Genomic DNA, 230686 nt, shown 5'->3' with positions numbered 1-230686 from the left:
ATCTCTTGCATTGGAAGGGTTTGATTTTGTTGATAATTTGTTAAAGTTGTGAAAATATAGTAATCATCAACTATCGTAAAATCTGCTTGCTCGTCATTTAAAATATCTGAAACTAAAGAGTGATACAAATATGGCTGACTTGCATTTGTTGGCCAATCTGATTGAAATCGGAAGCTTTTATTAAGTGAAGGTGTTAATACAAATACACCTTGTTCATTCTTTAAAATAATTTGACTTCCTTCTTCATCTTCTTCATTATGCATAAATACACGATAATAGTTATCAGCTTTAAATGCTACATCAATTTGAAATTGTTGGGCTGTTTCGCCCGTCTGCATTTCCATAATCGCTGTCGTTTGATAACTAGTTAATTCCGTAATTGATTTTTCAAGTTTTGCTACTACATCTTCTTTTGAAGCTTCACCACAACCCGCTATAATAAAGATTGAGAAAAGAATGAAACACCATTTCATCATTCTATTCATCGCTTCAACTCCTTTTACTCTAGTCAGAGAAAAAGGGAATGAATGTACCGCAGATTAATTTAAACATTTCCGAAAAGCATCAGGTAAAAAATTAATTAAATCCGTTGCCAATAGATCAGTTGTAGAATGATGATCTTCAATCGCAAGATCTGCTGCGAGCCCGTGAATATAACAGGCATTTGCAAGACTTGACTTTAACGAACCCTTTTGCATGATTTGTGCTAAGATGATACCTGCTAAACAATCGCCACTTCCACCTTTTGCAAGGCCAGGATTTCCTGTGGTGTTGATCGTCTGTTCCCCGTTTGGACAGGTAACAATTGTATATGCTCCTTTTAGAACTAAATAAACTTGATAGTTTTTTGCAAAGTCTTTTGCTACTTCAAATGGATTGTTTTTCACATATTGAATTGTTTGGTCAATTAACATAGCCATCTCGCCTGGATGAGGTGTTAAAATCGTCGGTGCCTTTCGTTCTGCCAGCTTCGCTAAGTGACTTTTTAGAAAATACAAGCCATCAGCATCAATGATAATAGGCTTGTCACTTTCGATGACAGCATCAAGCCATTGGCGTGACAGATCAGATCGACCCATTCCCATCCCGATTGCAATTGCATCGAAAGGCTGAATTCTCGATTCAAAATCCAGTTTCGGATCTGTTAAATCCATGTACGTAGCCTCAGTTACTGCACTTGCTACAATTGGTAAGACATCACTCGTTGATCCAACAGTTAATAATCCTACACCAGATCTAAGTGCTGCTGTAGCTGTTAACCGTACTGCCCCTGGCATTTCTTTATGTCCACCTATAACTAATCCTCTACCATGACTTCCTTTATGACTATGCTTGTCTCTCTTTGGTAAAGTTTGTTTGACTTTATCCAAGGTCCAAACGTCTGTTTTACAGGCTTCAAGTAAAGACTTTGGTAATCCGATCTCTACCGTCTCCCACTCACCATAAAAATTAGCATAGCGTTCAATAAAAGCACTTGGCTTTGGCGCCTCGATACAATATGTGATGTCTGCTTGAACTGCAAGTGTTGGCCCGTCCACCGTTTCAGCCGGTACACCACTCGGTAAATCGACTGCAATGACTGTCTTATTTAGTGAATTGATTAGTTTAACGATTGATCGATAAGGTTCTTTTAACTCTCCTTGAAAACCAATTCCTAACATGGCATCAATAATCACATCTGCTGATTGAATTATGTCTTGGTAAATGTCTGTTTGATTAATTTGGGTCATTTGATAGCCAAATTTCAAATAGATAGCTTTATGCTCAGCTGCATCTCCTTTAATCTGTTGATCAAATGCGATCTGGATTAAATTAACCTGAAAACCTAAATTGGCAAGTGTCCTAGCAATGACAAAACCATCACCACCATTATTACCTGCACCTACTAAGACTACGACTATTGAATCTTTACTAAGATGCTTGAGCACTTTTTCCGTAATTGCTCGACCAGCGTTTTCCATTAATAGTACACCTGATAAGTGATAGTCTTCCATCGCTTTTCGGTCAATATTATACATCTCTTTTGCGGTGACACTTTTCATTTTAGTCCCTCCTACCCGCACTACACTATATGAATTTGCCTCATTAAATATGCAGACAAGCTAAGCTTCTATTGTTCTAAAATTACTTGAGCAATGGCATATGTGCGGCTGTGTGATATTGAAATATGAGTTTTAAACTGATGTGTATGTGCAAATTGAAGTACAGGTTGACCTAGATCACCTGTTAGAATCTTAATATCGTGGAAGCTTATTTTTCCGATTCCAGTCCCATATGCTTTCGAAAAAGCCTCCTTACCAGCAAATCGACCTGCTAAAAACTCCACTTTAGCATGAGCCGTATTTTTCTGGTTAAATAATGTTTCTTCTTCTTGTGTTAAAATTTTTTTTACGATTCTTGGATTTCGTTGTAAAATCGTTTCAATCCGATCTAACTCTATAATATCAATTCCGATTCCGATTATCATTGGATCACCTTTTTATAAACTGTTATTATTATTATAGTATAACTAATAGATGAATGATATAATTTGTCAAAACTGAATAGAATAGCGTATGTTAATATTATCTGGTATCTAAAAGGAGCGTTTTTATGTTTTTCCGTAACGAATCATTTCGAGATTTCATTCGATTATATCCAGTTATTTCAGGGATCCTTGCGATTAATATTATTTTATGGTTACTGATGTATTTCCCTAATCCAATTGGTAAACTAATTTGGATTTGGGGTGTTGGTTGGAATACAGGGATTGAAATAGGTGAATATTGGCGATTAGTCACACCAATATTCTTACATGCGCCAAATGAGGTCACACATATCCTATTTAATTCTTTCTCACTGATTTTATTTGGACCAGCCCTAGAGCAAATGATTGGTAAGTTTAAATTTATATTTGTTTACTTATTTACAGGGATTGTGGGGAATGTATTTACTTATTTCGTTGGAATTAATGACCTCCATTTAGGAGCTTCTGGTGCTCTCTATGGATTACTCGGCTTATTTTTGTTTATGAGTTTTTTCCGTCAGGATTTAATTGATCCTGCTAGTAGACAGATCGTGACAATTATTACATTAATGGGGGTATTGATGACCTTTATTCAACCGGGCATTAATATTTCTGCACATATCTTTGGCTTAATCGCAGGTTTGGCTCTTGGTCCGATTGTACTTACGAAGGCTAAGCATTATTCTCCTAACGTGGTTTACAGACGACGGGTTGTTAGAAGTGATGGGCTAAATTATGATCCTAATAGATGGGATCGCAGACGTTATCGACCTAATCGCAACCTTAGTTCAATTATTTGGTGGGTTGTTATCATTTTAGCAGCACTCGGTATATTATTCGGTATCATTTAACATAAAATTACAATAGAAAAATGCTGGTTGTACAATATATAACGTTGGTGAGTTTGGAAACTTACTAACGTTATTTTTATTTTTGAGTATATTTAATTTTATAACTCACGTTATAAACCGCAGTTAGCCGAAGCTCCGCGTTCCGTGGGCACGGCTTTTAGCTAACTCAGTCAAGCAAAGTCGCATACGGTTATCTTAATTTTTATAATTTCAAGAAACGAATTATGATTCACTTCAAGTTTAAATCAATAGAAACGCGATATGAAGCAGCCATTTAATTTAGAAGTTAAAAACAGCAGGTGAAATACACGAGACTCCTGCGGGAATAGCACGAGCTGAAGATCCACTAAGGCAAGCGCTCTATGCTTGCCTTAGTTAGCTGAAGCCGTGCCCGCGGAAACATACTAAGATTAGTAGTACAAGACCTAGGCCAGGTTTTGTGCTACTATTTTTTTATAGTAGAAGTGAAGTAAAGCCGAATCACGCTAAGGACCTTGAGTTCGACGATCGGAAACTGGCTAACTTCACTCCCTTATTTGAATCAGCTTAGTATGTTGGGTCCCCAGAGACCGTGTATAAGAAAGTGGAATCGATAAGGTAAAGTGGAGACTTCTACAAAAATATTAAGGAGGAGAAGAAAATGAGATGCGTTATTGCTTTCGACGTTAGTCGAAAGAGTAGTACCATGGCCGCTTACAACGAGCAAGGTAACTGTGAATTTGAAGGGAGGTTAATTCATTCAAAAACGGGATTCTCTAATTTAAGTAAAATCATTAAAGATCTAAGTGAAAAGAATAATTATACCTTAGAATTTGTTTTTGAAGCGACTGGAGTATATTCGGCTGCTTTAGAACGATTCTTACGAGAGAATAATCTCGTTTATTATTCTTTAAATCCTTTATTAGCACACCTTAACACCCAATCTCTAAGAAGAAACAAAACAGATATAAGTGATGCGCATCAACTGGCTAAGAATCATTTTAAAAACGATTATTTCCAAACTTATCGCGAAGATTCTTATTACGAACAGATGCGTACAATGTCACGTCGCTATGATGAGATTATGAAAGAGAGGATTCAGTACAAAAATCGACTACATGCATCATTACAATTATCTTTCCCAGACTTTGATACGGCTTTTATTAACAAATCAAAACTTTATTATAATCTTGTACAAGTATTCCCTCACCCAAACTTGATATTAAAACGATCTAAAACAGTTATTAAAAATCGTATTAAAAAATGCACTAAGAAAAACTATTCATTAAAAAAGTTAGAGGAAAGAGCAATTTTATTGATTGAAATCGCAAAGGATTCATTTCCAGCAGTTGATGAAACAGACTATTCTTGTGAGTTAGTAAGGGATTATGCCAAGAAAATATTAGAGATGGAGGAAGAGCAAGATGAAATCATTCAAAGAATGACAGAAATGTCAAAAGACCGTAAAGAATACAGGATCCTTCGGTCATTTCCCGGAATAAAAGATAAATTAGCCTGTAGAATCATAGCTGAACTAGGGGATTTAACACGTTTTAAAAATAATAAACAACTAAATGCATACGCCGGTATAGATATCGTAAGATATCAGTCTGGAAATATGGAGTATAAAGATCGTATAAATAAACGCGGTAATAGTAGACTGCGTGGTATTTTGTATTTTATGATTGTCTCAATGCTTTCTGCTAAAGGAAAACAAATAAATCATTTAGTTGATTATTATTATAAATTAAAAAAACAACCCTATAATAAGCATCATAAGGTTGCAGTAGTCGCTTGTATGAATAAATTCTTGAAAGTCGCATTTCATCTTATTCAAAACGACCTATTGTATGATTATGAGAAAGCTTCAAGCCAACAATAATCATACTATGATTTAATTATAACACAATAGACCTTGAAAAAAAGACAAAAAACACAAGGTCTATTCGAAGTGCAAAATTTTAATTAATTCCCGGAGGGGTACCCCTCCGGGAATTAATTAAAAAAAGGGATTTAAACACTTGACTAAACGTAAGAAAGCGAGTGTATTTCACCTGCGGTGAACAAGTTGTATCTTTATTAAAACTAAAATAAATTTATTCTCGACTAATTATAAAACCTACCAACACTATTTGACATTGAACCAAAAAGCTTTCCCAATTGCGGAAAGCTTTTTTAATTATTTATTTTGAAGCACGTTTGTTATTAAATTTACGATTACGTCCAGCTGGCTTACCTTTTCGACCAAACTGACGCTTTTTATTAGAGTCGTTCTTACCTCTGAAATTCTTACGATTATCTTTACTGCGCTTCACACTTAATGGTTGAACAGAAGAAAGTGTAACAGGCGTTTGTCGTCTTTCTTTAGTCATCATTTTCAATGTTGCAGCTACAATTGTAACTGAATCATATTCTTCTAATAAAGCAGCTGCTTCTTCACGATAATCATCTAGATCTTGTGATTCGATTGCTCTTGTTAATTTCTTCAATGCAATTTTTTGCTGACCACGTTTTGCATCTGCAAGTGTTGGCATATCCATTCTTTTAACTTTAGCATTTGTCACTTTTTCAATGAGTTTTAAATGCGGCATTTCACGTGGTGTAATAAATGAAATAGCTACACCTGTTTTACCCGCTCTTCCTGTACGACCAATTCGGTGTACATAACTTTCTGGGTCTTGCGGAATATCAAAGTTATAAACGTGTGTTACGTTTGATATATCCAAGCCTCGCGCAGCTACGTCTGTTGCCACTAGAATTTCAATTCGGCCATTTTTAAACTTATTTAAAACACTCATTCGTTTACCTTGAGTTAAATCACCGTGAATACCTTCTGCTCGAAAGCCTCTAGCTTGAAGGCCATCTGTTAATTCATCAACACGTTTTTTCGTACGACCAAAAATAATCGCTAGTTCTGGTACATGAATGTCTAAAAGGTTTGTTAAAGCATCAAACTTCTGTTTTTCATGAACTTCAATAAATCTCTGCTCAATATTTTCTACAGATAATTGTTTAGATTTTACTTTAACCTCTTTTGGTTCACGCATCATTGTTGATGCAATTTGGCGAATTTCTTTTGGCATTGTTGCTGAGAACAGTAATGTCTGACGCTCATGCGGAATCATTTTTAATATTTCTCGAATATCATCAATGAATCCCATATTTAGCATTTCATCAGCTTCATCTAAGACAATTGTCTTAACATCACTAATATTAATTGTTTTTCGACGCATATGATCAAGTAGACGACCCGGTGTTGCAACTACGATATGCGGGCCTTCCTTAAGTGAGCGAATCTGGCGTTGCATTTGTTGACCGCCATAAATAGGAAGTGAGCGAATGCCTTTAAATTTACCGATACGGTGAATCTCTTCTGATACTTGTATTGCAAGTTCACGTGTAGGTGCTACAACTAACCCTTGAATCTTTCTTTGTTTTTTCTCAATTTGTTCAATCATAGGGATTCCGAAGGCTGCTGTTTTCCCTGTACCTGTCTGTGCTTGTCCGATAACGTCTTCACCTTTTAAGCCAAGTGGAATTGTTTGTTCCTGAATCGGCGTTGCTTCCTCAAAGCCCATATTACTTAATGCTTTTAAGATTGGCGCTGAAATGTTTAGTTCTTGAAATGTTGTCAATTTGATTTCAAACTCCTTTTTCTAAATCTCATCGTGTGCTTGTAACGACACGTTAACATATATTTTCATTAGTCAATACAATCACTTTGTTGTGAGTATTTTATCTCATTTTTTCATTTGATTACAAAAAATTTTTTGTACATAACAAATTATTATACAGCATTCGACTTATAGTAACTAACCGTTCATGGCGATCATTAAATGGGTTGTAACTATATTATAAGGTTACCCGCAAATCTGTATGTTTATTAACGTGGAAAAAAACCTCTCTCCAATTTATTGAAAGAGGTTAACTAACGAGCATTCAATGGATGTGCCTATTTTAACACACTATTGGTTCATGTTCTAGTAATAGTTCTTAATTCAAACGACATAATAAGAAAATCATGATAAAATAAATCTACCTAACCTTAACCTTTTGTTAAATAAAGCGACTAATTAGGTTGATTATGGGTATATATGTATTAAATGAATTATATTATATTTTTCACAATGAGGTGTGCAAATGACAATTCAAATCATTACTGATGGTGGTTCTGATTTACCGATTGAGATGCGTGATAGTTGGAGAATTAAAGTTATTCCTCTTTATATTCATTTAGATAATGAACAAATCCGATCTGAAGATGTAACGATTGAAGATTTTGCGACCAGACTTGAAAACAGCAAGGCAATACCTACTACATCAGCTGCTGGTCCATATGAATACTACAAAGTCTTTAAAGAAATACCAAAGGATAAACCCATTATTCACTTTAGCGTGTCTAACGGCGTGAGTAGTGCGTATAAGCATGCATTAATGGCTAAAAACATGTTAATTGAAGATGATCCTGATCGACAGATTGAAATTATTAATACCGAGTCCGCTTCATCTGGAATAATTTTGCTAATCCAAGAAACAGTCGAAAAAATTAAAGCAGGCTTTAATTATTATGAGCTCATTTATTTTATTGAAGATCGCGTTAAACATTTAAGAACTGTATTCGTACTTAAAACGTTAGATAATCTGATTCGAAGCGGTCGGTTAGACCGTATTAGAGGAGCAGTCGCAAAAACATTAAACGTTAAACTTCTCCTTCAAGCTAGTAAAGAAGGTAAAGTTGAAGTACTTGAGAAAGTACGTGGAAGCAAAAAAGCAACAATAAGATTTATCGATAAAATTGGTGAATACATTTCTGAAACAGCAAATCAAAAGCTTGTCATTACACATGCTCAAGCTAAAGAACGTTTAGATTCGATTGTCGAGACGATTAAAGAGAAGTATCAATTTAATAAAATTATTACAGCTGAAATGGGACCGTTACTTTCAATCCATGCTGGTAGTGAAGCGATTGTAATGGCATTTTTCAGTGATAATAAACGAAGAGATTAAAAAAGATCACAACTTAGCTTGTGATCTTTTTTCTAGTTCTATCTTCAATTTTCATTAAGTATTCGTAAACTGCATTTATCACTACTTCTTTATCATCACCTAAGCAAATTAAATGCTTTGAATCAGCATAATAAATTACATCAATTTCAACAGGAATTTCTTCTGTTAGGTAATGTGTTGTTTGATAAGGGACTAGTCCATCTTGAATCCCTTGTAAAACGAGAACCGGACAATAAATGTCCTTTAAGTAAGGTCGAGTCTTAGCAATACACTTAGCAAATTCGATATATGCACGAGCTGGTATTGCACCTCGTTTAAGTTTGAGGTTTTGATATGTTAAGTTATTTTCAATTTCTCCAAAGAAACGATCTCTAATGAGTAGTTTAACTTCTGCAGCAAGCTTAACTAAACTAAGATACTTTCTTGAAGGAGATAACATAATTAATCCTGCAACAGGATATTTAGCTGCTAGTGATGCCGCAATCATCCCTCCCATAGAAAAACCTACTACATATACAACATCAACTTTAGCGGCTAGCTCTTGATAAGCTTCGTCAGCTGCATCTAACCAATCTTGATGTGTATAATCATCTAGTTGTAAGTCTAACCCATGACCGGGCAATGTCGGCACACTAATAAGCCAGTCCGTTTTTTCTTCTAAGAAAGTGGTTAGAGGCTCAATTTCATAAGGTCCTCCTGTAAATCCGTGAATACATAAACAACCAATCATTAATAATCATCCTTTTAGTAAAAATAATAGTCTTGCCAATATTGACAAGACTTTGAATGAGCTAGCTACCTTTTAAAAATGAGCCAATACCTTTAACTAACGGCGAAATTTGCTGATACGTATTGGCGACTTGGCCAGCTGTATTTAAAACTTTATCAAGATCAAATTGACCTTGTTCATTTTGGAAGTAGCCCATGACACCTTTTGCTGTTGGTTTTTGTCCTACGCCCATCCCTTGCATTCCTTGAAAAGGTGGTTGCCAATTCCCTTGATGAAAGGGCATGTTTGGATGTGCTGGTGGGAAATATGGTTGCGTCATTTGTGAATATTGTGGTGGATATTGATTCGGTTGATGATAATTTGGCATTTGATAGTTGGGTGGAAAGAAGAACCGATTTAATCGCATAGTAACACCCCTATTCATTATTCTTTGATAAATTATCATATGAGTGAGACGATTAAATCGTTCATTAATCTGTGCTAGGCCTTTTTAATTAATCGATCAATTTTATCTTTTAGAAAACCCAAAACTATTTTGTCACCATAAATTAAAGCTGGTGTTGAATAAATATTTTTGGCTTGTAATTGTTTAAGATTTCTCCTATCCTCACTAACACTCTTTTCAATATAAACTATTCCTAACTCATCTAAGTACCTGATCATCTGCTGTGATTCAATACAATCATCACTTGTATAAACAGTGATAACTTCATCTGACATAGTTTCGAATCCCCTCTCTTAAATAAGAGTCTCTAGCATCTTCAATTTAACTAAACTATATATTTTCAATAATTATAGGCAGATCATTAATTGAATAGCTTCTTCGAATTCTTGCTTATTTCAGATTACATATCGAAACTACACAATTAATAATGCCCGATTATTTCACTCTTATTCATTTAAACTCTTTAAATGTATACCCAATTTTCATGCAGATAAACGCACTTACACAAATTATAAAAATTCTTTCGATTCAAATAATTGTTTTATCTTCAATAAAAAGACCTCTTTCTAAGCATCATATTGTTAGAAAGAGGTCAGGCGATTAATTATTTTCATAGAGATCAGCATGCTTACCTAGTTTTTTCAGTAATTCTATCGCTACTAATTTTTCTTCTTCTGATAATCCTGCAGTGATATTCTCAATTTGCTCCCAGTGAGTAGGGAATATTTCGTTTAACAATTCCTTTCCCTTATCAGTAATTGAAGCAAACGTAATACGTCGATCTTCAGCACATTGAGTGCGTTTAAGATATTGCTTTTTTTCTAATTTATCAACGACATAAGTAATACTACCACTTGCTAAAAGTATTTTATCACCGATTTTTTGCAATGGTTGATCGCCTGAATGGTACAACAATTCTAACACACCAAATTCAGTTGTATTCAGTCCACTCTTGCGAATATCTGCTGCAACTCGATCTGCAACGGAGCGATATGCCTTTGATAATACCACGAATAATTTTAGTGAAGGGTCTTGCTTTCTTTTTTTATAAAGTTCCTTTTCTTGATCCATAATGTTCTCTCCCAATTTACGATATATTCATATAGTATACCGAATAATAGTATAAATGCTAATTATTTTGCTGACAAAAAAATATGGAAAGTATATTAATAAACTTTATGCTAATGTGCTGATAAAAAAAGCACCTTCCTTTAGGAAGAGGCTTTTTTGAATTCAAGAACGCAATCTCATTACTTCTTGAGATCGATAGTGATCACTGTTAGCAATAGAAGAATTAATCTTCTTTAGTTAACAATTTTTCATAGTAGAAAAATTCAATTGGTCCTCGTCGACCAACTCGTTTATCTACTAATTGAAAGCCGTGGCGTGTAAATACTTTTTGTGCATGAAAGTTCTCACTATATGTGTCTGTATTTAATCGATAAATTCCAGATTCCTTCGCATGATTTTCTGCAAACTTGATCAATTGATCTGCAATTCCACGACCATGATAGTCAGGATTTATGGCTATACGTTTCAGTGTCCAAGCAGGTTCACTGCTAGCCCAATTAATTGAAGGGTACTCTTTATGTCCTTCACGACTAATTGTATAAACGGCAACTATTTTTTCGTCTAGTAGATAGACAAATAATTCACGTTTATTGATGTCTCTTAGATAATCCGCTTCTGATGGATAGCTACTATCCCATTGTCGGCTACCTCTTTCGTGCATCCATTTGACTACGTCACGCACGATTATCATAATTTCATCTAAATCCTGAATTGTTGCTTCACGGATCATCGCATCACTTCCTAACTATCATTAATTATTATCTTTATATTCAACTCGGCCAAGTAAATAAGCAATAACAAGGCCAAGTAATAAAGCTAGTCCACTTAATAAAATATCGATTCCAGATAAAGGCCAACCTGGGAAAATGACAAAAATTGAACCAATGACTAAGCCGATAATGACCATATAAGTTGCTAATGGATATTGATTCCACAAGTAGCTAATCACTTTACTAATGGTAATTACACCGATACCGACACCAACTGCAACAACTATTAAAATGTCCAATTGTAACTGAGTAACTGCATTAATAATCGTTCCATATACACCCATCATCAATAAAATTAATGAGCCACTTATGCCAGGGAGAATCATCGCTGCACTAGCTAAAAAGCCTGAGAATAAAAGAAAAATATACATTTTAAGATCAATTTCTGTAATAATTAATCCTTCATCTCCTCTAAAAAACATAAAGCTAGCTGCAATGATCACTGACAAGATCAATAGTAAAATATGATACCCTTTAATATTTCCTTTTACTTTTGACTCTTTAAAAAGTAATGGCAGCGTACCAATAATTAACCCGATAAAGGAAAACTGGGTTGGATTTGGATAATGCTCAAATAGCCACTTTAAACCACTAGAAAATAAAAAGGTAGCAATAACCATTCCAATTCCCAATGGAATCAGAAATGTTAATTGGTCTTTCCACTTTCTACTGAATAGGTTATTAATTGCGAAAATTAACCGATCATAGATCCCAAGAAGTACTGCAATCGTACCCCCACTTATTCCAGGAACAACATTAGATGCCCCTATCATTATTCCCCTAAATATATTTCCCCACTCCATTATTTCATGCTCCTTATTTAGTCATTTTTAACCTGTCATTCTCCGTCAATATTATACCGTCATTGATGCGATTTGGCACGCATTTTTTAATGTTTTATTATTCAAAAAAATCAAGCTCTGGCATCCATTGAGACATATGAGATTTAATCTCCTGATAGTGTGAACTGGCATTAGATAATTGTTGATCTGTCACATCTTTTAACGGGCTAACTTTAAAGCCTTGATTGATATCTACATAAGTCGGTAAAAACTTAGGTTCAGTTAATGAAATTGTTGTTCCTTGAGATGTCACTTCTTTGTTAATTACCAACTCAACAATCCCGCCAATTTGTCGATAAAGCTCATTTTGTCCAGATAAGAAATTACCTAATGAATAAATGACGAAAGCTTGTTGACCCGTTTGTGATTCAACCCACTTAACAGGCTATAAAACATGCGGGTGGTGACCAAATACAATATCAACACCTTGATCAACAACATATTGGACGAGTTCTTGTTGAAACATATTTGGCATACGAATATACTCATCACCAAAATGTAAATGCATAACTACAACATCAGAAATTTCTTTAGCCTTAGCAATATCTTTAGCGATTTGTTCCTGATCAATTAAATTAATTAAGTAGTCCTTTCCAGTGGGTACTGGAATACCATTTGTTCCATAACTGTAGCCTAAAAATGAAACAGCAATATTATTCCTTTCAATTACGCGAATGTGATCTCGATCATCTTGATCACGGTAAGAACCTGTATAAAGCACCCCGAGTTTGTCCCAATAATCCAGTGCTGAGTAAATTACTTGCTCACCTCGGTCAAGCGTGTGATTATTTGCCAATGTCACTATATCAATCCCTAATTCCTTAACCATGTCACCCACCTCGTGTGGGCTATTAAATTGCGGATAAGTCGATAAACCAAATGCTTCACCGCCTATCATTGTCTCTTGGTTAGCAGTTGCAATATCTACATTAGTTAAATAATCCTTCACTTCATTTACCATCGGCATAAAGTCAAATCCATCGGCAATACGAGCGGCATCATATACACGACCATGAATGAGTAAATCACCTATAGCCGCAATAGATAATTGATAACTTTCAGCTGGTAAATAAGCCAAAGTGACTTTACTTGATCTATCAATCTGTTTTTGATTGTAAAAACTTACTTGCTTATCTTCTACAGCACACCCTGATAAAATAAAGATGATAAGTAATAAAAGACTAACCTTTCTTAACTTCACAAAATTACCTCCACAACTTTTTTATTTATTTTCTGCTGAATATGATTCTTTATAATCGCCAGTAAAATAAGTATAATAATAGTACTACAATAAATTTTATTAAGCTAGCACGGATAAAGGGGGAGAGAACTATGTTAAACGCTCAATTAATGCGGGCTATATCGTATGCTGCTGTTAAGCATGATGGACAAAAGCGGAAAGTGAGTAAAGAGCCTTACATTGCACACCCATATCGTGTAGCTATGTTATTAAAAGAACACGATTGTGATCAGGATTTAGTAATTGCTGGACTATTACATGATGTTGTTGAAGATACAGATGGTACAATCGAAGAAATAGACGTTTTATTTGGCCATCGAGTTGCACAAATTGTTCATACAGTAACTGAAAAAACAAAGACATTAGCCTGGGAATTACGCAAACAACAAAGTATTGATCAAATTCGTCACGCATCATTAGATGCTAAATTAATCGTTTGCGCTGATAAAATTGATAATCTCGATTCAATTATTAATAATGAGATGATTTACGGTGATAATATGTGGTATGACTTTGAAAGAGGGAAAAGCGACCAACAATGGTATTATCAAAAAATGCTTGAAAGTGTAACAGAAGGCATTAACAAAACGTCATACCATCCGTTGATGAACCAATTTGAAACTATTGTCTCACAGTTTTTAGATTTATAATGTTTACTTATATAAATACCTTTATAGCCTGTAGAAAAGTTTTTAATGAACTTAACTACAGGCTATATTTTTTATATAGTGTGAATGAATTTCATAATGACTTAATTGGCTATAAAACACGAACAATTGGGTTACAGGTGACGCGGTGATTTCCACTCTAGGCGGACGCTTTCGGGCCTACAGGATGTAGGTCATGCAAGCGTCGTCACACGACGTGACGGTTTTAGCTTGCCTTCGTTAAACTCAGCTAATTGATAAAAGCTTTCCAAGCTTTTATCACTGGATCTTCGGACACGATTGTTCCCGCTGGAGTCGCCGCCTGCCGTTCCAATCACTTGATTAGGCTTCTTTATTTACGTATGATATTGTATTTTTATTTGTAATCTTTCGTGTTCTTAACTAGATTTTTGTATTATGAAATTGACTCAGTGTAATAATGGTGATTAATCGCTTAATTTTAAGCATGTATCACAAAATAAATACAACAATTTACTTACATATTGAGCCCGATTTTGTTTCAATATGCTTTTTTTTGCATCCTTTTTAACTTTACTTACGTCATTAACACTAGAAAGCTTAGAACAGGGGGAATTATATAAATGATTACTGTAAAGAATTTGTCCCACCATTTCGTAATGGGAAAAAGAGGACAAGAAACTACTTTACCTGTACTTCACGATATTTCTTTTTCAGTTAATGCTGGGGAAATCATTACGATTATCGGCCGAAGCGGATCAGGTAAATCAACATTATTAAATTTAATTGGGGGATTCATTAAGCCTATAGCAGGTCAAATCACCATTAATAATCAAGATGTAACAACATTCTCAGAAGGGGAATTTGCCGATTTTAGACTTGAGCAAATCGGATTTATCTTTCAAAATTTTCAACTGATCCCTTCAATGACTGCATATCAGAATGTTGAGTTACCTTTAATTTTAAAAGGGATCAAAGAAAGTGATCGGAAAGCAATAACCGAACGAACACTAAAAAGAGTGGGCTTAGAAGATTTCCATGGACACTATCCGAGTGAATTATCAGGCGGTCAACAACAACGTGTAGGCGTTGCAAGAGCACTTGTCCTAAATCCACCAATCATCTTAGCAGATGAGCCAACAGGAAGTCTTGATAGTGAAACAGAGGCTGATCTACTAAACTTTATCCAGCAGTTAAATGAAGAGCTAAATATCACCTTCTTAATTATTACTCATGATGAACAAGTAGCGAGAATTGGTCATCGTACAATCGAAATCCAAGATGGTCGTTTAATTGAAGGAGGGGATCAGCATGCGTTTTAAAGATCAGATGAAATTCGTTAGACAAAACATCCGAAAAAACAAAATGAGAATTTTTATGACTGTGCTTGCTTCGGCAATGGGGACAACCTTTTTAATTGTCTTAGCATCTGTCGGATTTGGGCTGCACGACACATTATTAAAAGATGTAATGGAACAAGACAAAATTAATGAAATATCTGTCTATGGATATGATGATGGTGAATACCGTGAAATTAATGAAAATGATCTAGACTATTTCAAGTCTTTAGAAAATGTTAAGTCTGTCCGACATGTCAATTATGTCTCTCAGGGACCCAATATACTAGTCGATGATTTTGAACTATCGAGCAATATGATTAGCGTTAACTTTGATGCTGAACGCGAGGCAGGATTAAATCTAGCTAAGGGAGATTACCCAAAAGCAGATAATGAGATTATTGTTGGCTATCATTTTGCCGAGTACCTCATGCCAACTGGAGTTGATCCGGAAAAAGTTTTCGACGATGAAGGCAATAAACTAGACGAGTATAAATTTAAAGATGAGATCGTTGGTCAAACGGTAAAATTTGAGATTGAAAAATATGATGAAGATGATAATGTGGAAACAAAATCATTTGAAGTAACAATTGTTGGTGTAGTTGAAAAACCTAATCGTGATTGGCAGACCAATACACAAGTTTATATTTCAGAAGGTTTACTCACTGAATTAGAGGCGTTTACAGGAACAAGTAACGCATTCCCTTTTGCTCATGACGAATACTATGAGTTAAAAGATTTCAGAACATTTGATGAAGTATATATTCATACTGACTCTGTTCAATACATTAAAGACCTGACAACATTTCTAACAGATAATCATTATTATGCATACTCAGTTGCCAATGAAATTAATCAAATTAATATTCTCTTTAACGTTGCTAAAGCTGGTTTGGTTTTCATTGGAACAATTGCTGTTTTAATTGCTTCAATTGGTATTTATAATACGATGACGATGGCTGTTACTGAACGTGCGCCAGACATCGGTATTATGAAAGCTATTGGAGCAAATCCAAAAACGATCAAACAAGTCTTTTTATTAGAAAGTAGTTATATCGGTATCATGGGTGCTGTCATTGGTACAGCAGTGGCTTATCTGATTAGTTTTGCTGTAAATCTCGGGATTCCATTAATTATCGAGTCCATCTTTAATGAAAGCTTACCTGAAGGATTTAAGTTCTCAGTTATTCCATTGTCACTAATCGTGATTTCGATAACGATTTGTTTACTCGTCACAATCATTTCTGGTGCTCGTCCAGCCAAACGAGCAACTCAAATCGATGTCTTAAAAGCAATGCGACGCGATTTGTAAAATGACAATTTAAATATCAAAAAAATGCCCCTAATCAAATTGACTAGGGGCTGTTTATTTTACAACAAAATGTTGGGTGAAATAAATTGAATAATAACTTATTTGCTACTTCTTTATATTAACCGAACTTACCAGTAATATAATCTTCTGTTTCTTGCTTCTTAGGATTTGTAAATAGTTGATCTGTTGAACCAACCTCAACGACCTCTCCATCAAGGAAGAAGGCTGTTTTATCCGAAATTCGAGCAGCTTGCTCCATGTTATGCGTCACAATAACAATCGTGTACTTTTCCCTTAATTCATTAATTAAATTCTCAATTTTTGTCGTTGCTAATGGATCTAATGCTGATGTCGGTTCATCCATTAAAATGACATCAGGCTCAACAGCCATTACTCTTGCAATACAAAGACGTTGTTGTTGACCTCCTGATAAGCTTGTGCCTGGTGCATCAAGTCTGTCTTTTACCTCATCCCAAAGTGCTGCTTGCTTTAGACTTCTTTCAACAATTTCATTTAACTTTTGTTTGTCTTTAATCCCATGCGCTCTTGGCCCGTAAGCAACATTATCAAAAATACTGCTTGGAAATGGATTTGGCTTTTGAAAAACCATTCCTACAGCTGTTCTTAATTGCACTACATCAACACTAGGATCATAAATATCCTGACCATCTATTTCAATTTTTCCTGTTACTTTTGATTTATGAATCAAATCATTTAATCGATTTAACGTTCTAAGAAACGTTGATTTACCACAACCTGAAGGTCCTATTAAGGCAAAGACCTCACGCTCTGGAATCTCTAATGATATTTCATATAAAGCTTGTTTCTCTCCATAATAAAATGATAGTTTATCGACTGATATCTTTATTTTCTCTTGATTATTTATCATCTTTACTTACCCCCAATTCGGCAAACATGGCTGACTTATGAAAAGCGCTTCACAAATCGCTTGAATAATAAACTTGCCAGAAAATTAATAACTAAAACTAAAATAATTAATACTGCTCCAGTACCTAAAGCCATATCCATGTTACCTGTTTCCATCGCAACCATATAAAGATGGAGTGATAATGTTCTACTTCCATCAAAAATTGTCCGCGGAATAAGCAAACTTCCTCCGAGTGTTAATAAGAAAGCAGCTGTTTCACCAACAACACGACCAATTGATAATATGATACTTGATAAAATACCTGGTATAGCGACTGGTAATACTGTTTTCTTGATTGTGTACCAGCGCGTTGTACCTAAGGCTAGGCTTCCTTCACGCAACGGATTTGGTACGTTGCGTAATGCTTCTTCAGATGCGCGGATAATAACAGGTAAAATCATAATCACACCTGTTAAAGATCCTGATAATATTGACCAACCACCCGTATAAGGTTCAAGTAAGATAACAAAGAAAACAAATCCAAACAGTCCAAAAACAATAGAAGGAATTCCAGCTAATGCTTCTGTTGTAAATCGAATCATCTTCTTAAACGGACCTTCTCTTGTATATTCATTTAGAAAAATTGCTGTACCAACACCAATTGGCGTCGCAATTAATAACGTAACTCCTACTAAATAAATTGTCCCTAATATTGCAGGATAAATTCCACCTTCAGCACCCATATTTCGAGGATTTTCAAGTAGGAATTCTAAGTTAATCATTTTTAGCCCTTGGCCCATCACATAAAATAAAATAGCAATTAAGACGGTAATAGTAAATGCCGTTGCTAAGCTTAATAAGCCAAAAGCAATCCATTGATTTCGTTTAGTCTTTCCCATTGTTTAACGCTCCTTCTTCTTCACGATTGCCAAAGTAATTGAATTCAGAATCATAATAAAGATAAATAAAATAATCCCCGTAGCAAAAAGTGCTTGACGGTGTTCAGGACCTGCATAACCCATTTCTAATGCAACGTTTCCTGTTAAAGTTCTAACTGGTGAGAAGATTCCCTTCCATCCTAACTCTGGAATCGCTACTGTATTCCCTGCCACCATAATGATCGCCATTGTTTCTCCTAATGCACGACCCATTCCTAAAATAATTGATGAAACAATACCCGACTTAGCAGCTGGAACAATTACTGTATAAATACTTTGCCATTTAGAGGCACCTAATCCAACAGAAGCTTCATAATATTCGCTTGGTACCGAATTAATTGCATCCATTGATAAGGTAATAATCGTAGGTAAAATCATAATTGCCAAAATAATACTACCTGCTAATATAGAGTATCCTGTTTGATAGTTTGCAGGTAGGACCTCTCCAAACGAACCACGTGCGAATTCCCTTATCAGCCCTCGAATCACAATCATACCAAATAGACCATATACAACTGATGGAATGCCCGCCATTAATTCGATCATTGGTTTAATTGCCCGTGCAACTTTTGGTGGTGCGATTTTTGATAAGAATATAGCAACAGCTATTCCAATCGGTGCACCGATAATTAATGCCAAGATCGTGACATAAATGGTCCCTATAATCATTGGGAAAATTCCATAAACCTGTTGAAGTGGAGCCCACTCTTTACCAAAAATAAAATTACCCACACCATAATCGAGCATAAAAGGTAATCCTTCTTTAAAAATAAAAAATCCAATTAATCCTAGAGCGACAACTGAAGTTAGCGCTAATAAAAATAAAATACCTTTAACAATTCTCTCTTCTAAATTATTGTTAGCCTTACTAAACATTAATTTCACCCCATTATTGCAAAATAAACACTATTTTTAAACAGGTAAGAACAGGGCAGAATATCGCTACCCCGTTCTTTTCTATCTCTATTGCTTACATTTTATAACTGTCTATCTGTTTTATTTAACAGGTACAAATCCTTGTTGTTCTACAACCTTTTGACCTTCTTCACTTAAAACAAAGTCAAGAAATGCTTGTGCAACTTCAGATAAAGACTCATTCTCATTTGCTACATAGTTAAATGGTCTTGCAACAGTGTACGCACCACTAACAATATCCTCAACAGTTGGCTCAATGCCATCTACCGCTAAAGCTTTAACGTTGTCAGTTAAACTTCCTGTTGAAACATACCCGATTGCATTTGGCTCTGAAGATACTGATTCTCTAACTGCACCACTTGAGTTTTGGATTAGCGCTGTATCTACTAATGCAGCATCACCTAAAACAATATCATCAAATGCTCCTCTAGTTCCTGACCCTTCTTCACGGCTTACAATAACAATTGCTTCATCTGCTCCGCCAACTTCTGACCAATTTGTAATTTCACCTGAAAAGATTTTTTGAACATCTTCTAATGCTATATCACTAATGGCATTGTCTGGATGTACAATAATAGCAATTCCATCAATCGCAATTGTATAAGTATTAATACCTGTTTCATCTTCTCGGATTTCACGTGACACAGCACCAAAGTCTGCTGTATTTCCTTGAGCTGCAGTAATACCTGATCCGGATCCTCCGCCAGATACTTCTAATCTAACATCTGGGTACTTGTCCATAAAAACTGCTGCTAGCTCTTCAGATAATGGTTGAACTGACGTTGAACCAGCCATAGTAATAGTACCCGACAATTCTGCCCCTGAATCATCTGTTTGTGCTGAAGCTTCTTTATCTAAATTATCTCCATTGTCGGTATCATTTTCTGCACATCCTACTAATAAGGCTGTTGCAAATAAACTAACTACTAAAAATAAGATCACTCGTTTTATTTTATTCATTGTAAAGTCCCCTCTCACTGATTTAATATTGGTTACATTCATCAGTATAGAGAACGAGTTTTAAGCTAGTGTTAACTAACTATAAAGTAATCGTAAAGAAATTGTTTCAATTATGTAAATTGTATGTTGTTATGTAAACAGATAGAATTGACTGCTTTATAAATAAAAAAATAGCAATGAAAAAGTAATTTGAACTGCCACCCTGTCAAGAAGACAGGCGGTAACTCATCGATACTTTTTCATTGCTAATTTATAGATAGGCTACTATTTCTTTCGTGCTGCCTTTTCTCTTTCGCTCTTATTTAAAATTTTCTTACGTAAACGAATCGATTTAGGTGTAACCTCACAATATTCATCATCATTTAAATACTGAATAGCTTCCTCTAATGACATACTACGCGTCTTACGGATTGTAGCTGTCTGATCTTTGTTAGCTGAACGGATATTTGTTAAGTGCTTTTCCTTCGTGATATTTACAGTTAAATCATTCTCACGATTATGCTCACCAACAATCATCCCAGCATATACTTCTGTACCTGGTTCAACGAAAATTGTCCCACGGTCTTCCAAGTTCATAATACCATAAGTTGAAGCTTTACCATTTTCCAAAGCAACAAGAACACCTTGACGACGTCCACCAACTTGACCTGGTGTATATGGTGCGTACTCATCAAAAGTATGATTAATAATCCCATATCCGCGTGTCTGAGTCATAAATTCTGTTGAGTAACCAATTAGTCCTCTTGAAGGAATTCTAAATTCCAAACGGACTTGTCCATTACCTTGGTTTTGCATATCAAGCATTTCTGCCTTACGAGAACCTAAAGTTTCAATAATTGTACCTGTGAATTCTTCAGGCACATCAATTTGAACGCGTTCCATCGGTTCATATTTTACGCCATCAATTTCTTTAATGATAACTTCTGGCTTAGACAATTGAAGTTCATAGCCTTCTCTTCGCATATTCTCTACAAGAATAGAAAGGTGTAATTCACCTCGACCAGAGACGATAAATGCATCTGGAGAATCAGTCGGGTCAACCCGTAAACTAACATCTGTTTCTAATTGCGTCATTAAGCGTTCTTTAATTTTTCTTGACGTAATGTGTTTGCCTTCTTTACCGGCAAACGGGCTATTATTAACGACAAATGTCATTTGCAATGTTGGTTCATCAATGTGCAGCATCGGTAAAGGCTCTACATGACCAACTGGACAAATCGTTTCACCAACGTTAATATCCTCCAGTCCTGATAATGCAACAATGTCTCCAGCATATGCCTCATTGATTTCAATCCGCTTCAATCCTAAAAAGCCAAATAACTTTGTGACACGGAATTGTTTCGTTTCACCGTTATCTTTTGATAGGGTAACTTGTTGGCCAACCTTAATCGTTCCACGCGCAATCCGACCAATCCCAATTCGGCCTAGAAATTCATTGTAATCGAGTAATGTAATCTGTAATTGTAGTGGCTCATCTTTATTATCAATTGGTGCTGGGATATGACTAATAATCGTATCAAACACAACATCCATTGAATTATGTTGTTCTTCAGGTGATTCACCAGATGTACCATTCAACGCAGATGCATATAAGACAGGAAATTCTAACTGCTCATCATCAGCACCTAGTTCAATAAATAAATCTAAAACTTGATCGACGACAAAATCAGGTCGCGCATTAGGTCGATCAACTTTATTTAAAATAACGATGGGTGTTAATTTTTGTTCTAATGCTTTTTTCAATACAAATCGAGTTTGTGGCATACATCCTTCATATGCATCAACAACAAGTAAAACACCGTCAACCATCTTAAGAATCCGTTCAACCTCTCCACCAAAATCGGCGTGTCCTGGTGTATCTAATATATTGATTCTTTTATCTTTATATTTAATTGCTGTATTCTTTGCTAAGATTGTAATGCCTCGTTCACGTTCAATATCACCGGAATCCATCATGCGATCCTCTGTTTGTTCATGATCTGCAAAGGTTCCTGAATCTTTAAGCAACTGATCAACTAAAGTCGTTTTACCATGGTCAACGTGAGCAATGATAGCAATATTACGAATATCTTCTCTTAATGACATACTTCTATACCTCTCCTCTTTCTTGCTAGCCTACGTGCTATATAACTGGGTCATTATAGCACACCACATCTGTTTAAGGATAGTTTTTTTGTGAAAAATTAAAAAGTAATTACAAACCGCGCGCCACCTAATGGTGAATCCTCTACTCGGATCGTTCCATTTGATCGTTCTATAATAGCACGTGAGATAGCTAAACCAAGACCTGTTTCGCCGTCTTTTCCTTTAATAAAACGATCAAATAAGTGTGGCATAATTGTATGATCAATACCTTTGCCATCGTCATCAATCATTATCTCTAATCGTTGATTACTACGAACAACGTCAATAACCACTTGTTCTCGCGCATGGCGGATAGCGTTTGTTACAATGTTTAACATCGCTTGAAGCATTTTTTCCTGATCAACACGTAAAACCGCATCATCAGTAACTTGATATTTCACCGAAATACCTCGTTCTCTTGCGATTGGGAACGTGCGATCCATCGTTGATTGCACTAATTCACTAACATAAATATTACCTTCATGATAAACAGTTTCCTTACTATCTAACTTTGCTAATAGTATCATTTCACTGATTATCTTTTTCAATCGTTTAATTTCGGCAACGATGATTTCAAGCCCTCGCTCTGCATCTTCTCCTTCAAAGATACCATCTTTAATACCTTCAGCATAACCTTGGATCGTCATCATCGGAGTTTTCAACTCATGGCTAGCATTTTGGAAAAATTGCTGCTGTGTCTTCATATAGCGTTGTAATTCATTGGCCATATCAATAACACTTTTCTCCACTTCCTTAATCTCTCCCGTTGCTTTAATACGTATAATGTCGTCAAATTGACGGTTTTCAATTCGTTTAAGCTGATATTTTAACTGTGTAAGAGGTGTGACTAAGCGATGTGTTAGATAGTGAGTAAGCACAATAATGACCAATATACCGATTAAGAAGACAATCATTAACCGGTTAAAAAATATTTGCTGAACCTCTTGAATATCATCTAACGGGGTGATGAGAACAAGCTCCTGATCTAATAAACTCGGGTAAACTGATATCGTTGAGACAACATATTGCTTTTCACCGTCATACCAAAGCGGTTGATCTGGTCTCGTTAAATCATACCGATTCACCCAGTCGTGTATAACATTTATATCTAGTGAGCTCGAATACAACACGACACGATCTAATGCCCGATCATAGACAAATAAGTATAATTCTTCATCACTGAGCCAATGTGAAAAATTACTCGGCATGACTTCACTAAATAAAAATTGTGACAGAATTTCTCCCTTGTCCTGTAATTGTGCCTTTTCATTTCTAATGAGTACATTTAATAGTAGTGAGTGGATAGTGATTGATACGATCGTCATTGTAATGACAAGTAAAGTTGTAAAAGCTAGCGTCAGCTGTGTCTGTAGTCTCATTGATGATCCCCATCATCATTTCGAAAACGATAGCCATAACCCCAGACCGTTTCAATTGGTAAGCCGTCAATTTTCTTGCGCAGACGTTTAACTAAATCATCAACGGCACGATCACTACCGAAATAATCCTCACCCCAAATAAGTGTGAGTAATTCTTCTCTAGAGAAAGCACGATTTTGATTTTGAATCAGGCTTTTTAAGAGCTCGAATTCTTTTGCCGTCACCTCAATTTCTTCATCATGCCAAAAGACGCGTCGATTCGTTAATTCAACAATTAATCCACCTGAACTGAATTGTTGGTTCTTTTGTTCATTTTTATGACTTTGGTAAAGTTCGACACGCTTAAATAACCGTTTGACCCGAGCAACTAATTCTCTAGGACTAAATGGTTTAGTTAAATAATCATCGCTACCCAATTCTAATCCTAAGATTTTATCTACTTCTTCATCTTTTGCAGAAATGATTATTATAGGTACGTCACTTTCTTGTCTTATTTTTTTACATAGTTCATAGCCGTCCATTCCCGGTAACATAATATCGAGAATCCACATATCTGGTTGCCCACTTCGAGATAATTCCCATGCTTCTTCCGCATTATCAACCATAGTTAATGTGAATTGTTCCTTTTTAAAATATGCAGAAACAATATTTCTTATATTTGGATCATCTTCTACAATGAAAATGTGTTGGGACAATTTTATGGCCTCCTTCGATGGTTGTATTTTTATATATAGAATATTATCACAATCACACGATTTCCATACTTTTTTCACAATTATACCGAATGATTGCCAAATAATCTCGTTATACTAATAAGTATAATAAAACTGTGAACAAATTAAAAATATCTTGAAAGGAGCCATTGTGATGGACAATTTCAACTCGAATGAACAACATGATGAAAATCAAACGATCAATAATGAGAATTATTCAAGTCCTCAGTCTATCGTAACTGATTTACCTGTAAATGATCATTTAAATGTTCGTCAAGAAAAGGCTAAACCACGGTTAGAAATTTGGAAGGTTTGGTTTAGTGGAATTATTGGTGGATTAACCGTCGCAGTCATTGGCTTTTTACTGCTATATACTGGAGTGATCCCAATAGAACAAATTATCCCAGTAAATAATACTGTACAAACGGAAGTTAGAAGAGCTCCAATTATTCAAACTTCTGGACATGGGGATGGCGTGCCAACAGAGCTCCTTAGTGATGTAGCAGGTGCAGTTGTTGGTGTGTCAAATCTTCAATCATTTAGTCTATGGTCAGATAGTGTAGATGCCGGTACTGGATCAGGTGTGATCTATAAAATTGAAGGCGATCGTGCATATATTGTAACTAATCAACATGTAATTGACGGCGCCAATCAAATCGAAGTCATCTTATCAGATGGCGAACACGTTGACGCACAATTATTAGGAGAAGACGAATTAACTGACTTAGCAGTATTATCAATCGATGCTCAGTATGTTGATACAGTTGCTGAATTTGGTAACTCTTCAGAACTAATTGTAGGTGAGCCTGCAATAGCAATCGGAAATCCGCTAGGGACAGAATTTGCTGGAACTGTTACTAAAGGAATCATTAGCGGACTCGATCGCTCGATTGAAATTGATATTAACAAAGATGGTGTTCCAGACTGGAATATCGATGTCATTCAAACTGATGCAGCGATTAACCCAGGTAATAGTGGTGGTGCATTAATTAACTCTGCAGGACAAGTAATTGGTATTAACTCAATGAAAATTGCTTCACACGCAATTGAAGGGATTGGATTTGCGATTCCAATTGATGAAGCACTTCCGATCATTGAACAACTTGAGGAAAATGGTGCTGTGATTCGTCCATTTATGGGCATTAGCGCAATTAACTTCTCTCAAGTACCTCCACAACACATTACGAAAACATTAAAGCTTGATCCAAGAGAAGTGACTGATGGTATCGTGATTGCAGAGGTCCATCCTGGATCATCAGCAGATCATGCCGGTCTCAAAGTTTATGATGTCGTTATTGAGATAGATGATCAACTTATCGAAAATATGCTCGATCTAAGACAATACTTATATCGAGAAACAAAAATTGGTGATTCAGTTACGATCAAGTTTTATCGTGACGGAGAGTTACAAACAACGGAATTAGTCTTAAAAGCTGAATAAAATTCATGTTAATTGAAGACCTTTTATGATTTAAACAATAATAACGCTCTTTACGACCCTTAATATATCTCAAATCAGTACTATTGTGAGCCCCCTTTTTGTGCCAAGGGGGCTATTTTTTATACAGCATATCAACGTGCGGAATGCCATCTTCTAAATATGGCTCTGAAATTTCCTTAAAACCAAATGATTGATAAAATTCACGTAAATAAGTTTGACCATGGAGTTTTATTTCTGGTTCCTGCCAGTCTTCAGTAATAATCTTAATTGCTTGCTTGATTAGCTCACGTCCATAACCAGATTTCCGATAATTTTGATTCACAATAATTCGGCCAATTGCCGGATAGTTATATAGAACGCCATTAGGTACTAATCTAGCATAAGCAACAATTTCATTTCCATCTTTTTTAAACAAATGATAGCAATCTGGATCAATCCCATCAATTTCAGGATAGGCACACTTTTGCTCAACCACAAAGATATCTACTCTATTTTTTAAAATTTGATAAAGGTCCTCTAGCTCTAATTGGTTAAATTTCTTCAACTGCCACATATTATTTCAGCCTTTCTTCGTTTTATCAATCAATTTTTCAGCATAATTAGCTACGATAAAAGCTAAATCATCATTTCCATATACTTGTAAGATTTCTAATAATAGCGATGTTTCAATTTGAACATTCTCGTTCGACTCGATTAACTCTTGATTTATTTCTATTAATTTAGTTGGTAATGCTTGATTTGGATAAGCTTCACGATAAACCACTAGTGGATCTAATTTATGATTGTGACACCACTGGACAAATACTAATATCATTTCAGCCTCACCGGCTTGGTAACGGTCAATAATATATTGTTCTCGTTCACTGAGATTCACTTCTTGATCACATCCTTTTTAAGCATCTTATCGAGTCTAGATTGAAAATGCAAGTATGGTAAATTTCTACTTTCTAAACCAAAAGGTTGAAATAGTCGTTGTGACAATTTATAATTAATTCTTGCAAGAGACTATAGTTCACACCTAAAACCGTATCTTGCAAATACGACAAATGGGTGGTTATTAAAAATGGAAAAATATCAAGTTTTATTGTATTACCAGTATGTGAAAATGGAAGACCCTGAGCAATTTGCTCAAGAACACAAAGCATTTTGCGAAGAACTTGGACTAAAGGGACGTATTTTAGTCGCTGAAGAAGGTATTAATGGGACCGTATCAGGAACAGTTGAAGCAACTCAAGTGTATATGGACAAAATGCACGCAGACCCACGCTTTAGTAGTATGCCATTTAAAATTGACGAAACCGACGGACATGCGTTCAAAAAATTAAAGGTTAAGCCACGTCCAGAACTCGTCACATTAAGATTAGGTGAAGAAGATGTAAATCCACTTGAAGTGACTGGAAACTACTTAGAGCCAGACGAGTTTTATCAAGCGATGCAAGACGACAATACCGTCGTGATTGATGCACGGAATGATTATGAGTATGAACTCGGGCATTTTCGTGGTGCGGTTAAGCCAGAAATTAAAAACTTCCGAGAATTACCCGCCTGGATTGAAGCAAACAAAGATCAATTTGAAGGTAAGCGAATTTTAACTTACTGTACCGGTGGTATTCGTTGCGAAAAATTCTCCGGCTGGTTAGTGGAGAAAGGTTTTGAAGATGTTCACCAGCTTCACGGTGGCATTGCCACATACGCAAAGCATCCAGAAGTAAAAGGTCAACTATGGGATGGAAAAATGTATGTCTTTGATGAACGAATTAGCGTGCCAATCAACCAAGTTGAGCACGTCATCGTTGGAAGAGATTACTTTGACGGGACACCGTGTGAAAGATACATTAACTGTGGTAATCCATTCTGTAATAAGCAAATTCTATGCTCTGAGGAAAATGAAGCCAAATATTTAGGTGGCTGTACGCATGAATGTCGTACTCATCCAAATAACCGCTATATTGAGGAGCATAACTTAACCGATGCAGAGGTTGAAGCACGTCTTAAAGCGCTCGAAGCAGAAGCAAATCAAACAATTTAATTCATATATTAACCTAAAGTATCAATGTTAAAATTACATTGATACTTTTTTATTTGTAGAGCGAATAATTTTCCTCGCTATCTACTTAGAGAAAAAAGTGCCTACAGATACACTTGTTGCTGAGGTCATCAATTTATTACAAGGTCAATTAAATTTTTTAAGTAAAAATTAATAGTATTGCTTTTTTACTGATATAAAAACACATGGCTGAGTTGACAATTTAAAACTCATTCATGTGTTTTTATCAAATATTAATGTTTATTCATCTTCACCAATAATTCTCACTTCACGTTCAAGCTCGACGCCAAACTTTTCTTTAACAGTTTTTCTAACCATTTCAATTACAGCAATGTAATCAGTCGCTGTGGCGTTGTCTTTGTTAACAATAAAGCCAGCATGCTTTGTTGAAACTTCTGCTCCACCTAAGCCTTTTCCTTGTAAGCCACTATCTTGAATCAATTTACCGGCAAAATATCCCGGTGGGCGTTTAAATACACTCCCACATGACGGATATTCTAATGGTTGTTTAGATTCACGTTTTTCTGTTAAATCATCCATGATGGCTTTTATTTCTGCTGGATTACCTTCAGTTAATTTGAAGTGCGCTTCGACTACAATGTAATCATTGTCTGGAATATTACTTGTTCGATAGTCAAAATCAAATTGCTCATTCTTTAATGTCAGTAGTTCACCTGAGCGATCAATGACAATCGCATGGTCTAAGCAATCTTTAATTTCTCCTCCATATGCACCCGCATTCATATACAATGCGCCCCCAACTGTACCTGGAATTCCACAAGCAAATTCCAAGCCAGATAGCGATTGTTTAAGTGCATAATAGGATGTATCAATGATGCTTGCACCACTTTCCGCAATCACCATATCTCCTTGATGTCGAATTGTATTTAGTTTTTTTAGGTTCATGACAATTCCACGAATACCACCATCACGAACAATTAAATTTGATCCATTCCCTAATAACGTAAAAGGAACTTTTGCTTCATTTGCAAAACGAACAATCTCTTGAATTTGTTCAACTGACTCTGGCATCACAAAGAAATCAGCTGCACCGCCAAGTTTAGTATACGTATGGTTTCGTATCTGTTCATCAATTAAAAGATGATCAGCACCGACAATTGAAATTAGCTTTTCTTTTATTAAATGACTTTTGGTCATTTCGATCATATCCTTTAAACTATTTATTGCAAATTCAAGTTTGCACAATCTCAATTATAACAGGGATACGATTGAATCGCCAATAGCAATTCAGCACTGATTTTGTCAAATCATGAACTGTTAAGGTAAAAAAAGAAGATGGTTTTACCATACTCATAAAAAGACTAATCTGCCATTAACGCTACCATTAATGCCTTTTGGGCATGGAGTCGATTTTCTGCTTCTTGAAACACGACTGAATGGACACCATCAATAATGTCAGCTGCCACTTCTTCTCCACGGTGAGCAGGCAAGCAATGCATAAATATATAGTCCGATTTTGCATGGTCTAGTAATTGTTGATTGACTTGATAACTAGCAAATTCTTTAAGTCGTTTTGCTTGCTCCTCTTCTTGCCCCATACTTGCCCAAACATCAGTATATATAACATCAGCACTTTTAACGGCTGCGATTGGATCTGTAGTAACCTCGATTATGGACCCCGTATCTTGAGCAATTTGTTTTGCTTTTTCTACAATAGATGCTTGTGGTAAGTATTGTTTCGGTGATGCAATACTAAAATTCATTCCCATTTTAGCTGCACCAATCATTAATGAGTTTGCCATATTATTACCGTCTCCAACAAAGGCAAGCTTTAATCCAGCTAAAGTTCCCTTTACCTCTTCAATTGTTTGTAAGTCAGCTAGGACTTGGCACGGATGAAAGTCATCTGAAAGTCCATTAATAATTGGAATTGTCGCATGACTAGCTAATTCTTCAATATCAGATTGGTGATAAGTTCGAATCATAATGCCATCAAGGTAGCCAGATAATACTTTCGCAGTGTCTGATATCGTTTCTCCACGCCCTAACTGAATATCATTTGTACTTAAAAATAATCCCGTTCCACCTAATTGATAGATCCCAGTCTCAAACGAAACACGAGTGCGTGTTGATGATTTTTCAAAAATCATCCCCAAAACTTTTCCTAGTAATGGTTGATAGGTTTTGCCTGCCTTCTGTTTTGCTTTGAGCTCTTTGGCCAATTGGAGTAGATAAGATATTTCCTCTGTTGAATAATCAAGTAAAGTTAAAAAATCTCGACCCTTAAATTTATTATTATTCATCATGATGCACCCTCTCTATATTATTTTTTCACAAAATGCGTTGACAAGAACGCATCATTAACTAGTCTCTAGTCCGAGCACTATTAGTTTAGATGTATTATTATTCATAATAAAGTATATTAATTCATTAGTAAAGCATTTTTTTCTATTTTTATTATTTATTATTGGTATATAATGAAAATATGAAGCGTAACCTTTTTCAACAAAGAGCGTCTGATTGTGTAGCTAGACTAATTAAGGGGGTCTATTTATGAAAAGAATCATGTTTGGCCTTGTTGTACTAAGCTTATTATTATTTGGTTGCAGTAGTCATGAAGCTAGGGACAGCGAATCAAGCTATGATATGTCTGTAAGTGAAGGTGGAATGATTGAATCAGACATGTCAATTGGTTCAACTGGAAGTCTACCAATTGATCCAATAGAACCGACAGCGCCTGATTTAAAACAGTTAGAAAACGTGAATCGAAGAATTATTTATAATGCCTATCTTGAATTGGAAGTAAAACAATATTTAGAAGTCGTATCAAGCATCGAACAAACTGTAAATGAGATGAATGGTTACGTTGTTTCAAATCAAACGAGCCTTTTAGACGATGAGTTGCATTACGGTCATCTGACACTCCGCATCCCTCAAGAGAGCTTAAATTTGTTTTTTGACTTTTTAGATGGTCATGATCAAATCTATATTCAGCATCGGGACTTAGTCGGAGAAGATGTGACAGAACAATATGTAGACTTAGAGACACGGCTAAAATCTCGACAGGAGCTTGAGGCTCGACTCTTAGCATTTATGGAGGAAGCTAAGTCAACTGAAGATCTCTTGAATATTTCTAGAGATTTATCGAATGTCCAATACGAAATTGAAATGATTAAAGGTCAAATGAATTACATTAATAACCGAGCAGATCTAGCTACTGTTGAACTCAATTTGACGGAGCTACAAACTGAATTTGCCCATGAACAGAATTTAAATGTATGGGAAAGAACTAAGGAACAGTGGTTAATTAGTTATAACAATCTGTTGATTGGAGCTACAAACTTATTTGTTTTTATTGTTGGTAACTTACCAATATTAATCGTGATTGCAGCAATTGGTGGCTTGATTTATTTTGGCTATCGAAGAAAAAACAACAGGAACACTTCTGAATAAAAACATAAAACCTTCAATGATTAGCTGATTTTGAAGTTAATTTCAAATTCACTAACGATTGAAGGTTTTTTATTATTCAAATACGGCACTTTTTAATTGTTGCTTTCGTTCGTGACGCTCGAATGCTAACTCAATTAAGCGATCAATCAGCTTAGGATATGGTAATCCAGTTATTCCCCATAATCGAGGATACATACTGATTTTCGTAAAACCGGGAACAGTATTCACTTCATTTACGATTAATGTTCCATCTGACTTCATAAAGAAATCAACTCGCGCCATTCCTTCACAATCTAACGTCTTAAACACTCGAATAGCTTCATTTTGAACTTTTTCCGTTTGTTCATCCGTTAATTCTGCTGGTGCTGACAATACCGCTCCTGAATCATCAATATATTTTGATTCATATGAGTAAAAGTCTGTTTGAGGGAGGATTTCACCTGGCAATGAAGCAATTGGCTCATCATTACCAAGAACAGCACACTCAATTTCACGACCTACGATTGCTTCCTCAATTAAAACTTTATCGTCATACATATACGCTTCGGCTATCGCTTGATCGAACTCAGCCTTTGTTTCAACTTTATTTACCCCAACTGATGATCCTTGATTAACTGGCTTAACGAATAATGGTAAGCCTAATTTACTTTGGACAAAGTTGAAATCAATATTTGATTGTTCAAATTTCTTATAGACAAGCCCATTAGCAACAGCGATTCCTGCATCACGTAAAATCCGCTTGGCAAAATCTTTATCCATACTTACCGCTGAACCTAATAAATCAACCCCGACAAAAGGCAGATTAAGCGTTCTTAATAATCCTTGCATACTACCGTCTTCACCAAGAGTTCCATGAATAATTGGAAAAACAACATCAATTTGAGGCAAGACTTCTTTCGTCTCATAGTCAAATACTTGTCCTTGCTTTTCTCCTGGTAAAATAGCAATCTTACTGCTTGTTTTTTTGAGTGAAATAGCTTTAGGGTCGTGCTCATTAAGTAAAAATGAATCTTCCTCATTTACTTGCCAACAACCGTCCTTATCGACGCCAATTAACACAACATCGTATTTCTCACGATCTATCGCATCAATAATATTCTTAGCTGATTGAAGTGAAACCTCATGTTCTGCAGACTTACCACCGAACACAATGGCTACATTTATCTTCCCCATTTAGATCAACTCCTTTAACTATGTACTTTAAGCTAATTTCCGTTTACGGAATAACGCCATCATCGCAGCAATGATAAAGAATACACTACCAACCAAGGCGATAATGAATTGAAGAGAACTAACGAATATACCTACTATTAAAAGAAGAACACCTGCCACTTTTGGTCGTTTATCATTTTTTAATAATAGTATGCTAACAATTCCAGCAGCTTCAGCTAGCACTAGCGTAATAACACCTGCAGTACGCAAAGTTTCAACAAATTCGTCGTAGGTTGGGACATTTTCTAGTTCAGCGGCTTCCTCTTGCATGAATTGTTCGTATATTTCAAGTGCTGCCTCGTCATCACCATGAACATTGATCATTGTCACTCCTGAAATACCAAAGAAAAAGAAAATAGCCATCCCCATAATGATTAAGAAAATTTCAATTCTTCTATTAAGCATTGTTGTCAACACCTCTCTCTTTCTAATCTCTTTACATTCTAACATATAGAAAGATTAACTGACTAATTTAATTATAGTCGTTTTTGTTATATTTATGAATCCAGTTATTTTAGTTAAGCACATTTAAAAAATCGAGAAACCAACTTAATTCATTGGCTTCTCAATTTTTTACCTTTAAGAAATACAACAATCAGATCTAATTATTGATTAGCACTCAAATTTACAAATGCTTGAGCTGCTAACTGGGGTTCGTCAGCTAAACTAATTGCTGAAATAACAGCAACACCATCTGCACCTGCTTTTCTAACAGAAACTACATCAGTCAGCTCAATTCCACCAATCGCAACAATCGGAATATCTGAAACAGCATTTCTAATCTTTTGAATGCCTGATAAACTAATTGGCGCTTTAGCATCTGATTTTGTCATCGTTGGAAAAATTGGTCCTACTCCAATATAATCTACTCCTAAACGTGCCGCTTCAATCGCTTCTTCTACAGATGTAGTCGATAAGCCAATTTTCATCGTTTCAGGTGCTATTTCTCTAATCTGATTAACCGGTATATCATCCTGTCCAACATGAATGCCATCTGCATTGAGATTAATAGCTAGTTCAAGATCATCATTGACAAAAAACGGAACGCGATATTGGTGACAGAGCTTTTGCATTTGTCTTGCTAAATCATATTTTTCAGACCCCGATTTAGCGCTAAAACCTTTCTCTCGAAATTGAAAACAACTGATCCCACCCTTTAATGCTTCTTCTAAGATGAAAAGCGGATCTTTATCCTTCACATTCTGGCTACCTAAAATAAAATAGACAGCTAATGATTCTCGATTAAATACCACGTACTATTCACCTACTTTCTCTAAGCAAAGTCGATCTATAATATCAGCTTCAGTAATACTAGATAGAGCATCTAATAATTCAATTTGAAACTGTCCTGGGAAAGATGTCTTTTCTGCTGCCTTCTCTGCCGCAATTGTAAAATAACTAACTGCAGCTACTACTGCTAAAATACACGATTCGCTAACCGCCAAGAAAGCACCTGCAATTGATGACAGTAAGCATCCCGCACCCGTTACTTTTGTTAATAATTCTGATCCATTGGATACTTGATAAAGAATTTCTTGATTAGCAATATAATCAACTTTCCCTGTCATTAAAATTGGAACATTAAGCTTCTGAGTTGATTGCTTAATAATAGATGGCCCATCTAAAACTTCCGAAGCATCGACACCTCTAGCTGTTGCTCTAAGACCAGCTAAATGACTTATCTCTGCTGCATTTCCTCGAATAAGTGATAAATTAATCTCTGACATAATTCGTTGAGCTGCATGGCTACGAAATGTCGTGACACCTACACCAACTGGGTCAAACACAACTGGAATGCCTTTTTTATTTGCAGCATGACCCGCTACGATCATCGATTCCAATATTTCCGTTGTTAATGTCCCAATATTTAATACGAGCGCATCTGCATGTGCAACGATCTCTTTTACTTCATTTTTTTCATGTGCCATAATCGGCAATGCGCCAAGTGCGTATAATCCATTCGCAGTAAAATTCATTACGACTTGATTTGTGATATTATGGATCAATGGTCGCTCTTGCTTGATTTGTTCAACAAGTTTAATGATTGATTGTTTCATTATTTCTCACCACGCTCATTCGGCAAGCCCTGTAAACGATAACCCCAGTGGTTCGTCGGTCCGTTACCTTTCCCTAATTCTAATGAATACTTAATGGCATCGGTTATATAAGCCTTCCCTTGCTCGACCGCTTCAAAAATTGATTTTCCTTTGGCAAGTTCTGCAGTTATTACAGCAGAGAACGTGCAGCCCGTTCCATGTGTATGAACCGTATGAAATCGCTCTGAACTTAGATGATACAACTGATTACCATCATAAAAAACATCTATTGCCTCACCATCAAGATGGCCTCCTTTAACGACAACAGTTTTAGCTCCAAGTTCAGCGACAATTTCAATAGCTGCTCTTTCCATTTCTTCGATCGTGCGAATTGACCTTCCAACTAATATCTCTGCTTCTGACAAATTTGGTGTAGCCACTGTAGCTAATGGAACTAACTGTTCTTTTATAATAGTCTGTGAGATCTCTTCCATTAATACATCACCACTTGTTGCAACCATTACAGGATCTAAGCAGTATGGGATTTCAGGATATTCTCGTAAATAATGCGAAATTAATTCCATCATTTCAATTGTCGCGATCATTCCTGTTTTAATCGCATTTGGTTTTATATCAGAAAAAACTGACTCTAGCTGTTGATTAATGAAATCAAGTGGCAGATGGTGAATATCTAGAACCCCTAAAGTATTTTGCGCTACTGCAGATGTTAAAACGCTCATGCCATAAACTTCCCGCTCCTGAAATGTTTTTAAATCCGCTTGAATCCCGGCACCACCAGTTGGATCTGTACCCGCTATTGTTAGAGCTATTTTTACATTAGACATTGCATTTCCCCCTTAAAATTTTTAATAAAAAAACCACCCCTAACATAGGAGCGGTTTACATTATTAATAAATAATCCAAATAATATAAGAAATGCTCCACTTTCCTACGTAGGTACTAACCTAATCAGGTTCAAAGGGACCAAAGAAAAATCTTTATCTCAGCGTCATACGCGCCCCTAGTGGAAAAAAACATATTTAATTTTTGTATCTTCATCTAAACACAAACTAATTTTTTATGCAAAAATCTTGATTATGGTTTAACGATACCGATTGAATCTAACGGCCAGATTCTAAAAACAACTTCGCCAATAATTGAATCTTCATCAATCACACCAAATGCTCTGCTGTCATAGCTAAATTTACGATTATCACCCATCACAAAATAAGTTCCATCTGGTATTTCTGTTGATTTAAAATATTTAACTAATATTTCTTCTGAGTTCATGTCTGTTAAATAGTCTTCATCGTAGGCAACATCATTAATATATAAGCGATCATCAATAATCTCAATTTCATCACCTGGAAGTCCGATGACACGTTTAACATAATTATCTACGCCATTCGGTGCGACGAATGCAATCTCATCAAATCGATCAATCTCACTCAGTTTACTAATAATAATTCGGTCACCGTCATAAAGGTTCGGTTGCATAGAATCTCCTTTTACAACTGATGGCGTCATAACAAACGTTCTTACTAGCACTACAATCACTAATGCAATTACTATTGCGTATAACCACGACATGATTTCTTTTAACATTTATAACAACCTCATTTTCTCTCGCTATAACAACAATTATATACCTTTTTTTAGTAAAATCCAATAAAGTTAATCTAACTAAACAAATATTAGCATAACCTACTTCGTGTTGTTGACTTGTTTTACGAATTCCTCAACGAATTGATCAATCTTTTCATCATCTTCAGGTTCTGGAGCTAGCTCAATTTTAAGTAATGGATCGATAACTTCTGCCCCAATCGCTCTGAACTGTTCAGCCATTTTTTCAATTGCAGCACCATAAAATTCATAATATGAATCACATGAACCGAATAGACCGACGACTTTGCCCGTTAGATCTTCATCTGCTAAATCTTCATAGAAATCTTCTAGTTCAAATGGCAAGTCAGCGTCACCCCAAGTATATGTTCCAAATAAAATCGCATCATAATTCTTTAAATCAAGTGCCATTATATCGTCAAACTCAACGTGAAATTTCTTCACAGATAAATTAAATGCTTCTACTTTATCTTTAAGGATATGAGCAATTTCTTCTGTATTACCAGTCATGCTCGTATATACCAATACTACTTCCATTATAGTCACTCCTATATATATATATATAAATATAAATGAACATTATCATAGTTAAGATTCATTATACCTATAGTTTAACAAAAAAATTCGATGAAGCCTATTTCTTCATCGAATCTTTTAAAAAGCGATTAAAGTGCTTTTACATTTAAGTTGACATTAATGTTGTTTCGCGTTGCTTTCGAGTACGGACAGAAATTATGAGCTAGTTCAGCCAAATGCTCAGCTTCCTCTTGTGATACACCTTTTATATGAACATTTAAAATAACACCTATTTTAAATCCTTTATCATCACTATCCTGCATTAAACTAACTTCTGCAGTTATCTCAGATTCAATCTCTTTCTTCTGTCTAGATGCCATTAAGTTTAGCGCTCCATCATAACAAGCTGCATAGCCTGCAGCAAATAACTGTTCAGGGTTTGAGCCTTTTTCATCACTGCCACCTGCTGGATCAACCAGCTTTAAATCTATTATTCCATCATCTGATTTAACATGACCCTCCCTGCCGCCTTTCGCTGTAGCTTTAGAAGTGAACATAACTTTACTCACTTATAATCCTCTCCTCATTGTGTTTTTAATACTTAATTTAGTATTCCTTAATTTCACAACTGCTAAACATAAAAAATAAAGATACAAAAAGAACACCTAGTTTGAGAGCTATTAACCATCTCATTTCAGTGTTCAATTTGTTTAATATATATTTAGTTTAATGGAATAGTTTTTCTGCGATTTAAGATGTCTTCGGCATTTTTAACTCGATCTTCAGTTGGTGGTTTAACTCCTTGTAATGGATAGTCTAATCCTAGCTCTGACCATTTGTAAACACCGAGTTCATGATATGGTAAAACATCGATTTTCTGAACGTTAGACAGTGTCGCAATAAAGTCGGATAAGCGTTGTAGAAGCTGATCATCGTCACTTCCACCTGGTACCAATACGTGGCGAACCCAGATTGGTACTTGCTTTTCATCTAAATAGCGTGCCATATCCAAAATGTGACTATTAGATACACCTGTCAACTTCTTATGCTTCTCGTCATCAATTTGCTTAAGGTCATATAATATTAAATCTGTTACTTCTAATAATGCATCAAGTGTTTTCATAAATCTTGGTGAACGACTAAAGCAACCACCTGATGTGTCAATACACGTATGAATACCAAGTTTCTTAAGCTCCGTAAATAGTTCTAGCAGAAACTCCGCTTGGAGAAGTGGTTCACCACCACTTACTGTTACTCCCCCATTAGATGATTCAAAGTATGGTTGGAAATCCTTAATGTCTTCTATAATTTCTGCAACAGTCATTTCCTTACCACCTGACATCTTCCATGTATCTGGATTATGACAGAACTGACAACGCAGTAAGCATCCTTGTGTAAATATTACATAACGTAACCCTGGTCCATCTACAGTACCTAATGTTTCAATTGAGTGAATCCGGCCTTTAACTGTCATGTTGTGCCCTCCCTAACTAAAAAATAAACTCGATATTATGGCGCAATTAATCTGATGATACTTATACGATCGGCCATAATAAATATTATTCGATCGTATAAGTATGGGAGAAGATGAATCTTCTCCCAATATTTTAATTCTTATAGACTTTCGTGGAAAGTACGGTTAATAACATCAATTTGTTGTTCTCTAGTCAACTTAATGAAGTTAACAGCGTAACCTGATACACGGATTGTTAATTGAGGATATTCCTCTGGACGCTCCATTGCATCTAATAATGTTTCGCGGTCAAACACGTTAACGTTCAAGTGGTGACCTTTCTTCTTAGCATAACCATCTAACATTGCTGCTAGGTTAGCTTTCTGACTTTCTAGGTCTTTACCTAATGCTTTAGGAACGATTGAGAATGTATTAGAAATACCATCTAAAGCATAGTCATAAGGCATTTTAGCAACAGAGTTTAATGATGCTAATGAACCGTTAGTGTCACGGCCGTGTAATGGGTTAGCTCCTGGAGCAAATGGCTCACCAGCTTTACGTCCATCAGGCGTGTTACCAGTTTTCTTACCATACACAACGTTTGAAGTAATTGTAAGGATTGATTGTGTATGAACTGAATTACGGTATGTCTTATGTTGTTTAATCTTATTCATAAATGATTTAACTAAGTCAACACCAATTTGGTCAACGCGGTCGTCGTTATTACCGTATTTCGGATAATCTCCTTCAATCTCGTAATCAACAACGATACCATTTTCGTCACGGATTGTACGAACTTTTGCATGTTTAATGGCACTTAGTGAGTCAACAACAACAGATAATCCTGCAATACCGCAAGCCATTGTTCTTAATACTTCACGATCGTGTAATGCCATTTCAATTCTTTCATAGCTATATTTATCATGCATGTAGTGAATGATATTAAGTGCATTTACATAAACACCTGATAACCAATCTAACATAACATCATATTTCTTCATTACTTCATCATAATCTAGATACTCTGAAGTAATTGGTGCATAAGTTGGTCCAACTTGTGCTTTTGAAACTTCGTCAACACCACCGTTAATAGCATATAGTAATGCTTTAGCTAAGTTAACACGTGCACCAAAGAACTGCATTTGCTTACCAATACGCATTGCTGACACACAGCATGCAATACCATAGTCATCACCATAGTGTGTACGCATAATGTCATCATTTTCGTACTGGATCGCACTTGTCTTAATTGACATTTCTGCACAATAGTTCTTGAAGTTTGTTGGTAACTTAGTTGACCATAGTACCGTTAAGTTTGGCTCAGGCGCAGGTCCTAAGTTATCTAGTGTGTGCAAGAAACGGAATGAGTTTTTAGTAACTAGTGGGCGACCATCCTCAGCAATACCTGCGATAGACTCAGTTACCCAAGTTGGGTCTCCACTAAATAATTCATTATATTCAGGTGTTCTAGCGAATTTCACAAGACGTAACTTCATAACGAAGTGATCTACTAATTCTTGTGCTTCTTCTTCAGTTAATACACCATTTTGTAGGTCTCGTTCAATATAAATGTCTAGGAATGTTGATGTACGACCAAGACTCATTGCCGCACCATTTTGCTCTTTAATTGCTGCTAGGTAACCAAGGTATAACCATTGGAATGCCTCTTGAGCATTTTTTGCAGGCTTAGAAATATCGAAGCCGTAAATTTCACCTAATTTTTTCAATTCTTGTAGTGCACGGATTTGTTCCATGTGCTCTTCACGGTCACGGATTACATCATCTGACATAACACCGTTACCACCGATAATTGCTAAGTCAGCTTTTTTCGCTTCGATTAATTTATCAACACCATAAAGTGCAACTCGACGGTAATCACCAATAATACGTCCACGTCCATAAGCATCAGGTAAACCTGTTACGACACCTGCGCGACGTGCTGCACGAATTTCTGGAGTATATGCATCGAAAACACCTTGGTTATGTGTCTTACGATATTCTGTAAAGATTTTCTCTACTTCTTCATCTAACTTATAACCATATGATTCAGCTGCAGTAGTTGCCATTCTAATACCACCAAATGGTTGTAAAGAACGTTTGAATGGTACGTCAGTTTGGAAACCGACAACTTTTTCTTTCTCTTTATCCAAGTAACCTGCATCATGAGAGATGATTGTTGAAACGATCTTTGTATCTAGATCATAAACACCACCTCGCTCACGCTCTTCTTTAGTTAATTCCATTACTTGGTCCCATAATTCTTTTGTTGCTTGTGTTGGTCCCGCCAAGAATTCATCTGTTCCTTCGTATAAAGTAAAGTTTTTCATTATAAAGTCACGAACATCAATTTCGTTTTGCCAATTACCTTCACGGAAACCTTCCCAAGGATTGTTTTTTGTAACTTCATCTGCTACTTTCATTTCCGCTACCTCCTCAAATATAATTCAACAATTAATATCTTAATTTAAGTATATACCACTTAGTTTATAAAATGAAGTGAAATAGAGCATCTTTTTAAACTGTTATAGTAAATGTTCATAATTTGTTCAAAATTTGTTCAAAATCGTTTTCTTCCTTTTCGCCTTACTAATTATCTGAAAATTTGTTGGTTTAATAGCGTTTTTAGGGCCTTCTTCTTTTACTGAGATATTAAATTTCATCACATTCAACACGCTGTATTAGTCTGTTGCATTGGGTAACTACCGAAAAACTATAACAGAAATCAACCAATCTACCATTTAGTATCCCGCTTTCGTATAGATTATTTTCTAATGTGAAATCTGTCACAAAGTGTTCACAATTTACTTATTTTGTAAGCGCATTCAGGTGGTATGATAAAAATAGCAAGAGGAAAGGGGGATAAAATGATATTCACAGAGTGGAAAGATTTTAAAACAGACTCAGAATATTACACTAAAAAAAGTTTTGAAGAAGAAATTAATGATCGTTTTAATGCCATGTATTTTGAAGCAGGTGATCAGCTACCAAAATACATTTGGACAGATCATTATGTGGTGATGGTAAAAAATAATACAAGAATGATAAATGATATTTCATTTATTAAAATTCCCCGTCATCCAGAATGTAGTTAATTTTTTTAGTCATCTATGCTCAATACTTCACAAATATTAGGAGGGATAACAATGGTAGCCGTTGTTAAAAAGAAAGAAAAAGATAACCAAGTTAAATTGTCAGCTCAAGAACAAATTGATCGATTAGCAGCTCAAGGTAAAAAAGCATTAAAAGAAATGAAAAAACTAACTCAAGAACAAATCGATCATATTGTAAAGGAAATGGCTCTTGCTGGATTAGATCATCATATGTATTTAGCGAAATTTGCTGTCGAAGAAACAGGACGCGGAGTCTATGAAGATAAGATTATTAAAAATATGTTTGCTACTGAATATGTCTATCACAATGTTAAATATGATAAAACTGTTGGTGTAATAAATGAAAATCCTCACGATGGTGTTGTTGAAATTGCTGAACCAATTGGTGTAATCGCTGGGGTAACACCTGTTACAAACCCGACATCAACAACTCTGTTTAAATCAATTATTTCTATTAAAACTGGTAATCCAATAATATTTGCGTTTCACCCTTCTGCACAAAAATCAAGTTCAGAAGCAGCTAGAATTGTATATCAAGCAGCTGTAAAAGCTGGAGCACCAGAAAACTGTATTCAGTGGATTGAACAACCTTCAATTGAAGCAACGCAAGCTTTAATGAAGCATAAGGATATTGCAACAATTTTAGCAACTGGTGGACCAGGCATGGTTAAATCTGCTTATAGTTCAGGTAAACCAGCACTTGGTGTAGGTGCAGGGAACGTACCTTGCTATATTGAAAAATCTGTTGACATTAAACGTGCTGTAAATGACCTTATTCTATCAAAAACGTTTGATAACGGTATGATTTGTGCTTCAGAACAAGCGATGATTGTTGACGAAGAAATTTACGATATGGTGAAACAAGAAATGATCGATAACAACTGTTATTTCTTATCACCAGCAGAAAAAGCTAAAGTTGAAAAAACTGTAATCAATGAAGAAACAGCTTCAGTTAACCCAGATATCGTTGGTATGAGTCCAGTATATATTGCTGAAAAAGCAGGCATTAAAGTTCCTGAAAACACAAAAATTTTAGTTGCCGAATTAACTGGCGTTGGACCTAAGCATCCACTATCTCGCGAAAAACTGAGTCCAGTTTTAGCAGCTTACAAGGTTAAAAGCACTGAAGAAGGTATGAAACGTGCAGAAGAAATGCTGGAATTTGGTGGTTTAGGTCACTCAGCAGTTATTCATTCAAATGATCAAGATGTTATTGATGAGTATGGATCAAGAATGAAAGCAGGTCGTATTATTGTAAATGCGCCATCTTCTCAAGGAGCAATTGGAGATATTTACAATGCTTACATGCCTTCACTTACTTTAGGCTGTGGTTCTTACGGAGGTAACTCTGTTTCAACTAACGTTGGAGCAATTCACTTAATCAACGTTAAGCACATGGCACGTCGAAACAATAACATGCAATGGTTCAAGATACCGCCAAAAGTGTATTTTGAGAAGAACTCAGTTCAATATTTAGCTAAAATGCCTAATATATCAAAAGCATTTATTGTTACTGATGAGATGATGGTTAAGCTTGGCTACGTTGATAAAGTACTATATCACTTACGTAAAAGATCAGATTATGTTCACTGTGAAATTTTCTCTGATGTAGAGCCTGATCCATCGAAGGAAACAGTTATGCGAGGAGCAGAGGCAATGGCAGCCTTTAATCCAGACGTTATCATTGCTATTGGCGGTGGTTCACCGATGGATGCTGCTAAAGGTATGTGGTTATTCCACGAGCACCCTGAAACTGACTTTAACGGCTTGAAACAAAAATTCTTAGATATTCGTAAACGTGTCTATAAATATCCTAAACTAGGTCATAAAGCACAATTTGTTGCGATTCCAACTACATCTGGTACTGGTTCAGAAGTAACATCATTCTCTGTTATTACAGATAAAGAGCTAAATGTGAAATATCCGTTAGCTGATTATGAGCTAACTCCAGACGTAGCAATTATTGACCCACAATTTGTTATGACAGTACCTAAGACAGTAACAGCTGATACTGGTATGGACGTCTTAACACACGCGATTGAAGCTTACGTTTCAAATATGGCGAATGATTACACTGACGGTTTAGCTATTCGTGCGATTCAATTAATCTTTGAATACTTACCATTAGCATATAAAGATGGTAGCAATGAATTGGCACGTGAAAAAGTTCATAACGCTTCAACAATTGCTGGTATGGCATTTGCCAATGCATTCTTAGGTATTAACCACAGTCTCGCACACAAAATTGGTGGAGAGTTTGGTATCGCTCACGGTCGAGCGAATGCAGTATTAATGCCACACGTCATTCGTTATAACGCACAGAAACCAACTAAGTTTGTCTCATTCCCTAAATATGAGCACTTTATTGCAGACAAACGTTATGCTGAGATTGCTAAAGCACTTGATTTACCTGCAAGAACAGCTGAAGAAGGCGTTGAGAGTCTAATCAATGCCATTTACAAACTAGCTAAACAACTTGATATTCCTATGAGTCTTGCTGAAAATGGCGTTGACGAAAAAGAATTTAATGAAAAACTTGATTATTTAGCTGATAAGGCATTCGAAGATCAATGTACAACAGCAAATCCAAAGTTACCACTTGTAACTGAACTTGCTGAAGTTCTTCGTCAAGCTTATAAAGGATAATTTTAGCTCCTCCCAATTATTTATATAAAAAAACAGCCCTTCATTTTAGTTTTTACTAATAATGAAGGGTTGTTTGTTTAAATAGATTACTTTCGCCAAATTTGCGGACGCTTATCGTGCCAGGTTAATTGGATCTCAGTACCAAAGAATGACGATAAAATTGGTTCTGTCAATAATTCACTTTTATTCCCCGATCGATAGACTTTACCCTCTTTAAGCATTAATACTTTATCAAATATCGGTAAAATTTCGTCTACATGATGTGTAACATATAAAATTGTTGGAGCATCTGGTCGTAAACTAATTTGCTCAACCGCATCCAGTAATGTCTCTTTAGCTAAGAAGTCCAAACCATTAGTAGGCTCATCTAAAATGAGTAGCTTCGGTTGGCCCATTAAAGCACGCGCAATCATCACACGTTGTTTTTCCCCTTGCGATAAAGTGTAGTAAGCACGATTCGCATAATGAAAACAGCCAAGATCCTTTAAAAGCTGTTGCGCTCGTTCCCGCATATCGTCTGTAGGGGTTTGATATAATCCTATTGATGCAAAACCGCCACTTAAAACAATTTGATAGGCACTGTCAGAATCATAAAAGCGTGATTTGATCGTTTGTGATACTAAGCCAATCTCTTGCCGCAGCTCTTCACCTAATACATCTTGACCAAATTTCCTGCCCAATACCTCAATTGACCCCTTTGCAGGAAAGTGATACGCACTTAGCATATGTAATAAGGCAGTTTTACCAGCACCATTCAAGCCTAAGACTACCCAATGTTCACCTTGTTTAACTTGCCAATTGATTTGATCTAAAATCCATTTGCCTTGTCGAATTAACCCAATATCCTTTAAATGAATGACCATGCAAATCTCCCCCAATACTGGAATATTCTTATTATCGCTGATTGATTTGAAAAGTTCGAGTAAAATGAATTTGTTGCTATTAGTATGTTCCCATTATTGGTCATACGAGTATAACTCTAAAAAAGCAAATCTCTCAATCCAAAAAACGAATGTCAGCTGTTTAATAATCAGTGACATTCGTTCAATGAATTCTTTTGCCTATGCTAACACTGCTCGGTCACTACTTAATTGTTGACCGCGTATCCGCTGGAATTCGTGAAGTAGTTTTTCAATTGTTAAGGCGTGTTTTTCAGCACCTGAAATATCTAAAATAATTTGGCCTTTATCCATCATAATTAACCGATTACCTAAGTCCAAAGCTTGCTGCATATTATGTGTCACCATCAGTGTTGTTAATTCTGTTTCTTTAACGATGTTTCTTGTTAAATTGGTAATGAGCTCTGCACGTGAAGGATCTAAAGCTGCTGTATGTTCATCTAGTAGTAATATATCCGGATTAGTGAATGTCGCCATCAGTAATGAGAGGGCTTGACGTTCCCCACCAGATAATAAACCTACTTTCATATTTAATCGGTTTTCCAAACCTAGATTTAACGTCGCAAGCGTTGATTGGAAAAATGAACGACGTTTTTTATTCACACCTAATTTTAACGTCCGATTTCTTTCTCTTGAGTATGCGATCGCTAAATTCTCCTCAATTGTCATCGTAGGTGATGTTCCGGCCATCGGATCTTGAAACACACGACCAATATAGCGTGAGCGCTTATATTCTGGTAGTGCTGTTACATTACGGCCATTAATTAATACATGACCAACATCTGGTTGCAGACTGCCGGAGATCACGTTCATTACTGTTGACTTTCCCGCACCATTACTACCGACAACAGTGACAAAATCACCTTTATTTAAAGTTAAGTTAATATCTTTAAGAACATTTTTTTCATCAGCAGTTGCCTCATTGAATGTTAAGGAAATATTTTTAAGTTCTAGCATGATTAAGCGCCTCCCTTCAGGCGATGTTCAAGCTCAATACGTTTAAGTTTTTTTCGCTTCAGTTCTTTATGACTTGTCATAAGCTTAGGTACAACTAAAGCAATGATAACTAAAATTGACGTAATTAATTTCATATCACCTGTATCTAAAAACGGTGTCCTTAATGCTAATGTCATAACTATACGATAGATAATCGCTCCAATAATAATAGCGAGAGTTGTTCTTGTAATCGTCTTTGTTCCAATGACCGATTCACCAATAATAACCGAGGCTAAGCCAATTACAATCATACCTATCCCCATATTCAAATCAGCAAACCCTGCATACTGTGCATATAGTGCACCAGATACTGCTACTAAGCCGTTAGACAACCCTAAACCAAGTATTTTTAAATAGTCAGTATTGGCAGAGAAACTACGAATCATATTTTCGTTATCACCAGTTGCCCTTAAAGCTAAGCCTAATTCTGTCTTTAGAAAATAATCTAAAATTAGTTTTATCAAAATGGTTACCAAAAGCATCACAATGAGTATTGCCCATGTTCGAGGTACACGTTCTAGCCCTAAACTCGTTAATAATTGACTAATGGCTTGATCAATTCCTAGTTTAGACCAATGATCTGTTAGTTTAGTAAATAGTGTTGCTTCATTTAATAACGGAATATTAGATTGACCCATAATCCGTAAATTAATCGAATATAATCCCGTCATCATTAAAATACCTGATAATAATGGATTAATCTTACCCTTAGTATTTAATATCCCCGTAATCGCACCAGCTATAAAGCCTGCAACTAATGCTAATAACGTTGCTAAAATAGTCGACATACCATTTGTAATTGAGAGTGCAGCAACTGCTGCACCCGTAACAAAACTACCATCAACAGTTAAATCCGGGAAATCCAATACCCGAAATGACAGATAGACACCGAGCGCCATAATCGCATAAATTACACCAGATTCCAATGCATTAAAAATTGAAATAAACACAACTCGTTCTCCCCTTCTCTCGCATTCACCTTGTCTATTTAAATTCAGGATAGAAAATTAAACTTAAATCACGGATTCTCTATCAGTCTATTACTCTATTATCGTGGCATTATCCCATTCACCATGCCACACAATTCCTTGAGCTTCAGCTGCTGTTCGATTGATAAAGAGCTCCATCTCTGGCGGATATTCTACATCGATATCTGATGGGGATTTTTCTCCTGTTAAAATATCAACGGCCATCTCTCCTGAACGATAGCCAATCGTATAATAATCAATGCCAAACGTCGCAAATCCACCACGTTCTAGTGAATCTGGCTCTCCAACAATAAGAGGGAGTTTTTGCTCGTTCGCAACAGCAACAACCGTTTCAAGGGCTGATACAACCGTGTTATCTGTAACAATATAAATAAGATCGACATCACCAACTAAAGATGTTGTAGCTTGCTGAACTTCAGCTGACGTTGACACTGTTCGCTCAACAACAGTTAAACTCGTTCCTTGAATAGCTGCATTAACATGTTCAATTTGAATAACTGAATTCTGTTCACCAGCATTATATACGACACCTATTCTTGATTGCGGGAAGTAAGTTTCTATAAAGTTTATCGTTTCAACAATAGCGTCAGGATGCATATCCATAACACCCGTAATATTTCTGTCTGCTTGATCTAGCGAATCAACTAAGCCCGCTTCAATCGCATCTGTTACAGATGTAAATACAATCGGGATCTCACGTGTTGCTTGAAGCGCTGCTTGAGCACTTGGGGTTGCATTGGCAAAGATTAAATCAACATTATCTGCTGCGAAATTTTGAGCAATTGTTGATGTATTACTGTGATCACCTTGAGCATTTCTCTCATCATAATCAACTTCAAGTCCAGCATCCTTAAGCGCGGCTTGAAATCCTTGGTAAGCTGCATCTAACGATGGATGCTCAACAAATTGAGTTACACCAATTTTATATAGAATTTTATCACTTGACGTATTCGCTCCACACGCAGTTAGCACAATTAATAATAAAGAGAGAATAATGACTTTTAGACGGTGCTTTTTCACCTTGATACACTCCTTTTATAAATATATTTTAATTTTCTGAATTTAGTGAAAGTTATTATACCATACTTTTAACGCCTACTGGGTAGTTTTATTGAGAATATTTTAAATAATTAGTTAATAATTTTAGAATTTAGCTTTCGGTCAAAAAAACCACTACAATCAGGTAAATCTGATCATAGTGGTTGACTTAGCTTATAGACTATTTTATTTGAACACGTTTTGTTTGTTGTAAATCACTAATCGTCAGCGTCCCCAAACCAAACATCGCCATTTGTAACTCTAATTCTCGAGTTGCCATCATCTGACTAACCGCTTCAGCTGAGATTGTCGCATTCTTAAGTAATGAACGTGCAAATCCAACGTAATCTGCACCTAAAGCAATCGCCTTAGCTGCATCCACACCTGTCTTCATGCCACCGCTAGCAAAGACTGGTACGTCATTAACTTCTTGTTTAACAGTAATCAGGCTTTCAACAGTAGAAATACCCCAATCAACAAATGCTTCAGCTGCTTCTTTTCGGATCGGATCATGAGAGCGTAATTTCTCAACTTGACTCCACGACGTTCCACCAGCTCCAGCTACATCAATAAACTGTATCCCCACATCACGTAATTGTCGAGCTGTTTCACCATCTATCCCCCAGCCAACTTCTTTAACACCGACAGGTACGTCTAATGAACTGACGAGGTGTTCTATTTTTGGTAATAAATTTTCAAAATTGGTGTCACCATTCGTTTGGATAACCTCTTGAATTGAATTTAAGTGTAGAACTAATCCATTTGCTTCAGTTCGGTCAATAATTTGTTGGCATTTTTCGGCTGTAAAACGGTAGTTTAACTGAACTGCACCTAAATTTGCGATAATTGGTATCGTTGGTGCTAGATCACGAACTTGAAATGACTCGCTATATGCATCATTTTCAATTAAAGCACGTGTTGATCCTAGGGCAAAGACCCAACCACGCTCTTCAGCTGCAATCGCTAAATTTCGATTAATAATCGTTGCTTCTTCTGATCCACCTGTCATTGAACTAATTAAAAAAGGTGTCTTGATCTCTTTATTAAAAAAACGTGTTGCTAAAGAAATTTTATCAAAATCAATTTCAGGTAGAGCGTTATGAATTAAACGAACTGACTCCATTCCTGATGTAATACCTTCCCCTGTCACTTGATCTGTTAAACAGAGAGTGATGTGTTCTGCTTTTCTCTTGTTAATTTGATCAGTCATCTTGTTTACCCCTCATCTACTTTAATCATCGATCCGAAATTACATATACTACTTTTAACTGTACCATATTTTATTATGTTAATAATAATTTTTTATCCCGAATGATAGTGATCATGTTAATATGCTAAAATAAATTATATTAATATTAATTGGAGCTGAATGTAAATGAAAGATAAACTAATTGAACGCTTTACATCATACGTAAAAATTGATACACAATCAAATGAAGACAACGAAACTTGCCCATCTACAGAGGGGCAATGGATATTGGCCAAGCAACTGATTGAAGAACTAAAGGAAATTGGCATGACAGATGTATCGATTGATGAAAACTGTTATGTGATGGCTACATTACCTGCCAATACTGATAAAAATGTTGAGACAATTGGATTCTTAGCACACTTAGATACGGCAACTGATTTTACCGGGAAAAATGTAAAACCACAGATTGTCGAAGCATATGATGGGAAAGACATTATCCTAAATCAAGAAAAAAATATTGTTCTATCACCAAATGAGTATCCAAATCTAAAGAATTATCATGGACAAACATTAATTACAACAGACGGCACAACCCTACTCGGTGCTGACAATAAAGCAGGTATTGCTGAAATTATGACTGCGATGGATTACTTAATTAAACATCCAGAAATTAAACACGGAAAAATTAGAGTGGCTTTCACACCTGATGAAGAAATCGGACGCGGACCGCATAAATTTGACGTTGAGGCATTTGGTGCCGATTATGCTTATACTGTTGATGGGGGACCACTAGGTGAACTACAATTCGAAAGCTTTAATGCTGCTGCAGCTAAAGTTACGATTAAGGGCAATAACGTTCACCCAGGTACTGCTAAAAATACGATGGTTAACTCGATTAAAATAGCAATGGCCTTTCATTATCGACTCCCTGCTGATCAAGCACCAGAGTTTACCGAAGGATATGAAGGGTTTTACCACTTACTTTCCTTAAACGGTGATACTGAATCATCACAGCTTTATTACATCATTCGTGATCATGACCGAGAGGCTTTCGAACAGAAAAAAGCATTTATCAGTCAATTAGTTGATGAGTTTAAACAAAAGTACGGTGAACAAAGCATATTATTAGAAATGACAGACCAATATTACAATATGCGAGATCAAATTGAACCGGTTCGTCATATTGTCGATATTGCGGCTGAAGCAATGAAAGAGCTAGATATTGAACCAGTAATTGAACCAATCCGTGGCGGAACTGACGGTTCTCAGCTATCATATATGGGCTTACCAACCCCTAATATATTTACTGGTGGAGAGAACTTCCACGGCAAATTTGAATTTGTCTCAGTCGACCATATGATTAAAGCTGTTGAAACAATTGTGAAGATTAGTTCTCTTTATGAAGAACGTGCTAAATAAACTAAGCCGGGACAAAACTCAGCTAAAACAAACAAGGAATTCAGTTCATACTGGATTCCTTGTTCTTTGTTACAATCATTTAAATACAATTAGCACTGTTTACTGATTTATTGGGATTAATGCTTACCGACAGAACTATCTCGTTTTATCTTACCAAGATCTAATCACAATTCTATCCACATGATCAATTCATATTTTATTCATTCACAGGCTGCTGTAACAAAATTTTGTCTTCATATGATTTATTAACATACTTACCCACATTATTAACCCACGTTTTATAGTTATCCACCGTATTATTCACATTATCCACAGGATGTAAAGTTTAGTTATCCACAGATTGGTGGAATAGCATGAGATTAGTCTGTTTTTATTAACAATAATTCATCAATTATCGGAAGTGCAGCTTTTAGCTCTGTTAACAAAGAATCATCAACTAAATAATCTACTTCACAAATTGTAATCGCTGATCCTCCTATACTTGACCGTTCGTTAAGTAACCTTGCAATATTAAAACCCTTCTCATACAGAAAGCTTGATAGTTCAGCAATTACACCGCGACTATCCTGATGTCTAAGTACTAGAGTTGGCTGTTCGCCACTGAATTTAAGTGGATAATTGTCTAGCTCTTGCACTTCAACTTTTCCACCACCAATTGAACTTGCTATTAGCTTAACCTTACGTGACTCTCCTGCTAACTCGATTAAAACTGTATTTGGGTGATAACTACCTAATACTCTTGTCGTAAAAGAATATGATAAGCCATTTTGTTTGGCTACTGCCTTTGCTTCTGGAATCTGGTCGTCCATAGTTGTTAAGCCAAGGACACCAGCTAATAGTGCTAAGTCTGTCCCATGACCTTGATATGTTTTTGCAAATGAACCCATTAAAGTAAATGTTACTGTCTTAGGTTTTTCATTTAATAGCTGATAAGCAATATTACCAATTCGAACAGCACCTGCTGTATGTGAGCTCGATGGACCGACCATTATTGGCCCGACAATATCATAGGCACTATTATATTTTGCGGGACCATTTTCTTTTGATGATTGTCCCAGTACCTTCTCTTTAAGTTTTTGGCCTGTTGGCGTACCTGCAAGTCCACCGATTCCTGTTTCTCGTAAGGATTCGGGCATTTCCTGTCCGACCTCATGCATCACTTGAATGACTTCATCTGGTGGTATAATACTTCTAACTCCAGCTAAAGCCATATCAGCAGCTGCTTGAGCTGTAATTGCATGTAATCCATTTCGATAAATACAAGGTATTTCTACTAACCCTGCGACAGGGTCACAAACTAAACCTAACGAATTTTTTAGTGCAATTCCGACTGCATGACCGACTTGAGTAGGCGTACCACCTGCCAGTTCAACAAGTGCACCTGCGGCCATCGCTGTTGCAGAGCCAATTTCAGCTTGGCATCCACCTGCTGCACCTGAGATAGAGGCTTTATTGGCAATAACTAATCCTAGCGCTGACGCTGTAAACATTGAATGGATAATTTGATCATAAGTAAATCTGCCACTATCCAATGCTTGGACCATTACAGCTGGTAATATACCCGCTGATCCAGCCGTAGGAGTAGCAACAATTCGCCCCATAGCCGCATTTACCTCTGATACAGCTAAAGCATTTGCCGCTGTAAGTAGGGTTCCTGATTCAACAAATGACTGATGTTTATTAGCATACTCAAATAAACGATGACCATCCCCACCAGTTAAGCCTGTACGAGATTGAACGGACTCAAGAGTTCCTTTCCTGACTGAATCTTTCATGATCTTAAATTGCTCTTTCATCTTCTCAACTACTTGCTTCTCTGTTAAACCTGTTTGTTTTACTTCTAAATTTATCATTAGTGACGCAATTGTAGTTTGCTCCTCTGTTGCTTCACAAATTAATTCTTCTAAATTTGTAAATGACATGTCATCACCTCTATGTAGATTAAGATTACTTAATGTTCGTCTATGCAAGAAAAAATAGAAGCTTCTCTACATTGAGTCGCTTCTATTATCATCATTTATTGATATGATTCATGTTGAATTAGATAATGATAAAGTGCTCCATATAAATTCGCTGCACTAGTGAAGTGACAAGTTACAATATTTGGCGAAGCAACATGATGTGGATTCGCTTGTTTAATGACTTCTACCGCTTCCTTGACACCCTTGAGAAAAGCTGGCTGCACACTAATACCGCCACCTAACGCAAAGATCTCAGGGTCAAGAATATATTGTAAGTTTAAAATTTGAACAGCTACATTTTTACAAAAACGATTAAAAATCTCAAGTGCCTCTGGGTCTTCTGAATCAATATATTTGAACACCCCAACACCATCATTTTCTGCTAATCCTTTTAGCTTAGCAATTTCATTAACCATTTCAGATGCTGAACAACCAGGCGTAACAAAATCGGCCTTATTTGTTTCATGATTAAAACCTGTCATCACATAGCTTTGTTCGCCCGCCTCAAGATTTGCCCCTCGATGGAGATTACCATTAATAATGATACCACCACCAACGCCTGTGCCTAAAGTTAAAATGACACTATTTTGATAATCTTTCACACTACCCTGCCACTTTTCTGCTAGGGCTGCACATTTACCATCATTTTCAATTGAAACAGGTACGCCACATCGCTCACTTATCTGCTTGATCATATTTGTTTTATGTAAATAAGTGAGAGCACCGCCATAATAAACAACTCCTGTTTCGATATCAATTTTCCCAGGACAACTAATTGCAATGCCTTTGACCGTCTCCGTTGACTGCTGATAAATCTCAATCATTCTCTCAATTAAAGAATTAGCTGTCTCGTAAGGCGTCTTAAATTTACCTTGCTTAATAATTTCACCAGAACGCATCATCCATGCATATTTAACAAAAGTTCCACCAATATCGAAGCCAAGATACATTTTAACAATCCTCATTTCATCATGATCCGCTATCTATATTATACAATTACTTATGACTTTTTTATAGTCGCTACTTTAGATTGATCATTTAAACAGGATATCTTGCTATCGATAAAACTTTACTCTGTTTGTCAAATATAAAAAAGACCATTCGATTTGTCACCTTAGGTAGTCAATTCGAGTGGTCTCTTATACACTAGATAAAATTTCACGCTTAATTATTTCGTTCCATTAAGTTTAATCCAACCCCCATAAATATGACACCCATTAGTAATAAGATTGATATCGGTTGGAGAATATCAATTAATCCCGCGTTATATAACATCGCATCTTTTAACGCTTTAGTTCCATAATAGATTGGGGTTATTTTAGATAAAGCTAGTAAAAATTTATTTGTCACTAATTCAATTGGCCAATATGACCCTCCAAGCATAGCAAATGCCGTTGAAACAATCGGAATAACTGCTTGTAGCTGTTGCGGAGATTTTACTATACTAATCACCAGCATGCCAAGTGCGACTGCTGCAAAAACAAATGCCATGACTGTTATGATAATTGAGAGATACTGATCACCAAAATGATAATTTAATACGTAGTCGAAAAAAGTAAAGCAAATTACAATTTGTAAGACACCTAGCAAGAAATAATGTAGCAGTTGACCAACATAAATTTGGCTTTTCTTTAATGGGGTGATGATTAGTCGATCCCATGTCCCTGTTCGCTTTTCGACGGCTATATTCATCATGCCAAATAAAATAGTATAAAGAGCGAAGTATAAAGTCATACCTGATACAATATGAGCTCCTGCCTCTTCTCTATCCGAAACCGAATTTGCTAAACTCGTTGAGTTAATTTGAAGATAATTTTGTAATTCTAGTGACTGATCAGGGAAGTTTTTAGCAATTTCATTAATCCTTAATTGCTTTCGATAAACTTGCTCAACATGTTGATTAACTGAATTGATAAAAAGTGAGTCCTGCCCCACTAAATATTGATAGTCTTGATGATTTAACTCTAGTGCGAAGCTTATTTGACTCATTTGTAATTGTTTTTCTACAGTATTACGATCACTGGCGACAAAGTGATAGCCATCTACATCGTTTAAATGATCTAGCCATTGGTCTAGTTCCGCTTCTGATAATTGATCGCTGAATGTTTTAACAGTAATCGTTTGTTCACCCTGTGTACCACCGATAAAGAAGACAAATAAAATGGTCATTGTAAGAAATGATAACGCTAGAATCGGTTCTCTTTTTAATCGTAACCATTGTAAATTAAAGACAGACCACATTACATTAACCTCCTTTTCGGGAAAATTGCAACAGCTATACAGGTAAACACTACAGCCATACCCATTACCCTATAAAGCATAGGTAAAAACTCATTTATACTAAAGCCCTGCATTAATTGGAGATAAGCTGTCATCACCGCACCATTAGGAGTCCAATTCCCAATCTCACGCATAATTGGAGACATTTGCTCAACTGGCGTCATACTTCCACCAAGGAAGGAAAAAATCACAACAGCACCACCTGCAAAAAATCCAGAAATTGCATCATTGTTAAATTGAATCGCAATTGATGTTAAAAGGGTAGCTAATGCACCAACTACAAGTGCATAAACAAATGTGATTGAAATAAGCGTCAGCCAAAATTCTAAACTCTTATTTGAAAATATGTTGAAACATAGTGTTGACACACTAAATAGAAACGTTAATTGTACGAGTGTTAATATCGTAGCTGAAACAGCTTTACTTAGTAAATATCGAAGTGGTCTCTCTCCAGTCATCATTAATCGTGCAAAGACATAACTTTCTTTTTCTTTAAAAGCATTACTTGATATTGTCGAAGCGACATATAAAGCAAACATCACAGCCATACCAAATGTGTAATACTGAAACGATGATACAGGCTCTTCAGTTGAGAAATGAACGATCTTACCAAAGTTTTCTTCAGTAACAGTTGTCTCTACTGCCTCATTCTCTGTTGTTAAGGCAATTGATAATTCCAAATTGTAATGTTCAGAAAAACTAGCCATGATTCCTTCTACAATTCTTGCTTGAATTTGCTCATGATCTTGAACTAATACTTCAATATTTGCATTTGATTCTTCACCAAGATAAAAAGCTTTTAGAGTTTGATAAGATAATTGCTCAGGAATTGTAATGATTGCCGAGACTTCATCATTAGCTAAAGCTGCTTCCGCCTCTTCCTGACTGTAATCTTCCTGTAAATCAATTACTACTTCTAGCTCTGGTGATTGAAGGACAGCTTGTAGACTTACAAATGGATCAATTGTTGCACTACTCTCTAGCATTTGACCAATCACTTGCTCCGGCAAGCCTGCGACTAATAGATCTTCTTGTAATTGCTCAATATCCTGATCGATATCATTTTCGATAACTAATGCAACTGGAATTGGATCCATTTCCGTCGTACCGAAGATAATACTCCCTAGTGCAAATCCTAAGATAGCAATTAAAATCATCGGCATAGCAAGTAATATAAGAATCTCTGAACGGTCACGAGAAATCGTTAGAAAGTCTTTCTTAATTAAATTCCACATCCGTTCAGCCCCCTAATCTCTTAATTTTCTTCCAGTTAGATGCAAGAATACATCTTCCAATGTTGGCGTTTGAATATGAACGCCCCTTACTTTAACTTGACACTTATTAGCGATTTCAAAAATATCAGCAAATACATCTGCACCTTTTCCAACAATTACTTTATAGCCTTGATCTACCTCTGCAACTTGTTGAATTAAAGCATGTTCATTTAAGTGATTAATAAGTTGATCCGACTTTTGCTGAACTTCAATTAAAATTGTATCCTCACTAGATAAAATACTTTTGAGCTCTTCTTTAGTCCCTGATGCAATAATTTGACCATGGTCCATAATATAAACTCGATCACAAAGCTTCTCAACTTCCTCCATATAATGACTTGTGTATAAAATGCTCATACCTTTATTACGATTTAGCTCACGAACCATCTCTAAAATATAACTTCTTGATTGTGGATCTATCCCTACAGTTGGTTCATCCATAATTAAAACCTCTGGTTCGTGCATAAGAGAAACAGCAATATTAATTCTACGCTTCATACCTCCTGAATAGTTTTTGATCCGTTCTTTTTTCCGCTCTGTTAATCCGACTAACTCCAACACTTCGTCAATCTTACGCTTTAATTTCTTACCTGATAAACCGTAAGTCTTACCGAAAAAAAGCATATTTTCATAAGCGGTTAATTCTTCGTATAATGCGATTTCTTGTGGTACAACGCCAAGCACTGGCCGAAGCACATCTGGTTGCTTTAAAACATCTTGCCCTTTAAAAAGCACATCACCGCTTGTAGGTGTAAGTAATGTAGAAATCATTGAAATCGCAGTTGATTTACCCGCACCGTTTGGACCAAGTAAACCAACTGATTCTCCTTCTTCAAGATATAAATTAATACCATTAACTGCCGTAATCGTTTTGAATTTCTTGTGTAAATTATTAACTTGTAACATGGAAACACCCGCTTTCTTATTTTCCTAATTTAATTCTATACAAAAAAAGATAGTGTACCCACTATCTCCAGTCACTAATTTTTTTATTAACCATGACCTCAGTCATTAATTAGACAATATGATGGCGTAATGCATAAATGGCAAGTTGCGTCCGATCTCGCAGCTCTAATTTATCTAATATGACAGAAATATGATTTTTCACCGTACCAACCGACAAAAAGAGTTGCTCTGAAATTTCCTTATTGCTTAATCCACGTCCCACTCCTATGATTATATCAAGTTCACGCTTCGTTAATGTCGGATCGATGACTTGCTTTTGTTCTTTTTCTATTAAGGCTGGGACAACTTTTGCAGCTACTTGATCCTCAAGCGCTAAACCACCTTTTAAGCAACTGCGAATCGTTCGAATAAGTTCTTTTGCATCTGCATTTTTTAACATGTATCCATTCGCACCATATTTAAGAGCCTCTAAAGCATAATCTTCATCATTGAATGTTGTTAAAATTAATGTTTTTACCTCTGGCCAATTGCGTCTAATTTCTCTTAATGCCTCTAATCCAGTCATTTCAGGCATACGAATATCTAATATCACCAGATCAAAATGATTTTTATAGCAAAGTTCAATGGCTTCCTTACCGTTACTTGCCTCCCCAGTTACTTTAAGCTCTGGATCTGTTTCGATCATCATTTTTAAGCCTTGTCTAACAAGCACTTGATCTTCTACTAATAAGATTGACATCATTCACGCTCCCCTCCCTCAATGGGAAAAGTCCCAATTAAACGAAACTCTCCTTCTACTTGATTGATTTTCAATGAACCAGCCAATTGCTCCAAGCGTTCTCTCATTGATTTAAGGCCAAAGCCCTCCTGTATTTCCACCTTGGTTTTTAACGGATGACTAATTTGGAAGCGAAAAAATCGATCACCGATCAATTGAAATTCAACACTAGCTTGCCTAACCTGGCTATGACGCATCATATTGGTTAAACCTTCTTGCACTGATCGATAAAGTGCAACTGACTGAGCATTTGTTAATGGTACTGACAACGCTCCTGATTGAACATGAAATGACACACGCAAATGACTTTCCGCTTCTAGTTTTCGAATTAATTGTATCACAGCTGTTAGACCAGTTGTTTGCTCACTCTTTAATGTTTTTAATGCTTCTCTTGTCTCATCTAAACTCATTTGTGCTAATGCCTTTAATTGATCGAATTTATTGCGAAATTCTTTATCTGTCACTTGAATCCGAGCAACTTCAAGCTGCATAAGTAAAGCAGTTAGTCTATGGCCTACGGAATCATGAAGATCACGAGCAACCTGATTACGTTCATCTTGACGAACGACTCTCTCTTGAATAACTGTATGTCGCTTAAGCTTCCTATAGTCCGCTTCAAGTTCAATATAGGCATGATTTAATTGGTGATAGGATAAATTGGTTCGTTGCCAAATATAGAGTAAAAAGCCAACTAACAGAAGTAACAGCATTGTATAGCTGATCAGTAAATAATCTAATCTTAGTAGATACGGAAGCATGATAAGTATAAATTGAATAAAAAGCTGAACATAAAGTCTAAAGCCTTGTAAGTGATCAATCGCCTGCTTACTAACCATTAAAATTATTAACAAGACAACCCCGTTGAAACTAATGGTACTATACGTATAAAAAGCAGTTATAGCTAACAATACTAGTGCCAATTGAAATAGTTTGATTCTTTTTTTCATTAACGGTAAACAAAAATAAACCGTAAAAAAGAGCGCACTTAACATAATCGTCTTTGGATCAAGACCTGCCGTGGCGCTCTTTGAATATGCAGCTAATCCCCATGCAACTAACAGATATAATAATTCAAACCAGAATGTTGGCATACTAATCAATCCTTCATTACTTAATTAATTTTATTCTAGCATAAAATGCCTTCTGATTTGTCAGGTTTATGAATTGGTCAGTGGGGTGCTTATTTTATTCGAATGATTAGTAGATCTGTCTGCAATCCTAACCGCTCTTTTAGTTCATCGGTAATTGTGATTTCAACCTCTGATCCTGAAGCGAGATCTGTGAAGATAAGTTCATAAGCAGTTACAATTGTCCCATCTCGCCATGTCTCTTCATCTTGTTCTGGCTTGACTTGTAAAATATGCTCATGGAAATACTCACCACTTAAACGACCAAGCTCAATAAGTTCATAAGGTAGGTAAGTATCTTCAGATTGATGTTGAGATAGTGAGATCACAACTTCTTGATTTTCGATTTCAATTACACCATCATCAGGTATATTCGTTTCATTCACTGTTAACTCGTACTGCCAATAAGCTTGTGCTAATGCTAATTTCTGATCTTCGTTTAGAAGATTAAACATTTCGTCAATTTGCGATTGATAAGATATTATGTATTGCTGTATATTTTCTGCTTCCATTTCATATGACTCGATTTGTCTTTGTAATTCTTCATTTTCTGCTGCTAATTTTGATAATTCTTCATGATTTTGTTCAACTTCTTCTAAATTATTATCCTCTTCTCCGGATTTAATTGTCTGGTCAGACATACAACCACTAAGTACACCAATTGTTAAGCACATTAACAAAATCAATAGGCTAAACTTTTTCACATGGATCCACTCCAATCAATTTTACTAAGTAAATTACACCATGTTTTACAAGATAAAATGATAATGGGTGTAAAAAAAGGTACTGTTTTATTCATTTAGTACCTTTTTTAGTGTGCTATTCTTTTTTCAAATCTAATGTACTTCTAACCGTATCAATTGGGCGAACGACAGACTCAATATAGTCACGTTTAGATTCTAAAAATGGTGGTAATGACAGCTTTTCACCAAGCGTTTCATAAGGTTCATCCCCCATAAATCCTGGACCATCTGTTGCCCATTCAAATAATATATGTGGCGTTACTCTAGCATATAGTGACTCAAAGAAGTGTCGGTCAACATAGCCTGATGTCTGGAAACCAAACTGTGGTAAATAATCAATCCACTCCTCTAAAGCTGCACGATCATGAACACGGAATGCAACGTGGTGAACTGTACCATACCCTTGTCTGCCATCTGGTAAAATTTGATTATATTCAACAATAATCTGAGCACCGTTACCTCCTTCACCAACTTCGAATAAGTATTGGTCACCATTCTGATCAATTTCTTTAAAACCTAGTACTTTTTCTAATACTTGTTTAAAGTAATCTAAGTGACTGATTCTAATATGAACTGGTCCTAGTCCAGTAATTGCATATTCAAGTGGAATTGGCCCCTTTTTCCATGGTACACCTGATTTTACACCTTTGTTATTTTCATCAGATATTAACTGATACTGCTGATCATCAAAATCAACGAAATTAATAACTTTTTTACCGAATTGCTCACTCACACCGTCGTGTTTCACATTAAGTCGATCAAATCGTTTCAACCAATATTCAACCGTCTCATCAGATGGGACACGAAATGCAGTTCTATAAATTTCATTTGTCCCGTGTGTTCCTTTTGGAATACCCGGAAAATCAAAGAAAGTCACATCTGTTCCGGCATTTCCTTCATCATCTGCAAAAAACAAGTGATATGTTTGAATATCATCTTGGTTAACTGTCTTTTTAACTAAACGCATTCCTAAAACAAACGTAAAAAATTCATAATTCTTTTCGGCACTACTGGTAATTGCTGTTACATGGTGGATTCCTTTTAATTCACTAACCATCAATTTGGCCTCCTAAATTTATTAAGAAAAAACAATCTTGAATTCGAGATAATTTTATCATGTTTTTGTTTTGCTCGTCAATATATTTGTTTATATTATCAAAATTCCCTCGATATCAATAAATAAACAAATATCCCACTGCGGAATTCTTCTAATTTATACCTTTGATGCATATATAATAAAAATGCATATTTAAATTTACTGTTAACAAGATTACTATTCATATGCCTAATTTAACTATGTTTCATAATCTATTTATTCAATCAATAGTTAGATTATTTGGTATAATAATCTAAATTGGTAGTGGAGGTTGATTTATATGGATTTATTAGAGCGTCAAAAAGATTTTTTTTATTCGGGTGTCACACGCCCTTATCAATACCGTAAACGAGCATTGACTTTACTAAAAGGGACCATTAAAAATAACGAGTCCAAAATTATGAAAGCGCTTCAAAGGGATTTAAATAAATCTGATTTTGAAGCTTTTACGACTGAAATTGGTCTCGTTTATACTGAGATTGATTTCGTCTTAAAGCACTTAAAAAAATGGATGAAGCCAAAGCGTGTGAAAACGCCAATGACTCACGTTGGTTCGGTCAGTAGAATTTACCCAGATCCATTTGGCGTCGCATTGATCATATCGCCTTGGAATTATCCATTTCAACTAGCGATGACACCACTTGTTGGAGCTATCGCGGGCGGAAATACAGCAGTAATCAAGCCATCTGAGCTTACACCAACCGTTTCTAAACTCATTAAGGAAATCATCGATCAAACATTTATTGAAGATTATATTGCTGTTGAGTTAGGTGGTGTTGAGACGAGCCAAAAATTATTAGATCAGGCATTTGATTATATTTTCTTTACAGGCAGTGTACCAGTAGGGAAAATTGTAATGGAGAAGGCAAGTCAGAACTTGACACCAATTACACTTGAATTAGGTGGGAAAAGCCCAGTTATCGTACATGATGATGCTTCTTTAAAACTTGCAGCGAAAAGAATTGCTTGGGGTAAATTCACAAATGCAGGACAGACCTGTGTAGCACCTGATTATCTATTCGTTCAGGAAAATGTCAAAGAACAATTTTTAACATACTTAAAAGAAGCGATTATTCATTTATATGGCGAGCGTCCACTCGACAATCCTGACTACGGAAAAATTGTTAGTGACAAGCATTTTCAAAGATTAGTAGGGTATTTAAATAACGGTGAAGTATGTTATGGGGGAACTGTGGATGAAGAAAAACATAAGATTGAACCGACTATACTAACTGATGTCGATCGCCATCAAGCGATTATGCACGAAGAGATCTTCGGTCCAATCTTACCAGTTCTGACATACTCTCATTTAGATGAAGCCATTGATTACATTAGGAGACAACCAAAGCCTCTATCATTTTATTTATTCTCAGAGACAGCACACATTCAAAATACTGTCCTAGAACAAATTTCATTCGGTGGCGGCTGTATTAATGATACCCTCTACCATTTAGGCTCGCCTCACTTACCGTTTGGTGGAATTGGGGAAAGTGGTATCGGCTCATATCGAGGTAAGTTTAGCTTTGAAACATTTACACATCAAAAAAGTGTATTAAAACAGTCATCAAGACTCGATTTACCATTTCGCTATCCAAATAAAAAAAATCGGATGAAATGGGCCCGTCGAGTTATGAAATAATAAAATAAGGTGCCGATGGTGAAGATTCCATTGGCACCTTAAATTTAGATCATTTGTACACCTACAATTGAAACATTTAGTGGCAGAGCCTTAATACCCACTGCTTCCCACTGTCGATAAATATCAGCAATTTTGTCTTCTTCTATAATAAAGGCGATTCCGCAATCACCACCGCCAGCACCTGATGTTTTTGCTCCACCATAAGGCGTTGCTATTTCTATTAGGTTAATAAGTTTTTCTGTTTCGATTGGAACATTTGCCTCAATTCCTAGCAATCTCAAGGCACTTCGATTTTGCTTCATTCCAGTAATAATGCGATCAAGATCACCATTTTTAAAGCCACTTATCATTTGCTCAACAGCTGTTTGACTTGTAGCTAAGAAACGACTATATTTTTCTGGTTGTTTCGATTTTAATCTATGAACCTTTGCAACCATTGGTGCTGTCCTTGCAGTTTCTTGTGTCCAACCAACTAAAAAATGCAGTGTGTCCGGCTTTTTGAGTGAGACAATCTTTAATCCTGGCCACTCCGACTCGACAATTGATTTTACTGTTCTTCCTTCTTTCAATTGCGTCATGAGCCAATCACTGTTAAAGGTTCGATAATTGAGCCAACCACCATAAGTAGACGCTGCAATATCCGCACATGAACCATTCCCTTGTGCTCGGAAGTGAGCGATCGAAGCTAGTTTAAAAATTGTTAATCGATTTTCTACTTGTTCACTTTGCTTTGAAAATTTTAGTAATGCTGTTAAAAATGCAACCGAAAGAGCTGCACTTGATCCTAGCCCATATTTCTGACCTGAATTTGAATCAAGCTCACTTGAAACAAGAATATGTACTGGTGCATGACCACCACAATATTCATAAAATGTATCTAAAATATGTTTAATAAACCTTAACCTAGGATGATACTTTTTGAAAATTGCTTTTCCTCTTTTTTCACTCCAACGTATATTCGACAAATTCAATTCTGGTAATTCTAATCGATTATAATGATGACGTTTAATTTTGACAGATAGGTAGCGATCGACAGCCATAACAATACTATCTTGATTCGGTTCTGTAATTGCATATTCACCAGCAATAAATAACTTCCCCGGCGCTCGAACTGTATACCGCTTTGTATTCATCTTATTCTCTCCTATCATCCTTCTAAATAACTTACTCCTGGACCAACTTTACAGCGGTAAATGTTCTGAACAACATCTAGCTCTGATAAAGCGTCAAGAATTTGTTCTTCATCTTCAGGTTGGCAAACAACCTTTACATTTGGCCCCGCATCAATCGTAAAGTAAGCATGAATGCCATTTTCTCTAAGTGCTTGAACAGCCTCCATTACTTTTACAGTTGAACTTTGCCAATACATAAATGGCGGATTCGCTCCAAGTGTTGTGGCATGCATTCTTAGTGCATTTCGTTCTAGAGTTTCACCTAAATGGATAAAATCACGCTTAGCAATGGCTGCTTTAGCTTCAACTAAATCTTCAGCAACCGCTTCTAACCAACCAGCAAAAAATGGTGACGTTTCTACCGTCCGCTTCATGCCTTCACGACTCAGTACTTTCTTCACTTCATGTGTTACCTCAACAGATAATACACGAAGATCCCATGCGCCTTGCTCTAAGATTGGAACAGCATAACAATCTGAACCATCTTCTTTTTCTCCTTTTTGCCATTCAACAAAACCACCATAAATCGAACGACTAGCAGAACCTGATCCTTGACGTGCCATAATCGATAATTCATTTTCTGAAAAGCTTACGCCACTAGCTTTCATTGCCGCTGCTGCTAAGGCAGCATAACCTGATGCTGATGAAGCAAAACCAGCTGCAGTAGGCACATGATTTATCGAATCAATCAAGGCATAATGACTTTGACCAGTATAACGACGTATCTTATCCATGAAACGACTTACTTTCGCTGTTTCTTCTGGATTCATCTCAATTCCATCTAAGATAAATTTATCTTGTTTTAAATCTGGATTAAACTCTACGACTGTTTCTGTGTAAAATTGATCTAGCGTCATTGACAAACTATTATTTGTTGGCAGAAATAATTTTTCGTCTCGTTTACCCCAATATTTTATTAGTGCTATATTCGTATGTGCCCTAGCCTTAGCTCTCATAACTCATCACCTCATTAGCCACTTTACAATACCACGTTTGTGATGCACCCGCTTCTTGAAGCGCCGCTTCGACAATTTTTGCTTGTTTAACTGAGTCAACTAGTGCCAACATACAACCACCACGCCCACCACCAGTTAGTTTTGCGCCGAGCGCTCCGGCTGCTTTACTTACCTTTACATAGTGATCAAGGCCAGGATCACTTACTTTAAGGGCTCTTAATTCACTATGTGCTTCATCAAGCAACTGCCCTAATTCTTTTATGCGACCTGTCTCCAAATGTTGACGTGCTTGCCTTGTTAACTGACCTAACCGTTCAATTCGTTGCTTAGTTACATGCTGATTTTGCTGGTATTGTTGTTTAACACTTGCAACAGATGCATGTGTATCACCAATACGGCCGGTGTCTGCCACGACTAAATGGAGTGGTTTACCAATTTCCATCTCTTCAACTTGTTGATTACGTTGAAAGAAGATTGGATGATTATGAGTTGTTGCTTCACGATCTATTCCACTTGGTGTACCATGCGCATACTTTTCTGCCAAATCGACAAACATTGTTAAAGCGTCATGATTCAACTTCTCATTAAAAAAGTTATATAATCCTCGAACTAAAGATACCGCGATTGCAGCACTTGAGCCTAGACCGCGACCAATTGGAATTGAGGATTTCAATTCAATCTGAAAATCTCTAACTGATTGATTAAGTTTCTGACAAACTGCTTTAATACACTCAACTAATCCCTGCATTTTCTCCGGCATCTGATCTAGTTCTCCTGAAAAGAACTGACTAATAAATTTCACTTTACCGATATGAGGTTTAATAATTGAGGTAACACTTAATGTGTTAAAAGGAATAGCAATCGCCGGCTCATTATAGACAACTGCGTGTTCCCCCATTAAAATTAACTTACTATGCGCTTGGCCGCTTGCGCTCTTTCTAGATGCATTAATCATAATTCGATTTACCTCTCTTTAATTATGCCATTACTCGCTCATTTTCTTTAACGAACATATTTCTCTATCCATACTATTATATTTTACTTATCTATCTTAATCAATGTTCGCAATCTAGTTCTAGTTTTGAGTTATTTCATGAATATTGCCTATTATAAGATTTTTTTATTTTCTAGTGGCTAAAATAGTGGTATGATTTTAAATATAACTATTTGTAGGGGGACATACCAATGAAGAAAACATTAACTTTAGCTGGCTCTGACTCTAGTGGTGGTGCTGGTATCCAGGCTGATTTAAAGACATTTCAAGAACATAACGTCTATGGTATGACCGCACTCACATCAATTGTTACGATGGTACCGGAAACTTGGACTCATCAGGTAACAGCAATTGATGTAAATCTAGTTGAAAATCAACTAGACACCATTTTATCACTAGGTATTGATGCAATGAAAACAGGCATGTTAGGCTCTGTTGATATTATTGAATTAGGCGCACATAAAATTAAAAAAAATAACCTAACTAATGTTGTTGTAGATCCTGTAATGGTGTGCAAAGGGGACGACGAAATATTACAGCCTGAAAATACTGTTGCTTTACGTGAACATTTATTACCTGTTGCTACAATTACGACACCTAATTTATTTGAAGCAGGTCAACTAGCTCAGACCGGACCTATTACGAATTTAGAGCAGATGAAAGAAGCAGCTAAAATCATTCTTGACTTAGGGGTTAAAAATGTTGTCATTAAAGGTGGATCTGCACTTAACCATGACAAGGCTGTCGACCTATTTTATGATGGTCATGAGTTTTTAGTTCTAGAAAAGGAAAAGCTAGAAACAAATAACAACCATGGTGCTGGTTGTACATTCGCTGCTGCTATTACAGCTAATCTTGCTCAGGGTAAGCCTATTAAAGAAGCAGTTATTCATGCAAAAGATTTTGTCTATGCCGCAATTCAAGCTGGCTTTAAATTAAATCAGTTTGTCGGATCTGTAAATCACGGTGCTTGGAATCAAGTAAAATAATAATGAGACAAACTCTAAAAACATTAAAAAACCTCTGAATTATTAAGTTCAGAGGTTTTTTTGACTAGTAACTATTTAACAATTCTATGGTAAGCTGGCTTTGGTTCGCCTTTTTCATCTAATACAAATGGCCAGTTTTTACGACCTCTAACTGGGAAGTCATTTAACCATGTGTATGCGTCTGAAATACCCCAGAAAGTAACTGATGTGATATGCTCTTGATATTTTGTAAATAAATCAAAGAAACGCTCATAACGCTCAGCTTGTAGGTGAAGCATCTCTTTTGTTGGCTCTTTAACGTCTGTACGTTCATCACCAAATTCAAATACAGATACATCCATTTCAGTAACATGTAACTGTAAGCCTAACTCACTATAACGCTTAATCGCAGCTTCAATATTTTCATAGCTAGGATCATATAGATTCCAGTGCGCCTGTAATCCAACACCGTGAATTGGCACGCCTCGATCTAGTAAACCTTTAACAAGTTGATAGATTTTCTCACGCTTCTCTGGATGTGATTCATTGTAGTCATTATAGAATAATAATGCATCTGGATCTGCTTCATGAGCAAATTTGAAAGCGTAGTCAATGAAGTCCTCACCAATAATATCGATCCACTTAGATTTACGTAGCATTTCTTCGCCACGATCCTCTACTGCTTCATTCACAACGTCCCAAGCATGAATACGTCCTTTATAGCGTGAAACAACAGCTGTAATATGATCCTTCATACGTTTTAATAGTTCTTCACGAGATACATCATTTCCATTCTCGTCTGTAAAGAACCAATCTGGCATTTGGTTATGCCAAACAAGTGTATGCCCGCGTAATTGCATACCGTTGTCTTCAGCGAATTGAATCATTTTATCTGCAACTTCGAAAGTAAATTTATTCGGTTCTGGTTGCATATGTTCTGGTTTCATTTCGTTTTCTGCCGTAATTGAGTTAAAATGTTTTGTCAATAACTCTTTATCATGATCAATTGTGTAAGCATTAACTGCTGCACCTACTAAAAACTTATCTTTAAAATGCTCTTTTAACGTTTTCATTATCCCATTTCTCCTTTAAACCGCGATTAACGGAATTCTGCTAGATCGTGGTTAAGTTGTTTTGTTGAGTGATAAATCGTTTGATAAAGTTTAAATAATTTTTCGTACTTTTGAACATTTTCTTGATTTGGTTTGTATGATCTTGTATATGAAACAAAGTCTTTTGCACAATCAGCTAGACTTGGGTACCATCCGCAGCCAACTGCAGCTAAAATAGCAGCACCCATTCCTGGTCCTTGCTCGTTAGCTAATGTTACTACTTCAGCATTGAAGATATCTGCTTGTGTTTGTAGCCACAATTCACTCTTCGCACCGCCACCAATAGCAACAACTTTAGAAACATTCTTCCCTTTGTTACGGAAGATTTCCACTGATTCATTTAAACTAAATGTAATGCCTTCAATTACAGCACGAGCAAAGTCTCCGCGCTTATGATTTGCGTGAACACCGATAAAGCTTGCACGGATTGCGCTATCTGGATATGGCGTTCTTTCTCCTACAATATATGGAGCAAAGAGCATTCCTTTTGCACCAACTGTCGAAGCTTCAGCCTCTTTTACTAATTCTTCAAATGAGATTTCATCTGCGAAAGTATCTTTGAACCAGCTTAAGCTATATCCAGCTGCTAATGTCACACCCATTGTGTAAAATGCATTTGGATCACCGTGGTTAAAGTAGTGTACTTGACCTTGGAAGTCCTTATCACCAGTTGCTTCATATGATAAAACTACTCCTGAAGTTCCAGTACTACTTAAAGTTAAGCCGTCTTCTAAAATTCCAGCACCAATCGCACCACATGCGTTATCTGCTCCACCAGCAAATACTTTACAATTTACAGTTAAGCCTGTTTCTTCAGCAACTTCTGGTAAGATCGTACCTGTTTGCTGATCAGAACCGACTAATGTTGGACAAAGTGAAAGTGGAATACCGTTCTTCTCACACATTTCTTCACTCCACTCTTTATCTGCAACATTTAATAATAATGTTCCAGCTGCATCAGAGTAGTCCATACTTAGGTCGCCAGCTAATGCATAACGAACGTAGTCTTTTGGAAGTAAGAATACTTTTGCTTTAGCAAATATTTCAGGTTCATGCTTCTTAACCCATAATAGTTTAGGTAATGTAAAGCCTTCTAATGCTGGGTTTTTAGTAAGTTCATGTAATCGGTCTAAACCAACGTTCTCTTCAATCTCACGACACTCTGCAGTAGTACGTGTATCATTCCATAAAATTGCACGACGAAGTGGTTTATGATCCTCACCTAATAGGACTAGTCCATGCATTTGGCCAGAGAAGCTTAAGCCCTCTACTTGACTTGGATCATCCATACGGCTTGTTAATTCTTTTAATGCTGCTTTTGTTTGTTTTACCCAATCTTCAGGATCTTGTTCACTGTAGCCTGGCTTGTCGTGATAAAGTGGGTAATCTTTTGATACTTCATCAACAACCTCACCTGTTTTAGAAACAAGTAAGACTTTTACCGCACTTGTCCCAAGATCAACTCCTAACACATAACTCATCTGATAACCTCCTTCTATATAAATCATGCGAATGGCGCCAAGCACTATTCGCATGATTTAGTAAGTATAATTAGATATTTAATAGATACTGGTTAATTCTAGCTTTGATCTTCTCAACTTGACCAGAGCGAATATTAATATCTTTCAAGTCGATTGCATGCGCTTCAAGCTCTTTAAGGTTAGTTTCGTTTGCAAGAATCTTCTTACCGATTTCAGAGTTGAATGTTTCATATCTTTCTTCGATAATATTTTCAAAGAATTTATCATCAATCATCTTTTGCGCTACAATTAGACCGACTGCGAATGCATCCATACCTGCAATGTGTGCATGGAATAGATCTTCTTTCTCGAATGAACCACGACGTACTTTAGCGTCAAAGTTCAATCCACCACGGCCTAAGCCTCCATTTTTCAGAATTTCATACATAGCTAGAGTTGTTGAATATAGATCTGTTGGGAACTCATCTGTATCCCATCCTAATAATGTATCACCTTGGTTAGCATCAACTGATCCTAACATACCAGCTTCACGTGCAACACGTAATTCATGCTCGAATGTGTGTCCTGCTAATGTAGCGTGGTTTGCTTCAATGTTGAACTTGATATGGTCTTGTAGGCCATACTGATGTAAGAATCCAATTCCTGTTGCAACATCAAAGTCATATTGGTGAGTTGTTGGCTCTTTTGGCTTAGGCTCGATTAAGAACTGAGCGTCAAAATCAATTTCCTTAGCGTAATCAATAGCCATATGGAATAGTCTTGCAAGGTTATCTTGCTCAAATTTCAAGTCTGTATTTAGAAGTGATTCGTAACCTTCACGACCGCCCCAGAATACATAGTTTTCTGCTCCTAATTCTTTACCAACCTCTAAACCTTTTTTAACTTTAGCAGCTGCATAAGCAAATACATCTGCGTTTGGTGAAGTTGCTGCACCGTGTGTCCAACGACGGTTAGTGAACATATTTGCTGTATTCCAAAGTAGTTTCACTTTACTATCTTTCATGTAGTCTTTAATCATTGCAACAATTTCATCAAGGTTCTTGTTTGATTCACGTAATGTATCACCTTCAGGTGCGATATCTACATCGTGGAATGCAAAGTAAGGTACACCTAGTTTTTCATAGAATTCAAATGAAGCATCTACACGAGCTTTTGCTAAATCCATTCCTTTTAGGTGATCCCATGGACGAATCGCAGTACCTGCGCCAAATGGATCAGTTCCATCAGCAACAAATGTGTGCCAGTATGCTACACCAAAACGAAGGATTTCTTCCATCGTCTTGCCACCGATTTTTTCTTCTGGATTATAGAACTTAAATGCATATGGGTTATCTGAGTGACGACCTTCATATTGTACTTTTGGGATATTATCAAAATACGCCATTTCTTAAAACCTCCTAATTAATAATTTCAGTAGTTTACAACTATTATTCTATCACCTTTTACTTAGTTAGTCTATCGAATTAACTAAGTTTTAAAAATAAATTTACCGCTTACATTCTTAGAATGAGAAATACCGTTTAGCATTGTAGTAACTAATGTCGCTCATGACTTGACCAACCAGTTCGCGATCATTTGGCACAAGGCCTTGTTCCACCCAATCACCTAATAAATTCGCTAATGTTCTACGGAAATACTCATGTCTAGTGTAGGACAACATACTTCTTGAATCTGTCAACATTCCAACAAAACTAGATAAAATGCCGAAATGCGCTAAATCATTTAACTGACGTTCCATACCCATTTTCTGATCGTTAAACCACCACCCTGATCCAAACTGAACTTTACCGACAACTTCTCCTGATTGGAAATTCCCAATAGCTGTAGCTATCACCTCATTATGATTTGGATTTAAATTATAGATAATTGTTTTAGGCAACTGATCAGTTACATCAATTGCATTCAACAATCCGTTTAGCGATTTAGCTAGATTAAAGTCATCTATTGAATCATAACCAGAATCTTTACCTATTTGTTTAAACATACGTTGATTATTATTTCTAATTGCTCCAATATGCCATTGCATAACCCAATTTCTTTGATGATAGGCATGAGCAAATAAGATTAACATCTCTGTTTTAAACTGATCGATCTCTGAACGAGATAAATCCTCGCCAAGGCGTTTCTTAGATAAAATTCTCTCTAGACGAATCGTTGTTGAACGAACAAATGGCAGGCGTTGGAGACCGTGATCTGCAAGTCGACAGCCTTTAGCATGAAATGATGCTACAATCTCATCGACTAGCTGCTTCATTTTGTCCCAATTTGTTACTTCAATCTGATAACGCTGTTCAACTTGAGTTAGATAATCTATAAAATCTTCTTCACCAATTTCAATGAGTCTGTCAGGTCTTAATGTTGGTAAAACTTTAGTCTTAAATTGATCATTCTGTCTAATACGATCATGGTGTTCAAGTGAGTCAAGTGGATCATCTGTTGTACAGATCGCCTCAACATTTGATCGGGTTATTAATGCTTGGGCACGGAAATCATCTTGCTGTAATAAGCGATTGGTTTCCTCCCAAACTTCCTTCCAATTTGATTCACTTAATAGAACATCAATGTTAAAATATCGCTTTAATTCTAAGTGAGTCCAGTGGTAAAGCGGATTACCGATTGTCTTCGGAACAACGCTAGCCCACTTTTGAAATTTCTCAATAGCAGGTGCATCACCTGTTATATAATGTTCATTAATACCTAGCGCACGCATTGCACGCCATTTATAGTGATCACCAGCTAGCCAGATTTCAGTAATCGTTTCATATTTTTGATTATTAGCTATTTCAGCCGGTGACAAGTGGCAATGATAATCAATAATCGGTAAATTCTTTGCGTAATCATGGTATATCCATTGAGCTGCTTCTGACTGTAATAAAAAATCATCATGAATAAAAGGACGCATGCTGTGTCTCCTTTATATAATTTCTATTATTAAAAATGACTAGCGGTCAATTAGAGTTGATTTTCCTAATAAATCGTTTAGTTCTTCTTCTGTTGGGGCGCCTTCCCAATCTCCTTTAAATTGAGTCGCATACGCACCCATTGTATTCGCTGTAACTAACGCTAACTCTAACTGAGACAAGGTGATATTTTTCAAATCCCCTTTTAATAGCTCATGCAATAAGCCTGCACAAAACGCATCACCTGCACCAACTGAATCAATAACATGTTCAATTTTGAATGCCGGCTTCGCTATTGTTTTGCCTTTTAATGATGCATAAGAACCTTGTTCACCTTTTTTAATTACAATTAAATCAACACCAAGTTCGTGAATCTGTTTAACGGCATCCTCTGTTGATTCCACTTCTGGATATAGGAAAGCCAATTCATCTTCGCCCGGCATAAAAATTGTACTATATGGTAAAAGCCTTAATAACTTCTCTTTCGCTTCTTCCTTTGACCATAGTTTAAAACGGATATTAGGATCAAATGACACAGTTAGACCGAGCTCACGGGCTCTTTTCATGATAGCTTCTGTCAATAAAAAGGAGTCGTGACTTAAGGCAGGTGTTATACCAGTCATATGTAAATGTCTTGCACCTAATAACCATTGATCATCAAAGTCATCAACTGATAAATGACTTGCAGCAGAATGCTTTCTGTAATAATAAACAGCAGGATCACGTAATGGTCTTGCTTCTTTAAAAAAGACCGCAGTTGGATTTTCGCTATCTGTTATTACATGCTCAACATTCACGTTCTCTGCTTGCAACGTTCTTAGAATGAGTTTTCCAAATGGATCATTTCCTAATTTACTGATCCATCGAACAGGGTGGTTGAGTCGCGCTAATGCTAGCGCGACATTTGATTCAGCTCCACCAATTGATTTTAGAAAATATTGTGAATCTGTAATTTTACCTTGCGAACTCGGTTGAAATAAAACCATTGTTTCGCCTAAAGTTACAACATCAGTCATTGGAAACACCCTTTGCAAGCTCTCTGTATTGCTTTGCAACTGATTCGATTGACTCAAAATTACCATCATTAATTTTATTTAAATCAACTAGTTGACTGCCTAATCCAATAGCAGCAGCACCATTCTTAATGAACGATTGGATGTTATCTAAATTCACACCACCAGTTGCCATAAAATCGATATGGCTGAGTGGGCCTTTTAAGTTCTTAATATATGACGCTCCCATTGATCCAGCTGGGAAAATCTTAACAAAAGAGCAACCTAGTTGATTAGCTCGTTCTGCCTCAGTTGGTGTGAGTACACCTGGGAACATCGGAATATTTTGTGTTTGGCAGTATTTAACTACTGCTTCATCTAAGTTAGGTGACACTAAGAATTGCGCACCTGCTTCAATTGCTTTTTTAGCCATTTCAACACTTAATACGGTTCCAGCACCAACAAATACGTCTTCACCTTTGAAGTAACTACTAACCTCTTTTATTTGTAGGTCGGCATTTGGTGCATCCATAGTTATTTCAATAAAATTAATCCCGCCACGAACAACTGCTTTAGCCGTTTCAATCGCAGCTGCATTTGGCACCTTTCTAAATATAGCTACTAATTTATCTCTTTTTAATGCAGTTAGCATCTTGATTGAACCCCTTCCTAAACGCCTGAGTATGCCATGAATCCACCATCAATTGGCACGCTAATACCAGTAACAAACCCACTATACTCATCATCAGCTAACCATAATAGTGCACCGTGGAGATCTTCAGGTTTTCCAAGGCGGTTCATAGGTGTTTGTGATAAAATTTTTGTCGTACGTGGCGTAAATGAGCCATCTTCATTTGTTAACAGTTGACGATTTTGTTCTGTTAAGAAGAAACCAGGTGCAATAGCATTAACACGGATTCCAGTTTCTCCGAAGTGAACAGCCATCCATTTAGTAAAGTTTTCGATACCAGCTTTTGCCGCACTATATGCTGGAACTTTTGTCATTGGAGATGGTGCACTCATAGATGACATATTAATAATTGACCCTTTAGTTTTTAATAATTCCTTTGTAAATACTTGAGAAGGAATTAATGTACCCATGAGGTTCAAATTAAACACATGATTAAAGCCATCAACTGTTAAATCAAAGAAGCTTCTAACTTCCTCATTCGCTACGTCAGCCTCATTATAATATTCATTTGTTGTCGATCCACCAGGGTGATTTCCACCCGCACCATTAATCAAGAGATCAACACGTCCAAATGCCTTAATAACTTCATCTTTAGCTTGCGTAACAACATCGTGCTTTGTTACATCACAAAATACTGAAATGGCTTCACCACCAGCATCGTTGATTGCTTCAGCAGTTTGATCGCCATATTCTTTTGGATAATTAAGGATTGCAATTTTCATTCCATGTTTAGCTAATTCTTTAGCCATCGAGCCACACAGAACTCCTCCGCCACCTGTGACTACTGCAACTTTCCCTTTTAAGTTATGATGTATTGGCTTCATGCTTACCTTTCCTCCTCTAGAATATCCCAAATACCTTGAATATAGCTTGCTCCCAATGCACGATCATATAATCCATAACCTGGACGACCTTCTTCGCCCCAAATCATACGACCATGGTCTGGACGCCAATAACCTTTGTAATTATTTTTGTGTAGAACTTTAATAATCCCTTTAACATCTACTGATCCAGTTTCGTCTTTATGGGCAACCTCATGGAAATCGCCTTTTTCATTGTGTTTAACATTTCGGATATGAAGGAATGGCGCTCGATCCATTGCTGTATATTTATCAAAAATAGCAACTAAATCATTATCTAGATTTGCACCGAGTGAACCAGAGCATAGTGTTAGACCGTTTTCAGGCTCATCAACAGCCTTGATAATTCGTTCTAAATCGGCGTCGTTTTTCACAATTCTAGGTAATCCAAATACTGACCAAGGTGGATCATCCGGGTGAATAGCCATTCGGATATTACACTCTTTTGCTACCGGGATAATTTGCTCTAAGAAGTATACTAGATTATCAAATAATCTTTCCTCAGTCATACCTTCATATTGTTCGAATAACTTCTTAATTCCCGCTAATCTTTCTGGCTCCCAGCCAGGCATAGCATGACCTTTAGAGCCCTCTAAAATGTTCTTAATTAGCTCATTAGGATCAATTCCTTCGACTTTATCTCGCTCGTAAGCTAATGCATTAGACCCGTCCTCTAATGGCATAGCTAAATCTGATCTTGTCCAATCGAAAATCGGCATAAAGTTATAGCAGATAACTTTAATACCGTATTTACTTAATGTACGCATCGTTGATTTATAGTTCTCAATATAGCGATCGCGAGATGGTAGACCTAATTTAATATCATCATGAACGTTAACACTTTCAATTACCTCAAGCTCCAAACCTGCTGCGTTAGCTTGCTCAACTAAATTTTTTACATCTTCTTCTGGCCAATCTTCACCAGCAGGGATATGGAAAATACCACCGACTACCCCTGTTGCGCCTGGTACTTGTTTAAAGTATGGAAGAGGAATGTGATCGTCTCTTCCATACCATCTAAATGTCATTTTCAAAGCTAATACCTCCTAATTAATATATTTTTCGATTATGCTCATCGGCAATGCCTGACTTACGGTAAAAGTAAGTATTAATTGTATCGCGCCATTCTTTAGCTGACCATAACTGATGCTCTAAGCGCTCTTTAACATCTTGATAGCGTCTCTGATCAATTTTATCTTCTAGGCTTGTCCAGTGTTCAATCATTTCTTCTACCTGCTCAACACCTTTAAAATGGGTGTCATAAATGTGTTGAATAACTGTTTTCCCACTTTGTAGTACATGTGTATATGGTACATGGTGGAAGAATAATAATAGCTCATCTGGGCATGTTTCAATAGATTCATAAAGTTCTTGGTTCTCTTTATAGTACTGGCCTGTATAGCCTGTTCCAGTAGCGATTGTTCGATCTACACCAATACCATTTCGATCTGCATAGTGGTACGTGCCCCACATATCATATTCATAACCATCAATATTTGGTCCGTAATGGTGGCTCACATTAACCATCCAACCAATTCCTAATGGTGATGTATAGTTTTCATATGCTTCCCAAGACGGCATAACCATCTTCATAATTGTTTCAATTAATTGTGGATCATGACCAAATGTTTGCTTAATCCACTCCATTGCAATCTCTTCAGCCGTTAAGTCTGGGTTCCAAATTAATCGACCGTAGCCATATAGGTTTAATTGAGCCATCGTATGACCCGTCCAGTTATAATCAATCCCAACATTCGAAACAGCTACGATACCAGCAATTTTATTGTCAAAAACTTCACCACTAACAATATCCTTAACCTTCGTGCCTTTTCCTTTAGCATACGTGTCAAACTCTAATACTTCTTTCCACTGTGGGATTAAATAAACTAAGTGACGTTGCTGTCCTAAGTACTCTTGAGCAATCTGGAACTCTAAGAATTGATTCGTATCTTTCAATTCACCAATTAACGGTGATACTGGTTCACGCACTTGGAAATCCATTGGTCCATTTTTAATTTGTAAGACAACGTTATCATTAAATTTACCATCTAACGGTTTAAAGTGATCATAAGCAGCTCGCGCACGATCTGTTTTACGATCACGCCAGTCTTGTTTGTTGTTGTAAACAAAACAACGCCAGATTACAATTCCACCATATGGTTCAAGAGCTTTCCCTAGCATATTTGCACCTTCAGCATGGTCACGATTGTAAGTAAATGGTCCTGGACGGTTCTCAGAGTCTGCTTTAACTAAAAATCCACCTAAATTAGGTACAACCTCATAAACTCGTTTTGCAGTCTTCTCCCAAAAAGCAATGACATTTTCGTCTAGTGGATCTGCTGTGTCAAGTACACCTAATTCTATTGGTGCTGCATAATTAATACTTAGATACATGGTAATTCCGTATTGGTTAAAGATATCTGAAGTTAATTTAACATCAGCCAAATATGTGTCAGTTACAAGTTCTGTTTCGATTTTATGAACATTGACATTATTAATCGTCAAAGCGTTAATACCAACTGAGCTCAATAAACGTGCATAATCATGAATTCTCTGTCTATCTTTAATAAATTTATAGTCTTTAAAAAAGAAAGATTCGCCAGCATAACCACGTTCAACAGAGCCATCCATATCATCCCAATGATTGATCATGCGGATTTTATTTTTAGGTGTTTCCTTAATTGATAGATTATCTAATGATTTACGTTGTTGAATTAATCGTAGAACATGGAAGATTCCATATAGAATTGCTCGTGATGAGCCACCTGTTAGTGTTAATAGGTTTTCAGATGAATCAATCGTGTAAGTATCTTCTTGATAGCTAGCATCAAGCTTTAGGATAAGTCCTTGATCTAATTCTGATCCAACATCAACAGCCGAATTCATTTGTAACATTGATCCTAATGCTGTCTGCCACTCAATTAAAGCGTTATCAATTATTTCATCACAATCTAAGTTAACCGCCACATTCTTTAAGTAAGCACTTACATTAGATGCATAAGATTGATCTTCTATCGGCTCATACTGTAGCCAAGCACGATAGCTTGTTAACATTTCCTCAGAAAGCATGTCTACCATTCTTTCTGATGCTCTAAATTTAACCACTTATATTTTCCTCCTCAGATAAGTATATTCATAGTTGTTCTTCTATTATCTTACTTTATTATAAAACTAATTAACACCAATATGATTGCTAATCTTTAGATAAAAACAGAGCGCCAAGGCAATTTGCCATGACGCTTCTATATATTTTATTAATCTTAACCTTTTACCCCACCAATTGTTAAACCTTTTACAAAGTACTTTTGTAAGAATGGATACACACAGATAATTGGTACGGATACCACAATTGTCATTGCTGCACGAACTGCCTGTGGTGTAACAGTTTCAACAACCCCTGCTGTTGCGGCTTGCATTGCACCTTGCATGTCTCCACCGGAGTTGAATGCGGCGTTGGAGTTACTTAGAACCTTCATAAGCTCATACTGTAATGTACTTAATTCTGGAATTGACGAGTTGTAAATAAATACGTCAAACCATTGGTTCCATTGTCCAACAGCAATAAATAGTGATACTGTTGCAATAACCGGAATTGATAAAGGTAACGCTATTTTGAAGAACTGAACAAAGTCTCCAGCTCCATCCATTTGAGCTGATTCAAACAATGATTTCGGAACGTTTTCCATAAATGAACGGATAACGATAATGTTAAATACACCAATTAAACTTGGAATAATATAGATCCAGAAAGTACCGATTAAACCTAAATCACGGTGTAATAAATACGTCGGGATTAGACCTGGGTTCATATACATCGTTAATACAAATATGATAGTTGTAAAACGACGTAATACAAAGTGCTCTCTTGAAATTGCATAAGCAACACACGCAGCAGCGAATACACCTGTTGCTGTACCGATTACTGTTCTTAATACTGAGGTTAATCCAGCACGTAATACTTGTGCATTTTCAAAAACGTGTTGATAGTTATACGTAGTAAATTGTCTTGGCCAGAGTCTGATGCCACCTCTAACCGTGTCTGTAGCTGAGTTAAATGAAATCGCCAGCGTATTAAGCATTGGATATAACATCACAACGATTAATAACAACATAATGATTAAGTTTACTGTATCAAAAACGAGATCATCGACGCCTCGTCTTTTACCTGATAATTTTTTCAAAAAATCCATGATGACCCTCCTCTAGAATAATCTTGCTTCTCCGAGTTTTGCAGAAATCTTATTCGCAGTGAACAAGAAAATAAAGCTTACTACTGTCTTAAACATACCCGCAGCAGTTGCTAACGAGAAGTTTGCCATTGATATACCATATCGTAGTACGAAAATATCTATATTCTCCGCATAATCCATGTTCATTGGGTTCATCAATAGATATTGTGCTTCAAATCCAGATTCAAGTACATAACCAAGGTTCATGATTAGGAGGACAATAAAGACCGATTTAATTCCTGGTAATGTGATGTAACGAATTTTTTGTAGTCTTGTTGCACCATCAATATCAGCAGCTTCATACTGCTCTTGGTCGATTGAAGTAATCGCGGCTAGATAAATGATTGAGTTCCAACCAACGTTCTTCCAAACGTCAGATGCACCAATGATACCCCAGAAATACTTACCAATCCCCATCCACATGATTGGTTCATCAATGAGACCTAAATTCATAAGTAAAACGTTGATAATTCCATCTTCCATTGATAAAGCTTGAGAAACTAGTCCAGCAACAACAACCCATGATAAGAAGTGTGGCATGTAACTAATTGTTTGAACAACTCGTTTGAACTTTAAGTTTCGAATTTCATTTAGTAAGATCGCAAGTGCAATTGCTGTTGCAAATCCTAAAACTAAGTTAATAAAACTCATTGCTAACGTGTTACGTAATATCTCTAGGAAACGTTGATCTTTAAATAAGAGTTTAAAGTGATCAAATCCTGCCCACTCTTGATCAAACATACCACGTGCTGGTTTGAATTTTTGGAATGCCATTACCCAGCCCGTTAACGGTAAATATTTAAAAATAAATAACCATATTAGAAACGGAACTGTCATTATAAGTAGTTCTTTTTGATCTTTACATACTTTGATGAATTCTTTAAATGTTCTCCTTTGACCTTTTCGTTTTGTGCCCTTTACTTCGCCCAAAGGATTAACTGGTTGTGCCAAAATATTCGACCTCCTTGAAATGCTCTCTACGTAATGTATTCATTAATTTAGAAAAATAAACCTACCTACTATTAAACAGCAAGTAATCTATCACTGTGATTAGCTCGACCGCGACTATCTCTATCTTATATTGCTGAAAATCTAAGATGCCTGAACCCATATCGCCTTTAGTTGAGTAAATCCTATGATCAACACTTGTCTATTTTTCCAAATTAATGACTCAAAATAGACTATGGTTACAATTAGTATAGAATTTCTCCTTTTAAAATAAGGCCTATGGCAAGCTTGAGCTTGCCATAGCCTTATCACCTAATCAATTAGTCAAATTGCCAGATACCGTTTACACGGTTCTTAACAGTCTCAGTAAAGAATGCTTCATACTCATCTAGATATTCAATTGAGCGGTATGCATCTTTAAAGTCATTCCACTCTTTTTCGAAGTCAGCAGGGTCAGCTAACACAATACGTGGATAGTGACGCTTAGTAACTTCTTGAGCTTTCTCGTCGAATAATGCTGGCTCAGATCCCGCAGGAACGTTTGCACTCCATGCTGGGTACCAAGGACGATCTTGTGGCTCTGCGAATAATTGTGAGTATGTTTCAACTCCATAAGCACCTAGTACTTCTTTATCATATTCGTCATACTCTAGAGCAGCAACTGCTGGTTGAGCAGATGGTAATAGGGCGTTTCCATCTTTAAGTGAACCTTGAAGACGTGGCCAGTCCCACTCAAATGTAGTCATACCATACTCTAGACGGAAGTCTTGGTCAGCAACAAGTTCAACTTGCTCTTCTGTACGGTAGAACATTCCATTTTCATCAACTTCGTGGTGCTCACCTTCGTTACCCCAGCTGATAAGTTTTTGGTTTTCTTCTCTAACCAAGTTATCTAAGAATTGAATAATTCTTTCTGGGTTATCAGCGTTAACACTGATACCAACACCACGGTTTTGTACGAATGCTGGTGGATCTAGATACTGATCTTCGATACCTTCTTCAATTACAATTGGAAGTGGTACAAATTCACGGTATGGCTCGTCTAACTCTTCAAGAGCTGTTCTAGCTGAACCAAATTGCCATCCATAAGCAAAGAATGAAAGTACACGTCCTGAAGATACTTTAGCTAAGAAGTCGTCTAAGTTCATAACGAACATTTCTTGGTCTAAGTAGCCTTCAGCGTTAAGTTCGTTTAGTTTCTTCAACCACTCATATGCAACATCAGAGTCACCATATACAGTAGCTTCATGAGTTTCCATATCTACTTGAACACCACCGTCGTTCGGAAAACCAGCTAAGTGGTTAGGGATGTTTGAGAATGTAAACCAGTTTGTATCATAAGTTAAACCTGTGAACGGAATTGTGTTCATGCCGTCGATTTGTGGATTCTCATCAGCATAAGCTGTGATTAATTCGAATAACTCATCAACAGTAGTAATTTTCGGATAGTCGTTTACACGTAATACGTCACGTTGTACCCAGAAAGCACCTTGGTTGATGTTTGGATCTGGAATATACTCGTTAACGTTTACTCCGAATGGTAAGTAGTAAATATTACCGTCAGTCATTGTAATACGATCTAGATATGGGCCATAAACTTCAAGAAGGTTTGGACCATGCTCTTCTAATAAATCATTTAAAGGAATGAAAGCTCCAGCGTCTAACATCATTTCAATACCGTGGTCAGGAACGATTAGGTCAGGATATGTTCCACCTGCAACCATAACACCTAACTTCTCCATTAAATCCCCTACAAGGTATTCAACTTGGAAGCTAACTCCTGTTTCTTCTAAGAACTTCTGTCCAAGGAAAGTATCTTTAGTATTGATATCTTGTCCAGTAGCTCCAACGAAGTAATGGTACTCAACTTGTGGATCTGTTGTGTAGCCAAGACCTTCATCTTCAGCTCCATCATCTTTTGTTTCATCATCTTTTGTTTCTGCAGTACCTGGCTCATCATCGGTACTTACTTTGTTATCGCTATCGTCGCCACATGCTACAAAGAACACGAGTAGACCGATAATCAATAACAGTAATAATGATTTCTTTTTAAACACTTTACTACCCCTTTCTCACTTTAAAGTTTTTAGCTTTCTTAAATGAAAGCACTTTCATTATATCGTTCCGAACCAAAAATATCACCAGTACAAACTAAAGGGGTAACCCTAAAAAATATAGGCGTTAAATATTAACTATAGATTCTTACTATAAATATAGTTCGTTAGACTCATAGTTTTATATTCCAAGAGAATCCATGTAGTTAATTATGCCTATTTTGTTGTCACATAGCTGTAACGATTTGAAATATAAACTTAAAGTTACTTAGTTAATTTAATATTGCACCTATTAGATCTTAATTATGACCTGCTTTCGCCTAAACATATTCACCCATACAAAAAGCCGTTTGAATTTTCATGATAGCTAGCCTTTAACTACTCAAAAAGTATATTCCTTTATAAGAAAAGCCGACCTACACTAATTAACACTAGTGTGATCGGCTTAATATAAATCTAATTATATTTGATTTGATTCAATTGGTAAGTGAATTCTAATTGTTGTTCCTTGATTCACTTCTGTAGATATTTTAAATTTAAACATATCTCGATAGTAAAGCTTTAAGCGATAGTATACGTTTTGAATACCTACACTTTCCCCCATATCTTGTTCATTCTCTAACTGAGATTCTATTAATGCCAACCTCTCTGGCGGAATTCCAACGCCATTGTCTGTTATAGTAAAGACTATTTCCTCACCTTCACGGAAGATAGAAATATGAATTGATCCCTGCTCTTTTAATGGTTCTATACCGTGAATACTTGCATTTTCAACAAACGGTAAAAACGATAAGTTAGGAATAGCTACTTCACTAATATCAGGATCAACTTCAACACTATAGACTAATTTATCACCAAAGCGATATGCTTGAATCTCTAAAAATGACTTAATTAAATGAACCTCTTCCTTAACCGTCACCCAATCTCTACCCCAAGTTAATGAGTTTCGGAAGATTCCAGCCATATTTTCAATAATTGCAGCTGTTTCCTTTTCCCCCTTAATTAGGCTCCTCATACGAATTGTTTCTAATGAGTTAAATAGGAAATGCGGATTAATCTGACTTTGCAGCGCACTTAGTTGCGCTTGTTTTTCTTTAATCTCTAAATCTTTTTTCTCAATATTAGCTCTAAATACTTCATTAAATAGCTTATTAATCTGTCGAGTCATCCGATTTATTTGTCGCGTTAATTGACCAATTTCATCTTTTGAATTCACATATGGATATTCTTCAAAATTATGTTTTTCTATATCCTTCATGTGCACAACAATGTTCTCTAAACGAGAATGGAACGACCTTGAAATATATACAATCACAATTGTTGGTAAGATTAAATTGAATAGACTTAAAATGATAATTAATTGACTTGACTCAATCAACTCACTAGTAAACTCAGACGAGTCGACCACAGCGATAATCTCCCAATCATCAAAATAACGATCATGTAATCCTCGACTCTTAATAATATATCTTTCAGAGAACTGATTCCTATCAAATGATAGTGGTTCATTTTCCCAATTAATCGAAGGATTACTCGAGTAGATAATCATTGAGTCTTGATTCACTAGATAAAAATCACCTTGTAGGGTGACATTATTTAACGCTTTACTGATCGCATCAGGATTTATATCAATTTGAATAAATTTTTCATACTGATTATATAGGTAATAATAATCTAACTCTATAAATACAGACATTTCTAGCGAGTTATCAGCATCGATCCCCATATATACATATGGATGATTCGACAATTTCATCTTGTTATACCACTCGTTTTCTCTAACAGCGTCTGATAGTTCGACTATTCTACCGGCACGCAAAATAGTCGGGTTATCTGTATAAAAATTAAGATCAGCCACAGAATTATATAATGGTGTTGATGTATTAAATTGACGAATCACTTGATTAAACGATTCGATATATTCAATCGGAGAAATATAATCCCTATCAAAGAAATCATATAGTCTATTATCAAGATATAGCGTGGTTGCTAGTCCAACGGCTTGATCAGTAATATTCGTGAAATCCTGCTGAGCTTGGCTTAAGATCAGATCTATATCTTCTTCCTTTTGTCCTACAAATCGATTTGTGATTTCTATATAAAATGCGGAGTTCGTTACGATAATAGGCATGAGAACGGATAAAAAATATATTATTAAAAACTTATTTCGGATTTTCAAATCATTAAATGACTGTAATATTTTCCTCAAGTCAACCCGCTCCCTCTAGCCTCGTTCACAATTAATCATCTGAAGATTTAAAGTTCTTTTTAATTTGCTGCCAAAAATACTTGATTGAGTATTCATTATTTTCAATTCGTTCCCTTTTACGATCAATACGACGAAATGCTTGGACAGATGTCCACATCATTAACCAACCAGTTACACTCATTGAATAGAATGGAATTAATCCAGGTACAAATAAAAACAGTCTTAGCGCCAGGTACAAAGCAATAACTAGCGTAATTAACGCAAAAGGACTTGATATCGCAATAACAATTGTTGTTCTAAAGTAATGTAATAACGGCATTTTAAAATGAACATAGACCGGGAATAAAAATAGCGCCAAAAGAATAAATAAAACGACGGCGACATACCACCCAATTAAAATGAAAATTCTTTCTGTACCGGTAACCGTACCTAAGTATTGATAGTTAAACCAAATAATATATCCTAGCACACCTAATAGATAACCAAGAATATTTGCCTTAAGAAAATCAGCTTTATAGCTCGACCAAAACTGCTTGAAAATTGATATATCTGGCTCACCAGTTAACCATTTTCTTAACACTGATAACAGTGCCACAGTAGCTGGGAATATCCCAAAAATACCTAATCCTAATAATGAAAATCCTAACCATAGGATATTTACATATGCCATACGCCAAATCCACTCAGCGACACGGTAAAATCTTGTTGATATTATTCCATAATTATTATCACTCAATTGACTTCTCTCCTATAACCATTCTTCTAGTAATTTTCTTGCTGCTTGTTCATGTGGAGTAGAAGAAACAATTCCTGTTACTAATCCACTTTCAACTTTAAAACCAGTAAATTCGTAAAACGCGGTCCCTTCATTTAATGGCACTAAATATAAATGCTCGCCTGTTCCTTCTTCATTTTCGACCACATAATTCGTTTTTGTCTCTTCATCAACTAGATCATAAAATTCATCTAGTGGTAATAACCCATATGGATCTAATAAAGGCTTATCTAACCAACCATCGACAATAAACATATCTACTTCTCGACTAACAATTTCAACAGTTAAACGATCAAAATTTGCCATCGTCATAATCACTTCAACATTTAAGCCTTCTTCAATCTCTTCACTTAGAATTTCTTCTACATAGCTTTGAAGCGGCTCTTGATAATCCAATGGAACACTAGATAAAAACATGACTTTAAATGTATCTGGATCATGATTTCCCACACCACCAAACGTACAACCAGACAATACTAACAGTAACATAAAGCTTATTAATATTTTTTTCAATTAAACTACTCCTTGTTCAGGTTCTTTGTATATTAAGCAATCCAGCTTGAAACAATAGGTTGAATATACCAAGTATAAAGCGTAAAGATTACATAATATGCAACGCTTAATAAGAAATATGCACGGCCATTAAGTTGACGATCTTTAAAATGTCGAAATCTAGATATTAAGATAAACGTTATCGCCACACCTAATCCAAAGTGAAGTGCATGTCGGTCTTCACTAAATAAATAAAATCGAAAAACAAGCGCATATATAATAACCATTATAATCATTTTTACTCTATTATCCATCAATATACCCCTATCTCTACTATATAATATATACATCATAACATCTAAAAAAGCGCTTACACCAAAGAAGAATTAAATAGCTTTCTTAAGAAACTATATTCCTTACAGCTATATAACTTAGTTTTTTAGATAGATTAGGATAAATCTTTAATTTTTGCATTAAATTCTAAAGAGTTTATACTAGTATTTAAGCGCTTTCTTTTGTATCATATAAAATGGTTAGCTAGCTTTATATCACTAATTTTATTAATAACGCTTATACTCGCTAATATACTTTTAGATGATTTAAGCGATTATTCTCTATCAAACTTAACATAAGGAGGTAATGAAATGAGAAAAGGAGCCTACTATACAAATGAATACCGAAATCTATTTGTAGAATTAGGTATTGATGAAAAAGACGTTGAGGCTAAGGTTCAAGATACTTGGGATCGACTATTTACAGATAAGTATCCTGAAACTCAAATTTACTTTGAAACAGATGACGACATGGGGTACATGGTTGATACCGGTAATAATGACGTTAGAACTGAAGGTCAATCATACGGTATGATGATGGCTGTTCAGATGGATCGTCAAGATGTATTTGACCGTATTTGGAAATGGTCTAAGAAATATATGTATATGGATGAAGGCTTGCATAAAGGTTACTTTGCATGGTCATGCCAACTTGATGGAACAAAGAACGCTCACGGACCAGCTCCAGATGGAGAAGAATATTTTGCTATGGCACTTTATTTCGCTTCAAAACGATGGGGTGATCGTGAGGAACCATTTAACTATTCAGAACAAGCAACTAAATTACTAAGTGATTGTCTCCATAAAGGTGAAAATAACGATGGCCATCCTATGTGGGATCCAAATAACAAATTAATTAAATTCATTCCTGAAGTTGATTTTTCTGATCCATCATATCACTTACCTCACTTCTATGAGCTATTTGCTGAAATGGCTGCAGAAGAGGATCGACCATTTTGGAAAGAAGCTGCTAAAGCAAGTCGTGATTACATACGTCTAGCAGCTCATGATGAAACAGGTCTATCGCCTGAATATGCATTTTATGATGGCTCACCAAACCATATTCGTGGTTTTGGAGATTTCTTCAGTGATTCATATCGCGTTGTTATGAACGTTGGTTTAGATAATGAGTGGTTTGCTGATCCGAATACTCCGGTAGAAGTAAACGAAAAGGTTCAAAAGTTCTTCAAAGATATTCCTGTTGAAGACTACCGTCGTTATAAGATTGATGGTGAACCATTTGAAGAAAAATCATTACACCCTATCGGTTTACTAGCATCACTTGCAATGGCATCACTTGCTACTGAAGGTGAACTAAGTGACTATTATGTTAAGAAGTTCTGGGAAACACCATTGCGTACTGGTGGAAGAAGATACTACGATAACTGCCTATACTTCTTTAGTTTGCTATCATTAGCTGGTAAATTTAGATTATGGAAATAATGGAGGTTGTTTAATTGAAAATTCAAAACCCTATTTTGACAGGATTTAACCCAGATCCAAGTATTTGTAGAGCGGGGGAAGACTATTATATTGCTACATCTACTTTTGAATGGTTCCCTGGAGTAAGTATTCATCACTCGAAAGACCTTAAAAATTGGAAGTTAGTTTCGCGACCATTAAATCGCACATCATTGTTAGATATGAAAGGAAACCCTAACTCTGGTGGTGTTTGGGCTCCACAACTATCATACTATGATAATCAATTCTGGTTAATCTATTCAGACGTTAAAGTAACTGATGGAAACTGGAAAGATGTAACTAACTATCTAACAACTTGTGAAACTATCGATGGTGAGTGGTCTGAGCCAATTCGCTTAAATAGCTCAGGATTTGACCCATCTCTATTCCACGACCCAAATACAGGTAAAAAATACTTAACTAACATGTACTGGGATCACCGTGAAGGACACCATAACTTCTATGGTATCATCATGCAAGAATACGATCATGAGCAACAAAAATTAGTAGGTGAGAAGAAACTTATTTTCAAAGGAACAGATGTTAAGCTTGTAGAAGCACCACACCAATACTATATTGATGGATACTACTACTTATTAACAGCTGAAGGTGGAACTAAATATGATCACCAAGCAACAATTGCACGTTCGAAAAATGTTGATGGTCCATATGAAGTTCACCCAGAGAATCCGTTGATCTCATCATTTGCACATCCAAGAATTACGTTACAAAAGGCAGGTCACGGTTCGATCCTTCATACACATACTGATGAGTGGTTCTTTGTTCACTTAACGGGTCGTGTACTACCGAAGGAAACAGATCCATTACTAGATCCACGTGGATATTGTCCATTAGGCCGTGAAACAGCAATCCAACGCTTAGAGTGGAAAGATGGCTGGCCATATATCGAGGGTGGAAACTATCCTAAAGATGAAATTGAAGGACCAAAAATTGAAGAACAACCATTTGATCCAGTCCCAGTTAAAGAAGATTTCGATGGTGATAGCTTACCATTAGACTTCCAAACATTACGTATTCCACTTGGTGAAGATATTGTTACATTAAAAGAAAGACCAGGTCATTTACGTATTCGTGGACGTGAATCATTAACATCTCTGTTTACACAAGCATTGGTTGCTCGTCGTTGGCAAGACTTCCAGTTTACAGCTGAAACTAAAGTTGAATTTAATCCAGAGACATTCCAACAAGCTGCTGGTTTAGTTAACTACTATAACACTGAAAACTGGACATACCTTAACGTTACTTATCATGAGGAAAAAGGACGTATCCTAGATATTATGACAATGGATAACACGAGCTTTGCTCAACCAATCAAAGGTTCTGAAGTAATCCTTCCTCAAGATGATAGCGCAGTGTACTTACGTGTAGAAGTAGATTATAACGATTATCAGTATTCATATAGCTTAGACGGTGAAAACTGGCAAGCAATTGGCCCTGTATTCAAGTCATATAAATTATCTGATGACTATATTCAAGGTGGTGGATTCTTCACTGGTGCCTTCGTTGGAATGGCTGTTCAAGATACATCTGGTGAGAATTTACATGCTGATTTCGACTACTTTGTGTACGATCCTAAAAAATAATTTTAAATAAATCATTAAGAGGCTGGGACATAACTCAGCCTCTTAATATATAAAAAAACAAATCCGAACGATTATTGAACTGCCCCCTGTCTACTTGACAGGGGGCAGTTCATAATCTGTTCGGATTTTATTTTAATTATTCAATTGTCTGTTAATTAATAATTCTCTGGCGATATTTAGATGGTGTGCTTCCTTCCATCTTCTCAAATTGTGTCACGAAGTAATCTGGACTTCCGAATCCTACTTTTTCAGCTACTTCATAAATTCGCATATCCGTCTGACGTAAAATTTGCTTTGCCTTTTCAATTCTCACTTCTAATAAATAGTCTTTAAAATAAACACCATAAGTCTTCTTAAATAGTTGTCCTAGATATACTGGGTTCATATAAAACTTACTAGCTATTTTCTTTAATGTTAAGTTTTCATTATAGTGTTTATCAATGTAACGCTTAACCTTATAGATATCCCCATTGAATCGTTCTTTACTTAACCTACAGAGGATTTCTCCAGCTTTAATAGCGTAGACTTCTAACTCTTGCTTTAATTCTAATAAAGTTTTCTTCTGTTCAAATAATTCTATTAATGATATGAGTTCATTTTCTGAATTTTCTTCACCAGCTAATTGATGAATAGTAGATTCTAGTTTCTTCTCTAGTTGAAACAGGAACATCTTTACAGAGTCAATAGATACACCAAAGTTTTGGACTTCCGCGACCCACTTCTCAACCTGTTTTCTAATTTCCTTCGGCTTGTTTTCTTCAATTTTTTCAATTAATTCTGTCACTAATTTGTAATCCAAAGGTTTGTTCTCAGCATGGTTTTTGGCAATATCATCATTGTACATTAATGGATGATCTTCTAGCTGGATATAACGACGCTCACTCGTAATTAACGCCGTTTGATAAGACTCAATTAAGCCGCTTAAGCCTTCTTTAATTTCACCAGCAAATAAGAATACCTTGTTTCCAATTTCCTTTTCTAAATGTGATTTTAGACGTGATAAGAACCATGTGGCTTCATTTACATTCTGCGGAAGATGTTTTTCTTGAAGTATTACACCGAAATTATCATGTTCAAAAGGATGGATAAAAACAAATGGATCACCTATAAAGTCAGAAATCGCACGATTAATTTGTTCATCTATTTTATCTCTTATCTGGTTCTGTTGAATATCTATGATTAAATAACAATTTCTTTTATCTATATCTTCTGTCAACACAGCTAGCTCTTGTGGTGTTGGCTCATTACCTTCAACTATAACACGTTGATAAAGACTGAAATTTACAAAGCGCTGATTCGCTTGCTCTTCAAGGTACTCACGTTCAATAATTGGTGTTAAATCCATAAAAGTCTTTTCGAGCTCATCTTTGTCAATTGGTTTTAAAATAAAATCAGTCACACCTAAGCGGACTGCTCGCTGTGCATATTCAAAATCATTATACCCACTAATAATAATAAATTTCGGTACTTTAATTGCTAGCTCTTTTACTTTCTCTATTAATTTTAATCCATCAAATACAGGCATACGAATATCCGTTAAAACGACATCTGGTTTTTCTTCCAAGATCAACTCTAAAGCATCTTCACCGTTACTAGCTTCTCCAACCACTTGATAATTGATCTTTTCCCAGTCTATCAATGCAATAATTCCTTTTCTTACAAATTGTTCATCATCTACTATGACGATTCTATTCATTCATAAACCTCCTCGGTGTAAGCGCTAACAATTAAAGTACATGATTAATTTTAGACTTTACCTATATTACAACTGTATTGTTTTGGAGTCTATTTTTAATTAGTATATATACTTAATATAATCACTAAACAAAGATATTGTCAAGAAGACGCAGGGCTAAGCACCTCTAACAAACTACCTAGTATTACCGTGAAATTCACAATTATTTAATGATTAAACCAAGTAAAGCTGATAGTTGCTGTGCTTGAATTGGATTTACAATACAACCGTATAGGTCTGCCGTTCTAACAGTTAGATAGTCGAAGCTTGAATCACTTAAATTAATCCCTTTTAATTTCGTATTTGAAAGATTCGCCCCTGTTAATTCACATTTTTCAAAGAAAATATTGGACCACTTACTATGGTAGAAGTCAACTTCGTTAAGTAGACATTCGATAAAATGCACATATTTCTTCATCGTATAGCCCAATCCTGCTAATCTTAAGTTACATTGATTAAACAATACATTTTGTAAACGCCCATCAGCCATTGTAATACCCGTTAATTGACAATTATTAAATTCAACACGTTGCATTGTCGTTTGATTAAAGTTGGCTAGTGATAAATCACATGAGTTAAATTGTACATCTCGCAAGAAAATTTTTTCAAAAGAAACATCCTTAAATGTGACATGACTAAAAATAGTATTTTCAAACTCAATTCCGTCTATGTCGAGATTTTTAATCTCGCAATTTTTAATATGAGTTGCTCTAATGTAAGGGTGCGCTGGGTCAAAGTTTTGATTAAAGTTTTCAATCTCTATATCTATATCTATTGATGGTTTCGTTATTTCACTCATAATATTAACTCCCTAGACTTATTTACACACTTGTCCTACTTTAACAAGTCTCATACTGCCCTAAGCAGAATTAACCCCTTAATTATCTAAAATAATGATAAGGGGTGTCCTGTTATTAGTATATTGAGATAAATCTTGAACTATGCCTTAACTATGTCAACTCCTGCACTTGCTCCAATTCTTGATGCCCCCGCTTCGATTAATTCGATCGCAGTTGCTTTATCCCTAACGCCACCTGAGGCCTTTACCCCAATTGACGGACCGACGACTTTCCTCATTAAGCTAATATCAGAAGCTGTCGCTCCTCCTGTCGAGAATCCAGTTGAAGTTTTTACATAATCAGCACCAGTTCTAACTGCAATCTCACAAGCCGTTACCTTTTCCTGATTTGTTAATAAGCTTGTTTCGATAATCACTTTTACTAATGCTTTATTTGTAGCTGCATCAACAACTACCCTAATATCTTTTTCAACAAGTTCGAGGTTGCCTGCTTTTAATGCTCCAATATTAATGACCATATCTATTTCAGTTGCCCCATTAGCTATCGCATCTTTTGTTTCAAATGCTTTTACTTCTGAGGTTGATGCACCTAGAGGGAAGCCAACAACTGTACATACTTTAACATTTGTACCTTGTAATTGTTCATACGCTAACTTCACCCATGTAGGATTTACACATACAGAGAAAAAACCGTATTCAATTGCTTCCTGACATAGCAAAAGAATCTCATTTTTTGTTGCATCTGCTTTCAAAGTCGTATGATCAATAAAACGGGCCAAATCATAATTCATCAATTATCTCTCCCTTGTCAATTTTAATATCATTAGCTAAAAAAGCACCTGGCAATAGTTCTTTAACTGTTGTGGTATCAATCTCTCCAATTAGATTAGTTAGGATAACTGGCATATCCTCAGAACAAAGCTCACTCATCACTTGTCTACATGCGCCACAAGGAGGTACTGGCCTTGGTGAGTCTGCTATTACGACCATAGCAGTAAAGTCTCGCTCTCCAGCCGCATAAGCACTAAACAGTGCTGTTCGCTCTGCGCAATTACATAGTGAATATGCAGCATTTTCAACATTACAGCCATGGTATATAGCACCATTCTTTGTCATAAGGGCAGCCCCAACTTTAAATTTAGAATATGGGGTATACGCTTTTTCACGTGCAAGTTTGGCTTCATTTATTAGCCCTGCATACATGCTATTAATCTCCTCCCAAATGTCTCTATTTTTGTATTCAAGATAACTTTGTTAATATACTTTTCACTAAGGAAATAAACTTTAACCGGACACTTTCTGTCGTCTTAATGACATCTTCATGACTTAACGGTTCATCTAAAATTCCAGCTGCCATATTTGAGATACAAGATATGCCTAAGACGCTTAACCCAATGTGTCTTGCCACTATTACTTCTGGAACAGTTGACATTCCGACTGCATCGGCACCCAGTAACTGAAGCATCTTAACTTCTGCAGGAGTTTCATACGTTGGTCCTGTATTCCAAACATAAACACCTTCTTTTAAATCGATTGATAATTCATTGGCGACCACTTTAGCCATATTTCGCAACTGAGGATCATAGGCATGCGTTAAATCTGGAAAACGGACCCCCTGTCGTGAATCATTCGGACCTATTAATGGATTTTGCCCCGTATTGTTAATATGATCAGTTATCAACATCAAATCACCTGGATTAAAATCCTTATTAATACCACCAGCAGCATTTGTCACAATTAGCTTCTCAACGCCAATAGATTTCATAACACGAATCGGAAAAGTAATCGCGTCTAATCCATATCCCTCATAAAAATGGAAACGACCTTGCATTACAATGACATCGACTCCATTTAATTTACCTGATACTAGCTGACCAACATGGCCTGATACTGTTGATTTTAAAAAGCCAGGTATTTGTTCGTAAGGAATTTTAATTGCATCTTTTATTTCATCAGCTAATACTCCCAAGCCAGAGCCTAGGATCAACCCCACTTTCGGTGTTGCCTTAAGTTGAGCACTTATAAATTTTTTCGCCTGTTCTAATTGATGGTTCACTATTGCTCCCCCTTATTCAATTATATCCTCTAAAAAGCTGTCTCCATGTGCTGGATTTGTTACTTTAAAATTATCAGCTATTGTTGCGCCAATATCTGCAAATGTTTTTCTTATCGGTAACTCACGGCCTGCATTAATTCCTTTATGATAAGCAAGCAGCGGCACATATTCCCTTGTATGATCTGTTCCATGATGAGTAGGATCATTTCCATGATCTGCAGTAATGATGAGTAAGTCATCACGACGCAATTTCTCAATTACTTGCGGCAATTGTTGATCAAAGGCTTCTAACGCTTCAGCATATCCCTTCGGATCTCGACGATGACCATATTTCGCATCAAAATCAACTAGATTTAAAAAATTTAAACCAGTAAATTCTTGGTCCATTGATTGAATAAGTTTTTCCATGCCATCATCGTTGTCAACAGTTCGAACCGTTTCAGTAATCCCTTCACCATCAAAGATGTCAGTAATTTTACCTAATGCTATCACATCATAGTCAGCATCTTTTAATTCATTCATTACAGTTCGACCAAACGGTTTTAATGCGTAGTCATGACGATTAGCAGTGCGATTGAAATTGCCTGGCTCCCCAACAAATGGACGGGCAATAACGCGACCTACCATATACTTTTCATTTAGTGTTAGCTTTCTAGCAATTTCACAAATATGATATAGCTCCTCGATTGGCACTACATCCTCATGTGCTGCTATTTGGAGGACTGAATCCGCGGAAGTGTAGATAATTAAATCTCCTGTTTCGATATGTTTATCGCCTAATTCATCTAATATTTCCGTTCCTGATGCAGGCTTATTACCGATAACACCACGTCCAGTCTTCTCTATAATCTCATTGATCAGCTCATCGGGAAAACCATTCGGAAACGTTTGGAAGGGTTGGTCAATATGAAGCCCCATTAACTCCCAATGACCTGTCATTGTATCTTTTCCTACTGATGCTTCTTCCATTTTCGTAAAATATGCTAATGGAGCATCAACCTTATCAATCCCGCTAATTTGTTTAATATGACTCAAGCCTAATTTGGCCATCGTCGGCATCTTCAGCCCTCCAACATAATCAGCGATATGACCTAATGTATCTGCTCCTATATCATCAAAATCGGCTGCATCTGGTGCTTCTCCAATACCAACCGAATCAAGTACTACTAAAAATATCCGTTTAAATTGTTTGTCCATAACGCTCCTCCTGCGAAAAAACTCATTTCAACTCTAGTTGTGCTTGTCCCAATTATACCAACAAAATTATTTCGATTTGTTACTATACTTGCATTATATCTCTAGTTATCGTCAATGTTTAAGAATATTTTTACTATCTCCTATTAATAATTAGTTATGAAATCGTCTGATAAATTAATGGTTTTGGCGTTACCTCTTGATCCTGAATTTGAAATGCGTGTAAAATTTTCTCTATAACAGTAGCTACTTCTGTCTGATTACTGTGGATGACGGCAAGTGTATCTTGCTCATTCACATAATCACTTACCTTCTTTCGTAACACAACGCCAACTGCTAAATCAACGTCTGAATCTTTAGTGGTACGTCCTGCCCCAAGCATACTTGCTGCTACCCCAATTTGATCAGCAGCAATTTCAGAAATATACCCTGCCTTAGTAGATTTAACTTCAATTTGATAGGTCGCTATGGGTAGTTGCTCGGGTTGATCAACTATTCTCGGATCTCCACCTTGTGATTCAATAAATATTTTTAATCTACCAATTGCTTCACCATTTTCAATCGTTGCTAATAACTTTTCACGTGCTTGATCAATTGATTCTGCTTGATTCGCTAGATAGACCATTTGACTACCTAATGCTAAGCAAAGCTCCGTCAAATCATCAGGTCCTTCTCCTTTTAAAGTAGCGATTGCTTCTTTAATTTCTAGTGCATTGCCAACAGCATAACCTAAGGGCTGATTCATATCAGAAATAAGCGCTATCGTTTTTCTACCTGCACCATTACCAATGTCAACCATTGCTTGAGCAAGAACCTTTGCATCCTCTAATTCCTTCATAAATGCACCTGATCCAGTTTTAACATCAAGCACAATAGCATCGGCACCAGAGGCAATTTTCTTACTCATGATTGAGCTAGCAATAAGTGGGATAGAATTTACCGTTGCCGTTACATCACGTAACGCATATAACTTCTGATCTGCAGGAGTTAAATGACCACTCTGACCAATGACGGAAACTTTATTTTTATTAACTAAATTGATAAATGTTGAGCTGTCTAATTCTACATTAAATCCAGGGATTGATTCTAATTTATCTAATGTACCGCCTGTATGCCCTAAGCCTCGACCAGACATCTTAGCAACAGGAACACCGACAGAAGCAACTAGTGGGGCTAATATAAGCGTTGTGCTATCACCTACACCACCTGTTGAATGCTTATCGACTTTAATACCATCAATAGCTGAGAGGTCTATTTCTTCTCCGGAAGATACCATTGCTTTCGTTAAATAAACTCTTTCTTCATTTGACATATCTTGAAAATATATCGCCATGAGCATTGCTGCCATCTGATAATCCGGAATCTGGTCATTTGTATATTGCTCGATCATATAGTTAATTTCGCCTTCTGTAAGCGATTGACCTTCCCGTTTTTTCTCAATTAGATCTATCATCCTCATAATATACATCCTCCCAACGTTGATCTCACTAAGTCTGTAGCAATATAATTGAAAACTCATTCATGGTTCAATGCACGAATTAGTATAAACAAAAGCATTCTAAATAATTATTGTTATTTTCATTATATGGTTAAGGAGATAACCTAATCAAGGAATTCCCTTACTAATGTATTTATTCTGTTTGCAAATTTTGTCGAAAATATTTAGAATGACATTATAATTTACTTAAAGATTTTATATAAGGTGGGATAACATTGAAAAAAATACTCTTACTGATATTAGCCAGCTTTGTACTATTTGGTTGTCAATCAAATGATACATTAGAGGAAGTACCTGTAAACCAAGATATTACTGATCCGCAAATAGAAGATTCTGAGGAAATAGAAGAACCAAGTCAAGATGATTTTGATAATAATGACTTATCGACAACGGACGGAGATTCTAATGATGAGCCAGATACTTCAGAAACAGAACAAAATGACCAAATAGATCAGGACCAAAACGGTAATGGATCAGATAAATATAGTTCTGATGATGCCATCAATCTTGTCAAAGAATTTATCCAAGGTACTGACACAGACATGGGGCTAAATTATTCCTTTGATGGTATTGATGACAATGGTAATTACCGCATTCAAGTATTTGAAGTTGTTGACCACGGTGAAGGACAATCACATACAGCCACATATGGGTGGTATTTAGTTAATCCAGAAACAGGCGAGATCACAGATTTATTCGCCGATTAAAATATGTTTCATAGAATATAAACCGAACGGATATTTATTAGTATAATTCGCCGTTCGGTTTTTTCATAAGTCATTTTAAAATTTACTACTTTCAGATTTTAATTGTTTGGAAAACTATTTAAGTATATAATATAGCTAAGTAGCATTATATAAAACTGATAACCTTTAATCATTTTGGTTATCACAAAGGCGGCGTGATAAAAATGGGATTTTCACCTCATGATCCATTTCATGATCCAATGTTCGACTTCGTGACTATTCTTATAATCATTATTTCGTTGATAATTTTTGGTTTTTTAATCGTCAGTATATTTCAGGGCATCCAACAAAGAAATCGAGACAATCAATCACCAATATTAGATGTTGGCGCTTTAATCGTAGCCAAAAGAACTGAAGTCCATAGCTACCAGCATCATAATAATAATTCTCACCATGTAGATCATACTTCACGGACAACTTATTACGTTACTTTTGAAGTTCAGAGTAAGGATCGACTTGAATTTGTTGTTTCAGGGGTTGAATTTGGGCAACTTGCTGAAGGAGATACCGGCAAGCTCACCTTTCAAGGCTCTCGTTATTTAGGCTTTGAAAGATATAGCTAATATCACCTTGAAAAATTGACGAATAAGAATAAAAAAGGATGCTGAACTTTGCATCCTTTTTGAACATGACAAAAAATAAATAAGCTATGATTTCGTTTATCCTATTTTTACTTGTTCGATATTAATATTTCGAGTTATCTGTTTCTCAATAGCATGGTTTAGCTGATACTCACTAACTGAGAAACTGATTGTTTGTTTGGCGGGTATTGTTAGTACTTCACCATCAATATGTCCAAAGAGATGTTCTTCAATATAGACATCAATTGAATGCCCCTTAAACTGTGTCACATAATCCGTATATTTCAAATGCTTACCATTAAAAACTTTCCAAAAAATCATAATAAAACGTAATTTCTTTAGTTTATGAATAAGGGTGAATTCTAGCATTCCGTCTTCGGCATTTGAGTGCGGGGAAATTTTCATCCCACCGCCAAAGTATGGCTGATTACTAGCTGCAACGAACCAGACATCCGTATAGATACGCTTATTACCACCAAGATTTGTTTCTAATTGAAATGGCTTAAATCTAAATAGCTCTAGTAATACATAATAGACATATACAAGCTTACCTAATCCAAATAGGTTTAAAAAACGCTTAACCTTTGAGCGTCTTACCCGTTCACATATAAGTGCATCAAAGCCAATACCGCTATTATTAATAAATAATTTTTGCTCATTATAAAAGCTAATTTCCCCAACATCTGCTAATCCAGTTGTCTTTTCTCTCACAAACCGTTCAATATCAGCAGGCGTATTAAAACAATAGAAGTAACGAGAAAAGTCATTTCCTGAGCCACTACTTATAACGCCAACTGTTAAGTTACTATTAGCCGCTCCTTGTACAACTTCATTTACTGTACCATCTCCACCAACTGCAATGACGAGCGAATTAGGATCATTAGCTTTAATTTGTTTTGTTAATTTTGTTGCATGTCTTGGATATTCAGTCAAATAACTTTTATATGGAATTGTAAGTTTTTCTTGAAATTTCTTAAATACCTTTAATCCTTTTCCTGACTTAGGATTAACAATCAAATAGACTTGCATTCTAGTCACCACACTCTCTAAGCAGTAATCAATGATTAGTAATCTATTTAACTTAGATTATTTCGCTCTTTTTTGAATAAAGTATTTTTCTGCACAATCAACCGCTTCTCTAATTGAAAATAATCGTGACTCTGCTAGTCCTATTAATCCTTTCGTCACATCATACTCACGATCGAGAATAGCACCAATCTCTTCAAATTCTCCGACAGCAAATTCAATGTCATTGTATACTCGCCAAACCGGCTGACCATTTTCGATAATCGAAGCTCCTTCTTTAACAATTTCAGCTCCGGGCGCACGATACTCCCCTAAGTGAAATGCAGTGTTTGTAAAGTAGCCTGTTCCGATAAATAGTACTTGAGCATCTAAATCATAAAGTCTCGCTAATGGAGACTGTTCGCCTAGACTAAAATCAATTGAATGATTACTAATAATATAATTGCGATTTTTCCCCCACGCAACAAAAGAAGCTGACGGATGATCACTTCGATCTACATTCGGGTACTTACGAAAGACTTCAGGAATAAGCCCCATCCCTGATGTCGGTGTCTTGTCTTTATCAAAAGCCGGCATTGTTTGGCGGATCTCTTCCCACCAAGATTCAGGAACAGGGGGATTACCCCATTTACTTGGTTCATTCCAATCTCCGCTCTGCGCAGGCATTACTATCGTACCTTCTTCTGTAATAACTTGAATTAACGCCTCTATGACGGCCATTGCTCCCCCATTAACCCATCCTATCGAAGACAGTGATGAATGAACGAGTATTGTCATCCCTTTTTGTAAACCTAATGCTCTAAAATCTCTCACAAGTGTATTTACAGAATTCATTTCTTTTGTTTTTCCAACAATTTCTTTCATCATAATCCCTACTCTTTTATATTAAATATTGCTTATATCATACCATGAAATTAGTTAGTAATGCTGTGCCAATTTAATTGGACTAATAATTTTTAAAAAAAGAGCACTCAATAAATTGAATGCCTAACAGACCTTTACTATTTAACTTCAATATAAAACAAATGGGCCGGGCATTGACAATCAGACGAACCAAAACCTTTGATAGGTATACTCCCTCGATGCGCCGTTTTCAATCGTCGAAAAAGTGCACATTCTCCCTCTTCTTCAGCATAACTTTGGACTGATTCTACACTTAAATATGGTCTCAGATAATCAAGATGCCATCTTTTCTTCTTATCAACTTGCAAATGTCTTTCTACCCTTGCTGTGATATTACGCTTAGCACTACCGACATACACATAGTACCCACTAGAAAAATTAAATTCTCCTAGCTTACCAATCTGAACTTCTTTAATTGTTTGATCTAATCGGAATTTAATCGCATATAGTGTATCTGATTCATCCACAGAATACTCCATAGTTTTAAACACATCCTCTTTAATAAATATCAATATCTAAAGATCAGCTAATATTATTTTATCGATTACAGCAAATTTAGTAAAATTATTAATAACACCATTGACTCTCACCTTACGTTATACTTTATATTATTTAGTGAAGGGAGCGACTGTTGATGAGAGTTAAAGAAGTAGCTGATTTAGTTGGAATAAGTGTGCGCACACTACATCATTATCATGAAATTGGTTTATTAGTTCCTGAAACAATAACTGATTCAGGTTATCGTCTATACTCTGATCATAACCTTGAAATGCTACAACAAATCTTATTTTTAGAGAGTTAGGCTTCCCTTTAAAGAAAATTAAAGAGATCATCGGTAGCCCTTCTTTCGATCAACAAGAGGCATTAGCTATACATTATAAAATGCTTGTAGAGAAACGAGAACGGCTAGATAAGATGATTAATACAGTGAGAAGAACAATTCAACACGTGAAAGGTGAGATCGAAATGACAAATAAAGAAAAATTCTCTGGCTTTGACTTTAGCCAAAATCCATATGAAGAAGAAGCACGTCAAAGATGGGGTGATGAAAAGGTTGATCAAGCAAATAAAGTTGCAAAGGGATTCACTAAAATTGATCAAGAACAATTCAACCAAATTTACCGTGATCTAGCAGCAATTCGTCACCTTGAACCAAATTCGACAGAAGCTCAAGTGAAGATTAAAGAATGGTTTGATTACCTAAACAAATTTGGTGAATATTCACTGGAAGCTTTTAAAAATTTAGGGCAGATGTATGTCGATGATGAACGGTTCACAAATAATATTGATAAGTTTGGTGAAGGTCTAGCTATGTTCATGCGTGATGCTATGACCATTTATGCAGATACAAATAAATAATTTGAACTCTGCATAAATTTAAATTCTAGATTTAATCACAAAAAAACCTGTGTACAGTCGCTTTCTGTCACAGGTTTTTTCGTATTGCTCAACATTTCGATTTGAATCTAAAAAAATATAACTACTGACTTATTTGAATCGAACGGAAAACATTATTTTGATTGACTTCTCCTTCAATAAGTGTCTCTAACTCAACGAACGGTAGTTGATCACTTAATTGAATGGATGCTTTATAGATTGAGCCATCAATCATGAAGTAATACACAGTGTCTCCTGCAACTACTGCTTGAGAGATGTTTTCCACTTGGCCACTAATCCAGGTCAATGCCTCGTCTGTTTCAACCTCTTCAATCTCTGTCAAATCTTCTGGTTTAGATACTGTTCCATTTAATTTAGCAATTAAACCATCTACAGTGTCACTCGTAATTACTTTTTGATAATCTTGTGCATCAACCAGCGCATAGGCACGAACTAAGCCAGAATCATCCTTTAATGATGAAATATAATAAGGTCGATCATTAAGACTGATTAATAATGGGAATGTAGATGTGTAGCGCATTTGTTGTAAGCTACCTTCTGCTGATGCCATTGCAGAAAATTCGTCAGCTGACGTAACAGGGTAAAACTCTGCTTCCTTAGTACGTAAATTAACAAGATAAAAACCGATATTTGACGCATCACTATTAACCGATGTTACTCCGGTATAAAGATAAACATCATCATTCATCGGAATGTAATTATACCCTTCTGTCGTCTGTGTCACGCCCCGCTTCTGAAAGACACTATTCCAAAATCCATTTGTGTACTTACCATAATAATTTAATTGTTCAAGAATTAACTCCGCCGAATAAATGCGATCCATCCATGTTGGAATTTCACCCAAATCATAAGACTGTGTTTCACCGGTAACTGCATCTAACAAAATGACACCACTTGGCTCTTGTTGTGCAAATAAAAATTTATTCTTATAAGTTGTTGCAACATAATACGGATGCCCTTCATCATCTACTTCAAATGATGGTGACCTAAAAATAGTCGTAGGATATTGACGTCGTAAATGACGTTTTACATTTCGAGAAAAGCGTTCTGAATGACTATACTTCATATTTTCAGCTAAATCTTCAAGCGTAACCTCACCTGATACCATATCTACTTTTAAATAGTTTGGAATCCCTTGCTTACGATTGTTAAACCATTGCATAAATCCTGAATATTCTAACGGTGTTACTCGATATGGATGATTATTAATATTAATTTGCGTATACGCATTATCTGGCACGAATTGAGATACCAAGTCACTCATTGAACCAATTCTCCGATCTCCCAATCTCTCTGCAGTATCACGGTCCATCATTGGAATTTGATCTGGATTCATCGCAAAGAAGTCTGTACCAAAGTCTTTCTCCTTAACGTCAATTAAGCCAGCATAATCAGTGGCTCTAAAAACTGGTCCATTAAAAAACTGAATGACAAATGCGATAAGTACGAAAATAATTGGTAATGAGAAAATGCCATACTTTACTCGACTAACCTTTTTCTTCCCTGAAATATCAATATCAAAGATTAATTCAATAAATATCACAGCAAGAAAGAATAAACCAAAGAAAATTCTGAATTGTGGTGATTGAAATGTTAAAGGTGGTAAAAAGATATAATTCAAGATTAACGTCATACCAATTAACAATATATAAGGAATCAACCTATATAAACGTTTATTCACAATAACTACCTCCTATTTGTAACTTTACTCATTCATAACAAACACATTATGACCGGTACCCTTATTTTAACATAGCAAAGCTACTGATTAATACAATTCAACATAATGAAATGACATATTTTAAGAATAGTCCACTGCTCTATGCTAAAATTAGAGACATAAACAAGTCGGACACTCAAGCACCGATTATAAAGGGGACTGATATATTTATGAAGAAACTCATTACTATGCTTGAACAACGTAAAAATGAAATGATCGAAATTCGCAGACACTTACATCAACATCCCGAACTATCATTTAAAGAAAAAAATACAGCTGCTTATATTGAAAACTTTTACCGTGGGAAACCAGTAAAAATTGAAACAAATGTTGGCAATGGCTATGGTATTATCGTTACAATTAATGGCGGAAAACCTGGTAAAACCATTGCACTTCGAGCTGATTTCGATGCACTTCCGATACAGGAAGAAGCAGACGTACCGTTTAAATCTGTAAATGATGGCGTGATGCATGCGTGTGGTCATGATGCACATACGGCTTATTTACTCGTATTAGCCGATTGTTTGATTGAATTAAAGGATGAGCTTGCAGGTACAATTAAAATAATTCACCAACATGCAGAAGAAGCACCTCCTGGTGGTGCAAAGTCAATTGTAGAAGGCGGCTACCTCGATGATGTTGAAGCTATTTTTGGTGTTCATGTTATACCGATAGCGCCTGCTGGAACGATCGGTTATCGTAGTGAATATACGTTTAGTGGGCGTTCCTATTTTAATCTTAAGATTAAAGCAAGAGGTGGACATGGTTCCTCTCCTCATAAAGCAAATGATGCAATTGTTGCTGGAGCACACTTTGTCACAACGGTTCAAACGATTATTAGTCGACGATTAGATCCAATGGAAACGGGCGTTGTCACAATCGGATCTTTTGATGGTAAAGGAACCTTTAATGTAATTAAAGATAGCATTGAAATTGAAGGTGATATCCGCTACTACAACAGTCAGACAGAGAAATTAATTAGCCAAGAGCTCGAGCGCATTGTTAAAGGCATTGAAGTCACCTTTGGCGTCACTTGTGAACTCACATATGAGATTGGGTATCCACCACTATATAATGACCCTGACTTAACTAAGTTTGTTGTAGATACGCTAACACAAATTAACGACAATGATATTAAGAATATTATCGAAGTGCCAAAGATGACACCATCAGAAGACTTTGCTTATTACAGTGAAAAAATTCCTGGTGCTTACTACTTTATCGGATGTACACCAAAAGGAATTGAAAATCCATATTTCAATCATCATCCGAAATTTGATATCGATGAAGACTCATTAATTGTTGCGGCAAAATCCGTTGCCTATATCGTTACAAATTACTTATCTGACAACTAAAATAAATCTGCGAATTAGGACGATCATTTAGCCTATATTCGCAGATTTTTCTGTATAGTTATTAGAAGTGTCGGTTTGGATACTTTGTAGTGAACGGCGTGGTAGACTCCAGTTATAACGATGAGAAATGGAGCGACAAATTAAGATGACTAAAAATAGAAGATAAAACTGATAAGATTCTGTTACCCAGTCCATACCAATTACAAAACCTGCTAACATAGCCCATAATGCATATACATCTTGACGAAAGACCATCGGCTTTTCCTGTGCCAACACATCCCGGATTATTCCACCACCTGCTCCAGTTATAGCAGCAGAAAACATCACTGCAAAAATAGGTAAATCTATTGCTTGTGCATACATAGCACCTTGGACAGCAAATGCCGATAATCCAATTGCATCAAAAATACTCCATCTAGATAAAAAAACTACTGCTTTACTTGGCAATAGAAAAACAAGACTAATTGTAATGATTGCAATAATAAATAGTGAGTTTTGCTGCCAAAGTTGTGTGATTGGAATGCCAATAAACAAATTCCGTACGGCACCACCGCCAAAAGCAGTAATTAATCCTAGAACATATACACCGAGCAAGTCATAATTAACCTTTAAAGCAATCACAGCTCCACTCATTGCAAAAGCAATAGTTCCGATAATATTAAATACTTCCCAAACGATAAGAATCCCTCCTCTTCTCTCTTAATTCAATACTAATTATACTCTAAAAATACATTACTTTGACTGTGAAACAGCAATAAAATTAATTAAAAAATTGGAGTCTTTTAAATTAAAATGATAAAATAACCATACTTTCATTTTTATAAAATATTTAGTTGATTATTTACTTTATTTAACAAATAAAATTCATTGGAGGTAGAGAATCTTGAATATAAAAAGATTTGCCTTAACAGCCATTTTTATTTCAATTATTTTATTATTTGCATTTACGCCCTTTGGTTTTATCAATTTAGTCGTTATCAAAGCAACTATTATTCATATTCCAGTCATCATTGCATCAATCATTTTAGGACCAAGAATAGGGGCTCTTCAAGGATTTATATTTGGTCTAACAAGTATGATTATTAATACATTGTCACCAAGTTTACTGTCTTTTGCATTTTCTCCATTCGTTGATTTAGTCGATGTTGGACCAGCGAGATTTTGGGCATTGTTTATTGCATTCGTACCTAGAATTGTTTTGGGGATACTTCCTTACTATTTATATCAAGCAACTAAAAAACTACTTATCCGCAGTAAGTTACAACAGAAGCCCGCGCTATTCGCAACGGGGTTACTATCAACATTTGCTCACACGTTTTTAGTGATGGGATCAATAGCTTTCTTCTTCCAGGATGCATATGCACAAGCTATTGGTGCTGACGGTGTTGGTGCTGTATTTAAAGCGATTTTATCTGTATTCTTTACAAATGGTTTAGCTGAGTCAATTGTTGCTGCCATAATCGTAACTGCAGTTGTACCCCCATTATTTAAAGTGGTTAACCGATAAGAGTGATCTTTATACACAACCGCAAATATGTACTTCACCCCTAAAATTAGAGTGAATAATCTAGCTTTAGGGGTGTTCTATGTGAAAAAGTATAGTTAAAAATTTTAGCTAAAAGTTGTTGCTGTATGCGGCAGCTTTTTAATTTGACTTAAATATGTTGAAATGTTTTGATCCCAATCTTTCGGATACTGATACTCAAAATGATTCGCAACACATGTAGCCGTATCACGGAAGAGGTCAATCAGATTAAATAATGCCTGCCAAACACTTTCATACGATGCATTCGGGAATGTTGTCAGTAATCTTTCCCAGTTTCCCGCTTCTAAGTAGCGTTCTAAGTATTTCTCTGATTTCCCAATACTAACTGAAAAGTCCGTCTCAATCCCAACCTGCCATTCTAACATTTGATAGAGCATAGGCCGTCCATAACGATTAAGGTGATCAAGTGCATATAGAATCTCCCTTCTCCATAATCCTTTTGCTATATACGTTGTAATCCACCAAAACTCATTACAGCAATCTAGATATTTTTGAGAAGTTGGTTGCTTCACCCAATAATCTTGATCTGTTGGCTCTGGTAGCTCGGGAAATATCTCATCTTTATCTAATAATATTTTCGTCAACTTATCCTCATTAACATATTGATCGGCTTCCTCAACTGGAACTAATGTTAAATCAATTCTGTTTCCATCACTGAATAACATCAAATATGAATACCGAGTTCTTAATTCGGACGGGAATAATGTCATGTCTTCAGGTGTCTGCATAATTAATCGTTCACCAAATACCGCAATCCAATCTGGCTGATTTAAAAATGATTCCATTTCAGTTACGAGATAGACGACATCATAATCTTGAAAGATATCTCGTGGCGCATTCGGATTTGTCCTTGAACCATTTAGTCCAACCGCTCGAACGCGTTGGTCATTCTTTGCAAAGTTTAAAACTAAATCATACATTTCCTTTTCCGTACGCATTTTTACACCTCATTATTCTTTAATTGCGATTTATTTCAATCTATCCACTTGATAACAAGAATTGAAACACATAAACTTATAAGCTACTATTTACTTACCTAAGCTAACGTTATCATAACCTAATATTCAGAGTTTTTGAATAAGAATTGTTATTACCAACAAGAATGATCTTTAATGTTGTATACTATATATTATTAAGTTAACAATGACATTAATATATAGAAAGTGGGTTGAAAAATGAGCCATTTATATGTGAAACAAAAGGTTTTTAGTTTGCGTGAACGTTTTACTGTTAAAGATGAAAATGATCAAGATAAATATTATATTCGCGGAAGCTTATTCTCTATACCAAAAACATTTGAAATTGAAGATACACGTGGTAATCAAGTAGCTTTAATTACGAAAAAAATATTTAGCTTCTTACCTAAGTTTTTCGTTGAAGCTGATGGTCAAGAAATTTTAACAATCGTCAAAGAATTTACCTTCTTCAAAGATCGTTACCGCATTGATAGTTCTGATATTGAGGTCAGAGGAGACTGGTGGGACAAAAATTTCGAAGTCTTTAAACAAGGTAAAAAAATTGCCCACGTTAATGAAAAATGGTTTACTTGGGGAGATACATACGATCTTCATGTCATCGATGAAGCGTATGAACATATCGTACTCGCTATTGTCGTCGCGATTGATTTTGTCAAAGCAAGTGAAAGAGCTGCTGCAAATTCAAACTAATTCATTAGACCAAAAAGGTGTCTGTCATTATGTACAGACACCTTTTTTATATTCCAAAGTATGAATTAAAAGAGAATCAAACCACCAATAATACCTACTATGACGGCTGACCATGAAGGTATCTTTAAAAATACCAACATACTAAAAAGAATCGCAACTAAGGCAAAATCAACATTTGTTTGTACCGCATTTGTCCATATCGGTGTATAAAGGGCAGAAATTAAAATACCAACTACGGATGCATTTACACCAATCAAAGCACCTTTAACTTGAGATTTATTTCTGAGTACCTCCCAAAATGGTAATACCCCAATAATGAGGAGAATTGCAGGCAAATATATCGCTAAAAACGATAGAAATCCACCAATCCACCCATTTATTATCGTCCCAATATAGGCAACAAACGTGAACAGCGGACCAGGAACTGCTTGTGTTGCACCAAATCCCGTTAAAAACTCCTGTTGACTCATCCAACCTGCTGTAACAATTTCCTGTTCGAGAAGTGGAAGGACAACATGTCCACCTCCAAAAACGAGTGAACCAGAACGATAAAAGCTATCAAATAAAGTTAACCAAGATAAATCAAATGTTCGCGATAAGATAGGTAATAAAACTAGTAAACTAAAGAATAATGTCAAGCAAATGTATCCCATACGATGAGAAATGGGAAAATTACTTGATGATAGATTCTTTTCTTGAGTATTGTTTTTAAATAAGAACAAACCAATTATGCCCGCTAGTAAAATAGCAATGATTTGAGCATAGGCTGTTTGCCATAACAATGTGATCAATAAAGCAAATAATGCAATTAGCTTTGTAGATAAAGTTGTTGTCGATTTTTTCGCCATCGATAATACTGCTTTGCTGACTACAGCAACTGCCACAATTTGAAGGCCCCTTATAGCGACTGAATCTTCTAATCCAAACGTTGTTAACAAGCTTGCAAAAATCATTAAAGCAATCACAGAAGGTAGTGAAAAACCTAAGAAGGCAACAATACCACCTACTATACCACCTCGCATAACTCCAATCCCAATACCTGTTTGACTACTTGCCGGTCCAGGTAAGAATTGAGATAACGCGACTAGGTCTAGATAACTTTGTTCATCTAACCATTTTCGTCTCTGCACGTATTCCTCATGAAAATAACCTAGGTGAGCAATTGGTCCACCAAAGGATGTTAAGCCTAGACGTAAAGTAACCACAAATATCTCTATCCATCTTTTAAACTGGTGATCTCGTTTGCTATTCATGAATCAGCCACCTATCTATAAAAAGTTAGTTTAAAAGTAACATACAGTAATCTGATGAGCAATGAATCAGACTTATAATTTACACTTTTTACAAACTCTTAACATTCTCTAGGCAATATGCATACATTAATATGACTAACTTATTGAGGAGATGAAACATGAATAATCACCCATGGTTGTATCCAATTGCTCCATGCTATTATAGTTGTTTACCGATCACACCTTGGAACTTTTATGAACAAGCTAATCAAACTTTATTTTCCGACAATCTAAATCATCCATACCAACCTTCTCAAATGAACGATCACGGTGGTAAACCTTATGTCATCAATATTAATCAAGCTACAAAACAAAACAAGACATTTCGAACAGCTATTTGGACAGGTGAATACCTCCAGGTAACTTTAATGTGTATTAATGTAGGCGATGATATAGGCTTAGAAGTTCACCAGAAACATGATCAGTTTTTAAGAGTTGAAGCTGGTGAGGGATTAGTTCAAATGGGTAACCACAAAAATCAACTGCTATTCCAAAGAAGAGTCGGACCAGGATCAGCAATTATGGTACCAGCAGGCACATGGCATAACATTATTAACACCGGAAACCAACCATTAAAGCTATATTCCATTTATGCACCGCCTGAACATAAATTTGGTACTATACATCGAACAAAACAAGAAGCACTACATTCTCATTAGATCAACAAAAAACTGGAATCAAATCCAACTACGGACTCGATTCCAGTTTAATTATTTTTTTAAACTATTCTAAACCTAACACATCTTCAATTACTTTAACAACCTGATCCACTGATTCATGGCATTGTTCAATTGTTGATGCTTCAACCATTACTCGTACTAGAGATTCAGTACCTGAAGGTCTTACTAATACACGCCCTTGATCTCCCAAATCAGCTTCAACTTTTGCAATCACATCTTGAACACGTTGATCAACAAATACTTGATGCTTATCGACTACTTCAATATTTTTTAAAACTTGAGGGAATTTAACCATCTGAGCTGCTAACTCTGAAATTGTCTTACCTGTTTCCTTCATAATATCTAACAATTGAAGTGCAGTTAGCATACCATCACCAGTAGTTATATAGTCTAGGAATATAATATGACCAGACTGTTCTCCACCAAGGTTATAGCCACCTCTACGCATTTCCTCCACAACGTAACGATCGCCAACATCAGTTTTATCACTCTTCATTCCTCGTTCTTCAAGAGCTTTATAAAAACCTAAGTTACTCATAACGGTTGAAACAACTGTTGAGTGACGTAACAATCCACGATTATTAAGATAATTTGCGCAGATAAAGATAATTTGGTCACCATCAACAATATTCCCTTTTTCATCAACAACGATAAGACGATCACCATCACCATCAAACGCTAATCCAATATCCGCTTCTAGCTCTAATACCTTAGCTTGTAGCTTTTCTGGATGAGTAGATCCCACTCCATCGTTAATATTTAGACCGTTTGGTGAAGCACCGATAGTAGATATATCAGCATCCAAATCAGCAAATAGGTGAGGTGCTAATGAAGACGTCGATCCGTTTGCACAGTCTAAGACAACATGTAAACCAGTAAAGTCATTATCTACAGATTGCTTTAGATAGTGTAGATACTTTTGAGCACCTTCAAAATAATCATTAATTACACCAATCTCAGAACCAATTGGTCGAGGTAATGTATCATCCTTAGCATCAATTAATTCTTCAATTTCTTGTTCTTGTTCATCAGATAATTTAAATCCATCTGGCCCAAAAAACTTAATACCGTTATCCTCTACCGGATTATGTGATGCTGAAATCATAATACCCGCTTCTGCACCCATCGCCTTAGTTAAATAAGCAACACCCGGCGTTGAAATAACTCCTAATCGCATTACTTCTATACCCATAGATAATAATCCTGATATTAATGCACCTTCCAACATATCCCCTGAAATTCTTGTATCCTTACCAATTAACACTTTTGGCTTCTCTGCATCTCTTGTAAGTACATATCCACCTGCTCGGCCCAGCTTAAATGCTAACTCTGGCGTTAATTGATCATTAGCTATACCTCTTACACCATCTGTTCCGAAATATTTAACCATCATGTACCTCTCCTTTGTTTCCAAATTACAGTTCTTTTTTATTGAACTTCGATCGTAACTTCTTCCATCTCCGGTGAAAATTCTAGACCCGTTGGACCACTAATTTTTAATGGCAATTGATATTGCCCATCCCTTAGCCCTCTTAGATCAACAGTTAATTGAAAGTCATTCGAATTAATACCAGTTAAATCTGTTTGATAACCTGCCACAACAATATCTATTTTCCCAGTATCAGGATTTAAGAAGGATGATGTATACTCATCGTCTAAATTTTCAATCCCAATCTCTATATCTTCTATTGTTTCTTCAGTCCACTTTTCAACTTCTATTGTTACCGTTACTGTCTCATGAGAGGTTAGCCTTGCATTTCCTGGTATAGCTAATCCCACTTCAATCGTATTTGACTCAGTAATTTCCGTCAAATTAATTGGGGTAGTCCTAATCATACTTATATTTGATAAGTCATCTTCTGAAGCAAATATTTCTACTTCCTCAATATCAGACTCAATTGAGATGACACGATATCCTTCTGGAACTTCACCGGTTGTATCAACAACTACAGGAACCGTCTTACTCGGACTAGCCAATCGAACCTCTACAGAAACTACTTCCGGTTCAATTCGAGCATTGAGCTGATTACCTTCATGATCATAGACCCTCACAGGGACATCGACAAAGGTCATATCTTCTCCTAGACCTTCTAAGTCTACAAATGCAGTAACGATAGCAATTCGCTCAATAATATTTTGCGAACTTGTAATCTTTACAACATCAGGTATAACAGTAGCACCAACCAATTCAAATCCAGGTTGTAGGCTATCTTGATTGGTAAAATCAACACCTACTTTATATTCATTGGATGCCTTTTCTTCGATTAGCACCTCAACTTCAACAGGATTAATACTAACAGATAATCGATTTGATACACCTTCATACTCAATCGGTACCGTATGCGTTCCTGGCTCCAAACCTTCCAAATCTACAAATACATCGAAGTTGCGCTGGGTAGCTGTTGTTTGAACAACACTCACTGTTCCTTGTAACGTTACGGTTACTGTTTGTGGAACTCCACTAACAACATATTTATCATCATCAATTTGGATACTAACCGGGAAATTTTCTAAGACTTGTGTTTCTTGAGTGCTACTAAATATCGAATCGAAACTCCCAATATCCGCAGTTCTAGTATCTTGATTATCAATCGTAATGACGATAAATGTAATAATCGCTAACAATAATGATATGACACGAATAACCCAAGTTTTATTTAACCACTCATTCATTTTTTCATTCCCCTCCAGTTCCAATTTTTCAACGTAGGAGGTTTACTAAAGCTTTGATTTAAATCATTCCTCAGCATCGTACTCAATTCATCTTGACTAATATCTCTGTGAAGTTCACCATTTCGAGTGTATGATATGTGTCCCGTTTCCTCTGAAACAACAATCGTTAAAGCATCGCTAACTTCACTTATACCCATAGCCGCTCTATGTCTCGTTCCTAATTCTTTAGAAATAAAAGGACTCTCCGAGAGTGGTAAATAACATGCCGCAGCTATAATACGATTATGATGTATAATCACTGCACCATCATGTAAGGGTGTATTAGGTACAAATATATTAGTTAATAATTGATGAGATAATTGACCCTCGATAGGAATTCCTGTTTGAATGTAATCACCCATATTGGTATCTCTTTCAATTGTGATTAGTGCCCCTATCCGGCGTTTTCCCATATAAGTGCATGATGTAACCAATGCCTCAATCACTTGATTTAAAATATCTTCTTCTGATTGCCGGTTTCGACTGAAAAAGCTACCACGACCTATTTGTTCAAGCGCCCTTCTCAACTCAGGTTGGAATAAAATAATCACAGCAACAGGACCCCAGACGATAATTTGCTCTATCATCACTTGAACTGTTTGAAGATTTAATAAGTAACTCACTAAGTATATAAATATAACAACGAATATTCCTTTTAATAATTGAATGGCTTTTGTGCCACGTAATAACATAATTAGTTTATAAAACACATACCAGACAAGGGTAATGTCGACAATAATTCTGAGAATATTAAAGAGATTTAGTCCCTCACCTAGCATGCTACACACGTCCCTCTGTTCATATCATAACCACTCATTTCAATTGATAATCACTCTTTTAATTATAGCATACTCAAAATCAAGTTAATATTCAAAAATTATCAATAACAAGTGAACTTTTGGAAGGTAAATTTCATTATTGTATTAATCCAAGTAGGTTGAGCTTAACGACTTAACCATATTTCCCTCTTTACGAAATATTGAAATTATTATTGCATTCCTATCACTTATAAATACTATATAAACACCATAAAAATAAAAAAGTAACCTTGAAACATGTTGTTATCAAGGTTACTTTCTGTAATTAGCTGGGCTAGCTGGATTCGAACCAACGCATGACGGATCCAAAAACCGTTGCCTTACCGCTTGGCTATAGCCCACCAACAATAAAATAACAGTACATAGTAGCCACTGTTATTAAAAGTAATATATAAAATTAAAATGGTGGAGGGAGTAGGACTCGAACCTACGAACCCGATGGGAGCGGATTTACAGTCCGCCGCGTTTGGCCAACTTCGCTATCCCTCCATAAATGAACAATATATAGATTTATTATAACCATGCCGGCCAGAGGACTTGAACCCCCAACCTACTGATTACAAGTCAGTTGCTCTACCAATTGAGCTAGGCCGGCACGAACAATGGTGGAGGATGCAGGGCTCGAACCTGCGACCCCCTGCTTGTAAGGCAGGTGCTCTCCCAGCTGAGCTAATCCTCCAAATGGTGACCCGTACGGGATTCGAACCCGTGTTACCGCCGTGAAAGGGCGGTGTCTTAACCGCTTGACCAACGGGCCATGACTAAGTTAATTATTATTGTTTTTAACTAAATAAATTATGAACTAAAAATCACGACAAGAAATATATTACTACATAAGATATAAAATTGCAATACTTTTTCCGAAAAAACTTTAAATTATTTTTAACGAAAATTACACTTGCTTTAAACACACTTTCACAGCTTGAAAAAAGGCTATTTGTTAGGCAATCATTTGTTACATATTAACTTTAACAACATAGATTAAATTAGAATGTGTCACCAATACGCACTTAGATTATATCATAAAATCACACTATAGTTTTACTAAATTTCATAATAAAATTCATTTTTCGTCATTATTGTTTAATTGAATTATTCTAATTAGCACTCCCGATATCAATCCTCATTAATCTTAATTACTTCCAATCAAGATTATATTGGGGATTTTACAACATCGCGGATTATTTTACCATATATCTCAGAAATTTATTACGCCTGGTCGCATATTCACACGAATATAAATGAAAGGAGAAATAAAATGTCTCAACCAAACTTACCAAATATTACACCCGATATCTCTATAAATAGAAATGATGTGATTAACCTTTTACTCGCTTCTATAGCAATGGAGGAATTAGGGTTAGCTCATATTATAAATGCAGAAGGAGAAAAAATTCAGTATGCTCTAGGAACTATTCCTGGATTAACTCCTGCCGCAACACTTGAAGATATCTTATCCGTTAATGACAGTGTACAAGATACACTAGCTATGACAATAAAAAAAGAACTATTACTAGATAATAAATTAAACAAGGTAGTTGATTTAGTGCCTAGTGGAGATATTGGGCCGACGGGACCGACAGGACCTACAGGACCGACTGGACCTACAGGACCGACGGGACCTACGGGGCCGACGGGACCTATGGGACCTACAGGACCAACAGGACCTACAGGACCAACAGGGCCAACAGGGCCAACAGGACCGACGGGACCGACGGGGCCAACAGGACCTACAGGACCAACAGGGCCAACAGGACCGACTGGGCCAACAGGACCGACGGGACCTACTGGAGTATTTGATCCAGAGCAAGAATTATTCTTTGTTGAAGGTACAACTGGTGATGTTGCAACAATTCAATTGGGAGATACTTTATCATTCACTTCTTCAACATTGGAGATTGATGTAACAGATGGATCTGCAATAGTGGATATTGAATTAGTTAATGTTCCAACTGGACCGACGGGACCTACGGGACCTACAGGACCTACAGGACCGACGGGACCGACGGGACCTACAGGGCCGACGGGGCCAACAGGACCGACTGGGCCAACAGGACCGACGGGACCGACGGGACCTACAGGACCGACGGGACCTACAGGACCTACAGGACCAACAGGGCCAACAGGACCGACGGGACCTACGGGACCTACAGGACCGACGGGACCTACAGGACCTACAGGACCTACAGGACCGACGGGGCCGACGGGACCTACGGGACCGATGGGACCTACGGGACCTACTGGGCCTACGGGACCGACGGGACCAACAGGACCTACAGGACCGACAGGGCCAACAGGACCTACAGGACCTACAGGACCAACAGGGCCAACAGGACCGACGGGGCCGACAGGGCCAACAGGACCGACTGGACCGACGGGACCTACAGGACCTACAGGACCGACTGGACCTACAGGACCGACGGGACCGACGGGACCGACGGGACCGACGGGACCTACAGGACCGACGGGACCTACAGGACCTACAGGACCTACAGGACCGACGGGGCCTACGGGACCTACAGGACCGACGGGACCTACAGGACCGACGGGACCTACAGGACCTACAGGACCGACGGGACCGACGGGACCTACGGGACCTACAGGACCTACAGGACCTACAGGACCGACGGGACCGACGGGACCTACAGGGCCGACGGGGCCAACAGGACCGACGGGACCTACGGGACCGACGGGACCGACGGGACCTACGGGACCGACGGGACCGACTGGACCTACAGGACCTACAGGACCTACAGGACCGACTGGGCCTACGGGACCGACGGGACCGACGGGACCAACAGGACCTACAGGACCGACAGGACCGACTGGGCCGACTGGACCGACGGGACCGACGGGACCGACGGGACCGACTGGACCTACAGGACCGACGGGACCGACGGGACCAACAGGACCTACAGGACCTACAGGACCAACAGGACCGACTGGGCCGACAGGGCCAACAGGACCGACGGGACCTACGGGGCCAACAGGACCTACAGGACCTACAGGACCGACGGGACCGACGGGACCGACTGGGCCTACGGGACCTGCATTTGCCGAAGAGGGCTTCTCAGCAACAGCAAACGCTGTATCAGTAGGTGCAGGAGCACAAATTGATGATTGGGAAGTATCATCACCGTATTACGGAAGTCCGAACTTTGAGCCAACAACAGGTGTGTATACAGCACCAGTTGCAGGACGTTACTCAATTTCTGCAGTAATCAACTATCAAACTACAGCTGCAATTACAATTGGTATTGGAGGAGCTGATCCTGCTTTTGTAATACGAAATATAACTACAGGAACAGATTTGCTCACTGGGCTATTCCCTGTATTTAACATCGACATAACACCTTTAGACTTACGAGGTATTCTTGGAAATGGTACCGTAACAATCACCGGCGATGTTGAGCTTGATGCTGGAGATGAAGTAGGATTGTTCTACGTCGATGATGGTTTAACTATTGGAATAGACCTTGGTGGAACAAATACACCTATTATTTGGTCAATTCACCAAATTACTGAGCAATAATATATTAAATTAGATTGATTAAAAAACTATAGACAGTCTCACAATTCGAGACTGTCTATAGTTAAACAATACATACTAATCAATTACATATTGCATGATATCTACAATTTTATAGATCTATATATGATTTATTGAATAAAATACCAATCCTCTCATTTTGTTTAATTAAAAATTGAACAAGTATAACACAATGACGTATTTACAGCTAAGTGTAATCACATAAAAAGGGACGTGATTTTAACATGACATCACCTAATCTATCGGTATGTTTAATAGTAAAGGATGAAGAAATATTCCTTGATAATTGTTTAAAAAGTATTTCTAACTTAGCAGATGAGATCATTATTATTGACACTGGTTCGTCAGATCAAACTTTATCAATCTGTGAAAAATATAATGCGAATGTTCATTTTTATAAATGGCATAACGACTTTTCTGCAGCAAGAAATTATGCAATATCAAAAGCTACTGGTGATTGGATTTTATGGATTGATGCTGATGAGGAATTTGAAAAGTCAAAAAGTCTACTAATTAAAGACACAATCTCTAATTCAAGTTCACCAATGATATATTTACCAATCATTAATTATTACGGTGAAAAATTCCCTGTTAATAAAGAGCAAGCATACCTATATCATCAGCCCCGAATTTTCCGTAATCATTTAGGCATTAAATTTAAAAATAAAGTTCATGAGATCCCACTATTGCCTCACCAAGACGACATAGGTTACCCGACTGAATTCGTTGATGCACCAATCTATCACTATGGTTATATAAAAGAAGTATTAAACAAAAAAGATAAATCAGATCGTAACTTTAATATTTTAACAGAGGAAGCTAAAGTACCAGGTCATAGTCCATGGATTGAATATCATTTAGCAAATGAATTGTATCGTAAACAAGATTATCTACTAGCTTTTGCTTATGTAAATGAATCTATTAAAGGGTTCCTCTTACATGGTAAAATCCCCCCTTCAATACTCTATCGATTAAAGTATGCTATCTTACTCGATACCAATAATATTAAAGAGGCATGGCCAGGTATTAATTATGCATTATACCTATATCCAGACTATGTTGATCTGAATTTTATTAAAGGACTCATCCTGTACGATCAACAAGATTATTCATCTGCTTTAGAATGTTTCAACTATTGCTTAGAACTTAGAGAGAACAACCATAAATATCTCATATTAAAAGGAGTGGGAAGTTTTAAAGCCTTACATTATAAAAATTTGTGTCTAGAAAAATTAAGGAATGAAAATGATTAACTATATGATCAAGGAGGTTTTTTAGTGAAAAAGGTATTATATATAGGTTGGATTGGATATAGAAATCTAGGAGACGAATTAATGTTCGACTTATTCAAGGAACATTTATCTACACTTGGAGAGGATTTCTCAGTAGACGGCGTAAACATTGAACACAGGTATTTAAAAAATATTCCGATTGAAAATTATGACCTAATCGTCTTAGGTGGAGGGTCAATACTTGGTGGCAATAACCACTATCTTCATCCATACATTATTGACTACCTTTACAAATGTATTTTATTAAATAAAAAAATTATGATATGGGGTTCAGGAATTGACTGGGGTCCAAAGGCTTTAATTGAGCAACTAGAAAGCACAGGAAATATTCCTTTAGCATTAAATGAAGACCTAAAAGCAAAAATAAAAACTGTCTTTGAAGAGAGCGTATGGACGGGAGTTCGTGGGCCATTAACCTTAGCATTATTAAAAGCACATGGTGTAGATAAATGCCATATTAGTGGTGATCCAGGGTTTCTAATGAATGTTGATCAACTCTCAAAAGAGGACCAGGTCATGATTAATTTAGATTTTACTGATAAACAAGAAAAGATCATCGGTGTGAATTGGGGGACAAGTTTTAATAACATCTATGGAGGAAACGAGGAACAGGTTGAAGATCAACTCGTAGACGCGCTTAAACAATTAATCAATCAAGGCTACCACATCTACCTATATACAGTTTGGAATACCGATTTACCTGCAATTGAACGACTTTATCAGAAATTAAATGATCATAAAAATGTTACTTTTGATAAAACATTATATAACCACAACCAACTATTATCTTTAAATACTAAATTTATTCTGACAATCAATTTCAAACTACATCCTAACTATATTTCTTTAGCAGCTAACACTCCTTTTATTGCATTTGGTTATCGGTTTAAAATATTTGACTTTGCGAAATCTGTTGACCTTGAAGATTTTGTAATCTCCACTGATGAAACTAATATTAGTCAGCAGATCCAATCAAAAGTGTCTAACATAATTTCAGATAAGTCCCAAATTAAAACAAAAATGAATGAACAACTAAATTACTATAGAGATAAAATTAGCGAGCCATTTAAAAATAATCTATATCTATAAACAAGTAAAAGCACAAACCCTTAATCGTTTGTGCTTTTACTATGGCCTTATGATTTATTTGAAAAGTATTCTTCAAAGAATTTCTCGTTATTTAAAATCGCTTGATCATTTGGTCGGTACTTCTTTGCTTTATTATTATACTCAACTGCTAATTCCTTTTGTCCGGTGTGCCAGTAGCAAACACACAACTGCAAATATGGATACCATGTAGAGTAACTCTCTTGCCTAAATCCTTGTATTTCTTCAACATTTGCTTGAATAGCTATCTGATACCAAATTATCGCTTTATTATATAGTTTTCGTTCTTTATATAAATCACCCAAACGGCACGATACCTCAGGTCTAGGGACATCATAAACGATTGATTTTATCAGTGCTTCAATTTCATTCTCTAGGTCCCCTAACTCTCTATAGCAAGCAGCTAAATTTATACATGCGCGAATCTTATCCTCTACCCACCCTTGTTCCATATCAATAAATTTTTGATAAAATTGAATTGCTGCTTCGAATTGACGGTGATCTCTTAATTCATTGGCATAATAGAAGGTATCACGGGGAGTAAATTCTTCTCCTTTTCGTAATCGGTTTTCATAAATTTTTAAATTTCTATCAGATTGTACATTGACATTTTTTTTGTCTTTTTTTCGATGTCGAATTGCTACATCTGATTTGATTACGCGACCACCAAATTCTAAATACTCATGAACAGCACCTTTCCACTTGAAGTTATTACTTCTCTTTACTAGGCGATTTCTTCTGAAGCTAAATTGCGGATTACCATAATCATCAAATGCAATATGGTATAGCATTGATACCGTATCTACACTCTCATTTAGTTCTTCTTTTAATTTTTTGAATTTGTCCTGATCTGCTTTTAACAAGATATCATCTGCATCCATCCAAAATATAAAGTCCTTAGTCGCATGGCTAAAGGCAAAGTTTCTTGCAGCAGAAAAATCATCAATCCATTCAAAGTCAATAACCTTATCTGTAAATTCACGTGCAATTTCTTTTGTCTTATCTGTTGAGCCGGTATCGACAATAATGATTTCATCAACAATTTCTTTCACGCTACTTAAACATTCTCTTAATACTTCTTCTTCATTTTTCACAATCATGCAAAGACTAATTTCATTCATTTACCATTTCACCACCAAGATTAATCATTCGTTCTAGTATATGATTACACTCAGTTATGTGAACGGGTAAATGCTGATCAAATCAGAATAACATCTGTAATTGGCGCTTAAACCTAGATATTTCGGCAAACTCAATTAGTTAGTTAGCAAGTTTGGTGCCAGCCATGGTTTTGAAAGCTTTTTATCCACTATAATCACTTTTACATAATTTTGATAGAAGAATCTAGATATTTCACTAATTAGTCGTTCACATTGCTCCTTATGAATACGACTAATAAATTTATATTTTGCTAAATAATATTCAAATTCAAGTATTAGACTTTCTAACTCTTCAATTGATTCAAAAATTGTAAATAAACTATCACGTTCACAGTAAGAACTAATTAAATAATTCCTTGAAATTAATTGAGTGAGTAGATGATTGGTCAGAGTTAATGACTCAACTAACTGATTTTCTGCATTTTTCTGATAGATTTTATCTACAGGACGAAACGCCATCATTTTTAGATAGGAGATCTGCATTTTGAAGTATAGGCAAAAAAACTGAAGATAGTTCTTATCACTTTCTTCAAACAATTCATCCGCATCTTGTTCGATTATAGGCATTTTAATCAATCTCCTTTTTGTTTCTTTAACCCCTATTACTATAGATCATCGCATGTAAACTTAGCTAAAGGTGAGGAGCAATCACCTTTTGATGGCTTGCAAGGGGGTTTCTTTTTACATTGACCCTTGCACTTGCACTCTTTTCTATCCAATTCAATTGCATCTTCTAATTTAAACTGGAGTAGCATTTGAGATTTTACAATTGTTCTTAGAGTTTTCAATACACTATCATTGATCTGAATAAATTCCATTAAGCATTTTGGCTTTGTCTTTAAGAATAATTGAAGTTTTTCACCTTCTGCATTCAATATATGAGAAAGTCCTATCTCTTCAAGTGCAATTGATGACAATAATAACTCTATTGTTTTACAGCGATCTAGCGTAATTTTAGGATTTATATCAGGAATATTTGGCATTGACATTTTCTTCACCACACATTTATTTATATTAGTTAACACAGTTTGGCCTTATCACCTGAGATGTTACATCATATGTTTGCCTACATATTTAGTTCCAAAATTAGGCTTTCATCTAGTCGTCGCATAGGTGAACATAGTCAATTTTAATTTAAATTTACCCATAAAAAAACGCTCGATCCTTTACAGGATGAGCGTTTTAGAGAGAGCTTCCAGCCGGACTTGAACCGGCGACCCCTTCCTTACCATGGAGAAAAAAGCGACTATCAGTGATTATCGAATTTAATCACAAGTACGCTAAACCTAGCGTAAATCATGACTTGGTTGTCTTATTCATTTTTAAATTAGTATTAAAAAAACTATGTTTTTAACAATTGGTCACTTTAATGTCACTCGAGTGACATTAAAATTTGAAGTAATAAAGAGCTAAGGAATTTATCCCTAGCTCTTTTTAATTTACTTAACCTTAATTTTATCCCCTGGTTGGATAATATATTTCGGACCTTTAACTTGTGGATTTAGCTTTTTAATCTGGTCCAAACTGATACCATGATTTTTAGCTATCACACTCAAATTGTCACCACGTTTGACCGTATAATGCTTTACTGCAGATCCGCTAACATTGAGCTTTTGCCCAGGATGAATTAGATTAGGATTTTTTATGTTATTATCCTTAACTAATTTAGCAACTGTTGTGCCATATTTTTTAGCGATAGCTGATAAAGTGTCGCCTTTTTTGACCGTGTAGGTGGATCCTACGCTTGGTTTTTTAGCAGGATACAAATCCTTTTCTAAAAACTTTTGCGGATCCACTCCATTTGTTTTATTAATATTCCAAAACCCTTTGTGTAACTCGAAATGTAAATGCTGACCTGTTGATTGACCTGTATTACCCATCGTGCCAATCGTCTGACCTTGTTTAACCCTGTCACCGACTTTTACGCTACGTGAGCCTGATCTCATATGCGCATAGACGGTTTCCCACGCGTTGCCATTAATATCATGACGGATAAAAATAACCTCACCGTAAGATGCGCTTAAATAAGATCGACTGACAATACCAGCTGCAGATGCATAGATTGGTCTTGTGCCACTTTCAGCAATATCAATCCCGTGGTGCATACTTCCAGTTTTACCTGTGATCGGATGTCGTCTTGGACCATATGGACTTGTTACTCGTTTAGTATTTGTCGGCCAGATAAATGTTTTACTCATTAATAAACACTCTCCTTGTTTTCTGTAATAAAAAAGACACTCAACGAGTGCCCTATTCAGCTAACTTTCCCTCTTCGTATGATTTCTCTTTAAATATAGAAATTGCTTTCTTTAATACCAATGGGACTGGTACATTCAATTTGCCTAGATTTTCGCTGATACTAATAAATTCGTTTACTAGGTAGAACAAAATGCTTGCGCTTGCAACTGATAGCTCAAAATCACCGATTGCAAAAGCATTTCCCAATTCCTCAGCAATCACATGATCTACAATGCCAGCTACTGCAACAACACCAAAGATAAGCACCTTACGAGCAATCCCATAAAGTCCAATTCGGCTATTTAATTCACCTTTATAACCCGCTGCTAAAATTCCCGTTATATAATCAAATATGGAAAAGCAAATCAAAGCTATCAACAACGCTGACCAACCTCCAAATAAGTAACTTAAAGCTAAGGACAGACCAGCTGTAATAGCTTTAATGTTATTAGATAAGAACTCCATTTCTTATAACCTCCATTTATTTTTTTGCATAAAAAAGACACCCCATATTTTTGGGATGTCTGAATTAAAATTTTTAATAGATACATACTAAACTACATAAGGGGTGATACAAAATGATCAATCATAAAATAAGTCGTTTTCTTGTGATTAGCTCATTACTTTCAAGTTTATTTGGTTTCGTTATTATTTTATTGACTCTATATCATAACTCTACAATTAAACAGAAGTTGAGGGATCTCAACGCAGGATCTATAAAATAAAAAACGCTCTTTTGAGCGTTTGGAAAAACCCCTCAAAAAGAGCAAAATTCCTTCAAAAAAATACATCTCTTCAATGAGATGTCTAATGGATGTTATTATTTACGATTCTTTTTAATTCTTCTTCAGCTTGTGCTCGAGCTTCTTCTAAAGTGTTCGCTTCAGTAATTATAAGGTGGTCATTAGGTGCTAGATGATCATAAACTGATAAATACACTTTATAACTTTCCTCATAAATCAAGATGACAAATGCAAATGGATGATCGTTATAAAACATGATACCAGTGTCATAATCTATTGCACCCACAACAAAGTTAGGACTTGAAATTAATTTTTCAAGTTTAGGCGTCATATAGGATCCCCTCCTGTCTATTACCTAAATTCGACAGGAATATTACTAAATCCTTCAACTCAAGTAAATTGAATTTAATCAAAGAAAAACTGAACCCACACGTATGTTGCTATTAATCCTGATAAGCCTAATAAGAAACTTGAAAAGTGTTTTAAAAATGGTATAACCTTTTCCAATAATCTAGTTAAAATTGCGGTTACACTCATAAATACTGTTATCATTATTATTAGATACAATAACAACAGGGCTATTTCATTAAGTGTGTTTTCTAGAAGTGAATTTTCAAACATATTGACTTCCCTCCTTGTCACTTTATTCGACAAAGAGGGGCAATATTCCTGCGATAGATACCAAAAAACAATACCTCGTTAAAGCATTATATATCATATATTCTTTTACTAAATTCCTTATCTAACATCTCTTCAATCCGCTTCTGTACCTTCGGATTACTAAACTGTTTGGCTAATAAATCTAATTTCAATTTTTCTTCATATAGTCTTCCTTCAGATAGGGATTGTTCCCTTATCTTCTCCAGCTCATTTTCAGCTTGAATCTTAATCGATTCAATTTCAGTTTTATTTTTTTCTCTCACTGCTTTCAGATCTGCTTCTGCCTTTTTCACCGAGCTTTTATACGACCATACTCCTGAAATAATTGGCCCTAAAACCGCAATTAATGCAAGAACAATATCTTTAATCATTATCTAAACCCCTCCTTATTTATTTACTTACTTCGACAAGAAAGGGCAATATTCCTGCATAAAAAATAAGCCTTACTCGGCTTGTAATCTACCCACAACATACTCTTTAATCTTATTTGGCAACTCCCCGTCTACACCCGCTTGAAAGTATTCCGTCAAAGGCATAGTAAAGCTACCATCTACATTTAGCTTTTCATTAGGTACGCTAGATTGATCTGTTCCTCGAAAATTGACTACACGCAGTTGCTGACCATTTTCAGTTATGTTTCGTGAACTTGTTTCTACGAATTCGTATTCTGCCATCATTATTTTTCCTCCTCTTTAACTTCCGTTTTACTTTCGATCTCTTGCTTTAATTGTTCGATTTCTTTCTGTAAACGTTCGTTCTGCTCTGATAAGATACCGATCTTTTTATTAGCCTGTAATAGTTGATTCGCCCACTCGCTTGATACTATGTCTATAATTTTATTTACGTCTTGGTTCATGAAATCATCTCCTTAATAATTTTTAGTTCGTTTTTGAGCAGTTGGTTTTCTGTTTCTAACTTTTCTAAATCCCCCTTAATATCGTTAATATTCGGAATAAGCAATATCCACGCTCGATCATTAAAGTTCTCAACCGCGCCTGTTTCCTCGTCGTAGACAACATATTCTGATAGACCAACATCTTCAAAATGATCCGCAATTGCTCCGTAATATCTTTTTAAGCCTTCTATAGACCCACCATTTCTTTTAATTTCACCTTTGTCATACCAACTATGCGGCTCGATCTCTAGTATTCTTTTATAATCAACGTTTGCTTTTTCAATAAAATCTTTATATTTTTTAGCGGATGTAGATCTACCAAAATACCCATTACTTGCAACATAAGCATTGGCAGGACTACCAGTTGTATTATTATAGGCAGGTAAATTAATCAGCCTATTTCTTACCGTTACATTTCCGCCAGTTAATAGGATCCCTTCGGATAAGTTTTCCGCATTAATGACAAATTGATTAGAGTTTCTAGACCCAATTCCTATATAAGCACTTCTACCTAGCCAATTCCTATGAAATTCCATGTAGGCGTGATCAAGGTTTCCGCCGTTAAGACTTAAAATATTTGCATAGCCGTCATTTGCGTTAGGCATCAGCGTTAGTTTACCGTACAAATCAATCATTTCTGCGTCTAAACTAAACCCAGCTAGAGGCTTTTGGTTATTATTTAAATCTCTCCTGCTGATCTCCAACGAGTCATTTCCAGTATTAAGATCAATAAACCCAGTTCTTTTATATGGATTTGTTGTACTTGCTTGCCACTGTGCGGTTTCAATTTCTATTCCAAAGTTGTCAAAGTCATGTACGCTTTTTGCTCTCACTCGCAATTTGCTAGTTTCAATTTCCCCACTAAAAGTCCCCGTTGCTCCTTGTAAGTGACCTTTAAACGTCGCATTACCACCAAATACATGGCCATCAAAATTGATTTGGTCAGCTTGAAACGTGAAGCTATTAGCTTCTTGCGTGAATATAGAACGAACTTGTCCGTCATCAACCTTTTGAGCGATTAATCCCGCTTGTTGCGTTACTGTTGATTGCAAGTTAGACACCGTACCACTAAGCGTATTAAACTGCGTTGTACTCACTTTAGACGTTATTTCGCCCTCAAGACCGCTTATCTTCGTTTCAGCGGTGCTAACACGTGCACCTAATGCATTGACTGTACTACTATCGGCCTTAGCTTCAATTTTACCCGCTTGTACTGATAGTTCTGCGGATAGAGATTCGATTTTTGTTATAGGATTATCTGTATATCCATTAAAATCTACATTACCGTTATTTATAAAAAATTGTACGTCTAACCAACCTACACTAGAAGGAGCAAAATACTCTTTACCTCCACCCTCACCCATTCCGGGAATTCCTACTAAAATGTAACTAGGGTGACTTCCATTCCAATCAGCGTGTTCAAATACATCTTTTGAACCACCACATCTATATATTGCTTCGGGCAAACCCCCTTCAAGTCTATTATGTCTAGGAGCATGAGCGCCAATTAACACTATTAATTTATCATTATCTAAATTGTTTAGATCATTTGCTAAAATATCTGCATTTTCAGGTGATAGGTATACATCATATGTTTCATGACTTTCCCACGTATTAGTGTTTCTATCATATACGCTAAGCATATAAGATCTATCGTTGCCTATAGGATTCAATTTAGTTCCTGATTCTGTATACAAACCCGTTGGTGTGTTATACGGTCCATTGTATCTTCTAGCTACAATTCTATATGTTTCAGTTTTAACAGCATTGTCAATAGCACTTTGAACATAATCAGCACTTACCTTCGTACTTATCTCATCTGCCATAACTAACAACTGCGCATCATGACTATTTACTGTCCCTTGAAGTGCGTCTACTTGTGACTGGTTTGCCTTTAAACCGATAGCTTGCGTGTTTTGACCTATCTGTGTACCTTGAGTTTCTAAATCGGATATAATTCCGTTAATATCTGCGGTATATTGAGTTTTAGATACTGTATTATTAATCATGTTGTCAACTTCGGATATTGTGTAGACTGTACTGCCATCTGCCTTTTTATCGATTTCTGCGTTTAAATCGGCTATTGCTCCGTCAACAATCTGCAATTTACCGTCAACGTACGTTATACCCGCTTTTTCGCTTAAATCACTAGCTATTTCAGCCATTTTAGCGTTATACGTATCTTTTGCTACCGATTCAGCTAATGCCTGTTGTAAGGCTTGTGCTGATACGTCATCAGCGTACACCTTTGCATTATCTTCTGCTTGACTAGCTACACCATCGGCATAGCCTTCAACGTCGATTTTAAGTGCACTATCTTGTTCGATTGCGAATTGTTTAGCGTTATCTTCGGCTTCGATTCCAACGGCTTCGGCAAAGGCTTTTCCTTCATCAAATACGTATTGATCTTTTTGATCGATTTCTACTTTTGAGTAGGTGTGTTCGACCATTTCTGATCTTGTAATTCGTGCGCGTATTTCTTTTCTTAATTGATTAAAAACATCATGTACCTGTTCTTCGGTGTACTCAATAAAATCACCAAGCTTAATTTCCTTCTTGCCCTTTGATTTAACCGATCTTTCTAACTCAAATACTCTAGCTTCCAAATATAAAGGTGGATTAAATTTTTCATCTTTTATTTTAATCGTGTCACCAAAGCGTATTTTTTTATTATCCATACCTGGAACGTTTTCTAAATCCACAATAGTCGTTTCATATGTGATTTGCGTATTTATTCGTTTATCAAGTGCTGTGCGTGTGTATTGTCGTGCTTCTGTTTCAGTCATTTCTGATCTATCAGACTGTATTACATACGGTTCAATCAAATGTTGTAAATTTCCGTATTCATCACGTCTTCCCCACCGCTGTAAGGCTTCTTCATCTTCGACTAACACTTCTAATCGATTACCGTTTTCATCTTCAGGAGCAATTCCTAAAAGAGCTGTAACAATATCTTGCTTTTCAACCCGTCTAATTCCGTCAAGGTCTTTCCCAAACGTGACTTCTCGACCCCGCCACGTACCAATTCTTTCGACTAAATCGACGATTCTACGAGTTATTTTTGTTCCGTTATGTTCTACCCTAAAATCTAATTCAAGTTCAAATTCACGGGCAATACGCTTCAAATACTCATAGGGATTTGTGTGATTGTCAAATGTGATTGATATTGATTGGTCAGATTCAACGATACCAATTTCCCAGCCAGTATCATTTAAGGCTCTTCCGCCGTGTTGGCTGGCAGTTCCTGTGAAAGTACCAGGAAAAATAACACTAGCTTTTTTTAATTCTAAATAGCTAGCATGTGCATAGACTTGAGCCTTATGACCTTCAGTATCTCTATATTTGTGAGCTTCAAATATCACAAATTCAACTAAATTATCATCTTCGTCAGGGATAATGATTCGATTTCGTTTTTCTAAAAATTGACTGAATGATTTGTCTGCAAATGTTATAAAGTTATACGTTTCCAACGTATTTTCAAGTGATTTTTTATGCGTGTCACTGATAATATTCTTCGCTGTAATATAATCTAATATATTATCACTTTGACCATCCGCAATGTGTATTTGCGACATTGATTCACCCCCTAATAAAACCTTTCTCTAAATCTAACATTTGTTTCAAAGCTATCCTCTGGTGTCACCAACAATTGATTATCGCCTTTTTTAAGCGTAAAAAAAGAAGCTCCGAAATTTTTTAAGTCTTTTCTCGGTTCTCCATTTACTAAAATATCTTCGTTTTTGTGGTCAAAAGTTATAACGTCATTCGGGTATATAATGTAAGGTGTTTTATCTACACTGACTTCTTTTAATTCGGTTACTTTTAATTGATTAATTCGTGGTACGGTTGCGTTTGTTGACTGTCCGTATTTCCCAAAATGAATTTGAATATATTTTAACCTACCCAATAAATTACTGTCTGTGATAAAACGAGAAACGGTTAGTGTATCGTGGTGAATCGGATTATCCCCCGAACCTAATCTAGCCGCGTAAAATATGAGTTCTTTTCCTTTGCGGGTAACTTTAACTACCCCATGAAAATGATTCGTCCTGCGCAAATAATTCTTTGATGAGATTTCGTAATTAACGTTATTACCAACCCAATCCCCAGAACGACCTTCAGCCGCCACTTGACTACCATTAACCGTACTGTCCACAATCGCTATTTTACCAATTACGTTTAGATTCTCGTCAAATAAATAAGTTTCAATTCTAAAGGTGTCGGACGGTCTAGTTAATTCAACTCTACATTTCATTTCAACCTCAAAGTCTTGTATAGGGTTAATCTCTATCGCTCGTGCAGGACCATGCCAAGCATCTCCACTACCATAATTTAATGGTACAATACCAGTCCCATCTGTTCCCATACTTCCGTCAATCACAGCTGTATGACTGTCTATCTTTATAGGTGGTGTGTTCCATTCTGATAAGGTTTCCCCACGTTCGTTAATCAAAATTTCTTCGCTGTCTACTTGTTCTACATCAACGTCGCTAGGTTGTCCGATTAAATTATAATCCTCACCGTTTGAAATCATTGCAAAAGTACTCTTTTTAGTTGCTGTTAATTCAAAAATAGGATCGGCTTCAGCTGTTCCGTTATTTTCAACGATGACTTGATCGCTTGGGAAATGAATAGTTTTTTCGTGGCCGTATTTAAACGGATCGGGACAAAGAAAAGTAATAATTCCCTGTCCCGAATAAACAAGTTCATCTAAATCTAAACTTCCACTTACAACAGCATAATAAACTCTGTCTGGCTCATCATTAAATATGAGTTCTTTTGGCTCGTCATGAATTAGCCAATTAGCTAAATCTTCTTTAACTTTTTGCAAATCAGATAAATCATCCGCTAATAACAAAACTGGAACGTTGATCGTTCTAATCTGCTTTTGAGTGTTAGATAAATATGCCCCTGGTTTTCCAACAACTGTTACGAGTTCTCTGTGTATAGGCATCCATGGCGGTCTGTTTTTCTTCCTAGATGTTTTAAGATAGGATTTTTTTATACCATTAAATTTCAACTAAATACCCCTCCTACTTAAAGGAATTTTTAACGTAGATATCTCGGTTTTGTATTTCGGTCACATACGGCTCTGTGGCATAAGCGATTTCTCTGCCATCAAAATAAACGTTGGTATCTTTTCGTAATAACATTAGTAATAAATCATTCTGTTCCTTTAGCACAGACATCACTTCTTTGGTGTTCAACCCAGTGAGATCGATTGAGTTATTAGGTTTTCTTTGCAAACTAAGACCTCTGTCGATACCACTGATTAGTCCACTTCTAAGCATATTGACGGTTTCCTCATTTGTATATACCTTAGCTCCAACGGGCAAATCATACAAACCGAAACTAGCCAAGCTTAATTTCCCGTTATGTTCAACGAGTTCTGGACCACTTCCCTCTCCAAGTACCGCAGGACCGCCAGGGTGGAAGTTTGTCCCGTCTTTCCAAAACTTCAATTTTTCCAGTCCGCTAGTCACCACATTGACCACTTTTCTAATAGGACTTTTCCACTTCTCATTCTCGTCGTCAGCATCTTTATTAGTTTTTATTTCTATTCTCTTTCTGACATCTTCGCCAGCAATTTGATTGTAAGCTTCAGCACGTTTGACGTTTCCGCGAGTGTTTTCCCCTATCTTTTTAACCTTTTCATCTACCTTGGCCAGATTGTTTTCTGCGATTGTGTATTTTTCATTTTGGCTATTTAAAGATTCATTAACGGTATTGATTCTGCTTTTCACATCTTCTATTCTTTTAATTTCTTTTTCTAGCTTCTCGATTCCCTCTTGCTTTTCACCGTTAGAGTCTCCCTCTTTTTCAATCTGATCTTTCAATTGTTTGATGTTTTCTTTTCGCTTCGCAATAGCTTCGTCAATAGCTTCGTTCTCTTTCCCGCGCTCGACATTGATGTCGTATTGCAATTCTAAAGTTTGTATATAAGCATCATAGTTTTGATTGTTTTTATCTATTAAATCACTAATGCTGTCCCGTTGTTCTTTAATTACTCCAAGTGTTTCATTCTCTATATCAATAGTTCTTTCAAGTTCATTTATGTTTTTTTTGTGCTGTTCATTAATTTTCTCCAATTGAGAATTTTGTTTCTCGAGATCCATCATCGCTTGCGTTATATTAGTTGCTTCTTCAAAGCTAGCTTCTTCGCGTTGTTTTTGCAATTCTAATATTTCTTCTTGGTTCTTCTTGATCTCTTCCTCATTAAAACGAATTTGTGATTGCGTATTCTTAATTCTTTTTTTTGCTCCGTCTATACTATCTTCCAATACTAGCGACTCACCCAGCAAGACTGCGTACTCATCTATTTCCCTATTAACTTCTCGGATGTCCTCAGCCATACGGTTATAAACTTCTAGTTCCATGCGCTCTAACTCTGCATTTGTCATCTCGCGGAGTTTGCCTGTTGTATCCATGATTATGTTCCCATAATCATCAATGACCTTGCCCGCCTCAGGAAATTGTTCAGCTAGCGCTTCATTAGATTCGAGTAACCTGTCAAATTCTTCTTTGGATAGACCCGATTTTTTCCTTAACTCTTCCATCCTCGATTCGATTTCCGATATTTTTTCCGGTGACTTTGTGTTACCTAGCTCTGTTTGCAGGGTTAAAAACTCGCCAAATTCTTCTGTTGTAAGCTTTGACTTTTTAGCCAATCCCTCATAGGTGTCTACAAGTTCATCTGTTACTTCGATTTGTTTTTTAGTTTCAGCTAAAAGTTCGCTTGTCTTATCTAACTGTTCGTTCTTTTCGTCTAATACATCTGAATAAGATTTGGCTAATTCAAGATTATTTTCAGCTAGCTTTCTTTGCTCTCTCAATGTTTCATCTGCCCTTGTTCTTGTTAGCGCAAAAGCAACCCCTAACGCAGATAGTGATGCAACAACAATCCCAATCGGGCCCGCTAATCCCGCAATAATTGGAACTAATGCAGGTAAAGCGACCATCATACTGCCAACCATCGATATCAACGGACCTAATATCAATAACAAAGGTCCAATTGCCGCAACTAGAGCGCCAATAGAAACAACAATTATTTGTGTGTTCTTACTTAGACCATTCATCCAATCTACAAGTTTCTGGATAGCGTCTACAATTTTAGTCAAGGCTGGCTCTAACGCATCAAACAATTTAATAGCCAATTCTTCTAAAGCTGATTTAAGGTTAGTCAGCTTACCTTGTAGGTTATTTTGCATAGTTGATGCCATTTGTTTGGCAACACCATCGCTATTCGCAATAGCTTTTGACAACTTTTTGAAGTCACCTTCACCAGCATTAATAACTGCTAGCATTCCAGCCATTGCCTGCTTGCCAAAAATAGCCGAAGCAGATGAAGCTTGTTGATCTTCTGACAATCCACTAAATTTCTCCCTTAAATGACCAAGCAACTCATCTAAAGGTTTCATATTTCCTTCTGAATCTTTTATGTTGATGCCTAACTTTTTCATTTCTTTACGCATACCTGCTGTTGGACTCGTTAAGTTAGTCAAGGCACTGCGCAATGTTGTACCAGCTTGCGTTCCTTTAATCCCCGCGTTTGCCATTAGACCTAAAGCCAACGCTGTATCTTCTAAGCTGTAATTTAATGCTCCCGCAATTGGAGCAACCATTTTAAATGCTTCACCCAATCCGCTAACGTCCGTGTTTGCGTTTGATGATGCCGCGGCTAAAACGTCAGCATATCTACTCGCATCTTTTGCTTCATCACCAAATGCAGAAATGCTATCTGTTAAGATGTCTGATACTCGTCCTAAATCCTCGCCCGATGCGGCCGCTAAATCTAAAACTCCGTCAATGCCATCTAGCGACTGTTTAACATCCCACCCCGCAAGTGCCATGTACTTGAATCCGTCAGTAACTTCTTTAGCACTAAATTTTGTAGATGCCCCTAACTCTCGAGCGCGATCTTCTAATTTAGCTAACTCATCACCAGTTGCACCACTTAAAGCCTGTACCTCTGATAAACCCGCTTTAAAATCCATACCAATTTTAGATGCAATGCCTGCGACGGCAGTTAAAGGCGCGGTTACTTTCATTGACATTTCCTTGCCCAGAGATGTCATTTTGTCGCCAAACTCTTTTACTTTTTTACCAGAGTCAGCCATCTTTTCGCCAAAAGAGCGCTGTGTCTTATCTACTTGTTTTAGTTGGTTTTCATAATGCTTAAGTTTAGATTCTGTTTCTGCTATTTCGCGCTGAAACGCTCGATACTGTTCCTCTGAAATTTCCCCAGCTTCGAAAGCTTTAATTACTTGCTCCTGAGATCCTTTTAACTGTTCGAGCTTCTTCTTGGTGGTCTCTATTTGATCGCCTAATAATTTCTGTTTTTGTGCGATTAATTCTGTATTTTTAGGGTTAAACTTTAATAACCGGTCAACATCCCTCAATTCACGCTGAATGTCCCGTGATTCTTTATTTACGTCTTTTAAAGCTTTATCTAGACCTCTCGTATCACCATCTATCTCAATCGTGATACCTTTGATTCGTTTAGACAATCCCTCACCTCCAACTTGTTTAAAATTGGAGTTCTAGGACTCTCTACTTTTCAACTACTTCTATATTTTTGCACCTATCACACTTGATTTCTATTTTGCCTTTTAATCTTCCACTGATAAAAAATAATAATTTATTACACTTACTGCAACGGATAGGAATTTTCTTCATTTCACCACTACCTTAAAAAGAATCAAAATCATCTTGGGTTGCCTTCCTAACACGATCTTCTTGCTTGCCGTGTTTTATATTCACATAATTTTCAACATAGTCTAAACATTCGCCAATTGTCATCATTTCTAAATCATCAAGCGTGAGACCCACCATTTTACAAGTCATAAAAAAAGACTCCGTTGAAAGCACTTCATCCTTATTTTGTGTGCTAACAACGGTAGTCTCACTTACTTTTTTCTATATACATTACCTACTAACAAATCAACAAATCCATCTTCTAGCAACAGTTCTGTCACCGGAGGCATGTCTACATTAGCAATCCACTCGAAAAACGGTTTTGTATTTCTATCAAACGTTTTAGCCCATGCCCAGACAAATTGATAGATCAGCACGGTGTCAATGTCATCCAACAACACTTGTAGCTTTTCGTAATCTTCTGCCCCCTCAAGTGATTGGAGTTTAACGATTGATTCGATTCCACCCAATGCGCTTAGCGTGTCTTTTAAAATATCTGATTTAAATTGATTTTTATAATGTATAGCTGTGATGGCATTTGCCTTTAGCCTGACTTTTTCATCGCCAAGATTAATTGTTGCTTCCACTTATTATCCCTCCGGCAAAGTTTTCTTTTCATAGACTGCATTGTACCAGTTATTATAAACTTCTTCTGACGTTTCAGCTGTAGTTTTCGTTTTAACTGCCATATCACCTTCACGTGCAGTTGAGATAAACGTCAACTCGTTTGGTTGTGGTTCTCTTGTATTCGTTGTTGTCTCACCGGTAATAGTCGGACGGTTTGCAGAGCATTTATAAAGCACATGACGTACTGCCTTTACGTCGCCCTCAAATTCAAACATTAATGCAAATTCCTTTTGTCGTGCGTTTGCCTTTTCAGTTAAAACTCCGTCATCTTCATCCTTTTCTTCCCCTAGCGCATCAATAGCAAACTGCTCTGGGATTAAAGCAATAGATAAAGTACCGTCATAACCATCATTTTGCGCGGCCGAGTAATAAACCATATTATCGGCATAAAACTCCGATAATTCTCCTCGTGGTGTAAGTGTTAATGATACCGCCCCTGGGATAGCGATAGGCTTTTCATACGTTACTTCTCCATCAACGACTTTATAAGGTGCATAATGCACATTTTTTAATCCAAATTGTACTTTGTTAGTCATTAATATAACCTCACTTCATATATTTTTTGAAATAATTTTTCTGATTCGATATACATCTCATACGGTTCGTAAGGTATATCGTTTTGATCTAATAGATCTTCTAAAACTTGCTCTACTGCTTCATCTTTTTTTGTTGTGTACAACTCAATGTCAATATCTTTTATTTTGTGATACACCCTGTTGTCAGCGATAAAATTAGGGTTGTTGTCTACTAGATAGGTGATAAAAGGCGGTTCGACAAGCTTATTGAAATGCGAATAAGCCACAGGATAACCAGTGGCATCTAGCAATCTTTTTAACTCCACTAATGTCATTCTTTTATCACCCACCCCTAATGATTTTTTCTAGCTGTTTTTCATAACCGACAATAGCCTTTTGTTCTGCAGGGTAAATATGCGGTTTGCCTGGTACACGACCGCCTTTTGGTCCTACCTTCGCATGACCCTTTTCTAGTAAATGAGTTAATTGATAGTTGGTAGCGTTATGCACAACCCATGCACTTCCTACCTTTTTAGCGCGCCAACCATCTTTATATTTCCTTCTTGTGCGTTTACCTACTGGACTCGTGGTTTTTAATATTTTTACCGCTTCTTTCGCATTGTCTTCCTTGGCTTTTTCAAGGCCTTCTTCAACTTCGGTTGTGTATTCTTTTAATGCATTAGTTATTTCGTCTGCTAAATTATCTATACTTACTTTAACCAACACATCACAACCTTTCTTTTGCAATGATGGTAAGTGTACGATCCATCTCATCATCATTGGTTGGTGGTTCAATAATGTCAAACGTGCGATTGTCATATTTTACAACCATCTTGTTAGTAATGCCTGGTGTGTAATGTATGATAAAACGATACACCCTCTCAGCCCTTACCGCCGCCGCCTTTAAATACTCGTGACCTTTTAACGTCTTAATCATTGCCCATGCTTTGGTTACTTCTCTTTCTTCCTCAATTTGATTGCCTATTTCATCTTCCGTATCGACCATTTCTACTATTTGGATGCGGTGACGAAATAGACCACGATGAAAATTAGGATTGTACTTATTCTGATCCATAAATAATCAAGTCCTCTTTATCTAATCTTTCAATATCTTCACCTGTTAGTCCTTCGTATTCCGTCTCGCTAAGGACTTTTCGCATGGATAATGTGTTAATCCGTGTTAAAAAATTTTCTTCAAAGTATTCTAAAGCGTCATTATAAACATAACGGGAGCGTTCAAAGACTAGCTCCTTGAATGTTTCGTCTTCTAGTGTGTAATCGCCACATATTTCAATTAAGTCTTCGTATGATGTTTTTAATATGCGTTTCAGGTTGTCGTCCTCATAATCCCCCAAGTGCATGCGTTCTTTAAATTCATCAACGATTTTAGGAGTGATCATAGCAATCACTCCTTTTTATCGATACGATCTAAAAAAGAGCCATCAAGGTTTTTTGCAACCTCATCGGCTCTTTTAACTGTAATGTCGATTACACTATCTTTCTTATAAACTTCTTTTGTGTGGATGTCTCTAAAGGTTTTTAACACCTTGTATTTAGCCATGATTATCCCTCCGGAATAGTTTCTTCGGCATTAAACTTAATGTCTAAGTCATATAACAATGCTGTCTTGTTGTCTTTAGGTTTACCGTTAGCAAACTGCTTGATTGTATAAAGCATTGCATCTTCCATTGCTAAGGTTTGGTCAAACTTATTTAACTTGTACCCGCCTGCAATTGCCGCTAAATACTCTCCCTTAACAAAAAACAATGCTTTTTTCTCCGGGATTTCCTCGGACTCAATAACTTGGATGTTATACGGTAAAGCTGTGACCCATTGTCCGTTAGCTGTTTGGATAGTGTTACGTGCTTGTACGCTAATTGCATCTACCGGATTAACAACCATTGCAACCTTTCCTAATACCTTACGTGCCTTACCTTTTTCATCAGTGGATAAAGCTTTAATTACGTCATGTAATTCGCCTGCTACAACTTCTCCAAACTGAGAAGGTGCGAACGTAAGTGTTCCCTCTGATGTTTTATCAGTAACTGCACCAGTATCAGCATCAACGTTTTTCGTTAGTCCAACAGGTTCGCTTTGTGCAGGTCCACGACCATTGACAAGACCGTACTCTAAACCCACAGAGTAAGACTCAACTAATAACTCACGTACATAGCGTTCTACCCATTCAGGCCCTAAGTCAAGCATATCTTTAGGGATTACTGCAAATGCTGTTAACTTGAGTTGACCAATTTGTTCTTCTCTAAAAGCAGTAGACACTTGCCCTTTAATTTCACCAAACAAGTTACCCCATGCATAAGCTTTTGTTGGATCAGAATAAATATAGCGTGTGACTGCTCCTAAATCTTTAAGACCGATAGCAGTTAATAAAGGGTGTTCATTTTTTAAATCTTCGAACACTCGTTCTTGTGTCGTGACCGGAAGAGTAGAATCTTCATCGAACCCGCCAAATTCGATAGCCTCATTGAAAAACTTGCGTTCCTCAGATGTTAATACATTTTGGCCACGTGCGGATAAGATTTGCGCATCTTGCACCTCGTTACGTGCCTCTTGTGTGATTTTGTCTGTTAAATCAGATTGTAAAGCATTAAACATGTCATTAAATGCATTTTCTAATTGTTCGGGTTTAGAATCTTCTGCTTTCATAAGTTCCATATAAGCGTTTTTCTTTTCGTTAAATGTTTCCATTTCTGTTCCTTTAAATTTAATAGCCATTAATAATTACCTCCATTTTTTAAGTAAATTAAAAGAACCTTTATTTTTAGGTTCTTCGTTTGATTCTAATGTATTTTTTAATTCGTTCAAGATGTCTTCTTTTTCATCATCTGTGCGAATTTCAACTTCTTCTACTTCTTCTGATTCTTCTTCACCTTCGACCTTATCGGCGAACCCTAGTTCTACTGCTGTGCTTGACGACATCCACGTTTCAGCATCTACTTTTTCACGAATTTCTTCTTGACTGATGTTTGCTTTCGTTTTGTAGATGTTGATAATGCCATTCTCAAGCTCTTCTAACACATCGGCTTCCTTTCTCATGTCGGTCTTAGAACCGATAACAAGAGTCCATGCTTCGTGTATCATCATCATTGAGCCTAGGCCCATAATAACTTCATCACCAGCCATAGCGATTATAGATGCCGCACTAGCCGCCCAACCATCAACATTGATAGTGACTTTTCCTTTATGGCGCTTTAATCGGTTATAAATTGCAATACCGTCAAATGCATCTCCACCAGGTGAGTTTAGGTTGATGACTATATCGTTATCACCTGCATTTTTCAATGCCTGGTCAATATCACTAGCGGAAAAGGAATCACTAAACCATGAATCGCCAATCACACCATAGATAGTAATTTCCGTCACGTTAGAATCCTCGTCATGCTCTACCTTAAATTCTTGTGGTATGCTTTTTAGCTGTTCGACGTACTTTTGATTCTTGTACATTCTCAATAGCATCTCTTTATTAATCTTCCTCACCCCCTTCAAGTGTTTCATCACTTGTTGTATAGTTTTTAGTAACAATAAACTCATCATGGATTGGGTCATCAGATCTTTCTAGACCTAATGCATCCCTTAATTCGTGACCGTTAGCAATACCCGAAGCACGTAATTTGTCTGCACTTGTTGCCAAGTCAAATATGTCTCGATATTGTGGTTTTCTAACTTCTATACAATGATCGCTCATTAGTTCTTTTTTCGTAAAATAAGTAACGTCAGCTACTTCTTTTATCTTTTTTAATAATGGGGAAACCGTAAAAAACATATAGTTTTTTGTTTGTTTCTCGATATCAGCCATATCACCCCGTAGTAGCGATGGTGGTATTCCGATTGCATAAGCGACCTGATCCAAAAACCCATTTGTTACTTTGTTGATTTCGTCAACCGATTGACCTGCTATACCATTACCTGAGTGCTCTTCATATTTAAAACCTGGTTGTTGCGGGATAATGGCAAACTGACGTTTCCCTACCGACTCATACATGTTGTCAATGAATTCTTGCAGCTTAATTTGCGCTTCTTTATTTTTAGCGGTCATCATATCCATGTCGACAGTCGCCCTTAATTGATTCTTTCGTTTCTGACCATTTAAAATATGCCCGAATAAATCGCCATAATCATAAAAAAGACTATCCAATAGTCTGGATAGTTGCTCATTTCCGTATTTTAGGTGCATGACTTCGGACTGCTTAAACTTGTCTCTTAATTCATAATCTTTAACTACGACATTAAAAAACACGTCCTCATAAATTGCGTATTCGTTCCGTTGAAAATCATCAGCAATTAGTAAATCGTCATCGACATGTACGACTAACACTTCATTGTCATAAATCAATTTAGATATAAACTGTTGCCAAAACGTACTAGCTGTTTGATTCTTGTTAGGTCTAGTATTTAACTTATAATAGAGTTCGTCTTTTACATATTCTTTACCATGACGTACCCTGAACTCTGTTTGGCTGATCGTTCGTGCTAAAAACGATATGCACATTTCAATAGCTAGTCGCTTCATATGCACTCGTTCGGATTTTTGCTCGAAAAGTTCAATGAATTCCGGATCAAACGTAAAGCCTACCCTTTCCCTCTGTCCTAATATTCTTTTTAGTAAGCCCAATATATCACCACCTTTCTATTGAATTAGATATGGACCACACCCCTTTCATTTATCTTTTTTATTCTTGCTAAAAATATAGTTTACAGGTCCGCTACATTCCGGACACCTCCAACCATCTGTATTTTTGTGAGTATCTTTTAGCTTCCAATCACATGTCATGCAATAAATGGTATGCTTTTTAAACTTCACAATTTTGACCCCCTAAAACTTAATGTCTGATAGGAAGAAATTTTCTTCTTCAACTAAAATGTCATCAGCTTTATACATGGCGTGCACAAATGCTTGGAATGGGTCTGTCTTACGTGTTAATTCATCTTTCTTATGGTATTCTTTATTACCGTCTTTTTTAGTTACTACAAGAACGTTATTAGTCGCCCAGCGCATCAGTGGGTTATCACCGAAAATTAATTGACGTTTAGCAAATAAGGTTTCAATCCGCGGCGCAAGTAAAGAGTGAATTGCTCTTGGATTGCGAATATAAACAAGTTCAAAACCTTCCGCTTCAAGTGCGGTTTTAACTAAATCTAATCTGAATGTGTCAGCCACTATTGTGTTAAATCCATATATAAGTCTCATTTCTACAAACCAGTCGACAATGTGTTTAATGTCAATCACAGGACCGCTTACTTTAGTTAGTAACCCTTGCTTTTCCCATTCATCAATAGGTGCATTTAGTTTAACTTGCTTTAAAAACTCTTTTCTAACAAATGAATGAGTTTTCCAAATGTAGTTGCCATCAATTTTAAATAATAGACCTACACTAGCAAAGTCTTTTATTCTCGCGTAATCGAGTCCGCCCACACACATACGTTGTTCGAGTTCTGGCATCTTGCGTAATACTGGATTAGGATCATCTGGTTCGGATTCAAAACCCGTTGCCCATATTTCTTCCCAGGTAGCGACTGACTTCTCAATATCTTCTTCTGGTAGATTCATACGCTTTGTCATAAATTCTTCTCTACCCGATGGATCAATTTCTAAGTCGTCATATTCTTCTTTCATCGTTTCAAATAGATTCTGTGCGTAATCTGTTAAAGGTTTTTCCAACATTGGATTGGCCTTTTCCCACATCTCGAAGTCGTCTACTTCGTCTGGATCATCTATTTTACAAATAAACGGAAACAGTGTAGAGTCTGGACGTTTACCCTGTAGCACTTCCATTGCTTGTTTTTTCATACTGTCGATAAAACCTTCACGGACATAACCGTCTGTACCGATATAAACTTCTCTCGGATGTGGTACTTTACCAAGTCCACCACGCATAACTCGGACGGTCTGGGCCGTTTCGTACATGTGTATTTCGTCAAACACAACCATTCCTTCTCGTCCACCGTCTTTTGATTGTGGATTTGCTGTTCTAAAACGCAACCACGATTTAGTTTTCCTGTTCGTGATGCGCATTTTTGTAAGGTGGAATGAGCGTTGCAATGTTTTATTTTCTTCGATAACGTTATATACTTCTTCGAACGATGTCTTTGCTTGGTCTTCACTATTGGCTACGATAGATATGTTGTAGTTCCTTATTCCATACAATTCACTATTCATGTAGTTGCTTATTCCGCTTATGAGTCCGTTCTTTCCGCCACCTCTACCCATCATGATTAAAAAACGACGGTAAAAAAGCCTTTTCGTTTCTTTGTTAAAAAGAAAGAAAAAGGCTATAACGAATTTTTGGAACTCCTTCAAAGGGAAGTACCATTTTTCTATAAATTGAATGCATTGTTCTATGTGCTTATCGTCAAAGTATAAATCATCACGACTTAATACATGTTCTTTCAAATACTCTATTAACATAATTCGTTCTTTATTGAGTTTTATTTTGCCTTTTTCGTAAAGGCTAATATATCGTTCTACATACTTATTTTTAATCATAATAGATCTTCTGCGCTATTTTCTTCTTCATTGTCAATAAAATTAAATGACTTTTCTATACTCAATAAAGATGCGTTAACGCTGTTCATTTCTCTGAGCAAGGGGTGAGACTTAATAAATTCTTGTTTTCCGTTTTTCGTCTCAACAGATACCCCTTCTTTTTTAACTGTCCTTTCCATGCGTCGATACATCTCAATATGCTTCAAGTACCTACCGACTTTTTCAACCTCAACCGGATCTGTATTGTCTATCCTCGACATAAGTGAATCCCTTATTTTATCTATACCAACATCGATTCTAAGTGGTTCTGTCACATTGCCCACCCCCCTAACGCGTGAATAATCTCTGAATCTGGTTTTTCTGGTCCCCCTCTCGGTCCCCATAAACAGAAAAAAGACCGAAATATTTTGAGGGGGGTACCTACCATCTTTCATCATTCCATTTCTTTTCCTTCGGTTTGAATCCTTTTCCGTGAATTTTATTGTGACAGGAAACGCACAATGTTTCTAAATTATCAAGTTCTAATGCAAGATCTGGATGAGTTTCGATTTCTTTTATGTGGTGAACATTGAGGACGATTTCCTTCTTCTTTCCCTCAACCTTTTTAGAATCAATTGTTACTAATCCGTTTCGCTTACATTCTTGGCACTCATAGTTGTCTCGTTCTAACGCCTTCTCTCTCAACCATAGCCACCCCCCGGAGGCATAGAATTTCTTTTTGCTACCGGGTGTAGTATAAACCATTTACTTGCGACCTCTTTTGCTTTTTAAATGATGCCCCCGCGCTACCAAGACGGGTATTGTTATAAAGGTGGTCAGAACCATTCCTAAGCCTGTTAATATTATTCCTGTTTTCACCATCACGCTCACACCCTTATAGTAATCGCAACAGGTCTTGAGCGGTATACTTCTTGTCCTTTATAGCCCTGTTGTATTCTTTTAGTTTTTGCTTATCAATACTTGGTTGGTATTTCCCTATCCGTTTCTTTTCTGCGTCTGATAGGTCATTGTATGACTGCTTATAATAGTCATCTTCCACCATCATCATTTCTCGGTATAATTGTAATTGTAGATAATGCTCTATCTCTTTTACTTTCTTGATCTTGTTTTTAATGCGTACAGTATTACGATTATCAAACATCATATTGAATCTATTATCGCATTCTGGACAATCTACATAAGCAACATCAATATCATATTTGTTTTCTACTTTTATCTGTTCCGTCGATAGTTCTGTTGCGCATACGTTGCAATGAAATTCACTCAACTTTTTAGCCATGTCTATGTTATCTGCCACACCTATCACCCTTTTAATTTTTTTATCGCTTCAAGAAACTCATCTTTATTTTTATCTATTTCTCTTACTCTTCCTTTTAGCTCTTCCATTCTATCTTCGAGTATGCCTATCTGCTCTACTAGTTCTTTTCGATATTTTATTTCGGACTCGATTTTTTCATTAATTAGTTTTATTGCGCTTTTCATGCCTGTACGCTCCTTTTTTATACATAATAAAAAGACACCTACAAATGTAAGTGTCCCCCATCGTGTATTGTGTTTTATTGATTGCTTACTTCTTCGTTTCCTAGAGCCATTAGTTGTACATAACTCAATATTTTACCTAGTGTCATAATTACAACTCCAACAGCTACATGACCAAATAATAAAATCGTTGCATATACCCATGTGCTTACTAGTTCGCTTTCTAAGAAATCTAATTGATCTTCGGTTACAGGAAAATCTTTAACGTAATTATAGTATTCATAATCAAACGAAGCCACTATAAGTATAGCAAAAATTATTCCAGCAACAATGAATATCCAGCCGATTACTTGCGCCGCATTATTTCTTATTTTCACTTCCGCCAACTCCTTTTTGTCAATTATCCTAGAGTTGGTTAAATAATGCAATTAAAAAAGAGTGTTCTATATTTACAATAATGTTATTTTCTATGCAAATAAATACCACCACCTAAATTTCTGACCATCAATTTAACCCCGATCTTTTCCTGTCTTAAAAAATAATCTGCTTCTTCCATAGTTATTATAATTCGACCTTTTGAATCTTCATAAATATTCCATCCAAATAACAAGAACAATACATTAATGTGAATCATATTGGATTTTACATATAAGAATCCAATTAAAAGAAATAACAACATATTAGTTATTAATGTATTAACTTCAGTTATATCAATTACTAATAAAGGAACAATATAAGTTACTAAATAACTTAGAGTTTCTTCATGCTTTTTTCTAACCTTTTTACTTTCTATTGTTTCGTTGAGTTCACATTTGCTAATATAAATTATAGGTGAAAATGAAATAACAAATAAAAATAATAAAACACCACACACAATAATCTCCATTATTGGTAAAGGCCAAGTTAAATCTCTTATCTCCCAAAAAGGAAATATGTTAACTATAATTAAAAGGTACAATGGAGAATACGAAGAAATGAAAAGCATTACTCTAAAAAAACCAGTCATTCTTCTCCCTCCTCTCCACATATTACCTTAACTCATCTACACCTTTTTCACCTGATAACACCGTTTTATAATAAGCATCGTTAAGAAGTTTTACAATATCATTCAACTGTTTTTTATCAGTATACTTTATTTTCGTCTTTTCAGCATTTAGCTCAATATTTAAATCAAACTCGATAATAATTTGCTCAACCTTATCAAAATTATCAATAAACCTTGTCATTCTTTCCGGTTTTTCCATTAACCTAGATACTCTCTTCACAACATTTCCGTCTTCTATACTATCCATTTTAAATTGTTCAAATCCCTCTATCTTTTCCGAATCTTCAAAGGAACTAAGAACCGAGTTTGCATTTTCAATATACTTGGTTCTTAAATCAAAGATTCTTTGCATAGCTACGTTGTTGACTACTAATATCTCTTCTTGATAGATTATTAAATCAAAATTAGGTTCAATTCCTATAAATGCATTTGTAGTTTTTTTAAATGTAGAATCAACTAATCTCCCCCAAATGCCTTTTTCAAATTTCCTTAATTGGGGAATCCTATTTAAAAAATATACATATTCTCCACTGTCTATTTCTATTCTTATGCAGTATATATCCTTTTTATCACTGTCTATTAATTTTTCCTTACGCATATCTTCTTTAAGACTATTTAGTAGCCTTTCTAAAGACACACCAACATAATCCTTCTTACACCATTCGACTACTCCATTAGGTCGACCATTCTCATTAAATTCTATTTGCTCTGTATTTTTAATTTTGGAAAGCGTCGGTTTTATTACTTTTATAATCTCCTTCTGTAATTCCAAATCTAAAGATGGTTTATGACTTATGTAATCCAATCCATCTTTTGTGTCTAATTTTTCAATTATAAATAGACTTACTTTGGAACTATTGCTAACTAGAATTTTAGTAATTCCATCTTCAATTTTTCCAATATTCATTGTTGATACATCCCCTTTTCTTAAGTCTTTAAAACCTTTTCGACAAAAGGGGACTAAATTCCTGCTTAAATTATAAATTTATACATTTTTATTAACAAATACGAGATGTAGAACATTTGTTCCTATGTATAATATAAAATAGAATTTGGTTTTTGTAAAGATAATTATAAAAAAAGACACCTCAATTGAGATGTCCTGTTTTATCAAAATTAAATATAAAGAAACCTAATTCTCTTGAATCCAACATAGAAACGTTATAATTATTAATATCATATTCTATTGTCTTCAAACCATCTTGTATGTGAATTACTTCTTCTAACGCTTCAATAAATATATCTGTATCAAGTTCTAATGCCTCATTCATAGCTAATGCGTAAATAATTTTACTATCAAAATCTTCTGTGATTGCCATATGATAACCATGTATGCTTCCTTTTTTATCATACTTTACTTCTATATGAACATCACTTTGATGAATATTTTGCCAATATAATTCCCCATCTTTTTCAGGAGCTTTAATATCATTGGCATTTATAGCTTTTAAATTTTCATTAACACCGTTAATAAGTATATTATACACTTTTATAAATTCATCACGTTCTATCTCTGATGTTTCTGAAATTTGAAATCCGTCATCATCATTAACGATTGCGTAACTAGAAGTTATTGTGTCACCATTTTTAATATAGTTTGTTATAGATATTTTCAATGCTTCCATATTTTCTTTACCACTATCAAGAGTTATATTCTGATTTAACGATGTAATACCTGATTCAGTGAATATGAAAATATCATTATTTATATTTTCTAAATAATCATCTTCATATAATGGTCTATATTTTGCTAGATAAGTGTCTAAAACATTTTGGTCTTTTTCATTAGGTTGATTTCCGCTTTTTATTGCTTTATCTAGTATATCCAATACTTGTAAAGTATCGGTTGCTAGATCAAGATTAACGTTTTCATGAACTTCAATAACATCATCTGAACAACCAACCAATAAAAAAATCATCCCAAATAATATAATAAATTTTCTAATCGATACCAACTCCTTTACTCTACATTATTAGTGTGTTAGTTAAATAATACACTGAAACTAATAAATGATGTTTTTGTGAATTCGTTACTTTCTTTCGCGGATTTTACCAGAAACAGATACATTCATACCGTCCGCGTATGCTTCAATAATTTCCAGTTTGCCCATGATTCTCAACTTTTCCACTTTCCTGATATAGTCTTTAGCAACTGATTCGTTAGCCATTAAAGCTCCTCTAGTAAATTCCCCTTCTTCATTTGCTATCTTTTTAAATGATTTCAACAATAATTCAAGTTCATTATCCATTTGATCATCCCTTTTCTTCTTTTATCTAACATATTCGACAAAAAGAAGAAAAGACCTGCAAAAGAAGCAGGTATATATGATTATTTGTTGAAGTACTATATAAGACAGTTTCCCTTTGCCCCACTATAAAGTAATTTATAGGCGTGAACCGGATGAATTCAGAGAAAGCCTAAATCTTTTTGATATGGTAACCCTGAGCCAAGTTGAACAAATATCTATTAATTATGTAGTTCAAAAGGTGCAACGCATAGGTAATGAGGATAGATAACCAATAACTTACCCACGAGCGTCCGGCACCCATAATGGGTGATGATGTATGCTGAACTCTATTGAAAAATAGAGAAGCTCCGGATAAAAAACCAGAGCGATAACAAGATTGAAAGTAACTCTAGCATCAGACAATCTAACTAGCGTAGGCAATTTAGCAACACTAGGAGATAGACTGGCAGAAAGTATTAGACCAATAACATTAGGGGTTGATGCGATAGGAAATATGGAAAACATCACTGGTGAATACGGAAACTGTCTTTTTTTTATACATCATAACCTATTACTATAAAGCAGTATTTCAAGAGTATCATCCGCTATATAAAAAGTTCTTGCACTCATTATAAACCATAAATATTATATACACCTAATTTGTGGTATCTGTGGCATACACCTGTGGATAACCTTTAATTGTCCTGGCAATTTTCCTTAATACTTTATATAAATGACTACGGTCCATATTTACAATTCGACTGATTTCAGACATTGATAATCCGTCTAATCTTAGATTTAATATCATTGCTTCTTTCTCGTCTGTGATCCGATGCCAACGATCTTGGATATACTTCATGTCCGTGACTGTTTCAGACCAATATCTGCTACTTTCCACTAATCTGATCGCTTCATTTTCAACCACTTTAGAGATAGCGTTCCCTTTTGGTAGAGTGGCTTCAATCCCATACTGAGATACTCCAACACTTGAAAGTTCTTGTTCCATTTCCTTGATATTTTTCATATTGATATGATACATGTGTATGATTTTTAGTATTCGGTTAATTGAATACGGATCTTCTTTCTTTTTACCCATCTAGATTCAGCTCCTCTTGTCTATAAAACTAGTAATATTTATACATCCGCTTCAATTCATAAATTATTACTACTGGATCCGTCCGCTAAATCGATTCTTACTTTGTACTTCAATGCGTTGATTTCTTCTCTTGTTACAGTAAAAGCATTGTTCCAACGGTAATGATTGATTTCTGCTTCAGTTTCTTCTTTTTTTATATCTTCTATAGCCATGTTGGCCATAATAGATTTGTTACCTTTTGCCTTTAAATATTCTTGATTGTATAAAGATTTCCGTTGCATGGATAACCGCTTCTTTTGTTCATAAAATATTGTTGATAACTGACCGATGAAGACAAGTTGCTGAGATAATAAGTAAATGCGATTCACTCTATCCTCATCTGAGAGTTTTTCTAATTTAATGTGCCACCTTTTAATTTCAGTTAAAAGCTCGTCTATCTTTTCTTCAACACTCTTTTTACTAGCAGACATTCACTCACCCGCTTCTTAAATACTCAATTCCGGTCTGTAGTCAAATTCTTTTAGGTCTTCATCTTTTACGAACACACCATTTATCATTTTTCCTTTACGATCAACAATTTCATCATACGCAACTTGTGCGCAATATCCTAAATCCACTCCTAGCTGCATAGACAAAATTGTTAGAACTACGTACATATCACCTATTGAGTCAATAACTTGATTAAAATTACTTTTAACTAATCCTTGGCATAACTCACCAAATTCCTCACCTAGCTTCAAAGTTTGTTTACTTGGATCCGCAATATCTAGGTTTCTATCTTTTGCCCATTGCTCGATGTTCTCAGTCAATTTATTTAGATTCATTCCTCACCCTCCAATGCTTTTAACGATACCAACGCATCCCACAAGCACTCATTTTCCAAATCGTCTATCGCTTTTTTTATAACTTCTCGATATCGTTTGTTTTGATTGCATACTCTTGTGTGATTATTTTGCAATTCTTCAAAACACTCTTTTTGCTCTATTAATTCGTCTTCCAACTCCCGCACTCGTTCAGCTTGTTCGATAAGCCAATTAACTGAATCCCAATCAAACGATTCTAAAATTTTCATAAGTCGTTCCATTTTAGGTGCTCTCCATGCTGTCATTGCGAAAGTGTGAGCTTTTCTTGAGTAATGGTGTCTGTTGTTCTTAAGGTGGCTCTTTGCCTCTGCTTTTGTGAAAAAACAAGTATTATAAGCAATAAAAGAAACTTCTGTTTCATAAATTAAATGGTATTCCCTAAGATCATTTTCTTTTATCCATTCCTCTAAATCGCTGAGAAAGTAATCTTTAATGTCTTGCAATTCTTCAATTTGCTCATCGTTGAATTCATCTCTTCTATCACCATTAAGTATTTCATCAATATATTCATCAACCGTTTTATATCCACACGTTTCTGGACTATATAACGAAACTCTATCGTGATGCCCTTCTTCTGTTACTTCCCATTTATAATCCATAATCGCCCAAAATCTCGGGGCTGCCTGACCGTCATTTTCTTGGGTAGTCAATTCTTGTTGCAGGTCTTTTAAAAATTGAATATCATCCTTCATTTCCTCCACTCCTTAATTCGCAATTTCGTTCGTAATTTACCTTCTATTTTTCACACCAAATACAGTTCATAAAATATAACCGTTCCAGGATCCGCTTCTTTTATCTTTTTTTCCGTCACTTGGAATGACTGATCATTATATCTGTCACTGATTGAAACAACGTAATTTTCCGATACGACTCGAGCTTTTGAATTTTTAATTTTAAGCGCTTCTACAACATGGTTATCAGTCGAGTCTTTAGATATATCAATGTCAGCAATATCACGTTCATATGTTTTAATTGCTTCAGTCCAATTGTTGGCTTTAATGATTGCGTGATATGGTTTATTGAAAATATAGTAAGACGCTTGTGTCATTTTTTTCTCCTTTCTAATTTGGATAAAATATAATCTGGTAAGCTCGTATACTCCATAATTTCAATTGTTTTAAATCTAGTCAGACAGTCTACACATTCACGCATTCTTCTTGTTCGAGTGTTCGCAACGCTCCTTGAATTAGTTATTCTTGTCTTATTGTTACAAACAGGACACTTCATTTCCGATCAACTCTCTTTTTGGTAAAAACAATATACTGAAATTGTGCTGGCTTACTAGCAAAGGTTTTAATCACTCTTAGACTATCGCCATCAATATTTTTCTTTTTGTAATCCTGAACATATATTTTCATGATTAAGCCCGCCTTTCACGTACTTTTCGCAAACATCCTCAACTTTTATTGCTAATACAACGTTGAAAAACATAGACATCAATACGATTACTAGCCATACCATGTAGATGTGCCAAAGATATTCCATGTGATCACTCCTTAATTCGATAAGCAAACGGGCGTGTAACTTTGTTTCTGTCAGCCTGATAAATCAGAGCCAGTAAGATTTCTAACTCATGCCGCTTTTGCACTCTTGAGATTTTTTCAATGTTAAATCCTTCATTCCAAAGTCTTGTAATTTCTGCTAGTTGTGACTTTTCAAAGGCTAGCTTCAAATCTTCAAAAATGTAAGTGTAGTCTCGTTTTCTAATTCGTTTAATTAATGGGATAATCTCAATATTTGTCGTGTTCAATTTACCCACTCACTTTGCTCAAAAAGGCAACTCATCATCTGAAATATCAATCGGTTCAATATGTTCGTGGTATTGAAACGCTGCATCGTTTTCATTTGCGTTATTTTGCGTTTGCTTCATGACTTGGTTATTGTTTTGATTACTAGCAGTTTTATTCTTTGATTCTAAAAATTGAACTGATCCTGCTACTACTTCAGTTACAAAAACTCGTTTTCCGTCTTGTCCGTCATAACTTCTTGATTGCAAATTGCCATCAATACCGATCAAATTTCCCTTACTCATGTAATTAGCTAAGTTTTCAGCTGGCTTATTCCAGATGACACAATTTATAAAATCAGCTTCTTTATCTCCTTGTTGGTTAGTAAATGGCCTATTTACCGCGATAGTAAAGTTTGCAACAGCTCTACCACTGGCTGTATACCTTAGATCTGGATCTCTTGTTAATCGTCCTACAAGTACAACTCTGTTTAACATGTCATCACTCCTGATTTTTTATTTTAAATTACCCGCTTCATCAAGCATTCGATCTCGCCAATCCTCAAACCATTTTCGGCCTTCTGAAGATGGTTCTCCATATGGCCCCTGGCATTTGTGATGCGCCCAATCATGACAACGTCTGCATGTTGTAGCACCATTCCGTTTGGTTCCTTGTCCACCTTGCGATTTATAAGTAATGTGATGTGGAACACTATCAATTAAGTGACTACCACACTTGACACATCTATAACGATCTCTTTCGAAGATTGCTAGTTTTACAGCCATACTAAAATTTTTATTTTTAGTTCGCTTGCGGTTTTGGTATAATTGCGCTTCTTTTGAGTAGGGATAATATTTACCAATCATAAAATCACCCAATTTTCTTGTTTTTAAATGAATTTAATATCGCATTAACATCTTCATCAGAAACATTTGTGTCTTTAGGTTCCGCTATTTTCCGATTTTTGAACCATTCAGGAACAACTTCTTCTTTTACGCTTATTCCTCTACCTTTTCTTTGTAACTGCTCATTAAAACGTCTAGCATCTTCAACAGTTTTAACTCCTGCCGCTTTCCAATTTTTAAATACCGCTTCTATAAAAGGCATTCCCGCTTCTTTCTTTGCTGTTAATTTTAAAGCTGCTAACATCAAGTCTTTGCCCCATTCGTCATAAAACTGTTGCAACAATTCATAGTTAAAGGGTGTATCTGTAACTCCCTTTTGAATGTTAGATCGATAAAAATCAAGAGTTTCCCTGAATCCTTCGTCAATTAAATTATCACGACCACCACCACTATCTTTTTGTTGTGGTTGTTGTTCTGTTTCTGTTATTGTTTCTGTTATTGTTTCTGTTTCTGTTTTTGTTTGTCGGCTTATCGTAGACGTATCGTACAACGTATCGTGAGAACCCTTGTCATTACTAGGTTTGCCATTTTCTTGCTCTATCGATTCGCCTCTCTTATCGTATGTCGTATCGTTTGACGTATCGCGCAACGATTCGCTAACGTATGGTTCAAACACTTTTTTAATTTCTTTTTTTTCAATATGAGGGTAAATATAATCTAAAAGGGAGTGATCCTTTACATCTTTCAATTCTTTTTTTAATAAATCTTCGAACGGTTTCCCACCTCTATTTAAATTATATTTTCCCCAGTTAATAACACAGATTTCTCTCGTTTCCTCGTTGTATTTAATGTTTTTATGATGGTTAATAAAGCGATCTAGCAAACTATTAACTGATTCTAACGAGTACCCTAAATCAAATGACATTTGTTTTTTAGTAATCTTGTAAACACCGATTTGCTTTGTATTTGGATTAGTCAGTATATATAAATAAAAATACTTATCTTCTGGAGTCATTTCTTCCATAACCTTTGGATCGTTCCAAAATTCAGTATAGATTGTTCTGTATTTAGCCATTTAGACCACCCTTTCAATGTATTTGTTGTATAATGGGGGTAGGATGTTGTTGCAGCACCATCCTACTTTTAAATCAAGCGGTTCTATCTATCAAAGGGTATATACCGCGAGATTTAAGTATTTCATGTATGAAGAGTCGACCTTTTTGCGTCCAACGTGTATGAAGCTTTGTTCCAATTGTTCCGTCGGCTCTTCGATACTCTGTTGTCTTAGACTTCGTATAGCCTTCTCCCTGGTGCTTACCATAAAGCAACCATTGGCCATTCATCTTGTACTGCACTCCCGCTTCATGCAGAATATTATTTAACTTTTGACCACTCATCCCATAATCCTTTGCAATTTGTGTTATATTAACTGCATCTTTTGCTTCAAGAATCTTGTCAACATAAGAGATTTTAGGTTCGTATTCTTTAATGCGTTGTTCAAGCATTAATCGTTCTCTTTGTTCTTCAATCCATCTTTCAGCTCTTTTTATGGAGTCTTCAATAACATAAGATGGTTCTTGAATTTCATATTTTCCTGTTTTTCGTATTGATGGAATGACTTCATGAGTTACCCAGCGTTTAAATTTCTTTGCTTCTGGTTTGCGACTCGATAAGACTAAATTGTATAAGCCAAATTCATTTACTGTAGATAGTTTTTGATATCCTCCAGGGGTGTCAATTGAACTTACACCCTTTTCATCTTCATCCAATCGACTTAATGCCATCCTTGAGTTTTTTATTTCTAAAATTTCACAGACATCCTTTGCTACAAACCACAATTCGCCTTTTTCATCAATAATTCTTAATTGATTACCTTCAAATATTCTGTTAAGTTGATTCATTGATAAATTCCTCCCCTTTAACATCTAAAATAGTTAAAGCACAAGTTAAGCCACAATATAAATCAGGACCGTGGTTGTATACCCTTTCATCTTTAAAAATTACTTTTTTACATTTGTTGTTTGAACAGAGATCAACAACTTGTTTCATTTGTAATTCAACCTCTGTCATAAATTGAACTTTGAGCCAGTGGATGATGTTGGTGTCTATCTCTACTAATTTTCTTTTTACGTAAGGCCTTAACTACCTCGACTTGATGAATAATTCTATAGGCAGCTAATTCCGCTTCTTTCAAATCTTCTTCGCTTGCTGATAACAGCTTGTCTATCGTTAATAATGACAACGAATGTAACGTGTTAATAGTTCGGTTAAGCATTTCAAAATCTTCAACTAAAAACTTTTCAAAAAATTCGGGCATCTATTGAACTTCCTTTCTATCAACAAGATAAGGTACTCCATTTTTAAACCTATAACCCATCCGTTCAGCTTTACCACGGATTGCTAAAGTACTTCTGTTTAAATGCGCTGCTATAGTATCAAAACAATAACCTTTTTCGAGCATATCAATTATTGTTTTTTCTTCTTCTTCTGTGTACTTAATATGATTCGGTAGTCTGACTGGTCTTGCTTTTAGTTTGAGATCCCATATCCGTCTTTTAATTGCTCCTTGACTCCGCTTCAATTCGGCAGCTATTTCTGGATACGTGTATTTAAATTGATTAAGCATCGATATTAGTTTTCTATCATCACTTTTCTTCCATGGTGTATTATGTGGTTTTGGTACATAAAGTTTTCTAAGCTGATCTGCCTTCCGCTTCTCATCAACCCAATCTGGTTCAGGACCAAGTGATAATCTTTCAACACGACTAAAGTCCAACATTTGCTTATTCTTTTCGGACCATTTCCAAAAGTCTTCATAAGTAATTACTATAACTCTCTCTTTAACAGCAAATAATTTTTGTTTGGCTGGTAAGTCATAAAGGTTTATCCAGTTTTTTAATATTGTGTAGCTAATACCCAAGGCATCAGCTAATTGATTTAATGTAATTCCGTCATAATGAAGACGCGGATCACTTAGACCAATTCTTCCTGCTTTTAATTTCACCGCGTTAACAGATCGCCCTAATCTTCTTGCAATACCTTTAATACTTACGCTTCCCCAGTTATCTTGTAAATAATAGAGGTCTTCTTCTGTCCAGGCTCTACCGCTAGCCAATTACTTTGCTCCTTTCAATGGATTTTTTCTAACCAAACGCTCTAACTTTCTCAGCTGAATAAACTTAGGTAAGCTTCTCCACTCACTAACTTTAATTTTCACTATCATCAGCTCCTTTCAATTCCTTATTGATAAACTCAACAATTTCAATACAAGCGTCTTGTGACAGTCCATCAAGAGTTAAATTTTGTCGCATTAAAACAATCACATCATAAAGAGATTTTCTAAGTCTCAAAGTCTCACCATATTGTTTTTTACGGTCTTTTAATAAGTTGTTATGAGAATCTCTAAGTTCTTTGGTTGCTCTAGCATCATCCATGAGATAATTAAAGTCATCTAGCGTCAATGTGATACCGACACAATTTGCTGTACCAACATCGTCTGAGTAACGATCAACAATCTCTGCCAATCTACTCACTATCACCAACTCCTTTTAATGTCATCAACTGTCATAACAATCATTTCATTCATCTTCCGTTTTAAATTGATGTAACATCTTCATAAGAGAGCCATTTATCAATTGCATTTAAATCAAAGATTAATATGCCAGGCGCTGGTCGTTTGAATGGTATATTTTGTTGCTTAACTAAACGATAGATAGTGGCTTCCGACATATCACAATTAATATTTTTTAGATATTCTGATAATGCTTTTGCTCCTCTTACTAAGCGCATTCCTCATCAACTCCTAGATATTTAATATTTTTTTAATGTGTTTAATGTGCTCTTGAGCTTTTGGTCCGGATCTTTTGCCGGCTAAAATATCTGATAAGTATGGTCCAGAAATTCCAAGAGCTTCTGCTAACTCGCCATGCTTCATATTTCGTCTTATTAACTCAGAACGAACTTGTATTTCTAAATCTTTTGACATTAACTTGACCTCGCTTCCTTTGGTATAATGTTCCTATCATGATAGATAGGGGGTGAAATCATATTGTTTGATGATAAATACAAAATCATAATTGAGGCAATACAAGAATTAAAAAACGCTTCCGCCAATGTAAAAACCGATTCCGAGTACAAATCGTTAATAAAAAAATACGACATAATGTTTTTAGGTTCTGAATTTAATATCATTACTTCACTAGAATTAGCGCACTATCTTAGCTTAAATAAGGACTCGTCTATAACTCATGATTACTTGTTAAAGGTTCTGCCAAGAATTAAAGATGCTTTATCTTTAAAGCTTGAAGCACAAGTAAATTTAGAAGATATAGGAAAACAAAGTAGAGAAATTGCAAATTATTTAATCCATCTTTTTTAAAGTCATGTCACCATTCGGGATTGGATCCAATCTGTTTTCTTTACGCAATTTATTTATGTTCATAACTTCCTTAGTTGCTGCATCAACTCGGGAAGTCTTTTTCTGTTTTTTCATATTCACCTCTCCTTCTTTTCACTCACACTCAAGAACCAATATTTGAAGTCATGGCGATTGGCTATTGCTGCTGCTCGACTCCTAAATGAGAGTGTCCTGGCATGCTCCGCTCGTTCAATTATTGGTGCTTGAGTGTGAGTATTGTTTTATAAGCTATAAAATTAGCTAAAAGTATTGACAATAATTAAAGAAGATTATAGAATACAGACATAGCTAAATAAGACTTTACAAAAGCCTGTGAATACTGTAGTTATCCGTTCCCCAACGAAAAACTGTATTTTTATAGGTCGTATTTTTTATTGTCTTTTTAGCTAATTAAATAGCTTACCTAAAGTATATTAAAGAACTTTGTAGATGTCAACTTTATTTTTAAAGAGTTCTTTAATTATTTTTAGGAAAGCAGTTAGGATGGTTGGCATGACTGCTTTTGATAGAGTAAAAAAATTATGTGAGGAACAAAAAATTTCTATTGTGGAACTAGAGGAAAAGGTTGGATTTGGTAGAAACTCTTTATACTCTTGGAAGAAAAACAATCCTTCTTCTGAGAAATTAGAAAAAGTAGCAGACTTTTTCAACGTCTCCACCGATTATCTATTAGGTCGTACAGATATAAAATACATACATGAGCCAGACACAATCGCAGCTCATCACGATGGAGAGGACTGGACAGAAGAAGAATTAGAAGAAATAGAACGATTTAAAGAATTTGTAAGAATGAAGAGAAGCCAGCAGGAGTGATCAGATGCAATATGAAAAACTTCTTATAGAGGCAGATCAACATGGAGTAGACATCTATGAAAAGCCAATGCAGAAGAGAAATAAAGGTTTATACTGTGACAAAGTTATTTGGATAAATAAATACATAAATACATCCACAGAAAAAGCCTGTGTTCTAGCTGAAGAACTTGGCCATTATCATACATCAGCAGGTAACATACTTGATCAAAAAAATTTAAACAACATAAAACAAGAAAAGCAAGCTCGTACATGGGCATATGAAAAATTAGTTCCATTAAAGAAAATTATTAAAGCACATAAAGATGGTCCAAAAAATAAGTATGAGCTTGCAGAATATTTAGGAGTAACTGAAGATTTTCTAGAAAAAGCGATTGAACGTTATATTGAGAAGTTTGGTTTATCTGTTAAGTATAAAGACTATGTAATCTGCTTTGAACCACTTGGTGTAATTGAGTGGTTTGATAATAAAAATTTTTAACCACTTAATCGAACATATGTTCCAATTTTTAAGGAGGTGATTTTTAAAGTTTGTTCTCATTATAAAAAAGGAGGATTGACATGGCATCGATACAAGAAATCGTTCCAAGAAAGAAGTATAAACTTTTCGCTGAACTTGGAAGATTGCCAAACGGTAAACGAGATAGAAGGACAAAAACTGTTGAAGCTAGTGGAAAAAGGGAAGCTTTAAAAATGGCTCAAGCCTTTGAAGACGATTTAAAAAACAGAATGCAGTATGATGAGGAAATGTTTTTTGTTGATCTAGCCGAAAAGTGGTGGAAAAATTACGCTGATGTGGAGTTAGAAGGCCCTACAAAAGAGAAGTATAAACCCGCTCTTGATCTTATTGCTTCATATTTTGAAAGCTATCGAGTAAATGAAATAAAACCATTATCCATTGTAGAGTTTTTTAATTTTGAAAAGAAGGAAGGTAGACGATCTCTCGAAACGAAATACAAGGTGTTAAACTCCATATTTAATCATGCGATTAAATGGAAAGTGATTAAAGCGGAAGATAATCCAATGGAAGGTCAGGGTATACCTAAGATTACTCATAAGCAGAAAAAAGACTTTTACCGCACACATGAGTTTCCTATCCTTTTTGACTTACTCAAAGAGCAAAGCGAAGAACATCAGTTAATCGTACTTCTTGCATTAACAGGTGGTCTTAGACGTGGTGAAATAGCAGGGATTGCTTCAGACGTTTGTAACTTTGAGCATAATTCAATTTTAATTAAGCGATCACTTCAATATTCAAAAACAAACGGCCTAAGATTAAAAGGGACCAAATCAGAGGATACACGAGTAGTCACTCTATCCGAAAAATTAATGAAGAGACTGTATACACTCTATGAGCAAAAGAAATCGTTAAAAGAAGAAATGGGTAATCTATGGGAAGGTTTTAAAGACGTGAATGGTGAAGAAGTATTATTGCTATTTTCTAATGAATACGGAAAACCTTATCGTCCAGACACCATTTCTCAGTTTTGGAACCGATTTACGACAAAGCATAAAGATAACTTGAGAAAAATTAGGTTTCATGATTTAAGACACTCTAGCGCCACATATATTTTAAGTGAAGGAACAAAAGAAGGATTGAATATAAAAACTGTTCAGAAGCGTTTAGGACATAAAGATATCAAGACAACAATGAATTTATACAGCCATGTCACTGATCAAGATGATGAAGCATCAGGTAAATTATTCGATAATTTATTCTAGTTGGTCACTTTCATGTCACTCCACCATAAAACTCCATGGAACCCCAAAAAGCAAAAAACGCTCGATCCTTTACAGGATGAGCGTTTTAGAGAGAGCTTCCAGCCGGACTTGAACCGGCGACCCCTTCCTTACCATGGAAGTGCTCTACCGAACTGAGCTATGGAAGCAAATTGGCTCCACAGGTAGGATTCGAACCTACGACCGATCGGTTAACAGCCGATTGCTCTACCACTGAGCTACTGTGGAATAGAAATATTAAAAAGAAGTAACATAACTGTTACTTCAGAAAAATAATATAGGCTTAGCGACGTCCTACTCTCGCAGGGAAAACCCAACTACCATCGGCGCTGAAGAGCTTAACTTCTGTGTTCGGTATGGGAACAGGTGTGACCTCTTCGCTATTGTCACTAAACCTACAGGTTATATACCCTGAAAACTAGATAAGAAATGCACCTGACAAGTGTCATCAAATTCAATTTTGTACGTTTACGTACGTTTTAATTTAGTTAAGTCCTCGATCGATTAGTATTCGTCAGCTTCACATGTCACCATGCTTCCACCTCGAACCTATCTACCTCATCGTCTCTGAGGGATCTTACTCTAAAAGATGGGAAGTCTCATCTTGAGGGAGGCTTCATGCTTAGATGCTTTCAGCACTTATCCTTTCCATACGTAGCTACCCAGCCATGCTCCTGGCGGAACAACTGGTGCACCAGCGGTATGTCCATCCCGGTCCTCTCGTACTAAGGACAGCTCCTCTCAAACTTCCAAACGCCCACGACGGATAGGGACCGAACTGTCTCACGACGTTCTGAACCCAGCTCGCGTACCGCTTTAATGGGCGAACAGCCCAACCCTTGGGACCGACTACAGCCCCAGGATGCGATGAGCCGACATCGAGGTGCCAAACCTCCCCGTCGATGTGGACTCTTGGGGGAGATAAGCCTGTTATCCCCGGGGTAGCTTTTATCCGTTGAGCGATGGCCCTTCCATGCGGAACCACCGGATCACTAAGCCCGACTTTCGTCCCTGCTCGACTTGTAGGTCTCGCAGTCAAGCTCCCTTCTGCCTTTACACTCTATGAATGATTTCCAACCATTCTGAGGGAACCTTTGGGCGCCTCCGTTACTCTTTAGGAGGCGACCGCCCCAGTCAAACTGCCTGCCTGACACTGTCTCCGAACCGGATAACGGTCCTGGGTTAGAAGGTCAACACCATCAGGGTGGTATCCCACCGGCGCCTCCACGTAAGCTAGCGCTCACGCTTCTTAGGCTCCCACCTATCCTGTACAAATGGCATCAACATTCAATATCAAGCTACAGTAAAGCTCCACGGGGTCTTTCCGTCCTGTCGCGGGTAATGCGCATTTTCACGCATAGTATAATTTCACCGGGTCTCTCGTTGAGACAGTGCCCAAGTCGTTGCACCTTTCGTGCGGGTCGGAACTTACCCGACAAGGAATTTCGCTACCTTAGGACCGTTATAGTTACGGCCGCCGTTCACTGGGGCTTCAGTTCAACGCTTCGTACCAAAGGTACTAACGCATTCCCTTAACCTTCCAGCACCGGGCAGGTGTCAGCCCCTATACTTCGCCTTGCGGCTTCGCAGAGACCTGTGTTTTTGCTAAACAGTCGCTTGGGCCTTTTCACTGCGGCTTCTTCTAAAAGAAGCACCCCTTCTCCCGAAGTTACGGGGTCATTTTGCCGAGTTCCTTAACGAGAGTTCTCCCGCTCACCTTAGAATTCTCATCTCGCCTACCTGTGTCGGTTTGCGGTACAGGCACCTGTGTCCTGGCTAGAGGCTTTTCTTGGCAGTGTGGAATCAGAAACTTCGGTACTATATTTCCCTCCCCATCACAGCTCATGATTAATATCAGACGGATTTGCCTATCTGACTCACTCACTGATTGGGCGTGCATTTCCATCAGCACGCTTTTCTTATCCTCCTGCGTCCCCCCTTCGCTCGTAACGGTCACGAGGTGGTACAGGAATATCAACCTGTCATCCATCGCCTACGCCCTTCGGCCTCGGCTTAGGTCCTGACTAACCCTGAGTGGACGAGCCTTCCTCAGGAAACCTTAGGCATTCGGTGAAGAAGATTCTCACTTCTTTTTCGCTACTCATACCGGCATTCTCACTTCTAAGCGCTCCACCAGTCCTCTCGGTCTGACTTCTCTGCACTTACAACGCTCTCCTACCATTGATCGAAGATCAATCCGTAGCTTCGGTGATACGTTTAGCCCCGGTACATTTTCGGCGCAGCGTCACTCGACCAGTGAGCTATTACGCACTCTTTAAATGGTGGCTGCTTCTAAGCCAACATCCTGGTTGTCTGTGCAACGCCACATCCTTTTCCACTTAACGTATACTTTGGGACCTTAGCTGACGGTCTGGGTTGTTTCCCTCTCGACTATGAACCTTATCACCCATAGTCTGACTCCCAAGTCTATATCTCTGGCATTCGGAGTTTGACTGAATTCGGTAACCCGATGAGGGCCCCTAGTTCAATCAGTGCTCTACCTCCAGGATACGTATCTTGAGGCTAGCCCTAAAGCTATTTCGGAGAGAACCAGCTATCTCCGTGTTCGATTGGCTTTTCACCCCTACCCACACCTCATCCCCGCATTTTTCAACATACGTGGGTTCGGGCCTCCAGTCAGTGTTACCTGACCTTCACCCTGGACATGGGTAGATCACACGGTTTCGGGTCTACGACCTTCTACTATATTCGCCCGTTTCAGACTCGCTTTCGCTGCGGCTTCACCTTTTCTGGTTTAACCTTGCAGAAAATCGTAACTCGCCGGTCCATTCTACAAAAGGTACGCCGTCACCCATTAACGGGCTCCGACTACTTGTAAGCACACGGTTTCAGGTACTATTTCACTCCCCTCCCGGGGTGCTTTTCACCTTTCCCTCACGGTACTGGTTCACTATCGGTCACTAGGGAGTATTTAGCCTTGGGAGATGGTCCTCCCGGATTCCAACGGAATTTCACGTGTTCCGCCGTACTCAGGATACACATCGGAGGTGATGATCTTTCCACTACAGGGCTGTTACCTTGTATCGCGGACCTTTCCAGATCGCTTCGTGTAAATCGTCACTTTGTAACTCCTAATGATGTGTCCTACAACCCCAGTAAGCAAGCTTACTGGTTTGGGCTAATTCCGTTTCGCTCGCCGCTACTCAGGAAATCGCTTTTGCTTTCTCTTCCTCTGGGTACTTAGATGTTTCAGTTCCCCAGGTCTGCCTCATTTAACCTATGGATTCAGTTAAATGTACTACTCCATTACGAGTAGTGGGTTCCCCCATTCGGAAATTCCCGGATCAATGCTTACGTACAGCTCCCCGAGACATATCGGTGTTTGTCCCGTCCTTCGTCGGCTCCTAGTGCCAAGGCATCCACCGTGCGCTCTTTCTTACTTAACTAAAGTTGAACTTTTTATTGCTTCACAGTAAAAAAGACTTTTGGTCTTACTTTGTTTAAAAGTTTGATTTGATGTCTTGTCATACAGCTCGTGTTCAATCCTCATAAATAAGGAATGTTCACTTACTGTTTATTCTTATCTAGTTTTCAAGGTACAATTAATGATAAAACAAGGCATATTAACAATGCCTAATAATGAAATTGGTGGAGCCTAGCGGGATCGAACCGCTGACCTCCTGCGTGCAAGGCAGGCGCTCTCCCAGCTGAGCTAAGGCCCCAAAAGTAGGATGGTGGGCCTAAGTGGACTCGAACCACCGACCTCACGCTTATCAGGCGTGCGCTCTAACCAGCTGAGCTATAGGCCCATCCTCATATAATATTTATGTTTTAAAGAGATTGATCTCTCAAAACTGAACCAAACAACTGAATTGTTAAGTCAGCCCGTAGGGCTGTTCCTATGATGTCCAGCTTAGTCATCCAACGACTAGTAAACTTCCTTCACCTCCGTACGATAAGTCAACATCAACTCACTTGCGTTCGTTGTGTTTCCTTTATCTCCTTCGGTTCAGTCCAGTTTATACGTCGTTAAACAGATGCCTTCGCCTTTCATTATCCTTAGAAAGGAGGTGATCCAGCCGCACCTTCCGATACGGCTACCTTGTTACGACTTCACCCCAATCATTGGCCCCACCTTCGGCGGCTGGCTCGCTAAAAGCGTTACCTCACCGACTTCGGGTGTTGCTAACTCTCGTGGTGTGACGGGCGGTGTGTACAAGACCCGGGAACGTATTCACCGCGGCATTCTGATCCGCGATTACTAGCGATTCCGGCTTCATGTAGGCGAGTTGCAGCCTACAATCCGAACTGAAAATGGTTTTATGGGATTGGCTCCACCTCGCGGTTTCGCAGCCCTTTGTACCATCCATTGTAGCACGTGTGTAGCCCAGGTCATAAGGGGCATGATGATTTGACGTCATCCCAACCTTCCTCCGGTTTGTCACCGGCAGTCAACTTAGAGTGCCCAACTGAATGCTGGCAACTAAGTTCAAGGGTTGCGCTCGTTGCGGGACTTAACCCAACATCTCACGACACGAGCTGACGACAACCATGCACCACCTGTCACCGCTGTCCCCGAAGGGAAAGCTATGTCTCCATAGCGGTCAGCGGGATGTCAAGACCTGGTAAGGTTCTTCGCGTTGCTTCGAATTAAACCACATGCTCCACCGCTTGTGCGGGTCCCCGTCAATTCTTTTGAGTTTCAGCCTTGCGGCCGTACTCCCCAGGCGGAGTGCTTAATGCGTTAACGCCAGCACTAAGGGGCGGAAACCCCCTAACACCTAGCACTCATCGTTTACGGCGTGGACTACCAGGGTATCTAATCCTGTTCGCTACCCACGCTTTCGCGCCTCAGCGTCAGTTACAGACCAGAGAGTCGCCTTCGCCACTGGTGTTCCTCCACATCTCTACGCATTTCACCGCTACACGTGGAATTCCACTCTCCTCTTCTGTCCTCAAGTTCTCCAGTTTCCAATGACCGCTTGCGGTTGAGCCGCAAGATTTCACATCAGACTTAAAGAACCGCCTGCGCGCGCTTTACGCCCAATAATTCCGGACAACGCTTGCCCCCTACGTATTACCGCGGCTGCTGGCACGTAGTTAGCCGGGGCTTTCTCGTTAGGTACCGTCAAGGTACCACCCTATTCGAATGGTACGTGTTCTTCCCTAACAACAGAACTTTACGATCCGAAGACCTTCTTCGTTCACGCGGCGTTGCTCCGTCAGACTTTCGTCCATTGCGGAAGATTCCCTACTGCTGCCTCCCGTAGGAGTCTGGGCCGTGTCTCAGTCCCAGTGTGGCCGATCACCCTCTCAGGTCGGCTACGCATCGTTGCCTTGGTGAGCTTTTATCTCACCAACTAGCTAATGCGCCGCGGGCCCATCTATAAGTGATAGCTTGCGCCATCTTTTATCCTCTTGTCAGGAGACAAAAGGTTTTATCCGGTATTAGCTCACGTTTCCGTAAGTTATCCCAGTCTTATAGGCAGGTTGCCCACGTGTTACTCACCCATCCGCCGCTCGATCCATTAAACGTCACTCCGAAGAGATCTGTTTAATTTCACGCGCTCGACTTGCATGTATTAGGCACGCCGCCAGCGTTCATCCTGAGCCAAGATCAAACTCTCAATAAAATTGATAGAGTTACGATTAACTCAATTTTGAAGCACTAGCTTCTTCTTACTTGTTTTTCTTAACATCTTTCGTTGTTTGGATTCAGTTTTCAAAGATCAATCGTTGTCACTTGTTTTAGCGACGAGTTATACTATATCACGTTTGATTTATCAGGTCAATAGTTTTTTTAAAATATTTTTCCTCGTCGTTTTCATCAGAGTGTATGTCTTTTTGACAACAGAAATTAATATAACATATTGATAATTTTGTTGCAATAGTTTTTTTGAAAATTTATTTGTGTACGTAACTAAAATTTATAATTCATTACATATTTCAGTACTTCTTGTTCACTAGCCACGCGACGAAAGAGTTGAAATAGGATCTGATAACGACGATACATTGCCTTTTTCACAATAAGATCAATTCTACTATCTTCCATATCAAATATTAACTCATCCATTTCCTTTTTAATTATATAGGATATTTCTTTGACTTCCTTTTCATTAATCAATAGTCCTAACATTGTTAACCCTCATTCCTAATTATAATTAGTCTTAAATGAAGTTAGATCCTTTAGATATTATTTTCCCATTTCGCTAGAAAACAAACACATATAATCAATAATGTACACATAATTATAAATTGGACATGCATAAGATAGAATAATCTTAAATCAAAGGAGTTAAGTATAATGTCTTTCTTTCTTACTGTGAAAATGAGTCAATTAAAGAAAGTATTCATAACATTCGTATTTAGCATTGTGGTTATCTCTCTCATTGTAACTGGATTAAACATTGACTTGGCCGTTTTCTCTTCAGTTGATAATCCAAGTGCGTTAATAAAAGGACGTGAAGACAAAAGTGAAATTAGTTTAACCTTCAACATCACTTGGGGTGATCAAATTTTAGAACCCATCCTCGATCTTCTTGAAAGTGAAGACGTCTCTGCTACGTTCTTTTTACTCGGAGAATGGGCTGAGCACCATCCTCATTTAGTTGATCTTATTGTTGATAAGGGGCATGAGATTGGGATGCTAGGTTATCGATATAAGAGTTATTTAAAGCAAGATATTAGCGATGTTCAAAAAGATCTATATAAGGCTCATGATACTTTCACTAAGTTGGGCTATCCTAATTTAACTTTACTTCGTACTCCAAGTGGACATTTCAATAAAGAAGTACTAAATACTGCGGTCAACCAAGGATTTCAAGTTATTGATTGGCGAGTCGATACTCAAGATTGGAAGACACCAGGTGTAAATACGATTATCGAAGCAGTTTTATCTAATACGAAGAATGGTGATGTCATTTTGATGCATGCTTCTGATTCTGCTACACAAACTAAAGACGCACTTGAAGTTATTCTCCCCAGCCTAAAGCAAAAAGGTTTTTCTTTCGTTACAATTACAGAACTAATTACACAAGCAGATATTGAAATTAATCCTGTTGAATAAGTTTACACATAATTATCCTTAAATCTTCTCATATTAATATTACTCACATTAATATGAGGGGATGTATAGCTAATGCGGAAAAAAATATTGATCATATTAATTCCTGTCATTTTATTTATAGCCGGTTGTAGTGGAGGTAGTAATCAATCACAAAGCCCAGATTATGAAGCAACAAAAAAGATGGTTACTGATATTGTAAAGTCAGAGGATGGTAAGAAAGCAATAGTAGAAATTCTTGCAGAGGAAACTACTCAACAACTTTACGTTATTCATGATGATACAGTTAACAAGGCGATTCAGGAGGCATTAACCTCTGAAAAGGGTAAAGAGTTTTGGACGAAAATGTTTACCGATCATGAATTTGTAAAAGCATTCTCAGAAAGTATGATTACTCAACAAGAAGATGTTTTTAAACGCTTAATGGCCGATTCTAACTATCAAGAAAAGATGTTAGAGTTATTTGAGAACCCTGAGTTTGCCAAATTGATTCAAACACAATTAAAAAGTCAACAATTCAAAGGGCACCTTGAAGAAAGTATACAACAGACACTTGAGTCCCCATTATTTCAAGCTACTTTAACAGAAATAGTCATTCAGAATGCTAAGAAGATCGTAGGCGAAAATGGAGGGGGTAGTGAATCTGGCGAGGAAAAAGAAAGTGGAGGATCTAACGGTCAATCTGGTAACTAATAAAACCACCCCAAACAATCAAGTTAAAAGTTGGGGTGGTTTATTACATTAATAATGTTTAGTTATAAATTGAGCTACTTCTAAATATGTTTGCCCAATCGAATGCTCTGTTGAATAGATTGAGCTATCTTTTTCTGTTGGTTGTCCTAAAGGAATTTGCGCAATTAAAGGAGCATTTAACTCATGGGCTAGTGTCTCTCCGCCTCCCCGACCGAACAAATACTCCTTTTCTCCAGTCAATTGACTCTCAAAATATGACATATTTTCAATTACGCCAATGATTTCATGATTAGTGTTTATTGCCATTCTACCTGCTCTTGATGCAACAAAAGCAGCTGTTGAATGAGGTGTAGTTACGATAATCTCCTTTGAAGTCGGAATCATTTGATGAACTGATAGTGCCATATCTCCAGTTCCAGGAGGTAAGTCTAATAATAGATAATCAAGATCTCCCCATTCAACTTCAACAAAAAAGCTTCGAAGCATTTTACCTAAACGAGGGCCTCTCCAAATGACAGGCTCGTTATCCTCGACGAAAAATCCCATCGACATTACTTGAACCCCGTTTGACTCAACAGGGATAATCTTATTCCCTTTTAATGTTGGGCGGTTTGTTATACCCATCATATTCGGAACGCTAAACCCATAAATGTCAGCATCAACAATCCCTACTCTTTTGCCTAAACGCGCTAAGGCTACAGCGATATTAACAGTGATGGTTGATTTCCCAACCCCTCCTTTACCACTAGCAACAGCAATAAAGCAAGGTTGGTTTGGACTATTTAATAATGATGGAATCTCACGAGTCTTTTCGTTTAATTTTTCTAGCTCTTTTTCTGTAAAAGCCTCAAATTGTATCTGAACAGATTCAATTCCCAATCGATTAAATTTAGCGGTAATTTCAGTTTCAATTTCTTGTTGTTCGGGTGTATTCAGTTTACCGATCGCTATTCTTAACCGAATTTGGTCAGAATCTTTTGATGCTTGAATCTCTCTAACACCATTCGTCTGAGCTAATGTTAGATTTAGCGTACGGTCATTTACTGATTTAAGCAAAGCCATTACTTGCTGCTTGTTTAACACAGTCTTGCCACTCCTCTTAAACTTGATTACGGATAAGTATAGCATATTTGGAGTAGCTATTATAAACATGAAGTTACTGGTCAGAAAAGTATTCTAAAATACCTAAATATATACTAGCAGCCATTTCATCTTGATAGGCTGATTGTTTTAAAAGTTCTCTTTCTTCAGGATTAGATAAAAAACCAATTTCCACTAAAGAAGCTGGCCGATTGGCATGCTTTAAAACATAGACACCATTAATCGCCAACGCCTGACGATTTGTGTTTTCTAAGTTAGTTCTTATTTGGCCTTGAATGGCTTCTGCTAATCTCTTTGATTCTGGGTGATTTGGGTGATAGAAGGTTTGAGCTCCTCTCCATTCAGACGATGGAAGGGCGTTTAAGTGAATCGTAATAAATATATCAGGATCTTTTTCCTCCATAAATGCTACACGATTTTTAATATCCTCTACTTTTCGTTGAGATATACCTTTTGTTGAGTCATTAGCTAAATCATGATCTGATTCTCTCGTTAAAAATACTTGAGCTCCTGATTGTTGTAAATAAGTGCGTAGCTTTTGACTAACATTTAAAGCAATTTCCTTCTCTAAAGTTTGATCTGCACCAACTGCTCCACCATCCACACCACCATGACCCGGATCTAAAACTATTGTTTTATTTGTTAATGGGAGCGCGAAAGAATCAATTGAGTCTATAACTACCTTAATTGGTCCACTCATATAATAGAGGATTAGTAGAAATACTAGCAAACTGCTCATGCTTATAAAACGTCGTACCATTGGCCAGACCTCCAATCTTAGTTACTTTACTATATGGATAGGCTTGGACAATTAGAACGCAAGCTACAATTTTAATAAAAAAAGCCCATAATGGGCTTAATTTTTTAATATCTGTTGTACCCAAGTTTGGGCACTTTGATAGCAGATAAAGACACTTTCTTTATCTAATTTTAGTTTAACAATTAAACGGTCTAATTCAGACCAATTTACTTCTTCATACGCTACAACAAGCTGATAAATATCAGTTAATACTCCAGGTTGTTTTAGCAATGCCTGTTCTATTGCCACATCTAATGATAATGAATTTAACAACTTCTCCATCGACTGCGACAAAATAGCAGGTAGTTGAGAGAAATAGCCTACTAAAAATGCTTCTTGCTTTAAGTTTGGGGCAATTATCTCAGCGATAGCTTCTGCCATTTTAGCACGATAATACGAGCTTTTAATTAAGGCACTTGTTCCCTGTGCTTCTGTACGTTGATAGTTTTCACGTAAAGCAAGAATATAAAGCCACTTTTTTATCTCTTCTTGTCCGAGAAGTACGACAGCTTGATGAATCGAATATATACGTGTAACCCGACGATAATAAGGTGAATTAATCAGTTTTAATAGTTTATAAGATAAAGATAAATCCATTTGAATCAAGTCGGCAATCTTTTTCAAGTCAAAATCCTTACGGTCAATTTGTCTAATTAGTTTTAAGTATGTGTAATAATAGCTTGGTATTTCAACAGACTGCATAACTTTAGGTCTCATGAAAAAGTAACCTTGAAAATAGTGATATCCATCTTTCAGCGCTTCCTTAAATACTTCCTCAGTTTCTATTTTTTCCGCAAGAAGCCGGATATGTGGATATTTCTTTCGAATACTCTCTGCTAATCTTTGTCTAACGAATTTTGATTGACATTGCATAAAGTCAACTTTAATAAAGGTTAAATAACGCACTAAATCCGCTTCATCCCATGCTCGATAAGTTCCAAAGGTAACATCATCTAACGCTAGGCGATAGCCGTTTTGAGCGAGTTTTTTAATCAAGTCTTTAATATCATCAGTTAATTCAACCGTTTCTAAAATTTCAATCACTAGATTGCTTGGATTAAACTGCTGGATAATGCCTTCCTTTAGTAAATTCTCTGTGAAGTTAATGAAAACTGGATAGCCATCTGTTAATTGTTTTATCCCAATATTAAGAAAGGCATTTACCACCACATCAATCGTAGCAAAATCTCCGTCCAGCTGATCGATGGGCTCCGCGCCTCGGTAAAGCAATTCATATCCAAATAATTCTTTCTTCCGATTAAGAATAGGCTGCTTTGCAAGCATCACTATAGACATTTTCACACCGCCTATTATTCTGTATTCTCTTTCATCAATCGTTAGTTAATTATTCGTCAACTTTAATCCTTGCTCTATGACTATAGCCTAAACTGTCACTAAATTATTATTTACTCTTATTATCAACTATAATTGTGAATAAGTAAACCTAATTATAGTAGAATACTAACGATATTTGTCAAAAAAACACCTTCTTTGTCATCTTTAGATTAATGACAAAGAAGGTGTTTTTGTAGTTAGATTTTTTAATCACCTTAGAGACTACATATTGCTCTTTAATCGCTTTAGTATCCGGTTATAGTCATCTAAATCTATACCAGGCGCAAATTGCTCTGGCAATTCTGGCAAGTCAGGTACTGGTGCACCCTCTGGCATACCATCGATAACCCTTAACGGTTCTCCAGTTTCAGGATTTAAACCTTTCCAAATTTGGTTAATGTCTCGATATTCGGGTTCTCCCCATGTATATAATACGTTATATAATCCTTGATCCATAAATTTCTTCGCATGATCAAATTTATTATTATCTAAACTTGGGACAGGCAACATCTTACCTACATCTACACCAGTAGCTACTTTAATTGCTTTTGCATAGGCAATAATATGAGTTCCACCTCTAACAAGTAAATATCCAATCATTTCTCTGGCAGTTGGATGTGTCGTCATTTCATAGACACGCATTTTGTGTGTTCTTGCACCAATTTCTAAGCAATAATTGGCTAATAGATCTTCAACAAGTACACCCGAATTATTGACATACTCCCCATTCCACGGTCTACCCATTCCATCTCCTGGGTAAGCTGTTTGTGGGGTAGTTGTGAAGTGTAACGAATATCGGGCATCTTTTCCATTTTGTAGTGGTGCGGTATCTGGATCACCAGGAACCGTATTTCCAATGGAAAGTAGGTTAATCGTATTTGCAACTAATTCCACATGGCCAAATTCCTCTGCTGTAATACTAGCAATTAAATCGTAAAATGGTTTGAATTTTTTCTTGGCACGGAAATTAAAAGATTGGAACATATAATTATTTAACGTAGACATTTCTCCAAATTTGCCACCCATTAATTCCTGAACTGCTGCTGCAGCATTCATATCACCGTGTTCCGGATACGGAAGTTCAATCAAAATCCTATTCACACGCTTCATCATAAGCTTACGCCTCCATCCTTAGTTAACTTTTAATATAATCATTCTGCTGAGTCTGGAGTTATTCTTGTCGCCTCTGGTTTAAACCAAATGATTTGATTAATCCGGATATAGAATGGTGCGCCTCCCATTTGAACAACAATATGATCAGGCATGACTTTTCTTAACATACCGCGGACAGACCCTCGTGGCGTTTGGACACTTATTGGCTGATTGAGCAGACCATTTAAAGCTCCATAAACATACGGATCATTAAGATTCCACTTTTCATTCATTATGCAACACTCCTTTTCTTAAAGCCCATACTACTGTATGCGAGTACGTTAGGAAAAATGTCCATATATTCAAATTAAAAGCGGACTTATTCAAGACTATTCGCTACGCTTTATGATGTTTTTCTCAGAATGATTTTAAAGGATAGAGCCATCATACAATTATCAAGCAGATATCTTTAGTTGTATTTTTTTGTGTGAGATAATTAAGCCTAAATTAAATGAATAGTCACCATTGAAAGGAGAGATAAAAATGTTACAAATAGATATTTGGTCTGATTATGTTTGTCCATTTTGTTATATCGGAAAACGAGAGTTGGAGAATGCAATCATTGAGACTGGACTAAAAGATCAAGTTAAAGTGGCTTTTAGAGCATTCGAGTTAAATCCAGACAGTCCAACAGAACCAATTATCGGTATGCTAGAAGATCTAAGTGAACGCAAAGGACAACCGCTCGCAAATATTAAGCAAATGGTACAAAATATCGTTGATCGTGCTAAAAGAATTGGTCTTGATTATCGTTTTGACAATTTAATGGCGCAAAATACTCGGAGCGCACATCGACTCGCTAAATATGCCAAGGAAGTAGGCAAAGCTGCTGATTATAATGAACGAATTTTCCATGCTGTTTTTACGGAAAGTAAATTTTTGCCGGATGCTAATCAATTGATTGAACTTGCTACTGATATCGGTTTAGACAGAGATAAGGTGAGTGAAATCATTGAAGATAGAGAAGCTTATTCACAAGATGTTGAACAAGATATTGAACTTGCTCGACAATTGCAAATTTCGGGCGTCCCATTCTTTGTCATAAATAACAAGTATGCCTTATCAGGAGCTCAAACAAAAGCTGATTTTGTTAATGCACTTGAAGAAATCGCACGAGAAGAGGGTATAACCTTAAAACCAAAACTAAAAAAGTTAGGCGCAGAAACAAATTCGTGCGGGATTGACGGTTGTGATATTTAAACGAATTAGTACCCTGGATTGATCAATTCATTTTTCCAGGGTATTATTTTTTTAGTGGCTTAGATTAAATACTTTCTACTGTAACAGGACGTGATTAAGTTGATAAGAAAAATTACTCAAGAAGAAGCATGGAACATGAGACACAAGGTCATGTGGCCAGATAAACCGTTTGACTATATCAAAGTTAATGGTGACGATACAGCTATCCATTACGGATTATTTAGAGATAATAAATTGATTTCAGTTATTTCTCTCTTTCTCAGTGATAAAGAGGCTCAATTCAGGAAGTTCGCCACCTTAGAAGAAGAGCAAGGTAAAGGGTTTGGAAGTCAATTGCTAAATTACACTTTAGAGCAAGCACGTTTATTTGGCGCGGAACGTGTTTGGTGTAATGCCCGATCAAATAAGAATACTTTTTATCAAAAATTTGGTCTTAAAGAAACAGCGAGTAGATTTACTAAGGGCGGAAAAGATTATGTTATAATGGAGGTTTTCTTTTAAAAGTAAAATTCATATTTTTAGTCTACATCATGCACTCCCTGTTCAAATGAGCAGGGAACTATCTAAACTAGACTTTATTTAATAAATATATTAATGAAAACAGACCCTAATCACTAATGTGACAAGAGTCTGCATGTTTTTTCACTATATTTAATTACTAGTTTGATTTTACCCCTATTCGCATCTGATCTTCATACTCAACCTCAAATTCCCAAGCGTCAACATTTGAAGCATCAGCATCAATTGCTAATAATAATGATTCTCTCATTGAGCCAATCGATTGATCTAAATCTATATTTACAGCAGAAATTATTCTTTCAACCTCTTTCTGAGCATCTTGTCCATTGAGATTGTCGCGATTATGGTATTCTATTTTAAATTCCTGCTCACGCAAATCGTATTCATAATCCCATTTTTCATTTGATACAAATCTAATCTCTAAATCTAACTCATTAATAGTTGTTGACTCGCTTCCTGAAGGAGCTTGATATTCAAAGCCTAATATTTGGTCATTAGACGTCTCAATATAGACATCTATTTCTTTTAAATCGTCACGACTGATGTTTAAGTAGTCGAGAATTTGACTCATCATGTCATTGATTGAACGTTCATAATCAATTTGAATCGATGAGAGAAGTTCTTCAATCTTACTAAATACTTCTTCTCCACTTTTTTCAGATTCCGCACCATTTTCATGTTCAATTTTTGCTTTTTGGTTAGAACGATTAAACTCATAGCTCCATTCCTCGTTTGATAACAATTCAATTTGAAGCTCGAATAGATTCACTTCTTCTGAATCATATTTAAATGTTGGCTCTATACCAGCTTCTGCTTTGTCTTCGTCTTGAGGAGGCCCATTTGTTTTATCCTCATTTAATTCAACTTGCACCCCTTCATCAGCATCCATTGTTTGATCTGTTTCATTCTCGCTTGTCCCACATGCTCCTAAAATTAAGACTAAACAGAGTAAAATAGTTAATCTTATTTTCGCATTAAATCACCCTTTCGCATTCATAATTTACCCGAATACACCACAATCTAATCACTGGAAATACTATCCGAAACATTAATTCATGTTAGCTCTCTTAGACTATCCTTTTTATAATGAACTACATATTTTCCAAAAAAACTCCCCCAATGATAAACAGATGTATATTACTTAATCTGCTCACCATTGGGGGAGTGTAACGCTTAGATCTAAAATAGAAATTACTTATTTATCAATATCCTCAGTGTCTTCATCATTACCAACATCTGTTGGATCGTTGTCCGGGAGTAAATCTTCTTCCTCCTCAATAGGGTCTTGAGGTATGGTTGGCCCGGAAGCATTATTACTCACACTAATTTCCACTGTATAATCCATAGGTACAAACTCATTAAATTTACTCATTTTAACGATTGTTCCCTTAATTTCAGGTGAATCAACATATTTTACAGTATATTTAATATTTGCACCTTTTGATTGATACTCTTCATAAAATATACTTGGTAGCTCTCCTTCTAAACGTCCTCTTAAATCTTGTAAATAAGGTCTACCTAGAGAATAAGTAACCGTAATCTGCTTATTATCTTTTTCAGTCAATTTAGTATCCGCTTCAATTGACTGAGATATAAGTGTTCCATAAGGTACTTTCCCATGATATACAGACTTAACGGTCACTTCTAGATCAGGATATTTAGTCATTGCCTCATCTGGCGTTAAGCCCCAGAAGCTAGGGACAATTACGGCTTTCCCTGTAGACACGACGACTGTCATTTTGTCTCGTCTAGCAATTTTCTCATCAGCCGCTTCACTTTGACTAATAATAAATCCAGCCTCGAAACTATCAGAGTCTGATTCTTCATAAGTTATTTCAATTTCATTCGTTTCTGCCCACTTCTCTACTTCTTCTCTTAAACTACCGACAAAGTTAGGGACAGTAATATCCTTTTCAAATACCTCTTGACCTCTAGAATAGTAAATCGCTGCTCTGTCTTTACGGCGATATTCTGATGGGTCAATTGAGCTGTCTCGAATCACAAGCTTAATAAATTCTCCAGCTTCAATTTCATCATGATATTCTACGACAATTTGTAGATTTTCTGCTTTATGTTCATCGATCCATTGTTCCGCTTCTACTTGACTCATAACTGAAAAATCAGGTAGAGGAATAACATCGTCTGGATCTGGACCTAAACTACTAACAATGAGTAATGTGTTACCTTTCTTAATTTTATCTCCTGCAGGTACACTTTGAGAAATAATCCTATTTGGATCATATTCTAAGTTATATTCTTGTTCTAGTTCAATTTCTATATCGTTCTCCTTTGCCCAAGCACGCGCTTCAGAAATAGGCTGACCAACAAAGTCCTCAACCTTCACGTGGACAAGAGAGTGATAAATAAAGTACACCAGTATACAAGCTAATAGTGACCCCGCAATCGCTATGATAATCTTGATTCGTTTTTTCCTCCGATAGTCAGGATCAATTTCTAGCTCTTCATCTGCATTGTACCTAGAGCTACTTCTCATTTTAGGCGGTTCTGATTTCAACTCGGCATCTTGATTAGACACACCTTCTTCAATATCTGGTACAAATGATTGTTCCACTTGATTATTTAGAGATTCGTCGTTTACCTGATTTTCCGCTTCTTGTTCTTGCTCACCTTTAATGTCGTTGTTACCTTGTTTATTGACGAGATCAGAATACTGGTCTTTATTAAACTTAGATAAAAAATCACTCATACGGAGACAATACACCTTTCCTTAAGTGGTAAGCCTGATCTGACTGTATAGCGATCTCATTGGAGTGTGTAACGACAACTACACACTTTCCATGTTCATGTGCTAACTTTTTAAAAATATCAACAATCTCTTGTTCCATCTCTTCATCAAGGTTTCCAGTTGGTTCATCCGCAAGAATGACATCGACATTAGTTGCAAGCGCACGAGCAATTGCAACACGCTGTTGCTCTCCACCTGATAATTTATTAACATAACGATCCGCTTTACTTTTTACAATGCCGATGTAATCAAGTAGATTGTAAGCGACTGTTTTAGAATCAACAGGGAGTTCGTTTTCTGTAATTGACATAGGTACAAGGACATTTTCAACTGCTGTTAAAGTAGGAATTAAATTATAACTTTGAAAAATGATTCCGATATTATTCCGTCGATACTTTTCATATCCAATTTGCTTAATATCTCTTTTGTTAAATAATATACTTCCACTGTGTGGTGTATCGAGTGCACTGAGTAATGAGAGCAATGTCGTTTTTCCTGAACCTGACTGACCTAAAATTGTATAAAACTTCCCCTTCTCGAAGGAAATAGAAGTATCTTTCAAAATATAGCGACGGTGCTCTCCATCTTGATAATAATAATTTATATCTTTCGCCTCTAATATCATCTTTTCACCTCTCTATAAGACAATTAATGTTGACTTACATCAGTATTTTCTTTGGATTTAATCTCACAATATAGACAAGTGGTATAAGTGTTGAGATTAAAATCGTTACCATACCAACCCCGTAGAAAATTAATACATAGTTTGCGTCTAGCGTTACTTCATATGAATCTATAGCATCATCTGTTGTTAAACCTGATTGGAAATAATAATCGTAGTCTTCATACGCTGAATTATCATCTACCTTCAACATCGTATCAGACAATTGGCTAGCTAAGAAGTTACCACTGAATAAAGATAATGTAATCCCTACAAATGCTGTAACCAACACTTCTATAAGAATTTGACCGATTACACGTCCACGTCGCTCTCCTAGAGATAAGTAGATTCCTAGTTCATGTTTTCGATCTCGTAGGAATAGTAACACGACTAAACCAATGATTAGAATTGTTGCAAATACAGCAGCAATTAAAACATAGTTTGAGAGTTTACTCATCGACTCGATCGGTCCAGAAATATTATGGTAATGATCTCCAGAGCTAATAACTGTATAAAGTTGAGGTAATAATGGTATAGCCTCTTCTGAAAATGCCTCAATATCTTCATGAGTGTTTAGGACAAACGTTGGTATATAGTAATCAAAGCTACCGCCTTCTTCCTCATACATTTCTGCAAATTCAGGTTCTACTGTTAGCATTTGTTCAAATTGAAAGGCATTTTCAGCACTAACGATTTTATTTGGAACGTATAAAGTATTTTGATATTCGATATCCATCCAGTCAATATAACCACCATCGAAATCTTCTTCTATGTTCTCCTTAACAACTTGAGATTCAAAAATCCCAATAACTTCAAGCACTAGATCTCTTGAATTTATTAATTCTTCTTCCTCATTCTCATAATCGTAATAATAAAAATCATTTTTCAGTGCAAATGTATCGCCTACATGTAAATTGTTCATTTCCGCTAATTTACTAGAAATGATAGTGACAGCTGAGCCATTATTAACTTCATCTTGTGTAAATGTTCGACCGTCAACTAATTTTGCCTTTTGTTCTTCAAAATCTACTACGGGTGCGTAGTTGATTCCTCTCAGCCTAAAGTCCATACTTGGCCCAAAATGAACAAAATCTTCATCCATACCTTCGCCTTGATAACTCTTTAAGCTATCTGAACCTAAATAAGTTTCAAGATTATAATCATAATATTTCACATAGGAGAGCGCGCCTACTTGTTCAATTACATCGATCCCTAACTCTTCGGGTACAAAGTTATCCCGTTCTTCCTCACTTAGCTCTTCATAAGCCTCCCAATCTATCTCGAGCATAACTTTAGCTCCCAATCGTTCCTTAATATTATTTTCAGCATTCTCTGTTGCTTGCTGGATCGAAATAGCACCTGAGATTAAGTTACCTAATATAAAGATGACAGCTAATAATATTAATGATTTCCCTTTTTTTCTTGTAATCCCTAATAAACCCCGCTTAACAAAATTCATTCTTTCGTTCCCTCCTCATCGCTAATACTTTTTCCCAACAGACTTTCTTACATTGTAAATTTAGACAGAAGCAACCCCCCCAACTAAACGATTTATTTTAAACGTTTTCAATTTTATGAAAATACAGATTAATAAGTTTGTTAAACTAGCTTAGCTAATTTTAGATTTATTCCCTTATATATGTAGACGAATATAGATTCATAAGGTTTCACTTTTTTTACTATCTTGATCATAAACTATATCGTTTTTATTTTCAATCCTTTCCCAGTAAATGAATGTTATTACAATTTCATTTTCTATTAGTGATGTTTATGATTATATGTGAATATAGTAAACTGTATTACTTGTTTGTATTTCAAGATACAAAAACAGACTCTTTCCAACATCGTGAAAAGAGCCTTATCAAAGTACATGGGGAAATACGGTAAATGTAAAGTCAACCGCTTCAATCACTTTACTTTAGAGGAGTAGATCTAAAATTTTTATGGACGAGCTGTATAAGCAGCATTCACACAAACTTGACCAACGACCACTTCTCCACCCTCAGAGAAGACGTACAGGTTTTGTAATCTAGGGACAAAGACAGTGTAACTATTATCAGGTTCTGCTGTTGCAATTATATCTGTTCCAGCAGCATCAGTACTGATACTTGCTGTATCTCCACTTGCATTAAAATTCGATAGGGTAACATAGCCAGCTACTGCTCCACTTGTATGTGCGAAAATTTGTAAAGCTGAAGCTGCTTCTACCTCTGTATTAAATGAGTTACAGGCAGATACTTGCACTAACTGTGGTTCAGGAAAACAATTCATCACATTCTCTCCTTTCCTAGCTTCTTACACTACTAGTTAATGCAAGGAACGCAATGTTTGTATAGATAGATTGGCCGTGTAAAGAGTGGATTTTTATATAAACAAATTAACTTTTTCAGATATTACTTATAGTGAATATTCAAGCAATACTTTCCAGATGCTTGTGGCGTTTGAATTGTTAATGAACCTACATTTCTAAGCGTACGGGTAATCGTATTACCACGCGGGATTATTATTGTTTCTTCCGACAGGTCATAATACGTAACTAATACCGTAATCAATGTTGGATCACCCTGTCCATAATAAAAGGAGATCGTCGAAACAATTCCAAATGGTCGGATACTCTCATCTACATGGTATATGTTTAAAGGAACGGGGACAGGTAAATGTGTATCAAAGGTTCCACATATCTCATCAGTGATAATTGCTCGGTCTTTGTCAGGTTTACACCGACAGCATTTCTTACATGGCCTACTACAAGCTGTTGTATTAGAGCTTTCATTTTCCTGACACGGCCAAATATCATTTAATGCCATACGCTCCCCCCTTTTCCATAGTAAGTATAAGTTAGTTTATGCATGAGAAATATTTCCGAATAGACGGTTGATTGATGAATGAAAAGACAATTACTAATTAGTAAAGTTATCAATAATTTAATGAAAAGGATATACAAAAAAGCACCGACAAAATGCCGGTGCTTAAAATATTTATCATCTTATTATCTTTTTGAGAAATAAATAGACAATCTAAAAGCATACCCAATCAATGGAATATGATTTATATTAACATTTGGGGGTTATTGCATTCCATAGGCTCTAGCGAATGCTCGTCCAATCTCGAACAGTAGACTCACGTCATCTGGTGTGAAATTAGGTTTACCCATCGGTCCAATCATTTGATAACCAATTTTATCCTCATTTACGTGGTAACGTGCTATGAAGTTATTCCCATCATTATCTGTACCTATCATCGTTGCACTACCGCCATAATCAGAAGATACATCAACAGAAGTAATTGAACCACCACCGGGAATTGACTTGCTGTAACTGTACATGTGATAACTAGGTAATAATTCTTGGCTCAATGTTGCTCCACTTGGAAGCCCACTTGGATTATTTAATGGTGGCGCACCCGTGTCTAGTGCTGGTGGATTTTCTTCTTTTTCCTTGGGCTTATTCTCAGACTTAGGTTTTTCTTGTTTTGGAGTTTCTTTTTTTTGCTCTTCTTGCTTAGGTTTTTCTTTCTTTTGTTCTTTTTGTTTAGGTTGTTCCTGTCTAGGCTTTTCTTGTTTTGGCTTAGAATCATTTTCCGACTTGGATGCTACTGAGGTCGGCTTGCTTTCTTCAACCGTCTTGTCAGCTTCTTCTTTCTCTTCCTTCGCCACTGTCTTTACAACTACTGAGAAACTTTCAGTTGTTTTGTTACCATTTTTATCTGTTGCATCAGCTGTCACATGAAAGTTATTTCCTTTATCCTTATCTTCTTCAATCTCGAACACTACTTCTAATTCACCATCAACTGGATCTTGTGCATTTATCAATTTCCTCAGTTCTTTTTCTATATCTACTTCTTCACCCTCAAATTCAATGACATCCTTTACACCTTTAAACTGAGGATTTTGAGTATCTTCAACAACAACTGTCACATCAAAAATTTCATTTTCCATTTCTAATATATGTTCAGTGGTACCAACCGTCATTGTATCAACCGTTGGATCTAAGTCAATAAAGTTGGCTTCCTTCGTCAAGTCTTCCATATGTATTGTGAATGTTTTATTCGCTATGTCATCTCCGTATTCAACAATTTGCTCTATTGATACTTTAATAGGTTCTTTAGTGTCTATCTCCTCATTTGACTCAACTTCTTTTCCTTTATTCATAAAAACTCCTATAGCAATTGCAATAATTACGACAACTATTGTAACGATACTTACTAGAAGCTTCTTAGTATGTTGATTTAACTCTCTCTTATTCACCATTCAATCTCCTTCTCCTTGTAATATCTGCTTATGCGATCTTTGGGTTATTAAGCAGGGTGTAATATACTATATCGGCTTATTGCAAAAAGTTGAAAGTTATTTATAGATTCATTAAGTGACACGAGAACAGAAGGGATTGCAAGTATTAACACAAGCAAAAGGCACTTCCCAAATAAATGAGAAGTGCCATAACCATGCGTATGATTTTATTAACGTTTTGGGAATTGTTATATGGATAAAAATGTATGAAAAGGGATTGATATTGACATTACTTGAACCAATTTGCTCCAAAACACTTAGATGCTAGTTGAATACACAAAAATCGATGTTCTGTTTACTACCTATTCCATTGGCTTTACTTTACCTTCAATGAATTGAATCTCTTTCTCACTCAAATTATACTTTTTATATAGCTGTTTATCAATTTGAGATATTGATTTTGACCAATCAATATCTGATTGATCGGTAAAATCTTGCACAGGAACTTTCGACCACTTATCTCGCGTATTGGCTTGAGTTATTTTTAACACACCTAACATTGCTCTTGCAAATTTACTTTTAATATATTTTAAAGCTGCTTCTGCTTCATATTTAGTTGAAAATCCACCAATTGAAAGAAATGTTTCTGTAGCACCAACATTTGGTTCTAAAACTAATGGCGAGCTTATCACTTCACCAAATGTTCCATTTCCATTGGCTTGGGGCATAATCACTTTATACTCTTCAAAACTGCTTGGGGCATTCAAATACTTTTTATCCATCCAATAGTATGTTCGCTTACTATTTTCAAGACCTAAAATTTTTACATACTCCCCTTCGTGTTTAGGTTTATCTTTGTAAAAAATAATATCTTTTAAAAGCCTAAATGCTCCTGAACCAATATCATTCTTATGTCCCTTTGACTGAATATCTTCAATTTCAGGATAATCCACATGAGCCGCTTCTGCTAATTTATAAACTCCTCGTCCAGAAATGAGACTATCTAAAGTTTCAGAACTATTAGGTGTTACTTTATTTAGAATTGAAATTAATTCCTCATAAACTGTAAAAGTTCCGATCGCTCCAAAGACTTTTTCTTTGTCTCTATACGTTATAGCAATTCCGCCTTTTATATCAGTATTTGGAAATACATTAGAGCTATCATCGTAATAATTAACAACTCTGAGGTGTTCATCCGATAACATTTTCTTATTCCATGATTTCGGTGTGCTTCCTGCATTAAACAAAAATCGAGCAGGGTGAATCATTATTACTTTATCGGCCAGTTTATAAGACTCTTCCAAAAAATCATGATAAATTGGTGGGGCATAAGTTTTATTATCACCTATTGTTTCATCTTGGTAAGGTGGGTTACCTATAATTACATCAAATTTCAAATTATCATCTCCAAAAGCCTTATAAATATCTGTACTTAATTTTCCCTTACTAGTTAAATTCATTGTATCAACTTCTATAAGATTTTTGGTTGACACATTTACCGTATCACTATAGATAAAGTTTTTTACAATGTTATAAATAATATTACTAGGTGCACAAGCATATACTTGATTTTCAAGTATCCACTTAATGCGTTCCTGCTGATTCGGAATTTGTTCTTTCAAACCTTCATTTAGTTTTTTTACGATTTCCGTAATGTACAAACCACTTTTTACATATAAGTCAGCAAACTTCTTCGTCTTATCAGAAAAAATTCCTGGATTTTCTTCTTCTAATGTATTGACCATGTTTTTTACTACTCTTTTTGGTGTAAAAATTTGATTTGTTTTTTGTGGAGGAATGTAATCGAAAATATCCTCTTGCAAACTATCATCAAAATAATTTGCTAACCGCTTTTTAGTATCTAAAAACTCTCCGATACCGGCATTAAAAACTACTTCATTGAATAAACCATGAATGACTTTTGTATTGCCTTTATCATCCTCATATTCGAAACCATCTCGAAGCTTCTTGAACTCCTCTATTGTGATACTTGTAAGATCTTCAAAGGTAGCTTCATCAATATTCTTTTCAAAGTTTTCTAATCTAGTCTGATCATCTCCGTATGCCATTAAGAACGCAGGGATTGTACGTGCAAATCCTCGTAAATGATCTCGAACATCATCTTCCGTTGTTTTCTTTTTCTTTTCTTCTACCTTTTCTATTTGTTCTTCGACAACAGTGTTGATTGTGTTTTCTACTTCTTTATTAATTTCATCGGCGAAAGACTCTTCAATCTTTTGTTTTTCTTCTTCATATTGCCGAGTCGCTGCTATTAATTCTGTTTCATCATTTTTCTTTTCTGCTTCTTGCTTTTTCTTTGCATATTCTTCCTCTATTTCTTTAACTTGATTGCTTAGTGTTAAACTTTTCTCAGTTATAATATCCTCAATTGAATTATTTACTGACTCTTTTAGCTTATCGGTTTGTCCTTTGTTCAGTTTGAAGGAATCCTTTAAGTTATTAAAGCCATCTGAAAATGATGCTGTTATATCTTTCGCAAGTTTTTTAATGGATTCTTTTTGTTTTTCCTCAGCTTTTTCGAAGGATGATACAACTTCATCAACCACTTCAATTGATGAATAAATTTTTTCTCCAAAAAGTTCTTTTGATTTACCTAACACTACTTCTTTTGGTATCTCTACTTCCCCTTCATCATTTAAATGCGGATCAGTAATAGAAACCTCACGAGGTTTTTCTAATCTTTTATTTTTCTCAGGTGGTATTTTATCTAGAATTTCTTTAAATGGTGAATCACCTGAAAAAATACCGGATATATTAGCGAACAGTAAGTTACTCATAAAACCTCTTTTAACTACTTCTCGTGAAGTAATTCGTGTAGGTATCGTCAGTACTTCGTTTGCATCTATTTCATGCATTGTACCATCTTCATCTTCAGCAATTACTGGAAAGAAGTTTAATAACTTCTTTATTTTGCGCTTTCTTTCTTCGCTTGTTTTTGAACTACCACTAGACAAGTTGTTAGCAAATTCATCATAAAGCCTTAATGTTCGATCTGGTGAGAAATCGAATATATATGCATTTTCTTTACGATATAACTTTCCATCCTTTTCAAATTCATAAGGATTTTGTGAACGAAATGCAGCTTGAAAGTATAAACTAGGTGATTCAATATTATTTAACATTAATACCGCCGTCCACTCAGGAATTGTCACACCAGTTGTTAACTGTCCTACAGAAAGTGTTATTGTTTTATCATAATTTCTAATAGCATTCCTAACTTTATCATAGCTTTTTGTATTCTCTTTCAAATCAAGTGCTTCTGATTCTATGCCTTCATGTAAACTAACACCATCTCCTGCTGCAAGTACTACTTTGTAATCTTTGAATGTAGGATGAGAGTTTAATAATTTTTCAAGTGCTTTAGCGGAATTAACCCGTGGAAGTAACCAAAAAGTATGATTAAGTTCATTACGATACTGACTTTCGGAAAATGGAAACTTCCCTGAAGATAGATTATCTAAAAAACGAACAACACTTTCCTCATATTCAAATCTTCCATTTTCTTTAACTCTAAAAAATTCATTTAAATCAAATGCATAATCAACGTTTTTTTCTTCCTCTATTGTTAACCCAGCCGATACTTCATCTTCTATCATTTTGCTCATTTGATACGTAAACAAATTTAAAGTCGGTAGGCTTTCGTAAGGATTGCTACCAATCGTTGAATCCCAGTTTTCTTTAGCTTCTTGTTCATCTACATAAGACCAATTAAATATTTGTTCTTCGGAAAAATCACCTTTAGCTAAGGCTTTAAAAGGAGTACCTGATAAATGCAGGGTAAAGTCTCTTTTTAATTGACTAAATGCTATATCGGTTCTTCTAGTATCGATTCCTTCATGAGCTTCATCAATTACGAGCAAGTCCCAGTTTAGTCCAGCTACCCATTCTAGTTTCTTATACATACCTCCTGCAAATTCTGCACCCTTTAAATCTTGCAATGAAATAAATGCAATTTGAGTAGGATTAGCATGAGAAGTTGTATCAATAAACTCGAGATACTGATCTCTAGTCATCGCTTTTCCATTTAGTGCATCTGTTTCCGATACAAACTTCATTTGTGGCTCTTGCCAGGCAATAAATTTTTGGAAATCATCAAACCATGAGTTAGCAATTGCTGGTCTATTTGTTACAATTAAAACATTCTTTGCGTTAAGGTTTCTAATAAAGTCATAAGTTGTTAATGTTTTCCCAAAACGTGGTTTTGCATTCCATAAAAATTCTCTGGGCTCCTGCTTACTTTGATAATATTCATACGTTTTTTCTACTGCTTGTTGCTGTTCATTTCTTAATATATAATCCGAACGTTTATCATCAATTTGTATTTCATCATAATCACGGTTAATAAACTTATTCGTTAACTCTTCAGCCTTTTCCAGATTTCCATTAAAATAGAACCACTCATCAGCACGACTATTAAAATCCTTTTTCTCTATACCATTTAAAATAAGAAATTTATGTAAATCTTTATCACGGAACCATTTTCCATCAGATTTACGAGCTAGTTTCTCAAATAAAATTTTAGGATTTAAACCAGCTGTACCTACTTGTTCAAAAATTCTCGTAACAGCGTCACGTGTCGTATCACCTATCTTCACATAGCCATCGTGGTTTGGAACCTCAGGTAAGGTATAACCGTACACCTTATATTTAATTTCTTGAAAAGGCTTAATTACTGTCTTATCCATTGGCTTCCTCCATCTCCTCTTTATAAACATCGATTATTTTGACAGGTATATATCGCATTTCTTTTTGAACTTCACTTATCTTTTCAGATTCATCTTCCAAAAAGTCAAACAAATCTAGTTGTACTGGCTCTTGTATTAATCTGTTAATCGCTCGACCATTTTCTTTTTTAACACGCTCATATATCTCATCTAATGTATATTCTGTTCTTTGTATTTTAATATTTTTTGATGCATTTCTTATGTTAATAGCTTGCCAGTCACTAAACACTATAGGGCTTCCATCTACCGATTTTCTCGTTAAAAAATTTCCATTACAAATATTTAATGAAATGATTTTCTTTGCACTATCTAATATTTTTTCCTTTATTTCTCCATTATGATGTTCAACTTGTTCTTTATATTTATCATAATATTTTTGAAACATGTTCATCACACATGTTTGAGCATTATCTTCTAATAATTCAATTCCGTAAAGTGTTGTTAGAGCGAACAATGAATAATTTTCATATTGTGATAAATTTCTATTGTATTTCTCAGATACCATGTTTAACTTTCGCTCTAGTATTGCAACTAAAAAAGCACCTTCACCAGCAGCCGGCTCTAAAAACGTTGCTGTTAAATTTTCACAAGCGTCTTTTACCTCCGGAATATCCAGCATTTTATTTACTATTCTTTTAGGGGTAAATACTTCGCCATGTTTTTGAACACGAAGCTTAGATTTAATAATTTCCTCTTTCAAACATAGTACCTCCTTTCGTGTCAGTACTTTCGATTATCTATTCATTTCTATCTAGTTCTATTCTATCATAAAGTACTTTGCTAAATTCGTTTGATACAATTGTACTTAAAAAACTTGAAGAAAAAAAGGGAGTTGTTTCTCCCTTTTAAATATAGCCCCTTTCTTTAAGGCTAGTGAAACTGTTACTATTGTTTACTACTAAGTGATCAAGCACTTCGATGCCTAGTAACCTCCCAGCTTCGACTAACCTTTTTGTAACGTTAATATCTTCCTTCGATGGTGTTGGATTATATCAATAGTAATGTGTAAAAAACATTATAAAAACAGACCTTTTACTTTAACTACATGGATTCAACGCATACTCATCAAATCGAAAATATAACGATGAAAAGAAAATTTATTCAAATTTTAAAGGGATAACAAATGTTATCCCTTTCCTCTTTAAACAAAATTGTTATTCTTTCCTTTTCAATAACCTTAAACTGTTTAGTGTTACAAGTAATGTTGCTCCCATATCGGAAAATATCGCTATCCATAGCGTTAACCAACCAGGTATAACTAACAGCAATGCCACTAATTTAATTACCAATGAGAAGGTAATATTTTGTTTTATAATCGTCAAAGCCTTACGGCTTAAATTAATGGTATATGGTAATTGTTTTAAATCATCTGACATTAAAGCAATATCAGCTGTTTCTAGTGCTGTATCAGTTCCAACACCACCCATTGCCACACCAACAGTGGAAGCTGCAAGAGCAGGTGCATCATTCACGCCATCTCCAACCATTCCCACACTTTTATGCTTTCCACGAAGTTCTTTAATGAAATTCAATTTATCTTCTGGAAGCAAATCTGCTTTAATATCTGAAACACCGACTTGTTTTCCAATCTCTACTGCTGTCCTTTGGTTATCACCTGTCAGCATCACTGTTTCAATTCCAATGCTGTTCAATTTACTGATGACATCTTTTGATGTTTCTCTTATTTCATCTGCCACTGCAATAAGAGAAAGGATTTCTTGTTCCGTTCCTAACACCATGACTGTTTTTCCCTGCGTCTGCATTTCAATAATCTGTCGTTCTTGATTCCTTTCAATGCTTCCATGTACTTCTTCAAAAAGATTTGGACTGCCTACATAATATAATTCATTATTTACTTTTGCTTTTACGCCTTTACCTGTAATAGATTGAAAATCTTCAACCAATACTCCATTAAAGTCCAAACTGTTTTCTTCTGCTTTTCTCATAATTGCTGAAGCAAGTGGATGCTGTGATCCCTTTTCAATAGCTGCTGTAATAGTCATTAATTCATTTTCATTTCCACTATACGTTATAATGTCCGTTACGGCTGGAACACCTTTTGTTAATGTTCCAGTTTTATCGAAAGCAATTGCTTTTAGAGCTCCTGCTTCTTCCAAGTGGATGCCACCTTTAATTAAAACACCATTTTTAGCTGCATTTCCTATTGCAGTAACTACAGCAACAGGTGTTGAAACAACTAGAGCACAAGGACAACCAACTACTAACACAGCCAAGCCTTGATAGACCCACATGCTCCAATCAGCTCCAAATAGTAAAGGGGGAACAACAGCGATTAAAAGAGCCAAGACGACAATAGCTGGTGTATAGTACTGTGCAAATCTATCGACAAACGCTTGAGAAGGTGCTCGTTCTGCTTGGGCTTCTTCTACCAAATGAATGATTTTTGATATCGTGGTGTCTTCTACCTTTTTTGTTACTTTTACTTCTAGTAATCCTTCCTCATTCAATGTTCCTGCAAAGACTTCATCACCAACAGTTTTGGTTACTGGAACACTTTCTCCTGTAATGGCGGCCTGATTTAATGTCGATATACCCTGAATAACTGTTCCGTCCATCGCTAACTTTTGGCCAGGTTTTACGATCATAATATCGCCCACTAGAATATCTTCAACGTGTACTTGCATTTCTTTATTTTCACGACGAATTAGTGCTTCTTTTGGAGCGATATCCATTAACGATTCAATGGATTGCCTAGCCTTGTCTACTGAATAGCGCTCTAACGCTTCGCTTATAGCGAACAGGATAACAACCATTGCCCCTTCTCCCCATTGACCAATCACCGCGGCTCCTAGAATGGCAATAGTCATTAGCGTATTCATATCGAACTTAAATCTGCTTAAATTTTTAAATCCTTTAATAAATAATGAATATCCACCAATTAAGATGGCTGCTGCAAAACCAATCGTTGGAAGAATATGACCTTCCCCATATTGCTCGCCCAACAACCAACTCATAACAAGCAATATAGCTGAGATATAAACTTTAATATTTGCTTTCTGTTTCCAAAACGATTCACGTTCTATTTTTTGTTCTTTTTCATCTCGAATCTTTAAATTTTCAAAAGCACCTGCTTTTTCTAATTCCTCAATCGTTGTACTTCCGTGAACATAGATTTTAGATGCCCCAAAGTTTACTTTAGCATCTTCAACTCCTTGTAATTTTTTTACGTTATTTTCAAAGATATTTGCACAGCTTGTACAGGTAAATCCCTGAACTCGATAAGCTTTCATTTCTTGTTCCGATAATTTTGCTTGTTGATCAGACATTTACTTTTCCTTCTTTCTCATGTTTTAATGCATTAACAAATAACTGTTCAACATGGTCATCATCCAGCGAATAAAACGCTAATCTTCCTTCTTTTCTAAACTTAACAACTCCTTGCGTATGAAGCGTGCGTAAGTGGTGGGAAGCATTTGCGACCGTGACATCAATAATATTTGCTATATCACAAACACATAACTCTTCACCTTTTAACAAGGCAAAGGTAATTTTCGCCCTATTTTCTTCCGCAATAGCTTTAAATAATTGGGCAACACTAGAAATATCTTCTTTCTCTAATTCTCTTTGTATTCGATTAACTTTTTCTTCGTCATAACAATAAATTTCACAAGCATCTTTATTATTCATTTTCTCACTCCATTTCCATTCAAGTCCCCACTTGATTATATTGTACCCTTTCTACAAATCATATTCAAGTGAACACTTGAATGAAAGAGAGTTAGATTTCCAATTACGGACAAATAAGAAGTATAATCTAGCTTAAAACAACTTCCCATATAATTTTGAACTTGATCTTTTAATTGTTTATTTTCGTCCTCTAATGCCTTTATACGACTTTTTAGTGTCCTTATGTGACCGTCAAGTTAAATTGAACACTTTTCGCTCATTAATTTTGAACAGTTTTATCATTAAATATTGATTGTCGATGTTTCAATCGATAACTGTCACCCCCAAGTTGAATTACCTCTGATCGATGGATAATTCGATCTAGAATCGCCGCGGTAATCGCTGTATCACCCAATAGCTCTCCCCATTCACTTGGTCCTTTATTTAATGTCGAATATGACTTTGCATTACGAAGATTAGAAATGTACGAAAGCAAAGTTCTTAGTAGACAACAGATTGCTGAAAAGAGGGAGTTATATTTGTCATAAATAAAACAAGGAATAGCCCTTGTTTTTGACTTACAATATACAAAATACTTTTGGAGGTGTTTAACCATGAAAAATCCAAATGGTTATGGTTCAGTCTTTAAGCTATCTGGCAAAAGAAGAAGGCCTTGGGCTGTTAGAATTACAACCGGATGGACAGATGACGGCAAACAGTTAGTTGAATACCTTGGGTATTATGAGACAAGGCAAAAGGCAATGCTTGCTTTAGCTGAATATCACAATAACCCCTATGACCTGTCTGCCGGAAAGATAACATTTAAAGAAGTATATGAAAGATTTAAAAAAGAAAAATTCCCTAAAACATTGAAATCGAATCAAAGTGGTTATCAAATGGCGTTTAATCGTTCAAAGATGCTGCATGATATGAAGTTTGTTGATATTAGAAAATCGCATATGCAAAGTGTCATAGATAATTGCAATAAGTCACATGATACCTTACGTAAAATCAAAGTGTTATTCAATCAAATGTACAAACACGCACTAGAAAATGATCTTGCGCAGAAATATTATTCGAGATTTGTTGAATTACCTAAAAATAAAGATAAAAGTACTAGAAAACCATTTACAATGGACGAGATAAACCTTCTTTGGGACAATATCGATCGATTTGATAATATAGATGCGGTATTAATTATGATTTACTCGGGATTGCGCCCTGGAGAGCTAGTTGAGATAAAGAACGAAAATATTTATTTAGATAAAAGATATTTTCGAGGAGGATTCAAAACTGACGCAGGTACAAATAGAGTTATTCCTATCCACAAAAAAATCCACAGGTTAATAGAAAACCGAATGGATCCTAAAAATGAATATCTCATTACAAATTTTGAAGGCAATAAATTAAGCTATTATACGTTTTATCATGAAAGGTTTAAAAAAATTATGGAGCAACTTGAATTAGATCACAGACCGCACGATTGTAGACACACTTTTGCAACGCTTATGGATAACGCTGGTGCAAATAAACTATCTATTAAACGAATTATGGGACATGCTGCAAAGGATATAACTGATAAGGTATACACTCATAAAGATATTGAACAATTGCTCATAGCTATTGATAAAATCAAATAAAAGACACAGTATGGTTTGTATACTACTTGTATATTGTGTGTATACTACGTGGTAATTTTGACGGAACTTTATATGTATAAATTTAAAGCAAAACCCCACAACCATAAGCGGTTGCGGGGTTTGAAAAAACAAATATCTTATCGTTTAGAGAACTGTGGTGCACGACGCGCGCCTTTAAGACCGTATTTCTTACGCTCTTTCATTCTTGCGTCACGAGTTAAGAATCCAGCGCTCTTTAATGAAGGGCGGTATCCTGGGTCAACTTCTAATAACGCACGCGCAACTCCATGACGGATTGCTCCAGCTTGTCCTGTAAAGCCTCCACCATGTACATTAACTAAAACATCATAACTACCTTCAGTTTCTGTAGTTACTAATGGTTGTTTAATAATAGTACGAAGTGTTTCATATGGGAAGTATTCTTCCGCATCACGATTATTTACAACGATACGTCCAGTACCAGGGACTAAACGTACACGAGCAGTTGATTTTTTACGGCGTCCAGTTCCGTAATATTGTACTTGAGCCACTATTTATTACCTCCTTTATATTATCCGCGAAGTTCGTAAACTTCAGGTTTTTGAGCATGGTGATTATGCTCTGCACCACGATAAACATGTAGTTTTTTAGCCATTTTGCGACCTAGTGGGCCTTTTGGTAACATCCCTTTGATTGTTAGTTCTAACATTCTTTCAGGAAATTTCTCACGCATTTCACCAGCTGTACGTCCTTTAAGTCCACCTGGATGTCCTGAGTGACGGTAATACATTTTATCATTTAATTTATTTCCAGTTAATTCAATTTTATCCGCATTTACAATAATCACGTAATCGCCAGTATCCACATGAGGTGTGAACGTTGGTTTATGCTTACCGCGAAGAATTGCTGCAACTTCACTTGCTAGTCGACCTAGTGTCTGACCTTCAGCATCAACTACAAGCCATTTACGTTCAACATTTGCGTCATTTGCCATGTAAGTTGTACGCATACTTATAACCTCCTAATTTAACATTAAAGTCATATCAATTTTAATTTTTTATTGGTATATTTTAAATTTCTACACAATTAACTTTCCGGGGCTAATCGTGGGATAGAAATAAAATGCCATAGATCATTTTACAACAAACTACTATCAAAGTCAACACTTCGACTAAGTTTTATCAAGTATTTATTGCTTATTTTAACTAATTAAGATCATACTCAACAGCATTTAAATATAATCCCTGTGGCGGAGCTGTTTTACCTGCCTGTGTACGATCCTTACTTTCAATAATCCTTTTTATATCAGTTGCTGGGCGCTGGCCCAAACCAATCTCTATTAATGTACCTACAATAATACGGACCATATTGTAAAGGAAACCATTTCCCGTAACAGAAAAGACAACCTTATTATTTACTCTTTGACAACTGGCATGATAAATTGTTCGAATCTTATCACCTTTAACATAACTATTTGCCGCACAAAATGCAGTAAAATCATGTTCTCCTATTAAATCTTGCAAAGCTTGATTCATTAAGTCAACGTTTAGTCTTTCCTTAACATGGGCGCAATAATTGATCTCAAATGGGTTAGCATCGGCACTATTTAAAATCGTATAAATATATGTCTTTTTAATCGCGTCAAATCGAGCATGGAAATTCTCAGATACTTGTTTCACATCGAGAACGACAATATCTCCTGGTAAAAGTGAATTCAACGCCTTCTTCCAATTCGATTCAGGAATATCTAATTCACTATCGAAGTGAATCACTTGTCCATAGGCATGAACACCGGCATCGGTTCTTCCAGATGCTGTTATTTTCACAGGTTCCCCTTTGTGCATCTTCGTTAACGCAGCTTCAATAACAGCTTGTATTGTTAATTGATTCGGTTGAATTTGATATCCTGAATAGTTTGACCCATCGTAGCTTATAATTGCTAAATAGCGCATTTATTGTTCTCCTTTACTGCCTTAACACAAATAGTCCTATTAATGTAATTCCAAATAATAAAAAAGCATACCAATCAATCCGCATTATTTTTAGTTCCCTAAGCTTTGTTCGCCCTTCGCCACCTTGATAACCTCTTGCCTCCATCGCCATGGCTAGCTCTTCTGCACGCTTAAACGCGCTAACAAATAAAGGGACCAACAATGGCACTACAGCTTGAATTCGTTCCTTAATTGGGCCTGTTCTAAAGTCAACACCACGAGATGCTTGAGCCTTCGAAATTTTATCAGTTTCTTGCATGAGTGTTGGGATAAATCGCAACGAAATTGACATCATTAAAGCAAGCTCATGTACTGGAAATTTAACTTTCTTTAATGGATGAAGTAATGATTCAATCGCATCCGTAATTTCAATTGGTGTCGTTGTTAAGGTTAATAAAGACGTAACCAAAATGAGTAAGAAAAAACGTAATGAAATAAAAAAACCTTGTATTAGTGCCTCTGAGTATACTCGAAAACCAAATACACTAAATAGAACGTCTCCTTCTTTCGTCACAAATAAATGTAGTGCAAATGTAAATACAATTAAAAACCAAACTGGTGTTAATCCCTTAGCAATATATCGTGCCTTAATTTTAGTTAAAAGCGCACTTCCAAATGCAAATAACGTAAGCCAAGCGTAGCTTAACAAATTATTTGCGAAGAACACAAAAATAATAAAAGAAAATATAATGATGATCTTGGTTCTCGGGTCTAAACGATGTACTTTCGAATCGCTTGGGATATATTGTCCAATGATGAGTGAGTTAGCCATTTTGTTTCACCTCTTTAAGAGCCCTAACAACTTCAATTGCTAATTGATCAACTGATTGATTATGGTACGCAATCTCAATGCCAAACTTTTCTTTAAAGTCTTGTAAGAAACGAATGATTTCAGGAGTATCTAATTGAACGTGTTCCAGTTCAGTACTCTTAACAAAAATCTCCTCAGGCTTGCCTTCCATTTTGATTTGACCAGCTTCTAAGATAATCACATGGTCTGCATATTTTAATGCATCTTCCATACTGTGCGTAACAAGAATTGTCGTTAGATTTCTACGTTTATGAAGATCATAAAACATTTCCATAATTTCTTGTTGTCCTTTTGGATCAAGACCTGCTGTTGGCTCATCAAGTACTAATACACTTGGTTCCATCGCTAAAATACCTGCAATCGCAACACGACGCATTTGACCACCACTTAAATCAAAAGGTGAACGGTCTAATAACTGTTGAGATAAACCAACAGCATTCATCACTTCAGGAATACGCTTTGCAACTTCCTCTTTGCTTACACCAAAATTTTCAGGTCCAAAAGCAATATCCTTTTCAATTGTTTCCTCAAATAATTGATGCTCGGGATATTGAAATACAACGCCAACCTGTCTCCGCAACTCTTTAATATCTGCTAGTTTCTGATCTGCTCTAATCACATAGTTACCGATCTGAACCTCACCTTGTGTAGGCTTAAGCAAACCATTCAAATGTTGGATTAACGTTGATTTCCCCGAACCAGTATGACCAATAATTGCAACATATGACCCTGACTTAATCGAAAAATTCAAATCCCTTAACGCCTTATACTCAAAAGGGCCATTAGGTTGATACGTATAGCTTACATGCTTAAATGATATGTCCATAGTTCATCCAACAACTCCTTTTGATTTATTGGTTGTGCGTTAAAGGGTATATCTTGTTTCTTTAAGGCATTAGCAAGTTTCCCAACAAAAGGCACATCTAAACCAATTTGTTGCAACGCCTGTTCTTCTGCAAATAAAGCTCTAGGGGTTGTTTCTAACCAGACTTTACCTTTGTTCATAACCATGACACGGTCTGCGGCAACAATTTCGTTTAAATCATGAGTAATAGTCACTAAACTTAATTGATTAGTCTGTGTCAGATCATTTACTGTTTGGATAATTTCTTTGCGTCCCTTCGGATCAAGCATAGCGGTAGCTTCATCTAAAATAATGACATCTGGCTTAACTGCAAGAACACCAGCGATCGCAACACGTTGTTTTTGCCCGCCTGATAAACGATGTGGTTCATGTAAATAATAATCAGACATGCGGACTGCAGCTAAACTTTCATCAATTGCTTTAATCATTATATCTCGATCTACTCCGCGGTTTTCCAAACCAAAAGCGACATCATCGCGTACTGTTGTTCCAACAAACTGATTATCGGGATTTTGAAATACCATACCAACTTTTTTCCGAACTTCCCAAACAGTCTCAGCGGTCAGCTTTATGCCGTGGATAATAATCTCGCCTTTATCGGGAAATAATAATCCATTCATTAATTTTGCAATTGTTGATTTACCTGATCCATTATGACCGATTATGGCAAGCCATTCATTCGATTTTAGCTTAAAGCTTACATCTTCTAGTACCCACGGTTGTTCTTCCGAATACCGAAAGTATACATTTCGAAATTGAATCTCACTTTGACTCACTGATATCCCCCCATATTACGACAAAAATTTCCCGGGAAATATATTAATCGGGAAATATATTCACAATTTTGAAAAAAATCACCTTATTAGCCACTTAAATCGACTTAATACTCATTAGTACAACATTTTGGCTAGTAAATTGAGATAAGGAACTATACTTGTTATATATTTTAACATATTTAATAACTGTCAGACGAATGTTCTAAACGCCTTGATATACGAGTAAAAAAGCAAAATGAACCTATCCATGTTCCCTATTATCTTCTACTGAGGCAAATATTGCAAGGTTATTAATTCAACAGAAACGGGATAGATATCATAAAAAATATACGATACAAAAAAAGGGCTTGGATTTATCTCTAGTAGAGACCTTATCCTGCCCTTCATTTATCATATGAAGTTTAAACTAACTCAATGATCGCCATTTTCGCACCATCACCCTTGCGTGGGCCAAGCTTTAAGACACGTGTGTAACCACCTTGACGGTCTTCATAGCGTGTAGCGATATCATTAAATAATTTTTGAATGACATCTTCAGTTTCGTTTGCTTCTTTTCTGTATAAGAATGAAGCTGCTTGGCGACGAGCATGAAGGTCTCCGCGTTTACCTAATGTAATCATTTTCTCAACTACAGAGCGTAATTCTTTAGCTTTAGCTTCTGTCGTTTCAATGCGCTCATGAATAATTAAATCTGACGCAAGATTTCTTAGTAATGCTAGTCGAGCATCAGTTGTTCTTCCTAATTTTCTAGCCATCGACTACCCCTCCTTCTTCGGATTCTGTCTCGATTAAGATGACTAATCTTCAGTTCGTAAGCTTAAGTCTAATTCAGCTAATTTGTTCTTCACTTCTTCAAGTGATTTACGTCCTAAGTTACGAACTTTCATCATATCATCTTCTGTTTTTGTTGTAAGCTCTTGTACGGTGTTAATTCCCGCGCGCTTCAAACAGTTATATGAACGTACAGATAAATCTAACTCTTCGATTGTCATCTCTAGTACTTTTTCTTTTTGGTCTTCTTCTTTTTCGATCATGATTTCAGCATGTTGTGCTTCATCAGTTAAACCTACAAATAGATTTAAGTGCTCTGTCAGAATCTTCGCACCTAAAGAAACTGCTTCTTCTGGGCGAATGCTTCCGTCAGTCCACACATCTAATGTTAATTTATCAAAGTTAGTGATTTGACCAACACGTGTATTTTCAACTTGGAACGTTGCACGTGAGACTGGAGTAAAAATCGAGTCAACTGGGATCACACCAATCGGTAAATCGTCATGATTATTAAGCTCAGCTGGACGATAACCACGACCAACCTCTGCAGTCATTTTCATGCGAAGTGCCCCGTTAGATGCTAATGTTGCAATGTGAAGATCTGGATTCAGAATCTCAACGTCACTATCATAAGTGATGTCAGCAGCTGTTACCACACCTTCACCTTGCACATCAATTTCTAGCGTTTTAACATCTTCTGAATAAATGTTTAACGCTAGTTTCTTAAGATTAAGAATAATAGTTGTAACATCTTCAACTACACCATCAATTGTTGAAAACTCATGTAGGACTCCGTCAATCTGTACAGATGTTATCGCAGCACCTGGTAAGGAGGACAGAAGAATACGACGCAGGGAATTTCCAAGAGTCGTACCATATCCACGCTCAAGCGGTTCTACGACAAACTTTCCAAACGTAGAGTCATCATTGATGTGTACAGTTTCAATTTTCGGCTTTTCAATTTCGATCATTTATAAAAACCCTCCTTTGAACGTCGAAAGTGAGGTTAGACTAATGATAGTCTATCCAACATTTCTTTAGTAGGCAGTGTTGTTTCTGCACTATCTTCTATTCGTATATTTTTTGTCTGTCAGTTCCGATCTGGTTGAGACTGTTAAAGCTAGACATTGTATAACGTACTACTTTTAACGATCATAATCCATTATAGACATGCTGACAAATTCTATACGGATAAAATTATACACGGCGACGTTTTGGTGGGCGGCAACCATTGTGAGGAACTGGTGTTGCATCAACAATGGCAGTAACTTCTAATCCTACTGCTTGAAGTGAACGAATTGCAGCCTCACGACCTGCACCAGGACCTTTAACTGTTACTTCTAATGTTTTCATGCCAAAATCTTGTGCAGCTTTAGCTGCTGTTTCAGAAGCCATTTGAGCTGCAAAAGGTGTAGATTTTCTTGAACCTTTGAAACCTAGCGCTCCTGCACTACTCCAGCTTACAGCATTACCTTGAGTATCAGTAATTGTAACAATTGTATTGTTAAATGTTGAGTGAATGTGTGCAATACCTGATTCTACAGTCTTTTTCACACGTTTTTTACGTGTATTTCTTTTCTGAGCCATTAGATTGGTTTACCTCCTTTGTTAATTACTTCTTGTTAGATACCGCTCGGCCACGGCCTTTACGTGTGCGTGCGTTGTTCTTAGTATTTTGACCACGAACTGGTAAGCCACGACGGTGACGTAAGCCACGATATGAACCGATTTCTACTAATCGTTTGATGTTTAGAGAAACTTCACGACGAAGATCACCTTCAGTTGTGTACTCATTTACGATAGTACGAATACGGCCTAATTCATCTTCAGTTAAATCACGAACTCGAGTATCTGCAGATACATTTGCTTTTTCTAAAATCTTTTCCGCTGTTGAATTTCCAATACCATAAATATATGTTAATGAAATTACGATGCGTTTTTCACGTGGAATATCCACTCCTGCAATACGTGCCATATAGATCGTGCACCTCCTTATTGTTTAGCCTTGCTTTTGTTTATGCTTTGGATTCTCGCAAATTACCATTACTTTCCCTTTACGACGAATAACTTTACATTTTTCGCATATTGGTTTAACAGATGGTCTTACTTTCATCTTCTATACCTCCTCTATTATCGGAGTTAATTATTTATAACGGTACGTAATACGTCCTTTAGTTAAATCATATGGAGAAAGTTCAACCGTCACCTTGTCTCCTGGTAAAATACGAATGAAGTGCATACGAATCTTACCTGAAACATGAGCGAGTACGGTATGACCATTCTCTAATTCCACTTTAAACATGGCATTAGGTAATGTGTCAATAACAGTACCTTCTACCTCAATTGCTTCTTCTTTCACCATCAAGTTGATCTCCCTTCTTTAAATCAGTCACTTAATTAGACAAACCTCGATATAGCGTACGTAGCTTACCGTTTGTAACGCGACCAGTTCCTAGAAGGCTATTTGAACCTTGGGAGAAATGAAGTGTGATGGAATCATATGATTGAAATGTTGCTTCTTTGGTCGATCATACTTCCGTTTTTCTCCGTCTAAAAGCAACTCACCGCTTTTATCTTCTTGCCGGCTGCTAAAAGCTAACTGAATTGCTTCTCGTCCTTGTAAAATCATCAAACCTTGACTTGTTATCGGACGCGACTCCGTATCATTCAAACATGACACCTTCATTTAAACTCTTGTTACCCATTTATGCCATCAAAGTTAATTATTTGATGACAAGTTATGATAAAGTTTAATTTTACCATATGAGTCTACTGTAATCAATTAACAACAAATGGTTAAGATAGTTACATTAGACATCATACAATAAACGTGCTATATCGTTAGTACAATGACTGACGTTTATTCACATCAAATCATCTAATGCACTAATAACATTTATCTTAACGTTTGAAGCTTTTTGTCTACATCTTCAAACACATCATTTATATCTTGGTCACCATTTATCGTAACAAGGTTACCCTTTTCGTGATAAAAATCTAACAATGGTTGTGTCTGTTCCAGATTAACTTCGATTCGATTAGCAACTGTTTCCGGTTGATCATCTTCTCGTTGATTAAGTGTTGCACCATCATGGTCACAAGTTTCAGCAACCTTTGGTGGGTTAAAGATGACGTGATAAGTAGCACCACAAGTTGGACAAACACGACGACCTGTAAGTCGATCAAGTAATTTCTCCTTTGGAACATCGATATGAACAACATAATCGATTGGCGCATTTAACTCAGCTAATAGATCTTCCAAAGCCTCTGCTTGTTTAAGCGTTCTTGGGAATCCATCTAATAGGTAGCCATTTTTACAATCATCTTTACCTAATCTCTCTCGAACTATTCCGACTGTGACTTCATCAGGAACAAGCTCACCTTTATCCATAAATGACTTTGCTTTTTTTCCAAGGTCTGTTCCTTCTTTAATTGCTGATCTAAACATATCTCCAGTAGAAATATGAGGAATTTGGTATTTTTCTATTATCTTTTCTGCTTGCGTTCCTTTACCAGCACCTGGAAGGCCCATTAATATTAAGTTCACTGCAATTCCCCTCGCTTTTTAAATTGTTCAGTAAATCATAACTGGTTTACTGGTTTATTTAATAAATCCTTTATAGTGACGCTTGACTAGTTGACTTTCTAATTGTTTCATCGTTTGGAGAGCAACCCCTACGACGATAAGTATGCTAGTTCCACCAATTTGAATTGATTGTGGTAAGTTAGCAACTCTACCAAGGAAAATTGGTAATACAGCAACTGCAGCCAAGAATAGTGCACCTACAAAAGTTAAGCGATACAATACAACTGTTAAATATCTTTCTGTTCTCTTACCAGGTCTAATCCCCGGAATATATCCGCCTTGTTTCTTTAAGTTATCTGCCATTTGTTCAGGGTTTGACTGTACAAATGTATAGAAATAAGAAAATGCAATAATTAAAACGACATAGATAATCATACCAATTGGTTGTGTATGATCAAAAATAGTTTCAATTGTATTTGCGAAATTTCCATCAAAGAAACCTGCAATAGTCCGTGGTGCCATGATAAATGACACAGAGAAGATAACTGGAATAACACCAGCAGTATTAACTTTCAGTGGAAGGTGTGTTGATTGTCCACCAACCATTGAACGATTCACCATACGTTTAGCGTATTGAATAGGAATTTTGCGGGTTGCTTGTTGGATGAATATAACTCCAACTGTTACACCTAAAACAACTAAAGCAATTAATGAAACAATAACAACGTTTAGGAATAGCCCATCACCTACGTGAGCTCCGAAGTATTGCACAAATAATTGGTTCATTGTATTAGGAACTGCAGCTACAATACCTGCAAAGATAATAATTGAAATTCCATTTCCTACTCCATGTGCTGTAATTTGTTCACCGAGCCACATCAAAAAGGCAGTTCCCGCTGTTAATACGATAGCAATAATAATAAACTTTGCTGCACTAGGGTCAGTGATTAATCCGCCGCCTGTCATCGCATTAAAACCGATTGCCATTGCAATAGCCTGAATGAATGCTAGCACGATGGTCGCGTAGCGTGTTACTTGCGCTAACTTACGTCTACCCATCTCACCTTGATTCTTCCACTCTGTAAACTTAGGAACAATATCCATTTGTAATAACTGCATAATGATTGAAGCAGTAATATACGGCATAATTCCCATCGCTAGAATGGAGAAGTTCTTCAATGCACCACCACCAAATGTGTTAAGGAATCCAAACACATTCTGTTGGTCGTTCATAAACTTTATTGCTGTTCGATCTGTAAATGGAACAGGTATAAATGTACCTATCCGGAAAACAATTAGCATAAGTAGTGTGAAGATAATCTTACTTCTAATTTCCTTCACACGAAAAAAATTGGAGATTGTCTGGAACATTAGATCACCTCGGTTTTACCGCCCGCTTTCTCTATCGCTTCTTGAGCTGAAGTAGAGAATTTGTGAGCTTTTACAGTAAGTTTCTTTTCAATCGTACCATTTCCAAGAACTTTAATGCCAGCTTTTACTTTACTTACAACGCCAGTTTCAAGTAAAAGCTCAGGTGTTACTTCTGTACCTTCTTCAAATCTGTTTAATGTTGATAAATTGACAATAGCAAATTCTTTACGGTTGATATTCGTAAACCCACGTTTCGGTAGTCTTTGGAATAAAGGTGTTTGACCACCCTCAAAACCTAATCTAACTCCTCCACCTGAACGTGCACTTTGTCCTTTATGTCCGCGGCCAGATGTTTTACCATTGCCAGAAGACATACCGCGCCCAACGCGATTGCGTTGTTTACGTTTTTGTGATGGTTTCAATTCATGAAGTTTCATGCGAGCACCTCCTCTTTGCGCTATGATAATTACAATTCTTTAACCGATACTAAATGTGATACTTTATTAATGATCCCTCTTACCGAAGGTGTATCGTCACATACAACGGATTGATTAATTTTGTTTAATCCTAAGGCTTTAACTGTTTGTTTTTGAGTTTCCGTTCTGCCTATAACACTGCGCACGAGGGTAATTTCTAACTTATTAGCCATTTGATTTCCCTCCTTATCCTAACAATTCATCTACTGTTTTACCACGTAGTTTTGCTATTTCTTCTGCTGGTCTAAGTTCACTTAAACCTTGAATTGTTGCGCGAACAACGTTAATTGGTGTGTTAGAACCTAATGACTTAGATAAAATATCACCAATTCCAGCTAATTCAAGTACGGCACGAACTGGTCCACCTGCGATAACCCCAGTACCTTCTACTGCTGGTTTAATTAAGATTGTACCTGCACCGAAACGACCAGTTACTTCGTGTGGAATTGTAGTTCCAACAAGTGGTACTTTAATTAAGTTTTTCTTCGCATTGTCTACTGCTTTTCTAATTGCTTCAGGTACTTCTTGTGCTTTACCAGTACCAAGACCTACATGACCGTTTTTATCGCCTACAACAACAAGTGCAGCAAAACGGAACGTACGTCCACCTTTAGCAACTTTAGTTACACGGTTAATTGTAACTACTCGTTCTTCTAAATCTAATTTATTCGGATCGATTTCTAAACGCAAAATGTGTCCCTCCTTCTATAATTAAAATTCAAGACCCGCCTCACGGGCAGCATCTGCTAGAGTTTTTACACGTCCGTGGTATAAATATCCTCCACGATCAAAAACCACAGTCTTGTAACCTTTATCTAACGCACGTTTTGCAATTAATTCTCCAACAAGTTTAGCGGCATCAATATTTCCAGTGAATTTCTCAGTGTATTCTTTATCAACTGTAGATGCACTTGCTAAAGTTTTACCATTGATGTCATCGATTAATTGCGCGTAAATGTGTTTGTTTGAACGGAATACGTTTAAGCGTGGACGTTCTTCAGTACCAAACAAGTTTTTACGAACACGTAGATGTCTCTTTTTACGCACAACATTTTTATCAAGTTTTCTGATCATCTTGGTCTCTCCTTTCTGTCTCGAACTAAACGACTTTACAATTTGAGGCTAACTAGCTTTACTTAGCTGTCTTACCTTCTTTACGACGTACATATTCACCTTCGTAGCGAATACCTTTACCTTTGTAAGGCTCTGGTTTACGAATTGCGCGAATCTTAGAGCTGATTGCACCAACAAGTTCTTTGTCAATTCCTTTAACAATGATCTTTGTGTTAGTTGGTACTTCAATCTCAATACCTTCTGGCTGTTCAATCTCTACTGGGTGAGAATATCCAGCGTTCACAACTAGTTTGTTACCTTGTTTTTGTGCACGGTAACCAACACCTTGAATTTCTAATGCTTTCTCGAACCCTTTAGAAACACCTTCAACCATGTTGAAGATTAAACTTCTAGTTGTACCGTGTAGAGATTTATTTAGCTTGCTATCATTCGGTCTTTCAACCGTCAATTCGTTACCTTCTACATTAATTTTCATATCCTCATGAAATTGCTGTGTTAATTCGCCTTTAGGGCCTTTAACAGTTAGCAAGTTGTTGTCATTTTTGACTTCAACGCCTTCAGGGATTTCAATAACCTTAAGACCAATACGTGACATTTGCATGGCACCTCCTATCTTAAAATAAATCTATTACCAAACGTATGCCAATACCTCGCCACCAACTGTTTGTTCGCGAGCTTCTTTATCTGAAAGGATTCCTTTAGATGTTGATATAATCGCAATACCTAAACCGTTAAGTACACGTGGTATTTCATCAGCTTTTACATATACACGTAGTCCTGGCTTACTAATTCTTTTCAGACCAGTAATTACATGTTGTTCATTTACACCATACTTAAGGAAAACACGTAAAACACCTTGTTTATTATCTTCAACGAATTCATAATCACGAATAAAGCCCTCGCGCTTTAAGATTTCAGCGATCTCCTTTTTAACGTTAGATGCAGGAATCTCTAGCTTCTCATGGCGAGCCTTATTTGCATTACGAATACGTGTTAGCATATCTGCAATTGGATCTGTCATAACCATTTATAAAATACCTCCTTTCCCTATTTCGGGGTTTACCAGCTTGCTTTTTTAACACCAGGAATTTGACCTTTATAGGCAAGTTCTCGGAAGCAAATTCGGCAAAGTTTAAATTTACGTAATACAGAGTGTGGACGACCACAACGTTCACAACGTGTGTATTCTTGTACTTTAAATTTCTTAGTCCGTTTCTGTTTTGCAATCATCGATTTTTTAGCCACTATTTTCCCTCCTTATATTAGCTGTCAGGCTTATTTTTGGAAAGGCATGCCTAGTTGAGTTAATAGTTCACGAGCTTCTTCGTCAGTGTTAGCTGTTGTAACAATAACGATGTCTAATCCGCGAACTTTACTTACTAAGTCATAGTCTACTTCCGGGAAAATCAATTGTTCTTTTATACCTAACGTGTAATTGCCACGACCATCAAATGCTTTATTTGAAATACCACGAAAATCTCGTACACGTGGAAGTGATACATGAATTAATTTTTGTAAGAATTCATACATGCGCTCCCCACGAAGGGTTACTTTCGCACCGATTGGCATGCCTTCACGCAAACGGAAACCTGCAATTGACTTTCTTGCTCTTGTGATTAAAGGTTTTTGACCTGAAATCAAGCCGAGTTCTTCTACCGCACTATCTAAAACTTTTGCGTTTTGAACGGCATCACCTACACCCATATTAATAACGATTTTTTCAACTTTAGGTGCTTGCATTACTGAATCATAATTAAATTTTTCTACTAATGATTTAACGATTTCTTCATTATATTTTACTTTCAACTCGTTCATCTGAGTAGCCCTCCTTTCATCGCTAAGATTAATCTAATGCTTCTCCGGACTTTTTAGCGATACGAACTTTCTTTCCATCACGAACTTCATATCCTACGCGAGTTGGTTCACCAGTCTTCGGATCAATTGGTAATACATTAGAAACATGAATTGGTGCTTCTTGTTCAAGAATTCCACCTTGTGGATTATCTTGAGAAGGTTTTTGGTGTTTCTTAACGATATTTACACCTTCAACAAGAACACGTTCTTTTTTAGGATATACAGCAAGAATTTTGCCCTCTTTACCTTTATCTTTACCTGTTAATACTTTAACTTTATCACCTTTTTTTACATGCATGCTCGACGCACCTCCTTACAAGGCTTCCATTAAAATCTGATTTTTTTAAGCTCTCACACTTAAAAATTATAATACCTCTGGTGCTAATGAAATAATCTTCATAAATTTAGCATCACGTAGTTCACGTGCTACTGGACCAAAGATACGTGTCCCTCTAGGGCTTTTATCTTCACGGATAATTACCGCTGCATTTTCGTCAAAACGGATATATGAACCATCTTTACGACGGACTCCTGTCTTCGTACGTACGATTACAGCTCTCACAACTTCACCTTTTTTGACAACGCCACCAGGTGTTGCTTGTTTCACTGAACATACGATTACATCACCAATGTTAGCAGTTTTACGGCCTGTTCCGCCCAATACTTTAATTGTTTGAACTTCACGCGCACCTGAGTTATCTGCAACTTTTAAATAAGTTTCTTGTTGAATCATATCGATGTTACCTCCCTTCGGAATCTATCCCGAGCGAACTTTTACAATTTGAATTAAACAATTACAGCTTCTTCGATAATTTCTACAAGTCTAAATCTTTTCGTTTTTGATAATGGACGAACTTCCATAATCTTCACGATATCTCCGATTTTAGCTTGGTTGTTCTCATCATGAGCTTTAAATTTCTTTGTATATTTAACACGTTTCCCGTAAAGAGGATGGAATTTGTACGTTTCAACAACTACAGTGATCGTTTTATCCATCTTATCTGAGAAAACACGTCCTGTGTATACTTTACGATTATTACGTTCTGTCATTTGAGGCTAACCTCCTCTCTTGTTTACTAGTTATTAGCGCTAAGCTCTCTCTCGCGTACAACAGTTTTCATCCGAGCAATTGATTTACGCACTTCACGTAAGTGTGCAGTGTTTTCTAATTGGCCAGTTGCTAACTGAAAACGCAAGTTGAAAAGCTCTTCTTTTAATGATTGTACTTTTTGTTCAATTTCGGCAGTGGTTAGTTCTCTAATTTCATTAGCCTTCATTGATTTCACCACCAATTTCTTCGCGTTTTACAAATTTCGTTTTGATTGGGAGTTTGTGAGCAGCTAAACGAAGAGCTTCTCTAGCGATTTCTTCTGAAACGCCCCCAACTTCAAATAATACTTTACCTGGTTTTACTACTGCTACCCATCCTTCAGGAGCACCTTTACCAGATCCCATTCGCACTTCTAATGGTTTCTTTGTATAAGGTTTATCTGGGAAAATCTTAATCCAAACCTTTCCACCACGTTTCATATAACGAGTCATTGCGATACGGGCAGCCTCGATTTGACGGCTTGTAATCCATGCAGGTTCAACAGCTTTAATTCCGAAATCTCCGAATGCTACTTCTGTTCCACCTTTTGCTTTACCACTTAAATGTGCACGATGTTGTCTACGATACTTAACACGTTTAGGCATTAACATAAGTTGTGCCCCCTTCCCTTAATTATCTTTTTTAGTTGGAAGGACCTCTCCACGATAAATCCACACTTTAACACCTAGCTTACCGAACGTTGTGTCAGCTTCTGCGTGTGCATAATCAATATCAGCACGTAGTGTGTGTAGTGGTACTGTTCCTTCACTATAACTTTCTGAACGAGCCATATCTGCACCATTTAGACGGCCAGATACTTGTGTACGGATACCTTTAGCTCCTGCTCTCATCGCACGTTGAATCACTTGTTTTTGTGCACGACGGAATGAGATGCGGTTTTCTAATTGACGAGCGATATTTTCAGCAACTAATTTTGCATCAATATCTGGTCTCTTGATCTCAACAATATTGATGTGTACTTTTTTACCAGTTAGGTTGTTTAGTGCAGTACGAAGTGCTTCTACTTCTGATCCACCTCTACCAATAACCATCCCTGGTTTAGCTGTTGAAATTGAAACGTTAACGCGGTTAGCCGCACGTTCAATCTCGATTTTAGAAACAGCAGCATCTTTTAATTTATCTTCAATATATTCACGAATCTTAATATCTTCATGCAATAAGTCTGCATAATCTTTGCCAGCATACCATCTTGATTCCCAATCACGGATAACGCCAACACGGAAACCTATTGGATTAACTTTTTGACCCACAGATTATCCCTCCTTCTTTTCTGATACAACCACTGTGATGTGGCTAGTTCTTTTATTAATTTGACTTGCACGACCTTGTGCACGTGGACGAAATCTTTTTAGTGTAACACCTTCATTTACATAAGCTTCTGACACATAAAGATTGTTAACGTCCATGTCATAATTGTGCTCCGCATTTGCGATCGCAGAGTTTAATACTTTTTCAACAACAGCGCTAGCGCCACGTTGTGTATGTTTTAAAATAGCAATTGCTTCTCCAACGTTTTTACCTCGAATTAAATCAACGACCAATCGAACTTTGCGAGGAGCAATTCTAACAGTTTTTGCAACAGCTTTAGCTTGCATTAAGAGCGCCTCCTCTCATATTAACGTTTAGTATTCTTATCATCGCCCGCGTGTCCTTTAAATAGACGTGTTGGTGCGAATTCTCCTAATTTATGTCCTACCATGTCTTCTGTAATATATACTGGCACATGCTTGCGTCCATCATAGACGGCTATCGTATGGCCAACAAAATTAGGGAAAATTGTAGAGCGACGTGACCATGTTCTAACGACTTGCTTTTTGTTCTCCTCGTTTAACATTTCCACTTTTTTCATTAAGTGATCGTCTACGAAAGGTCCCTTTTTTAAACTACGACCCATACATTAACCTCCTCCCGTGATTGCTTGACGGGTTCAAATACCCGCCTTACAATCGCATTATTTTTTACGTGAACGTACAATATATTTATTTGATGCTTTATTACGCTTACGCGTCTTCATGCCAAGTGTCGGTTTACCCCATGGCGTAACAGGTGATTTACGTCCGATCGGTGTACGACCTTCACCACCACCGTGCGGGTGATCAACTGGGTTCATAACAGAACCACGAACAGTTGGGCGGATACCTTTCCAACGTGAGCGACCTGCTTTACCTGAACGGATCAATTCATTTTCAATATTTCCAACTTGACCGATTGTCGCACGGCAAGTACCTAAAATTTGACGAACTTCGCCTGAAGCAAGACGTACAAGAACATATTTTTCTTCACGGCCTAAGATTTGCGCTTCAGCCCCAGCAGAACGTGCTAATTGTCCGCCTCTACCTGGTTTAAGTTCAATATTATGAATTGTAGTACCTACAGGGATATTTCTAAGTGGTAATGCATTACCTACTTTAATATCAGCATCTTCACCTGAGTAAATTTCTTGTCCAACTTGGATACCTTTTGGTGCTAAAATATAACGTTTCTCACCGTCAACATAGTTAATTAAAGCAATGTTAGCTGTACGGTTCGGATCATATTCTATAGTAGCAACGCGGCCTGGTATACCGTCTTTGTTACGTTTAAAATCGATCACACGGTATTGACGCTTGTGTCCACCGCCTTGATGACGAACTGTAATTCTACCTTGGTTGTTACGACCTGCTTGCTTTTTAATTGGTTCTAATAACGACTTCTCTGGTTTGTCAGTTGTAATTTCGCTAAAAGTTAAACCTGACATGTTACGTCGACCATTAGAAGTTGCTTTATACTTTTTAATCGCCATCTGTTTTCCCTCCTTTTATAACTTAATCAATGCTTTCAAAGAAATCAAGTTCTTTACTGTCTTCTGACAATTGCACAATAGCTTTCTTGCGATCAGATCTATAACCACTGTGACGACCCATTCGCTTAAGCTTACCTTTAATGTTAGCTGTATTAACTTTTACAACTTTCACACCAAAAATCTCTTCAACAGCTGCTTTGATTTCAGTCTTATTAGCGTTCTTGCTTACTTCGAAAGTATATTTCTTATCCGCCATAAGGTCAGCTGTATGCTCAGTAATAACAGGGCGCTTAATAATATCACGAGAGTTTTTCATTATGCAAGCACCTCCCCTATTGATTCGGCTGCATCTTTTGTGATAATCATTCTGTCATATGCAAGAATATCCAATGTGTTGATTTGGCTTGCGTGTAGAACTTTAACGTTTTGTAGGTTGCTTGCGCTTTTCGCTACAACTTCGTCTTTTTGATTTGTCACAATTAATGCTTTTTCATTTATATTAAGTGCTGCTAGTAACTTAATAATCTCTTTAGTTTTTGGAACTTCAATTGTTAACCCTTCTAATACTGTCAAGCTTTCTTCTTTCACTTTTGTAGAAAGTGCTGATCTAAGAGCTAAACGACGAACTTTTTTCGGTAATTTATATGCGTAAGAACGTGGAGTCGGTCCAAATACAACACCACCGCCTACCCATTGTGGTGAACGAATTGATCCTTGACGTGCACGACCTGTTCCTTTTTGACGCCATGGTTTACGACCACCGCCACTTACAGCTGAACGGTTTTTAACAGCATGAGTACCTTGACGTTTTGAAGCTTGTTGCATTACAACCGCATCATGTAAAACGTGAGTGTTTGGCTCAATGCCGAATACCGCATCATTTAATTCAATATCGCCTACTTGCGATCCACTTTGGTTATATAGTGCTAATTTAGGCATGACATATCCTCCCTTCAACTAATATTTAGTTAGCCTTTACTGCACTCGTAACTTTTACGAATGATTTTCTTGGTCCTGGAACGTTACCTTTAATAAGTAATAAGTTACGTTCAGCGTCAACTTTAACAATTTCTAAGTTTTGAATTGTTGTTGTCTCGCCACCCATACGACCTGGTAATTTCTTACCTTTCATTACACGCGCTGGTTCTGCTGATGCACCCATTGAACCTGGGCCTCTATGATAACGTGAACCGTGGCTCATTGGTCCACGAGCTTGGTTATGTCGTTTGATTGAACCTTGGAATCCTTTCCCTTTTGAGACTCCTGTTACATCAACTACATCTCCTGCACTGAAAACCTCTACGCTAAGTTCTTGACCTACTTCATAGTCGTCTAACTTAACGTTACGGAATTCACGAATGAAGCGCTTAGGATTAGTGTTCGCTTTTGCAGCATGTCCTTTAGCTGGTTTGTTTGCTCTAACTTCTTTCTTGTCAGCAAATCCTACTTGAATCGCTTCATAGCCGTCATTTTCCATCGTTTTCTTTTGTAAAACTACGTTTGGTTCAGCTTGAACTACTGTTACTGGAATAAGTTCACCTTGTTCAGTGAAAATTTGTGTCATGCCGACTTTACGACCTAAGATTCCTTTCGTCATCCGTTACACCTCCTGATAAATTCATATTATAGTTTAATTTCAATATCTACGCCTGACGGTAAATCTAAACGCATAAGCGCATCAACCGTTTTTGGTGTAGGGTTTAAAATATCGATTAGACGTTTGTGTGTACGCATTTCAAATTGCTCACGAGAGTCTTTGTACTTGTGTACCGCACGCAATACTGTGTAAATTGACTTTTCAGTCGGTAATGGAACCGGTCCTGATACCCCTGCTCCCGAACGCTTTGCAGTATTGACAATTTTCTCTGCTGATTGATCTAAAATTCTGTGATCATATGCTTTCAAACGAATTCTGATTTTTTCTTTTGCCATAATGTTCCCTCCTTTTCGCCCATTTAAAATAATAGACATTCTCCGCGAAAATTTTCTTAGCTCCCTCCCATGGCAAAGGGGCCGGGTGTGCCAACAACCTTTCGCTTCATCGCCTTTCTGACCAACATTAGACATTATACAGAAAAGAGCTACCGAATGCAAGGTTTATTAGAAAGTTTTTTATCATTTTCACTTAAAAATCTATTGAATTACTATTTTCGATAAAAACAGACCTTAATTCTTGTATTTGACTAATTTTAAGGCTATTCATTCAATGTACTTACAGTAAAAATAGAGCAACGACATTAATCGTTGCTCTATTGATAATTTAATTATTTTTGGATAGAAGATACAACGCCTGAACCTACTGTACGGCCACCTTCACGGATTGAGAAACGTGTTCCTTCTTCAATCGCAACTGGTGAAATAAGTTCAACTGTCATTTCTACGTTATCTCCAGGCATAACCATTTCTACGCCTTCTGGAAGTCTAACAATTCCTGTTACGTCCGTTGTACGGAAGTAGAATTGTGGACGGTAGTTATCGAAGAATGGAGTGTGACGTCCACCTTCTTCTTTTGATAATACGTAAACTTCAGCTTTGAAGTTTGTGTGTGGTGTAATTGTGCCTGGCTTTGCAAGAACTTGACCACGGTTGATTTCTTCACGTGCAACACCACGTAATAGTGCACCAATGTTATCACCAGCTTCAGCATAATCAAGAAGCTTACGGAACATTTCAACACCTGTTACAGTTGTTTTTGATGGAGCTTCAGCTAAACCAACGATTTCAACTTCGTCGCCAACTTTAACTTGTCCACGCTCAACACGTCCTGTAGCAACAGTACCACGACCAGTGATTGAGAATACGTCCTCAACTGGCATCATGAATGGTTTGTCAGTGTCACGTTCTGGTGTTGGGATATACTCGTCAACAGCAGCCATTAATTCAACAATCTTCTCTTCGTACTCTGGGTCTCCCTCAAGAGCTCTAAGAGCAGAACCTGTAATAACTGGAACGTCATCACCTGGGAAATCGTATTCTGATAATAGATCACGAACTTCCATTTCTACTAATTCTAATAATTCTTCGTCGTCAACCATGTCTGCTTTGTTTAAGAATACTACGAAAGCAGGAACACCTACGTTACGTGAAAGTAAGATGTGCTCACGAGTTTGTGGCATTGGACCGTCAGCTGCAGATACAACTAAGATCGCTCCGTCCATTTGAGCAGCACCAGTGATCATGTTTTTAACGTAGTCAGCGTGACCTGGGCAGTCTACGTGTGCGTAGTGACGAGTTTCAGTTTCATATTCAACGTGTGAAGTAGAAATTGTAATTCCACGCTCTTTTTCTTCTGGAGCACCGTCAATTTGGTCGTAACCCATTGCAGTACCGTCACCATTTCTTTTAGCCATTACAGTAGTAATAGCAGCAGTTAATGTTGTTTTACCGTGGTCAACGTGGCCTAATGTACCAACGTTAACGTGTTCTTTCGAACGGTCAAATTTTTCTTTAGCCATTATATAGTTCCTCCTTTAAATAAATAAAAGTTGTTTTTTTATTACATGTACTTAAACTTAGCTTCATTATACTGACTTATCACTAAGCTTTCAATACAAGTTATACTCTAAATTTAGTTGAAAATCAATTACTGACCAGCGTTTTTCGAAATAATTTCTTCTGCAATACTCTTAGGCACTTCTTCGTAGTGATCGAAGAACATTGTATATGTTCCACGTCCTTGAGTATTTGAACGTAACGCTGTTGCATATCCAAACATTTCCGCAAGTGGTACAAAGGCGCTAACAACTTGTGCGTTTCCACGTGCTTCCATACCGTCAACGCGTCCACGACGAGATGTAATATCACCCATGATGTCACCCATGTATTCTTCAGGAATTACAACTTCTACTTTCATCATTGGCTCAAGTAGAACTGGGTTACACTTGCTCTTAGCATTTCTCAATGCGTATGATGCAGCAACTCTAAACGCTGTCTCGTTAGAGTCAACATCGTGGTAGCTACCATCAAATAGTGTTGCTTTAACGTCGATAAGTGGGTATCCAGCAAGAACACCGTTTTCCATCGATTCTTTAATTCCTGCTTCAACAGAAGGAATGTATTCACGAGGAACAACCCCACCGACAATATTATTAACAAATTCGAATCCTTTTCCTTCTTCGTTTGGTTCGAATTTGATCCAAACGTGACCGTATTGTCCACGACCACCTGATTGACGAACGAATTTACCTTCAACTTCTGCAGATGCACGGAATGTTTCACGGTATGAAACTTGTGGTGCACCAACATTAGCATCAACTTTAAATTCACGTCTCAAACGATCAACAATAACGTCAAGGTGAAGTTCACCCATACCAGAAATGATCGTTTGACCAGTTTCTGCGTTTGTTTCAGTTTTGAAAGTTGGGTCTTCTTCAGCAAGTTTACCTAAAGCGATAGACATCTTGTCTTGGTCAGCTTTAGATTTAGGCTCGATAGCAACAGAGATAACTGGCTCTGGGAATTCCATTGATTCAAGAATAACTAAATGCTTCTCATCACATAATGTGTCCCCAGTAGATGTATCTTTTAATCCAACTGCACTTGCAATATCTCCTGAGTATACTTCACTAATTTCTTCTCGTGAGTTTGCGTGCATTTGTAGGATACGTCCAATTCTTTCTCTCTTACCTTTTGTTGAGTTTTGAACATATGATCCTGATTTAAGTGTTCCAGAATATACACGGAAGAATGTTAATTTACCAACGAATGGGTCAGTCATGACTTTAAAAGCTAATGCTGAGAATGGCTGGTCATCACCCGTTTCTCTTGTTACTTCTTCCTCTGTTCCAGGTACGATACCTTGGATTGCTGGTACGTCAGTTGGAGCTGGTAAATAGTCAACAACTCCGTCAATTAATAACTGTACACCTTTGTTTTTAAATGCTGAACCACAGAATGCTGGGTAGAACTCTACACTTAAAGTAGCTGTACGTACTGCTTGACGAAGTTCTTCGTTTGAAACCTCTTCGCCTTCTAGATAACGCATCATTAGATCTTCATCTAATTCTGCAACAGCTTCAATAAGATTTGTGCGTAGTTCTTCTGCTTTATCTGCTAATTCTGCAGGGATTTCTCTAGCATCAGTAACTGTACCTAAGTCATCTTCATAGTAATATGCTTTCATTTCAATCAGGTCGATAATTCCTTCGAACTGATCTTCAGCACCAATTGGATATTGTACAGGGTGAACATTTGCGCCTAAGCGTTCATGTAATGTGCTAACCGCATACTCAAAGTCAGCACCTGTCTTATCCATTTTGTTAATGAATACGATTCTTGGTACACCGTAAGTTGTTGCTTGACGCCATACAGTTTCAGTTTGTGGCTCAACACCTGATTGAGCATCTAATACTGTAACCGCACCATCTAATACACGTAATGATCGCTCAACTTCAACAGTGAAGTCCACGTGTCCTGGTGTATCAATGATGTTGATTCTATGACCTTTCCATTGAGCAGTTGTTGCAGCAGATGTAATTGTAATTCCACGCTCTTGCTCTTGTTCCATCCAGTCCATTGTTGATGCACCTTCGTGTGTTTCACCAACTTTATGGATTTTACCAGTGTAAAACAAGATACGCTCAGTTGTGGTCGTTTTACCAGCATCGATGTGAGCCATGATACCGATATTACGCGTTTTCTCCAAGGAGAACTCTCTAGCCATAATTCTTTCTCCTTCCTTCTAATTAGTCAATTTGTTAGTGTGTTTTAGCAAGCTTCTATACTAAATTCATTGCAATGAATGAATCTAATCTTACCAACGGTAGTGAGCAAATGCTTTGTTTGCTTCCGCCATTTTGTGTAAATCTTCACGTTTCTTAACTGCTGCACCTGTGTTTTTAGATGCGTCTAAAATTTCATTAGCAAGACGTTCTTCCATTGTCTTTTCTCCGCGTAAGCGAGAGTAGTTAACAATGTAACGAAGTCCTAATGCTTGACGACGATCTGGGCGTACTTCAACAGGTACTTGATAGTTTGAACCACCCACACGACGAGCGCGCACCTCTAATACAGGCATAACATTTTTCATTGCTTGTTCGAATACTTCGATAGCTGGTTGACCGCTACGTTCTTCTACTAATTCAAACGCGCGATATAGAATTTTTTGAGCTTTTCCTCGTTTACCATCAACCATAATTTGGTTAATAAGGCGAGTTACAAGCTTTGAGTTGTATAACGGATCTGGTAAGACATCACGTTTAGCTACTGGACCTTTACGTGGCATAGTCTAACCTCCTTTCCTTAATTTCAATCAAGATTTTTTAGTTTTTAGGGCGTTTAGCACCATATTTAGAACGACCTTGCATACGACCTTCAACTCCTGCAGTGTCTAATGCACCACGAACGATGTGGTAGCGTACACCCGGTAAGTCTTTAACACGACCGCCACGGATAAGTACAACACTGTGTTCTTGTAGGTTGTGGCCAATTCCAGGGATATATGCAGTAACTTCAATTCCGTTTGTTAAACGAACACGAGCATATTTACGTAACGCAGAGTTAGGTTTCTTAGGTGTCAATGTTCCAACACGAGTACATACACCTCGTTTTTGAGGAGAAGCTGTGTTAGTTAAAGATTTCTTAAAGCTGTTATAGCCTTTTCCTAACGCTGGTGAGTCAGAACCTTTTGTTTTACTAACGCGTCCTTTACGAACAAGTTGGTTAATTGTTGGCATTTGTTTTCCTCCTTCCATCTTCTTTTTCTAATACCACACATCCAGGTGGTTCATTTTAAAAGCAAAAAACAAAGTTTTCATAAACGAATTAATCATTTATCAAAACTTTACTGCCTTATTGCTACTACCGCTGTTCCTACTTCTATTCCACACGCTTTACCAAGTCGTTTCTTAGAGTCAACCATCTCATACGGTATGTTTAACTCTTCTGCAAGGTTAACTAATCTAACCTTTATATGTGAGTCGATATCTGCAGCTAAAACAATTTCTCTAGCTTTACCAGATTTCATTGCTTTTTCTGCTTGTTTCAATCCAATAATCAAACGATCTTTAGCCTGTGTTACTTTATCATAAGACATTTTCATATCCTCCAAAGTACTATAGTAACAGAAGCACCTTGAATATAGTACCACCCTATTTATGAGATGTCAACTCAAAAAAATTGATGTTTTACATTTTTTAAACAGGGTGGCACAACATATTCAGCGGTAATTTTACATTAGTAAAGTGAGCTTAAATTGTAGATTCATTCTCAACATTTTCTTCTGTTGTTTCTTCTACAACATTTTCAACAGGTTGGGCTGTTTTCATACCAACTTTTCTGTATCGAGCCATTCCCGTACCTGCTGGGACTAGTTTACCTAGAATAACGTTCTCTTTAAGACCCAATAGTTCATCTCGCTTACCTTTAATTGCTGCATCAGTTAGAACTCTTGTTGTTTCTTGGAAAGAAGCAGCCGATAAGAATGAATCAGTTTCTAGAGACGCTTTAGTGATACCTAGCAAGACTGGGCGACCTACAGCTGGTTCTTGACCTTCATTTAGAGCTTTCTCGTTGACTTCTCTAAATTGGTGAATTTCTAACATTGAACCTGGTAATAATTCAGTGTCACCCGGATCGTCGATGGTTACTTTTCTGAGCATTTGTCTAACCATAACCTCGATATGCTTGTCACCGATCTCAACACCTTGCATACGGTAAACTTTTTGAACTTCTTTTAGAAGATAAGTTTGAACACCGTCTGTTCCTTGGAATTTTAATAATTCCTTCGGATCAATTGATCCTTCCGTCAACGGTTCTCCAGCGATAACTTTATCGCCAATTGAAACACTTACTCTTAACCCATAAGGGACAGGGTAAGTTCTTGTTTCAATGTCACCTTCTACAATAATCTCTTGTTTTTCTTTCGCATCGCTAACATCTTTAACTACACCATTGATTTCACTGATAACAGCTTGCCCTTTCGGATTACGCGCTTCAAATATTTCCTGAATACGCGGTAAACCTTGAGTAATATCGCTACCTGCTACCCCGCCCGTGTGGAATGTACGCATCGTAAGCTGTGTACCCGGCTCACCAATTGACTGAGCAGCGATAATACCAACCGCTTCTCCGACTTCAACTTGTTCACCAGTCGCTAGATTCCGACCGTAACATTTCTTACATGCACCATGTTTTGTATTACATGTAAATACTGTTCGAATTGTCACTTCTTCAATTCCAGCATCAATGATTTCTTTAGCGATATCTTCATTAATGAATTCGTTCTTTTCAACAATAGTTGTGTTTGTTTTTGGATGACGTACTGTCTGGAACGCTGTACGACCAACTAGTCGATCATACAACGGTTCGATCATTTCCGAACCTTCTGTAATCGCGCTAACAGTTAAGCCGCGATCTGTCTTACAATCATCTTCTCGAATAATTACATCTTGCGCTACGTCAACAAGTCGACGTGTCAGGTAACCTGAGTCAGCTGTCTTAAGTGCCGTATCCGCAAGACCTTTTCTCGCTCCGTGAGTTGAGATAAAGTATTCGAGTACCGTAAGTCCCTCTCGGAAACTTGACTTGATCGGAAGTTCGATAATACGTCCTGCCGGGTTAGCCATCAATCCTCGCATACCTGCTAACTGCGTGAAGTTTGAAGCATTACCACGCGCTCCTGAATCACTCATCATGTAAATCGGGTTTTGATGATGAAGAGTTTTCATTAAGCGCTCTTGGATCTCATCTTTAGCACGAGACCAAATGGAGATGACCCGCTCATAACGTTCTTCTTCCGTAATTAAGCCTCGACGGAATTGTTTTGTGATCTTATCTACTTTATCTTGAGCCTCATCTAAAATAACTTCTTTATCTGGTAAGACAACAATATCGTCTACACCTACAGTAATTCCAGCTTTTGTTGAATACTTAAAGCCTAAATCTTTCATTCGGTCAAGCATCTTAGATGTTTCACTAATCTTAAATTTCTTGAAGACCTCTGCGATAATATCACCTAAAATACCTTTCTTAAATGGTGAAATCAGTTCGCGTTTGTCCAATTCTTCCTTAATGTTCGTACCTTGTGGAACAAAGTACTGGCTTGGAGTTTCAACTTCCAAGTTTCTTTGTGTTGGCTCATTCATGTATGGGAATGATGGTGGTAAAATGTCATTAAAGATTAATTTACCAACTGTTGTTAATAGAAGCTGTTTATTTTGCTCCTCTGTGAATTGAGCCTTCTTCAATGAAGATGCTTGAACAGCAATGCGCGTGTGTAAATGCACATAACCATTTTGATAAGCAATGATAGCTTCATTAAAGTCTTTGAATATCTTACCTTCACCAATCGCACCTCTACGCTCCATCGTTAAGTAATAGTTTCCTAAAACCATATCTTGTGATGGTGTTACGACCGGTTTACCGTCTTTAGGGTTCAAAATGTTTTGAGCGGCAAGCATTAAAATTCTTGCTTCTGCTTGTGCTTCTGCCGAAAGTGGAACGTGAACAGCCATTTGGTCGCCGTCAAAGTCAGCGTTATACGCCGTACATACTAATGGATGTAAACGAATCGCACGTCCTTCTACCAATGTTGGTTCGAAAGCTTGAATACCCAAGCGGTGTAAAGTAGGAGCACGGTTTAATAGAACTGGGTGCTCTTTAATAACATCTTCAAGAACTTCCCAGACCTCTGCGTGAAGTCTTTCAATTTTACGCTTAGCCGATTTGATATTATGAGCCAAGCCGCGCTCAACAAGTTCTTTCATAATAAATGGTTTGAATAATTCAACCGCCATTTCCTTAGGCAATCCACATTGATACATCTTTAAGTTCGGTCCTACAACAATTACGGAACGACCTGAGTAGTCAACACGTTTACCTAGTAAGTTTTGACGGAAGCGACCTTGCTTACCTTTCAACATATGTGACAGTGACTTAAGTGGACGGTTACCAGGTCCTGTAACTGGACGGCCTCGTCTACCATTATCAATCAAAGCATCAACTGCTTCTTGTAACATACGTTTCTCGTTTTGAACGATAATATTAGGCGCACCTAAATCCAATAGTCGCTTTAATCGGTTATTACGGTTAATTACACGACGATAGAGATCGTTCAAGTCAGACGTTGCAAAACGACCACCGTCAAGCTGAACCATTGGTCGTAGTTCAGGTGGAATAATCGGTAATACATCTAATATAATCCATGATGGGTCGTTTCCTGAATTTCTAAACGCCTCAATAACTTCTAATCTTCTGATCGCACGTGTACGACGCTGGCCTTGAACCTTCTTAAGCTCATCGCGTAATAATTGTGATTCTTTTTCAAGATCGATATCTTGTAGAATCTTCTTAATCGCTTCAGCGCCCATTTCTGCATTAAAGGTTTGACCGTATTTTTCACGATAAGCACGATATTCGCGTTCAGATAAAAGTTGTTTCTTCTCAAGTGGTGTATCACCCGGATCTGTAACAATATAAGCCGCAAAATAGATAACTTCCTCTAACGCTCGAGGAGACATATCTAAAAGCAAGCCCATTCGGCTCGGGATACCTTTGAAGTACCAAATATGCGATACTGGAGCTGCCAACTCAATGTGGCCCATGCGCTCACGGCGTACCTTAGCTTTTGTAATTTCAACACCACATCGATCACAAACGACACCTTTATAGCGAATTCGTTTGTATTTACCACAATAACATTCCCAGTCTTTTTGAGGTCCAAAAATTCTCTCGCAGAATAGACCGTCTTTTTCTGGTTTCAACGTTCGATAGTTAATTGTTTCTGGTTTTTTTACTTCCCCATGTGACCATGACCGAATTTTGTCTGGCGATGCCAAACCAATTTTCATAAATTCGAAATTATTAACATCTAGCAAGGGGTCAACCTCCCTTTAGTATGTGTTAGATCGTGTAAGGTGGGAGACTATAATTGGCTCCCACTTTACAATCATCTTCAAACAAATAAATTGAAGCTATTAGTTTTCTTGTACTTCTAAATTAAATTGCTCTGTTGGTAATCTATCTTCATCAAGATCTTTAATCTCGATTTCTTCTTCATCAGCTGAAAGCATCTTAACATCCATACCTAAACTCTGTAATTCTTTAATCAATACTTTGAATGATTCAGGGATTCCAGCTTCAGGTACGTTCTCACCTTTAACAATGGCTTCGTAAGTCTTAACACGTCCAACAACGTCATCAGATTTAACTGTTAGGATTTCTTGTAATGTGTAAGCAGCACCGTAAGCTTCAAGTGCCCACACTTCCATTTCCCCAAAACGCTGTCCACCAAACTGTGCTTTACCACCTAACGGTTGTTGTGTAACAAGCGAGTATGGTCCTGTTGAACGAGCGTGTAACTTATCGTCAACCATGTGCGCTAGTTTCAGCATATACATGATTCCTACTGAAACGCGGTTATCAAAGGCTTCTCCTGTTCGACCATCATAAAGAATTGTCTTAGCATCTCGTGCCATTCCAGCTTCTTCGATTGTCTCCCAAACATCTTCCTCACTTGCACCATCGAATACTGGTGATGCGACATGAATACCAAGTTTTTGCGCTGCCATTCCTAAGTGGAGCTCTAGCACTTGCCCAATATTCATACGTGACGGAACACCTAGCGGGTTTAACATAATATCAATTGGAGTACCGTCTGGTAAGAATGGCATATCCTCTTCAGGTAATACCTTAGAGATAACCCCCTTATTACCGTGACGACCAGCCATCTTATCACCTTCGTGAATCTTACGCTTCTGTACGATATATACACGGACAAGTTGGTTAACTCCTGGTGGCAACTCATCGCCATCCTCACGGTTAAAGATCTTAACATCTAATACAATTCCGCCTGCACCGTGTGGTACACGTAATGACGTATCACGAACTTCTCGAGCTTTTTCACCAAAGATCGCATGTAACAGACGCTCTTCGGCAGATAGCTCAGTGACTCCCTTAGGTGTAACTTTACCTACGAGTAAATCACCATCTTCAACCTCAGCACCTATTCGAACAATTCCGCGTTCGTCAAGATTTCTTAAAGCATCTTCACCAACGTTTGGAATGTCTCGTGTAATTTCTTCAGGGCCAAGTTTTGTATCTCGAGCATCCGATTCATATTCTTCAATATGGATCGATGTATAAACGTCATCTTTCACTAGACGTTCACTCATAATGATCGCGTCTTCGTAGTTGTAACCTTCCCACGTCATGAAAGCTACTAATACGTTCTGTCCTAGGGCAAGTTCACCCAATTCCATAGATGGACCATCTGCTAAAATATCACCCTTAGATACGCGATCGCCTACTTTAACAATTGGCACTTGATTGTAGCACGTACCTTGGTTTGAGCGAACAAATTTCTGTAATTTATAATGATCTAAGTCGCCTTGAATCTCTTTACCATCGACCTCAGCAACTCGTCTAACTTGAATTGCTCTTGCTTCAACGTGCTCTACAATTCCGTCATGTCTACTAATGACTGCCGCTCCAGAATCTTTACCTGAAACGTACTCCATACCTGTTCCAACGATAGGTGCATGCGGCTTAATTAAAGGTACTGCCTGACGCTGCATGTTTGCACCCATTAGAGCACGGTTAGAGTCATCGTTTTCCAAGAATGGAATACACGCTGTCGCAGTTGAAACAACTTGCTTAGGTGAAACATCCATGTAGTCTATTCGATCTCGACTTACCATGATGTTTTCCCCACGGAAACGAGCAATAACCTCTTCATCTGCAAATGTGCCATCTTCATTCAGACGAGCATTTGCCTGTGCAACTACATAATTATCTTCTTCATCCGCAGTTAAATAATCATAATGATCCGTCACTTTACCTGTTTCATGATCAACTCGACGATACGGCGTTTCAATAAAACCGAATTTATTAACCTTAGCGTAAGAAGATAATGAGTTAATCAAACCGATGTTTGGACCTTCCGGAGTTTCAATCGGACACATTCGACCATAGTGTGAGTAGTGAACGTCTCGAACTTCAAATCCAGCACGTTCTCTCGTTAAACCACCTGGTCCAAGAGCTGACAAACGTCGCTTATGAGTTAACTCTGCCAATGGGTTCGTTTGATCCATAAACTGAGATAACTGAGAGCTACCAAAGAACTCTTTAATTGATGCAATAACCGGTCTAATGTTAATAAGTTGTTGTGGCGTAATCGTTGATGTATCTTGAATTGACATCCGTTCACGAACAACTCTCTCCATACGAGATAATCCAATTCTAAATTGGTTTTGTAACAATTCACCAACTGAACGTAGACGACGGTTTCCAAGATGATCAATATCATCTGTGTAACCCACTTGATATAAAATGTTAAAGAAATAACTTACAGATGCAATAATGTCAGCTGGTGTAATATTTTTAACCGTCTCATCAATAACACCATTGTCAATAACATTTAATACACGTTCTCCTTCTGGATCAGTCGGATCAATAATCTTAATCGACTGGATACCAATCGGATCATCTAATACACCTTCGCTCGGTTCAATGACTTGTTCACCAAGTCGATTATCTTCTCTATCGATATATGGAAGTAATTTATTTAACGTACGACGATCTAATTTTGTACCTTTCTCCGCTAAAACTTCACCCGTTTCATGATCAACTAGCGTTTCAGCTAAAACTTGATTGAACAAGCGATTTTTCATGTGGAGTTTCTTATTTATCTTATAGCGCCCTACATGCGCTAAATCATATCGTTTAGGATCGAAAAAGCGAGAAATCATTAGACTTTTAGCGTTTTCCAAGGTTGGTGGTTCACCTGGTCTTAAACGCTCATAGATTTCTAACAATGCTTTTTCACTTGATTCAGTATTGTCTTTTTCTAATGTATTTCTTAAATATTCATTATCGCCAATTAAATCGATAATTTCTTGATCTGAACTAAAGCCCAACGCTCGTAAAAGTACCGTAATTGGTAACTTTCTAGTTCGATCAATTCGAACATGGACGACATCCTTAGCATCTGTTTCAAACTCCAACCACGCTCCGCGGTTAGGAATGACAGTTGCTGTATAGCCCATCTTTCCATTCTTATCTAACTTCTCATTAAAGTATACGCTTGGCGAGCGCACCAACTGAGAAACGATAACACGTTCAGCACCATTAATAATAAATGTACCCGTGTCTGTCATGAGTGGGAAATCACCCATAAATACTTCTTGCTCTTTAACTTCGCCCGTTTCATTATTTAACAAGCGAACTTTCACGCGTAACGGTGCATTATAAGTCACGTCACGTTCTTTCGATTCGTCAACATCATATTTCGGCTCTTCCAATTTATAATCGACGAATTCCAACGACAGGTTCCCTTGGAAGTCCTCAATCGGAGAAATATCTTGAAACATTTCTCGCATTCCTTCTTCCAAGAACCACTCGTATGATGCGGTTTGAATCTCAATTAAATTTGGTAATTCTAAAACTTCATTAATCCGTGCGTAGCTTCTGCGCGTGCGGTGTCGTCCATATTGAACTAGTTGACCTGTCAACTGCTTCACCCCTCAAATCAAGATTAGAAAAACTCAACTTCATATTTAATGAGAGTCCCAGTTTTTCTTCTAATTTCGATGTAAATTTGCTTTACATCCTTTGCATAAGGTAAGTAGAAATAATAGTTGGTTCTACAATAGAGCCACTATACTGCGTTATACCTTGCAACCAATATTTAAGCTCGACTATTGACTTATTAATTGGAAAAGGTATAATTTAAACATATTCTTTGTTCGGTACCAATCGAACAAAAAAACTTACATAAACATCGTAAGCTTCTGATTATTTTCTGCTTCTTGCAAGCAGATGAGCTTGATAAATCGTCATTTAGCGAATCTTATCACTCTCCATTTGGGCTATTTAAAGATGAACTGTTATATTGTTTAGACATCTCTTAACAAACAACTTTTTATTAAGAATGATCAATAACAAGTCCGCCTTAAATAATTGCATGAACATAAAAGATGATTAATAACCGTCAGAAAAAAAAGGATCTCACTTGACCTCTTATAAAATCAATTAAACCCTCTACTCCGTTCTAACCATCTTGTCCATCGACTCATGAAAATATACATTTTAATTAAATTAGCACTTGACAACAAAACACGCCACTAGCATCTTCTTATACTACCACAAGCTTATATTGGAGTCAAATACTACCCGGTTACTTTATTGCCCTGATAATAAAGTAGCCTTTTTCTTTACAGACGACCTCTACATCGCGGAATAATGATTCCATTTTCTTAATAGCAGATGGCGCACCTTGTTTCTTTTGAATCACAACCCATAACTCACCATCAGAACAAAGGTGTTGATGAGCCTGTTCAAACATTTCATGAACAACCTTCTTACCGACGCGTATCGGCGGATTAGTTAATACCGCAGCATATGTTTCGTTCGGCAACTGACTGAATTGATCACTTAGAAATACTCGAGCGTTCGTTAGCTTATTTCTTTCCATATTTATCTTCGCTAACTCAACCGCCCGCTCATTAATATCACCCATGACGATTTGCCGATCTGGAAATGCTTTCGCAATTGACAGCCCTATCGGACCATATCCACAACCTAAATCAACAATTGCCCCATCAGCTTCAGGAAGTATAAACGATTCGATTAAAGTTTTAGAACCAAAATCGACAGTATTTTTTGAAAAGACACCTGTGTCACTTGTAAATGTTAGAACTTGATTACGAAGTTCGTACGTCCATGTCTTGGGGTTGCTTTTGGATTGGGGATGTTGAGTAAAGTATTGCTCCGACATATTGTTAGCACCTACTTTTATCGTGGTTTAAAGTCAGCCAAATTGACAATTGTATTCATGTTGCTAATCGGCCTTAATTTCATACTTAGTAGTAAACAAAGGCCCGCCTAAATTAGACGAGCCTTCATTATTTAGTTTTAACTTACTTAACTTCTACAGATGCGCCAGCTTCTTCAAGTTTAGCTTTAATTTCTTCAGCTTCTTCTTTAGCTACGCCTTCTTTAATTGCACCTGGTGCGTTGTCAACAAGATCTTTTGCATCTTTAAGGCCAAGACCTGTGATTTCACGAACTGCTTTAACAACTTTGATTTTCGCTGAGCCAGCGTCTGTAAGAACAACATCAAATTCTGTTTTTTCTTCTTCTGCTGCGCCACCTGCTGCGCCACCTGCAACTGCTACAGGAGCTGCTGCTGTTACACCAAATTCTTCTTCGATTGCTTTAACTAAGTCGTTTAATTCTAGAACAGACATTTCTTTTATTGCTTCAATAATTTGTTCTTTAGACATTATAATTTCCTCCTAAAATTGTATAAGTTTTAATTTATTTAAACCGGATTAAGCTTCTTGCTCTTCTTTTTGCTCCGCAATTGCTTTAGCAGCATAAGCGAAGTTGCGAACAGGTGCCTGAAGGACGCTGAGTAACATAGATAGTAATCCTTCGTAGTTTGGAAGGTCTGCTAGTTCCTTGATTTGATCAAGTGATGCAACTTTACCTTCGATAACTCCACCTTTAATTTCTAAATCTTTGTGTTCTTTAGCAAAATTATTAAGAATTTTCGCTGGTGCAATAACATCATTATCACTAAATGCGATCGCTGTTGGACCAACTAAAAGTTCATCTAATTCTGTAAGTTCAGCTTCTGCAGCTGCACGACGTGACATTGAGTTTTTATATACTTTATACTCAACGCCCGCTTCACGTAATTGCTTACGTAATTCAGTAACTTCTGCTACGTCAAGGCCACGATAGTCAACTAAAACTGTTGATTGGCTATCACGGAACTTAGTTGCGATTTCAGAAACGATTTGTTTCTTTTTCTCTAAAACTTTTGACATGATTCCACCTCCTATTGTTCTGTTCAACCATACCGTATAAACGTATCCGCTAATTAAAAACCCTTACGTCTAAAATAGACGCAAGGGAGAATGTGTAAACGACCGGGCAAATTAATAAATAATACATTTTGCCTTCATTAACACCTCGGCAGGCTATTAAGCTTTAATGAGCCCCTGCTGTCTACGGTATAACTATTTATTTTAACCTAAATTATTATAGCGGTCTGCTATATTAATGTCAAGTTTTATTTTGAACTAAAATGCAGATGTATCTACTTTAACACCAGGACCCATTGTAGATGTCACTGAGATGTTACGTAAATAAATACCTTTTGCAGATTGAGGTTTTGCTTTAATAATCACATCAGCAATTGCTCTAAGGTTTTCTTCTAATTTGTTTAATTCAAATGAAGCCTTACCAATTGGCACATGAACGTTTGACTGTTTGTCAACACGATATTCTACTTTACCAGCTTTAATATCGTTAATTGCTTTTTCAACTTCGAACGTTACAGTTCCTGTTTTAGGGTTTGGCATTAAGCCTTTAGGTCCTAGAACACGACCTAATTTACCTACTTCAGCCATCATGTCTGGTGTAGCAACGATAACGTCGAAACCTAACCAACCTTGGTTAATTTTATTGATAAGCTCTTCATCTCCAACAAAATCAGCTCCAGCTGCTTCTGCTTCTTTAGCTTTATCACCTTTAGCAAATACAAGAACAGTTTGTGTTTTACCTGTTCCGTGTGGCAACACAGTTGCTCCACGTAGTTGTTGATCAGCTTTCTTAGGATCAACACCTAAACGGAATGCTACTTCGATTGTCTCATCGAATTTAGCTGTTGCATTTTCTTTAACTAATTTAAGAGCTTCTTCAACACCGTAAGCTTTAGTACGGTCAAATGATTTCAAAGCTTCTTGTTGTTTCTTTGATTTTTTAGCCATTATTTTTCCTCCTAGAATGTGGTGTTAGCGGTTATACCTCCCACTTAATAAAGCGCATCCTACTTGATAATCATCATCAACAAGCAGGAGTGTTGACTATGCCTCAGTCCATTTTCTGCAAAAAGGTTGCGTAATGGTAACTCAACCACCGACGCAACCTTCACTTCCAACAAACGACAAAATTAATCTTCGATTGTGATACCCATACTACGTGCGGTACCTTCAACCATCTGCATAGCTGCTTCAACATCAGCCGCGTTTAAATCTGGCATTTTCAGTTCTGCGATTTCACGTACTTGTGCACGCTTAACTGTAGCTACCTTATTACGGTTTGGCTCACCTGATGCAGTTTCAATCCCCGCTGCTTTCTTAAGTAATACAGCAGCTGGTGGAGTTTTTGTAATAAATGTAAACGAACGGTCCTCAAAAACCGAAATTTCTACCGGAATAATCAAACCAGCTTGATCTTGAGTTTGAGCGTTAAATTCTTTACAGAAACCCATGATATTAATACCTGCTTGACCTAATGCTGGTCCAACTGGTGGTGCTGGGTTTGCTTTACCTGCTGGGATTTGTAGTTTTACAACTTTAATTACTTTTTTAGCCACGAGACACACCTCCTTAAGTCCGTGATGTGGTCACAGGGTGTTAACCCTCCCACTCATTTTCATATCTAATTACTATATTGAAACTCGAGGCATAAAGAACATTAAGATTTTAGCACGTTCAACGCAATATTGCAAGCATTGATCGAATTAATTCTAAAGAAAAGTCATTCCATATTTCAAGTTGAAACCCTAGACTTCCCAATACATTGCCATTAGTTGTTTCTCTACACGAAAATTATAGCTTTTCAATCTGCGAGAAGTCTAACTCAACTGGTGTTTCACGGCCAAACATGTTAACCAATACTTTGACTTTTTGACGATCTACATCAATTTGTTCAATTGCACCAGTAAAGTTACTAAATGGTCCATCAACAACATTGATTGACTCACCAACTTCAAAGTCTACTTCAATCTCAGTTTCCTTCATACCCATTCGTTTAAGTATTGCTTCCGCTTCCTCGGGTAATAGTGGTGTTGGTTTAGAACCTGAACCTGCTGAACCTACAAAGCCAGTTACCCCCGGTGTATTCCGAACAACATACCAAGAGTCATCTGTCATAATCATTTCTGCTAGGACATAGCCCGGGAATACTTTTTTCATTGAGACTTTTTTCTTGCCTTGTTTCATCTCTGTTTCTTCTTCCTCAGGAACTAGGATACGAAAAATTTTATCTTCCATACCCATTGAGGCTAACCTTTTTTCAAGGTTTGTTTTAACCTTATTTTCATAACCTGAGTACGTATGCACGACATACCACTGTTTTTCCATCTTCCAACCTCCTTAATTCATTAATCAGAATGACTGTAAACGATAGATCCGTTATATTTAATTTTAATAATTAATTTTCAATTTAAAAAAACCCGTTAATACGGGTTGTAAGTCACTCGATTTATTCCTTTATTATTATAGCACAAAACTAATTGAGCTAATCAAAAAAAAGATTTAAAAGTTGAGTAATACCTAAATCAACAATTGTAAAAAATAATGCCATTAAAACAACAGTTACAACAACAGTTACAGTATAACGATATAGTTCTTCTTTACCTGGCCAAGAAACTTTTTTCATTTCTCGAGAAACATTTTTTAAAAATGATACAGCTTTCACAAGGAGTTCCTCCAAACATTAAATTTTATCTATTGATTACTCATTGATGAATGTTGCTTACTTAGTTTCACGATGTAACGTATGTAAGTTACATTTTTTGCAGAATTTTTTAAGTTCTAACCGCTCAGTGGTGCCCGCATTTTTATCAGTATAATAGTTTCGGCTTCCACATTCTTCACATGCTAGTGCTCGTTTCTTTTTCATTATACATCACCTTATTTATTAATCTAGCATACCTATTAATGTAGCACGCTTCACAAATAGTGTCAACGCACCATTTCGTTTCACCTATAATTTCATTTCCGCAAGATTTAAATAGCGTTCAAGTTTTCTTTTTACACGTACAAGAGCATTATCAATTGCTTTTATATGTCTGTTGAGCTCTTCTGATATTTCCTGATATGTACGGCCGTCTAAGTAGAGGTAAAGAACATCACATTCAAATCGACTTAATAGTTTAATGAGCTTTTCCTCTAATAGACCTTGCTTCTCACGATTTATAATTAATTGTTCCGGATCATCAATTTGCTCAACATTTGTTAGAACATCTAGCAACGTCCGATCGGATTCTTCATCATAAATCGGCTTATCTAATGAAACATATGAGTTAAGCGGGATATGTTTTTGCCTAGTAGCAGCTTTGATAGCTGTTAGGATCTGTCTGGTTACACAAAGGTCGGCGAAGGCACGGAAAGACGTACCATGCGAGTCTTTGAAATCACGTACAGCTTTATATAATCCAATCATACCTTCTTGGACAATATCCTCATGATCTGCGCCAATCAAAAAGTAAGTACTCGCCTTTATACGCACGAAAGTTCGGTATTTTCGAATCAAGAAATCCAATGCTTGTCCGTCTCCTTGGCGAATAAGCATGATAAGTTCTCTGTCATCAAGCTGGTCAAAGCATGGCGATTTACTGTTCACACAATAATGCTGTTTCTCCAACCCAAACTCCCCCTGAGTCACCTAATAGCAATATTATACAGTAAGCGCTTTACTTCCGTCAACTAGTGGTTTTATCGACTTCCACGTCTCATTTTCTCTAGTTGAGCTAATATATCTTGATTTATCGGTAGTGATCGACCCTTTTTTTCGATTTCAAAGGACTTTATATCATAATTAATTTCATTTTTTAATTGATTGACTTCAATTTCTAATTCTCTAGCGGACTTTCGATAGGCACCCTGTTGAAAAATAGTTCGTTGTTCAACAAAATCACTAGTAGCCACATATACCTTTGTTTGGACATTGATAATTTGCTTAACTAATCGCTCAATACATTGATCAGCCGTTTCTTTTTCTTTTGTATAAATGATTTCAACATTATATTGCTTATCCTTTGCTTCAACACCTTTTACTTCATAAGCATCAAATACGATAATGACACGAATACCAAGATACGCTTGGTATTCCGCCATTCTCTCAATCAATAGTTGTCTCGCTTGGTCAAGGTCAATATCACGTAGTCTCTTTAGCTCGTCCCAATCACCAATAATGTTATATCCGTCTACTAATAATACATCCATTAGATTATCCCCCTAATGGGTGACGCTTTCGGAATATTTCATACATTAAGACACCACAAGCTACTGATGCGTTTAACGAAGAGACTTGACCTTTCATTGATAAATTGACAGTCCAATCACACTTATCTAGAACAAGTCGACTAATGCCTTTTCCTTCATTGCCGATGACAAGCGCAATCGCAATATCGCCTTCTAATTCTCGATAGTCTTTATCTGCTTCCATCTCTGTTCCGACAACCCAGACATTACGTGATTTTAATTCTTCAATTGTTTGTGCCATATTCGTCACTCGTGCAACTGGTACATATTCAATTGCTCCAGCTGACGTTTTTGCTACGACACTTGTTAAGCCAACTGCACGATTCTTTGGAATAATGACTCCATGCACACCCGTAGCATCTGCTGTCCTTAAAATTGATCCTAAGTTATGTGGGTCAAGAATACCATCGAGCAGAATAAAGAATGGTAGTTCTCCTCTTTGTTCTGCTCGAGCAAATAAGTCGTCTATAGATGCGTATTCATAAGCAGCTACTGCAGCAACTAATCCTTGGTGTTTACCTTTTGATAATTGATCGAGTTTTTGTTTAGGGACACGTTTTATTTGAACACCTTGTTTCCTTGCAAGTTGTTGAATTTCGTCAATTGTATTCTGTTTAAGGTAATCGCCAATAAACAATTTATTTATTGGACGTCCTGAACGGAATGCTTCTATAATCGGGTTTTTTCCTATTAGCCATTCTTCATTCATTTTATTGCCTTCCTTTCTCCACACTGTTAATAGCTAGTTGCATCAATTCTTGTAATCGTTGTTCATATTTTGCATAATATAGAAATCCTAACAATGCTTCAAAAGCAGTACTGTAACGATATGTCATTACATCTGTATTTTTAGGTACTGAACCCGCTTTAGCATTGCGGCCTCTTCTAACAATTGATAGTTCCTCTTCATCAAGAATTCCTGAATCAAGCCATTCTCTTAAAACCTTTGCTTGTGCTTTAGCTGATACGTATTTAATTGCTGCTTGATGAAGATCATTTACTTTTGCGTAATGATGTCTGATTAAATAATCACGTACATGCACTTCGTAAATAGCATCACCCATATAAGCAAGGGCAAGACTTTTCATCTGTCTAACTTCATTCAACTTCATTTTTATCCTCTTCTCCAACGTGTACCTTGAGCAGTATCTTCTAAAATAATTGACTGAGCCTTTAATAGGTCACGAATTTCATCTGCTCGCTTAAAGTTTTTCTCTTGGCGTGCCTTTTCTCGCTCAACTAAAAGCTGGTCAATTTCAGCATCTAATAGTTGCTCTTCGTTCGCTATCTCTAAGCCTAATATTTCAAAAAGCTGATCAAATAACGCGATAAATTGCTCCAGATCTTGCTTAGAAACTTCTGCGTTTTCTAATAATAAATTCGCTTCTTTTACTAATTCATATAGTACACTTATTGCATTTGCTGTATTAAAATCATCGTTCATCTCTTGAACAAATTTTCCTTTAATTGCTTTAAGTCGTTCTAAATATGTTTGATTTGCTTTAGAGTCAATTGCGTGATTCAATCGATATTTTAAATTTTGATAGCTATTAACAATCCGATCAAATCCCTGTTTAGCTTGTGTGATAAGTGTATCACTAAAGTTAATTGGTTGGCGATAATGTACACTAAGCATAAAGAAACGAATTAATTCTGGCGGATATTTTTCAATTAAATCTCTTGCTAAGATGTAGTTACCTAGCGATTTAGACATCTTTTCATCTTCAATCGTGATATAACCATTATGAAGCCAATAATTTGCAAAATTCTTTCCGTTTCGTGCTTCTGATTGTGCAATTTCATTTTCGTGGTGAGGGAAAGTTAAATCTTGACCTCCCGCGTGAATATCAATTGTATCGCCTAAATGTTTTTTGACCATTGCGGAACATTCTATGTGCCAACCTGGGCGACCTTCACCCCAAGGTGCAGACCACGAAATCTCTCCTGGTTTAGCTGCCTTCCATAGTGCAAAATCAAGCTCATCTTCTTTACTCTGACCAACTTGAATTCTTGCACCAGCCTTTAATTCATCTAGTGATTGAGCAGACAGTTTCCCATATTCCTCAAACTTGCGCGTTTTGAAATATACATCGCCATTTGATTCGTAAGCATAGCCTTTTTTAATCAAATCATCGATGAATTGAATAATATCATCCATCGTCTCTGTCACTCTTGGATGTAGCGTTGCAGGCTTAACTCCTAGTGCACCAACATCTTCTTTATAGGCTTCAATGAAGCGTTCTGTTAGACGATTGATATCCTCATGATTTCGATTTGCTTCATTGATAATTTTGTCATCAACGTCAGTAAAGTTTAATAAGTAAGAAACCTCATAGCCCTTATATTCTAAATATCGACGTACAGTGTCAAAGACTATTGCTGGTCTAGCATTACCAATATGAATATAATTATAAACAGTCGGTCCACAGACATACATCTTGACCTTGTTAGGTTCAATTGATTTAAAAACCTCTTTCTGGCGCGTTAAAGTATTGTATACCTTAATCGTCATCTTGCATCTCTCCTTTTAATGCAGACAGCTCTTCCTTTAGCTTTCTCACATCTTCTTGTAATTCTGCAATATAATCATCAATTGGGTCAGGTAATTTATTGTGATCAAGATTTTTGCTTACGCGTTTCCCATTTTGAACAACGACGTGTCCAGGAATCCCTACAACAGTTGAATAATCAGGGACGTCTTTAAGCACGACTGATCCCGCTCCAATTTTTGAATACTTTCCTATCGTTATCGAACCAAGCACCTTTGCTCCAGTTGCAATCAAAGCATGGTCTTTAATCGTTGGATGGCGTTTGCCTTTCTCTTTTCCTGTTCCTCCAAGTGTCACACCTTGATAAATCGTAACATAATCACCAATCTCACATGTCTCTCCAATCACAACACCCATCCCATGATCAATGAAGAAGTGACGACCAATTTGTGCACCTGGATGAATCTCTATTCCCGTTAAAAATCGGCTAAATTGAGAAATTACCCTTGCGATAAAGAAGAATTTTCTCCGATAAAAGAAATGTGCAATCCGATGAAGCCAAATTGCATGAACACCAGAATAAGTAAAAATAACCTCTAAATAAGATCTAGCTGCTGGATCTTGATCAAAGACAACCTGGATATCTTCTTGCATCCGCTTAAATAACATCATACCAACACCTCCAAACTGTTTTAAGAAATGCTAAAAAGGCGTCTTTGTGTATTGAATACACAGAGACGCCTAAATAAACGCGGTTCCACTCTGTTTAGAGTAACATCATTTGGTTACTTTCAACTTGAACTCAAATAACGGTGAGTCGCCGCTTCTACTTACTATATCATTCAGCAGAAGACTCCGAGGTGCATAAAATTAGTCTGCTTAAAATCACTTCCAGCCAAGGTGATTCTCTCTAAGTAAGCGTGATACTAATCTCTTTCCTCTTCAACATTTTATGATTTAATCGTATGCAATTAAAACATTTTTTGTGATTAAAAAGTTGCTAACACATCTTCTAATCGAGTGATCACTGTTTCCTTACCCAATAAGTAAATAGCATTAGGTAATTCTGGACCGTGTGCTTGACCAGTCGTTGCAACTCGAATCGGCATAAATAGCTTTTTACCTTTTTGTTGTGTATCTTTTTGTGTTGCTTTAACTGCAGCCTTAATCTCTTGTGGCTCCCAATTTTCTAGTACATTTAATTTATTTTTAAAAGTAGTCAATACCTCAGGTACTTGCGACTCTGATAATATTGCTTGTGCCTCTTCATTATAACTGATCTTCGTTTGGAAGAAAAGCTCTGTTAAGTCAACAATCTCCGCACCATAGCTAAGTTGTTCTTTATATAGTGAAATAAGATTGATTGCCCAATTCTTCGTCTCTTCATCAGCATCAGCAGGAATTCTTCCCGCTTCAATTAAGTGTGGAAGTGCTAAATCAATGATTTCTTCCTCGCTTAAAGTTTTAATATACTGGTTATTCATCCACTGTAACTTCTTAGAGTCAAAGATAGCTGCAGAAGTCGATAATCGATTAGGATCAAAGATCTCAATTAGCTTGTCTTTAGTGAAAATTTCTTCTTCACCAACTGGTGACCAACCAAGTAATGTAATGAAGTTAAACATTGCCTCTGGTAAATAACCTAAGTTTTTATATTGCTCGATAAATTGAACAACATGTTGATCTCTCTTACTTAGTTTCTTTCTT

General features: G+C 36.6%; 241 protein-coding genes, 9 tRNA genes, 3 rRNA genes, 5 pseudogenes, 1 riboswitch and 2 other annotated features (2 of these 261 cut by a window edge). Of the genes and pseudogenes, 35 read left to right on the top strand and 223 right to left on the bottom strand.

Translation table 11 applies throughout. The features are described from left to right. The 3 genes from AXY_RS01830 to acpS form a co-directional block, all read right to left on the bottom strand. Nucleotides 1–485, bottom strand: the start of a protein-coding gene (locus tag AXY_RS01830) for a LolA family protein (protein WP_015009082.1). The gene continues 538 nt to the left of window position 1, outside the view; 485 of the gene's 1023 nt are visible here — the first part of the coding sequence; its start codon is at nucleotides 483–485; its stop codon lies beyond the left edge, outside the window. A 54-nt stretch (nucleotides 486–539) separates the two neighbouring features. Further along, nucleotides 540–2042, bottom strand: a complete 1503-nt coding sequence (locus AXY_RS01825; RefSeq protein WP_015009081.1) for a bifunctional ADP-dependent NAD(P)H-hydrate dehydratase/NAD(P)H-hydrate epimerase — start codon at nucleotides 2040–2042, stop codon at nucleotides 540–542. Between the two features lie 68 nt (nucleotides 2043–2110). Then, on the bottom strand, nucleotides 2111–2467 hold the full coding sequence (gene acpS / locus AXY_RS01820) for a holo-ACP synthase (RefSeq protein ID WP_015009080.1): 357 nt from the start codon (nucleotides 2465–2467) through the stop codon (nucleotides 2111–2113). Nucleotides 2468–2592: 125 nt separating this feature from the next. On the opposite strand from acpS, the gene AXY_RS01815 reads away from it, so the two are divergent. Together AXY_RS01815 and AXY_RS01810 are read left to right on the top strand one after the other, a co-directional pair. After that, nucleotides 2593–3357, top strand: a complete 765-nt coding sequence (locus AXY_RS01815; RefSeq protein WP_015009079.1) for a rhomboid family intramembrane serine protease — start codon at nucleotides 2593–2595, stop codon at nucleotides 3355–3357. Between the two features lie 640 nt (nucleotides 3358–3997). Next, on the top strand, nucleotides 3998–5218 hold the full coding sequence (locus tag AXY_RS01810; RefSeq protein ID WP_015009078.1) for an IS110 family RNA-guided transposase: 1221 nt from the start codon (nucleotides 3998–4000) through the stop codon (nucleotides 5216–5218). Between the two features lie 301 nt (nucleotides 5219–5519). On the opposite strand, the gene AXY_RS01805 is transcribed toward AXY_RS01810, so the two are convergent. Then, nucleotides 5520–6971: a DEAD/DEAH box helicase gene (locus AXY_RS01805; RefSeq protein ID WP_015009077.1), complete on the bottom strand. Its 1452-nt coding sequence runs from the start codon at nucleotides 6969–6971 to the stop codon at nucleotides 5520–5522. A 505-nt stretch (nucleotides 6972–7476) separates the two neighbouring features. Between AXY_RS01805 and AXY_RS01800 the strand changes: the two genes are divergently transcribed. After that, nucleotides 7477–8343 carry a DegV family protein gene (locus tag AXY_RS01800; protein ID WP_015009076.1) on the top strand — a complete coding sequence of 289 codons (867 nt, stop codon included), beginning with the start codon at nucleotides 7477–7479 and terminating at the stop codon, nucleotides 8341–8343. A gap of 13 nt (nucleotides 8344–8356) precedes the next feature. Here the strand turns inward: AXY_RS01800 and AXY_RS01795 are convergent, their stop codons facing one another. The 8 genes from AXY_RS01795 to AXY_RS01765 all read right to left on the bottom strand — a co-directional run bounded on the left by AXY_RS01795 (nucleotide 8357) and on the right by AXY_RS01765 (nucleotide 13402). Beyond that, nucleotides 8357–9073 carry an alpha/beta hydrolase gene (locus AXY_RS01795; protein ID WP_015009075.1) on the bottom strand — a complete coding sequence of 239 codons (717 nt, stop codon included), beginning with the start codon at nucleotides 9071–9073 and terminating at the stop codon, nucleotides 8357–8359. A gap of 61 nt (nucleotides 9074–9134) precedes the next feature. Beyond that, a complete protein-coding gene (locus AXY_RS01790) occupies nucleotides 9135–9479 on the bottom strand; it encodes a YppG family protein (protein WP_041450072.1) in 345 nt (114 codons plus the stop codon). A 74-nt stretch (nucleotides 9480–9553) separates the two neighbouring features. Next, complete coding sequence (locus AXY_RS01785) at nucleotides 9554–9793, bottom strand: glutaredoxin family protein (RefSeq protein WP_015009073.1); 240 nt, start codon at nucleotides 9791–9793, stop codon at nucleotides 9554–9556. A 325-nt stretch (nucleotides 9794–10118) separates the two neighbouring features. Then, a complete protein-coding gene (locus tag AXY_RS01780; RefSeq protein WP_015009072.1) occupies nucleotides 10119–10589 on the bottom strand; it encodes a MarR family winged helix-turn-helix transcriptional regulator in 471 nt (156 codons plus the stop codon). Between the two features lie 223 nt (nucleotides 10590–10812). After that, nucleotides 10813–11319: a GNAT family N-acetyltransferase gene (locus AXY_RS01775; RefSeq protein ID WP_015009071.1), complete on the bottom strand. Its 507-nt coding sequence runs from the start codon at nucleotides 11317–11319 to the stop codon at nucleotides 10813–10815. Between the two features lie 21 nt (nucleotides 11320–11340). Next, the gene (locus tag AXY_RS01770; protein ID WP_015009070.1) at nucleotides 11341–12162 is read right to left on the bottom strand and encodes a DUF368 domain-containing protein; all 822 of its coding nucleotides are present in this window, start codon (nucleotides 12160–12162) and stop codon (nucleotides 11341–11343) included. Nucleotides 12163–12259: 97 nt separating this feature from the next. Further along, entirely contained in the window at nucleotides 12260–12472 is a 213-nt protein-coding gene (locus tag AXY_RS12980) for a hypothetical protein (protein WP_015009069.1), read from the bottom strand. A gap of 114 nt (nucleotides 12473–12586) precedes the next feature. Next, nucleotides 12587–13402, bottom strand: a complete 816-nt coding sequence (locus tag AXY_RS01765) for a CapA family protein (RefSeq protein ID WP_015009068.1) — start codon at nucleotides 13400–13402, stop codon at nucleotides 12587–12589. A 131-nt stretch (nucleotides 13403–13533) separates the two neighbouring features. Here AXY_RS01765 and AXY_RS01760 point away from each other — a divergent pair, with 131 nt between their 5' ends. From AXY_RS01760 to AXY_RS01750, 3 genes are all read left to right on the top strand, one after another. Beyond that, on the top strand, nucleotides 13534–14091 hold the full coding sequence (locus tag AXY_RS01760) for an HD domain-containing protein (protein ID WP_015009067.1): 558 nt from the start codon (nucleotides 13534–13536) through the stop codon (nucleotides 14089–14091). Nucleotides 14092–14690: 599 nt separating this feature from the next. Then, a complete protein-coding gene (locus AXY_RS01755; RefSeq protein ID WP_015009066.1) occupies nucleotides 14691–15389 on the top strand; it encodes an ABC transporter ATP-binding protein in 699 nt (232 codons plus the stop codon). After that, nucleotides 15379–16716 (top strand): ABC transporter permease, encoded by a 1338-nt coding sequence (locus AXY_RS01750; RefSeq protein WP_015009065.1) that lies wholly within the window; start codon nucleotides 15379–15381, stop codon nucleotides 16714–16716. The genes AXY_RS01755 and AXY_RS01750 overlap by 11 nt, the downstream gene beginning before the upstream one ends. A gap of 118 nt (nucleotides 16717–16834) precedes the next feature. On the opposite strand, the gene pstB is transcribed toward AXY_RS01750, so the two are convergent. The 7 genes from pstB to AXY_RS01715 form a co-directional block, all read right to left on the bottom strand. Beyond that, complete coding sequence (gene pstB / locus AXY_RS01745) at nucleotides 16835–17605, bottom strand: phosphate ABC transporter ATP-binding protein PstB (protein WP_015009064.1); 771 nt, start codon at nucleotides 17603–17605, stop codon at nucleotides 16835–16837. A 35-nt stretch (nucleotides 17606–17640) separates the two neighbouring features. Next, nucleotides 17641–18483 (bottom strand): phosphate ABC transporter permease PstA, encoded by an 843-nt coding sequence (pstA, locus tag AXY_RS01740; RefSeq protein WP_015009063.1) that lies wholly within the window; start codon nucleotides 18481–18483, stop codon nucleotides 17641–17643. Between the two features lie 3 nt (nucleotides 18484–18486). Next, nucleotides 18487–19398 carry a phosphate ABC transporter permease subunit PstC gene (pstC, locus tag AXY_RS01735; RefSeq protein ID WP_015009062.1) on the bottom strand — a complete coding sequence of 304 codons (912 nt, stop codon included), beginning with the start codon at nucleotides 19396–19398 and terminating at the stop codon, nucleotides 18487–18489. A gap of 120 nt (nucleotides 19399–19518) precedes the next feature. After that, a complete protein-coding gene (locus tag AXY_RS01730) occupies nucleotides 19519–20397 on the bottom strand; it encodes a phosphate ABC transporter substrate-binding protein (protein WP_015009061.1) in 879 nt (292 codons plus the stop codon). Nucleotides 20398–20661: 264 nt separating this feature from the next. Then, entirely contained in the window at nucleotides 20662–22482 is a 1821-nt protein-coding gene (typA, locus tag AXY_RS01725) for a translational GTPase TypA (RefSeq protein WP_015009060.1), read from the bottom strand. A 98-nt stretch (nucleotides 22483–22580) separates the two neighbouring features. Then, nucleotides 22581–23900, bottom strand: coding sequence for a sensor histidine kinase (locus AXY_RS01720; RefSeq protein WP_015009059.1), 1320 nt, complete (start codon nucleotides 23898–23900; stop codon nucleotides 22581–22583). Next, nucleotides 23897–24595: a response regulator transcription factor gene (locus AXY_RS01715; protein WP_015009058.1), complete on the bottom strand. Its 699-nt coding sequence runs from the start codon at nucleotides 24593–24595 to the stop codon at nucleotides 23897–23899. Before AXY_RS01715 ends, AXY_RS01720 begins: the two co-directional genes overlap by 4 nt. 172 nt (nucleotides 24596–24767) lie before the next feature. On the opposite strand from AXY_RS01715, the gene AXY_RS01710 reads away from it, so the two are divergent. After that, nucleotides 24768–26054, top strand: coding sequence for a S1C family serine protease (locus AXY_RS01710; protein WP_015009057.1), 1287 nt, complete (start codon nucleotides 24768–24770; stop codon nucleotides 26052–26054). Nucleotides 26055–26166: 112 nt separating this feature from the next. On the opposite strand, the gene AXY_RS01705 is transcribed toward AXY_RS01710, so the two are convergent. Together AXY_RS01705 and AXY_RS01700 are read right to left on the bottom strand one after the other, a co-directional pair. Beyond that, nucleotides 26167–26607 (bottom strand): GNAT family N-acetyltransferase, encoded by a 441-nt coding sequence (locus AXY_RS01705; protein ID WP_015009056.1) that lies wholly within the window; start codon nucleotides 26605–26607, stop codon nucleotides 26167–26169. 6 nt (nucleotides 26608–26613) lie between these two features. Then, the gene (locus tag AXY_RS01700) at nucleotides 26614–26928 is read right to left on the bottom strand and encodes a hypothetical protein (protein WP_015009055.1); all 315 of its coding nucleotides are present in this window, start codon (nucleotides 26926–26928) and stop codon (nucleotides 26614–26616) included. Between the two features lie 189 nt (nucleotides 26929–27117). Here AXY_RS01700 and trhO point away from each other — a divergent pair, with 189 nt between their 5' ends. Continuing rightward, a complete protein-coding gene (gene trhO / locus AXY_RS01695; RefSeq protein ID WP_015009054.1) occupies nucleotides 27118–28083 on the top strand; it encodes an oxygen-dependent tRNA uridine(34) hydroxylase TrhO in 966 nt (321 codons plus the stop codon). A 258-nt stretch (nucleotides 28084–28341) separates the two neighbouring features. Here the strand turns inward: trhO and murB are convergent, their stop codons facing one another. Together murB and argF are read right to left on the bottom strand one after the other, a co-directional pair. Beyond that, nucleotides 28342–29259 (bottom strand): UDP-N-acetylmuramate dehydrogenase, encoded by a 918-nt coding sequence (gene murB, locus AXY_RS01690; RefSeq protein ID WP_015009053.1) that lies wholly within the window; start codon nucleotides 29257–29259, stop codon nucleotides 28342–28344. Between the two features lie 164 nt (nucleotides 29260–29423). Next, a complete protein-coding gene (gene argF / locus AXY_RS01685; RefSeq protein ID WP_015009052.1) occupies nucleotides 29424–30365 on the bottom strand; it encodes an ornithine carbamoyltransferase in 942 nt (313 codons plus the stop codon). 250 nt (nucleotides 30366–30615) lie between these two features. Between argF and AXY_RS01680 the strand changes: the two genes are divergently transcribed. Then, nucleotides 30616–31515, top strand: a complete 900-nt coding sequence (locus AXY_RS01680; protein WP_015009051.1) for a DUF4349 domain-containing protein — start codon at nucleotides 30616–30618, stop codon at nucleotides 31513–31515. Between the two features lie 72 nt (nucleotides 31516–31587). On the opposite strand, the gene ddlA is transcribed toward AXY_RS01680, so the two are convergent. The 10 genes from ddlA to pflB all read right to left on the bottom strand — a co-directional run bounded on the left by ddlA (nucleotide 31588) and on the right by pflB (nucleotide 40775). After that, nucleotides 31588–32688: a D-alanine--D-alanine ligase gene (gene ddlA / locus AXY_RS01675; RefSeq protein WP_015009050.1), complete on the bottom strand. Its 1101-nt coding sequence runs from the start codon at nucleotides 32686–32688 to the stop codon at nucleotides 31588–31590. Between the two features lie 27 nt (nucleotides 32689–32715). Further along, nucleotides 32716–33132 (bottom strand): DUF4064 domain-containing protein, encoded by a 417-nt coding sequence (locus AXY_RS01670; protein ID WP_015009049.1) that lies wholly within the window; start codon nucleotides 33130–33132, stop codon nucleotides 32716–32718. A 200-nt stretch (nucleotides 33133–33332) separates the two neighbouring features. Next, on the bottom strand, nucleotides 33333–33980 hold the full coding sequence (gene thiE, locus AXY_RS01665; protein WP_015009048.1) for a thiamine phosphate synthase: 648 nt from the start codon (nucleotides 33978–33980) through the stop codon (nucleotides 33333–33335). A gap of 3 nt (nucleotides 33981–33983) precedes the next feature. After that, nucleotides 33984–34784 carry a hydroxyethylthiazole kinase gene (gene thiM, locus AXY_RS01660; RefSeq protein ID WP_015009047.1) on the bottom strand — a complete coding sequence of 267 codons (801 nt, stop codon included), beginning with the start codon at nucleotides 34782–34784 and terminating at the stop codon, nucleotides 33984–33986. Then, nucleotides 34784–35608, bottom strand: a complete 825-nt coding sequence (thiD, locus tag AXY_RS01655) for a bifunctional hydroxymethylpyrimidine kinase/phosphomethylpyrimidine kinase (RefSeq protein WP_015009046.1) — start codon at nucleotides 35606–35608, stop codon at nucleotides 34784–34786. Before thiD (AXY_RS01655) ends, thiM begins: the two co-directional genes overlap by 1 nt. Nucleotides 35609–35692: 84 nt before the next feature. Continuing rightward, nucleotides 35693–35796, bottom strand: a riboswitch (TPP riboswitch). A 62-nt stretch (nucleotides 35797–35858) separates the two neighbouring features. Continuing rightward, the gene (gene lepB / locus AXY_RS01650; RefSeq protein ID WP_015009045.1) at nucleotides 35859–36368 is read right to left on the bottom strand and encodes a signal peptidase I; all 510 of its coding nucleotides are present in this window, start codon (nucleotides 36366–36368) and stop codon (nucleotides 35859–35861) included. A 99-nt stretch (nucleotides 36369–36467) separates the two neighbouring features. Continuing rightward, complete coding sequence (locus AXY_RS01645; RefSeq protein WP_015009044.1) at nucleotides 36468–36923, bottom strand: flavodoxin; 456 nt, start codon at nucleotides 36921–36923, stop codon at nucleotides 36468–36470. Nucleotides 36924–37051: 128 nt separating this feature from the next. Then, on the bottom strand, nucleotides 37052–37471 hold the full coding sequence (locus AXY_RS01640) for an organic hydroperoxide resistance protein (RefSeq protein WP_015009043.1): 420 nt from the start codon (nucleotides 37469–37471) through the stop codon (nucleotides 37052–37054). Between the two features lie 152 nt (nucleotides 37472–37623). Next, nucleotides 37624–38376, bottom strand: a complete 753-nt coding sequence (gene pflA / locus AXY_RS01635; protein ID WP_015009042.1) for a pyruvate formate-lyase-activating protein — start codon at nucleotides 38374–38376, stop codon at nucleotides 37624–37626. 140 nt (nucleotides 38377–38516) lie between these two features. After that, entirely contained in the window at nucleotides 38517–40775 is a 2259-nt protein-coding gene (gene pflB, locus AXY_RS01630; protein ID WP_015009041.1) for a formate C-acetyltransferase, read from the bottom strand. Between the two features lie 411 nt (nucleotides 40776–41186). Between pflB and AXY_RS01625 the strand changes: the two genes are divergently transcribed. Together AXY_RS01625 and adhE are read left to right on the top strand one after the other, a co-directional pair. Continuing rightward, nucleotides 41187–41447 carry a hypothetical protein gene (locus AXY_RS01625; RefSeq protein WP_331708989.1) on the top strand — a complete coding sequence of 87 codons (261 nt, stop codon included), beginning with the start codon at nucleotides 41187–41189 and terminating at the stop codon, nucleotides 41445–41447. A 51-nt stretch (nucleotides 41448–41498) separates the two neighbouring features. Beyond that, nucleotides 41499–44111 (top strand): bifunctional acetaldehyde-CoA/alcohol dehydrogenase, encoded by a 2613-nt coding sequence (gene adhE / locus AXY_RS01620; RefSeq protein WP_015009039.1) that lies wholly within the window; start codon nucleotides 41499–41501, stop codon nucleotides 44109–44111. Nucleotides 44112–44197: 86 nt separating this feature from the next. Here the strand turns inward: adhE and AXY_RS01615 are convergent, their stop codons facing one another. The 5 genes from AXY_RS01615 to fni form a co-directional block, all read right to left on the bottom strand. Continuing rightward, nucleotides 44198–44974: an ABC transporter ATP-binding protein gene (locus AXY_RS01615; RefSeq protein ID WP_015009038.1), complete on the bottom strand. Its 777-nt coding sequence runs from the start codon at nucleotides 44972–44974 to the stop codon at nucleotides 44198–44200. Between the two features lie 198 nt (nucleotides 44975–45172). Continuing rightward, a complete protein-coding gene (locus AXY_RS01610) occupies nucleotides 45173–45967 on the bottom strand; it encodes an ABC transporter ATP-binding protein (RefSeq protein ID WP_015009037.1) in 795 nt (264 codons plus the stop codon). A gap of 2 nt (nucleotides 45968–45969) precedes the next feature. After that, a complete protein-coding gene (locus AXY_RS01605; RefSeq protein ID WP_015009036.1) occupies nucleotides 45970–46956 on the bottom strand; it encodes an ABC transporter permease in 987 nt (328 codons plus the stop codon). Nucleotides 46957–47046: 90 nt separating this feature from the next. Next, nucleotides 47047–48015 (bottom strand): ABC transporter substrate-binding protein, encoded by a 969-nt coding sequence (locus AXY_RS01600; RefSeq protein ID WP_015009035.1) that lies wholly within the window; start codon nucleotides 48013–48015, stop codon nucleotides 47047–47049. Between the two features lie 199 nt (nucleotides 48016–48214). Then, nucleotides 48215–49243: a type 2 isopentenyl-diphosphate Delta-isomerase gene (gene fni / locus AXY_RS01595; RefSeq protein ID WP_015009034.1), complete on the bottom strand. Its 1029-nt coding sequence runs from the start codon at nucleotides 49241–49243 to the stop codon at nucleotides 48215–48217. 165 nt (nucleotides 49244–49408) lie between these two features. On the opposite strand from fni, the gene pepT reads away from it, so the two are divergent. Beyond that, a complete protein-coding gene (gene pepT / locus AXY_RS01590) occupies nucleotides 49409–50644 on the top strand; it encodes a peptidase T (RefSeq protein WP_015009033.1) in 1236 nt (411 codons plus the stop codon). A gap of 359 nt (nucleotides 50645–51003) precedes the next feature. Here pepT and sdaAA read toward each other — a convergent pair whose 3' ends face one another. The 9 genes from sdaAA to AXY_RS01545 all read right to left on the bottom strand — a co-directional run bounded on the left by sdaAA (nucleotide 51004) and on the right by AXY_RS01545 (nucleotide 60770). After that, nucleotides 51004–52566: an L-serine ammonia-lyase, iron-sulfur-dependent, subunit alpha gene (sdaAA, locus tag AXY_RS13125; RefSeq protein ID WP_015009032.1), complete on the bottom strand. Its 1563-nt coding sequence runs from the start codon at nucleotides 52564–52566 to the stop codon at nucleotides 51004–51006. 95 nt (nucleotides 52567–52661) lie between these two features. Continuing rightward, nucleotides 52662–53555: an ROK family protein gene (locus AXY_RS01580; protein WP_041450070.1), complete on the bottom strand. Its 894-nt coding sequence runs from the start codon at nucleotides 53553–53555 to the stop codon at nucleotides 52662–52664. A 214-nt stretch (nucleotides 53556–53769) separates the two neighbouring features. Next, on the bottom strand, nucleotides 53770–54846 hold the full coding sequence (locus AXY_RS01575; protein ID WP_015009030.1) for an ABC transporter permease: 1077 nt from the start codon (nucleotides 54844–54846) through the stop codon (nucleotides 53770–53772). Further along, a complete protein-coding gene (locus AXY_RS01570) occupies nucleotides 54846–56120 on the bottom strand; it encodes an ABC transporter permease (RefSeq protein WP_015009029.1) in 1275 nt (424 codons plus the stop codon). The genes AXY_RS01575 and AXY_RS01570 overlap by 1 nt, the downstream gene beginning before the upstream one ends. A 12-nt stretch (nucleotides 56121–56132) precedes the next feature. After that, nucleotides 56133–57065 (bottom strand): daunorubicin resistance protein DrrA family ABC transporter ATP-binding protein, encoded by a 933-nt coding sequence (locus AXY_RS01565; protein WP_015009028.1) that lies wholly within the window; start codon nucleotides 57063–57065, stop codon nucleotides 56133–56135. 109 nt (nucleotides 57066–57174) lie between these two features. Further along, a complete protein-coding gene (locus tag AXY_RS01560; protein ID WP_015009027.1) occupies nucleotides 57175–57807 on the bottom strand; it encodes a response regulator in 633 nt (210 codons plus the stop codon). Next, nucleotides 57804–58934: a sensor histidine kinase gene (locus tag AXY_RS01555; RefSeq protein WP_015009026.1), complete on the bottom strand. Its 1131-nt coding sequence runs from the start codon at nucleotides 58932–58934 to the stop codon at nucleotides 57804–57806. The genes AXY_RS01560 and AXY_RS01555 overlap by 4 nt, the downstream gene beginning before the upstream one ends. An 89-nt stretch (nucleotides 58935–59023) precedes the next feature. After that, the gene (locus tag AXY_RS01550) at nucleotides 59024–59674 is read right to left on the bottom strand and encodes a hypothetical protein (protein WP_015009025.1); all 651 of its coding nucleotides are present in this window, start codon (nucleotides 59672–59674) and stop codon (nucleotides 59024–59026) included. Nucleotides 59675–59789: 115 nt separating this feature from the next. Continuing rightward, the gene (locus AXY_RS01545) at nucleotides 59790–60770 is read right to left on the bottom strand and encodes a ring-cleaving dioxygenase (protein ID WP_015009024.1); all 981 of its coding nucleotides are present in this window, start codon (nucleotides 60768–60770) and stop codon (nucleotides 59790–59792) included. A gap of 319 nt (nucleotides 60771–61089) precedes the next feature. Between AXY_RS01545 and AXY_RS01540 the strand changes: the two genes are divergently transcribed. Beyond that, complete coding sequence (locus AXY_RS01540) at nucleotides 61090–62448, top strand: aldehyde dehydrogenase (RefSeq protein ID WP_015009023.1); 1359 nt, start codon at nucleotides 61090–61092, stop codon at nucleotides 62446–62448. A 44-nt stretch (nucleotides 62449–62492) separates the two neighbouring features. Here the strand turns inward: AXY_RS01540 and AXY_RS01535 are convergent, their stop codons facing one another. Genes AXY_RS01535 through mvk form a run of 3 tightly spaced genes read right to left on the bottom strand, consistent with a single transcriptional unit; the run spans nucleotide 62493 to nucleotide 65531 of the window. Then, nucleotides 62493–63581, bottom strand: a complete 1089-nt coding sequence (locus AXY_RS01535) for a phosphomevalonate kinase (protein ID WP_015009022.1) — start codon at nucleotides 63579–63581, stop codon at nucleotides 62493–62495. 14 nt (nucleotides 63582–63595) lie between these two features. After that, the gene (gene mvaD, locus AXY_RS01530; protein WP_015009021.1) at nucleotides 63596–64576 is read right to left on the bottom strand and encodes a diphosphomevalonate decarboxylase; all 981 of its coding nucleotides are present in this window, start codon (nucleotides 64574–64576) and stop codon (nucleotides 63596–63598) included. Further along, nucleotides 64566–65531: a mevalonate kinase gene (gene mvk, locus AXY_RS01525; protein ID WP_015009020.1), complete on the bottom strand. Its 966-nt coding sequence runs from the start codon at nucleotides 65529–65531 to the stop codon at nucleotides 64566–64568. Before mvk ends, mvaD begins: the two co-directional genes overlap by 11 nt. 224 nt (nucleotides 65532–65755) lie before the next feature. Here mvk and thiD (AXY_RS01520) point away from each other — a divergent pair, with 224 nt between their 5' ends. Then, nucleotides 65756–66559: a bifunctional hydroxymethylpyrimidine kinase/phosphomethylpyrimidine kinase gene (gene thiD / locus AXY_RS01520; RefSeq protein ID WP_041450069.1), complete on the top strand. Its 804-nt coding sequence runs from the start codon at nucleotides 65756–65758 to the stop codon at nucleotides 66557–66559. A 71-nt stretch (nucleotides 66560–66630) separates the two neighbouring features. On the opposite strand, the gene AXY_RS01515 is transcribed toward thiD (AXY_RS01520), so the two are convergent. The 16 genes from AXY_RS01515 to AXY_RS01440 all read right to left on the bottom strand — a co-directional run bounded on the left by AXY_RS01515 (nucleotide 66631) and on the right by AXY_RS01440 (nucleotide 85595). Continuing rightward, the gene (locus AXY_RS01515; protein ID WP_015009018.1) at nucleotides 66631–67611 is read right to left on the bottom strand and encodes an endo-1,4-beta-xylanase; all 981 of its coding nucleotides are present in this window, start codon (nucleotides 67609–67611) and stop codon (nucleotides 66631–66633) included. 26 nt (nucleotides 67612–67637) lie between these two features. Next, nucleotides 67638–69131, bottom strand: a complete 1494-nt coding sequence (gene xylB / locus AXY_RS01510) for a xylulokinase (RefSeq protein WP_015009017.1) — start codon at nucleotides 69129–69131, stop codon at nucleotides 67638–67640. A 70-nt stretch (nucleotides 69132–69201) separates the two neighbouring features. Beyond that, nucleotides 69202–70515 carry a xylose isomerase gene (gene xylA / locus AXY_RS01505; protein ID WP_015009016.1) on the bottom strand — a complete coding sequence of 438 codons (1314 nt, stop codon included), beginning with the start codon at nucleotides 70513–70515 and terminating at the stop codon, nucleotides 69202–69204. A 117-nt stretch (nucleotides 70516–70632) separates the two neighbouring features. Beyond that, complete coding sequence (gene uxaC, locus AXY_RS01500) at nucleotides 70633–72033, bottom strand: glucuronate isomerase (protein ID WP_015009015.1); 1401 nt, start codon at nucleotides 72031–72033, stop codon at nucleotides 70633–70635. Nucleotides 72034–72072: 39 nt separating this feature from the next. Beyond that, nucleotides 72073–73047, bottom strand: coding sequence for a sugar kinase (locus AXY_RS01495; RefSeq protein ID WP_015009014.1), 975 nt, complete (start codon nucleotides 73045–73047; stop codon nucleotides 72073–72075). Then, the gene (locus tag AXY_RS01490) at nucleotides 73040–73675 is read right to left on the bottom strand and encodes a bifunctional 4-hydroxy-2-oxoglutarate aldolase/2-dehydro-3-deoxy-phosphogluconate aldolase (RefSeq protein ID WP_015009013.1); all 636 of its coding nucleotides are present in this window, start codon (nucleotides 73673–73675) and stop codon (nucleotides 73040–73042) included. Before AXY_RS01490 ends, AXY_RS01495 begins: the two co-directional genes overlap by 8 nt. Nucleotides 73676–73692: 17 nt before the next feature. Continuing rightward, a complete protein-coding gene (locus tag AXY_RS01485) occupies nucleotides 73693–74538 on the bottom strand; it encodes an SDR family oxidoreductase (RefSeq protein ID WP_015009012.1) in 846 nt (281 codons plus the stop codon). Between the two features lie 2 nt (nucleotides 74539–74540). Then, nucleotides 74541–75608, bottom strand: a complete 1068-nt coding sequence (gene uxuA / locus AXY_RS01480) for a mannonate dehydratase (protein WP_015009011.1) — start codon at nucleotides 75606–75608, stop codon at nucleotides 74541–74543. 16 nt (nucleotides 75609–75624) lie between these two features. Then, nucleotides 75625–77628 (bottom strand): alpha-glucuronidase, encoded by a 2004-nt coding sequence (locus tag AXY_RS01475; protein WP_051007543.1) that lies wholly within the window; start codon nucleotides 77626–77628, stop codon nucleotides 75625–75627. Between the two features lie 206 nt (nucleotides 77629–77834). After that, the gene (locus AXY_RS01470; RefSeq protein ID WP_015009009.1) at nucleotides 77835–78764 is read right to left on the bottom strand and encodes a carbohydrate ABC transporter permease; all 930 of its coding nucleotides are present in this window, start codon (nucleotides 78762–78764) and stop codon (nucleotides 77835–77837) included. Between the two features lie 12 nt (nucleotides 78765–78776). Continuing rightward, entirely contained in the window at nucleotides 78777–79640 is an 864-nt protein-coding gene (locus AXY_RS01465) for an ABC transporter permease (protein ID WP_081585477.1), read from the bottom strand. 431 nt (nucleotides 79641–80071) lie between these two features. Next, the gene (locus AXY_RS01460; protein WP_015009007.1) at nucleotides 80072–81808 is read right to left on the bottom strand and encodes an extracellular solute-binding protein; all 1737 of its coding nucleotides are present in this window, start codon (nucleotides 81806–81808) and stop codon (nucleotides 80072–80074) included. A gap of 457 nt (nucleotides 81809–82265) precedes the next feature. Next, complete coding sequence (locus AXY_RS01455) at nucleotides 82266–84014, bottom strand: sensor histidine kinase (protein WP_015009006.1); 1749 nt, start codon at nucleotides 84012–84014, stop codon at nucleotides 82266–82268. A gap of 31 nt (nucleotides 84015–84045) precedes the next feature. Further along, complete coding sequence (locus tag AXY_RS01450) at nucleotides 84046–84750, bottom strand: YesL family protein (RefSeq protein ID WP_015009005.1); 705 nt, start codon at nucleotides 84748–84750, stop codon at nucleotides 84046–84048. Nucleotides 84751–84762: 12 nt separating this feature from the next. After that, nucleotides 84763–85302, bottom strand: coding sequence for a hypothetical protein (locus tag AXY_RS01445; protein WP_015009004.1), 540 nt, complete (start codon nucleotides 85300–85302; stop codon nucleotides 84763–84765). Nucleotides 85303–85334: 32 nt separating this feature from the next. Next, a complete protein-coding gene (locus AXY_RS01440) occupies nucleotides 85335–85595 on the bottom strand; it encodes a hypothetical protein (protein ID WP_015009003.1) in 261 nt (86 codons plus the stop codon). Between the two features lie 330 nt (nucleotides 85596–85925). Here AXY_RS01440 and AXY_RS01435 point away from each other — a divergent pair, with 330 nt between their 5' ends. Next, nucleotides 85926–87056 (top strand): glycosyl hydrolase family 8, encoded by a 1131-nt coding sequence (locus AXY_RS01435; RefSeq protein WP_015009002.1) that lies wholly within the window; start codon nucleotides 85926–85928, stop codon nucleotides 87054–87056. 14 nt (nucleotides 87057–87070) lie between these two features. Further along, on the top strand, nucleotides 87071–88678 hold the full coding sequence (locus tag AXY_RS01430; protein ID WP_015009001.1) for a glycoside hydrolase family 43 protein: 1608 nt from the start codon (nucleotides 87071–87073) through the stop codon (nucleotides 88676–88678). A 151-nt stretch (nucleotides 88679–88829) separates the two neighbouring features. Here the strand turns inward: AXY_RS01430 and AXY_RS01425 are convergent, their stop codons facing one another. From AXY_RS01425 to AXY_RS01395, 7 genes are all read right to left on the bottom strand, one after another. Continuing rightward, nucleotides 88830–90374: a response regulator transcription factor gene (locus tag AXY_RS01425; RefSeq protein WP_015009000.1), complete on the bottom strand. Its 1545-nt coding sequence runs from the start codon at nucleotides 90372–90374 to the stop codon at nucleotides 88830–88832. 202 nt (nucleotides 90375–90576) lie between these two features. Next, nucleotides 90577–91212 carry a pentapeptide repeat-containing protein gene (locus AXY_RS01420; protein WP_015008999.1) on the bottom strand — a complete coding sequence of 212 codons (636 nt, stop codon included), beginning with the start codon at nucleotides 91210–91212 and terminating at the stop codon, nucleotides 90577–90579. A 140-nt stretch (nucleotides 91213–91352) separates the two neighbouring features. Continuing rightward, nucleotides 91353–92003: a deoxyribose-phosphate aldolase gene (deoC, locus tag AXY_RS01415; protein ID WP_015008998.1), complete on the bottom strand. Its 651-nt coding sequence runs from the start codon at nucleotides 92001–92003 to the stop codon at nucleotides 91353–91355. Further along, nucleotides 91993–92415 (bottom strand): cytidine deaminase, encoded by a 423-nt coding sequence (gene cdd, locus AXY_RS01410; protein ID WP_015008997.1) that lies wholly within the window; start codon nucleotides 92413–92415, stop codon nucleotides 91993–91995. The genes deoC and cdd overlap by 11 nt, the downstream gene beginning before the upstream one ends. A gap of 37 nt (nucleotides 92416–92452) precedes the next feature. Next, entirely contained in the window at nucleotides 92453–93271 is an 819-nt protein-coding gene (locus tag AXY_RS01405) for a purine-nucleoside phosphorylase (RefSeq protein ID WP_041450068.1), read from the bottom strand. A 9-nt stretch (nucleotides 93272–93280) separates the two neighbouring features. Next, the gene (deoB, locus tag AXY_RS01400) at nucleotides 93281–94465 is read right to left on the bottom strand and encodes a phosphopentomutase (protein ID WP_015008995.1); all 1185 of its coding nucleotides are present in this window, start codon (nucleotides 94463–94465) and stop codon (nucleotides 93281–93283) included. A gap of 154 nt (nucleotides 94466–94619) precedes the next feature. Continuing rightward, a complete protein-coding gene (locus AXY_RS01395) occupies nucleotides 94620–95921 on the bottom strand; it encodes a pyrimidine-nucleoside phosphorylase (protein ID WP_015008994.1) in 1302 nt (433 codons plus the stop codon). A 254-nt stretch (nucleotides 95922–96175) separates the two neighbouring features. On the opposite strand from AXY_RS01395, the gene AXY_RS12180 reads away from it, so the two are divergent. Continuing rightward, nucleotides 96176–96667, top strand: a complete 492-nt coding sequence (locus tag AXY_RS12180) for a hypothetical protein (protein ID WP_015008993.1) — start codon at nucleotides 96176–96178, stop codon at nucleotides 96665–96667. A 203-nt stretch (nucleotides 96668–96870) separates the two neighbouring features. Next, complete coding sequence (locus AXY_RS01385) at nucleotides 96871–97269, top strand: DUF2500 domain-containing protein (RefSeq protein ID WP_015008992.1); 399 nt, start codon at nucleotides 96871–96873, stop codon at nucleotides 97267–97269. A 96-nt stretch (nucleotides 97270–97365) separates the two neighbouring features. On the opposite strand, the gene AXY_RS01380 is transcribed toward AXY_RS01385, so the two are convergent. The 3 genes from AXY_RS01380 to AXY_RS01370 all read right to left on the bottom strand — a co-directional run bounded on the left by AXY_RS01380 (nucleotide 97366) and on the right by AXY_RS01370 (nucleotide 99695). Next, the gene (locus AXY_RS01380; protein ID WP_015008991.1) at nucleotides 97366–98316 is read right to left on the bottom strand and encodes a diacylglycerol/lipid kinase family protein; all 951 of its coding nucleotides are present in this window, start codon (nucleotides 98314–98316) and stop codon (nucleotides 97366–97368) included. A gap of 57 nt (nucleotides 98317–98373) precedes the next feature. Further along, a complete protein-coding gene (locus AXY_RS01375) occupies nucleotides 98374–99180 on the bottom strand; it encodes an aminoglycoside N(3)-acetyltransferase (protein WP_015008990.1) in 807 nt (268 codons plus the stop codon). Nucleotides 99181–99314: 134 nt separating this feature from the next. Further along, the gene (locus tag AXY_RS01370) at nucleotides 99315–99695 is read right to left on the bottom strand and encodes a GIY-YIG nuclease family protein (RefSeq protein WP_015008989.1); all 381 of its coding nucleotides are present in this window, start codon (nucleotides 99693–99695) and stop codon (nucleotides 99315–99317) included. A 149-nt stretch (nucleotides 99696–99844) separates the two neighbouring features. Between AXY_RS01370 and AXY_RS01365 the strand changes: the two are divergent. Next, a pseudogene (locus AXY_RS01365) lies at nucleotides 99845–100575 on the top strand (MerR family transcriptional regulator). Nucleotides 100576–100696: 121 nt separating this feature from the next. Here AXY_RS01365 and AXY_RS01360 read toward each other — a convergent pair. Next, on the bottom strand, nucleotides 100697–102295 hold the full coding sequence (locus AXY_RS01360) for a hypothetical protein (RefSeq protein ID WP_015008986.1): 1599 nt from the start codon (nucleotides 102293–102295) through the stop codon (nucleotides 100697–100699). A 209-nt stretch (nucleotides 102296–102504) separates the two neighbouring features. Here AXY_RS01360 and AXY_RS01355 point away from each other — a divergent pair, with 209 nt between their 5' ends. Continuing rightward, on the top strand, nucleotides 102505–103689 hold the full coding sequence (locus AXY_RS01355) for an amidohydrolase (RefSeq protein WP_015008985.1): 1185 nt from the start codon (nucleotides 102505–102507) through the stop codon (nucleotides 103687–103689). 27 nt (nucleotides 103690–103716) lie between these two features. Here AXY_RS01355 and AXY_RS01350 read toward each other — a convergent pair whose 3' ends face one another. After that, on the bottom strand, nucleotides 103717–104367 hold the full coding sequence (locus AXY_RS01350) for a trimeric intracellular cation channel family protein (RefSeq protein ID WP_041450067.1): 651 nt from the start codon (nucleotides 104365–104367) through the stop codon (nucleotides 103717–103719). 205 nt (nucleotides 104368–104572) lie between these two features. Between AXY_RS01350 and AXY_RS01345 the strand changes: the two genes are divergently transcribed. Further along, nucleotides 104573–105196: an ECF transporter S component gene (locus AXY_RS01345; RefSeq protein ID WP_015008983.1), complete on the top strand. Its 624-nt coding sequence runs from the start codon at nucleotides 104573–104575 to the stop codon at nucleotides 105194–105196. Nucleotides 105197–105300: 104 nt separating this feature from the next. On the opposite strand, the gene AXY_RS01340 is transcribed toward AXY_RS01345, so the two are convergent. Continuing rightward, the gene (locus tag AXY_RS01340) at nucleotides 105301–106173 is read right to left on the bottom strand and encodes an aminoglycoside 6-adenylyltransferase (protein ID WP_015008982.1); all 873 of its coding nucleotides are present in this window, start codon (nucleotides 106171–106173) and stop codon (nucleotides 105301–105303) included. 237 nt (nucleotides 106174–106410) lie between these two features. Between AXY_RS01340 and AXY_RS01335 the strand changes: the two genes are divergently transcribed. Beyond that, the gene (locus AXY_RS01335) at nucleotides 106411–106902 is read left to right on the top strand and encodes an LURP-one-related/scramblase family protein (protein WP_015008981.1); all 492 of its coding nucleotides are present in this window, start codon (nucleotides 106411–106413) and stop codon (nucleotides 106900–106902) included. 65 nt (nucleotides 106903–106967) lie between these two features. Here the strand turns inward: AXY_RS01335 and chrA are convergent, their stop codons facing one another. After that, on the bottom strand, nucleotides 106968–108155 hold the full coding sequence (chrA, locus tag AXY_RS01330) for a chromate efflux transporter (RefSeq protein WP_015008980.1): 1188 nt from the start codon (nucleotides 108153–108155) through the stop codon (nucleotides 106968–106970). Nucleotides 108156–108313: 158 nt separating this feature from the next. Here chrA and AXY_RS01325 point away from each other — a divergent pair, with 158 nt between their 5' ends. Further along, nucleotides 108314–108853, top strand: coding sequence for a cupin domain-containing protein (locus AXY_RS01325; RefSeq protein ID WP_015008979.1), 540 nt, complete (start codon nucleotides 108314–108316; stop codon nucleotides 108851–108853). A gap of 64 nt (nucleotides 108854–108917) precedes the next feature. Here the strand turns inward: AXY_RS01325 and glmM are convergent, their stop codons facing one another. The 8 genes from glmM to AXY_RS01285 form a co-directional block, all read right to left on the bottom strand. Continuing rightward, entirely contained in the window at nucleotides 108918–110264 is a 1347-nt protein-coding gene (gene glmM / locus AXY_RS01320; RefSeq protein ID WP_041450065.1) for a phosphoglucosamine mutase, read from the bottom strand. Between the two features lie 38 nt (nucleotides 110265–110302). Next, nucleotides 110303–111547, bottom strand: coding sequence for a CdaR family protein (locus tag AXY_RS01315; protein WP_015008977.1), 1245 nt, complete (start codon nucleotides 111545–111547; stop codon nucleotides 110303–110305). Next, on the bottom strand, nucleotides 111544–112365 hold the full coding sequence (cdaA, locus tag AXY_RS01310; RefSeq protein ID WP_015008976.1) for a diadenylate cyclase CdaA: 822 nt from the start codon (nucleotides 112363–112365) through the stop codon (nucleotides 111544–111546). Before cdaA ends, AXY_RS01315 begins: the two co-directional genes overlap by 4 nt. A gap of 308 nt (nucleotides 112366–112673) precedes the next feature. Further along, nucleotides 112674–112745 (bottom strand) — tRNA-Gln (locus AXY_RS01305). Between the two features lie 62 nt (nucleotides 112746–112807). Next, nucleotides 112808–112893: transfer RNA gene (locus AXY_RS01300), tRNA-Tyr, on the bottom strand. 33 nt (nucleotides 112894–112926) lie between these two features. Further along, nucleotides 112927–112999: transfer RNA gene (locus tag AXY_RS01295), tRNA-Thr, on the bottom strand. A gap of 8 nt (nucleotides 113000–113007) precedes the next feature. Beyond that, nucleotides 113008–113083, bottom strand: a tRNA-Val gene (locus AXY_RS01290). A gap of 3 nt (nucleotides 113084–113086) precedes the next feature. After that, nucleotides 113087–113161: transfer RNA gene (locus AXY_RS01285), tRNA-Glu, on the bottom strand. A gap of 501 nt (nucleotides 113162–113662) precedes the next feature. Between AXY_RS01285 and AXY_RS01280 the strand changes: the two genes are divergently transcribed. The 3 genes from AXY_RS01280 to AXY_RS01270 all read left to right on the top strand — a co-directional run bounded on the left by AXY_RS01280 (nucleotide 113663) and on the right by AXY_RS01270 (nucleotide 118335). After that, nucleotides 113663–115936 carry a hypothetical protein gene (locus tag AXY_RS01280; protein WP_015008975.1) on the top strand — a complete coding sequence of 758 codons (2274 nt, stop codon included), beginning with the start codon at nucleotides 113663–113665 and terminating at the stop codon, nucleotides 115934–115936. A gap of 242 nt (nucleotides 115937–116178) precedes the next feature. Continuing rightward, nucleotides 116179–117207, top strand: coding sequence for a glycosyltransferase family 2 protein (locus AXY_RS01275; protein ID WP_015008974.1), 1029 nt, complete (start codon nucleotides 116179–116181; stop codon nucleotides 117205–117207). Nucleotides 117208–117231: 24 nt separating this feature from the next. Further along, nucleotides 117232–118335 (top strand): polysaccharide pyruvyl transferase family protein, encoded by a 1104-nt coding sequence (locus AXY_RS01270; protein ID WP_015008973.1) that lies wholly within the window; start codon nucleotides 117232–117234, stop codon nucleotides 118333–118335. Between the two features lie 47 nt (nucleotides 118336–118382). Here the strand turns inward: AXY_RS01270 and AXY_RS01265 are convergent, their stop codons facing one another. The 51 genes and pseudogenes from AXY_RS01265 to AXY_RS01030 all read right to left on the bottom strand — a co-directional run bounded on the left by AXY_RS01265 (nucleotide 118383) and on the right by AXY_RS01030 (nucleotide 153655). Next, a complete protein-coding gene (locus AXY_RS01265) occupies nucleotides 118383–119474 on the bottom strand; it encodes a glycosyltransferase (RefSeq protein ID WP_015008972.1) in 1092 nt (363 codons plus the stop codon). 135 nt (nucleotides 119475–119609) lie between these two features. Then, on the bottom strand, nucleotides 119610–120080 hold the full coding sequence (locus AXY_RS01260; RefSeq protein ID WP_015008971.1) for a hypothetical protein: 471 nt from the start codon (nucleotides 120078–120080) through the stop codon (nucleotides 119610–119612). A 38-nt stretch (nucleotides 120081–120118) separates the two neighbouring features. After that, the gene (locus AXY_RS01255; RefSeq protein WP_015008970.1) at nucleotides 120119–120502 is read right to left on the bottom strand and encodes a hypothetical protein; all 384 of its coding nucleotides are present in this window, start codon (nucleotides 120500–120502) and stop codon (nucleotides 120119–120121) included. A gap of 450 nt (nucleotides 120503–120952) precedes the next feature. Beyond that, nucleotides 120953–121711 (bottom strand): M23 family metallopeptidase, encoded by a 759-nt coding sequence (locus tag AXY_RS12175; protein WP_015008969.1) that lies wholly within the window; start codon nucleotides 121709–121711, stop codon nucleotides 120953–120955. A gap of 52 nt (nucleotides 121712–121763) precedes the next feature. Beyond that, a complete protein-coding gene (locus AXY_RS01240) occupies nucleotides 121764–122216 on the bottom strand; it encodes a phage holin family protein (RefSeq protein ID WP_015008968.1) in 453 nt (150 codons plus the stop codon). Nucleotides 122217–122558: 342 nt separating this feature from the next. Next, entirely contained in the window at nucleotides 122559–122825 is a 267-nt protein-coding gene (locus AXY_RS01235; RefSeq protein WP_015008967.1) for a hypothetical protein, read from the bottom strand. A 74-nt stretch (nucleotides 122826–122899) separates the two neighbouring features. Beyond that, nucleotides 122900–123046 (bottom strand): hypothetical protein, encoded by a 147-nt coding sequence (locus tag AXY_RS01230; RefSeq protein ID WP_155835446.1) that lies wholly within the window; start codon nucleotides 123044–123046, stop codon nucleotides 122900–122902. A gap of 155 nt (nucleotides 123047–123201) precedes the next feature. Then, nucleotides 123202–123525, bottom strand: coding sequence for a hypothetical protein (locus AXY_RS01225; protein WP_015008965.1), 324 nt, complete (start codon nucleotides 123523–123525; stop codon nucleotides 123202–123204). Nucleotides 123526–123597: 72 nt separating this feature from the next. Beyond that, the gene (locus AXY_RS01220) at nucleotides 123598–123828 is read right to left on the bottom strand and encodes a hypothetical protein (protein ID WP_155835445.1); all 231 of its coding nucleotides are present in this window, start codon (nucleotides 123826–123828) and stop codon (nucleotides 123598–123600) included. A gap of 2 nt (nucleotides 123829–123830) precedes the next feature. Beyond that, nucleotides 123831–124010: a hypothetical protein gene (locus AXY_RS01215; RefSeq protein WP_015008963.1), complete on the bottom strand. Its 180-nt coding sequence runs from the start codon at nucleotides 124008–124010 to the stop codon at nucleotides 123831–123833. Continuing rightward, nucleotides 124007–127624: a phage tail spike protein gene (locus AXY_RS01210; RefSeq protein ID WP_015008962.1), complete on the bottom strand. Its 3618-nt coding sequence runs from the start codon at nucleotides 127622–127624 to the stop codon at nucleotides 124007–124009. The genes AXY_RS01215 and AXY_RS01210 overlap by 4 nt, the downstream gene beginning before the upstream one ends. Nucleotides 127625–127635: 11 nt before the next feature. Then, complete coding sequence (locus AXY_RS12170; RefSeq protein ID WP_015008961.1) at nucleotides 127636–129069, bottom strand: distal tail protein Dit; 1434 nt, start codon at nucleotides 129067–129069, stop codon at nucleotides 127636–127638. 13 nt (nucleotides 129070–129082) lie between these two features. Next, on the bottom strand, nucleotides 129083–132556 hold the full coding sequence (locus tag AXY_RS12165) for a phage tail tape measure protein (protein WP_015008960.1): 3474 nt from the start codon (nucleotides 132554–132556) through the stop codon (nucleotides 129083–129085). A gap of 181 nt (nucleotides 132557–132737) precedes the next feature. Continuing rightward, a complete protein-coding gene (locus AXY_RS12890) occupies nucleotides 132738–132881 on the bottom strand; it encodes a hypothetical protein (protein WP_172634994.1) in 144 nt (47 codons plus the stop codon). Nucleotides 132882–132955: 74 nt separating this feature from the next. Further along, nucleotides 132956–133330 carry a hypothetical protein gene (locus AXY_RS01195; RefSeq protein WP_015008958.1) on the bottom strand — a complete coding sequence of 125 codons (375 nt, stop codon included), beginning with the start codon at nucleotides 133328–133330 and terminating at the stop codon, nucleotides 132956–132958. A 3-nt stretch (nucleotides 133331–133333) separates the two neighbouring features. After that, entirely contained in the window at nucleotides 133334–133906 is a 573-nt protein-coding gene (locus AXY_RS01190) for a major tail protein (protein WP_015008957.1), read from the bottom strand. Next, nucleotides 133906–134220, bottom strand: a complete 315-nt coding sequence (locus AXY_RS01185) for a hypothetical protein (RefSeq protein WP_015008956.1) — start codon at nucleotides 134218–134220, stop codon at nucleotides 133906–133908. Before AXY_RS01185 ends, AXY_RS01190 begins: the two co-directional genes overlap by 1 nt. A gap of 7 nt (nucleotides 134221–134227) precedes the next feature. Further along, nucleotides 134228–134659 (bottom strand): HK97 gp10 family phage protein, encoded by a 432-nt coding sequence (locus tag AXY_RS01180; RefSeq protein WP_231841359.1) that lies wholly within the window; start codon nucleotides 134657–134659, stop codon nucleotides 134228–134230. Continuing rightward, nucleotides 134613–134960, bottom strand: a complete 348-nt coding sequence (locus AXY_RS01175) for a phage head closure protein (RefSeq protein WP_015008954.1) — start codon at nucleotides 134958–134960, stop codon at nucleotides 134613–134615. Before AXY_RS01175 ends, AXY_RS01180 begins: the two co-directional genes overlap by 47 nt. A gap of 49 nt (nucleotides 134961–135009) precedes the next feature. Next, nucleotides 135010–135285: pseudogene (locus AXY_RS01170) on the bottom strand (hypothetical protein); the annotation flags it as partial. Between the two features lie 5 nt (nucleotides 135286–135290). Further along, nucleotides 135291–135446: a hypothetical protein gene (locus tag AXY_RS12885; RefSeq protein WP_015008952.1), complete on the bottom strand. Its 156-nt coding sequence runs from the start codon at nucleotides 135444–135446 to the stop codon at nucleotides 135291–135293. Nucleotides 135447–135448: 2 nt separating this feature from the next. Then, on the bottom strand, nucleotides 135449–136618 hold the full coding sequence (locus tag AXY_RS01165; RefSeq protein WP_015008951.1) for a phage major capsid protein: 1170 nt from the start codon (nucleotides 136616–136618) through the stop codon (nucleotides 135449–135451). A 6-nt stretch (nucleotides 136619–136624) separates the two neighbouring features. Further along, the gene (locus AXY_RS01160) at nucleotides 136625–137347 is read right to left on the bottom strand and encodes a head maturation protease, ClpP-related (protein ID WP_015008950.1); all 723 of its coding nucleotides are present in this window, start codon (nucleotides 137345–137347) and stop codon (nucleotides 136625–136627) included. 19 nt (nucleotides 137348–137366) lie between these two features. After that, nucleotides 137367–138515, bottom strand: coding sequence for a phage portal protein (locus AXY_RS01155; protein WP_015008949.1), 1149 nt, complete (start codon nucleotides 138513–138515; stop codon nucleotides 137367–137369). A 201-nt stretch (nucleotides 138516–138716) separates the two neighbouring features. Beyond that, entirely contained in the window at nucleotides 138717–140387 is a 1671-nt protein-coding gene (locus AXY_RS01150; protein WP_015008948.1) for a terminase TerL endonuclease subunit, read from the bottom strand. After that, the gene (locus AXY_RS01145) at nucleotides 140384–140701 is read right to left on the bottom strand and encodes a P27 family phage terminase small subunit (protein ID WP_015008947.1); all 318 of its coding nucleotides are present in this window, start codon (nucleotides 140699–140701) and stop codon (nucleotides 140384–140386) included. The genes AXY_RS01150 and AXY_RS01145 overlap by 4 nt, the downstream gene beginning before the upstream one ends. Nucleotides 140702–140807: 106 nt before the next feature. Continuing rightward, nucleotides 140808–141131, bottom strand: a complete 324-nt coding sequence (locus AXY_RS01140) for an HNH endonuclease (protein WP_015008946.1) — start codon at nucleotides 141129–141131, stop codon at nucleotides 140808–140810. A gap of 130 nt (nucleotides 141132–141261) precedes the next feature. Further along, complete coding sequence (locus tag AXY_RS01135) at nucleotides 141262–141684, bottom strand: hypothetical protein (RefSeq protein ID WP_041450063.1); 423 nt, start codon at nucleotides 141682–141684, stop codon at nucleotides 141262–141264. A 5-nt stretch (nucleotides 141685–141689) separates the two neighbouring features. After that, complete coding sequence (locus tag AXY_RS01130; RefSeq protein WP_015008944.1) at nucleotides 141690–141869, bottom strand: hypothetical protein; 180 nt, start codon at nucleotides 141867–141869, stop codon at nucleotides 141690–141692. 74 nt (nucleotides 141870–141943) lie between these two features. After that, on the bottom strand, nucleotides 141944–142243 hold the full coding sequence (locus AXY_RS01125) for a hypothetical protein (RefSeq protein WP_015008943.1): 300 nt from the start codon (nucleotides 142241–142243) through the stop codon (nucleotides 141944–141946). An 83-nt stretch (nucleotides 142244–142326) separates the two neighbouring features. Beyond that, the gene (locus AXY_RS01120; protein ID WP_015008942.1) at nucleotides 142327–142872 is read right to left on the bottom strand and encodes a hypothetical protein; all 546 of its coding nucleotides are present in this window, start codon (nucleotides 142870–142872) and stop codon (nucleotides 142327–142329) included. Between the two features lie 22 nt (nucleotides 142873–142894). Further along, complete coding sequence (locus AXY_RS01115) at nucleotides 142895–143818, bottom strand: DUF4868 domain-containing protein (RefSeq protein WP_015008941.1); 924 nt, start codon at nucleotides 143816–143818, stop codon at nucleotides 142895–142897. Between the two features lie 181 nt (nucleotides 143819–143999). Then, nucleotides 144000–144830 carry a hypothetical protein gene (locus tag AXY_RS01110; RefSeq protein ID WP_172634997.1) on the bottom strand — a complete coding sequence of 277 codons (831 nt, stop codon included), beginning with the start codon at nucleotides 144828–144830 and terminating at the stop codon, nucleotides 144000–144002. Nucleotides 144831–144941: 111 nt separating this feature from the next. Continuing rightward, complete coding sequence (locus AXY_RS01105) at nucleotides 144942–145160, bottom strand: hypothetical protein (protein WP_015008939.1); 219 nt, start codon at nucleotides 145158–145160, stop codon at nucleotides 144942–144944. A 634-nt stretch (nucleotides 145161–145794) separates the two neighbouring features. Then, nucleotides 145795–146235, bottom strand: a complete 441-nt coding sequence (locus AXY_RS01100) for a hypothetical protein (protein ID WP_015008938.1) — start codon at nucleotides 146233–146235, stop codon at nucleotides 145795–145797. A 56-nt stretch (nucleotides 146236–146291) separates the two neighbouring features. After that, nucleotides 146292–146705: a hypothetical protein gene (locus AXY_RS01095; RefSeq protein WP_015008937.1), complete on the bottom strand. Its 414-nt coding sequence runs from the start codon at nucleotides 146703–146705 to the stop codon at nucleotides 146292–146294. A gap of 15 nt (nucleotides 146706–146720) precedes the next feature. Beyond that, nucleotides 146721–147059 (bottom strand): MazG-like family protein, encoded by a 339-nt coding sequence (locus tag AXY_RS01090; RefSeq protein WP_015008936.1) that lies wholly within the window; start codon nucleotides 147057–147059, stop codon nucleotides 146721–146723. A 209-nt stretch (nucleotides 147060–147268) separates the two neighbouring features. Then, nucleotides 147269–147790: pseudogene (locus AXY_RS01085) on the bottom strand (hypothetical protein); the annotation flags it as partial. Nucleotides 147791–147840: 50 nt separating this feature from the next. Beyond that, entirely contained in the window at nucleotides 147841–148146 is a 306-nt protein-coding gene (locus AXY_RS01080) for a hypothetical protein (RefSeq protein ID WP_015008934.1), read from the bottom strand. Then, nucleotides 148143–148325 carry an NrdR family transcriptional regulator gene (locus AXY_RS13240; RefSeq protein WP_456236255.1) on the bottom strand — a complete coding sequence of 61 codons (183 nt, stop codon included), beginning with the start codon at nucleotides 148323–148325 and terminating at the stop codon, nucleotides 148143–148145. The genes AXY_RS01080 and AXY_RS13240 overlap by 4 nt, the downstream gene beginning before the upstream one ends. Before the next feature lie 262 nt (nucleotides 148326–148587). After that, nucleotides 148588–148857 carry a hypothetical protein gene (locus AXY_RS01075; protein ID WP_015008933.1) on the bottom strand — a complete coding sequence of 90 codons (270 nt, stop codon included), beginning with the start codon at nucleotides 148855–148857 and terminating at the stop codon, nucleotides 148588–148590. A 9-nt stretch (nucleotides 148858–148866) separates the two neighbouring features. Then, nucleotides 148867–149322 carry a single-stranded DNA-binding protein gene (gene ssb, locus AXY_RS01070; protein WP_015008932.1) on the bottom strand — a complete coding sequence of 152 codons (456 nt, stop codon included), beginning with the start codon at nucleotides 149320–149322 and terminating at the stop codon, nucleotides 148867–148869. Nucleotides 149323–149340: 18 nt separating this feature from the next. Further along, complete coding sequence (locus tag AXY_RS01065; RefSeq protein WP_231841358.1) at nucleotides 149341–149703, bottom strand: HNH endonuclease; 363 nt, start codon at nucleotides 149701–149703, stop codon at nucleotides 149341–149343. Then, nucleotides 149696–150745, bottom strand: a complete 1050-nt coding sequence (locus AXY_RS12160; protein ID WP_015008930.1) for a DnaD domain protein — start codon at nucleotides 150743–150745, stop codon at nucleotides 149696–149698. Before AXY_RS12160 ends, AXY_RS01065 begins: the two co-directional genes overlap by 8 nt. 73 nt (nucleotides 150746–150818) lie before the next feature. Then, nucleotides 150819–151571 carry a phage antirepressor gene (locus AXY_RS01055; RefSeq protein WP_015008929.1) on the bottom strand — a complete coding sequence of 251 codons (753 nt, stop codon included), beginning with the start codon at nucleotides 151569–151571 and terminating at the stop codon, nucleotides 150819–150821. Continuing rightward, on the bottom strand, nucleotides 151558–151719 hold the full coding sequence (locus AXY_RS12700; protein ID WP_015008928.1) for a hypothetical protein: 162 nt from the start codon (nucleotides 151717–151719) through the stop codon (nucleotides 151558–151560). Before AXY_RS12700 ends, AXY_RS01055 begins: the two co-directional genes overlap by 14 nt. 7 nt (nucleotides 151720–151726) lie before the next feature. Further along, nucleotides 151727–151987: a hypothetical protein gene (locus tag AXY_RS01050; RefSeq protein WP_015008927.1), complete on the bottom strand. Its 261-nt coding sequence runs from the start codon at nucleotides 151985–151987 to the stop codon at nucleotides 151727–151729. Then, a complete protein-coding gene (locus AXY_RS01045; RefSeq protein ID WP_015008926.1) occupies nucleotides 151988–152785 on the bottom strand; it encodes a hypothetical protein in 798 nt (265 codons plus the stop codon). A 91-nt stretch (nucleotides 152786–152876) separates the two neighbouring features. Beyond that, nucleotides 152877–153203 carry a hypothetical protein gene (locus AXY_RS01040; protein WP_015008925.1) on the bottom strand — a complete coding sequence of 109 codons (327 nt, stop codon included), beginning with the start codon at nucleotides 153201–153203 and terminating at the stop codon, nucleotides 152877–152879. A gap of 61 nt (nucleotides 153204–153264) precedes the next feature. After that, nucleotides 153265–153459, bottom strand: coding sequence for a hypothetical protein (locus tag AXY_RS01035; RefSeq protein ID WP_015008924.1), 195 nt, complete (start codon nucleotides 153457–153459; stop codon nucleotides 153265–153267). A gap of 13 nt (nucleotides 153460–153472) precedes the next feature. Continuing rightward, complete coding sequence (locus AXY_RS01030) at nucleotides 153473–153655, bottom strand: helix-turn-helix domain-containing protein (RefSeq protein WP_015008923.1); 183 nt, start codon at nucleotides 153653–153655, stop codon at nucleotides 153473–153475. Nucleotides 153656–153718: 63 nt separating this feature from the next. On the opposite strand from AXY_RS01030, the gene AXY_RS01025 reads away from it, so the two are divergent. Beyond that, entirely contained in the window at nucleotides 153719–154048 is a 330-nt protein-coding gene (locus tag AXY_RS01025; protein WP_041450062.1) for a hypothetical protein, read from the top strand. Here AXY_RS01025 and AXY_RS13055 read toward each other — a convergent pair. Beyond that, the gene (locus tag AXY_RS13055) at nucleotides 154031–154162 is read right to left on the bottom strand and encodes a hypothetical protein (RefSeq protein ID WP_269447584.1); all 132 of its coding nucleotides are present in this window, start codon (nucleotides 154160–154162) and stop codon (nucleotides 154031–154033) included. The two genes, AXY_RS01025 and AXY_RS13055, sit on opposite strands and share 18 nt — an antisense overlap. 417 nt (nucleotides 154163–154579) lie before the next feature. Between AXY_RS13055 and AXY_RS01020 the strand changes: the two genes are divergently transcribed. The 3 genes from AXY_RS01020 to AXY_RS01010 all read left to right on the top strand — a co-directional run bounded on the left by AXY_RS01020 (nucleotide 154580) and on the right by AXY_RS01010 (nucleotide 156619). Next, a complete protein-coding gene (locus AXY_RS01020; RefSeq protein WP_015008921.1) occupies nucleotides 154580–154900 on the top strand; it encodes a helix-turn-helix domain-containing protein in 321 nt (106 codons plus the stop codon). A 4-nt stretch (nucleotides 154901–154904) separates the two neighbouring features. Next, nucleotides 154905–155378 carry an ImmA/IrrE family metallo-endopeptidase gene (locus AXY_RS01015; RefSeq protein WP_015008920.1) on the top strand — a complete coding sequence of 158 codons (474 nt, stop codon included), beginning with the start codon at nucleotides 154905–154907 and terminating at the stop codon, nucleotides 155376–155378. An 80-nt stretch (nucleotides 155379–155458) separates the two neighbouring features. Then, entirely contained in the window at nucleotides 155459–156619 is a 1161-nt protein-coding gene (locus AXY_RS01010) for a tyrosine-type recombinase/integrase (protein WP_015008919.1), read from the top strand. A gap of 93 nt (nucleotides 156620–156712) precedes the next feature. Here the strand turns inward: AXY_RS01010 and AXY_RS01005 are convergent. From AXY_RS01005 to AXY_RS00970, 8 genes are all read right to left on the bottom strand, one after another. After that, a tRNA-Thr gene (locus AXY_RS01005) sits at nucleotides 156713–156786 on the bottom strand. Nucleotides 156787–156790: 4 nt separating this feature from the next. Continuing rightward, nucleotides 156791–156865, bottom strand: a tRNA-Asn gene (locus tag AXY_RS01000). 53 nt (nucleotides 156866–156918) lie between these two features. Beyond that, a 5S ribosomal RNA gene (rrf, locus tag AXY_RS00995) occupies nucleotides 156919–157031 on the bottom strand. Between the two features lie 90 nt (nucleotides 157032–157121). Further along, a 23S ribosomal RNA gene (locus AXY_RS00990) occupies nucleotides 157122–160044 on the bottom strand. Nucleotides 160045–160244: 200 nt separating this feature from the next. Then, nucleotides 160245–160320 (bottom strand) — tRNA-Ala (locus AXY_RS00985). Nucleotides 160321–160330: 10 nt separating this feature from the next. Beyond that, a tRNA-Ile gene (locus AXY_RS00980) sits at nucleotides 160331–160407 on the bottom strand. A 254-nt stretch (nucleotides 160408–160661) separates the two neighbouring features. After that, nucleotides 160662–162231, bottom strand: a 16S ribosomal RNA gene (locus tag AXY_RS00975). The 16S, 23S and 5S rRNA genes sit together here with 4 tRNA genes alongside, the layout of an rRNA operon. Nucleotides 162232–162518: 287 nt before the next feature. Continuing rightward, entirely contained in the window at nucleotides 162519–162734 is a 216-nt protein-coding gene (locus tag AXY_RS00970) for a hypothetical protein (protein WP_015008918.1), read from the bottom strand. A gap of 192 nt (nucleotides 162735–162926) precedes the next feature. On the opposite strand from AXY_RS00970, the gene pdaB reads away from it, so the two are divergent. Beyond that, a complete protein-coding gene (gene pdaB, locus AXY_RS00965; RefSeq protein WP_231841357.1) occupies nucleotides 162927–163664 on the top strand; it encodes a polysaccharide deacetylase family sporulation protein PdaB in 738 nt (245 codons plus the stop codon). A gap of 72 nt (nucleotides 163665–163736) precedes the next feature. Next, nucleotides 163737–164354 (top strand): spore germination lipoprotein GerD, encoded by a 618-nt coding sequence (gene gerD / locus AXY_RS00960; RefSeq protein ID WP_015008916.1) that lies wholly within the window; start codon nucleotides 163737–163739, stop codon nucleotides 164352–164354. A 48-nt stretch (nucleotides 164355–164402) separates the two neighbouring features. On the opposite strand, the gene AXY_RS00955 is transcribed toward gerD, so the two are convergent. From AXY_RS00955 to AXY_RS00935, 5 genes are all read right to left on the bottom strand, one after another. After that, nucleotides 164403–165437, bottom strand: coding sequence for an Mrp/NBP35 family ATP-binding protein (locus tag AXY_RS00955; RefSeq protein WP_015008915.1), 1035 nt, complete (start codon nucleotides 165435–165437; stop codon nucleotides 164403–164405). Between the two features lie 73 nt (nucleotides 165438–165510). Further along, nucleotides 165511–166215: an N-acetylmuramoyl-L-alanine amidase CwlD gene (gene cwlD, locus AXY_RS00950; RefSeq protein ID WP_015008914.1), complete on the bottom strand. Its 705-nt coding sequence runs from the start codon at nucleotides 166213–166215 to the stop codon at nucleotides 165511–165513. 96 nt (nucleotides 166216–166311) lie between these two features. Continuing rightward, on the bottom strand, nucleotides 166312–167550 hold the full coding sequence (locus AXY_RS00945; protein WP_015008913.1) for an EAL and HDOD domain-containing protein: 1239 nt from the start codon (nucleotides 167548–167550) through the stop codon (nucleotides 166312–166314). A gap of 261 nt (nucleotides 167551–167811) precedes the next feature. Then, entirely contained in the window at nucleotides 167812–168702 is an 891-nt protein-coding gene (locus AXY_RS00940; RefSeq protein WP_015008912.1) for a manganese catalase family protein, read from the bottom strand. A gap of 38 nt (nucleotides 168703–168740) precedes the next feature. Continuing rightward, nucleotides 168741–168974 (bottom strand): YuzF family protein, encoded by a 234-nt coding sequence (locus AXY_RS00935; protein WP_015008911.1) that lies wholly within the window; start codon nucleotides 168972–168974, stop codon nucleotides 168741–168743. Between the two features lie 250 nt (nucleotides 168975–169224). On the opposite strand from AXY_RS00935, the gene AXY_RS00930 reads away from it, so the two are divergent. Together AXY_RS00930 and AXY_RS00925 are read left to right on the top strand one after the other, a co-directional pair. Then, complete coding sequence (locus AXY_RS00930) at nucleotides 169225–169941, top strand: DsbA family oxidoreductase (protein WP_015008910.1); 717 nt, start codon at nucleotides 169225–169227, stop codon at nucleotides 169939–169941. A 90-nt stretch (nucleotides 169942–170031) separates the two neighbouring features. Continuing rightward, nucleotides 170032–170442 carry a GNAT family N-acetyltransferase gene (locus AXY_RS00925; protein ID WP_015008909.1) on the top strand — a complete coding sequence of 137 codons (411 nt, stop codon included), beginning with the start codon at nucleotides 170032–170034 and terminating at the stop codon, nucleotides 170440–170442. A gap of 157 nt (nucleotides 170443–170599) precedes the next feature. Here AXY_RS00925 and AXY_RS00920 read toward each other — a convergent pair whose 3' ends face one another. The 13 genes and pseudogenes from AXY_RS00920 to AXY_RS12445 form a co-directional block, all read right to left on the bottom strand. Beyond that, a complete protein-coding gene (locus tag AXY_RS00920; protein ID WP_015008908.1) occupies nucleotides 170600–171349 on the bottom strand; it encodes a YusW family protein in 750 nt (249 codons plus the stop codon). Between the two features lie 306 nt (nucleotides 171350–171655). Next, the gene (locus AXY_RS00915; protein WP_015008907.1) at nucleotides 171656–173167 is read right to left on the bottom strand and encodes a PASTA domain-containing protein; all 1512 of its coding nucleotides are present in this window, start codon (nucleotides 173165–173167) and stop codon (nucleotides 171656–171658) included. Beyond that, nucleotides 173160–173831 carry an ABC transporter ATP-binding protein gene (locus tag AXY_RS00910; RefSeq protein ID WP_015008906.1) on the bottom strand — a complete coding sequence of 224 codons (672 nt, stop codon included), beginning with the start codon at nucleotides 173829–173831 and terminating at the stop codon, nucleotides 173160–173162. The genes AXY_RS00915 and AXY_RS00910 overlap by 8 nt, the downstream gene beginning before the upstream one ends. A 34-nt stretch (nucleotides 173832–173865) precedes the next feature. After that, nucleotides 173866–175326 carry an ABC transporter permease gene (locus AXY_RS00905; protein WP_015008905.1) on the bottom strand — a complete coding sequence of 487 codons (1461 nt, stop codon included), beginning with the start codon at nucleotides 175324–175326 and terminating at the stop codon, nucleotides 173866–173868. Nucleotides 175327–175808: 482 nt separating this feature from the next. Next, nucleotides 175809–176138 (bottom strand): hypothetical protein, encoded by a 330-nt coding sequence (locus tag AXY_RS00900; protein WP_015008904.1) that lies wholly within the window; start codon nucleotides 176136–176138, stop codon nucleotides 175809–175811. A 122-nt stretch (nucleotides 176139–176260) separates the two neighbouring features. After that, nucleotides 176261–176674, bottom strand: coding sequence for an S-Ena type endospore appendage (locus AXY_RS00895; RefSeq protein WP_015008903.1), 414 nt, complete (start codon nucleotides 176672–176674; stop codon nucleotides 176261–176263). A gap of 260 nt (nucleotides 176675–176934) precedes the next feature. Beyond that, a complete protein-coding gene (locus tag AXY_RS00890) occupies nucleotides 176935–178113 on the bottom strand; it encodes a hypothetical protein (RefSeq protein WP_155835442.1) in 1179 nt (392 codons plus the stop codon). 344 nt (nucleotides 178114–178457) lie between these two features. Beyond that, nucleotides 178458–182801, bottom strand: a complete 4344-nt coding sequence (locus tag AXY_RS00885) for an Eco57I restriction-modification methylase domain-containing protein (RefSeq protein WP_015008901.1) — start codon at nucleotides 182799–182801, stop codon at nucleotides 178458–178460. Further along, complete coding sequence (locus AXY_RS00880; RefSeq protein WP_015008900.1) at nucleotides 182794–183540, bottom strand: N-6 DNA methylase; 747 nt, start codon at nucleotides 183538–183540, stop codon at nucleotides 182794–182796. The genes AXY_RS00885 and AXY_RS00880 overlap by 8 nt, the downstream gene beginning before the upstream one ends. 145 nt (nucleotides 183541–183685) lie before the next feature. Continuing rightward, nucleotides 183686–183823: pseudogene (locus tag AXY_RS12450) on the bottom strand (JAB domain-containing protein); the annotation flags it as partial. Nucleotides 183824–183994: 171 nt separating this feature from the next. Beyond that, entirely contained in the window at nucleotides 183995–186127 is a 2133-nt protein-coding gene (locus tag AXY_RS00875) for a heavy metal translocating P-type ATPase (RefSeq protein ID WP_015008899.1), read from the bottom strand. After that, nucleotides 186120–186488: an ArsR/SmtB family transcription factor gene (locus AXY_RS00870; RefSeq protein ID WP_015008898.1), complete on the bottom strand. Its 369-nt coding sequence runs from the start codon at nucleotides 186486–186488 to the stop codon at nucleotides 186120–186122. Before AXY_RS00870 ends, AXY_RS00875 begins: the two co-directional genes overlap by 8 nt. A 259-nt stretch (nucleotides 186489–186747) precedes the next feature. Further along, a pseudogene (locus AXY_RS12445) lies at nucleotides 186748–186918 on the bottom strand (ATP-binding protein); the annotation flags it as partial. A gap of 163 nt (nucleotides 186919–187081) precedes the next feature. Here AXY_RS12445 and AXY_RS00865 point away from each other — a divergent pair. Next, nucleotides 187082–188107 carry a tyrosine-type recombinase/integrase gene (locus AXY_RS00865; protein WP_015008896.1) on the top strand — a complete coding sequence of 342 codons (1026 nt, stop codon included), beginning with the start codon at nucleotides 187082–187084 and terminating at the stop codon, nucleotides 188105–188107. 137 nt (nucleotides 188108–188244) lie between these two features. Here AXY_RS00865 and rpsI read toward each other — a convergent pair whose 3' ends face one another. The 57 genes from rpsI to gltX all read right to left on the bottom strand — a co-directional run. Continuing rightward, the gene (gene rpsI / locus AXY_RS00860; protein WP_015008895.1) at nucleotides 188245–188637 is read right to left on the bottom strand and encodes a 30S ribosomal protein S9; all 393 of its coding nucleotides are present in this window, start codon (nucleotides 188635–188637) and stop codon (nucleotides 188245–188247) included. A gap of 20 nt (nucleotides 188638–188657) precedes the next feature. Next, nucleotides 188658–189095, bottom strand: coding sequence for a 50S ribosomal protein L13 (rplM, locus tag AXY_RS00855; protein WP_015008894.1), 438 nt, complete (start codon nucleotides 189093–189095; stop codon nucleotides 188658–188660). Between the two features lie 196 nt (nucleotides 189096–189291). Further along, nucleotides 189292–190038 carry a tRNA pseudouridine(38-40) synthase TruA gene (gene truA, locus AXY_RS00850; protein WP_015008893.1) on the bottom strand — a complete coding sequence of 249 codons (747 nt, stop codon included), beginning with the start codon at nucleotides 190036–190038 and terminating at the stop codon, nucleotides 189292–189294. A gap of 13 nt (nucleotides 190039–190051) precedes the next feature. Further along, on the bottom strand, nucleotides 190052–190849 hold the full coding sequence (locus AXY_RS00845) for an energy-coupling factor transporter transmembrane component T family protein (RefSeq protein ID WP_015008892.1): 798 nt from the start codon (nucleotides 190847–190849) through the stop codon (nucleotides 190052–190054). Beyond that, nucleotides 190842–191714 carry an energy-coupling factor ABC transporter ATP-binding protein gene (locus AXY_RS00840; protein ID WP_015008891.1) on the bottom strand — a complete coding sequence of 291 codons (873 nt, stop codon included), beginning with the start codon at nucleotides 191712–191714 and terminating at the stop codon, nucleotides 190842–190844. The genes AXY_RS00845 and AXY_RS00840 overlap by 8 nt, the downstream gene beginning before the upstream one ends. Further along, nucleotides 191690–192529 carry an energy-coupling factor ABC transporter ATP-binding protein gene (locus AXY_RS00835; RefSeq protein ID WP_015008890.1) on the bottom strand — a complete coding sequence of 280 codons (840 nt, stop codon included), beginning with the start codon at nucleotides 192527–192529 and terminating at the stop codon, nucleotides 191690–191692. The genes AXY_RS00840 and AXY_RS00835 overlap by 25 nt, the downstream gene beginning before the upstream one ends. Before the next feature lie 401 nt (nucleotides 192530–192930). After that, nucleotides 192931–193284 (bottom strand): 50S ribosomal protein L17, encoded by a 354-nt coding sequence (gene rplQ / locus AXY_RS00830; RefSeq protein WP_015008889.1) that lies wholly within the window; start codon nucleotides 193282–193284, stop codon nucleotides 192931–192933. Nucleotides 193285–193326: 42 nt separating this feature from the next. Beyond that, complete coding sequence (locus AXY_RS00825; protein ID WP_015008888.1) at nucleotides 193327–194271, bottom strand: DNA-directed RNA polymerase subunit alpha; 945 nt, start codon at nucleotides 194269–194271, stop codon at nucleotides 193327–193329. A gap of 226 nt (nucleotides 194272–194497) precedes the next feature. Beyond that, nucleotides 194498–194887 carry a 30S ribosomal protein S11 gene (gene rpsK, locus AXY_RS00820; RefSeq protein ID WP_015008887.1) on the bottom strand — a complete coding sequence of 130 codons (390 nt, stop codon included), beginning with the start codon at nucleotides 194885–194887 and terminating at the stop codon, nucleotides 194498–194500. A 25-nt stretch (nucleotides 194888–194912) separates the two neighbouring features. Next, nucleotides 194913–195275, bottom strand: coding sequence for a 30S ribosomal protein S13 (rpsM, locus tag AXY_RS00815; RefSeq protein ID WP_015008886.1), 363 nt, complete (start codon nucleotides 195273–195275; stop codon nucleotides 194913–194915). Nucleotides 195276–195299: 24 nt separating this feature from the next. Continuing rightward, nucleotides 195300–195413, bottom strand: a complete 114-nt coding sequence (rpmJ, locus tag AXY_RS00810; RefSeq protein WP_003156543.1) for a 50S ribosomal protein L36 — start codon at nucleotides 195411–195413, stop codon at nucleotides 195300–195302. A gap of 30 nt (nucleotides 195414–195443) precedes the next feature. Continuing rightward, nucleotides 195444–195662 (bottom strand): translation initiation factor IF-1, encoded by a 219-nt coding sequence (infA, locus tag AXY_RS00805; RefSeq protein WP_015008885.1) that lies wholly within the window; start codon nucleotides 195660–195662, stop codon nucleotides 195444–195446. Between the two features lie 534 nt (nucleotides 195663–196196). Further along, nucleotides 196197–196847 (bottom strand): adenylate kinase, encoded by a 651-nt coding sequence (locus tag AXY_RS00795; RefSeq protein ID WP_015008883.1) that lies wholly within the window; start codon nucleotides 196845–196847, stop codon nucleotides 196197–196199. Between the two features lie 54 nt (nucleotides 196848–196901). Continuing rightward, nucleotides 196902–198197: a preprotein translocase subunit SecY gene (gene secY, locus AXY_RS00790; protein WP_015008882.1), complete on the bottom strand. Its 1296-nt coding sequence runs from the start codon at nucleotides 198195–198197 to the stop codon at nucleotides 196902–196904. Then, nucleotides 198197–198634 (bottom strand): 50S ribosomal protein L15, encoded by a 438-nt coding sequence (gene rplO / locus AXY_RS00785; protein ID WP_015008881.1) that lies wholly within the window; start codon nucleotides 198632–198634, stop codon nucleotides 198197–198199. Before rplO ends, secY begins: the two co-directional genes overlap by 1 nt. Before the next feature lie 29 nt (nucleotides 198635–198663). After that, nucleotides 198664–198846: a 50S ribosomal protein L30 gene (gene rpmD / locus AXY_RS00780; RefSeq protein ID WP_015008880.1), complete on the bottom strand. Its 183-nt coding sequence runs from the start codon at nucleotides 198844–198846 to the stop codon at nucleotides 198664–198666. 13 nt (nucleotides 198847–198859) lie between these two features. After that, complete coding sequence (rpsE, locus tag AXY_RS00775; protein WP_015008879.1) at nucleotides 198860–199363, bottom strand: 30S ribosomal protein S5; 504 nt, start codon at nucleotides 199361–199363, stop codon at nucleotides 198860–198862. Nucleotides 199364–199384: 21 nt separating this feature from the next. After that, nucleotides 199385–199747, bottom strand: coding sequence for a 50S ribosomal protein L18 (rplR, locus tag AXY_RS00770; protein WP_015008878.1), 363 nt, complete (start codon nucleotides 199745–199747; stop codon nucleotides 199385–199387). A 58-nt stretch (nucleotides 199748–199805) separates the two neighbouring features. Beyond that, nucleotides 199806–200342, bottom strand: coding sequence for a 50S ribosomal protein L6 (rplF, locus tag AXY_RS00765; RefSeq protein ID WP_015008877.1), 537 nt, complete (start codon nucleotides 200340–200342; stop codon nucleotides 199806–199808). A 33-nt stretch (nucleotides 200343–200375) separates the two neighbouring features. Then, entirely contained in the window at nucleotides 200376–200774 is a 399-nt protein-coding gene (gene rpsH, locus AXY_RS00760) for a 30S ribosomal protein S8 (RefSeq protein ID WP_015008876.1), read from the bottom strand. Between the two features lie 32 nt (nucleotides 200775–200806). Beyond that, complete coding sequence (gene rpsN / locus AXY_RS00755; protein WP_015008875.1) at nucleotides 200807–200992, bottom strand: 30S ribosomal protein S14; 186 nt, start codon at nucleotides 200990–200992, stop codon at nucleotides 200807–200809. Between the two features lie 30 nt (nucleotides 200993–201022). Further along, entirely contained in the window at nucleotides 201023–201562 is a 540-nt protein-coding gene (rplE, locus tag AXY_RS00750) for a 50S ribosomal protein L5 (protein WP_015008874.1), read from the bottom strand. 28 nt (nucleotides 201563–201590) lie between these two features. Then, entirely contained in the window at nucleotides 201591–201899 is a 309-nt protein-coding gene (gene rplX / locus AXY_RS00745) for a 50S ribosomal protein L24 (RefSeq protein ID WP_015008873.1), read from the bottom strand. Nucleotides 201900–201965: 66 nt separating this feature from the next. Then, a complete protein-coding gene (gene rplN, locus AXY_RS00740; protein ID WP_015008872.1) occupies nucleotides 201966–202334 on the bottom strand; it encodes a 50S ribosomal protein L14 in 369 nt (122 codons plus the stop codon). 53 nt (nucleotides 202335–202387) lie between these two features. Next, nucleotides 202388–202651: a 30S ribosomal protein S17 gene (gene rpsQ, locus AXY_RS00735; protein ID WP_015008871.1), complete on the bottom strand. Its 264-nt coding sequence runs from the start codon at nucleotides 202649–202651 to the stop codon at nucleotides 202388–202390. Nucleotides 202652–202677: 26 nt separating this feature from the next. Further along, nucleotides 202678–202878, bottom strand: coding sequence for a 50S ribosomal protein L29 (gene rpmC, locus AXY_RS00730; RefSeq protein ID WP_015008870.1), 201 nt, complete (start codon nucleotides 202876–202878; stop codon nucleotides 202678–202680). After that, nucleotides 202868–203302, bottom strand: a complete 435-nt coding sequence (gene rplP / locus AXY_RS00725) for a 50S ribosomal protein L16 (RefSeq protein WP_015008869.1) — start codon at nucleotides 203300–203302, stop codon at nucleotides 202868–202870. The genes rpmC and rplP overlap by 11 nt, the downstream gene beginning before the upstream one ends. Nucleotides 203303–203320: 18 nt before the next feature. After that, on the bottom strand, nucleotides 203321–203962 hold the full coding sequence (gene rpsC, locus AXY_RS00720; RefSeq protein ID WP_015008868.1) for a 30S ribosomal protein S3: 642 nt from the start codon (nucleotides 203960–203962) through the stop codon (nucleotides 203321–203323). A 3-nt stretch (nucleotides 203963–203965) separates the two neighbouring features. Then, on the bottom strand, nucleotides 203966–204307 hold the full coding sequence (gene rplV / locus AXY_RS00715; RefSeq protein ID WP_015008867.1) for a 50S ribosomal protein L22: 342 nt from the start codon (nucleotides 204305–204307) through the stop codon (nucleotides 203966–203968). 20 nt (nucleotides 204308–204327) lie between these two features. Continuing rightward, entirely contained in the window at nucleotides 204328–204606 is a 279-nt protein-coding gene (rpsS, locus tag AXY_RS00710) for a 30S ribosomal protein S19 (protein WP_015008866.1), read from the bottom strand. Between the two features lie 57 nt (nucleotides 204607–204663). Further along, nucleotides 204664–205494 carry a 50S ribosomal protein L2 gene (gene rplB / locus AXY_RS00705; RefSeq protein ID WP_015008865.1) on the bottom strand — a complete coding sequence of 277 codons (831 nt, stop codon included), beginning with the start codon at nucleotides 205492–205494 and terminating at the stop codon, nucleotides 204664–204666. A gap of 22 nt (nucleotides 205495–205516) precedes the next feature. Then, a complete protein-coding gene (gene rplW, locus AXY_RS00700; protein WP_015008864.1) occupies nucleotides 205517–205810 on the bottom strand; it encodes a 50S ribosomal protein L23 in 294 nt (97 codons plus the stop codon). Continuing rightward, complete coding sequence (gene rplD / locus AXY_RS00695) at nucleotides 205810–206433, bottom strand: 50S ribosomal protein L4 (RefSeq protein ID WP_015008863.1); 624 nt, start codon at nucleotides 206431–206433, stop codon at nucleotides 205810–205812. Before rplD ends, rplW begins: the two co-directional genes overlap by 1 nt. A gap of 25 nt (nucleotides 206434–206458) precedes the next feature. Beyond that, nucleotides 206459–207091 (bottom strand): 50S ribosomal protein L3, encoded by a 633-nt coding sequence (gene rplC / locus AXY_RS00690; RefSeq protein ID WP_015008862.1) that lies wholly within the window; start codon nucleotides 207089–207091, stop codon nucleotides 206459–206461. A 26-nt stretch (nucleotides 207092–207117) separates the two neighbouring features. Next, nucleotides 207118–207426, bottom strand: coding sequence for a 30S ribosomal protein S10 (gene rpsJ, locus AXY_RS00685; RefSeq protein ID WP_015008861.1), 309 nt, complete (start codon nucleotides 207424–207426; stop codon nucleotides 207118–207120). Between the two features lie 332 nt (nucleotides 207427–207758). Continuing rightward, nucleotides 207759–208949, bottom strand: a complete 1191-nt coding sequence (tuf, locus tag AXY_RS00680) for an elongation factor Tu (protein ID WP_015008860.1) — start codon at nucleotides 208947–208949, stop codon at nucleotides 207759–207761. Nucleotides 208950–209077: 128 nt separating this feature from the next. After that, on the bottom strand, nucleotides 209078–211156 hold the full coding sequence (gene fusA, locus AXY_RS00675; RefSeq protein WP_015008859.1) for an elongation factor G: 2079 nt from the start codon (nucleotides 211154–211156) through the stop codon (nucleotides 209078–209080). A gap of 90 nt (nucleotides 211157–211246) precedes the next feature. After that, complete coding sequence (gene rpsG, locus AXY_RS00670) at nucleotides 211247–211717, bottom strand: 30S ribosomal protein S7 (protein WP_015008858.1); 471 nt, start codon at nucleotides 211715–211717, stop codon at nucleotides 211247–211249. Nucleotides 211718–211754: 37 nt separating this feature from the next. Next, entirely contained in the window at nucleotides 211755–212168 is a 414-nt protein-coding gene (rpsL, locus tag AXY_RS00665) for a 30S ribosomal protein S12 (protein WP_015008857.1), read from the bottom strand. A 107-nt stretch (nucleotides 212169–212275) separates the two neighbouring features. Beyond that, nucleotides 212276–212527, bottom strand: coding sequence for a ribosomal L7Ae/L30e/S12e/Gadd45 family protein (locus tag AXY_RS00660; RefSeq protein ID WP_041450061.1), 252 nt, complete (start codon nucleotides 212525–212527; stop codon nucleotides 212276–212278). Between the two features lie 154 nt (nucleotides 212528–212681). Then, nucleotides 212682–216308, bottom strand: a complete 3627-nt coding sequence (rpoC, locus tag AXY_RS00655; protein WP_015008855.1) for a DNA-directed RNA polymerase subunit beta' — start codon at nucleotides 216306–216308, stop codon at nucleotides 212682–212684. 99 nt (nucleotides 216309–216407) lie between these two features. Further along, nucleotides 216408–219941 carry a DNA-directed RNA polymerase subunit beta gene (rpoB, locus tag AXY_RS00650; protein ID WP_015008854.1) on the bottom strand — a complete coding sequence of 1178 codons (3534 nt, stop codon included), beginning with the start codon at nucleotides 219939–219941 and terminating at the stop codon, nucleotides 216408–216410. Between the two features lie 665 nt (nucleotides 219942–220606). Next, nucleotides 220607–221206 carry a class I SAM-dependent methyltransferase gene (locus tag AXY_RS00645; RefSeq protein WP_015008853.1) on the bottom strand — a complete coding sequence of 200 codons (600 nt, stop codon included), beginning with the start codon at nucleotides 221204–221206 and terminating at the stop codon, nucleotides 220607–220609. A 142-nt stretch (nucleotides 221207–221348) separates the two neighbouring features. Further along, nucleotides 221349–221714, bottom strand: a complete 366-nt coding sequence (gene rplL / locus AXY_RS00640; protein WP_015008852.1) for a 50S ribosomal protein L7/L12 — start codon at nucleotides 221712–221714, stop codon at nucleotides 221349–221351. Nucleotides 221715–221762: 48 nt separating this feature from the next. Then, entirely contained in the window at nucleotides 221763–222263 is a 501-nt protein-coding gene (rplJ, locus tag AXY_RS00635; RefSeq protein ID WP_015008851.1) for a 50S ribosomal protein L10, read from the bottom strand. Nucleotides 222264–222308: 45 nt separating this feature from the next. Continuing rightward, nucleotides 222309–222468: a sequence feature (ribosomal protein L10 leader region), on the bottom strand. A gap of 50 nt (nucleotides 222469–222518) precedes the next feature. Next, nucleotides 222519–223208, bottom strand: a complete 690-nt coding sequence (gene rplA, locus AXY_RS00630) for a 50S ribosomal protein L1 (protein WP_015008850.1) — start codon at nucleotides 223206–223208, stop codon at nucleotides 222519–222521. A 182-nt stretch (nucleotides 223209–223390) separates the two neighbouring features. Further along, entirely contained in the window at nucleotides 223391–223816 is a 426-nt protein-coding gene (rplK, locus tag AXY_RS00625; protein WP_015008849.1) for a 50S ribosomal protein L11, read from the bottom strand. 235 nt (nucleotides 223817–224051) lie between these two features. Further along, a complete protein-coding gene (gene nusG / locus AXY_RS00620) occupies nucleotides 224052–224585 on the bottom strand; it encodes a transcription termination/antitermination protein NusG (RefSeq protein ID WP_015008848.1) in 534 nt (177 codons plus the stop codon). A gap of 157 nt (nucleotides 224586–224742) precedes the next feature. Beyond that, nucleotides 224743–224922 carry a preprotein translocase subunit SecE gene (gene secE, locus AXY_RS00615; RefSeq protein WP_015008847.1) on the bottom strand — a complete coding sequence of 60 codons (180 nt, stop codon included), beginning with the start codon at nucleotides 224920–224922 and terminating at the stop codon, nucleotides 224743–224745. Nucleotides 224923–224979: 57 nt separating this feature from the next. Next, a complete protein-coding gene (rpmG, locus tag AXY_RS12440) occupies nucleotides 224980–225126 on the bottom strand; it encodes a 50S ribosomal protein L33 (protein WP_015008846.1) in 147 nt (48 codons plus the stop codon). Between the two features lie 84 nt (nucleotides 225127–225210). Beyond that, on the bottom strand, nucleotides 225211–225891 hold the full coding sequence (gene sigH / locus AXY_RS00610) for an RNA polymerase sporulation sigma factor SigH (protein ID WP_407919029.1): 681 nt from the start codon (nucleotides 225889–225891) through the stop codon (nucleotides 225211–225213). Nucleotides 225892–225941: 50 nt separating this feature from the next. Further along, nucleotides 225942–226451: an NYN domain-containing protein gene (locus AXY_RS00605; protein WP_015008844.1), complete on the bottom strand. Its 510-nt coding sequence runs from the start codon at nucleotides 226449–226451 to the stop codon at nucleotides 225942–225944. A 4-nt stretch (nucleotides 226452–226455) separates the two neighbouring features. Beyond that, a complete protein-coding gene (gene rlmB / locus AXY_RS00600; RefSeq protein ID WP_015008843.1) occupies nucleotides 226456–227199 on the bottom strand; it encodes a 23S rRNA (guanosine(2251)-2'-O)-methyltransferase RlmB in 744 nt (247 codons plus the stop codon). 1 nt (nucleotide 227200) lies between these two features. Beyond that, nucleotides 227201–227602 carry a Mini-ribonuclease 3 gene (locus AXY_RS00595; RefSeq protein WP_015008842.1) on the bottom strand — a complete coding sequence of 134 codons (402 nt, stop codon included), beginning with the start codon at nucleotides 227600–227602 and terminating at the stop codon, nucleotides 227201–227203. Nucleotides 227603–227604: 2 nt separating this feature from the next. Beyond that, a complete protein-coding gene (gene cysS / locus AXY_RS00590; protein WP_015008841.1) occupies nucleotides 227605–229002 on the bottom strand; it encodes a cysteine--tRNA ligase in 1398 nt (465 codons plus the stop codon). Next, nucleotides 228992–229648, bottom strand: a complete 657-nt coding sequence (gene cysE, locus AXY_RS00585; RefSeq protein ID WP_015008840.1) for a serine O-acetyltransferase — start codon at nucleotides 229646–229648, stop codon at nucleotides 228992–228994. Before cysE ends, cysS begins: the two co-directional genes overlap by 11 nt. A 61-nt stretch (nucleotides 229649–229709) precedes the next feature. Next, nucleotides 229710–229934: a binding site (T-box leader), on the bottom strand. Between the two features lie 34 nt (nucleotides 229935–229968). After that, nucleotides 229969–230686: the 3' portion of a glutamate--tRNA ligase gene (gene gltX, locus AXY_RS00580; RefSeq protein WP_015008839.1), read on the bottom strand. 746 nt of this gene lie beyond the right edge of the window; 718 of the gene's 1464 nt are visible here — the last part of the coding sequence; its start codon lies beyond the right edge, outside the window — the gene reads right to left on this strand; its stop codon occupies nucleotides 229969–229971.

This window comes from Amphibacillus xylanus NBRC 15112 (genome assembly GCF_000307165.1).
In the GTDB taxonomy this organism is placed as follows: domain Bacteria; phylum Bacillota; class Bacilli; order Bacillales; family Amphibacillaceae; genus Amphibacillus; species Amphibacillus xylanus.
Note: the sequence above shows the minus strand (reverse complement) of the source record. Positions and strands in the feature narration are given on the sequence as shown.

Bases quoted from the DNA above. Each gene is read 5' to 3' on its own strand.
- AXY_RS00875 (WP_015008899.1), bottom strand. From the start codon at position 186,127: ATGTCTGATCAACAAGCAAAATTATCGGAACAAGAAATGAAAGCTTAT.
- AXY_RS01150 (WP_015008948.1), bottom strand. From the start codon at position 140,387: ATGATTAAAAATAAGTATGTAGAACGATATATTAGCCTTTACGAAAAA.
- nusG (WP_015008848.1), bottom strand. From the start codon at position 224,585: ATGGAAAAACAGTGGTATGTCGTGCATACGTACTCAGGTTATGAAAAT.
- pflA (WP_015009042.1), bottom strand. From the start codon at position 38,376: ATGACAGTTAAAGGCCGGATTCACTCAATTGAAACATTAGGTACTGTA.
- thiM (WP_015009047.1), bottom strand. From the start codon at position 34,784: ATGAAACAATCAATCATTAAACTTGTTGAACAAATCAAGCAAGAGCGA.
- murB (WP_015009053.1), bottom strand. From the start codon at position 29,259: ATGACCAAAAGTCATTTAATAAAAGAAAAGCTAATTTCAATTGTCGGT.
- AXY_RS00900 (WP_015008904.1), bottom strand. From the start codon at position 176,138: ATGAATTGTTTTCCTGAACCACAGTTAGTGCAAGTATCTGCCTGTAAC.
- AXY_RS12160 (WP_015008930.1), bottom strand. From the start codon at position 150,745: ATGGCTAAATACAGAACAATCTATACTGAATTTTGGAACGATCCAAAG.
- AXY_RS12885 (WP_015008952.1), bottom strand. From the start codon at position 135,446: ATGGCTAAATACAAGGTGTTAAAAACCTTTAGAGACATCCACACAAAA.
- AXY_RS00660 (WP_041450061.1), bottom strand. From the start codon at position 212,527: ATGTCTTATGATAAAGTAACACAGGCTAAAGATCGTTTGATTATTGGA.
- AXY_RS01825 (WP_015009081.1), bottom strand. From the start codon at position 2,042: ATGAAAAGTGTCACCGCAAAAGAGATGTATAATATTGACCGAAAAGCG.
- AXY_RS01315 (WP_015008977.1), bottom strand. From the start codon at position 111,547: ATGAATGAGTGGTTAAATAAAACTTGGGTTATTCGTGTCATATCATTA.
- AXY_RS01120 (WP_015008942.1), bottom strand. From the start codon at position 142,872: ATGACTGGTTTTTTTAGAGTAATGCTTTTCATTTCTTCGTATTCTCCA.
- AXY_RS01730 (WP_015009061.1), bottom strand. From the start codon at position 20,397: ATGAATAAAATAAAACGAGTGATCTTATTTTTAGTAGTTAGTTTATTT.
- AXY_RS00940 (WP_015008912.1), bottom strand. From the start codon at position 168,702: ATGATGAAGCGTGTGAATAGGATTTTGATTGAACTTCCGTATCCGGAA.
- AXY_RS01370 (WP_015008989.1), bottom strand. From the start codon at position 99,695: ATGGAGTATTCTGTGGATGAATCAGATACACTATATGCGATTAAATTC.
- pstB (WP_015009064.1), bottom strand. From the start codon at position 17,605: ATGATAAATAATCAAGAGAAAATAAAGATATCAGTCGATAAACTATCA.
- rplD (WP_015008863.1), bottom strand. From the start codon at position 206,433: ATGCCTAAATTAGCACTATATAACCAAAGTGGATCGCAAGTAGGCGAT.
- adhE (WP_015009039.1), top strand. From the start codon at position 41,499: ATGGTAGCCGTTGTTAAAAAGAAAGAAAAAGATAACCAAGTTAAATTG.
- AXY_RS01475 (WP_051007543.1), bottom strand. From the start codon at position 77,628: ATGTTAACAAGCTATCGTGCTTGGCTACAGTATGAGCCGATAGAAGAT.
- AXY_RS00885 (WP_015008901.1), bottom strand. From the start codon at position 182,801: ATGGATAAGACAGTAATTAAGCCTTTTCAAGAAATTAAATATAAGGTG.
- rplE (WP_015008874.1), bottom strand. From the start codon at position 201,562: ATGAACGAGTTGAAAGTAAAATATAATGAAGAAATCGTTAAATCATTA.
- AXY_RS00945 (WP_015008913.1), bottom strand. From the start codon at position 167,550: ATGTCTATAGTGATGCTTGCAAAGCAGCCTATTCTTAATCGGAAGAAA.
- rplJ (WP_015008851.1), bottom strand. From the start codon at position 222,263: ATGTCAAAAGTTTTAGAGAAAAAGAAACAAATCGTTTCTGAAATCGCA.
- AXY_RS01755 (WP_015009066.1), top strand. From the start codon at position 14,691: ATGATTACTGTAAAGAATTTGTCCCACCATTTCGTAATGGGAAAAAGA.
- AXY_RS01225 (WP_015008965.1), bottom strand. From the start codon at position 123,525: ATGATTAAAGATATTGTTCTTGCATTAATTGCGGTTTTAGGGCCAATT.
- AXY_RS01420 (WP_015008999.1), bottom strand. From the start codon at position 91,212: ATGAGTGAAATAACGAAACCATCAATAGATATAGATATAGAGATTGAA.
- AXY_RS01050 (WP_015008927.1), bottom strand. From the start codon at position 151,987: ATGCCCGAATTTTTTGAAAAGTTTTTAGTTGAAGATTTTGAAATGCTT.
- AXY_RS01785 (WP_015009073.1), bottom strand. From the start codon at position 9,793: ATGTCAGATGAAGTTATCACTGTTTATACAAGTGATGATTGTATTGAA.
- mvaD (WP_015009021.1), bottom strand. From the start codon at position 64,576: ATGAGAGCTAAGGCTAGGGCACATACGAATATAGCACTAATAAAATAT.
- AXY_RS01375 (WP_015008990.1), bottom strand. From the start codon at position 99,180: ATGATGAAAGAAATTGTTGGAAAAACAAAAGAAATGAATTCTGTAAAT.
- rpmJ (WP_003156543.1), bottom strand. From the start codon at position 195,413: ATGAAAGTAAGACCATCTGTTAAACCAATATGCGAAAAATGTAAAGTT.
- rplO (WP_015008881.1), bottom strand. From the start codon at position 198,634: ATGAAACTTCATGAATTGAAACCATCACAAAAACGTAAACAACGCAAT.
- rpmG (WP_015008846.1), bottom strand. From the start codon at position 225,126: ATGAAAAAGAAACGAGCACTAGCATGTGAAGAATGTGGAAGCCGAAAC.
- AXY_RS01090 (WP_015008936.1), bottom strand. From the start codon at position 147,059: ATGAATCTAAATAAATTGACTGAGAACATCGAGCAATGGGCAAAAGAT.
- AXY_RS01130 (WP_015008944.1), bottom strand. From the start codon at position 141,869: ATGAAAAGCGCAATAAAACTAATTAATGAAAAAATCGAGTCCGAAATA.
- AXY_RS01110 (WP_172634997.1), bottom strand. From the start codon at position 144,830: ATGATTTTTTTATTGGTTGGTTGTTCAGATGATGTTATTGAAGTTCAT.
- AXY_RS01215 (WP_015008963.1), bottom strand. From the start codon at position 124,010: ATGAACCAAGACGTAAATAAAATTATAGACATAGTATCAAGCGAGTGG.
- AXY_RS00935 (WP_015008911.1), bottom strand. From the start codon at position 168,974: ATGAATGAAAAGTGGAATCTTAATGATCCGTATGTTTATGGAGCTTTA.
- AXY_RS01800 (WP_015009076.1), top strand. From the start codon at position 7,477: ATGACAATTCAAATCATTACTGATGGTGGTTCTGATTTACCGATTGAG.
- AXY_RS01275 (WP_015008974.1), top strand. From the start codon at position 116,179: ATGACATCACCTAATCTATCGGTATGTTTAATAGTAAAGGATGAAGAA.
- AXY_RS01515 (WP_015009018.1), bottom strand. From the start codon at position 67,611: ATGAAAACGTTAAAAGAGCATTTTAAAGATAAGTTTTTAGTAGGTGCA.
- AXY_RS01815 (WP_015009079.1), top strand. From the start codon at position 2,593: ATGTTTTTCCGTAACGAATCATTTCGAGATTTCATTCGATTATATCCA.
- infA (WP_015008885.1), bottom strand. From the start codon at position 195,662: ATGGTGAAAGAAGAAGCAATTGAGGTAGAAGGTACTGTTATTGACACA.
- rpsG (WP_015008858.1), bottom strand. From the start codon at position 211,717: ATGCCACGTAAAGGTCCAGTAGCTAAACGTGATGTCTTACCAGATCCG.
- uxaC (WP_015009015.1), bottom strand. From the start codon at position 72,033: ATGCGTCCTTTTATTCATGATGATTTTTTATTACAGTCAGAAGCAGCT.
- AXY_RS01100 (WP_015008938.1), bottom strand. From the start codon at position 146,235: ATGGGTAAAAAGAAAGAAGATCCGTATTCAATTAACCGAATACTAAAA.
- AXY_RS01795 (WP_015009075.1), bottom strand. From the start codon at position 9,073: ATGATTGGTTGTTTATGTATTCACGGATTTACAGGAGGACCTTATGAA.
- chrA (WP_015008980.1), bottom strand. From the start codon at position 108,155: ATGAATAGCAAACGAGATCACCAGTTTAAAAGATGGATAGAGATATTT.
- AXY_RS00915 (WP_015008907.1), bottom strand. From the start codon at position 173,167: ATGAGTGATTTTTTATCTAAGTTTAATAAAGACCAGTATTCTGATCTC.
- fusA (WP_015008859.1), bottom strand. From the start codon at position 211,156: ATGGCTAGAGAGTTCTCCTTGGAGAAAACGCGTAATATCGGTATCATG.
- AXY_RS01235 (WP_015008967.1), bottom strand. From the start codon at position 122,825: ATGACGCCTAAACTTGAAAAATTAATTTCAAGTCCTAACTTTGTTGTG.
- rpsQ (WP_015008871.1), bottom strand. From the start codon at position 202,651: ATGACAGAACGTAATAATCGTAAAGTATACACAGGACGTGTTTTCTCA.
- AXY_RS13055 (WP_269447584.1), bottom strand. From the start codon at position 154,162: ATGAAAAAACAGAAAAAGACTTCCCGAGTTGATGCAGCAACTAAGGAA.
- trhO (WP_015009054.1), top strand. From the start codon at position 27,118: ATGGAAAAATATCAAGTTTTATTGTATTACCAGTATGTGAAAATGGAA.
- AXY_RS00895 (WP_015008903.1), bottom strand. From the start codon at position 176,674: ATGGCATTAAATGATATTTGGCCGTGTCAGGAAAATGAAAGCTCTAAT.
- AXY_RS01325 (WP_015008979.1), top strand. From the start codon at position 108,314: ATGAATAATCACCCATGGTTGTATCCAATTGCTCCATGCTATTATAGT.
- cdd (WP_015008997.1), bottom strand. From the start codon at position 92,415: ATGTATGCAGGGCTAATAAATGAAGCCAAACTTGCACGTGAAAAAGCG.
- AXY_RS01580 (WP_041450070.1), bottom strand. From the start codon at position 53,555: ATGTATCTTGGCTTCGATATTGGTGGAACTTTTGTTAAATATGCATGG.
- AXY_RS00595 (WP_015008842.1), bottom strand. From the start codon at position 227,602: ATGAAGTTGAATGAAGTTAGACAGATGAAAAGTCTTGCCCTTGCTTAT.
- AXY_RS12175 (WP_015008969.1), bottom strand. From the start codon at position 121,711: ATGAGTAAAACATTTATCTGGCCGACAAATACTAAACGAGTAACAAGT.
- AXY_RS01030 (WP_015008923.1), bottom strand. From the start codon at position 153,655: ATGTCAAAAGATTTAGAAATACAAGTTCGTTCTGAGTTAATAAGACGA.
- fni (WP_015009034.1), bottom strand. From the start codon at position 49,243: ATGACTGATCAAATTAACAAGAGAAAAGCAGAACACATCACTCTCTGT.
- glmM (WP_041450065.1), bottom strand. From the start codon at position 110,264: ATGGTTAAATATTTCGGAACAGATGGTGTAAGAGGTATAGCTAATGAT.
- AXY_RS01185 (WP_015008956.1), bottom strand. From the start codon at position 134,220: ATGACATTAGTGGAGTTAAAAAGATTGCTAGATGCCACTGGTTATCCT.
- AXY_RS01340 (WP_015008982.1), bottom strand. From the start codon at position 106,173: ATGCGTACGGAAAAGGAAATGTATGATTTAGTTTTAAACTTTGCAAAG.
- deoB (WP_015008995.1), bottom strand. From the start codon at position 94,465: ATGGACAAACAATTTAAACGGATATTTTTAGTAGTACTTGATTCGGTT.
- AXY_RS00920 (WP_015008908.1), bottom strand. From the start codon at position 171,349: ATGGATGCTGATGAAGGGGTGCAAGTTGAATTAAATGAGGATAAAACA.
- AXY_RS00645 (WP_015008853.1), bottom strand. From the start codon at position 221,206: ATGTCGGAGCAATACTTTACTCAACATCCCCAATCCAAAAGCAACCCC.
- rplV (WP_015008867.1), bottom strand. From the start codon at position 204,307: ATGCAAGCTAAAGCTGTTGCAAAAACTGTTAGAATTGCTCCTCGCAAA.
- AXY_RS00930 (WP_015008910.1), top strand. From the start codon at position 169,225: ATGTTACAAATAGATATTTGGTCTGATTATGTTTGTCCATTTTGTTAT.
- AXY_RS01015 (WP_015008920.1), top strand. From the start codon at position 154,905: ATGCAATATGAAAAACTTCTTATAGAGGCAGATCAACATGGAGTAGAC.
- rpmC (WP_015008870.1), bottom strand. From the start codon at position 202,878: ATGAAGGCTAATGAAATTAGAGAACTAACCACTGCCGAAATTGAACAA.
- AXY_RS00840 (WP_015008891.1), bottom strand. From the start codon at position 191,714: ATGGACATATCATTTAAGCATGTAAGCTATACGTATCAACCTAATGGC.
- AXY_RS01625 (WP_331708989.1), top strand. From the start codon at position 41,187: ATGATAAAAATAGCAAGAGGAAAGGGGGATAAAATGATATTCACAGAG.
- AXY_RS01180 (WP_231841359.1), bottom strand. From the start codon at position 134,659: ATGAGATGGATCGTACACTTACCATCATTGCAAAAGAAAGGTTGTGAT.
- pepT (WP_015009033.1), top strand. From the start codon at position 49,409: ATGAAAGATAAACTAATTGAACGCTTTACATCATACGTAAAAATTGAT.
- AXY_RS01610 (WP_015009037.1), bottom strand. From the start codon at position 45,967: ATGCTAGAACTTAAAAATATTTCCTTAACATTCAATGAGGCAACTGCT.
- AXY_RS13240 (WP_456236255.1), bottom strand. From the start codon at position 148,325: ATGAAGTGTCCTGTTTGTAACAATAAGACAAGAATAACTAATTCAAGG.
- AXY_RS01770 (WP_015009070.1), bottom strand. From the start codon at position 12,162: ATGGAGTGGGGAAATATATTTAGGGGAATAATGATAGGGGCATCTAAT.
- AXY_RS01160 (WP_015008950.1), bottom strand. From the start codon at position 137,347: ATGTACAAGAATCAAAAGTACGTCGAACAGCTAAAAAGCATACCACAA.
- tuf (WP_015008860.1), bottom strand. From the start codon at position 208,949: ATGGCTAAAGAAAAATTTGACCGTTCGAAAGAACACGTTAACGTTGGT.
- AXY_RS01385 (WP_015008992.1), top strand. From the start codon at position 96,871: ATGGGATTTTCACCTCATGATCCATTTCATGATCCAATGTTCGACTTC.
- rpsK (WP_015008887.1), bottom strand. From the start codon at position 194,887: ATGGCTCAGAAAAGAAATACACGTAAAAAACGTGTGAAAAAGACTGTA.
- AXY_RS00845 (WP_015008892.1), bottom strand. From the start codon at position 190,849: ATGGCTAACTCACTCATCATTGGACAATATATCCCAAGCGATTCGAAA.
- AXY_RS01670 (WP_015009049.1), bottom strand. From the start codon at position 33,132: ATGCTTAATAGAAGAATTGAAATTTTCTTAATCATTATGGGGATGGCT.
- gerD (WP_015008916.1), top strand. From the start codon at position 163,737: ATGCGGAAAAAAATATTGATCATATTAATTCCTGTCATTTTATTTATA.
- AXY_RS00970 (WP_015008918.1), bottom strand. From the start codon at position 162,734: ATGTTAGGACTATTGATTAATGAAAAGGAAGTCAAAGAAATATCCTAT.
- rpsJ (WP_015008861.1), bottom strand. From the start codon at position 207,426: ATGGCAAAAGAAAAAATCAGAATTCGTTTGAAAGCATATGATCACAGA.
- rpsH (WP_015008876.1), bottom strand. From the start codon at position 200,774: ATGGTTATGACAGATCCAATTGCAGATATGCTAACACGTATTCGTAAT.
- AXY_RS01780 (WP_015009072.1), bottom strand. From the start codon at position 10,589: ATGGATCAAGAAAAGGAACTTTATAAAAAAAGAAAGCAAGACCCTTCA.
- AXY_RS01210 (WP_015008962.1), bottom strand. From the start codon at position 127,624: ATGTCGCAAATACACATTGCGGATGGTCAAAGTGATAATATATTAGAT.
- pflB (WP_015009041.1), bottom strand. From the start codon at position 40,775: ATGAAAGTAGCAGATGAAGTTACAAAAAACAATCCTTGGGAAGGTTTC.
- AXY_RS01775 (WP_015009071.1), bottom strand. From the start codon at position 11,319: ATGATCCGTGAAGCAACAATTCAGGATTTAGATGAAATTATGATAATC.
- pstC (WP_015009062.1), bottom strand. From the start codon at position 19,398: ATGTTTAGTAAGGCTAACAATAATTTAGAAGAGAGAATTGTTAAAGGT.
- rplA (WP_015008850.1), bottom strand. From the start codon at position 223,208: ATGGCTAAAAAATCAAAGAAACAACAAGAAGCTTTGAAATCATTTGAC.
- AXY_RS01020 (WP_015008921.1), top strand. From the start codon at position 154,580: ATGACTGCTTTTGATAGAGTAAAAAAATTATGTGAGGAACAAAAAATT.
- rplQ (WP_015008889.1), bottom strand. From the start codon at position 193,284: ATGGCTAGAAAATTAGGAAGAACAACTGATGCTCGACTAGCATTACTA.
- cdaA (WP_015008976.1), bottom strand. From the start codon at position 112,365: ATGCTAGGTGAGGGACTAAATCTCTTTAATATTCTCAGAATTATTGTC.
- AXY_RS01440 (WP_015009003.1), bottom strand. From the start codon at position 85,595: ATGGATAATAGAGTAAAAATGATTATAATGGTTATTATATATGCGCTT.
- rplF (WP_015008877.1), bottom strand. From the start codon at position 200,342: ATGTCACGTATTGGTCTTAAGGTTATTGAAATCCCTGAAGGCGTTGAA.
- AXY_RS01175 (WP_015008954.1), bottom strand. From the start codon at position 134,960: ATGGATCAGAATAAGTACAATCCTAATTTTCATCGTGGTCTATTTCGT.
- AXY_RS01535 (WP_015009022.1), bottom strand. From the start codon at position 63,581: ATGAATACAAAGCGGTATACAGTTCGAGCGCCGGGGAAGTTATTTATT.
- pdaB (WP_231841357.1), top strand. From the start codon at position 162,927: ATGAGTCAATTAAAGAAAGTATTCATAACATTCGTATTTAGCATTGTG.
- AXY_RS01035 (WP_015008924.1), bottom strand. From the start codon at position 153,459: ATGCGCTTAGTAAGAGGAGCAAAAGCATTATCAGAATATCTAAAAAAT.
- AXY_RS01545 (WP_015009024.1), bottom strand. From the start codon at position 60,770: ATGGTTAGTGAATTAAAAGGAATCCACCATGTAACAGCAATTACCAGT.
- rpsS (WP_015008866.1), bottom strand. From the start codon at position 204,606: ATGGGTCGTAGTTTAAAAAAGGGACCTTTCGTAGACGATCACTTAATG.
- cysS (WP_015008841.1), bottom strand. From the start codon at position 229,002: ATGACGATTAAGGTATACAATACTTTAACGCGCCAGAAAGAGGTTTTT.
- AXY_RS01470 (WP_015009009.1), bottom strand. From the start codon at position 78,764: ATGGATTTTTTGAAAAAATTATCAGGTAAAAGACGAGGCGTCGATGAT.
- AXY_RS01540 (WP_015009023.1), top strand. From the start codon at position 61,090: ATGGATTTATTAGAGCGTCAAAAAGATTTTTTTTATTCGGGTGTCACA.
- xylA (WP_015009016.1), bottom strand. From the start codon at position 70,515: ATGGCGTATTTTGATAATATCCCAAAAGTACAATATGAAGGTCGTCAC.
- AXY_RS01240 (WP_015008968.1), bottom strand. From the start codon at position 122,216: ATGGAGTTCTTATCTAATAACATTAAAGCTATTACAGCTGGTCTGTCC.
- AXY_RS00905 (WP_015008905.1), bottom strand. From the start codon at position 175,326: ATGAATTTTGTTAAGCGGGGTTTATTAGGGATTACAAGAAAAAAAGGG.
- AXY_RS01395 (WP_015008994.1), bottom strand. From the start codon at position 95,921: ATGAGGATGATAGATCTAATTGAGAAAAAACGGGAAGGTCAATCGCTT.
- ssb (WP_015008932.1), bottom strand. From the start codon at position 149,322: ATGTTAAACAGAGTTGTACTTGTAGGACGATTAACAAGAGATCCAGAT.
- AXY_RS00910 (WP_015008906.1), bottom strand. From the start codon at position 173,831: ATGATATTAGAGGCGAAAGATATAAATTATTATTATCAAGATGGAGAG.
- AXY_RS01705 (WP_015009056.1), bottom strand. From the start codon at position 26,607: ATGTGGCAGTTGAAGAAATTTAACCAATTAGAGCTAGAGGACCTTTAT.
- AXY_RS01575 (WP_015009030.1), bottom strand. From the start codon at position 54,846: ATGTGGTCTGTCTTTAATTTACAATGGTTACGATTAAAAAGAGAACCG.
- AXY_RS01140 (WP_015008946.1), bottom strand. From the start codon at position 141,131: ATGGTTTATACTACACCCGGTAGCAAAAAGAAATTCTATGCCTCCGGG.
- AXY_RS12890 (WP_172634994.1), bottom strand. From the start codon at position 132,881: ATGGTGGGTCTCACGCTTGATGATTTAGAAATGATGACAATTGGCGAA.
- AXY_RS01165 (WP_015008951.1), bottom strand. From the start codon at position 136,618: ATGGCTATTAAATTTAAAGGAACAGAAATGGAAACATTTAACGAAAAG.
- AXY_RS01495 (WP_015009014.1), bottom strand. From the start codon at position 73,047: ATGACTGATGTTGTAACTTTAGGCGAAACAATGGTTTTATTTCAACCG.
- AXY_RS00865 (WP_015008896.1), top strand. From the start codon at position 187,082: ATGAAAAATCCAAATGGTTATGGTTCAGTCTTTAAGCTATCTGGCAAA.
- rpsL (WP_015008857.1), bottom strand. From the start codon at position 212,168: ATGCCAACAATTAACCAACTTGTTCGTAAAGGACGCGTTAGTAAAACA.
- AXY_RS01555 (WP_015009026.1), bottom strand. From the start codon at position 58,934: ATGCCAACATTCTGGTTTGAATTATTATATCTGTTAGTTGCATGGGGA.
- AXY_RS01615 (WP_015009038.1), bottom strand. From the start codon at position 44,974: ATGGTCATTCATTTAAAGGATATTGGGTTAATTCGACAAGGCAAATGG.
- AXY_RS01810 (WP_015009078.1), top strand. From the start codon at position 3,998: ATGAGATGCGTTATTGCTTTCGACGTTAGTCGAAAGAGTAGTACCATG.
- AXY_RS01570 (WP_015009029.1), bottom strand. From the start codon at position 56,120: ATGTGGAATTTAATTAAGAAAGACTTTCTAACGATTTCTCGTGACCGT.
- AXY_RS01115 (WP_015008941.1), bottom strand. From the start codon at position 143,818: ATGAATATTGGAAAAATTGAAGATGGAATTACTAAAATTCTAGTTAGC.
- AXY_RS01010 (WP_015008919.1), top strand. From the start codon at position 155,459: ATGGCATCGATACAAGAAATCGTTCCAAGAAAGAAGTATAAACTTTTC.
- pstA (WP_015009063.1), bottom strand. From the start codon at position 18,483: ATGGGAAAGACTAAACGAAATCAATGGATTGCTTTTGGCTTATTAAGC.
- AXY_RS00870 (WP_015008898.1), bottom strand. From the start codon at position 186,488: ATGAATAATAAAGATGCTTGTGAAATTTATTGTTATGACGAAGAAAAA.
- AXY_RS01080 (WP_015008934.1), bottom strand. From the start codon at position 148,146: ATGACACAAGCGTCTTACTATATTTTCAATAAACCATATCACGCAATC.
- AXY_RS01645 (WP_015009044.1), bottom strand. From the start codon at position 36,923: ATGGAAGTAGTATTGGTATATACGAGCATGACTGGTAATACAGAAGAA.
- AXY_RS01560 (WP_015009027.1), bottom strand. From the start codon at position 57,807: ATGATGTCAATCTTATTAGTAGAAGATCAAGTGCTTGTTAGACAAGGC.
- AXY_RS01720 (WP_015009059.1), bottom strand. From the start codon at position 23,900: ATGAGACTACAGACACAGCTGACGCTAGCTTTTACAACTTTACTTGTC.
- AXY_RS01710 (WP_015009057.1), top strand. From the start codon at position 24,768: ATGGACAATTTCAACTCGAATGAACAACATGATGAAAATCAAACGATC.
- AXY_RS01565 (WP_015009028.1), bottom strand. From the start codon at position 57,065: ATGTTACAAGTTAATAATTTACACAAGAAATTCAAAACGATTACGGCA.
- thiD (WP_015009046.1), bottom strand. From the start codon at position 35,608: ATGTCTAATGTAAAAATAGCTCTAACAATAGCGGGTACAGATCCAACT.
- rplR (WP_015008878.1), bottom strand. From the start codon at position 199,747: ATGATCAGAAAACTTGATAAAAATGTTGTGCGTAAAAAGAGACATCTA.
- AXY_RS01260 (WP_015008971.1), bottom strand. From the start codon at position 120,080: ATGCCTATAATCGAACAAGATGCGGATGAATTGTTTGAAGAAAGTGAT.
- AXY_RS01790 (WP_041450072.1), bottom strand. From the start codon at position 9,479: ATGCGATTAAATCGGTTCTTCTTTCCACCCAACTATCAAATGCCAAAT.
- AXY_RS01255 (WP_015008970.1), bottom strand. From the start codon at position 120,502: ATGTCAATGCCAAATATTCCTGATATAAATCCTAAAATTACGCTAGAT.
- AXY_RS01425 (WP_015009000.1), bottom strand. From the start codon at position 90,374: ATGAATAGAATCGTCATAGTAGATGATGAACAATTTGTAAGAAAAGGA.
- AXY_RS12700 (WP_015008928.1), bottom strand. From the start codon at position 151,719: ATGAAACAAGTTGTTGATCTCTGTTCAAACAACAAATGTAAAAAAGTA.
- cwlD (WP_015008914.1), bottom strand. From the start codon at position 166,215: ATGGTACGACGTTTTATAAGCATGAGCAGTTTGCTAGTATTTCTACTA.
- xylB (WP_015009017.1), bottom strand. From the start codon at position 69,131: ATGAGTTATGTGTTAGGAGTTGATCTTGGGACAAGTGCGGTAAAAGTC.
- mvk (WP_015009020.1), bottom strand. From the start codon at position 65,531: ATGATTAATGCATCTAGAAAGAGCGCAAGCGGCCAAGCGCATAGTAAG.
- deoC (WP_015008998.1), bottom strand. From the start codon at position 92,003: ATGAATTATGATTTGGCCCGTTTTATTGATCATACGACTTTGAAAGCA.
- AXY_RS01490 (WP_015009013.1), bottom strand. From the start codon at position 73,675: ATGCTAACTGCATTAAAAAGAGATAAATTAGTAGCTATATTTAGAAAG.
- AXY_RS01055 (WP_015008929.1), bottom strand. From the start codon at position 151,571: ATGAATCAACTTAACAGAATATTTGAAGGTAATCAATTAAGAATTATT.
- AXY_RS01465 (WP_081585477.1), bottom strand. From the start codon at position 79,640: ATGACAGTTCCGTTTCTAATATGGTTATTTATTTTTAAATATTTACCG.
- rplL (WP_015008852.1), bottom strand. From the start codon at position 221,714: ATGTCTAAAGAACAAATTATTGAAGCAATAAAAGAAATGTCTGTTCTA.
- sdaAA (WP_015009032.1), bottom strand. From the start codon at position 52,566: ATGTCATTTACAAATTTAGAAGAATTAATTTGTGAAGCAACAGAGGAG.
- AXY_RS01380 (WP_015008991.1), bottom strand. From the start codon at position 98,316: ATGCAAGTCTATTTGATTGTTAATCCTAAGTCAGGAAAAGGATTAAAG.
- rlmB (WP_015008843.1), bottom strand. From the start codon at position 227,199: ATGAATGAAGAATGGCTAATAGGAAAAAACCCGATTATAGAAGCATTC.
- AXY_RS01355 (WP_015008985.1), top strand. From the start codon at position 102,505: ATGAAGAAACTCATTACTATGCTTGAACAACGTAAAAATGAAATGATC.
- rplP (WP_015008869.1), bottom strand. From the start codon at position 203,302: ATGTTAATGCCTAAACGTGTTAAGTATCGTAGACAACATCGTGCACAT.
- AXY_RS01335 (WP_015008981.1), top strand. From the start codon at position 106,411: ATGAGCCATTTATATGTGAAACAAAAGGTTTTTAGTTTGCGTGAACGT.
- rplM (WP_015008894.1), bottom strand. From the start codon at position 189,095: ATGCGTACAACTTACATGGCAAATGACGCAAATGTTGAACGTAAATGG.
- AXY_RS00825 (WP_015008888.1), bottom strand. From the start codon at position 194,271: ATGATCGAAATTGAAAAGCCGAAAATTGAAACTGTACACATCAATGAT.
- argF (WP_015009052.1), bottom strand. From the start codon at position 30,365: ATGAATAATAATAAATTTAAGGGTCGAGATTTTTTAACTTTACTTGAT.
- rplX (WP_015008873.1), bottom strand. From the start codon at position 201,899: ATGCATGTAAAAAAAGGTGATAAAGTTAAAGTATTAACAGGTAAAGAT.
- acpS (WP_015009080.1), bottom strand. From the start codon at position 2,467: ATGATAATCGGAATCGGAATTGATATTATAGAGTTAGATCGGATTGAA.
- AXY_RS01485 (WP_015009012.1), bottom strand. From the start codon at position 74,538: ATGAAGCCAATACATCATAACTTAAAAGGGAAAGTTGCAGTAGTCACA.
- ddlA (WP_015009050.1), bottom strand. From the start codon at position 32,688: ATGGGGAAGATAAATGTAGCCATTGTGTTCGGTGGTAAGTCTGCAGAA.
- AXY_RS01095 (WP_015008937.1), bottom strand. From the start codon at position 146,705: ATGTCTGCTAGTAAAAAGAGTGTTGAAGAAAAGATAGACGAGCTTTTA.
- AXY_RS01760 (WP_015009067.1), top strand. From the start codon at position 13,534: ATGTTAAACGCTCAATTAATGCGGGCTATATCGTATGCTGCTGTTAAG.
- AXY_RS01220 (WP_155835445.1), bottom strand. From the start codon at position 123,828: ATGGCAGAATACGAATTCGTAGAAACAAGTTCACGAAACATAACTGAA.
- AXY_RS01265 (WP_015008972.1), bottom strand. From the start codon at position 119,474: ATGAATGAAATTAGTCTTTGCATGATTGTGAAAAATGAAGAAGAAGTA.
- typA (WP_015009060.1), bottom strand. From the start codon at position 22,482: ATGTCATTAAGAGAAGATATTCGTAATATTGCTATCATTGCTCACGTT.
- rplN (WP_015008872.1), bottom strand. From the start codon at position 202,334: ATGATTCAACAAGAAACTTATTTAAAAGTTGCAGATAACTCAGGTGCG.
- AXY_RS01190 (WP_015008957.1), bottom strand. From the start codon at position 133,906: ATGACTAACAAAGTACAATTTGGATTAAAAAATGTGCATTATGCACCT.
- AXY_RS01435 (WP_015009002.1), top strand. From the start codon at position 85,926: ATGAGAAAAGGAGCCTACTATACAAATGAATACCGAAATCTATTTGTA.
- cysE (WP_015008840.1), bottom strand. From the start codon at position 229,648: ATGTTATTTAAGCGGATGCAAGAAGATATCCAGGTTGTCTTTGATCAA.
- rplC (WP_015008862.1), bottom strand. From the start codon at position 207,091: ATGACGAAAGGAATCTTAGGTCGTAAAGTCGGCATGACACAAATTTTC.
- rplW (WP_015008864.1), bottom strand. From the start codon at position 205,810: ATGAAAAACTCTCGTGATATTATTAAGCGCCCTGTTATTACTGAGCAT.
- AXY_RS01230 (WP_155835446.1), bottom strand. From the start codon at position 123,046: ATGATAACAGTATTTATGAGTGTAACCGCAATTTTAACTAGATTATTG.
- rplB (WP_015008865.1), bottom strand. From the start codon at position 205,494: ATGGCGATTAAAAAGTATAAAGCAACTTCTAATGGTCGACGTAACATG.
- AXY_RS01280 (WP_015008975.1), top strand. From the start codon at position 113,663: ATGTCTCAACCAAACTTACCAAATATTACACCCGATATCTCTATAAAT.
- AXY_RS01680 (WP_015009051.1), top strand. From the start codon at position 30,616: ATGAAAAGAATCATGTTTGGCCTTGTTGTACTAAGCTTATTATTATTT.
- truA (WP_015008893.1), bottom strand. From the start codon at position 190,038: ATGCGCTATTTAGCAATTATAAGCTACGATGGGTCAAACTATTCAGGA.
- rpsM (WP_015008886.1), bottom strand. From the start codon at position 195,275: ATGGCACGTATTGCAGGAGTGGATATTCCACGTGAAAAACGCATCGTA.
- secY (WP_015008882.1), bottom strand. From the start codon at position 198,197: ATGTTCCAGACAATCTCCAATTTTTTTCGTGTGAAGGAAATTAGAAGT.
- lepB (WP_015009045.1), bottom strand. From the start codon at position 36,368: ATGTTAAAAGAAATCATGTCGTGGTTATACGCAATAGTAATTGCATTA.
- rpmD (WP_015008880.1), bottom strand. From the start codon at position 198,846: ATGGCTAATAAGTTAGAAATTACCCTCGTGCGCAGTGTTATAGGCAGA.
- AXY_RS01750 (WP_015009065.1), top strand. From the start codon at position 15,379: ATGCGTTTTAAAGATCAGATGAAATTCGTTAGACAAAACATCCGAAAA.
- AXY_RS00605 (WP_015008844.1), bottom strand. From the start codon at position 226,451: ATGGATGTATTATTAGTAGACGGATATAACATTATTGGTGATTGGGAC.
- AXY_RS01105 (WP_015008939.1), bottom strand. From the start codon at position 145,160: ATGGATAATGAACTTGAATTATTGTTGAAATCATTTAAAAAGATAGCA.